Annotated in this window: 227 protein-coding genes, 2 tRNA genes and 1 riboswitch (2 of these 230 cut by a window edge); of the genes, 115 read left to right on the forward strand and 114 right to left on the reverse strand. The window is 68.8% G+C overall.

The annotated features are described in order from the left end of the window. A protein-coding gene (locus ASG17_RS00560; protein WP_056097992.1) for a hypothetical protein crosses the window boundary here: on the forward strand, positions 1–344 show its 3' portion. The gene continues 112 nt to the left of window position 1, outside the view; 344 of the gene's 456 nt are visible here — the last part of the coding sequence; the start codon falls outside the window, past its left edge; it ends in the stop codon at positions 342–344. Between the two features lie 41 nt (positions 345–385). Beyond that, positions 386–1,588 (forward strand): NAD(P)/FAD-dependent oxidoreductase, encoded by a 1,203-nt coding sequence (locus ASG17_RS00565; RefSeq protein WP_056097994.1) that lies wholly within the window; start codon positions 386–388, stop codon positions 1,586–1,588. Between the two features lie 169 nt (positions 1,589–1,757). On the opposite strand, the gene ASG17_RS00570 is transcribed toward ASG17_RS00565, so the two are convergent. Continuing rightward, entirely contained in the window at positions 1,758–3,356 is a 1,599-nt protein-coding gene (locus tag ASG17_RS00570) for a DUF5597 domain-containing protein (RefSeq protein WP_082496035.1), read from the reverse strand. A gap of 46 nt (positions 3,357–3,402) precedes the next feature. Here ASG17_RS00570 and trmD point away from each other — a divergent pair, with 46 nt between their 5' ends. Next, positions 3,403–4,128, forward strand: coding sequence for a tRNA (guanosine(37)-N1)-methyltransferase TrmD (gene trmD, locus ASG17_RS00575; RefSeq protein ID WP_056098885.1), 726 nt, complete (start codon positions 3,403–3,405; stop codon positions 4,126–4,128). A gap of 1 nt (position 4,129) precedes the next feature. Beyond that, positions 4,130–4,555, forward strand: coding sequence for a 50S ribosomal protein L19 (rplS, locus tag ASG17_RS00580; protein WP_056097998.1), 426 nt, complete (start codon positions 4,130–4,132; stop codon positions 4,553–4,555). Positions 4,556–4,636: 81 nt separating this feature from the next. Here rplS and ASG17_RS00585 read toward each other — a convergent pair whose 3' ends face one another. The 5 genes from ASG17_RS00585 to ASG17_RS00605 form a co-directional block, all read right to left on the reverse strand. Next, on the reverse strand, positions 4,637–5,116 hold the full coding sequence (locus ASG17_RS00585; protein ID WP_056098000.1) for a PA2169 family four-helix-bundle protein: 480 nt from the start codon (positions 5,114–5,116) through the stop codon (positions 4,637–4,639). 68 nt (positions 5,117–5,184) lie between these two features. After that, positions 5,185–5,964, reverse strand: coding sequence for a tryptophan 2,3-dioxygenase (locus ASG17_RS00590; RefSeq protein ID WP_056098889.1), 780 nt, complete (start codon positions 5,962–5,964; stop codon positions 5,185–5,187). A 17-nt stretch (positions 5,965–5,981) separates the two neighbouring features. Next, positions 5,982–6,941, reverse strand: a complete 960-nt coding sequence (locus ASG17_RS00595; protein ID WP_056098002.1) for a magnesium transporter CorA family protein — start codon at positions 6,939–6,941, stop codon at positions 5,982–5,984. A gap of 37 nt (positions 6,942–6,978) precedes the next feature. Beyond that, complete coding sequence (locus ASG17_RS00600) at positions 6,979–7,512, reverse strand: CHAP domain-containing protein (protein WP_235560324.1); 534 nt, start codon at positions 7,510–7,512, stop codon at positions 6,979–6,981. 43 nt (positions 7,513–7,555) lie between these two features. Then, positions 7,556–8,713: an acyltransferase gene (locus ASG17_RS00605; RefSeq protein WP_056098006.1), complete on the reverse strand. Its 1,158-nt coding sequence runs from the start codon at positions 8,711–8,713 to the stop codon at positions 7,556–7,558. Between the two features lie 78 nt (positions 8,714–8,791). On the opposite strand from ASG17_RS00605, the gene ASG17_RS00610 reads away from it, so the two are divergent. Further along, a complete protein-coding gene (locus tag ASG17_RS00610) occupies positions 8,792–9,205 on the forward strand; it encodes a hypothetical protein (RefSeq protein WP_056098008.1) in 414 nt (137 codons plus the stop codon). A gap of 9 nt (positions 9,206–9,214) precedes the next feature. Here the strand turns inward: ASG17_RS00610 and ASG17_RS00615 are convergent, their stop codons facing one another. Continuing rightward, the gene (locus ASG17_RS00615) at positions 9,215–9,652 is read right to left on the reverse strand and encodes a COG3650 family protein (protein WP_056098010.1); all 438 of its coding nucleotides are present in this window, start codon (positions 9,650–9,652) and stop codon (positions 9,215–9,217) included. An 82-nt stretch (positions 9,653–9,734) separates the two neighbouring features. Between ASG17_RS00615 and ASG17_RS00620 the strand changes: the two genes are divergently transcribed. Next, positions 9,735–10,859, forward strand: a complete 1,125-nt coding sequence (locus ASG17_RS00620; protein ID WP_056098012.1) for a DNA cytosine methyltransferase — start codon at positions 9,735–9,737, stop codon at positions 10,857–10,859. On the opposite strand, the gene ASG17_RS00625 is transcribed toward ASG17_RS00620, so the two are convergent. Continuing rightward, on the reverse strand, positions 10,856–11,950 hold the full coding sequence (locus tag ASG17_RS00625) for an MltA domain-containing protein (RefSeq protein WP_056098013.1): 1,095 nt from the start codon (positions 11,948–11,950) through the stop codon (positions 10,856–10,858). The genes ASG17_RS00620 and ASG17_RS00625 overlap by 4 nt on opposite strands. Further along, positions 11,947–12,567, reverse strand: coding sequence for a TIM44-related membrane protein TimA (gene timA, locus ASG17_RS00630; RefSeq protein ID WP_056098015.1), 621 nt, complete (start codon positions 12,565–12,567; stop codon positions 11,947–11,949). The genes ASG17_RS00625 and timA overlap by 4 nt, the downstream gene beginning before the upstream one ends. A gap of 173 nt (positions 12,568–12,740) precedes the next feature. On the opposite strand from timA, the gene secB reads away from it, so the two are divergent. Further along, positions 12,741–13,247 carry a protein-export chaperone SecB gene (secB, locus tag ASG17_RS00635; protein ID WP_056098017.1) on the forward strand — a complete coding sequence of 169 codons (507 nt, stop codon included), beginning with the start codon at positions 12,741–12,743 and terminating at the stop codon, positions 13,245–13,247. A gap of 137 nt (positions 13,248–13,384) precedes the next feature. Here the strand turns inward: secB and dnaQ are convergent, their stop codons facing one another. The 5 genes from dnaQ to ASG17_RS00660 are packed head-to-tail and all read right to left on the reverse strand — an operon-like array spanning position 13,385 to position 16,998. Then, positions 13,385–14,101 (reverse strand): DNA polymerase III subunit epsilon, encoded by a 717-nt coding sequence (dnaQ, locus tag ASG17_RS00640; RefSeq protein WP_056098019.1) that lies wholly within the window; start codon positions 14,099–14,101, stop codon positions 13,385–13,387. A gap of 6 nt (positions 14,102–14,107) precedes the next feature. Continuing rightward, positions 14,108–14,740 (reverse strand): dephospho-CoA kinase, encoded by a 633-nt coding sequence (gene coaE / locus ASG17_RS00645; protein ID WP_056098021.1) that lies wholly within the window; start codon positions 14,738–14,740, stop codon positions 14,108–14,110. A 7-nt stretch (positions 14,741–14,747) separates the two neighbouring features. Further along, positions 14,748–15,542: a shikimate dehydrogenase gene (locus ASG17_RS00650; protein ID WP_056098023.1), complete on the reverse strand. Its 795-nt coding sequence runs from the start codon at positions 15,540–15,542 to the stop codon at positions 14,748–14,750. Next, a complete protein-coding gene (locus ASG17_RS00655; RefSeq protein ID WP_156367679.1) occupies positions 15,539–16,144 on the reverse strand; it encodes a Maf family protein in 606 nt (201 codons plus the stop codon). The genes ASG17_RS00650 and ASG17_RS00655 overlap by 4 nt, the downstream gene beginning before the upstream one ends. Continuing rightward, positions 16,138–16,998, reverse strand: a complete 861-nt coding sequence (locus ASG17_RS00660) for a pyruvate, water dikinase regulatory protein (RefSeq protein ID WP_056098025.1) — start codon at positions 16,996–16,998, stop codon at positions 16,138–16,140. Before ASG17_RS00660 ends, ASG17_RS00655 begins: the two co-directional genes overlap by 7 nt. A 546-nt stretch (positions 16,999–17,544) precedes the next feature. Here ASG17_RS00660 and hemE point away from each other — a divergent pair. The 4 genes from hemE to rho all read left to right on the forward strand — a co-directional run bounded on the left by hemE (position 17,545) and on the right by rho (position 21,903). Next, on the forward strand, positions 17,545–18,582 hold the full coding sequence (gene hemE, locus ASG17_RS00665; protein ID WP_056098027.1) for a uroporphyrinogen decarboxylase: 1,038 nt from the start codon (positions 17,545–17,547) through the stop codon (positions 18,580–18,582). Positions 18,583–18,585: 3 nt separating this feature from the next. Then, entirely contained in the window at positions 18,586–19,641 is a 1,056-nt protein-coding gene (hemH, locus tag ASG17_RS00670) for a ferrochelatase (protein WP_056098029.1), read from the forward strand. After that, entirely contained in the window at positions 19,638–20,102 is a 465-nt protein-coding gene (locus ASG17_RS00675; RefSeq protein ID WP_056098030.1) for a CopD family protein, read from the forward strand. The genes hemH and ASG17_RS00675 overlap by 4 nt, the downstream gene beginning before the upstream one ends. Before the next feature lie 343 nt (positions 20,103–20,445). After that, a complete protein-coding gene (gene rho / locus ASG17_RS00680; RefSeq protein WP_056098033.1) occupies positions 20,446–21,903 on the forward strand; it encodes a transcription termination factor Rho in 1,458 nt (485 codons plus the stop codon). A gap of 62 nt (positions 21,904–21,965) precedes the next feature. On the opposite strand, the gene ASG17_RS00685 is transcribed toward rho, so the two are convergent. Beyond that, entirely contained in the window at positions 21,966–22,952 is a 987-nt protein-coding gene (locus ASG17_RS00685) for a quinone oxidoreductase (RefSeq protein WP_369796632.1), read from the reverse strand. A gap of 61 nt (positions 22,953–23,013) precedes the next feature. Between ASG17_RS00685 and ASG17_RS00690 the strand changes: the two genes are divergently transcribed. The 7 genes from ASG17_RS00690 to ASG17_RS00720 all read left to right on the forward strand — a co-directional run bounded on the left by ASG17_RS00690 (position 23,014) and on the right by ASG17_RS00720 (position 29,289). After that, complete coding sequence (locus tag ASG17_RS00690; RefSeq protein ID WP_056098034.1) at positions 23,014–23,241, forward strand: DUF6489 family protein; 228 nt, start codon at positions 23,014–23,016, stop codon at positions 23,239–23,241. A gap of 149 nt (positions 23,242–23,390) precedes the next feature. Then, entirely contained in the window at positions 23,391–24,698 is a 1,308-nt protein-coding gene (gene mnmE, locus ASG17_RS00695; protein WP_056098036.1) for a tRNA uridine-5-carboxymethylaminomethyl(34) synthesis GTPase MnmE, read from the forward strand. A gap of 208 nt (positions 24,699–24,906) precedes the next feature. Beyond that, positions 24,907–26,763, forward strand: coding sequence for a tRNA uridine-5-carboxymethylaminomethyl(34) synthesis enzyme MnmG (gene mnmG / locus ASG17_RS00700; RefSeq protein ID WP_056098038.1), 1,857 nt, complete (start codon positions 24,907–24,909; stop codon positions 26,761–26,763). Between the two features lie 53 nt (positions 26,764–26,816). Continuing rightward, a complete protein-coding gene (gene rsmG / locus ASG17_RS00705) occupies positions 26,817–27,386 on the forward strand; it encodes a 16S rRNA (guanine(527)-N(7))-methyltransferase RsmG (RefSeq protein WP_056098897.1) in 570 nt (189 codons plus the stop codon). Beyond that, a complete protein-coding gene (locus tag ASG17_RS00710) occupies positions 27,373–28,167 on the forward strand; it encodes a ParA family protein (RefSeq protein WP_056098040.1) in 795 nt (264 codons plus the stop codon). Before rsmG ends, ASG17_RS00710 begins: the two co-directional genes overlap by 14 nt. A gap of 22 nt (positions 28,168–28,189) precedes the next feature. Further along, on the forward strand, positions 28,190–29,083 hold the full coding sequence (locus ASG17_RS00715; protein ID WP_056098041.1) for a ParB/RepB/Spo0J family partition protein: 894 nt from the start codon (positions 28,190–28,192) through the stop codon (positions 29,081–29,083). A 26-nt stretch (positions 29,084–29,109) separates the two neighbouring features. Then, positions 29,110–29,289: a hypothetical protein gene (locus tag ASG17_RS00720; protein ID WP_056098043.1), complete on the forward strand. Its 180-nt coding sequence runs from the start codon at positions 29,110–29,112 to the stop codon at positions 29,287–29,289. 128 nt (positions 29,290–29,417) lie between these two features. Here ASG17_RS00720 and holA read toward each other — a convergent pair whose 3' ends face one another. The 4 genes from holA to ASG17_RS00740 all read right to left on the reverse strand — a co-directional run bounded on the left by holA (position 29,418) and on the right by ASG17_RS00740 (position 34,023). Beyond that, positions 29,418–30,470, reverse strand: coding sequence for a DNA polymerase III subunit delta (holA, locus tag ASG17_RS00725; RefSeq protein ID WP_056098045.1), 1,053 nt, complete (start codon positions 30,468–30,470; stop codon positions 29,418–29,420). Then, entirely contained in the window at positions 30,467–30,946 is a 480-nt protein-coding gene (lptE, locus tag ASG17_RS00730; RefSeq protein ID WP_056098046.1) for an LPS assembly lipoprotein LptE, read from the reverse strand. Before lptE ends, holA begins: the two co-directional genes overlap by 4 nt. Further along, positions 30,943–33,507: a leucine--tRNA ligase gene (leuS, locus tag ASG17_RS00735; protein ID WP_056098048.1), complete on the reverse strand. Its 2,565-nt coding sequence runs from the start codon at positions 33,505–33,507 to the stop codon at positions 30,943–30,945. Before leuS ends, lptE begins: the two co-directional genes overlap by 4 nt. 66 nt (positions 33,508–33,573) lie before the next feature. Beyond that, positions 33,574–34,023, reverse strand: coding sequence for a DUF3576 domain-containing protein (locus ASG17_RS00740; protein ID WP_056098900.1), 450 nt, complete (start codon positions 34,021–34,023; stop codon positions 33,574–33,576). Between the two features lie 343 nt (positions 34,024–34,366). On the opposite strand from ASG17_RS00740, the gene ASG17_RS00745 reads away from it, so the two are divergent. Continuing rightward, complete coding sequence (locus ASG17_RS00745; protein WP_056098050.1) at positions 34,367–34,765, forward strand: NtrZ family periplasmic regulatory protein; 399 nt, start codon at positions 34,367–34,369, stop codon at positions 34,763–34,765. A 104-nt stretch (positions 34,766–34,869) separates the two neighbouring features. On the opposite strand, the gene ASG17_RS00750 is transcribed toward ASG17_RS00745, so the two are convergent. Together ASG17_RS00750 and ASG17_RS00755 are read right to left on the reverse strand one after the other, a co-directional pair. After that, positions 34,870–35,721 carry a family 16 glycosylhydrolase gene (locus tag ASG17_RS00750; RefSeq protein ID WP_056098054.1) on the reverse strand — a complete coding sequence of 284 codons (852 nt, stop codon included), beginning with the start codon at positions 35,719–35,721 and terminating at the stop codon, positions 34,870–34,872. A gap of 131 nt (positions 35,722–35,852) precedes the next feature. Next, the gene (locus ASG17_RS00755; RefSeq protein WP_056098055.1) at positions 35,853–36,821 is read right to left on the reverse strand and encodes a hypothetical protein; all 969 of its coding nucleotides are present in this window, start codon (positions 36,819–36,821) and stop codon (positions 35,853–35,855) included. Between the two features lie 849 nt (positions 36,822–37,670). Between ASG17_RS00755 and ASG17_RS15330 the strand changes: the two genes are divergently transcribed. Next, on the forward strand, positions 37,671–38,210 hold the full coding sequence (locus tag ASG17_RS15330; protein WP_156367681.1) for a hypothetical protein: 540 nt from the start codon (positions 37,671–37,673) through the stop codon (positions 38,208–38,210). An 81-nt stretch (positions 38,211–38,291) separates the two neighbouring features. On the opposite strand, the gene ASG17_RS15335 is transcribed toward ASG17_RS15330, so the two are convergent. Next, positions 38,292–38,621 carry a hypothetical protein gene (locus ASG17_RS15335; protein ID WP_156367682.1) on the reverse strand — a complete coding sequence of 110 codons (330 nt, stop codon included), beginning with the start codon at positions 38,619–38,621 and terminating at the stop codon, positions 38,292–38,294. Positions 38,622–38,930: 309 nt separating this feature from the next. On the opposite strand from ASG17_RS15335, the gene ASG17_RS00760 reads away from it, so the two are divergent. The 5 genes from ASG17_RS00760 to ASG17_RS00780 are packed head-to-tail and all read left to right on the forward strand — an operon-like array spanning position 38,931 to position 47,611. Continuing rightward, positions 38,931–40,541: a class I SAM-dependent DNA methyltransferase gene (locus ASG17_RS00760; RefSeq protein WP_200935004.1), complete on the forward strand. Its 1,611-nt coding sequence runs from the start codon at positions 38,931–38,933 to the stop codon at positions 40,539–40,541. Continuing rightward, positions 40,538–41,797 carry a restriction endonuclease subunit S gene (locus tag ASG17_RS00765; RefSeq protein ID WP_082496037.1) on the forward strand — a complete coding sequence of 420 codons (1,260 nt, stop codon included), beginning with the start codon at positions 40,538–40,540 and terminating at the stop codon, positions 41,795–41,797. Before ASG17_RS00760 ends, ASG17_RS00765 begins: the two co-directional genes overlap by 4 nt. Continuing rightward, entirely contained in the window at positions 41,794–42,639 is an 846-nt protein-coding gene (locus ASG17_RS15340) for a DUF6615 family protein (RefSeq protein WP_156367683.1), read from the forward strand. Before ASG17_RS00765 ends, ASG17_RS15340 begins: the two co-directional genes overlap by 4 nt. A 2-nt stretch (positions 42,640–42,641) precedes the next feature. Then, on the forward strand, positions 42,642–44,468 hold the full coding sequence (locus ASG17_RS00775; protein WP_200935005.1) for a DUF262 domain-containing protein: 1,827 nt from the start codon (positions 42,642–42,644) through the stop codon (positions 44,466–44,468). Further along, positions 44,468–47,611 carry a type I restriction endonuclease subunit R gene (locus tag ASG17_RS00780; protein ID WP_056098059.1) on the forward strand — a complete coding sequence of 1,048 codons (3,144 nt, stop codon included), beginning with the start codon at positions 44,468–44,470 and terminating at the stop codon, positions 47,609–47,611. The genes ASG17_RS00775 and ASG17_RS00780 overlap by 1 nt, the downstream gene beginning before the upstream one ends. A gap of 631 nt (positions 47,612–48,242) precedes the next feature. Here the strand turns inward: ASG17_RS00780 and ASG17_RS00785 are convergent. The 4 genes from ASG17_RS00785 to ASG17_RS15095 form a co-directional block, all read right to left on the reverse strand. Continuing rightward, the gene (locus ASG17_RS00785; RefSeq protein ID WP_156367684.1) at positions 48,243–48,752 is read right to left on the reverse strand and encodes a hypothetical protein; all 510 of its coding nucleotides are present in this window, start codon (positions 48,750–48,752) and stop codon (positions 48,243–48,245) included. A 588-nt stretch (positions 48,753–49,340) separates the two neighbouring features. Beyond that, positions 49,341–49,754, reverse strand: a complete 414-nt coding sequence (locus ASG17_RS00790; RefSeq protein ID WP_056098062.1) for a hypothetical protein — start codon at positions 49,752–49,754, stop codon at positions 49,341–49,343. Then, the gene (locus ASG17_RS00795; RefSeq protein WP_162238758.1) at positions 49,751–50,062 is read right to left on the reverse strand and encodes a hypothetical protein; all 312 of its coding nucleotides are present in this window, start codon (positions 50,060–50,062) and stop codon (positions 49,751–49,753) included. Before ASG17_RS00795 ends, ASG17_RS00790 begins: the two co-directional genes overlap by 4 nt. A gap of 2 nt (positions 50,063–50,064) precedes the next feature. After that, complete coding sequence (locus tag ASG17_RS15095; RefSeq protein WP_162238759.1) at positions 50,065–50,508, reverse strand: AAA family ATPase; 444 nt, start codon at positions 50,506–50,508, stop codon at positions 50,065–50,067. Positions 50,509–50,758: 250 nt separating this feature from the next. Between ASG17_RS15095 and ASG17_RS15345 the strand changes: the two genes are divergently transcribed. Next, positions 50,759–51,109 carry a LysR family transcriptional regulator gene (locus ASG17_RS15345; protein ID WP_156367686.1) on the forward strand — a complete coding sequence of 117 codons (351 nt, stop codon included), beginning with the start codon at positions 50,759–50,761 and terminating at the stop codon, positions 51,107–51,109. A 187-nt stretch (positions 51,110–51,296) separates the two neighbouring features. On the opposite strand, the gene ASG17_RS00805 is transcribed toward ASG17_RS15345, so the two are convergent. The 4 genes from ASG17_RS00805 to ASG17_RS00820 form a co-directional block, all read right to left on the reverse strand. Continuing rightward, positions 51,297–51,605, reverse strand: coding sequence for a hypothetical protein (locus tag ASG17_RS00805; protein ID WP_056098066.1), 309 nt, complete (start codon positions 51,603–51,605; stop codon positions 51,297–51,299). Next, the gene (locus ASG17_RS00810; RefSeq protein ID WP_056098068.1) at positions 51,602–51,994 is read right to left on the reverse strand and encodes a hypothetical protein; all 393 of its coding nucleotides are present in this window, start codon (positions 51,992–51,994) and stop codon (positions 51,602–51,604) included. Before ASG17_RS00810 ends, ASG17_RS00805 begins: the two co-directional genes overlap by 4 nt. Before the next feature lie 80 nt (positions 51,995–52,074). Further along, positions 52,075–52,458 (reverse strand): hypothetical protein, encoded by a 384-nt coding sequence (locus ASG17_RS00815; RefSeq protein ID WP_056098069.1) that lies wholly within the window; start codon positions 52,456–52,458, stop codon positions 52,075–52,077. A gap of 101 nt (positions 52,459–52,559) precedes the next feature. After that, positions 52,560–52,922, reverse strand: a complete 363-nt coding sequence (locus ASG17_RS00820) for a hypothetical protein (RefSeq protein ID WP_056098071.1) — start codon at positions 52,920–52,922, stop codon at positions 52,560–52,562. Positions 52,923–53,085: 163 nt separating this feature from the next. On the opposite strand from ASG17_RS00820, the gene ASG17_RS00825 reads away from it, so the two are divergent. Continuing rightward, entirely contained in the window at positions 53,086–53,328 is a 243-nt protein-coding gene (locus tag ASG17_RS00825) for a helix-turn-helix domain-containing protein (protein WP_056098908.1), read from the forward strand. A 237-nt stretch (positions 53,329–53,565) separates the two neighbouring features. On the opposite strand, the gene ASG17_RS00830 is transcribed toward ASG17_RS00825, so the two are convergent. From ASG17_RS00830 to hemC, 7 genes are all read right to left on the reverse strand, one after another. Beyond that, a complete protein-coding gene (locus ASG17_RS00830; protein WP_056098072.1) occupies positions 53,566–54,663 on the reverse strand; it encodes a hypothetical protein in 1,098 nt (365 codons plus the stop codon). Positions 54,664–54,666: 3 nt separating this feature from the next. After that, positions 54,667–56,241 carry a restriction system-associated AAA family ATPase gene (locus ASG17_RS00835; protein ID WP_056098074.1) on the reverse strand — a complete coding sequence of 525 codons (1,575 nt, stop codon included), beginning with the start codon at positions 56,239–56,241 and terminating at the stop codon, positions 54,667–54,669. Continuing rightward, positions 56,238–57,794 carry a restriction endonuclease subunit S gene (locus tag ASG17_RS00840; RefSeq protein ID WP_082496039.1) on the reverse strand — a complete coding sequence of 519 codons (1,557 nt, stop codon included), beginning with the start codon at positions 57,792–57,794 and terminating at the stop codon, positions 56,238–56,240. The genes ASG17_RS00835 and ASG17_RS00840 overlap by 4 nt, the downstream gene beginning before the upstream one ends. Further along, positions 57,791–59,173, reverse strand: a complete 1,383-nt coding sequence (locus tag ASG17_RS00845; protein WP_200935006.1) for a class I SAM-dependent DNA methyltransferase — start codon at positions 59,171–59,173, stop codon at positions 57,791–57,793. Before ASG17_RS00845 ends, ASG17_RS00840 begins: the two co-directional genes overlap by 4 nt. Before the next feature lie 265 nt (positions 59,174–59,438). Then, positions 59,439–59,514 (reverse strand) — tRNA-Thr (locus ASG17_RS00850). Positions 59,515–59,533: 19 nt separating this feature from the next. Continuing rightward, the gene (locus ASG17_RS00855) at positions 59,534–60,226 is read right to left on the reverse strand and encodes a uroporphyrinogen-III synthase (RefSeq protein ID WP_056098911.1); all 693 of its coding nucleotides are present in this window, start codon (positions 60,224–60,226) and stop codon (positions 59,534–59,536) included. Further along, entirely contained in the window at positions 60,219–61,187 is a 969-nt protein-coding gene (gene hemC, locus ASG17_RS00860) for a hydroxymethylbilane synthase (protein WP_056098079.1), read from the reverse strand. Before hemC ends, ASG17_RS00855 begins: the two co-directional genes overlap by 8 nt. Before the next feature lie 60 nt (positions 61,188–61,247). On the opposite strand from hemC, the gene tsaD reads away from it, so the two are divergent. From tsaD to ASG17_RS00875, 3 genes are all read left to right on the forward strand, one after another. Then, the gene (gene tsaD / locus ASG17_RS00865) at positions 61,248–62,378 is read left to right on the forward strand and encodes a tRNA (adenosine(37)-N6)-threonylcarbamoyltransferase complex transferase subunit TsaD (RefSeq protein ID WP_056098081.1); all 1,131 of its coding nucleotides are present in this window, start codon (positions 61,248–61,250) and stop codon (positions 62,376–62,378) included. Between the two features lie 74 nt (positions 62,379–62,452). After that, positions 62,453–63,451 carry an NAD(P)H-dependent glycerol-3-phosphate dehydrogenase gene (locus ASG17_RS00870; protein ID WP_056098083.1) on the forward strand — a complete coding sequence of 333 codons (999 nt, stop codon included), beginning with the start codon at positions 62,453–62,455 and terminating at the stop codon, positions 63,449–63,451. After that, positions 63,448–63,822, forward strand: a complete 375-nt coding sequence (locus ASG17_RS00875) for a Rieske (2Fe-2S) protein (protein ID WP_056098085.1) — start codon at positions 63,448–63,450, stop codon at positions 63,820–63,822. The genes ASG17_RS00870 and ASG17_RS00875 overlap by 4 nt, the downstream gene beginning before the upstream one ends. A 19-nt stretch (positions 63,823–63,841) precedes the next feature. On the opposite strand, the gene ASG17_RS00880 is transcribed toward ASG17_RS00875, so the two are convergent. From ASG17_RS00880 to ASG17_RS00895, 4 genes are read right to left on the reverse strand one after another with little or no spacing between them, the layout of a single operon-like run. Continuing rightward, a complete protein-coding gene (locus ASG17_RS00880) occupies positions 63,842–64,345 on the reverse strand; it encodes a phasin family protein (protein WP_200935007.1) in 504 nt (167 codons plus the stop codon). 4 nt (positions 64,346–64,349) lie between these two features. Then, entirely contained in the window at positions 64,350–64,949 is a 600-nt protein-coding gene (locus ASG17_RS00885) for a TetR/AcrR family transcriptional regulator (RefSeq protein WP_056098086.1), read from the reverse strand. Further along, complete coding sequence (locus tag ASG17_RS00890; protein ID WP_056098088.1) at positions 64,949–66,538, reverse strand: DHA2 family efflux MFS transporter permease subunit; 1,590 nt, start codon at positions 66,536–66,538, stop codon at positions 64,949–64,951. The genes ASG17_RS00885 and ASG17_RS00890 overlap by 1 nt, the downstream gene beginning before the upstream one ends. 32 nt (positions 66,539–66,570) lie before the next feature. Beyond that, positions 66,571–67,677 (reverse strand): HlyD family secretion protein, encoded by a 1,107-nt coding sequence (locus ASG17_RS00895; protein ID WP_056098089.1) that lies wholly within the window; start codon positions 67,675–67,677, stop codon positions 66,571–66,573. 142 nt (positions 67,678–67,819) lie between these two features. Between ASG17_RS00895 and ASG17_RS00900 the strand changes: the two genes are divergently transcribed. Together ASG17_RS00900 and nth are read left to right on the forward strand one after the other, a co-directional pair. Next, positions 67,820–69,097, forward strand: coding sequence for an NAD(P)/FAD-dependent oxidoreductase (locus ASG17_RS00900; protein WP_235560325.1), 1,278 nt, complete (start codon positions 67,820–67,822; stop codon positions 69,095–69,097). Next, entirely contained in the window at positions 69,097–69,822 is a 726-nt protein-coding gene (gene nth / locus ASG17_RS00905) for an endonuclease III (RefSeq protein ID WP_056098092.1), read from the forward strand. The genes ASG17_RS00900 and nth overlap by 1 nt, the downstream gene beginning before the upstream one ends. A 116-nt stretch (positions 69,823–69,938) precedes the next feature. Here the strand turns inward: nth and ASG17_RS00910 are convergent, their stop codons facing one another. Continuing rightward, on the reverse strand, positions 69,939–70,805 hold the full coding sequence (locus tag ASG17_RS00910) for a RimK family alpha-L-glutamate ligase (protein WP_056098095.1): 867 nt from the start codon (positions 70,803–70,805) through the stop codon (positions 69,939–69,941). A 76-nt stretch (positions 70,806–70,881) separates the two neighbouring features. Between ASG17_RS00910 and ASG17_RS00915 the strand changes: the two genes are divergently transcribed. After that, positions 70,882–71,880, forward strand: coding sequence for an adenosine kinase (locus ASG17_RS00915; protein WP_056098097.1), 999 nt, complete (start codon positions 70,882–70,884; stop codon positions 71,878–71,880). A gap of 120 nt (positions 71,881–72,000) precedes the next feature. Here ASG17_RS00915 and ASG17_RS00920 read toward each other — a convergent pair whose 3' ends face one another. From ASG17_RS00920 to ASG17_RS00930, 3 genes are read right to left on the reverse strand one after another with little or no spacing between them, the layout of a single operon-like run. Next, positions 72,001–72,543: a Smr/MutS family protein gene (locus ASG17_RS00920; RefSeq protein WP_056098099.1), complete on the reverse strand. Its 543-nt coding sequence runs from the start codon at positions 72,541–72,543 to the stop codon at positions 72,001–72,003. Further along, a complete protein-coding gene (locus ASG17_RS00925; protein ID WP_056098100.1) occupies positions 72,540–72,779 on the reverse strand; it encodes a helix-turn-helix transcriptional regulator in 240 nt (79 codons plus the stop codon). The genes ASG17_RS00920 and ASG17_RS00925 overlap by 4 nt, the downstream gene beginning before the upstream one ends. Positions 72,780–72,816: 37 nt before the next feature. Next, on the reverse strand, positions 72,817–73,404 hold the full coding sequence (locus ASG17_RS00930; RefSeq protein ID WP_056098102.1) for a DUF2975 domain-containing protein: 588 nt from the start codon (positions 73,402–73,404) through the stop codon (positions 72,817–72,819). 486 nt (positions 73,405–73,890) lie between these two features. Here ASG17_RS00930 and ASG17_RS00935 point away from each other — a divergent pair, with 486 nt between their 5' ends. From ASG17_RS00935 to ASG17_RS00945, 3 genes are all read left to right on the forward strand, one after another. After that, positions 73,891–74,493 (forward strand): non-canonical purine NTP pyrophosphatase, encoded by a 603-nt coding sequence (locus tag ASG17_RS00935; RefSeq protein ID WP_056098103.1) that lies wholly within the window; start codon positions 73,891–73,893, stop codon positions 74,491–74,493. Between the two features lies 1 nt (position 74,494). Continuing rightward, complete coding sequence (gene hemW, locus ASG17_RS00940; RefSeq protein ID WP_056098105.1) at positions 74,495–75,637, forward strand: radical SAM family heme chaperone HemW; 1,143 nt, start codon at positions 74,495–74,497, stop codon at positions 75,635–75,637. 72 nt (positions 75,638–75,709) lie between these two features. Further along, a complete protein-coding gene (locus tag ASG17_RS00945) occupies positions 75,710–76,609 on the forward strand; it encodes an aldo/keto reductase (RefSeq protein ID WP_082496041.1) in 900 nt (299 codons plus the stop codon). Here the strand turns inward: ASG17_RS00945 and ASG17_RS00950 are convergent. Next, a complete protein-coding gene (locus tag ASG17_RS00950) occupies positions 76,593–78,425 on the reverse strand; it encodes a TonB-dependent siderophore receptor (protein ID WP_056098106.1) in 1,833 nt (610 codons plus the stop codon). The genes ASG17_RS00945 and ASG17_RS00950 overlap by 17 nt on opposite strands. 132 nt (positions 78,426–78,557) lie before the next feature. After that, positions 78,558–78,776: riboswitch (cobalamin riboswitch) on the reverse strand. Between the two features lie 248 nt (positions 78,777–79,024). Here ASG17_RS00950 and mutS point away from each other — a divergent pair. The 4 genes from mutS (at position 79,025) to trpS (ending at position 87,411) form a co-directional block, all read left to right on the forward strand. Next, positions 79,025–81,700: a DNA mismatch repair protein MutS gene (gene mutS, locus ASG17_RS00955; RefSeq protein WP_056098107.1), complete on the forward strand. Its 2,676-nt coding sequence runs from the start codon at positions 79,025–79,027 to the stop codon at positions 81,698–81,700. Positions 81,701–81,901: 201 nt separating this feature from the next. Continuing rightward, complete coding sequence (glnD, locus tag ASG17_RS00960; protein WP_056098109.1) at positions 81,902–84,589, forward strand: [protein-PII] uridylyltransferase; 2,688 nt, start codon at positions 81,902–81,904, stop codon at positions 84,587–84,589. A 183-nt stretch (positions 84,590–84,772) separates the two neighbouring features. Then, a complete protein-coding gene (murJ, locus tag ASG17_RS00965; protein WP_056098111.1) occupies positions 84,773–86,368 on the forward strand; it encodes a murein biosynthesis integral membrane protein MurJ in 1,596 nt (531 codons plus the stop codon). Between the two features lie 8 nt (positions 86,369–86,376). Further along, the gene (trpS, locus tag ASG17_RS00970; protein ID WP_056098113.1) at positions 86,377–87,411 is read left to right on the forward strand and encodes a tryptophan--tRNA ligase; all 1,035 of its coding nucleotides are present in this window, start codon (positions 86,377–86,379) and stop codon (positions 87,409–87,411) included. 26 nt (positions 87,412–87,437) lie between these two features. Here trpS and ASG17_RS15350 read toward each other — a convergent pair whose 3' ends face one another. Then, a complete protein-coding gene (locus ASG17_RS15350; protein WP_156367687.1) occupies positions 87,438–87,917 on the reverse strand; it encodes a hypothetical protein in 480 nt (159 codons plus the stop codon). A gap of 144 nt (positions 87,918–88,061) precedes the next feature. Between ASG17_RS15350 and ASG17_RS00975 the strand changes: the two genes are divergently transcribed. Together ASG17_RS00975 and ASG17_RS00980 are read left to right on the forward strand one after the other, a co-directional pair. Next, positions 88,062–88,763, forward strand: coding sequence for a GNAT family N-acetyltransferase (locus tag ASG17_RS00975; protein WP_056098115.1), 702 nt, complete (start codon positions 88,062–88,064; stop codon positions 88,761–88,763). Continuing rightward, positions 88,763–89,218 (forward strand): OsmC family protein, encoded by a 456-nt coding sequence (locus ASG17_RS00980; RefSeq protein ID WP_056098117.1) that lies wholly within the window; start codon positions 88,763–88,765, stop codon positions 89,216–89,218. Before ASG17_RS00975 ends, ASG17_RS00980 begins: the two co-directional genes overlap by 1 nt. A 12-nt stretch (positions 89,219–89,230) precedes the next feature. On the opposite strand, the gene ASG17_RS00985 is transcribed toward ASG17_RS00980, so the two are convergent. Continuing rightward, positions 89,231–89,989 carry a dienelactone hydrolase family protein gene (locus ASG17_RS00985; RefSeq protein WP_056098119.1) on the reverse strand — a complete coding sequence of 253 codons (759 nt, stop codon included), beginning with the start codon at positions 89,987–89,989 and terminating at the stop codon, positions 89,231–89,233. Between the two features lie 117 nt (positions 89,990–90,106). On the opposite strand from ASG17_RS00985, the gene ASG17_RS00990 reads away from it, so the two are divergent. Further along, positions 90,107–90,709: a PadR family transcriptional regulator gene (locus tag ASG17_RS00990; RefSeq protein WP_156367688.1), complete on the forward strand. Its 603-nt coding sequence runs from the start codon at positions 90,107–90,109 to the stop codon at positions 90,707–90,709. A 156-nt stretch (positions 90,710–90,865) separates the two neighbouring features. On the opposite strand, the gene purH is transcribed toward ASG17_RS00990, so the two are convergent. From purH to ASG17_RS01005, 3 genes are all read right to left on the reverse strand, one after another. Further along, complete coding sequence (purH, locus tag ASG17_RS00995; RefSeq protein ID WP_056098123.1) at positions 90,866–92,470, reverse strand: bifunctional phosphoribosylaminoimidazolecarboxamide formyltransferase/IMP cyclohydrolase; 1,605 nt, start codon at positions 92,468–92,470, stop codon at positions 90,866–90,868. 72 nt (positions 92,471–92,542) lie between these two features. Beyond that, positions 92,543–93,466 (reverse strand): EamA family transporter RarD, encoded by a 924-nt coding sequence (rarD, locus tag ASG17_RS01000; protein ID WP_056098124.1) that lies wholly within the window; start codon positions 93,464–93,466, stop codon positions 92,543–92,545. Positions 93,467–93,634: 168 nt separating this feature from the next. Further along, on the reverse strand, positions 93,635–94,681 hold the full coding sequence (locus ASG17_RS01005) for an aspartate-semialdehyde dehydrogenase (protein ID WP_056098126.1): 1,047 nt from the start codon (positions 94,679–94,681) through the stop codon (positions 93,635–93,637). A 166-nt stretch (positions 94,682–94,847) separates the two neighbouring features. On the opposite strand from ASG17_RS01005, the gene zapE reads away from it, so the two are divergent. The 10 genes from zapE to ASG17_RS01055 all read left to right on the forward strand — a co-directional run bounded on the left by zapE (position 94,848) and on the right by ASG17_RS01055 (position 105,428). Continuing rightward, positions 94,848–95,954 (forward strand): cell division protein ZapE, encoded by a 1,107-nt coding sequence (zapE, locus tag ASG17_RS01010; protein WP_056098127.1) that lies wholly within the window; start codon positions 94,848–94,850, stop codon positions 95,952–95,954. A 22-nt stretch (positions 95,955–95,976) separates the two neighbouring features. Further along, positions 95,977–96,534 carry a YbjN domain-containing protein gene (locus ASG17_RS01015; RefSeq protein WP_056098129.1) on the forward strand — a complete coding sequence of 186 codons (558 nt, stop codon included), beginning with the start codon at positions 95,977–95,979 and terminating at the stop codon, positions 96,532–96,534. A 56-nt stretch (positions 96,535–96,590) separates the two neighbouring features. Beyond that, complete coding sequence (rsmI, locus tag ASG17_RS01020; protein ID WP_056098131.1) at positions 96,591–97,478, forward strand: 16S rRNA (cytidine(1402)-2'-O)-methyltransferase; 888 nt, start codon at positions 96,591–96,593, stop codon at positions 97,476–97,478. Then, complete coding sequence (locus ASG17_RS01025; RefSeq protein ID WP_056098132.1) at positions 97,475–97,864, forward strand: YraN family protein; 390 nt, start codon at positions 97,475–97,477, stop codon at positions 97,862–97,864. Before rsmI ends, ASG17_RS01025 begins: the two co-directional genes overlap by 4 nt. Before the next feature lie 20 nt (positions 97,865–97,884). Further along, positions 97,885–98,700, forward strand: coding sequence for a SirB1 family protein (locus ASG17_RS01030; protein WP_056098134.1), 816 nt, complete (start codon positions 97,885–97,887; stop codon positions 98,698–98,700). 200 nt (positions 98,701–98,900) lie between these two features. Beyond that, positions 98,901–99,845 carry a glutathione synthase gene (gene gshB / locus ASG17_RS01035; protein WP_056098136.1) on the forward strand — a complete coding sequence of 315 codons (945 nt, stop codon included), beginning with the start codon at positions 98,901–98,903 and terminating at the stop codon, positions 99,843–99,845. A gap of 61 nt (positions 99,846–99,906) precedes the next feature. Then, entirely contained in the window at positions 99,907–101,520 is a 1,614-nt protein-coding gene (locus ASG17_RS01040) for a YifB family Mg chelatase-like AAA ATPase (protein ID WP_056098137.1), read from the forward strand. Positions 101,521–101,590: 70 nt separating this feature from the next. After that, positions 101,591–102,079 carry a hypothetical protein gene (locus ASG17_RS01045; RefSeq protein ID WP_156367690.1) on the forward strand — a complete coding sequence of 163 codons (489 nt, stop codon included), beginning with the start codon at positions 101,591–101,593 and terminating at the stop codon, positions 102,077–102,079. Positions 102,080–102,102: 23 nt separating this feature from the next. Further along, complete coding sequence (locus ASG17_RS01050) at positions 102,103–103,641, forward strand: response regulator (RefSeq protein WP_082496044.1); 1,539 nt, start codon at positions 102,103–102,105, stop codon at positions 103,639–103,641. A 32-nt stretch (positions 103,642–103,673) separates the two neighbouring features. Next, a complete protein-coding gene (locus ASG17_RS01055; RefSeq protein WP_056098142.1) occupies positions 103,674–105,428 on the forward strand; it encodes an MFS transporter in 1,755 nt (584 codons plus the stop codon). A 4-nt stretch (positions 105,429–105,432) separates the two neighbouring features. Here the strand turns inward: ASG17_RS01055 and ASG17_RS01060 are convergent, their stop codons facing one another. Together ASG17_RS01060 and dapF are read right to left on the reverse strand one after the other, a co-directional pair. Beyond that, a complete protein-coding gene (locus ASG17_RS01060) occupies positions 105,433–107,778 on the reverse strand; it encodes an NADP-dependent malic enzyme (RefSeq protein WP_056098144.1) in 2,346 nt (781 codons plus the stop codon). A 130-nt stretch (positions 107,779–107,908) separates the two neighbouring features. Beyond that, on the reverse strand, positions 107,909–108,739 hold the full coding sequence (gene dapF / locus ASG17_RS01065) for a diaminopimelate epimerase (RefSeq protein WP_056098145.1): 831 nt from the start codon (positions 108,737–108,739) through the stop codon (positions 107,909–107,911). A gap of 64 nt (positions 108,740–108,803) precedes the next feature. Here dapF and ASG17_RS01070 point away from each other — a divergent pair, with 64 nt between their 5' ends. From ASG17_RS01070 to ASG17_RS01080, 3 genes are all read left to right on the forward strand, one after another. Next, a complete protein-coding gene (locus ASG17_RS01070; protein WP_056098921.1) occupies positions 108,804–109,598 on the forward strand; it encodes a potassium channel family protein in 795 nt (264 codons plus the stop codon). A gap of 80 nt (positions 109,599–109,678) precedes the next feature. After that, complete coding sequence (locus ASG17_RS01075; RefSeq protein WP_056098147.1) at positions 109,679–110,395, forward strand: cytidylyltransferase domain-containing protein; 717 nt, start codon at positions 109,679–109,681, stop codon at positions 110,393–110,395. Positions 110,396–110,399: 4 nt separating this feature from the next. After that, positions 110,400–111,611, forward strand: coding sequence for a CaiB/BaiF CoA-transferase family protein (locus ASG17_RS01080; RefSeq protein WP_056098149.1), 1,212 nt, complete (start codon positions 110,400–110,402; stop codon positions 111,609–111,611). 164 nt (positions 111,612–111,775) lie between these two features. Here the strand turns inward: ASG17_RS01080 and ASG17_RS01085 are convergent, their stop codons facing one another. The 6 genes from ASG17_RS01085 to ASG17_RS01110 all read right to left on the reverse strand — a co-directional run bounded on the left by ASG17_RS01085 (position 111,776) and on the right by ASG17_RS01110 (position 117,381). Continuing rightward, entirely contained in the window at positions 111,776–112,720 is a 945-nt protein-coding gene (locus ASG17_RS01085; RefSeq protein ID WP_235560327.1) for a polysaccharide deacetylase family protein, read from the reverse strand. Positions 112,721–112,815: 95 nt separating this feature from the next. Further along, positions 112,816–113,169, reverse strand: coding sequence for a 50S ribosomal protein L20 (gene rplT, locus ASG17_RS01090; RefSeq protein ID WP_056098154.1), 354 nt, complete (start codon positions 113,167–113,169; stop codon positions 112,816–112,818). 124 nt (positions 113,170–113,293) lie between these two features. Further along, positions 113,294–113,491: a 50S ribosomal protein L35 gene (gene rpmI / locus ASG17_RS01095; RefSeq protein ID WP_056098157.1), complete on the reverse strand. Its 198-nt coding sequence runs from the start codon at positions 113,489–113,491 to the stop codon at positions 113,294–113,296. 173 nt (positions 113,492–113,664) lie between these two features. Continuing rightward, a complete protein-coding gene (locus tag ASG17_RS01100) occupies positions 113,665–115,626 on the reverse strand; it encodes a S9 family peptidase (RefSeq protein WP_056098160.1) in 1,962 nt (653 codons plus the stop codon). A 148-nt stretch (positions 115,627–115,774) separates the two neighbouring features. Next, complete coding sequence (gene infC, locus ASG17_RS01105; protein WP_056098162.1) at positions 115,775–116,296, reverse strand: translation initiation factor IF-3; 522 nt, start codon at positions 116,294–116,296, stop codon at positions 115,775–115,777. A gap of 125 nt (positions 116,297–116,421) precedes the next feature. Continuing rightward, complete coding sequence (locus tag ASG17_RS01110) at positions 116,422–117,381, reverse strand: glycosyltransferase family 9 protein (protein ID WP_056098164.1); 960 nt, start codon at positions 117,379–117,381, stop codon at positions 116,422–116,424. A gap of 53 nt (positions 117,382–117,434) precedes the next feature. On the opposite strand from ASG17_RS01110, the gene ASG17_RS01115 reads away from it, so the two are divergent. Then, positions 117,435–118,169 (forward strand): alpha/beta fold hydrolase, encoded by a 735-nt coding sequence (locus ASG17_RS01115; RefSeq protein ID WP_056098166.1) that lies wholly within the window; start codon positions 117,435–117,437, stop codon positions 118,167–118,169. Between the two features lie 212 nt (positions 118,170–118,381). Here the strand turns inward: ASG17_RS01115 and ASG17_RS01120 are convergent, their stop codons facing one another. Continuing rightward, complete coding sequence (locus tag ASG17_RS01120) at positions 118,382–118,624, reverse strand: zinc-finger domain-containing protein (RefSeq protein WP_056098168.1); 243 nt, start codon at positions 118,622–118,624, stop codon at positions 118,382–118,384. A 106-nt stretch (positions 118,625–118,730) separates the two neighbouring features. On the opposite strand from ASG17_RS01120, the gene ASG17_RS01125 reads away from it, so the two are divergent. Then, positions 118,731–119,702: an ABC transporter ATP-binding protein gene (locus ASG17_RS01125; protein ID WP_056098170.1), complete on the forward strand. Its 972-nt coding sequence runs from the start codon at positions 118,731–118,733 to the stop codon at positions 119,700–119,702. A gap of 35 nt (positions 119,703–119,737) precedes the next feature. Here ASG17_RS01125 and ASG17_RS01130 read toward each other — a convergent pair whose 3' ends face one another. Further along, the gene (locus ASG17_RS01130) at positions 119,738–120,142 is read right to left on the reverse strand and encodes a hypothetical protein (protein ID WP_056098171.1); all 405 of its coding nucleotides are present in this window, start codon (positions 120,140–120,142) and stop codon (positions 119,738–119,740) included. A 34-nt stretch (positions 120,143–120,176) separates the two neighbouring features. After that, entirely contained in the window at positions 120,177–121,187 is a 1,011-nt protein-coding gene (gene bioB / locus ASG17_RS01135; protein WP_056098173.1) for a biotin synthase BioB, read from the reverse strand. A gap of 149 nt (positions 121,188–121,336) precedes the next feature. On the opposite strand from bioB, the gene ahcY reads away from it, so the two are divergent. Further along, positions 121,337–122,728 carry an adenosylhomocysteinase gene (gene ahcY, locus ASG17_RS01140; protein WP_056098174.1) on the forward strand — a complete coding sequence of 464 codons (1,392 nt, stop codon included), beginning with the start codon at positions 121,337–121,339 and terminating at the stop codon, positions 122,726–122,728. Positions 122,729–122,943: 215 nt separating this feature from the next. On the opposite strand, the gene ASG17_RS01145 is transcribed toward ahcY, so the two are convergent. Next, positions 122,944–124,098, reverse strand: coding sequence for a hypothetical protein (locus tag ASG17_RS01145; RefSeq protein WP_056098175.1), 1,155 nt, complete (start codon positions 124,096–124,098; stop codon positions 122,944–122,946). 84 nt (positions 124,099–124,182) lie between these two features. Here ASG17_RS01145 and ASG17_RS01150 point away from each other — a divergent pair, with 84 nt between their 5' ends. After that, the gene (locus ASG17_RS01150) at positions 124,183–124,389 is read left to right on the forward strand and encodes a twin transmembrane helix small protein (RefSeq protein WP_056098177.1); all 207 of its coding nucleotides are present in this window, start codon (positions 124,183–124,185) and stop codon (positions 124,387–124,389) included. A gap of 7 nt (positions 124,390–124,396) precedes the next feature. Beyond that, on the forward strand, positions 124,397–124,969 hold the full coding sequence (locus tag ASG17_RS01155) for a cob(I)yrinic acid a,c-diamide adenosyltransferase (protein ID WP_056098178.1): 573 nt from the start codon (positions 124,397–124,399) through the stop codon (positions 124,967–124,969). Here ASG17_RS01155 and ASG17_RS01160 read toward each other — a convergent pair whose 3' ends face one another. Further along, on the reverse strand, positions 124,970–125,314 hold the full coding sequence (locus tag ASG17_RS01160) for a hypothetical protein (RefSeq protein ID WP_056098924.1): 345 nt from the start codon (positions 125,312–125,314) through the stop codon (positions 124,970–124,972). 117 nt (positions 125,315–125,431) lie between these two features. Here ASG17_RS01160 and ASG17_RS01165 point away from each other — a divergent pair, with 117 nt between their 5' ends. The 8 genes from ASG17_RS01165 to arfB all read left to right on the forward strand — a co-directional run bounded on the left by ASG17_RS01165 (position 125,432) and on the right by arfB (position 131,976). After that, the gene (locus ASG17_RS01165) at positions 125,432–126,196 is read left to right on the forward strand and encodes an electron transfer flavoprotein subunit beta/FixA family protein (RefSeq protein ID WP_056098180.1); all 765 of its coding nucleotides are present in this window, start codon (positions 125,432–125,434) and stop codon (positions 126,194–126,196) included. Then, the gene (locus tag ASG17_RS01170) at positions 126,196–127,119 is read left to right on the forward strand and encodes an electron transfer flavoprotein subunit alpha/FixB family protein (RefSeq protein ID WP_056098182.1); all 924 of its coding nucleotides are present in this window, start codon (positions 126,196–126,198) and stop codon (positions 127,117–127,119) included. The genes ASG17_RS01165 and ASG17_RS01170 overlap by 1 nt, the downstream gene beginning before the upstream one ends. Before the next feature lie 208 nt (positions 127,120–127,327). After that, positions 127,328–127,615 carry an autorepressor SdpR family transcription factor gene (locus ASG17_RS01175; protein ID WP_056098184.1) on the forward strand — a complete coding sequence of 96 codons (288 nt, stop codon included), beginning with the start codon at positions 127,328–127,330 and terminating at the stop codon, positions 127,613–127,615. Next, a complete protein-coding gene (locus ASG17_RS01180; protein ID WP_200935008.1) occupies positions 127,612–127,986 on the forward strand; it encodes an SdpI family protein in 375 nt (124 codons plus the stop codon). Before ASG17_RS01175 ends, ASG17_RS01180 begins: the two co-directional genes overlap by 4 nt. A 118-nt stretch (positions 127,987–128,104) precedes the next feature. Further along, positions 128,105–129,589, forward strand: coding sequence for an amidohydrolase (locus ASG17_RS01185; protein WP_056098186.1), 1,485 nt, complete (start codon positions 128,105–128,107; stop codon positions 129,587–129,589). Beyond that, on the forward strand, positions 129,589–130,968 hold the full coding sequence (locus tag ASG17_RS01190; protein WP_056098188.1) for an amidohydrolase family protein: 1,380 nt from the start codon (positions 129,589–129,591) through the stop codon (positions 130,966–130,968). The genes ASG17_RS01185 and ASG17_RS01190 overlap by 1 nt, the downstream gene beginning before the upstream one ends. Before the next feature lie 154 nt (positions 130,969–131,122). Further along, entirely contained in the window at positions 131,123–131,578 is a 456-nt protein-coding gene (locus ASG17_RS01195; RefSeq protein WP_056098191.1) for a YaiI/YqxD family protein, read from the forward strand. After that, the gene (gene arfB / locus ASG17_RS01200; protein ID WP_056098194.1) at positions 131,575–131,976 is read left to right on the forward strand and encodes an alternative ribosome rescue aminoacyl-tRNA hydrolase ArfB; all 402 of its coding nucleotides are present in this window, start codon (positions 131,575–131,577) and stop codon (positions 131,974–131,976) included. Before ASG17_RS01195 ends, arfB begins: the two co-directional genes overlap by 4 nt. Before the next feature lie 12 nt (positions 131,977–131,988). Here the strand turns inward: arfB and ASG17_RS01205 are convergent, their stop codons facing one another. The 5 genes from ASG17_RS01205 to ASG17_RS01225 are packed head-to-tail and all read right to left on the reverse strand — an operon-like array spanning position 131,989 to position 136,395. Further along, on the reverse strand, positions 131,989–132,762 hold the full coding sequence (locus tag ASG17_RS01205) for a hypothetical protein (protein ID WP_056098196.1): 774 nt from the start codon (positions 132,760–132,762) through the stop codon (positions 131,989–131,991). A 28-nt stretch (positions 132,763–132,790) separates the two neighbouring features. Further along, positions 132,791–133,264 (reverse strand): hypothetical protein, encoded by a 474-nt coding sequence (locus ASG17_RS01210; protein ID WP_056098928.1) that lies wholly within the window; start codon positions 133,262–133,264, stop codon positions 132,791–132,793. Between the two features lie 17 nt (positions 133,265–133,281). Then, the gene (ubiB, locus tag ASG17_RS01215) at positions 133,282–134,883 is read right to left on the reverse strand and encodes a 2-polyprenylphenol 6-hydroxylase (RefSeq protein WP_056098198.1); all 1,602 of its coding nucleotides are present in this window, start codon (positions 134,881–134,883) and stop codon (positions 133,282–133,284) included. Next, positions 134,871–135,650: a class I SAM-dependent methyltransferase gene (locus ASG17_RS01220; protein WP_056098200.1), complete on the reverse strand. Its 780-nt coding sequence runs from the start codon at positions 135,648–135,650 to the stop codon at positions 134,871–134,873. The genes ubiB and ASG17_RS01220 overlap by 13 nt, the downstream gene beginning before the upstream one ends. A gap of 40 nt (positions 135,651–135,690) precedes the next feature. Beyond that, positions 135,691–136,395 carry a Crp/Fnr family transcriptional regulator gene (locus ASG17_RS01225; protein ID WP_056098202.1) on the reverse strand — a complete coding sequence of 235 codons (705 nt, stop codon included), beginning with the start codon at positions 136,393–136,395 and terminating at the stop codon, positions 135,691–135,693. A gap of 152 nt (positions 136,396–136,547) precedes the next feature. Between ASG17_RS01225 and ASG17_RS01230 the strand changes: the two genes are divergently transcribed. The 4 genes from ASG17_RS01230 to ASG17_RS01245 are packed head-to-tail and all read left to right on the forward strand — an operon-like array spanning position 136,548 to position 140,139. After that, entirely contained in the window at positions 136,548–136,826 is a 279-nt protein-coding gene (locus ASG17_RS01230; protein ID WP_235560328.1) for a 4a-hydroxytetrahydrobiopterin dehydratase, read from the forward strand. Next, positions 136,823–137,605, forward strand: coding sequence for an SDR family oxidoreductase (locus ASG17_RS01235; protein WP_056098205.1), 783 nt, complete (start codon positions 136,823–136,825; stop codon positions 137,603–137,605). Before ASG17_RS01230 ends, ASG17_RS01235 begins: the two co-directional genes overlap by 4 nt. 60 nt (positions 137,606–137,665) lie before the next feature. Continuing rightward, on the forward strand, positions 137,666–138,334 hold the full coding sequence (gene rpe / locus ASG17_RS01240; RefSeq protein ID WP_056098207.1) for a ribulose-phosphate 3-epimerase: 669 nt from the start codon (positions 137,666–137,668) through the stop codon (positions 138,332–138,334). After that, a complete protein-coding gene (locus ASG17_RS01245) occupies positions 138,331–140,139 on the forward strand; it encodes a heparinase II/III family protein (protein ID WP_056098209.1) in 1,809 nt (602 codons plus the stop codon). The genes rpe and ASG17_RS01245 overlap by 4 nt, the downstream gene beginning before the upstream one ends. A gap of 168 nt (positions 140,140–140,307) precedes the next feature. Here ASG17_RS01245 and ASG17_RS01250 read toward each other — a convergent pair whose 3' ends face one another. Further along, positions 140,308–140,940, reverse strand: coding sequence for a thiamine phosphate synthase (locus tag ASG17_RS01250; RefSeq protein ID WP_056098211.1), 633 nt, complete (start codon positions 140,938–140,940; stop codon positions 140,308–140,310). Here ASG17_RS01250 and ASG17_RS01255 point away from each other — a divergent pair. Together ASG17_RS01255 and ASG17_RS01260 are read left to right on the forward strand one after the other, a co-directional pair. After that, entirely contained in the window at positions 140,939–141,628 is a 690-nt protein-coding gene (locus ASG17_RS01255; protein ID WP_056098213.1) for a YggS family pyridoxal phosphate-dependent enzyme, read from the forward strand. The genes ASG17_RS01250 and ASG17_RS01255 overlap by 2 nt on opposite strands. Before the next feature lie 50 nt (positions 141,629–141,678). After that, positions 141,679–142,365, forward strand: coding sequence for a response regulator transcription factor (locus ASG17_RS01260; protein WP_056098215.1), 687 nt, complete (start codon positions 141,679–141,681; stop codon positions 142,363–142,365). Positions 142,366–142,368: 3 nt separating this feature from the next. On the opposite strand, the gene ASG17_RS01265 is transcribed toward ASG17_RS01260, so the two are convergent. Continuing rightward, complete coding sequence (locus ASG17_RS01265; RefSeq protein WP_056098217.1) at positions 142,369–143,217, reverse strand: hypothetical protein; 849 nt, start codon at positions 143,215–143,217, stop codon at positions 142,369–142,371. Between the two features lie 87 nt (positions 143,218–143,304). On the opposite strand from ASG17_RS01265, the gene ASG17_RS01270 reads away from it, so the two are divergent. Continuing rightward, positions 143,305–144,720 (forward strand): SLC13 family permease, encoded by a 1,416-nt coding sequence (locus ASG17_RS01270; RefSeq protein ID WP_056098219.1) that lies wholly within the window; start codon positions 143,305–143,307, stop codon positions 144,718–144,720. 7 nt (positions 144,721–144,727) lie between these two features. Here the strand turns inward: ASG17_RS01270 and xth are convergent, their stop codons facing one another. The 3 genes from xth to ASG17_RS01285 all read right to left on the reverse strand — a co-directional run bounded on the left by xth (position 144,728) and on the right by ASG17_RS01285 (position 148,972). Further along, positions 144,728–145,525 (reverse strand): exodeoxyribonuclease III, encoded by a 798-nt coding sequence (gene xth / locus ASG17_RS01275; protein ID WP_056098221.1) that lies wholly within the window; start codon positions 145,523–145,525, stop codon positions 144,728–144,730. A gap of 231 nt (positions 145,526–145,756) precedes the next feature. Then, positions 145,757–146,380, reverse strand: a complete 624-nt coding sequence (locus ASG17_RS01280; RefSeq protein WP_056098930.1) for an outer membrane lipoprotein carrier protein LolA — start codon at positions 146,378–146,380, stop codon at positions 145,757–145,759. A 198-nt stretch (positions 146,381–146,578) separates the two neighbouring features. Further along, positions 146,579–148,972: a DNA translocase FtsK gene (locus ASG17_RS01285; protein WP_056098223.1), complete on the reverse strand. Its 2,394-nt coding sequence runs from the start codon at positions 148,970–148,972 to the stop codon at positions 146,579–146,581. A 135-nt stretch (positions 148,973–149,107) separates the two neighbouring features. Between ASG17_RS01285 and ASG17_RS01290 the strand changes: the two genes are divergently transcribed. After that, positions 149,108–150,361, forward strand: a complete 1,254-nt coding sequence (locus tag ASG17_RS01290) for a UbiH/UbiF/VisC/COQ6 family ubiquinone biosynthesis hydroxylase (protein ID WP_056098225.1) — start codon at positions 149,108–149,110, stop codon at positions 150,359–150,361. Positions 150,362–150,491: 130 nt separating this feature from the next. Here the strand turns inward: ASG17_RS01290 and ASG17_RS01295 are convergent, their stop codons facing one another. Genes ASG17_RS01295 through sdhC form a run of 5 tightly spaced genes read right to left on the reverse strand, consistent with a single transcriptional unit; the run spans position 150,492 to position 154,273 of the window. Then, positions 150,492–150,812 (reverse strand): 2Fe-2S iron-sulfur cluster-binding protein, encoded by a 321-nt coding sequence (locus ASG17_RS01295; RefSeq protein ID WP_056098227.1) that lies wholly within the window; start codon positions 150,810–150,812, stop codon positions 150,492–150,494. Then, positions 150,812–151,615, reverse strand: coding sequence for a succinate dehydrogenase iron-sulfur subunit (locus ASG17_RS01300; protein WP_056098229.1), 804 nt, complete (start codon positions 151,613–151,615; stop codon positions 150,812–150,814). The genes ASG17_RS01295 and ASG17_RS01300 overlap by 1 nt, the downstream gene beginning before the upstream one ends. A 1-nt stretch (position 151,616) precedes the next feature. After that, the gene (sdhA, locus tag ASG17_RS01305) at positions 151,617–153,401 is read right to left on the reverse strand and encodes a succinate dehydrogenase flavoprotein subunit (RefSeq protein ID WP_056098231.1); all 1,785 of its coding nucleotides are present in this window, start codon (positions 153,399–153,401) and stop codon (positions 151,617–151,619) included. Between the two features lie 6 nt (positions 153,402–153,407). Continuing rightward, positions 153,408–153,812, reverse strand: coding sequence for a succinate dehydrogenase, hydrophobic membrane anchor protein (gene sdhD / locus ASG17_RS01310; RefSeq protein WP_235560329.1), 405 nt, complete (start codon positions 153,810–153,812; stop codon positions 153,408–153,410). Then, complete coding sequence (sdhC, locus tag ASG17_RS01315) at positions 153,809–154,273, reverse strand: succinate dehydrogenase, cytochrome b556 subunit (RefSeq protein WP_200935009.1); 465 nt, start codon at positions 154,271–154,273, stop codon at positions 153,809–153,811. Before sdhC ends, sdhD begins: the two co-directional genes overlap by 4 nt. Before the next feature lie 196 nt (positions 154,274–154,469). Here sdhC and ASG17_RS01320 point away from each other — a divergent pair, with 196 nt between their 5' ends. Further along, a complete protein-coding gene (locus ASG17_RS01320) occupies positions 154,470–155,042 on the forward strand; it encodes a hypothetical protein (RefSeq protein WP_056098234.1) in 573 nt (190 codons plus the stop codon). 173 nt (positions 155,043–155,215) lie between these two features. Here the strand turns inward: ASG17_RS01320 and ASG17_RS01325 are convergent, their stop codons facing one another. Next, positions 155,216–155,635, reverse strand: coding sequence for an HIT domain-containing protein (locus tag ASG17_RS01325; protein ID WP_056098236.1), 420 nt, complete (start codon positions 155,633–155,635; stop codon positions 155,216–155,218). 157 nt (positions 155,636–155,792) lie between these two features. Here ASG17_RS01325 and mdh point away from each other — a divergent pair, with 157 nt between their 5' ends. Then, positions 155,793–156,755, forward strand: a complete 963-nt coding sequence (gene mdh, locus ASG17_RS01330) for a malate dehydrogenase (protein ID WP_056098237.1) — start codon at positions 155,793–155,795, stop codon at positions 156,753–156,755. A 70-nt stretch (positions 156,756–156,825) separates the two neighbouring features. Here mdh and maiA read toward each other — a convergent pair whose 3' ends face one another. Together maiA and ASG17_RS01340 are read right to left on the reverse strand one after the other, a co-directional pair. Next, a complete protein-coding gene (maiA, locus tag ASG17_RS01335; RefSeq protein ID WP_056098240.1) occupies positions 156,826–157,458 on the reverse strand; it encodes a maleylacetoacetate isomerase in 633 nt (210 codons plus the stop codon). Next, positions 157,455–158,123, reverse strand: coding sequence for a fumarylacetoacetate hydrolase family protein (locus tag ASG17_RS01340; protein WP_056098937.1), 669 nt, complete (start codon positions 158,121–158,123; stop codon positions 157,455–157,457). The genes maiA and ASG17_RS01340 overlap by 4 nt, the downstream gene beginning before the upstream one ends. A gap of 136 nt (positions 158,124–158,259) precedes the next feature. Between ASG17_RS01340 and ASG17_RS01345 the strand changes: the two genes are divergently transcribed. Together ASG17_RS01345 and ASG17_RS01350 are read left to right on the forward strand one after the other, a co-directional pair. Beyond that, positions 158,260–158,604, forward strand: coding sequence for a DUF883 family protein (locus ASG17_RS01345; RefSeq protein WP_056098940.1), 345 nt, complete (start codon positions 158,260–158,262; stop codon positions 158,602–158,604). Continuing rightward, the gene (locus tag ASG17_RS01350; RefSeq protein WP_056098242.1) at positions 158,604–159,017 is read left to right on the forward strand and encodes a hypothetical protein; all 414 of its coding nucleotides are present in this window, start codon (positions 158,604–158,606) and stop codon (positions 159,015–159,017) included. The genes ASG17_RS01345 and ASG17_RS01350 overlap by 1 nt, the downstream gene beginning before the upstream one ends. 99 nt (positions 159,018–159,116) lie before the next feature. Here the strand turns inward: ASG17_RS01350 and ASG17_RS01355 are convergent, their stop codons facing one another. From ASG17_RS01355 to ASG17_RS01365, 3 genes are read right to left on the reverse strand one after another with little or no spacing between them, the layout of a single operon-like run. Beyond that, complete coding sequence (locus tag ASG17_RS01355; RefSeq protein ID WP_056098244.1) at positions 159,117–159,968, reverse strand: metallophosphoesterase; 852 nt, start codon at positions 159,966–159,968, stop codon at positions 159,117–159,119. After that, the gene (locus ASG17_RS01360) at positions 159,968–160,921 is read right to left on the reverse strand and encodes a diacylglycerol kinase family protein (protein WP_082496046.1); all 954 of its coding nucleotides are present in this window, start codon (positions 160,919–160,921) and stop codon (positions 159,968–159,970) included. Before ASG17_RS01360 ends, ASG17_RS01355 begins: the two co-directional genes overlap by 1 nt. Before the next feature lie 43 nt (positions 160,922–160,964). After that, positions 160,965–161,309 carry a hypothetical protein gene (locus ASG17_RS01365; RefSeq protein ID WP_156367691.1) on the reverse strand — a complete coding sequence of 115 codons (345 nt, stop codon included), beginning with the start codon at positions 161,307–161,309 and terminating at the stop codon, positions 160,965–160,967. 159 nt (positions 161,310–161,468) lie between these two features. Between ASG17_RS01365 and ASG17_RS01370 the strand changes: the two genes are divergently transcribed. From ASG17_RS01370 to ASG17_RS01390, 5 genes are all read left to right on the forward strand, one after another. Then, the gene (locus ASG17_RS01370; RefSeq protein WP_056098246.1) at positions 161,469–161,813 is read left to right on the forward strand and encodes a YMGG-like glycine zipper-containing protein; all 345 of its coding nucleotides are present in this window, start codon (positions 161,469–161,471) and stop codon (positions 161,811–161,813) included. A 103-nt stretch (positions 161,814–161,916) separates the two neighbouring features. Continuing rightward, positions 161,917–162,369 carry an OmpA family protein gene (locus ASG17_RS01375; RefSeq protein ID WP_156367692.1) on the forward strand — a complete coding sequence of 151 codons (453 nt, stop codon included), beginning with the start codon at positions 161,917–161,919 and terminating at the stop codon, positions 162,367–162,369. Between the two features lie 37 nt (positions 162,370–162,406). Continuing rightward, positions 162,407–162,619, forward strand: a complete 213-nt coding sequence (locus ASG17_RS01380) for a DUF2945 domain-containing protein (RefSeq protein ID WP_056098251.1) — start codon at positions 162,407–162,409, stop codon at positions 162,617–162,619. Then, positions 162,616–163,536 (forward strand): NAD(P)/FAD-dependent oxidoreductase, encoded by a 921-nt coding sequence (locus ASG17_RS01385; protein WP_056098253.1) that lies wholly within the window; start codon positions 162,616–162,618, stop codon positions 163,534–163,536. The genes ASG17_RS01380 and ASG17_RS01385 overlap by 4 nt, the downstream gene beginning before the upstream one ends. A 61-nt stretch (positions 163,537–163,597) precedes the next feature. Continuing rightward, positions 163,598–163,672 (forward strand) — tRNA-Gly (locus ASG17_RS01390). 6 nt (positions 163,673–163,678) lie between these two features. Here the strand turns inward: ASG17_RS01390 and ASG17_RS01395 are convergent. Then, on the reverse strand, positions 163,679–163,948 hold the full coding sequence (locus ASG17_RS01395; protein WP_156367693.1) for a hypothetical protein: 270 nt from the start codon (positions 163,946–163,948) through the stop codon (positions 163,679–163,681). Positions 163,949–164,124: 176 nt separating this feature from the next. Between ASG17_RS01395 and ASG17_RS01400 the strand changes: the two genes are divergently transcribed. The 5 genes from ASG17_RS01400 (at position 164,125) to ASG17_RS15355 (ending at position 166,125) form a co-directional block, all read left to right on the forward strand. After that, positions 164,125–164,511, forward strand: a complete 387-nt coding sequence (locus tag ASG17_RS01400; protein ID WP_056098256.1) for a response regulator — start codon at positions 164,125–164,127, stop codon at positions 164,509–164,511. Beyond that, positions 164,511–164,834, forward strand: a complete 324-nt coding sequence (locus ASG17_RS01405) for a hypothetical protein (RefSeq protein ID WP_056098257.1) — start codon at positions 164,511–164,513, stop codon at positions 164,832–164,834. Before ASG17_RS01400 ends, ASG17_RS01405 begins: the two co-directional genes overlap by 1 nt. 7 nt (positions 164,835–164,841) lie before the next feature. Further along, on the forward strand, positions 164,842–165,411 hold the full coding sequence (locus ASG17_RS01410; protein ID WP_082496047.1) for a response regulator: 570 nt from the start codon (positions 164,842–164,844) through the stop codon (positions 165,409–165,411). Next, a complete protein-coding gene (locus tag ASG17_RS01415) occupies positions 165,408–165,878 on the forward strand; it encodes a hypothetical protein (RefSeq protein WP_056098259.1) in 471 nt (156 codons plus the stop codon). Before ASG17_RS01410 ends, ASG17_RS01415 begins: the two co-directional genes overlap by 4 nt. 82 nt (positions 165,879–165,960) lie before the next feature. Further along, positions 165,961–166,125, forward strand: coding sequence for a hypothetical protein (locus ASG17_RS15355; RefSeq protein WP_156367694.1), 165 nt, complete (start codon positions 165,961–165,963; stop codon positions 166,123–166,125). A 53-nt stretch (positions 166,126–166,178) separates the two neighbouring features. On the opposite strand, the gene ASG17_RS01420 is transcribed toward ASG17_RS15355, so the two are convergent. Together ASG17_RS01420 and ASG17_RS01425 are read right to left on the reverse strand one after the other, a co-directional pair. After that, complete coding sequence (locus ASG17_RS01420) at positions 166,179–166,403, reverse strand: alkylphosphonate utilization protein (protein ID WP_056098261.1); 225 nt, start codon at positions 166,401–166,403, stop codon at positions 166,179–166,181. 9 nt (positions 166,404–166,412) lie between these two features. Next, a complete protein-coding gene (locus tag ASG17_RS01425; protein WP_056098263.1) occupies positions 166,413–168,455 on the reverse strand; it encodes an NAD(+) synthase in 2,043 nt (680 codons plus the stop codon). A gap of 154 nt (positions 168,456–168,609) precedes the next feature. Here ASG17_RS01425 and ftsY point away from each other — a divergent pair, with 154 nt between their 5' ends. The 3 genes from ftsY (at position 168,610) to ASG17_RS01440 (ending at position 170,982) form a co-directional block, all read left to right on the forward strand. Next, on the forward strand, positions 168,610–169,554 hold the full coding sequence (gene ftsY / locus ASG17_RS01430; RefSeq protein ID WP_056098265.1) for a signal recognition particle-docking protein FtsY: 945 nt from the start codon (positions 168,610–168,612) through the stop codon (positions 169,552–169,554). Further along, positions 169,551–170,177, forward strand: a complete 627-nt coding sequence (locus ASG17_RS01435) for an inner membrane-spanning protein YciB (protein ID WP_056098267.1) — start codon at positions 169,551–169,553, stop codon at positions 170,175–170,177. Before ftsY ends, ASG17_RS01435 begins: the two co-directional genes overlap by 4 nt. 109 nt (positions 170,178–170,286) lie before the next feature. Next, positions 170,287–170,982: a MarR family winged helix-turn-helix transcriptional regulator gene (locus tag ASG17_RS01440; protein WP_056098269.1), complete on the forward strand. Its 696-nt coding sequence runs from the start codon at positions 170,287–170,289 to the stop codon at positions 170,980–170,982. A gap of 87 nt (positions 170,983–171,069) precedes the next feature. Here the strand turns inward: ASG17_RS01440 and ASG17_RS01445 are convergent, their stop codons facing one another. From ASG17_RS01445 to ASG17_RS01460, 4 genes are read right to left on the reverse strand one after another with little or no spacing between them, the layout of a single operon-like run. Then, positions 171,070–171,294, reverse strand: a complete 225-nt coding sequence (locus ASG17_RS01445; protein WP_056098270.1) for a hypothetical protein — start codon at positions 171,292–171,294, stop codon at positions 171,070–171,072. A gap of 34 nt (positions 171,295–171,328) precedes the next feature. Beyond that, positions 171,329–171,862, reverse strand: a complete 534-nt coding sequence (locus ASG17_RS01450) for a DsbE family thiol:disulfide interchange protein (protein WP_056098272.1) — start codon at positions 171,860–171,862, stop codon at positions 171,329–171,331. Further along, positions 171,859–172,017 carry a heme exporter protein CcmD gene (gene ccmD / locus ASG17_RS01455; RefSeq protein WP_056098274.1) on the reverse strand — a complete coding sequence of 53 codons (159 nt, stop codon included), beginning with the start codon at positions 172,015–172,017 and terminating at the stop codon, positions 171,859–171,861. Before ccmD ends, ASG17_RS01450 begins: the two co-directional genes overlap by 4 nt. Then, on the reverse strand, positions 172,017–172,736 hold the full coding sequence (locus tag ASG17_RS01460; RefSeq protein ID WP_056098275.1) for a heme ABC transporter permease: 720 nt from the start codon (positions 172,734–172,736) through the stop codon (positions 172,017–172,019). Before ASG17_RS01460 ends, ccmD begins: the two co-directional genes overlap by 1 nt. Before the next feature lie 117 nt (positions 172,737–172,853). On the opposite strand from ASG17_RS01460, the gene ASG17_RS01465 reads away from it, so the two are divergent. Continuing rightward, positions 172,854–174,362 (forward strand): S41 family peptidase, encoded by a 1,509-nt coding sequence (locus ASG17_RS01465; protein WP_056098277.1) that lies wholly within the window; start codon positions 172,854–172,856, stop codon positions 174,360–174,362. Positions 174,363–174,369: 7 nt separating this feature from the next. Here ASG17_RS01465 and ccmB read toward each other — a convergent pair whose 3' ends face one another. Both ccmB and ccmA read right to left on the reverse strand, forming a co-directional pair. After that, the gene (ccmB, locus tag ASG17_RS01470; protein WP_056098279.1) at positions 174,370–175,035 is read right to left on the reverse strand and encodes a heme exporter protein CcmB; all 666 of its coding nucleotides are present in this window, start codon (positions 175,033–175,035) and stop codon (positions 174,370–174,372) included. Beyond that, the gene (gene ccmA / locus ASG17_RS01475; protein ID WP_056098281.1) at positions 175,032–175,646 is read right to left on the reverse strand and encodes a heme ABC exporter ATP-binding protein CcmA; all 615 of its coding nucleotides are present in this window, start codon (positions 175,644–175,646) and stop codon (positions 175,032–175,034) included. Before ccmA ends, ccmB begins: the two co-directional genes overlap by 4 nt. 205 nt (positions 175,647–175,851) lie before the next feature. Here ccmA and acnA point away from each other — a divergent pair, with 205 nt between their 5' ends. Then, positions 175,852–178,578 (forward strand): aconitate hydratase AcnA, encoded by a 2,727-nt coding sequence (gene acnA, locus ASG17_RS01480; protein ID WP_056098283.1) that lies wholly within the window; start codon positions 175,852–175,854, stop codon positions 178,576–178,578. A 26-nt stretch (positions 178,579–178,604) separates the two neighbouring features. Next, positions 178,605–179,207, forward strand: coding sequence for an SOS response-associated peptidase family protein (locus tag ASG17_RS01485; RefSeq protein WP_056098285.1), 603 nt, complete (start codon positions 178,605–178,607; stop codon positions 179,205–179,207). Between the two features lie 9 nt (positions 179,208–179,216). Here the strand turns inward: ASG17_RS01485 and ASG17_RS01490 are convergent, their stop codons facing one another. Further along, positions 179,217–180,104 (reverse strand): hydrogen peroxide-inducible genes activator, encoded by an 888-nt coding sequence (locus ASG17_RS01490; RefSeq protein ID WP_056098950.1) that lies wholly within the window; start codon positions 180,102–180,104, stop codon positions 179,217–179,219. Positions 180,105–180,296: 192 nt separating this feature from the next. Continuing rightward, the gene (katG, locus tag ASG17_RS01495; protein ID WP_056098287.1) at positions 180,297–182,537 is read right to left on the reverse strand and encodes a catalase/peroxidase HPI; all 2,241 of its coding nucleotides are present in this window, start codon (positions 182,535–182,537) and stop codon (positions 180,297–180,299) included. Between the two features lie 256 nt (positions 182,538–182,793). On the opposite strand from katG, the gene ASG17_RS01500 reads away from it, so the two are divergent. Beyond that, entirely contained in the window at positions 182,794–183,348 is a 555-nt protein-coding gene (locus ASG17_RS01500; RefSeq protein ID WP_056098289.1) for a peroxiredoxin, read from the forward strand. A gap of 167 nt (positions 183,349–183,515) precedes the next feature. Then, positions 183,516–184,052, forward strand: a complete 537-nt coding sequence (locus ASG17_RS01505; RefSeq protein ID WP_056098290.1) for a carboxymuconolactone decarboxylase family protein — start codon at positions 183,516–183,518, stop codon at positions 184,050–184,052. Between the two features lie 18 nt (positions 184,053–184,070). Here the strand turns inward: ASG17_RS01505 and ASG17_RS15900 are convergent, their stop codons facing one another. Further along, entirely contained in the window at positions 184,071–184,202 is a 132-nt protein-coding gene (locus ASG17_RS15900; protein WP_255353987.1) for a hypothetical protein, read from the reverse strand. Positions 184,203–184,366: 164 nt separating this feature from the next. Here ASG17_RS15900 and ASG17_RS01510 point away from each other — a divergent pair, with 164 nt between their 5' ends. The 3 genes from ASG17_RS01510 to ASG17_RS01520 all read left to right on the forward strand — a co-directional run bounded on the left by ASG17_RS01510 (position 184,367) and on the right by ASG17_RS01520 (position 187,008). Then, a complete protein-coding gene (locus ASG17_RS01510; RefSeq protein WP_056098294.1) occupies positions 184,367–185,587 on the forward strand; it encodes an NADP-dependent isocitrate dehydrogenase in 1,221 nt (406 codons plus the stop codon). Positions 185,588–185,863: 276 nt separating this feature from the next. Further along, positions 185,864–186,463 carry a DUF2939 domain-containing protein gene (locus ASG17_RS01515; protein WP_056098295.1) on the forward strand — a complete coding sequence of 200 codons (600 nt, stop codon included), beginning with the start codon at positions 185,864–185,866 and terminating at the stop codon, positions 186,461–186,463. Next, the gene (locus tag ASG17_RS01520) at positions 186,460–187,008 is read left to right on the forward strand and encodes a DUF2939 domain-containing protein (RefSeq protein ID WP_056098298.1); all 549 of its coding nucleotides are present in this window, start codon (positions 186,460–186,462) and stop codon (positions 187,006–187,008) included. Before ASG17_RS01515 ends, ASG17_RS01520 begins: the two co-directional genes overlap by 4 nt. 3 nt (positions 187,009–187,011) lie before the next feature. On the opposite strand, the gene alaS is transcribed toward ASG17_RS01520, so the two are convergent. From alaS to ASG17_RS01550, 6 genes are all read right to left on the reverse strand, one after another. After that, positions 187,012–189,678: an alanine--tRNA ligase gene (gene alaS, locus ASG17_RS01525; protein WP_056098300.1), complete on the reverse strand. Its 2,667-nt coding sequence runs from the start codon at positions 189,676–189,678 to the stop codon at positions 187,012–187,014. A gap of 86 nt (positions 189,679–189,764) precedes the next feature. Then, positions 189,765–191,153, reverse strand: a complete 1,389-nt coding sequence (locus tag ASG17_RS01530) for a HAMP domain-containing sensor histidine kinase (protein WP_056098301.1) — start codon at positions 191,151–191,153, stop codon at positions 189,765–189,767. A 70-nt stretch (positions 191,154–191,223) separates the two neighbouring features. Next, positions 191,224–193,146, reverse strand: coding sequence for a threonine--tRNA ligase (gene thrS / locus ASG17_RS01535; protein ID WP_056098303.1), 1,923 nt, complete (start codon positions 193,144–193,146; stop codon positions 191,224–191,226). Positions 193,147–193,148: 2 nt separating this feature from the next. Beyond that, the gene (yidD, locus tag ASG17_RS01540) at positions 193,149–193,406 is read right to left on the reverse strand and encodes a membrane protein insertion efficiency factor YidD (protein WP_056098305.1); all 258 of its coding nucleotides are present in this window, start codon (positions 193,404–193,406) and stop codon (positions 193,149–193,151) included. Positions 193,407–193,491: 85 nt separating this feature from the next. After that, positions 193,492–193,959 carry an iron-sulfur cluster assembly scaffold protein gene (locus tag ASG17_RS01545; RefSeq protein ID WP_056098953.1) on the reverse strand — a complete coding sequence of 156 codons (468 nt, stop codon included), beginning with the start codon at positions 193,957–193,959 and terminating at the stop codon, positions 193,492–193,494. A 194-nt stretch (positions 193,960–194,153) separates the two neighbouring features. After that, the gene (locus tag ASG17_RS01550; protein ID WP_056098306.1) at positions 194,154–194,987 is read right to left on the reverse strand and encodes a tetratricopeptide repeat protein; all 834 of its coding nucleotides are present in this window, start codon (positions 194,985–194,987) and stop codon (positions 194,154–194,156) included. A gap of 78 nt (positions 194,988–195,065) precedes the next feature. On the opposite strand from ASG17_RS01550, the gene ASG17_RS01555 reads away from it, so the two are divergent. The 3 genes from ASG17_RS01555 (at position 195,066) to ASG17_RS01565 (ending at position 197,802) form a co-directional block, all read left to right on the forward strand. Beyond that, positions 195,066–196,451, forward strand: a complete 1,386-nt coding sequence (locus tag ASG17_RS01555) for a M17 family metallopeptidase (protein ID WP_056098308.1) — start codon at positions 195,066–195,068, stop codon at positions 196,449–196,451. Between the two features lie 68 nt (positions 196,452–196,519). Further along, positions 196,520–197,302: an NlpC/P60 family protein gene (locus tag ASG17_RS01560; RefSeq protein ID WP_056098311.1), complete on the forward strand. Its 783-nt coding sequence runs from the start codon at positions 196,520–196,522 to the stop codon at positions 197,300–197,302. Between the two features lie 8 nt (positions 197,303–197,310). Further along, complete coding sequence (locus ASG17_RS01565; RefSeq protein ID WP_162238760.1) at positions 197,311–197,802, forward strand: hypothetical protein; 492 nt, start codon at positions 197,311–197,313, stop codon at positions 197,800–197,802. 60 nt (positions 197,803–197,862) lie between these two features. On the opposite strand, the gene ASG17_RS01570 is transcribed toward ASG17_RS01565, so the two are convergent. Further along, complete coding sequence (locus ASG17_RS01570) at positions 197,863–198,582, reverse strand: cytochrome c family protein (protein ID WP_056098315.1); 720 nt, start codon at positions 198,580–198,582, stop codon at positions 197,863–197,865. A 149-nt stretch (positions 198,583–198,731) separates the two neighbouring features. Here ASG17_RS01570 and ASG17_RS01575 point away from each other — a divergent pair, with 149 nt between their 5' ends. Next, positions 198,732–199,454, forward strand: a complete 723-nt coding sequence (locus ASG17_RS01575; RefSeq protein WP_082496049.1) for a 3-deoxy-manno-octulosonate cytidylyltransferase — start codon at positions 198,732–198,734, stop codon at positions 199,452–199,454. 66 nt (positions 199,455–199,520) lie between these two features. Here ASG17_RS01575 and ASG17_RS01580 read toward each other — a convergent pair whose 3' ends face one another. Further along, on the reverse strand, positions 199,521–200,828 hold the full coding sequence (locus ASG17_RS01580) for an MFS transporter (protein WP_082496050.1): 1,308 nt from the start codon (positions 200,826–200,828) through the stop codon (positions 199,521–199,523). After that, entirely contained in the window at positions 200,812–201,288 is a 477-nt protein-coding gene (locus tag ASG17_RS01585; protein WP_056098319.1) for a cupin domain-containing protein, read from the reverse strand. The genes ASG17_RS01580 and ASG17_RS01585 overlap by 17 nt, the downstream gene beginning before the upstream one ends. 29 nt (positions 201,289–201,317) lie before the next feature. On the opposite strand from ASG17_RS01585, the gene dapE reads away from it, so the two are divergent. From dapE to ASG17_RS01620, 7 genes are all read left to right on the forward strand, one after another. Continuing rightward, a complete protein-coding gene (dapE, locus tag ASG17_RS01590) occupies positions 201,318–202,490 on the forward strand; it encodes a succinyl-diaminopimelate desuccinylase (RefSeq protein WP_056098320.1) in 1,173 nt (390 codons plus the stop codon). Continuing rightward, positions 202,483–202,893 carry a DUF1801 domain-containing protein gene (locus ASG17_RS01595; protein WP_056098323.1) on the forward strand — a complete coding sequence of 137 codons (411 nt, stop codon included), beginning with the start codon at positions 202,483–202,485 and terminating at the stop codon, positions 202,891–202,893. The genes dapE and ASG17_RS01595 overlap by 8 nt, the downstream gene beginning before the upstream one ends. Next, a complete protein-coding gene (locus tag ASG17_RS01600) occupies positions 202,890–203,300 on the forward strand; it encodes a DUF1801 domain-containing protein (protein WP_200935010.1) in 411 nt (136 codons plus the stop codon). The genes ASG17_RS01595 and ASG17_RS01600 overlap by 4 nt, the downstream gene beginning before the upstream one ends. A 64-nt stretch (positions 203,301–203,364) precedes the next feature. Continuing rightward, complete coding sequence (cckA, locus tag ASG17_RS01605; protein ID WP_056098958.1) at positions 203,365–205,398, forward strand: cell cycle histidine kinase CckA; 2,034 nt, start codon at positions 203,365–203,367, stop codon at positions 205,396–205,398. 103 nt (positions 205,399–205,501) lie between these two features. Next, a complete protein-coding gene (locus ASG17_RS01610; protein ID WP_056098327.1) occupies positions 205,502–207,334 on the forward strand; it encodes a DUF885 family protein in 1,833 nt (610 codons plus the stop codon). 29 nt (positions 207,335–207,363) lie between these two features. Continuing rightward, positions 207,364–209,151 carry a DUF885 family protein gene (locus ASG17_RS01615; protein WP_056098329.1) on the forward strand — a complete coding sequence of 596 codons (1,788 nt, stop codon included), beginning with the start codon at positions 207,364–207,366 and terminating at the stop codon, positions 209,149–209,151. A gap of 33 nt (positions 209,152–209,184) precedes the next feature. Next, positions 209,185–211,005, forward strand: coding sequence for a DUF885 family protein (locus ASG17_RS01620; RefSeq protein ID WP_056098331.1), 1,821 nt, complete (start codon positions 209,185–209,187; stop codon positions 211,003–211,005). Between the two features lie 17 nt (positions 211,006–211,022). Here the strand turns inward: ASG17_RS01620 and ASG17_RS01625 are convergent, their stop codons facing one another. From ASG17_RS01625 to ASG17_RS01635, 3 genes are read right to left on the reverse strand one after another with little or no spacing between them, the layout of a single operon-like run. Then, entirely contained in the window at positions 211,023–211,991 is a 969-nt protein-coding gene (locus ASG17_RS01625; RefSeq protein WP_056098332.1) for a TraB/GumN family protein, read from the reverse strand. A 9-nt stretch (positions 211,992–212,000) separates the two neighbouring features. Continuing rightward, positions 212,001–212,189: a helix-turn-helix transcriptional regulator gene (locus ASG17_RS01630; RefSeq protein ID WP_056098334.1), complete on the reverse strand. Its 189-nt coding sequence runs from the start codon at positions 212,187–212,189 to the stop codon at positions 212,001–212,003. Then, positions 212,186–212,647 carry a hypothetical protein gene (locus ASG17_RS01635; protein WP_056098336.1) on the reverse strand — a complete coding sequence of 154 codons (462 nt, stop codon included), beginning with the start codon at positions 212,645–212,647 and terminating at the stop codon, positions 212,186–212,188. The genes ASG17_RS01630 and ASG17_RS01635 overlap by 4 nt, the downstream gene beginning before the upstream one ends. A 202-nt stretch (positions 212,648–212,849) precedes the next feature. Between ASG17_RS01635 and ASG17_RS01640 the strand changes: the two genes are divergently transcribed. After that, positions 212,850–214,013: a zinc-dependent alcohol dehydrogenase gene (locus ASG17_RS01640; RefSeq protein ID WP_056098338.1), complete on the forward strand. Its 1,164-nt coding sequence runs from the start codon at positions 212,850–212,852 to the stop codon at positions 214,011–214,013. A 101-nt stretch (positions 214,014–214,114) separates the two neighbouring features. On the opposite strand, the gene ASG17_RS01645 is transcribed toward ASG17_RS01640, so the two are convergent. From ASG17_RS01645 to clpB, 4 genes are all read right to left on the reverse strand, one after another. Continuing rightward, complete coding sequence (locus ASG17_RS01645; RefSeq protein ID WP_056098340.1) at positions 214,115–214,489, reverse strand: DUF1622 domain-containing protein; 375 nt, start codon at positions 214,487–214,489, stop codon at positions 214,115–214,117. A 116-nt stretch (positions 214,490–214,605) separates the two neighbouring features. Beyond that, positions 214,606–214,998 carry a hypothetical protein gene (locus ASG17_RS15360; protein WP_156367696.1) on the reverse strand — a complete coding sequence of 131 codons (393 nt, stop codon included), beginning with the start codon at positions 214,996–214,998 and terminating at the stop codon, positions 214,606–214,608. Next, positions 214,998–215,534, reverse strand: a complete 537-nt coding sequence (locus ASG17_RS15365; RefSeq protein ID WP_156367697.1) for a hypothetical protein — start codon at positions 215,532–215,534, stop codon at positions 214,998–215,000. Before ASG17_RS15365 ends, ASG17_RS15360 begins: the two co-directional genes overlap by 1 nt. Before the next feature lie 100 nt (positions 215,535–215,634). Then, positions 215,635–218,223 (reverse strand): ATP-dependent chaperone ClpB, encoded by a 2,589-nt coding sequence (clpB, locus tag ASG17_RS01650; protein WP_056098342.1) that lies wholly within the window; start codon positions 218,221–218,223, stop codon positions 215,635–215,637. Between the two features lie 279 nt (positions 218,224–218,502). Here clpB and ASG17_RS15100 point away from each other — a divergent pair, with 279 nt between their 5' ends. Beyond that, on the forward strand, positions 218,503–219,072 hold the full coding sequence (locus tag ASG17_RS15100; RefSeq protein WP_082496051.1) for an endonuclease domain-containing protein: 570 nt from the start codon (positions 218,503–218,505) through the stop codon (positions 219,070–219,072). On the opposite strand, the gene ASG17_RS01655 is transcribed toward ASG17_RS15100, so the two are convergent. Beyond that, a protein-coding gene (locus tag ASG17_RS01655) for an outer membrane beta-barrel family protein (RefSeq protein WP_056098344.1) crosses the window boundary here: on the reverse strand, positions 218,987–221,090 show its 3' portion. 140 nt of this gene lie beyond the right edge of the window; 2,104 of the gene's 2,244 nt are visible here — the last part of the coding sequence; its start codon lies off the right edge, out of view; it ends in the stop codon at positions 218,987–218,989. The two genes, ASG17_RS15100 and ASG17_RS01655, sit on opposite strands and share 86 nt — an antisense overlap.

Below are 221,090 nucleotides of genomic sequence, written 5' to 3' on the forward strand. Positions count from 1 at the left end.
CCGTCATCGCCGCCGTGGCCAAGGAGCACTACCAGTTCAATACCACCGACCGCCTGCCGCCGCCGCTGTGGCTGGACGGCGAAGGCTCAGGCTGGTCGCCGCGCTGCAACTGGAGCCAGTACGGCCTCAGCTTCCCGCGCACCTTCGACCCCGACGCCCGCCCGGCGCCGGGCGAGCGCATCCAGTGGGTGTCCTTCAAGCGGCCGCGCTATGACGGGCGCGGCGCCGTGGTCGAATCCGGGATCATGCATGGCCCCCTGGCCGGCATGGGCGTCGAATGCCGGGTGTTTTCGGGCTTCGCCGGCTGGACCGCCCCCGACTGCCGCAATACCTGGATCTCGTAAGGGCGATTTCCTGACGGCCGGTCAGGCTGTAAGCCGCTCGCATGCGAACGGTGGATGTCCTGATCGTTGGCGCCGGCGCGGCCGGCATGATGTGCGCCATCGAGGCCGCCCGGCGCGGCCGCTCGGTCCGCATCGTCGACCACGCCCGCGCGCCCGGCGAGAAGATCCGCATCTCCGGCGGCGGGCGCTGCAACTTCACCAACACCGGCTGCGGCCCGCACGCCTTCCTGGGCGAGAATCCGCGCTTCGCGACCTCGGCCCTGAAGCGCTACAGCCAGCACGACTTCATCAAGCGCGTCGATAAGGCCGGCATCGCCTGGCACGAGAAGACGCTGGGCCAGCTTTTCTGCGACGACAGCGCCAAACAGATCGTGCGGATGCTGACCGACGACATGCGCGCGGCGGGCGCGGTCCTGTCGCTGGGCGTGTCGGTGGAGCGGGTGGGCAAGACGGCCGCCGGCTTCGAGGTGGCCCTGTCGGACGGATCGTCCGTGACGGCCAGGTCGCTGGTGCTGGCGACAGGCGGCAAGTCGATCCCCAAGATGGGCGCGACCGGCTGGGCCTACGACACGGCTCGCGCGTTCGGGCTGCGCGTCACCGACACCCGCCCGGCGCTCGTTCCCCTGACCTTCGAGCCCGGTCTGATGGAGCAGCTGACGCCTCTGGCGGGCGTGGCGGTGGATGCAGTGGTCACCCTGGCCTCAAGTAGCCCGAAGGGCGATAGGCCCACTTTTAAGGAGGCGATGCTCTTTACCCATCGGGGTCTGTCGGGCCCGTCGATCCTGCAGATCAGCTCCTACTGGCGCGAGGGCGAGCCGATCACCGTCGCCATGGCGCCGGGCGAGGCCGTCTACGACCGGCTGAAAGCGGCCAAGGAAGAGAACGGCAAGCAGATGGTCCACACCGCGCTGGGCCACATCATCCCGCGCCGCCTAGCCGAGAGCGTCACGGATCGCGCCGGCGTGAAGGGCAAGCTGGCCGAGGTCGGCGACAAGACCCTGCGCAAGCTGGACGAAGCGGTGAACGCCTGGACCGTCAAACCCGTCGGCACCGAGGGCTATCGCACCGCCGAGGTCACCCTGGGCGGCGTCGCTGTCGACCAACTGGACCAGCAGACCATGGAGGCCAAGTCCGTCCCCGGCCTGTTCATCATCGGCGAGGCGGTGGACATCACCGGCTGGCTGGGCGGCTATAATTTCCAGTGGGCCTGGTCGTCCGGCTGGTGCGCCGGGCAATCCTGTTAGGGGCGCTAACGCGCGCGACGCGGTCGCGCGCTGCTTGAGCGCAGACTTCCTGTTCCGCGCATCCCCGCGGACGCGGGGATCCAGTGAGAACCCCGCGCACCCCGGCGGCCGTCCCGCCTGAAGCCAAAGCACTGGATCCCCTCGTCCGAGGGGATGAGCGGGTTAAGGCTCAGTAGGCGTAAAGCCGCACCACCTGCGTCTGCACGGGCCCCGGCGTCAGGCGGACGTGCCGCCCCTGATGGGTCTCGTCGCCGTTCAGCAGGCGCAGGGGCTTCCACTCGCCCGCCGCGTACTCGCCCAGCCAGACGCTCTCCAGCCCCGCCACCTTCGCCGGATCGGCGGCGGCGATCGTGATGGTCACGCCCGTGCCGATGACGACCAGTTCGTCGGCGCCGGTCTGCAGCACTAAGGCTCCGTGGCCGCGCAGGTCCTGCTGGTCGCGCGGCGTCCACGGATCGACCGGCGTCAAGGTCAGCACCCAGTCGCCCATCCGCATCGTTTCCGTATCCGCCATCGCCACGCCGTCGTCCCCGACCCGCGCCCGGAAGCCGTCCAGCCGATCCGTCCCGCGCGCGGGTGCGATCAAGGGCCAGGCGCCCTCGACTTGGCGGTAGAGCGTCTCCAGCTCATCCGCCTTTTCCGGGGTCAGGTTCTCTATGGAGAAGGGGCTGAAGCCGATGGCGTCGTGGCGGCCGATGGCGAACAGGGCGTTGGCGACGGTGTCGGCCCGGTTGGCCCGGTTGGCCTCGGGGATGAACAGGGCCTCGCCCGGCCGGTCGTAGGGCGCGATCCAGTCCGCGAACCCCTCGAAATAGATGTCCGGCGCCAGCAGGTCGATCGACGGCGCGCCCGCGTCCCAGACCGGGAACAGATGCGCCAACGGCCCCGCGCTGGGGTATCCGCCCGGCGCGACGCCCGGCCGGTTCAGGGCCGCATCGACATACATCGGCAGCGGGTATCGCGCCTTGCCCGCCGCAGCGACCGCCTCGGCGTAGCGGGCGTAGGCCCAGGCCTGGAAAATCTCCTCGCCCGCCGGCGTGTCGCCGAACACCCGCCCCCAGCTGCCGGAGCGGCCGGGCGCCATCCGCGCCAGCAGTTCGGCGGGAACCTGACCGGCCCAGGCTGCATCGGCGACCGGGCCATGCTCCCTCGCAGTGGGCAGGAAGCCGATCTCGTTCTCGGCCTGCACCATGATCACGGTCCGCCGCTCGCCGTCCACCCGCGCCAGATGGCCCATCAGCGCCGCGAAGGCCGCCGCATCGGCGTCCCGCGTCGCCGGATCGAAGGCCGACAGGATCTCCTGCCGCCGCCCCTCAGCGTTCGTCGTGCGGGGAAACCGCGCCGCGTCCCGCTTCACCCAGGCCGGGACGTAGCTGGACATGGAATTCTTCCACGCCCCGAACCACAAGATCACCAGCCGCTGGTCGTGCGCCCGCGCGCCCTCCAGCAGGCTGTCGACCGAGGCGAAATCGAACCGCCCCTCCTCCGGCTCGATCAGCTCCCACGACACGGGCGCCAGCACGGTGTTCAGCCCGGCGCGCTGCAGTGTTTCCCAATGCGGGGCCATCGACTGCGGCGTCGAGGCGGTGGAGTTACCCAGTTCGCCGGCCAGCATGACGAACGGCCGGTCGTCGACCAGCAGCTGCAGCGTATCCTCGTGCGGAACCAGGCGCGGGATACTCTCCGCCGGCGCGGCCCCGGCGGTCAGGGTGAGGGCGGCGATCACGCAGAAGGCGATGCGGCGCATGGCGTTCCAGGAAGCTTGCATCCCCCACCATGTCCGATCCGGCCGCGATCGGCTATGGACCCGCCCCATGCCCTTCACCGCTACCGTCCTGACCATGTTCCCCGAGGCCTTTCCGGGCCCGCTGGGGGTGTCGCTGATCGGCACGGCGTGGCGCGAGAAGGGGCTGTGGAGCCTGGAAACCCTTGACATCCGGGGCTTCAGCGAGGATAGGCGCGGCTTCCTCGACGACACCCCTGCGGGCGGCGGCGCGGGAGCTGTGCTCAAGGCGGACGTGGTGGCCCGGGCGGTGGATAGCCTGTCGGGGCCAAAGCGGCCGCTTTTGTACATGAGCGCCCGGGGTCGGCCCCTGACCCAGGCACGCGTGAAGGAATGGGCCAAGGCGGACGGCATTGTCGTCCTTTGCGGCCGGTTCGAGGGGGTGGACCAGCGGGTGCTCGACGCCCGGGGGTTCGAGGAGGTCGCCGTCGGCGACGCGGTCCTGGCCGGTGGCGAGGCGGCGGCGATGGTGGCGATCGAGGCGTGCGTACGACTGATCCCCGGAGTGCTCGGCTCGGGCGAAAGCCTGTCGTCCGAGAGTTTCGAGGACGGCCTTCTGGAACATCCGCAGTTCACGCGACCGCGGACGTTCGAGGGGCTGGAGATACCCGAGGTCCTGCTGTCGGGCGACCACAAGAAGGTCGCATCCTGGCGTCAGAAGCAGCGGGAAGAGACCACGCGGGAACGGCGTCCAGACCTCTGGGCCGCCCACCTCGCCAACTTACAGCTAAAGGGCGCAAAGCCCGTGGAGACATGACATGAATATCGTTCAGCAGCTGAACGCCGAAGAAAAAGCCCGCGTCCTGGGCGACCGCAAGATCCCGGACTTCCAGCCCGGCGACACCCTGCGCGTCAATGTGAAGATCAAGGAAGGCGAGCGCGAGCGCGTCCAGGCCTTTGAAGGCGTCTGCATCGCCCGTGACGGCGGCGGCATCAGCGAGACCTTCACCGTGCGCAAGATTTCCTTCGGCGAGGGCGTCGAACGCCGCTTCCCGATCCTGTCGCCGAACGTCGAGTCGATCGAAGTGAAGCGCCGCGGCGTCGTCCGGCGCGCCAAGCTGTACTACCTGCGCGACCGTCGCGGTAAGTCGGCCCGGATCGCCGAGCGCCAGACCGCCCGCGCGCCCAAGGGCGCCCAGGTGCCGGTCACCGGCACGGCCGACACCCCGGACGCCGAATCCTGAAATCAGGCTGACGTCAGATACTGAAAAGCCCCGGCGGAAACGCCGGGGCTTTTTGCATTTCGAGCGTCCGCTCAAGCGCCGCTAGTTCGGGAACAGTTCGCCGCTGGCGTCCCTCTGGCCTTCCAGACTGTGCTTCAGGCCCCGCATTTCCGCCTGGCCGTCGGCGACGCTGGCGTGGGCCCGGCGGATGGTTTCGCGGGTCGTGGCGGACAGCTTCGGGTCGGCGATCGCCTTCTCGAAGCGCTGGCCGATCCCCTGGTCCGCATCGATGGCGTCGATGGGCGCGGTGTCCGGCATCAGGGCGTGGCGGATGTCCATCAGGGCGCGCTTGCCCTTGGCCAGGATCGAACCGCTCTCGGCCGGCTCGCCGCCCAGGCCGCGCACGGCCCCCTGAAGCTCGCCGGCCACGTCGCGGCGGGCGAAGCTGCGTTCTTCCAGCAGGGCGCGGCGGCTGGCGTCTTCGGTCTCGGCGGCGGCGTCGCGATAGATGTCGGCGCTGTCCAGGGCCGCGCCGATCAGGCCGTTCAGAACTTGGATGTCATGGTCGTTGGGGTTGGACATTCGGGTCTCCGTTCCTTCAGGAAACGCCTATCGACCCGCTGAGGTTTCGCCCGTCCGGGCCCAAAGCCTCACAGCCTGGTGCGCAGCGACCACAGCTCGGGGAAGCAGCGCCGCTCCAGCGTCGAGGCCAGATAGGCCGCGCCGTCGGTCCCGCCCGTGCCGCGCCGCCGCCCGATGATCCGCTCGACCGTCACGACGTGCTTGTGCCGCCAGGTGGTCAGGGCGTCGTCCAGATCGACCAGCTTCTCGGCCAGTTGATACAGGGCCCAATGGCGTTCGGTGTCGCGGTAGACCTCCAGCCACGCCGCCTCGACGGCCTCGGACGGCTGATAGGGCTGGCTGACGTCGCGGCCCAGCACCTCGGCCGGAACATCCACGCCCGCTTTGGCCAGTTGCTCCAGCGCCAGATCATAGAGACTGGGCGCATCCAGCGCCGCCTTCAGCGCCGCCCAGGCCGCGGGCCGATCTTCATGGAAGACCAGGAAGCGCGGATCCTTCAGACCCAGCATGCTCTCCAGCCGCCGGAACTGGTCGCTCTGAAAGCCCGAGCTGGAGCCCAGCACGCCCCGGAACCGCAGGTAGTCCGCCGGCGTCAGGGTGGACAGGATGTCCCAGCTCTGGGTCATCACCGCCTGGATGCGGCTGACGCGGGCCAGGCTCTTGTAGCTGGCGCCCAGGTCTCCCGCGCCGATCCGCGCCATGGCCAGTCCGACCTCGTGCAGGATCTGCTTGAGCCACAGCTCCTTGGTCTGGTGGATGATGACGAACAGCATCTCGTCATGCTGATCCGACAGCGGCTTCTGCGCCGCCAGCAGTTCATCCAGCGCCAGATAGCCGGCGTAGGTCATGTCCGAAGGCGCGTCGCTCACAGCCAGCCCTTCTTCTTGAACCACAGCAGCGGCAGGATCGCCGCCACCACCATCGCCGCGACGGCCGTGGGATAGCCGCCCATCCAGTGCAGCTCGGGCATGTGATCGAAATTCATGCCGTAGATGGAGGCGATCAGCGTCGGCGGCATGAAGGCCACGGCCGCCACCGAAAAGATCTTGATGATCGACGACTGCTCGATGTTGATCAGGCCCAAGGCGGCTGAGAGCTGGAAGTTGATGTTGGCCGCGATCGCCTGATTGTGGGTGATCAGGCTCTGGGCGTCCGCGCTGAGCGACCGCAGATGTTCGCGCCGGTCGGCGTCATGCGCCAGCTGGCCGTCCAGATTGACGAAGGCGAAAACCCGCAGCAGGCCCGCCAGGCTCTGCTCCAGCCGGGCGTTGGCGATCTGGGCCCGGCCCAGCTTGGTGATCAGCTTCTCGAACCCGACCGTGCGCCCCTCGGCGAAGACGTGGTTCGAAATCGCCTCGACCCGCGTCACGGTCTTGGACAGCACGTCGGAGTTGCGGTCGATCACCGCCTCCATCAGGTGCAGGAACAGCGCCGGGCCCGCGTCGCACAGGGCCGGCTCCTTGGCCAGCTTGGCGTCCAGCGTGGCGAACGGGCGCGGGTTGAAATAGCGGATGGTGATCAGCGGCCCGCCGGTCAGGATGAAGGTGACCGGGTCGATGGCGGGGATGTCCGCGTCGCCGTTGTGGATCAGGTCTGCGGTCGCATAGATGGTGCCGTCGTCGCGATAGACGCGGCTGGACGCCTCCAGCTCCTGCATCTCCTCGCGGGTGGGGATCGACAGGTTCAGGGCCGCCTCCAGCCCCAGTTCCTCGTCGCGCGTCGGGGCGACCAGGTCCAGCCAGATGACGTCGGGCCCCAGGCTTTCGCCGGGTCGAGGCGTGTGGATTTCGCAGGTCGCACCGCCCGCGCGGTAAAGCCGGATCATGGGGCCTTATGCGGCCAAAACCCCCGGGCCGGAAAGCCTAGTTGTGGCCGGCGCCCGGCGTGGCGACCGAGGCGATCTCGGTCCCGGCGCGGTAGGCGTCGCGGGCGCCGTGGTAGATGAAGCCGTAGGTCGGATAGACCGTGGTGCCCAGGTCGTGGATCGGATTGTACCAGACCTTGACCTGCGACCAGTCGTTGGCGCCCGAGACGTCGACGACGGTGACGTTCTCCTCGACCCGGCCGCGGCTGCCGCCCCAGTTGGCGTGGGTCACGCGGATGACGCGGTCGGTCAGGATGTCGGAGACGACGGCGACGTGGCCCCGGCTCATCCGGCCCTCGGGACGGAAGACCAGCACCGAGCCGGTTTCCGGCGCGCGGCCGGTGCGGAAGCGGCTGGTCGCCTGGTTCCACCAGGTCCACGCGTCGCCGAAGATCTGGATGCCCGAGAACATCCGGGCGAAGGTCACGCACTGCCAGTAGGGCTCGTCGGCCTTCGCCGACGCCGGCGCGGTGACGCCGAACAGAGAAAAAGCAAGGGTCGCTGCAACCACAGCGGCTTTGAGCTGTTTCATCATGTTCGCTGGATATCCCGACCTGCCCCGAAGACGGTCAGGGTTAAACGATAGGGCCGGGCGGTTGAAGACGCGTCTCTCGCGAATTGGTGCGCTGCGTTGACGCACCCGTTCGCTTCGCACGCGCATCGGCAAGGCCTCGCAGCCAGCGACGGGCGGGCTTCTCGACCAAGTGATACGAGACCATGGCGGCGGGGACGAGGCCCACCAGCACCACCAGCCAGACCACGGGCGGCAGGCCCGCATCGCCCAGCCCCAGCGCCTTCTTAGCCAGGTTCACGGCCACCAGCTTGTAGGGCGTCAGCACCATATAGACCGAGTAGCTGACCTCCCCCAGATAGACGGCCGGGGCCGACGCCAGCACGCCGGCGCGGGCGTTGGGCAGGCAGGACAGCGCCAGGATCAGGCCGCCCGCCATCACCACCGTTATCGCGTCCCACAGGCCGAAGGCAGCGCTGGCCAGCATCAGGCAGGCGAACACCCCGGCGCACAGCCCCGGATGTCTCAGAGGCCGGGCGCGGTAGACGAGATAGAGGGCGCAGCCCAGGGCGAAGCACGGCACGATGCGAAGCGCGCCCCAGCGGATGGTCGCCTCGGTCAGGGCGAAGCCCGTCAGCTGCGGGAAGATCCAGTATAGGCCGCCCAGCACCGCGACCGCCGCCGTCACGGCCGCCCATGGCCGCGCCCGCAGCCTCCAGGCGACGAAGGCGAAGGCAGGGAACGTCAGATAGGCGAACCATTCCGCCGAGATCGACCACGACGGGTGGTTCCAACCGGCCGTCGGCGCGAAGCCCCAGGCGTGCACCATCAAAAGATTGGCCGGCAGCGACGACCAGCTGAGGATATTGGCGTCGATGGCCATGCCGGCCGCCGTCGCTGCGACGCCCAGCACGCCCACCGCCGTCAGGGTGAACAGATGGAGCGGATAGACCCGCGCGATTCTGGCCCAGAGAAAGCCCTTGTAGGAAAACCGCTTCTCGCCGGCCGCCGCCAGATAGACGTGGCTGAGGATGAAGCCGGACAGGACGAAGAACAGCTCGACGCCCAAGTACCCCTTGGCCGCAAGACCCGGCGAAATCTGTCCTGCGGCGCCTCCGCCGCTCAAATCCGGCCAAAAGGCGTAGACGGCGACCCAAGCTGCGGCCATGAAGCGGAGCGCGGTCAGTGAACGCAGGTCCTGGGGTGTTTCAACCGGGGTCATGCGGCCTATCTGCACCAGATGCGCTTTCAGAAGCTTTAAGGCGAGACGATGAGCGAGACTCAACTTCCGATTGCAGGCTTGATAAAGATCGCCTGTATCCGGTCTGGACTGGACGCCGATACGGTGACCCGGATCCTGACGTTCGCCCTGGGTCTGGTTGACCGCCACGCGGCGCCGGAAGCGGCGCGGCGCCTCTACGACGCGGTGCCGGGCTCCGAAGCCCTGGCCCGGTCGCCGGCCGCCGGACCGCAGAAGTCGAGCGGCGGTCTGTTCTCCGGCCTCATGCGCGGCGCGGCGGGCCTGTCGGGCCCGGCCATCAGCGAGGCCATGGGCGCCGCCGATGCGCTCAAGAAGGACGGCGTCGACCGCGACACCCTGTCCCGGACGCTGAAGGCCACGCGCCGGGCGGTCGAGTTCAAGACCGGCCACGACTTTGTCGGCGACGCCCTGAAGACCATCCCGGGCGTCGGCAAGCTGATGGGCGCCGACTAGGCTCGGCGACTAGGCCGGCGGCATCGCCGCCAGCGCCGCGCTCTGGATGGCGCAGCCGTTCAGCGCCTCGCCGCCGATATCGACCCGGGCCGTCAGCGGATAGGTCCGGTCGCTCATTCCGTCCGAACATTCGGTCGCCATCAGAGTGACGACCAGCGCCGTCCCGGCGGTCGTCGTGGCCGTGTACGTCGCCACCGTGCCCTGGACCACCGCGCCGGGGTTCGGCGCCGTTTGCTCGGGCCGGTCCACGCCGGAATAGGTCAGGCCCCCCGGCCTGATGTCCACACCCCAGAAGGGCTCGGTCCCCAGCGCCCGGATCGGCTGATCCAGCTGGACCCCGCCCAGGACGGGCGCGGGCGCCGGAGCCGGCGGCTCGGGTGCGGGCGTCGGCTCGGAACAGGCGGCGACCGTCAGGATGAGGGCCAGCGGGGTCAGGCGCTTGATCATCGGACTCTCCGGAAACACGGTCCCGATCAGGACCCTTCAGGCGGGGCGTCGTCAAGGCGGCGCCGGGCGCTATGATCCCCTCATGCCGATTCGCCCGCACGCCCGGCCCAGCCTGACCGCCTTCGAGTTCTTCGCGGGCGGCGGTCTGGCGGGTCTTGGGCTTCAGGCCGGCGGCTTCCGCTCCACCTTCGCCAACGACTTCGACGCCGCCAAGGCGCGCGCCTTCCGCGCGAACCATTCCGGGACGCCGATGGTCGAGGGCGACGTCTGGGGGCTGTCCGCCGCCGACCTGCCCGGCCGCCCCGACCTGTGCTGGGCCTCCTCTCCCTGCCAGGATCTGAGCCTGGCCGGCGCGCGCAAGGGGCTGGAGGGCGTGCGGTCCGGGGCCTTCTGGGGCTTCTGGCGACTGATACAGGCGCTGGACGCCGAGGGCCGCGGCCCGCGCGCGATCGTCATCGAGAACGTCGCCGGCCTGCTCAGCTCCAACCAAGGCCGCGACTTCGCCGCCGTCTGTACGGCGATGGCCGAGGCCGGTTTCCGCGTCGGCGCGCTGGAGATCGACGCGGCCCTGTGGCTGCCGCAGTCACGGCCGCGTCTGTTCATCGTCGGCTTGCGGGGCGCCGAAGGACAGGAGCGGACAGCCCCTGCCCTGCCCTTCCACAGCGACCGGCTGGTCGCCGCCCACGCCGCCTTGCCGCCAGCCGTCCGTGACGCCTGGGCCTGGTGGTCGCTCGACGCGCCGCCACGGCGCAACGCCGATCTGGCCGCCCTGCTGGAGCCGGACGCCGACTGGCTGGACGCGGACGCCTCGGCCCGCCTGCTCGATCTGGCCGCACCGCTGCACCGCGCGCGGATCGAGGCGGCGACGACGCCCGGCGCGGCCTTCCTGCGCATCCGCACCGAGCACGGGGTCAAGCACCAGCGGCTGGAGGCGCGGTTCGACGGCTTGGCCGGATGCCTGCGCACGCCGGCGGGCGGATCGTCGCGCCAGTTCGTCGTCGCGCCCGGCCCGGACGGCCCGCGCCTGCGCCGCCTGACGGCCCGCGAGGCCGCGCGCCTGATGGGCTGCTCCGAGGACTACGTGCTGCCGAAGAGCCAGAGCGCCGGGCTGAAGCTGATGGGCGATGCGGTGGCCGTGCCCGTGGTGCGGGCGCTGGCGGAACGCCTGCTGGCCCCGGCGCTGACCGGCGCCCGCGCGGCCGCCTAGGGCCTGGGGACCAGACGCCACATCCGCAGGGGGTGGCGCACCGATCCGGCCTCCTCGCCCGCCTCGGCGCCCCGGCCCATGTAGAGATCGGCGCGGACCGGGCCGCGGATGGCCGAGCCGGTGTCCAGCGCCATGACCAGGCCCTGGTAGCCGCGCCGGGCGCCCGGCAGGGTCGCGCCGTCCGCCTCGACCCAGACCAAGTCGCCATAACGCCAGCTGGCCGGATCGACTGCGATGGCGCGGCGCGGCGTCAGCGGCACGCCCGCCGCCCCCGCCGGCTGGCCGCCGTCGTCCGGGTCCAACCGGAAGAAGATGTAGCGCGGGTTCAGCGCCGTCACCGCCTTGGCCTGCGGCCCCCGGTGCGCATCCAGCCAGGCGCGGATCGCCTCGCCCGAGGTCCCGTTCGGCGGCAGCAGGCCCTGGTCGGCCATCTGCCGTGCGATTCCCCGGAACGGCTGGCCGTTGTCGCCCGCATAGGCGGCCCGCTGATGCTCGCCGTCGCCGAAGTCCAGATAGCCCGAGCCCTGGATCTGCAGGAAGAACAGGTCCTCGGTCCGCATCCAGCCCAGGATTTCGGCGGCGCCCGGATCGGCCTCGATCTCGACACGCGGCCGCGTGTCCCGCGCGCTCGGGCGGCCCAGGATCGGCGCGTCATAGTCGCCTCCGGGCGCATGGCGGGCGGTGTATTCGGGCGCGAAATAGCTCGTCAGCATGCCGGGCCGGCCGTCCGCGGTCTCGGCCGCCACCACGTCGAAACCGCGCTCGAAGAAGTCGCGGGCGCGGGTCGGGGTCACCGGCTTGGACGTCTGCTGGATCAGCCGCGCCTCGTTGCAGCGGGCGACGGCCGCCGCCTCGCGGGCCACGCCGCAGCCTTCGACATAGGCCATGAAGGCCGCCAGGTGATCCTCCTGGCTCCATCCGGGCAGGGTGTGCGGCCCGGTCGGAGGCAGGACCGGTTCATCGGGATCAGGCGGCGAGACGGGGCCGGGCGCCGTGTCCGGCGGCGGGACCGGCGCGGGCGCGGGCGGGGTGGCGCACCCGGCCAGGGCCGCGCCGAGGACCAGTCCGACCGCGAGGCCGGAAAATCTCACGCCGAGGCGGGCTCGACCCGCGCCAGCACCCAGTTGGGATCGGCCGCGCCCAGGGTCCGCTGGAAGGTCCAGTGTTCGGCGGTCCGGCGTTCCTCCACCTGCGGCTCGCCGCCGCCATCAGGCGCGATGCGGCTGCGCAGCTCGGCCAGGAAGCGGACCTTGGCGATCGCCTTGTCGCCCTCGGCCGTGGCGGTTTCGATATCGGCGCGCGGCGGATGCAGGAACTCGACCGTCTCGGTTTCGCCGCGGGTCTCGCGCGCCGTGATGCCGGCCTCGAAGCTCTCCAGCACCGACGGCGTCAGCAGGGGCTTCAGCGCGGCGCGGTCGCCGGCGGCATAGCTGCGGACGATGGATTCATAGGCGGTGCGGGCGCCGTCCAGGAACCGCTGGGGGTCGAACGCCGGGTCGCGCGCCTTCAGGTCGGCAACGGCGGCCAGGGTCGCGGCGTCCGTGATGGTCGGCCGCTGGGCGGCGGCCTCCGGCGTCGACGGGATCGGGGCGGCCTTGGCCTCGTCGCCGGGCTGGCGGCCGACCTTGCGGCCCAGCACATTGTACAGCTGGAACAGCACGAAGGCCGCGATCAGGGCGAAGACGACGATCTGGAACGGTACCGGCACGTAGGGCTTCCTGGGTCGCGCGAGCGCGCGGGACCTTGGGATTAGGTGCTGACTTGGGCCTGCGCAAGGCCGCTCGCCTGCCCGGCGTTGCGGCCAATGGCCCCGCCGTGTTAGTCGCCGCGCCTTCCGGGGCGCGCCCGAGCGCGTCCGCTGACACCATTCCAGATTTTCCCATGACCGACGCCGCACCCGCCCCGACCGCCCCGACCGGAGCCGAGGTCAACGCCCAGGTGGCCGCGCCCGGCTTCCGCATCCTGGCCCAGTACGTCCGCGACCTGTCGTTCGAGAACCCGCGCGCGCCCGAAAGCCTGCGCGTCGAGGCCAAGCCGGCCATCGACCTGGGCGTCGAGATGAACGCCCAGGGCCGTCCGGACGGCCTGTTCGAAGTCGATCTGAAGCTGTCGATCAAGGCGACGACCGATCAGAACGCCGTGTTCGCGGTCGAGCTGGTCTACGGCGGTCTGTTCGCGCTGCAGGGCGTGCAGGAGCATGACATCGAGCCGCTGCTGCTGACCGAATGCCCGCGCTACCTCTTCCCCTACGCCCGCGAGATCATCAGCCGGGCCACGGCGGACGGCGGCTTCTACCCGCCCTTCATGCTGGACCCGATCGACTTCGCCAGCATCTACGCCCAGCGCAAGCAGCAGATCGGCGGGACCGCCGGTTCGGGCCAGGCGTAAGCCAGACCTTCTCCTCCCCATCCCCGATGGGGAGGTGGCGCGCGTAGCGCGACGGAGGGGCACCTCGAGCGCCGCGCTCCGGCACGGCCCCTCCACCCCTTCGGGGTTCCCCTCCCCATTGCATGGGGAGGAAAATTCTACGCCGCCTCGGCCACGTCCAGCCCGTAGGCTTCCCACAGCGAGAGGTCCTTCAGCTCGGCCTTGAGGAAGGCCGCGTGCGCGGCGCGTTCGGCCTCGGTCGAGGCGGGGGCCAGAGGACGGGGACGCGGCGGGTAGGCCGAAACGCCGGCGGCGGCGACCACGATCGGCCCGCGTGCGGCGGTCAGGTCCAGCGCCCGTTCCTTGCCGCCCCGCAGCTCCAGATAGACTTCGGCCAGCAGGCGGGCGTCGATCAGGGCGCCGTGCAGGGTGCGCTCGACCAGCGAGATCTTGAACCGCTTGCACAGGGCGTCCAGCGAGTTGGCCATGCCCGGAAACTTCTTCTGGGCCAGCTGCAGCGTATCGATCCAGCGCCGCTCGTCGGTGATCGGCGCCCCGCAGCGGTTCAGCTCGAAATCGACGAAGTTCCGGTCGAAGTTGGCGTTGTGCGCAATCAGCGGGGCGTCGCCGATGAATTCCATCAGATCGGGCACGATCTCGGCGAACTTCGGTGCATTCGCCACCTTGTCGTCGGTGATGCCGTGGACCCGGATGGCGTCCGCCGGGATCGACCGCTCCGGATTGACCAGACGGTGGAACATCCGACCCGTGGGCAACAGATCCTCGATCTCGATGCAGCCGACCTCGATCAGACGGTCGCCCGTCTTGGGGTCGAAGCCGGTGGTTTCCGTGTCCAGAACGATCTCGCGCGCCATGACGCCTTAATGGATCGGTTCGCCGCCGTCCGAAAGACCGCGGGACCATCCCGGCGTCAGAACTCTGTCCATGATGGCCCGGACCTGTTGACGAGCGGCCTCGAGGCCCCGGCCGGTGTCGATGATGAAGTCCGCGCGGCGCCGCTTTTCCGCGTCCGGGACCTGGCGGGCCAGGATGGCCTCGAACCGCTCGGCCGTCATGCCGGGGCGAGCCAGAACGCGCGCGCGCTGGACCTCGGCCGGCGCCGTTACCACCACCACGGCGTCCACCATGGCCGCGCCGCCGGTCTCGTAGAGCAGGGGGATGTCCAGCACGACCAGGCGGACGCCCTGCGCCTTCGTTGCGGCCAGGTCAGCCAGCCGGCCTGCGGCGACCAGCGGGTGGACGACGGCCTCCAGTCGTTTGAACGCCTGATCGTCGCGGCCCAGCGCCTCGGCCAGCCGGGCGCGGTCCACGGCCCCGTCCACAACGACGCCGGGGAAGGCGTCGCCCACCGGCCCGACCGCCGCGCCGCCGGGCGCGTAGAGCCGGTGCACGGCCTCGTCCGCATTCCAGACCAGGGCGCCGGCCTCGGCGAACATCTCGGCCGTCGTCGACTTGCCCATGCCGATGGAGCCGGTCAGGCCCAGAATAATCATTGGACGATCATCCGGCCTCTCCCAAATGCGCGAGCGCCTTCGCCCGCACATCGACCAGGGGCGGCGCCATGCCGAACAGCGCCTGAAACGACGGCCGCGCCTGACCGATCAGCATGGCCAGACCATCCACGCCGATCAGACCGCGCTCACGGGCGGCGGCCAGTAAGGGGGTCTCCAGCGGGCGATAGGTCATGTCCATGACCGCTGCGTCGTCCGGCAGCAGGCTCAGATCCACGTCGGGCCGCACGCTCAGCGCATTGACCACCAACGCCGCGCCCTGAAGCGCCTCATAGGCCTCCATCACCACGCCGCCGAGCTCGGCGACCAGGGCCTCGGCGCGGTCCCGGCTGCGGTTGACGATGCGGACCTGCGCGCCTGCGTCGATCAGGGCGACCACCGCCGCCCGCGACGCGCCGCCTGCCCCCAGCACCACCGCCGGGCGGCCCGTCAGATCGAGAGCCGGCGCCTGTTCCGCCAGGGCGCCCACCAGACCCAGCCCGTCGGTGCTGTCGCCGACGGCGTGGCCGTCCTCGAAGACCAGCAGATTGACCGACCCGGCCCTACGCGCTGTGTCGCTGACCGTGTCGGCGGCGGCCAAGGCGCGCTCCTTCCACGGCGCGGTGATGTTGAAGCCGCGCAGACCCCCGGACCGGCCGCGCGCGACCAGGGTGTCGAAGTCGGCCTCGGTCTCGGCCGGCAGCGCGTCGTAGGTCGCGTCCAGCCCCGCCGCCTCCAGCCAGGCGGTGTGCAACAGGGGGCTGAGCGAGTGGGCGATCGGCCAGCCTGTGACGCCCGCTTTCATGTGCCGATGATCCCGATGCGGCGCAGTTCGGCCAGCAGGGGCCACAGCGGCAAGCCTAGGATGGTGAAATAGTCGCCCTCGACCCGCTCGAACAACTGCGCGCCCGGCCCCTCCAGCCGATAGACGCCCACGCTGGACAGGGCCTGCGGGCCCTCGTCGGCCATATAGGCGTCGAGGAAGGCGTCCGAGAGCGGCCGCATGGTCAGGTCGGCGCGGCCCAGATGGGTCCAGATCACCTGGCCGCCCTTCGCCAGGGCCAGGCCGGCGTGCAGGCTATGGGTCCGGCCGGCCATCGCCGCCAGTCGCGCGCGGCCCTCGGCGAGGTCTTCGGCCTTGTCCATCGAGCCGCCTTCCAGCTCCAGCGTCTGGTCGGCGCCCAGGACCCAGGCGTCGGGTTCCGCGCGCGAAACGTCCAGCGCCTTGGCCTCGGCCAGGGCCAAGGCCAGATCGGCGGGTGACAGATGCGCCAGGGTCGGCTTCAGCGCCGCCTCGTCGACCGATGACGGCCGGGCGGTGAAGGGCACGCCGGCGCCGTCCAGCACCGCGCGCCGGGCGCTGCTGCCCGAGGCGAGGATCAGTCGGTCGTTCTGGCGGCTCACCAGCTGGTCCCCACGCGATGCGACCGACGCTCGCTCAACAGGTTGATGATGGCCGCCGCCGTCTCTTCGACCGAGCGGCGCGTGACGTCGATGGTCGGCCAGCCGCGCCGTTCGAAGGCGCGCCGCGCCTTGACCGTCTCGTCGCGCACCGCGTCGTGGTCGACGTAGGACGACGTGCCCCCCGCACCCAGGCCTTCCAGCCGGTTCTTGCGGATCGCCACCAGCCGCTCGGGCGACACGGTCAGGCCGATGACCAGCGGGTTGCGCAAGGTGGTCAGCCGCTCGCCGTCCTCCTGGCCGGGCACCAGCGGCACATTGGCCGCCCGCACGCCCCGATGCGCCAGATAGATGCAGGTCGGGGTCTTGGACGTGCGCGACACGCCGCAGAGAACGACGTCGGCCCCTTCCAGCTGATCGGCCGTGCCCTGGCCGTCGTCATGGGCCATGGCGAAGTCCAGCGCCGCGATCCGATTGAAATAGTCGTGGTCCAGCGCGTGCTGGGCGCCGACTCGCGTGCTGAGCGCGGCCCCCAGATAGCGGCTGAGCGCCCCTTCCAGCGGGTCCAGCGCCCCGATCTGGGGCATGTCCAGCCGGCGACAGCCGTCTTCAAGCTGGGTTCGAAGGCTGCGGTCGACCAGGGTGTGCAGCACGACGCCGGGCGCGGCGGAGATTTCCTCCAGCACCCGTTCCATCTGCCGGTCCGAGCGGACCAGGGCGTAGATATGCTCGATCGGGATGACGCCCTCGAAGCGGGCGGCGACGGCCTTGGCCATGGCGTTCAGCGTCTCGCCGGTGGAATCGGACACCAGGTGGACGTGAAAATAGGTCGCCAGGCGGGCGGAACGGGCTGGGCTCATCGAACGGGGCTCATGATCGCGGCGTGACCGACATCGGGGGATGACCCTGTGGATCGAACGGCCCTCGAGGCGAGGACGGATCGGTCCGGCCTGGGCGCCGAACCCTATAGCCCGACCCGGCGCCGGTCGCGAGCGGGGACGACGCGGGAGGAAACGGCCGATCGGGCGACCGACTGTCCACGGGGCGCCGGCCGTCGACGGGAGACTTGGGGACGGTTAACAAAGTCCTAACGCCGGGCTGCGCGATCCCCAGGGGACGTCAGCCCCTCAGGCCCGCGTGTTAAGGTTCTGTTAAGGGTTATCCCCGGGGCTCACAGGGCGCTGCGTGGCCGCCATGCGGGTCGCCTCCGTCTGTGGATCGGGGCCGGATTCGCGCCGTGAGCGAACGAACGATCCCCGTCGTCCCGCCCCCTTCTGCCTTCCTCCATTCTTCTCAATTCAAGTTTGAACAGGAGAAGGGTGGGACCGTCCAGCCCCGGAGATTTCCGATCGAAGACGGCGTCCAGACGGTCGCTTCCGGCGCGATTTGGCTCTAAACGCCAGCCGATGAGCGATCCCGTCTTCCTGAGAGCCCTGCGCGGCGAGACCCTGGAGCGTCCGCCGGTCTGGTTCATGCGCCAGGCGGGGCGTTACCTGCCCGAGTACCGGGCTCTCCGCGCCGAGGCGCCCGACTTCATCGCCTTCTGCCTGAACCCCGAGATGGCGGCCGAGGCGACCCTGCAGCCGCTGCGCCGGTTCGGCTTCGACGCGGCCATCATCTTCGCCGACATCCTGCTGATCCCCCAGGCCCTGGGCCAGGAGGTCTGGTTCGAGGCGGGGGAGGGGCCGCGCCTTGGGGCCATGCCGTCGCCGGGTCACATGGCCGAGCTGGCGGCCGGCGCGGGCGATCATCTCGGCGCCGTCGGCCGGTCGCTCAGCCTGGTTCGCGAGCAGTTGACGCCCGAGAAGGCCCTGATCGGTTTCTGCGGCGCCCCCTGGACGGTCGCCACATACATGCTGGACGGCGAGCACCGGACCATCGGCAAGGGCGAGCGGGCCCAGGCGCGAACCTACGCCTATGCCGATCCCAAGCGGGTCGATGCGACGCTGGATGTGCTGGTCGAGGCCAGCGCCCGGTATCTGAAGATGCAGGCCGACGCGGGGGCCCAGGCGCTGCAGATCTTCGAAAGCTGGGCCGAGGGCATGCCCGACGACCTGTTCGAGCGCCTGGTGCTGGCGCCGCACAAGGCGCTGGTCGCCCGGACACGGGAGCTGGGCGTCACCGTGCCGCTGATCGGTTTCCCCAGAGGCTCGGCTGCCTTGGCCGAGCGCTATGCGGCCGAGGTGCCGATTGACGCGGTCGGGCTGGACACGGCCTGTCCGCTGGAAGTCGGCAAGCGCGTCCAGGCGATCAAGCCGATCCAGGGCGCGCTCGATCCGCTGCTGCTGCGCGCGGGCGGCGCGGCGCTGGACCGCCGGGTCGATCAGCTAATGGAGGCCTGGGGGCAGGGGCCGTGGGTGTTCAACCTGGGTCACGGCATCCTGCCGGACGTGCCGATCAGCCACGTCGAGCAGGTGCTGCGGCGCATCGGGGCGCAGGACTAGACGATGTCGAGACGGATCGCGGTCGTTCTGTTCAACCTCGGCGGGCCGGATACGGCGGCCGATGTGAAGCCGTTCCTGTTCAACCTTTTCAACGACCAGGCGATCATCGGCCTGCCCGGCTGGGCGCGGACGCCGCTGGCCAGGCTGATCTCCAGCCGCCGGGAAAAGAGCGCCCAGGCCAACTACGCCATGATGGACGCGGGCGGCGGATCCCCCCTGCTGCCGGAAACGAAGGTCCAGGCCGAGGCGCTGCGGACGGCGCTGGCGGCGCGCCTGCCGGGCGACGAGGTCCAGACCTTCATCGCCATGCGCTACTGGTCGCCGCTGACCGAGGAGACCGCGACAGACGTCGCCGCCTTCGGACCGGACGAGGTGGTGCTGCTGCCGCTCTATCCCCAGTTCTCGACCACCACGACCCAGTCGTCGCTCAAGGCCTGGAACGAGACCTACGCCGGGTCGGGCGTCAGCCGAACGGTCTGCTGCTATCCGGAAGGCGCGGGCTGGATCGAGGCCCAGGCCCAGGCCATCCGCGCCACCCTAAAGTCGGCTGGCGATCAGCCGGTTCGCCTGCTGTTCTCGGCCCACGGCATCCCGGAGAAGCTGGTCGAGAGCAAGGGCGATCCTTATCAGGCCCAGGTCGAGGCCACGGTCGCGGCCGTCACGGCCCGGCTGGCGGCGATGGGCGTCAGCGTCGATCACGCCCTCTGCTACCAGAGCCGCGTCGGGCCGATGAAATGGCTGGGTCCCTCGACGCCCGAGGCGATCGAGGCCGCCGGCAAGGACGGCCTGGGCGTGGTCATCACCCCGATCGCCTTCGTCTCCGAGCATATCGAGACCCTGGTCGAACTGGACATCGAATACGGCCACCTGGCGCGCGATCTGGGCGCCCAGCCCTATCTGCGGGTCCCGGCGGTGGGACCGACGGCGGTCTTCATCGACGATCTGGCGCAGGCCGTCGTCGAGGCCCTGCCGCGCACCGGCGCCGCGCCGCATGGCCCGGGCTGCCGCAAGGCCTGGAAGGCCTGTCCCCATCTGTGTCAGCAAGGCGTGGCCGCATGAGCGCCTATGACGTCGCGCGGGGCCTGCACATCCTGGCCGTGATCGCCTGGATGGCGGGCCTGCTCTTCCTGCCGCGCCTCTATGCCTACGACGCCGAACAGGCCGCCAAGCCCGAGCCCCTGCGCACCGAGATGCGGACCCTGCTGCGGACCTGGCAGGGGCGGCTGCTGAAGATCATCCTCAACCCGGCCATGGGGATGGCGTGGATCTTCGGCCTGTGGCTGATCCACATCGACGTCTCGGCGCGCGGCTGGAGCTTTCTGGCCGAGCCCTGGATGCTGACCAAGCTGCTGGGGGTTTTCCTGCTCAGCGGCTGGCACGGTTATCTGACGGCGGAGGGCAAGCGCATCGTCGCCGGGACCTCGGTTCGCACCAGCAAGTTTTGGCGCATGACCAACGAGGCGCCCTTCCTGCTGGCTATCGTCATGGTGCTGTCGGTCACGACGGAGTGGCGGTTCTAGTCTCCCTCCCCTTCATGGGGAGGGTGGCTGGCGCGCAGCGCCAGACGGGTGGGGAGCCTCAGAGCGCCGACTGGATGCCCTCTCGAACCCCACCCTGCGGCTTCGCCGCTGTCCCTCCCCATGAAGGGGAGGGAGACCTTGACCTGAACCCCCGCTCCGTGGTCTGCCTCCTCGCGAACCGTCCCTGGCCTCGCCGGGCGGTCCCTCTCTCCTGACGACGCCGGCTGATTTCGTCCGCCGGAGCCCGCCGTCCCTCCTGACCCGGCCGCAAGGCCAGACATCGCCAGCCGAACCGCCCGCCTTTCGGCGCGCGACCCGCTGTGACCACAGAAGATCCAAGAGCATGACCGACGTCCGCGACACCGATCCCGACAGCCCCGAGGCCGAAGCCCTGCCCGACGTCCAGGACGTCCAGGAAGACGCCGGCCACGAGGACGCTGGCCATGACGACGCCGGCCATGACGACGCCGGCCCGATCGACACCTCCATCGTCGATCAGGAGGCCGAGGAGGACGAGGGCGAGCCCGTCGTTCCGTCCGGCCGCATCACCCTGGCCGAGCTGAACGAGAAGACGCCGGCCGATCTGGTCGCCTTCGCCGAGCAGCTGGAGATTGAGAACGCCTCCAACCTGCGTCGTCAGGACCTGCTGTTCGCTATCCTCAAGGCCCTGGCCGACGAGGAGGTGGAGATCATCGCCTCGGGCGTGTTGGAGATTCTGCCCGACGGCTTCGCCTTCCTGCGTAGCCCCGACGCCAATTATCTTCCGGGCCCGGACGATATCTATGTGTCGCCGTCGCAGATCCGCCGCTTCGGCCTGCGCTCGGGCGACACCGTCCACGGCGCCGTGCGCGGCCCACGCGAGGGCGAGCGCTACTTCGCCTTGCTGAAGGTCGACACGATCAATCTGGAAGACCCCGAAGAGGTCAAGACCAAGGTCCTGTTCGACAATCTGACGCCCCTCTATCCCGAGGAGCGGCTGCACATGGAAATCCAGGATCCGACGCTGAAGGACCGTTCGGGCCGGGTCATCGACATCGTCGCGCCGCTCGGCAAGGGCCAGCGCTGCCTGATCGTCGCCCCGCCGCGCGTCGGCAAGACGGTGATGCTGCAGAACATCGCCAAGTCGATCGAGGCCAATCACCCCGAGGTCTTCCTGATCGTCCTGCTGATCGACGAACGCCCGGAAGAAGTGACGGACATGCAGCGCACCGTGAAGGGCGAGGTCGTGGCCTCCACCTTCGACGAGCCCGCCACCCGCCACGTGGCCGTGGCCGAGATGGTGATCGAAAAGGCCAAGCGCCTGGTCGAGCACAAGAAGGACGTGGTGATCCTGCTGGACTCCATCACCCGCCTGGGCCGCGCCTACAACGCCACAGTGCCGTCGTCGGGCAAGGTGCTGACCGGCGGCGTCGACGCCAACGCCCTGCAGCGGCCCAAGCGCTTCTTCGGCGCCGCGCGCAACGTGGAACAGGGTGGTTCGCTTACCATCATCGCCACCGCCCTGATCGACACCGGCAGCCGGATGGACGAGGTCATCTTCGAAGAGTTCAAGGGCACCGGTAACTCGGAAATCGTGCTGGACCGCAAGGTGGCCGACAAGCGCATCTTCCCCGCCATCGACGTGCTGAAGTCCGGCACCCGCAAGGAAGACCTGATCACGCCGAAGGACCAGCTGGCCAAGACCTATGTCCTGCGCCGCATCCTGAACCCGATGGGCCCGCAGGACGCGATCGAGTTCCTGCTCGACAAGCTGCGCCAGTCCAAGAACAACTCGGACTTCTTCCAGTCCATGAACACCTGAGCAGGCAGCCGCCTGCAGGGATTAGAAAGGGGCGGGCCGTCGGGTCCGCCCCTTTTTCTTGGTCAGGGGATCAGCAGGGTCGAGCCGGTGGTGCCGCGGCCTTCTAGCGCGTGGTGGGCGTCCTGCACCTGATCCAGGGGGAAGGTCTGGCCGATCTCGACCTTGATCTGGCCGCTCTCGATCATCTCGAACAGGGCGGCGGCCGAGGCGTCCAGCTCTTCGGTGGTCGCGACATAGTCGAACAGGGTCGGCCGCGTCAGGAACAGCGAGCCGCCGCGCGACAGGCGCAGGGGATCGACCGGCGGCACGGGCCCCGACGCGTTTCCGAACACCGCGACAGTCCCGCGCCGCCGCACGCTGGCCAGCGATGCGTCGAACGTGGCCTTGCCGACCGAGTCATAGGCCACCGCCACGCCGCGGCCGTCGGTCAGCGCCTTCACTCGTTCGGCCACGTCCTCGCGGTCGTAGAGGATGACGTCGTCGCAGCCGTGGGTCCGCGCCAGCTCCGCCTTGGCCTCCGAGCCGACCGAGCCGATGACCCGCGCGCCGATGGCCTTGGCCCACTGGCATAGGATCAGGCCGACGCCGCCGGCGGCCGCGTGGACCAGAATGTCGTCGCCCTGTTTCACGTGGAACACGCGTCGGACCAGCATCTCTGCGGTCATACCCTTCAGCATGGCGGCCGCGGCGATTTCCAGCGAGACGCCGTCCGGCACATGGACCGCCCGCCCGGCGTCCACGACATGCGCCTCGGAGTACGCGCCGGCGGGCCCGCTCGCGTAGCCGACGCGGTCGCCGATCTCGAAGCGGTCTACGCCTTCACCGATGGCTTCGACCGTGCCGGCGGCCTCCAGGCCCAGTCCGGCGGGCAGGGGCAGAGGGTAGAGGCCCGTACGGTGATAGACGTCGATGAAGTTCAGACCGATCGCCACATGACGCACCCGGATCTGACCCGGGCCCGGCTCGGGCGTCGGGACCTGGGTCAGGGCCATCACCTCGGCGCCTCCGGTCTTCTCGATGCGGACGGCGCGGATGGAGGAGGCGGGCATGCGTATTCCTTTCGTCGGCCGGATCGGCCTATGACGGTCATCCCAAGGTTGGAGCGCGGCCATGAAAGTCAACATCACCATCGACTGCGAACCGGCCGAGGCGCGCGCCTTCATGGGCCTGCCCAATGTCGAGCCGCTGAACGATCACCTGGTGGCCGAGATGAAGCGGCGCATGGACAAGAACATCACCGCCATGCAGCCCGACGAACTGATGAAGACATGGACCAGCTTCGGCCTTCAGGCGCAGGACCAGTTCCGCAAGCTGATGGAGGCGGCGGTCAAGCCGTGACGCCAAGATCCTCCCCCATAGGGGGAGGGGGACCCCGGAGGGGTGGAGGGGGCTCGCCTCAGCCGCACCGTCTGAAGATGACCCGCCGCGCCTGGCGTCTTCCCCCTCCACCGCAAGCGGTCCCCCTCCCCCTATGGGGGAGGATCTAGATGTCTGACACCATCTTCGCCCTGGCCACGCCGCCGGGGCGCGGCGCCATCGCGGTGATCCGCCTGTCCGGGCCGGGGGTGGATGCGGCGCTGGTCGGCATGGGCGCCGGGACGCCCAAGGCGCGGCGGGCCAGTCTGCGTACGCTGAGCCATGAGGGCGCGACGCTGGATCAGGCGCTCGTCTTGCGGTTCTCCGCGCCCAACAGCTTCACCGGCGACGACAGCGCGGAACTGCATCTTCACGGCGGTCGGGCGGTAGTCGAGGCAGTGTCGGCCGCGCTGATGGCGCTGGGCATGCGCCCAGCCGAGCCGGGCGAGTTCACCCGCCGAGCCTTCGAGAACGGCCGGATGGACCTGGCCCAGGCCGAGGCGGTGGCCGATCTGGTCGATGCCGAGACGACGGCTCAGGCAACCCAAGCGCTGGGTCAGCTGGACGGCGCTCTCAGCCGGACCTACGCCGGTTTCCGCCGCCGTTTGCTGGAGGCCATGGCCCTGGTCGAGGCCGAGATCGACTTCCCCGATGAGGAGGTGCCGGACGGTCTGGCCGCCTCGGCCGGGCCGGCGCTGGATTTCCTTATCAACGATCTGGAGCGGGCGCTGGCCGACGGCGAGCGCGGTGAGCGGGTGCGTGATGGCTATCGCATTGTCCTGATCGGCGAGACCAACGCCGGCAAGTCTTCGCTGTTCAACGCCCTGGTCGCGCGCGAGGCGGCCATCGTCACGCCCATTCCCGGCACCACCCGCGACGTGCTGGACGCCCAGCTGGTGATCGGCGGCTACGCCGTGACCTTGTCGGACACCGCCGGCCTGCGCGAGAGCGAGGACGTCATCGAGGCCGAAGGCGTCCGCCGCGCCCAGGCCTGCGCCGAGGCGGCTGATCTGCGCATCTGGGTCCGCGCGCCGGGCGATCCCGAGGGCGTGGCGGCGGCCTTCGCGCGGCCGAACGATCTGTTGGTCTGGTCCAAGGCCGATCTGGCGACAGAGCGTCTTGAGGGGCCGGGCGAAGGCCTGTCGGTCAGCACCACGACGGGGCAGGGGATGGCGGCGCTGTACGACATCCTCGCCGCGCGGCTGGCCGAAGACCTGTCCGGCGCCGACTTCCCCGCCGTGACCCGCGAGCGACACCGACGCCGCCTGGCCGAGGCGCTGGAGGCGGTTCAGGCCGCGCGCCGGGCGCTGACGATCGCGCCCGAGATGGCGGGCGACGACCTCCGCCGGGCCGCCGATGCGCTCGGCCGCGTCACCGGGGCCATCGGTGTCGAAGAGGTGCTGGGCGAGGTGTTCGCCAGTTTCTGCATCGGGAAGTAACTCTCCCTCCCCTTTATGGGGAGGGTGGCTGGTGCGAAGCGGGAGACGGGTGGGGTGTGTGAGCGCATCGCAGCCCGGACTTCCCCACCCGGGCTTCGCTGCGCTCCGCCATCCCTCCCCATAAAGGGGAGGGAGATTTATTGTTTCACGTGAAACACCGCCCCGGCCGCGCTGGCGGGAAGGGCCGTTTTCCCTTACATGCCCGCCCATGAAGTTCGATGTCATCGTTATCGGGGGCGGGCACGCCGGCTGCGAGGCCGCGGCGGCTTCCGCGCGGCTTGGCGCGGCCACCCTGCTGCTGACCCAGAAGCTCGAGACCATCGGCGAGATGAGCTGCAATCCGGCCATCGGCGGCCTGGGCAAGGGCCATCTGGTGCGCGAGATCGACGCCATGGACGGCTTGATGGGCCGGCTCGGCGACAAGGCCGGCATCCAGTATCGCCTGCTGAACCGCTCCAAGGGCGCAGCGGTGCAGGGCCCGCGCAGCCAGATCGACCGCCGCCTCTATCGCGAGGCGATGCAGGCCGACCTGGCCCAGACGCCGAACCTGACCCGGATGCGGGGCACGGCCGAACGCCTGATGCTGGACGGAGACCGCGTGGTGGGTGTCGTCACCGGCGCCGGAGAAGAGATCCGCGCCGCCGCGGTCGTGCTGACGACCGGCACCTTCCTGAACGGCGTCATCATCAAGGGAGAGGATCGCATCCCGGCTGGCCGGCATGGGGAGGCGCCATCGACGGGCCTGGCCGCCGATCTGCACGCCGCCGGACTGGCCTTGGGGCGCCTGAAGACCGGCACCCCGGCCCGCCTCGATGGCCGGACGATCGGCTGGGACCGGCTGGAGATGCAGGCGGCGGACGCCGAGCCGGCGCCCTTCAGCTTCCTGACCGAGCGGATCGACGTCCCCCAGATCGCCTGCGGGGTCACCCACACGACCGAGGAAACCCATCGCATCATCGCCGACAAGATCGTTGAAAGCGCCGTCTATGGCGGCCGCCTGTCCGGCCGGGGCCCGCGCTATTGCCCCTCGATCGAGGACAAGGTGGTGCGGTTCGCCGACAAGACCTCGCACCAGATCTTCCTGGAGCCCGAGGGACTGGACGATCCGACGGTCTATCCGAACGGTATCTCGACATCGGTATCCGACGCGACCCAGATGGCCTTCCTGCGGACCATCCCGGGGCTGGAGGCGGTTCAGGTGTTCCGCTTCGGCTATGCCATCGAATACGACTACGTCGACCCGCGCGAGCTGACGCCCGACCTGCAGGTCAAGGCGCGGCCGGGCCTCTATCTAGCCGGCCAGATCAACGGCACGACCGGCTATGAGGAGGCGGGGGCGCAGGGGCTGATGGCCGGGCTGAACGCCGCGCGCGCGGCCGCCGGCTCGGACGCCGTCATCCTGGGCCGCGATCAGGCCTATGTCGGCGTGATGATCGACGACCTCGTCACGCGGGGCGTCACCGAGCCCTATCGGATGTTCACCAGCCGCGCCGAGTATCGGCTAAGCCTGCGCGCCGACAACGCCGATCAACGATTGACGCCGCTGGCCGTTAACCTTGGTATGGCCAGCCCGGAGCGGCGCAAAGCCTTTGCCGACAAGGCCGCAGGCCTGACCGAGGCTTACCGTGTTTCACGTGAAACGCTGTTCACGCCGGGCGAGGCCAACGCCTTAGGCATCGCGGTCAACGCCGATGGACGACGTCGATCCATGCGCGATCTGCTCGCCTTTCCCGGTGTCGACCTGTCCGCCTTTGAGAGGTCGCGGCCCGAGATCGCACGCTGGGCGCCCGCCGTTCGAGAGCAGATCGAAATCGACGCGAGCTATGCCGCCTATCTTGATCGACAGACCCTTGAAGCGACGGCCCTGCGGCGGGATGAGGATTTGATCCTGCCGGCTGATATCGACTATGCGACGATCGGTGGCCTGTCGAACGAGGCTCGTGAGAAGCTGGCGCGCGTCCGGCCGGTCACGCTAGGGCAGGCGGGACGGATCGAGGGCATGACGCCGGGCGCGCTGACCGCCCTGTTGTCCCATGTGCGTCGTCGAACCCCCGAGGCGGCGTGAGCGCCCCCGACGCGGCCGCCTTTCAGACCCTGACCGGCGCTACGCCTCATCAGATGGCCGACCTGGAGGTCTTTCGGCAGCGGCTGACGGACACCAACGCCGTGATGAACCTGGTTGGACCTGACACCTTGCCGGACTTTTGGAACCGTCACGCCTGGGACTCCGCGCAGTTGCTGAACCACGCGCCGGAGGCTTCGCGTTGGGCGGATCTGGGGGCCGGCGCCGGTCTTCCAGGTGTTGTTCTGGCCATTCTGCTGAAGGGTCGCCCGGGCGCACACATCTGGCTGATCGACAGCCTGGCCAAGCGGTGCCGGTTCCTGGAGGCGCTGGTGCGCGAACTGGACCTGCCGGCGACCGTCATCAATGGCCGCGCCGAAGACAACAAGGTCGCGGTCGACGTGGTCACGGCCCGCGCCGTCGCGCCGCTGGACCGCCTGCTGGGCTATGCACAGCCTTATCTACAGTCCGGCGCCCTCGGCCTGTTCCTGAAGGGGGAAAAGGCAGAAGGCGAGTTGATCGAGGCCCGCCGGCAATGGCATTTCGACGCTGAGCTGATCCCGTCGCAAAGCGATGCGCGAGGTCGCATCCTGAGCGTTCGGAGGCTACGCCGTGTCCGCCCCTAAGACCCGCGTCCTCGCCGTCTCGAACCAGAAGGGCGGCGTCGGCAAGACCACGACCGCGATCAACCTGGGCACGGCCCTGGCCGCCATAGGCGAGCGCGTGCTGATCGTCGACATGGACCCGCAGGGCAATGCGTCCACCGGGCTGGGTGTTCCACGTGAAACGCGGCGGGTGACGATCTACGACGTGGTCGTGGACGGGCGCGCGGTCGTCGAGGCGGCGGTTCCCACGGCCGTACCGGGTCTGTCCATCATCCCGGCCGACGCGGACATGTCCGGTGTGGAGATCGAGCTGAGCCAAGCGGACCGGCGCTCTTATCGCCTTCGCGACGCCCTGCAGGCCTGTCAGACCGAGTATGACTACGTCCTGATCGACTGCCCGCCATCATTGAACCTGCTGACGCTGAACGCCATGGCCGCCGCGGACGCCGTGCTTGTGCCGCTACAGTGCGAGTTCTTCGCGCTGGAAGGCCTGACCCAGCTGATGCGCACGGTCGACATGGTGCGCCAGAGCCTCAACCCGCGTCTGGAGATACAGGGTCTGGTGCTGACCATGTACGACCGGCGCAACAGCCTCTCCAGTCAGGTCGCGAACGATGTACGCGCCCACTTCGGCGACAAGGTCTACGAAGCGGTCATCCCCCGGAACGTGCGGGTGTCGGAGGCGCCGTCTTTCGGCAAGCCCGTGCTGATCTACGACCTGAAATCCTCTGGCAGCCAGGCCTATCTAAAGCTGGCGCGCGAAGTCGTCGCGCGCGAGAAGCAGCGCCGCCTAGCCGCCTGATTATACGAACGGAAACAAACAGTTGTCGGAACGTCAAAGAGGATTGGGCCGCGGCCTTTCGGCCCTGATGGGCGAGGATGCGGCCGTCCCGGTGGCGCCGCCTGCCGGCGGGCCCGCGCCGTCCCCCGAGGGCCTGCGCCATGCGCCGATCGAGCTGCTGAAACCCAATCCCGACCAGCCGCGCAAGACCTTCCCACAGGCCGAGCTGGACGAACTGGCCGCCTCCATTCGCGACAAGGGCGTGCTGCAGCCCATCCTGGTGCGGCCCGATCCGTCTGGCGAGGGCTTCCAGATCGTCGCCGGAGAACGCCGCTGGCGCGCCGCCCAGCTGGCCCGCCTGACCGAGGCCCCCATCGTCGTGCGCGAGATGGACGACGTCGAGGTGCTGGAAGTCGGCGTCATCGAGAACGTCCAGCGCCAGGACCTGAATCCGCTGGACGAAGCCCAGGCCTATGCGGTGCTGATTTCGAAGTTCGGCCGCACCCAGGACGCGGTCGCCGCCGTAGTCGGCAAGAGCCGCAGTCATGTGGCCAACAGCCTGCGCCTGCTGGCGCTGCCGGACGCGGTTCTGTCGCTGTTGCTGGACGGGGCCCTGACGGCGGGCCACGCCCGCGCCCTGATCACCGCGCCGGATCCGGCCGGCCTGGCGGACAAGATCGTGCGCGAGGGACTGAACGTGCGTCAGGCCGAGGCGCTGGCGCGCCAGGCCCAGGCTGGGCCCAGGCCGGACCGATCCCGGTCGTCATCCGCCGCCGGCGGCGGATCGGCGGACATCGCGGCGCTGGAGCAGGACTTGTCGGACGCCCTGGGCCTGAAGGCCTCGCTCGCCGATCGCAACGGCAAGGGGGAGCTGACGCTTCGCTACGCCAGCCTCGAGCAGCTGGACGACCTGTGCCGACGGCTGATGCGGGGTTGATCGACGGTTCGTGCTAGGGTGCCCGCATGACCGATACCCCAGAGACCGCCGCCGAAGCCCTGAAACGCGTCCTCGCGGCCAAGAAGGCGTCCAGCGCGCCCGGCGGCCCCGCCTTCAAGCCCGGCCAGCACCCCGAAAAGTCCGTCAGCGCCAAGAACACGGCGATGGCCAAGCCCGCCTTCCGCAAGGCGTCGAAGCGGGGCTGATACACTTTCCTCCCCATGAAATGGGGAGGGGGACCCGGAGGGTGGAGGGGCCGTTCAAGCGCCGCCGTGTGATCGCCCCTCCGTCGCGCTTCGCGCGCCACCTCCCCATCATTGATGGGGAGGAGATTCTACAGCCCGATCCGTCTCGCCCGCGCCGCGATCTCCAGCAGCAGCCGCTCGGCGATCAACTGGTCGGGCGCGCCCGTGGTCTTGGTGGCGGTGTCGGCGGTGTTGATGGCGTCCTGCACCTCGTCCAGCAGCTCCAGCCGCCAGCCGCGCGCCTGACGCAGCATTTCGGCCTCCTGCTTCCAGAAGACGCCGGCGGCCTTGGCCGCCTCCTTGGCGCCCGCGCCGGCGTCCTGCAAGATATTGATCCGACGGAGTTTTCCGAGCTGGATCGAGGCCTGCCGCACCGCCATGACGGCGCTCTCTCCCTCGGCGAAGGCGCGCCGGAGCCCTGACTGGGCCGGGCCGGGGCGACCGCCGAACGCCTGCAGCGCCGCGTCCTGCAGGCTGGCGTCCGGCTCGACGCCCAGGGCGGCCTCCAGCCCCTCGGCGTCCAGCGTCCGGCCCGATCCGGGGCCGATGTAGAGGGCCAGCCGCTCGATCTCCTGGCGCATCAGGCCGCGTTCGCGGGGCAGGCGGCCGACGAACCGCTCCAGCGCGTCCGAGGTCAGGCTGACCTTGTCGGCGGCCAGGGCCTCGCGGACCATGCGGGCCACGTCGCCGGCCTCATCCTCGTAGCAGACGATGCCGACCGAGCCCTTGCCGGCCTCGGCCGCCTTGCGCAGCGCCGAGTCGCGGCCCAGGGCGCCCGCCTCGATCACCAGCATGGCGTCGGGATTATAGCCGCCGTCGGCATGGGTCTTCAGCGCGGCGGCCAGAACCTTGTCCAGCGACGGCTTGTCGCCGCCGAAACGCACGCGCACCAGACGCCGCCCGCCGATCATCGACAGGGCGGTCAGCGCCTCCTCCAGCGCAACGCCGTCGCCGTCGATGTCCGCGTCGCCCAGGACGCTGACGTTGAAAGGGTCGTTCAGGTCGGGCGTGACCGTCTTGCACAGGATCAGCGCTCGCTCGGCCACGCCGGAGCGGTCCTTGCCGTGGATGACGGCGGCGCGGATCGCCGGATCCGGCCGGGCCAGGAAGCGGTCGATCTCGGGACGTTTGGAGAGGATCACTCCGCCAGCGCGGTCAGGATGGCCAGGCGCAGGCGGCGGGACAGTTCGGCGACGGCGCGGTCTTCGCCGTCCTGCTGGGCCGCGATGCCGGCGTAGGGCTGGTCAGCGGCGGCATAGGTGACGATGGCGGTCTCGACGCCGCTCAGGGCGGGGGCGCCGGACACAGGCGTCAGGGTCCAGGCCGCGCTGACGGTCAGCTGATAGCGCACGGCCGTGTCGTCGATCCGCCGGCCCAGCGGGATGCGCTCCTGATCGACCTCGAGGGCCAGTCGGTGCAGCGGCGGCGTGGCGCCCCGGTTCCAGCCGAGGGCGTCCTCGACCTGCTCGCGCAGTTCGAAGCCCAACCGGCTGTCGGGCGCCGAGACGGCGATGCGTGACAGCGTCCCGCCGGCGGCGTTCTGGGCGTACATGGGCGTGAAGCCGCAGCCCGAAAGCGCAACGGCGACGAGAAGCAAGACGGCCGCGCGCCGGATCATCCGGCCACCAGATTGACGATACGGTCGGTCACGACGATCACCTTGCGGATCGATTGCGAGTTGGCCTCAAGGTAGGCCTGGACCTGCGGATTGGCCAGCGCCGCGGCCTCGACGTCCGCCTGGGGGGCGCCGCGCGGCATCTCGATCTCGCCGCGCCGTTTGCCATTGATCTGGATCGGCAGGATCACGGCCTCGTCGGCGGCCAGGGCCGGGTCGTGCTCGGGCCAAGGGGCGTCCAGGACCATTCCCTTTTCACCCAGACGCGTCCAGCATTCCTCGGCCAGGTGAGGCGTGAACGGCGCGACCAGCCGGGCCAGGGCCGACAGGGCTTCGCGCCTTGCCACGCCACCCGCCGCAGCATGGTCGCGCACCACGCCGACGAAGGCGTAAAGGCGCGCGATGGCCGAGTTGAAACGGAAGGCGGCGACGCCCTCGGTCACGGCCTTGATGGCCTTGTGGGTCTCGCGGATCAGCTTGGCGTCCGCCCCCGGATCGCCCGCGGCGGCCGGATCGAAGCCGTCGAACTCGGCCCAGACGCGCTGGACGAAGCGGCTGGCGCCCTCGACGCCGCCGGTGGTCCACTGCACGTCCCGCTCGGGCGGGCTGTCCGATAGGACGAACAGGCGACCGGCGTCGACGCCGTGGCTCTCCACGATCTCGTGCGGGGCGACGACGTTCTTCTTGGACTTGGACATCTTCTCGATGTCGCCGATGGTCACGGCCTCGCCGGTCGAGAGCTGGCGGGCGGTGCGCTTGGTCCCTTCGGTCGTGATCTCGACGTCGGTCGGCTCGACCCAGGCGCCGTCGGCCCGGCGATAGGTCTCGTGGACCACCATCCCTTGCGTGAACAGGCCGGCGAAGGGCTCGGGCGCGTCCATCAGGCCGGCGTCACTGAGCGCGCGGCTGATGAAGCGGGCGTAGAGCAGGTGCAGGACCGCGTGCTCGACGCCGCCGATATACTGATCGACCGGCAGCCAGCGCCTGGCCGCCTCGGCTTGGATCGGCTCGGCCGCCTTCGGATCGGTGAAGCGGGCGAAATACCAGGAGCTGTCCACGAAGGTGTCCAGGGTGTCGGTCTCGCGCGTCGCATCCGCCCCGCACGACGGGCATGTGACGTGCTTCCACGTCGGATGCCGGTCCAGCGGGTTGCCGGGCTTGTCGAAGGTGACGTCCTTGGGCAGTTCGACCGGCAGCTGAGCCGCCGGCACCGCGCCGCAGGACGGGCAATGGACGATGGGGATGGGGCAGCCCCAGTAGCGTTGCCGCGACACGCCCCAGTCGCGCAGGCGATACAGGGTCGTGCCCTCGCCCTGGCCCGCCGCCTCGATCCGGCGGATCGCTTCGGCCTTGGCCTCCACGACCGGCAGGCCGTTCAGGAAGTCGGAAGCGAACAGGGCGCCCGGGCCCGTATAGGCCTCGGTCCCGACCGCGAAGTCGTCGCCGGCGCCGTCCGGGCGGACCACCGGCGTGACCGGCAGGTCGTATTTGCGGGCGAAGTCCAGGTCGCGCTGGTCATGCGCCGGGCAGCCGAAGATGGCGCCCGAGCCATAGGTGGACAGGACGAAATTGGCCGACCACACCGGCACGGTGCGCTCAGGGTCGAACGGGTGGCGAACGCGCACGCCCAGATCGACGCCCAGCTTCTCGGCCTTTTCGATCTCGGCTTCGCTGGTGCCCAGGCTGGCGCAGGCGTCGACGAAGGCCTGGACGTCCGGCCGCTGTGCGGCGATCGCCTTGGTCAGGGCGTGGTCGGGGGCCAGGGCCAGGAAGCTGGCCCCGAACAGGGTGTCGGGCCGGGTGGTGTAGACCTCGATGGGGTCGGAGACGGCGACATCCGCCGGCGCCTCGACAATCTCCCAGCGCAGGTTGGCGCCCTGACTCTTGCCGATCCAGTTCTCCTGCATCAGCCGGACCTTGTCGGGCCAGCGGCCTTCCAGCGTCTTCAGCCCCTCGATCAGGTCGTCGGCATAGTCGGTGATGCGCAGGAACCACTGGTTCAGCTTGCGCTTCTCGACGATCGCGCCCGAACGCCAGCCGCGCCCGTCCACCACCTGCTCATTGGCCAGGACGGTGTTGTCGACCGGATCCCAGTTGACGACTGAATCCTTGCGGTAGACCAGGCCGCGCCTGAACAGCTCCAGGAACCAGGCCTGCTGTTTGCCGTAATAGGCCGGGTCGCAGGTGGCGAACTCGCGGCTCCAGTCCAGCGACAGGCCCAGCAGCTTCAGCTGGTCGCGCATGGCGGCGATGTTGGACCAGGTCCAGTCGCCGGGATGGACGCCCCGCTCGATGGCGGCGTTCTCGGCCGGCAGACCGAAGGCGTCCCAGCCCATGGGGTGCAGGACGTCGAAGCCCTGGGCGCGCTTCGACCGCGCCACCACATCGCCCATGACGTAGTTGCGGGCGTGGCCCATGTGGATGTTCCCAGACGGATAGGGGAACATCTCCAGCACATAGTATTTCGGCCGCCCGGTATCGCCCTCGGGTGTGACGAAGGCGTTCGCCTCGGCCCAGCGGGCCTGCTGGCGGGGTTCGGCGGTCCGGGGCTCGTAGCGGGCCAAGTCTTCAGTCCTGCAGGGTCGTTACGCCTGGGGCGTGACCCGGCAGGCTTGAAAATGCAACCGGGTTCAGCCGCCGTTGGCGAGGTTCAGCTGGCGCGCCTTGGTCAGGATGGCGTTTTCCAGGTCGGTCTCGGTCTGGGCGGCCACCGGGGCGGCGGTCCAGCCGCCGGACGCGTCCTTGACCTCCTTGGTGATGGAGACGTTCAGGGCGTCGGCGCGCAGGCGCTGGTCCAGGATGAAAACGGTCGCCTTGAAGCGTTCATTCGGCGTCTGCGGATTGACGTACCAGTCATAGTTGACCACGCCGCCCCACGGATCGGCGTTCAGCAGGGGCATGAAGCTGAGGGTGTCCAGCGTGGCGCGCCACAGATAGGCGTTGACGCCGATGCCGGCCTGCTGGGCGTTCGCGGCGGGGCGGCTGTCGCCGCTCTTGCCGATGAAAGGCACGCTGGAGCAGGCGGACAGCATAAGTCCCGACGCGATCAGGGCGACCGCAGCGCCGCGAACAAAAGCCATCTGGGAATCTCCTTGGGTCGGATGCACCAGCATGCGCCGTTTCCTCGTGCGCACACGCCGTCCGACACACCCGGACAGGGCGCGCGGCGGTGGCTCTATAACACGGTCAAAAGGGGCGATGACAAGGCGAAGCCTGCGCCTGTTTGATGCGGCGCTGCAGCAATCGTTTCGCTCGCGCGAAAGGCGAACGCTCCGGCGTTAACTTCCCGTGACGCTTGAGACACATGAATCACGCGATCGGCGCGGAACTGCGTTCGTCAGGGCTCGTTGCGTTGACCGGCAGGGGCCGGGGTGTCTAATCGCCCGGTTCGTGTGCGGTCAGAAGGCCGCAAGGGTTTGTCGAATGCGTCTTGCCGCCGCCATCGCCGTCGCCGTCTGCGCTCTCAGCGCCGGCCTGGCCGTGGCTGACGCGGCGGAGGCGCAGACCGCCGCCCGCCGTGCGCCGAGCGTCAATCTGACGGAGGCCGCCGCCGCCCAGGACGCCGGCCAGCAGACCCAGCGTCGCGGCATGCGCCTGAACCCGAGCGGCCGCTGGGGTCTGGACTTCAACCTGAACCAGCCGGTCGGACGCGAATCCAACTGGGGTGATGTCGAGGCCGGCGCCTATTACCGCCTCAGCCCGCGCCTGCGCGTCGGCGCCGCCGCGGCCGTCGGCTCGCCCGAGACCGATCCGGCCCGCGCGCCCGAAACCGACCGCCGCGCGCAGTCGCGCTTCCGTCTGGAAACCATCTTCAAGTTCTAGGGGGCCGACCCCACCGGCGACGTCATCCTCTGACTTGATCCGAGGATGACGATCCAGGGGGTGGCGGGACGGGCGGTGCGCACCACCCGTCCCCGCCCGCCGCCTCACTCCCCCGTCTGGTAGACCCGCACGTAATCGATCTCCATCGCCTGCGGGAAGACGCTCGGATCCACGCCCTCGGCGCCGCCCCAGGTGCCGCCGACCGCGACGTTCAGGATCAGATAGAAGGGCGTGTTGAACGGCCAGTGCTCGCGCAGGCCGGAGTTGTCGTTGTCCACGCCGTAGAAGGGCGTCCCGTCGACCAGGAAGTCGATACGCTGGGGCGTCCAGTGGATCTGATAATCGTGGAAGGCCCCGCAGGCGGTGGCGATGTCCGTCGATCCGGTCTGGCCGGTGCCGATGGAGTGGTTGAAGGCCTGGCTATGCAGGCTGCCGTAGATCTTGGTCGGCTCCTGGGCGACGTGCTCCATGATGTCGATCTCGCCGCCGATCGGCCAGCCGCCGCCCTGCGACAGCATCCAGATCGCCGGCCAGGACCCAAGGCCGCACGGCAGCTTGGCGCGGGTGCTGATGAAGCCGTAGGTCCAGCTGTGCAGGTCGCGCGTCACCAGGCGGGCCGAGGTGTAGTCCTGCCCGCCGAAGTCCGAGGCGCTCTCCAGCCGTTCGCGCCGGGCGGTGATGACCAGCTTGCCGTCGCGAACCTCGGCGTTCTCCAGCCGGTTCGCCGAATAGTACTGCAGCTCCTCATTGTACCAGCCGGTGCGGTTGGCGACGGTGTCGTAACCCCACTTGGCCGGGTCCGGCGCGCCTGCGGTCTCGAACTCGTCGGCCCAGACCAGACGATACCCCTCGGGCAGACCCGCCACCGCGGGATCCGCCGTCGCCACACTCGTCGTCGCCGTACTGCCCGTGGCCGGCGTTGTCGCCAGCGCGGCCGCCATCATCAGTCCCAGCATGTCCCGTCCTCCCGTTTTATCGTTCCCACCAGACTAGCGGACCGGCGGCGGGGCGAAAGGGCGAATGCACCGCTGACGCCGGCGGTCGGCTCCGCACGACGACCCGCGCGGCGGGGGCGGGGGCCGCGCGCCTAAGCCAGTCCCAGGGTCTCGCGGACCGTCCCGATCTCGTCCGGGCGCATCTGCTCGATCGACGGCAGGACGGACCGCGCGGAGGGGGCCGGCGCCGCCAGGGCCTGGGCAGGGACGACCTCGCGCCCCTTGGCCTGATGGAGCCGGTGCGCCTGGGCGACGAAGACGCTGGTCAGCTCATCGATCTGCGCCGCCGACAGATAGAGCCCCTTCTCGCCCAGCGCGGCGACCTTGTCCGGCGCCAGCCGGATGACCCGTTTGCGAAGGGCGAGGATCGCATCTTCGTCGCGCGCCGCCCCCAGGATGGCGAAGGCGTCCCGCAGGACCTCGATCCCGCGCCACCCCAGCGTGAGGTTGGCGCGCACCCGGGCGGGCGGGCCCAGCGCAAGGTCGCCGCCGGGCGCGGCGATCAGATCCGCCATCACGTCGCGGACAATGTCCGGCGACCCCGCGCCCATGAAATGCACGCTGACGGCGTCCCACCCAAAGGCTTCGGCCCACGGTTCCAGGATGTCGAAGAAGCGGCCGCGCATCGGGTCCCGCCGCTGAAGCTGCGCATAGAACTGGTCGAAGTCGCGGACGTTGGCGCCGCGCTGGGTTCTGAATCCGTAGATGGACGGGATCAGCGCGCGCGGGTCCCGGATCACCGCCACGACCCGCGAGACCGATGGCAGGACCGCCTTCAGGCGCGCGATCGAGGGTGGGGCCAGCCCCTCGAACATCTCGTTCGAGACGATCGGCGTCAGGCCGCGCGCCAGGGCCTGGTCGACCCGGCCGATGAAGCGGAGGGACGCCGCCGAGAGCTGTTGCGCCGCCAGATCGTCCTGAAACTGGATGCGCCCGGCCCGTTTCTCGAACGGCAGATAGGCCAGGCTATGGCGCGCTTCCATCTCCGCGGCGGTGTCCAGCAGACGCCTCTGGATCGCCGTCGAGGCGCACTTCCTGAAGCCGATGTGCAGGATCGTCACGTCGACGCCCGCCCCATCCGACCGGACGCCTTAGCGAGCGGCCCGCATTCCGCGGCGAAGCGCGCGGCACCTGGGGTCGGCAGGTCGGTGCAGGCGCGGGCCGCGAAACGACGCGGGTCCTGGGCAAAGGTTCGCGCCCGGTCCCGCCAGGGAAACAGCCGGCGATTCATGTGCGCCCTCCTTCAGCCCGTGAAAAGGACGCCAGGCTTCGGATCGTTCTGAACCCCTGCCCCCAAACTGCCAAGCGGTCAGCCGGCGCGACCGCCGACACGCCGACGCTCGCTCAATCTCATTGTCCGGAAGGGATGGTGCCGCTTAGGTGACTCGAACACCTGACCCCCGCATTACGAAATCAAGGGAAGCGCGCCGATCAAACTCAGGCAGGGTGTGGCTTTGAAGGTCTATCGCAACCTCTGTAATGAGCAACACCTAGGTCATTCCCAGCCTAACCTGGCAGCGAAGTACCAACCCGTCTGACTTAACGCTCGATGGCTCAGAGCCAAGCACTGTTTCAACCTGCGCGATACCTGCAGAAGCCCAAGTTGCTACGTGCCACTCAAAGACCGCGTGATTTGCAAATTGTCATGGTGTGAGTTGGGTCTAAGGGGCACTTTCGTCGGCGGCTCACACGCGCTATCTTCGAACAATGGCTAGCCCCGCTCCCCGGAAAGAAGCCCCGACTAAAGGGCGGCGCAAGTCGGCTGCCGGACGGGTCGCGCTGAAACGCTCCCAAGAAAAGCCGGACCTTATCGAACGACTCGCGATCGCGGCTGACAAGGCTGAAGCGTCGGTGCGCATTGACCTGTCGGGCATGTCCCGCGCCGAGCGCAGCAAGTTCCTATTTGATAGATGAGCGAGAGGCTCAGCGCGCGTCTAACTAAACCAAGGATTCAGCTCAAGCCGAAGCCGGTCACGACTTGGGCGGGCTGGTTCGACACCGCGGGTGTGAGTGCCGATCCCAAACTTCGGAATGACCTTCTCGATCTCATTGACCTGATCACCGAAGGCAAGCCGATCCCCAACCGTTACTACCGCAGCAGCGCGGGGCGAGACCGCCTGCTTGAGGAGGAGGGGATTATGCATCTACATCTGGGTCACGCGGGATCGAATGTCATAATCTATCTGCTGCAGTTTGAAGACGAAGTCTTGCTGCTGGCGGCAGGCACGCACGCCGAGCTGCAACAAGCCTACCAGGTCACTTGGCGCAAGCAGGTAGGCTCTACACCGGCGGACCAGCGCGCGAAGGGCGCGGCGGCGCTGCGAGCGAAGCAGGCTGCAAAGGCTGCTGAAATTAAGAATAAGGCTCGTACTCTGGCAATAGAAAAGCTGAAGAAAAGTTCGTCGCCAACTAAATCGACACCGGTTAAGGCTCCACCGGATTCCGATTAGGCGCGGCAGTCGATCTGCTGCCCAGCCGCTGTGTGGGAGTTTCTTCTCCGGGATTAGGTACCGGTTCCGCAAAATACGGCATCACTCCTCCTCGTCTTCGATAGTCGGATCAAGCTGAGATCGCAGATCTGAAATCTCCAGTGTCCGCCATTCAGACACAATGTCACCGATTTTGAGAGGAGCAACACCCTCTAGGCTTTCTTGGGAAATCACTACATATCCCCCCCGATTGAGAGGCAAAATGACTGCGACGTCCTCCATCCATTCCGAAATATTCCTTATCAAAGCTGACTTAATGACGTCGCGACCTGAGATCAGCTGAAGAGATTTACGGCTTAGTCGAAAACGGGCTTTGGCCGATTTCTTCAGCATCAGCATCAGCAGGTAAGCAATATGTTCGTATGAGCGCACGACCCTCTCCTCGACTATCCCAAAACGGGGTAAAGCATAGCCCGTTTCGGGGGTCAAGGGGGCTGCCCTCTACGATCCGAAACGGCTGTATGCTCGTCAGGAAGACAGCCTTTTAGGATGCGGCAGGAGCTGAGTGGGGCGGAGGACCCTCCCGGCACGGTCTAAGATAGAGCGACCCATGCAGGCGCATTCTCAAAAGCTAGCAGACGGGAGGAGCCCTCAAGCTGATAGCTGTGCCGCCAATTCGCGCTGGCGGCCTTGGGTGGTGGCGGCTAAGCCAGCACAACCACCGGGGGGGGGGGAAGTTCGATGGCCGTCAAGATGAAGGCCGCTAACGGCGGCGATCTCGGATTTGAGGCGGAGCTGTTCAAGGCCGCCGATAAGCTCCGCGGCAATCTGGAGCCGTCGGAGTACAAGCACGTCGCGCTTGGCCTGATCTTCCTAAAATATATCTCCGAGGCCTTCGAGGCGCAGTACGAGAAGCTCAAGGGCGAGGCCTACGCCGACGCCGAGGACCCCGAGGAATACCTCGCCGCCCACGTCTTCTGGGTCCCGCCCGAGGCGCGCTGGGCCAATCTGCAGGCCAACGCCAAACGACCCGAGATCGCCTTCGTCGACGTCACGACGGGCAAGGAGAAGAAGGGCGACATCGGCGGGCTGATCGACAACGCCATGGAGGCGATCGAGAAAGCCAACATCACCGTCCTGAAGGACGTCCTGCCCAAGATCTACAGCCGGCCCCAGTTGGACAAGACCATGCTGGGCGAGCTGGTCGACCTGTTCTCCAACGTCGACATGAAGGTCGGCCACGACGGGGCCCAGGACCTGCTGGGCCGCGCCTATGAGTATTTCATCTCGCAGTTCGCCGGCGCCGAGGGCAAACGCGGTGGCGAGTTCTTCACCCCCCGGTCCGTGGTGCGCACCATCGTCGAGGTGCTGGAGCCGGTGAAGGGCCGGGTCTACGACCCCGCCTGCGGCTCGGGCGGCATGTTCGTGCAGTCGGAGCGGTTCGTGGAGGACCATCAGGGCCGCCGCTCCGACATCGCCGTCTATGGCCAGGAGCGCAACCACACCACCTGGCGCCTGTGCAAGATGAACCTGGCGGTGCGCGGCATCGACGCCGACATCGCCTGGAACAACGAGGGATCGTTCCTGCGCGATGCCTTCCCGACTCTGAAGTTCGACTATGCGATGGCCAATCCGCCATTCAACATCTCGGACTGGTGGCAGCCCAGCCTGGCGGACGACCCGCGCTGGACCTTCGGCACGCCGCCCCAAGGCAACGCCAACTTCGCCTGGCTGCAGCACATCCTGCACCATCTGGCGCCGCGCGGCACCGCCGGGGTGGTGCTGGCCAACGGCTCGATGTCGTCGCAGCAGTCGGGTGAAGGCGATATCCGCAAGGCCATGATCGAGGGCGACGTGGTCGACTGTATGGTCGCCCTGCCGGGCCAGCTGTTCTACTCGACCCAGATCCCCGCCTGCCTGTGGTTCCTGGCCCGCGACAAGAGAGCCAACGGCCACCGCGACCGGCGCGGCGAAATCTTGTTTATTGACGCGCGAAAGCTGGGCCACATGGTCGACCGCACCCGGCGGGAGTTCTCGCACGATGATGTGGCGAAGATCGCGGAGACCTATCACCGCTGGCGCAACCGGTCGGAGTCAAATGAAGCACGGGGGTTGGAGCCTTACGCAGACGAGCCGGGCTTCTGCCGCTCGGCTTCGCTGGACGACGTGAGTCGCCACGGCCATGTGCTCACCCCGGGGCGCTTTGTCGGCTCGGCGGATGAGGAGGATGACGGTGTCAGCTTCGAAGAGCGGTTCGGAGCACTGCGGGCAAAGCTGGCGGAACACTTCTCGGAAGGGCGTGATCTGGAAGGCCAAATCGAAACCGCGTTAAGCCGGCTAGTCGCCCAATGATCGGTTGGAGCTATCGCCCCCTTGGAGACCTAATTGAAAGTCTCGATGCACGAAGAAAGCCTGTAAAAGGGTCGGATCGCCGCCCCGGACCATATCCATACTACGGGGCCTCGGGGGTGGTCGATCATGTCGATGATTACCTCTTCGAGGGGTTACACCTGTTGGTGGCCGAAGATGGGGAGAACCTCCGAACCAGAAAGCTGCCAATCGCCTTCCTCGCGCGTGGTCGGTTTTGGGTAAATAATCATGCTCACGTTGTGCGGGGCAACGCCCACGCCGATACGCGCTTTCTTTCATATGCGCTGATGGTGGCCGACGTTTCTAGCTACCTCAGTGGCTCGACCATGCCGAAACTGACCCAAGGCAATCTGCACAAGGTGCCGATTTATGCTCCGGAGCTCGGCGAACAGATCGCAATCGCTGACGCTCTTGCGTCAATGGACCACAAGATCGATCTGAATCGGCGGATGAACGAGGTGCTGGGGGCGATGTCGCAAGCGATCTTCCGCGACTGGTTCGTCTACTTCGGCCCAGTACGCCGCAAGCTGGCTGGCGAGACCGACCCGGTGGCTATCATGGGGGGGGTCACCGCCGACCTCGTCCGCGCAGCTGAACTTGCTGCGCTATTTCCGGCAGAGCTCGATGGCGTTGGTCTTCCTCAAGGATGGATCGAAAGCCCGCTCGATCAGATCGCCGAGTTTCTCAACGGGCTGGCGTTGCAGAAATTTCCTGCCGTCGACGGTGAACCCAGCCTGCCTGTTATCAAGATCGCGGAGCTGCGAAACGGTCTGTCCGAAGACAGCAATCGGGCATCTCCCCAGTTGCCGGAGAAGTACATCGTGCGCGATGGCGACTACATCTTCTCATGGTCTGGCAGCCTCATGGCCAAGGTCTGGACAGAGGGTGACGGCGCGCTAAATCAGCACCTATTCAAGGTCTCCTCGAGTTCTTATCCGCAGTGGTTCTTCGCCGCGTGGGTGGAGCACCACCTCCCCGAGTTCCAACGGATCGCCGCATCGAAGGCGACCACCATGGGCCATATTCAGCGCGGGCACCTGGCCTCAGCCACGACCGTCTGCCCACCGCAGCCGACCTTGGACGTGATGGCGTCCGTGCTCGCGCCCCTCTGGGAGCGACGCATCCACAACGACCTCGAGATTCGCACCCTCGCCGAAACCCGCGACTACCTGCTCCCTCGCTTAATGTCGGGCGAGGTGCGGGTGGGCGGCGCTGACACAGAGGAAGCGGCCGCGTGAAAACCGCTCTCTGCGAGACTTTTCAAGAACTGGCTCACTTCACTTGGAAGCGGCTTGGCGCAGCGAGTGCGACCGGCCTGCCTTGGAGTGAAGAGACGAACACAGAAACGCTGCTGGCGACCTTGGCGGAACGGCATTCGCGTCATGTTGGGCTACGGGCCTTTACGCGTCGCGAAGAGGCTTTGAACGGTTCTGATTGGGAGTGGTGGATCGGATCCCCCGGGGCCTGGTTTGGAATGCGGGTTCAGGCAAAGCGTATCCATCGAACGAACGGTCGCTTTGTAGGCATTCATCGCCAAAAGCCGCGCGGTCACACCTCAACCCAAATGAACACATTGATCACTCGGGCGGCGAAGGACGGGCTCGCGCCCGTCTATTGTTTCTACGTTCATTCAGCGACCTGGCCGAACAATGCAATCTGGCTGGCCCAAGGCAATAAATCGCCGCGTCGTGAACTCGCCGGATGCTTGATCGCACACGCGTCGGCCGTTTGGGCGACCCGGTCTGAAACCTTGGCGAAGGTCGGCGAAGTGTGCGTGCCCTGGCACTATCTGGTTTGCGACGACAGCTGTGACGACGGACCAGCAGCGGATAGGATTCGAGGGCTTCTGCACGGATCTGCTCTCGCGGGTGATCGCGCGAGAGGGCTTTTGGCTGACCCCTACAACGAGGACTTTCCTCTACCATTGGTTCGTCAGTATTTGCCTGACCACGTCACGACTGCGCTTTCTGATCCGGACGGGGCAGTCGACGACGGAACCGAAAGCCCGAGGCAGTATGTGCAATCGCGCGGCCTGAACGGATTTGTCGTCATAAACACATCTGCAGACGGGGTCTGGTAGCCATGATCAACAAGAAAATCGACCCGCAGGACAAGAGCCTGAAGACCCTGTTTCAGGACTTCTATCGGGTGCCCGATTATCAGCGCGAATACGTCTGGGGCGAGAGCGACCCCAAGGGCGAGGGCGGCGAGGAGGTCGATCAGTTCCTGAACGACATCCACATCGAGTTCCAGAACGCCACCAAGGATGACGCGCCGGAGTATTTCATCGGCACCATCGTCGTCTGCCGCGACAGGGACGAGGTGTATGACCTGATCGACGGCCAGCAGCGGACAACTACGGCCTACGTCACGCTGTGCGCTATCCGCGACACTCTCAAAGCGCTCGAAGCCGCCGTTCCGGACGAGTTGCCCGGCCAGATCGCCGCCAGCTCGACCGACTGGCAGGGCAACACCCAGCACCGCCTTCGCTTGGATCTGCAGTATGAAGACGCCGGCGGCATTCTGGAACGCTACGCCAACGGCGAGGCGGCCGAGGCACCGCGCGACGGCACGCGCTCGATTCGCAATCTCGGCAACGCCTACGACACGGTGCGCGAGTTCTTGCGGACGACCTTCGCCGACGACCCGGCTGAGATCCGGCGATTCTACGGCTACCTGACCAACAAGGTGAAGGTGATCCGGATCGAGACGCCAACTGTCACCATGGCCTTGAAAATCTTCGAGACCATCAATGATCGCGGCGTCGGCCTAGACGCCATGGACCTGCTGAAGAACCTGCTCTTCATGCACGCCAAGGGGGACGAGTTCGGCAAGCTAAAGGCTGTCTGGAAGAACCTGACTGACGCCATTTACAAGGCGCGGGAGAAGCCGCTTCGGTTCCTGCGATACTACCTGTTGGCGACCTACGACCTCGACGGAAAGCTGCGCGAGGACGCGATCTACGACTGGTTCCAGAAGAACGCCGACATCACCGGGCACGCCACCAAACCACTGGCATTCGCCAACCAGCTGCTGGAAGCGGCGCAGGCTTATGCCAATTTCGCGCGCGGCATGAACGTAATTGGTCAGCCCGAACCGGGCATCGAGAACACCCGCCTGCTGGGCGGCCAGTCGATCAAGCAGCACTTCATGTTGCTTCTGTCTGGACGACGCCTGTCTACGACGAACTTCAGCCGCTTGGCCGATGAGATCGAGAAGACGATGTTCGTCTGGCTCATCACCGGCACCCCGGCCAAGGAATACGAGCGCCGTATCATTGAAGCAGCCCACCGGCTGCGGGGCACCGCGGATGATCAGCTCGACGCGTTTATCCGTGATGTGTTCGTCAAAGAGCGGGCGGCGCTAGATCGCGAATTCGAGCACGCCTTGCTGACCTTGAGCACGCGGAACGTCCGTCAATTCCGGCTGCGCTATCTGCTCGCCAAAATGACCCAGTACGTCGATCTGCAGGCTTACGGCCCAAGCGAGTCGCGCAACCGGCTTGCCGACTACACTGCCGGCGGCAATGACATTGAGCACATCTTGCCGGACAGCGGCCATCCTGACGCCCTTGCTGAGTTCGGTGAGGGGGGCGACGATCAGGCCATCATTCAGAGCATCGGCAACCTGTTGCTGATCGAGAAGTCGATCAACCGATCGATCTCGAACGGCCGTTACTCGGGCAAGGTCGGCGCCTACGCTCAATCCAAGTTTCTGCTCACGCGGTGCCAGGCGAGCACAGAGGCTCAGGAGGTTGGCTCCGCCGATAAGATCACTAAGGCGGTCCAGGGTCTGGAATGCTGGCCGGAATGGCATGCGGAGGCCGTCGCGCAGCGTCAGCGGTTGCTGAGCAGACTGTCGCGGCGCGTTTGGGATGTGCCCTCGGCCAGCGTGGCGGAAGCCGCGTGATGTCCGGAAGTTTCTCGGAAGACATCGTCGAGGAAGCTGGCATCGAAATCCTCAAGGACCTCGGCTGGCTTTACCTGCACGGGACCAGCATCGCCCCCGACGGTCCTGCGCCGCAGCGTCAGGCCTTCTCCGACGTCATCCTGTTGCCCCGGCTCGAGACCGCGCTCGCCAAACTGAATCCCGACGTGCCGGAAGCGGCGCGCAATGAGGCGATCCGGGAGCTGCTGACCAGCGCGACGGGGTCGCTGGTCGAGGAGAACCGCCGCATCCACCGTCTGCTGACCGATGGGGTCGGGGTGCAGCATCGCGCCGCCGACGGCCGCATCGTGTCGGAGAAGGTCTGGCTGATCGACTTCAGCAACCCAGACGCCAACGACTGGCTGGTGGTGAACCAGTTCACCGTCGTCGAGGGGCCGTTCAATCGCCGGCCCGATCTGGTGCTGTTCGTCAACGGCCTGCCGCTTGCGGTGCTGGAACTGAAGAACGCGGCGGCCGAGAACGCCACTACGACCGACGCCTTCAACCAGCTCCAGACCTATCTGACCCAGGTGCCCGGGCTGTTCCGCACCAATGCCGTCCTCGTCGCCTCCGACGGCCTGGAAGCGCGGATCGGCTCGCTGACCGCCGACTTCGAGCGGTTCATGCCGTGGCGCACCATCACCGGCGCCGACGACGACTTCACCCACAAGGGTTCGGCGGAGCTCGAGACCCTCCTGCGCGGCGTGTTCGAGCGGGAGCATTTCCTCGCCCTGATCCGCGACTTCACCGTCTTCGGCGACGGCGACCGCGGACCATTCAAGATTATCGGCGGCTATCATCAATTCCACGGCGCGCGGAAGGCGCTGATCGAGACGGTGGAAGCGACGAGGCCGGACGGCGACCGCAAGATCGGCGTCATCTGGCACACCCAGGGATCCGGCAAGAGCCTGCTGATGGCCTTCTTCGCCGGCTTGGTCGTCAAGGACCCGGCGCTGGAAAACCCGACGATCGTCGTGCTGACCGACCGCAACGATCTGGACGACCAGCTCTATTCGACCTTCGGCCTGTGCCGCGATCTCGTCCGACAGACGCCGGAACAGGCGGACAGTCGGGATGAGCTCAGGCGCTTGCTCAGCCGGACCTCGGGCGGCGTTATCTTCACCACGGTGCAGAAATTCTCGCCCGAGAAGGGCGAGGAGCAGTTCCCCCAGCTGACCGACCGCCGCAACCTGATCGTGATGGCTGACGAGGCCCACCGCAGCCAGTACGGCTTCGACTCCAAACTTAACCGCGAGACCGGGGAGCGCCGGTACGGCTACGCCCACTATGTGCGGCAGGCCATGCCCAACGCCTCCTTCATCGGCTTCACCGGCACGCCGATCGAGGCGGACGACGTGAACACGCCGGCGGTCTTCGGCGACTACATCGATGTCTACGACATCAGTCGGGCGGTCGAGGACGGCGCGACGGTGCCGATCTACTACGAGAGCCGGCTGGCGCGGATCGAGCTCGACGAGGACGAGAAGCCGAAGATCGACGCCGAGGTCGAGGCGCTGGTCGCCGACGAAACCCTGACAGAGGCCGAAAAGGCCAAGGCGAAGTGGTCGACGGTCGAGGCGCTGGTGGGGTCGACCAAGCGGCTGGACCAGATCGCGGCCGATCTGGTTCGACACCTCGAAGCGCGTACAGGGGGAGTGACCGGCAAAGCCATGGCCGTCTGCATGAGCCGGCGCATTTGCGTGAAGCTCTACGACGCGATCATCGCCCTGAGACCCGATTGGGGCTCGGACGATGACGCCTTGGGCGCGGTGAAGATAGTCATGACCGGCTCGGCCTCGGATCCACTGGTTTGGCAGAAGCACATCGGCAACAAGAAGCGCCGGGATTTTCTGGCCACGCGGGCTCGCGATCCGTCCGATCCCCTTAAGCTGGTGATCGTCCGCGACATGTGGCTCACGGGCTTCGACGCGCCCTGCATGAACACGATGTACATCGACAAACCCATGCGCGGGCATGGCCTCATGCAGGCGATCGCCCGGGTCAACCGGGTGTTCCGTGACAAGCCCGGCGGCCTGGTCGTGGACTACATCGGCATCGCGCAGAACCTGAAGGCCGCGCTCGGCCAATACACCCAAGCGGATCGCGACAAGACTGGCATCGACGAGGAAGAGGCGGTCGCGGTCCTGATGGAGCGCTACGAGGTCGTGCGCGGCATCTTCCATGGTTTCGACTACGAGCCGGGGATTTCCGGAGCGCCGATGCAGCGCCTGGCCTGTCTGGCCGGCGCCATCGACTGGGTGCTGAAGTGGGCAGAAGGGGAGGCGGCCAAGGTCAACTCACCGGAGGAAAAGAAACAGGCCCACCGCCATTTCCATGATCTGGTCCTGGGTCTCGGCAAGGCCTACGCCCTGGCCTCGGCGAGCGACGAGGCGCGCGAGATCCGCGACGAAGTCGGCTTTTTCCAGGCTATCCGGGCCGCGCTCGCGAAGAGTTCGGCCAAGGGCGGGTTGAGCACGGCCGACAAGACCCTCGCGGTCCAGCAGCTGATCGACCAGTCGATCGCCTCGGCCGAGATCATCGACGTCCTGCAAGCGGCCGGGATGAAGGCTCCGGATATTTCGATCCTCTCCGACGAGTTCCTGCTCGAGGTCGCGGGAATGGAGAAGAAGAATCTCGCTCTGGAAGCGCTGAAAAAGCTGCTGGCTGGAGAGATCAAGAGCCGGTCTCGCACCAACGTGGTCGAGAGCAAGGCCTTCTCGCAACGCTTGGAGGACGCCGTGGCGAGGTACCACGCCGGCGCTCTATCGGCGCTTGAGATGATCCAGGAGCTGATCAATCTCGCTAAGGATCTGAAGGCTGCATACGCGCGCGGCGAAGAGACTGGCCTCTCTCAGGAAGAGCTGGCGTTCTACGACGCTCTGGCCGAACATGAGAAGGCGGTCGAAATCCTGGGCAGCGCCCAGCTGCGGGTCATTGCGCATGAGCTTGTCGAACAGCTGCGCAGCAACGTCACCGTCGACTGGCACCACCGCGAAAGCGCGCGCGCCTCTATGCGCATCTTGGTGAAGCGCATTCTACGCCGATACGGATATCCGCCGGACCTGTCAGACATGGCGGTGCAGACAGTGCTAGCTCAGGCGGAAACCCTATTGAGGGGGAACTAGCAGACCTCGAGTTCGAAAGCCGATGATGCACGGCAGGTGTTTCCCAGAAACCATTGGCCGCCCTTAAATTCGGCGAACAGTGGTCAGCTCGCGCCGTGCTGCCTGATCGCGCCGAGTCTGCAGGCGACTATCTGAACTGCGCGCTTTGTTTAAGCCGCTCTTCCACTAAGTGCTCCCGCGCGCGTTGCGCGGCACTATCGCGCGCAGAGTCGCGCATCTGTCTCGCAGTCGAAGCAGCATCTCTTTCAGGCAAGTGATTTTGCAACGTCTGAACCATCACTGTCTCGAATGAGGCGAGATCGGGTGCGCAGTAATCAGTCGCCCTGCTAACCGTCACTTCAACCGGTTCCGGCCTTTCGGCTGCGAGCTCCGTAGACTTGCTCAGCATGCACTGCCGATAGGCTGCCACATAAGAATCTGTCGGCGCCAGGTCCATGGGAGACTGACTGAGGCCGGCTATCAAAGCGATCAACATAGCTGACCATAGACCACTTACCCTGAAACCGAAGAACCGTTTGCGCTGCGCCCGGTGGTCATTTTCATACGGCCCCACTACCGCGCGGATGGTAAGTGACCCTGCCGGCGGGATCACCGTCAGGCAGGGTTTTGGCGTTACGCAGCGGGATGAGTGTCAGCCACTTAGCGGCTGAATGTCGGACAGCTTGAGGTCGGGAACGACGCCTAGGTAGGGGCGGGTCGGCTTCCTCGGCTTCGCCCGCACCTTCACTCTCGCCTTCACCTTTTGGGCGCGCAGGCTCGGGATTGTCCACTCGGGCCGATGGTGGTGCACCATAGGCTTCTTAAGCGCCCGCGCGATCTCGCGGGCTTCCTTGTCCGACCCGACGATCAGGACCTCGACGGTCAGCCTGTGGCGGTTCTCATAGATCAGGCGACCGACGTAGTGGTTCCGGCCGCTCCAGCTGGCCCGGATGAAATCGGACAGACGCTTGGCCAGCCCGCCGCCCTTATCGGTCCCGGTGCCGATCGCCATGACCACACCGTTCAGCAATACGCGATAGAGCCCGACCTTGTACCGCAGGTCCGGCTGATACGCCTCCAGACCGCCCGCAATGCGGACCCAGAAGCGGTCCCACTCGGCACGGGTCTTGTCACCATACAGCTGCAATTCGTTCGTCTTCATGTTCATGTCCTTTCCAAAAAATATGGGGAGTTGGTGCCCCGCACGCCGACCGAAGTCAGCGCACGAGGCGGGGAGGGGTCAGCCGGCCTGTTTCGCCGCGCCGGCCTCGACAGCCTTCAGCAGGGTGTCGTTGGCCAGGTGGGCGTAGCGCTGGGTCGACTGGTAGTTGGCGTGGCCCAGCACCTTGCTTAGCCTTGCCCGGCGGACAGACAGCCGTCGACAGCAAGGCGTGGGTGATCAAAGCCTTCGGCATAAGGCGGACTCCTTCTGTGGTTGGAAATCGGCGCAGGGGCGCCGTGACCGCCGCGCGGGCGGGCGCGGCGGCGGGGGGTGGATGGGGAAGCCTGGAGCAGGGCCGGAGGCCCGCAGTCGCCCCAGAGTTGGCCGAGTAGGCCACGCGTCGGGGCGGCGGATGGTGGGGCCATGGTCGGCCCCCGGCGGCCGTCAGCGGGCCGCGATTTGGGCGCCGTCGGAAGGAGCGGCGACCGAGTCAGATTTTCAGATTTTCAGTTCAGCAGATCGTTGGGCTCTGACGGGTCCGGACGCCGCCGAGACGCTGAAAAGCTGCGAAACTGATTTTCTGCGGCGCTACTCCTCCTCCGCCTCGTCGATATGCTTGGGGATGAGGACGTAACGCTGAACGCCGCGCGGGCCCTTGGCGAAGGTCCAGTAGTGCTGACCGATCGTCGTTCCGGTGTAGCGTTCAAGGACACCCAGGGCGACGCGGTGAGAGACGCCGCACTCCGCTGCAGTGGCCTTTGCGAGCGCCATCTTGCCGCCTGCGAAGTCGCCATCGATCAGCTGATCGATCGTGATCGCCACACGGTGTTCTGCGACCTCCGCCTCGGTGACGCAGAACTCGTCCAGGTCGTCAGGATCGACCCTTTGGACCGAGGCCAGCTTCTGGTCGTAGCTGACCCCTTCTTCGTTGGCGTAACTGAACGCAACCCGGTCAGGGCTATCGGCGCGCTTCTTCTCCATCGTGAACAGGACGATGGTCATGCCTCACCTCCAGCCTTCGGCTTCATGACCTGGGCGATGTAGACGGCATCGAAGTCCTCCAGGATGTCGGTGGTGCCTTGGTACTGAGGCGTCCCATCAGCCTTCGGGTTCTTCCGAGTGTGTCCCAAGCCGACGACGGTGCCGCCGGCCAAGACGTACTGACGACACACGTCACCCAGGGTGCTGGAGCTGTTCTTGTCCATGAGGTTGGCAAACTTCTTGACCGTGTCGATGATGACCACGGTCCCTCTTGCGGTGTCGTTCGCCACGGCCTGCAGCATGAGGTCGAGAAATTGATTGGCTCTCATTCTCATAGGCCCGGCACCACCATGTGGGCGCCAACATCCTTCAGAAGACGCGCCTTCGCCGCCACGCCTTTGCTGGTGTCATCGGCGTTGACGTAGAAGACGCGATCAGGGTCGATGCGACCTTGTTCGATCGCATCGAGCAGCAGGTTCAACACAATCAGCGTTTTGCCGGTGTTGGGCGCGGCGTAGATCATGGTGGCTTGGCCGCTCATGATGAAGTCGCCAAGCAGCGGCTTGGTGTCGGCGGCTTTGGCCTCGAGCTCTTCCGCCCGGCCGAGGAGGCTAAAGGGGAGGAGCGGGTTTTTCCTCTCAGGTCCAACAATCGAAATATCGACGGTCGGAAGAGCTGCGGTGGCGACGCTAACGTCAGCGTTTCGCTCGGGTCCCTTGGCAACGCCGTGGGAAGTGCCTCTTCCCGCTTGGTCGGCAGGATCTTGGTCGCTCAAAATGTATCTCCGTTGATTTGCGAACATGGACTGGACGAGCCCCGAACCGATCAGAGTCGAGTTCAGTGGGCGCGACCGAGGCAAACATGCGTGCTGAATCAGCGGTTTGATAGGTGCCCAGCTCTAGTACCGCTCGCATAAACAGTCGGGTCTAAGCGAATGCATCGTCCCGCAGGACCTTGCATAAATTGCAAGTGGACTTCGTGCTGGTACGACGTCAGATCGCAGGCGAAAATTGAGGATAGCCGCATTGAAGCGCCCGAAAAGCGATAAGTTTGGTGATCTGCGAGTTGGCTCGCTCGAGGCCTTTGTGGAGGTCTATGAGAGCCGGGTCCGAGAGGCGACCGCAGCGGACCTGGGGAAGGTGCACCCCACCACAATCACGCGACGCATTGAGCGGCTGGAAAAGTGGCTGGGACACGGAGCGCAGATGCTCGTGTTCGACGGAAACTTGCCCACCGCTAAAGGAGCCGAGATTTATCCTGTGGCCAAGGAAATCCTGGCTCGCCTTGAAGAGATACGAAGGCAGCCTCCCCAACTGGAAGATGAACCGACAGCTCCAATCGATATTTCCACTATCAGCGCCCCTGGCAGTGAATGAGCTTGCTGCACCAAGATGGAGCGGCCCCGAGAAGCCGCTCCATATCGTGTCACTTTACGCGTAGACCCGCGGCCTGTTCAGTTGGCGGCAGTCTAGCGTCCCACTCGTGGACGTGCTGGAATTCGTAGCCCTCGCGAGGGCCATGAGGGTCGATCCGTCGGAGCTGTTCGAGCGGGTCTTGAAGCGCCTACCGAAGCAGGTCGTCATCTGAAGCCGCGATTCGGGCCACATTGGTCCGGCGTCTGGCGGGCTGTCCTACCGCCCAGACCAGCCAGACGAGCCCGATCGTGATCGCTAGGGCGACAACGAAGGCGACCGGATGGGCGTGGGCCATGCTGAAGAGGCCGATGGTGATGATGAGCGCGAGGGTCTCCCTAGGGCGGGTGACGAAGGAGACGACTAGCGCCAACCCGATCGCCACCACGATCACCGACAAGGCGGCCTTCAGAACCGCCAGGACGATGATCAGTGTGAGGAAGCCAAGGCCGCCCCTCACTGCATCTCCCCGGCGTCGTCGAACCAGAAGTGCGACATGCAGAGGCTGTGGACGCCCAGCTCGGTCGCGGGGCTGTTCTCGACGAAGATGAAGGTGCGCCGGCCGCGACGGCGGTAGGCGACCTCGAACCACAGGCCGTAGTCCTCGATCCAGTCGTAGTCCGGCTCCTCGGCCCGGTCCCCGGTCATGGGGAAGCCGACGGCTCGGTTGATGACGTCGGGCGTGTCGCCGCCTTCTACGACGACGAAGCGGGTCCGGCAGCTCAGCCGGCGTCCGCTGTCGGCTTCCAGCTGCAGGGCCCGAAGCTCCATGAGGGCGCGCAGGTCGGGGTCCAGGCGCGGGTTGTTGATCGCTCGCGCCAGGGCGCAGCGGCTGTTCAGTGCAAGCACGGTGGTGGGTCCTTTCGGGCAACAAAAAAAGCCCCTGCGACGGTGTCGAGGGGCTCGGGCGGTGATGGTTTGGTAGGTGCTCAGACGGCCGGTCGGTCCGACACGCCGAGGCAGATGAAGCGCAGGGTGTGGTTGGTGTCAGGATGGTCGGCCACGAAGACCAGCATCCCGAAGTCGTCGGTCAGGACGTAGGCCAGCTCGAACCAGGTCCCATGGTCCTGCACCCACTCAAAGCCAGGCTGGTCGGCCTGCTCCCAAGTGACGGGGAAGCCGACCGCCTCGTGGATGGCCTCAGGCGTGTCGCCGGGCTGGACGACGACGAACTGGACCATCTCACCGAGGGGGCGGGATCGTTCTGTGTCGAGCTGCCAGACCCGGAGTCCCAGAAGGGCGCGTAGATCGGGGTCTAGGGATCGGTTGGAGATGGCCGCCGCGACGGCGTCGCGGTCGGTGAGGGAGAGCATAAGCGGGCTCCTTTCAGGTCAAAGAAAAAGCCCCGCGACGGATGTCACGGGGCGGCTTGTGTGATCGCCTAAGGATCAGGCGAATGGTGCGTTAGAGCCGGTCAATCTCCGGAGGCAGTCGCAGTCCTAGGTGTCTTCCTGCGGCGCGTAAGGAACATGACGCCGGCAGCGACCACTATGCCAAGGGTGCCCCATAGAAGGAGGCTCTCGTACAGAGTGATCCTACGCTCCGTAATCAGCACGCTCGGATGCGAGAGGCTGTACTCAACCTGACGCCGATTTTCGGCCTGATACTCCTCGGACTCGTAGAACGCAGTACTCGCGTCCCCGACCACCTCGCTACTCCGAGCGATGCTGGCCTCGAAATTTCTTAGTGGAAAATAGTTGGTTGCCCAAAGTCCGCCTACGATGACGTAGAAGGTAACCACGGCCGCTAGAGCTATTCTGAAAGTGCTATTGTTCATTCGTGTTCTCCATCTTGGTTAGACGGCACTTCCTGTGCTCATCATATAAGATGCCGAGTTTCCCGCATGCCTCGGGACCGGCCACCCCGCCTCGACGATAACCGATTCTGGGATATCCCGGTTTGGGATTTAGCGAAAGCGCCTCACGTGAGGGGTGCGCTCGTTGCCGTCATCGATCTTCACGCAGCGGCACCAGGCGCTGATCGCCTTCCTGGGCACCGCTCGCCGCGACGCGGGGCTGACGCAGGTCGAGCTAGCGGGTCGTCTTGGCCGTCCTCAGAGCTTCGTCTCCAAGGTCGAGCGTGGCGAGCGTCGGGTGGATGTCGTGGAGTTCTGCGAGATCGCCGAGGCCCTGGGTAAGGACCCGGCGAGGCTGCTCCAGGGCTTCATCGACCCGGCCGGCTGACGGCGCGCGGTGAACCGCCCGGCGGGCGTTGTTTCGGATCGGCTTTCGGGCGACCCGGTCTTGTCACGCAAAAGCTTGGCGCCGCGCAAGCATCGTCCGGTCAGAAGTGGGAGCGTTTGATCAGCGCCACGAGCGACATTCTGACCCTCGATGAACGCGAGATACAGCAAACAAGTCCGCAATGCGTCGACGGTAGCTCTCGAGACAAGCCGTCGAATAAAGACTCACCTTGGACCCTCAGGCTGCGACAGCGTCGTCCGGAAAAGCTGCGGCACCTGTCTCAGGGCTAAGCAGTCCGATAAGCCAAGCGGTGACACGATCCGACGCCGCGCCGTTTTCACAGTGATGCACAAGCATCTCGAAGGTCGCGATCTTTAGGAAGTCGGCGAAACCGTCCCCGATCACGGCCTGCCGATAGCGGTTCAGCAAGGCGATCAGTTCGCCTTGGGTGGTTGGCGGTTCCGCCTCCTTGACCGCCCAGTTCGCAAGATGGTCGAGCCAGTGCCGGAACTCGGCGTCGAGAATATTGAGCCGATAGCGGGTCCGGATTTTGTAGACGTCATCCCATGTCGCGATCAGGTCCAGATCTCCGAGAAGGTCAATCTGCCAAGCCGGAAGCACCGTCATTTTCTCGACCGAGCCTTCCAGCGGGCTGCTGTTTATCAGGGACACGCCGGCGACCAACTGGCCAAAGGGATCGAAACAACGCCGCCTCACGCCCCCTGCGTCGCGCAGCATGTCGACAGCCAGCTTGTGCGAGCTGTTACACCGGTTGCCCGCCGGTGCCAGGTTGCGCAGGTTCGCGGCCGCGAAAGGATACTGCGACGACGACAGATAGTGGTCGAGACTTTCGCGGGGGATCCGTGGGTCAGGCGACGACATCGGCTCGATCCCGCAGAAGGGGCAGATATGCGCCGGCATGGCGGCATAGACCTGGGCATACTGGCGGTCCCGTACTCCCAGTGATGCGAGGGCTTTAAACGCGACATCGAACAGGTTCGCCACAGCCCTTGAGAATGCGGCCGGCCCATCCGGCGTATCGGACAGCGCCTCGGCCGGCTCGAAGATCGCAGGAAGCTGATTTTGACTTTGCATGCAGGCGAGATAGGCCGCACGCCGCTTAGCGCTCAGTCTTGCGCCTCGCGCCGCCACGGCTTCAAGGGCGGTCAGGATCGATCGCTTGCGCGCAATCTCTGCGCGTTTGTCTAGTGGGAAGACCGCCAGCCAGTTGGCGAGGGGGTCTGCGTCTCCCGCGAACACGCGGGTCAGAAGTGTCATTAGGCCATCGTGCAGCCAGTTCTCGGACGCTGCTTCAATCGGGTAGCAGAACAGCATCGGTCAGGACGGCTGCTTAAGCTGGCGAAGCCGGTCCGCTAGGAAGGACCGCTCCACCGATGGCCCTAGTTGCGTGAGAGCCAGTTCAATCTCCGCAGCATCGCCCTCTTTGAGAAGGCCCTGCATTTTGTCATGTGCCACTTGGGAAATCGGGGGGCTCACGCGGAAGCAGGCATCCAGGATACGATCGAAGGATGCACCGAAAGTCTCGATCGAAGGCGGTCCGACCGTCAACCGGCCTTCTTCGCGTTTGAAAATGAGGACCTGCTCCCGAGGAAGATCGCAAGGGACGAAGGGTGCATGGGTCGTCAGCAGAACTTCCTGGCGGCCACGCGCTCCGTTGGGCAACCCGAGCAGCGATTTGGTGAACTGCACGCGCCATTGCGGATTGAAGTGAGACTCCGGCTCGTCGAGGATGAACAGGGCGTCCGGGTCCTCCATCATTGAAAAAATGCCGAGTATCTGGGCGAACTGGTGCTCGCCGTCGGACAGGGACACATAGTCCAATGTCGCGGCGCGGCCGTTGACACGACGTCGGAAGGCAACCTGTTCAAACCGGAAGACCTTGTCCTCGTCCTGAGGCTCGGGAAGCCGAGACGCGAAACGGCGCGTGTCGATATCCTTCTGCAGGCGCAAGCGGGCTTCGCGGGGAATGGCGAGATCGTTCAGCAGTGCGATCTTATGGAAGGCTCGGTAGAGATCGGCGGCTGTGTTGAAATGCGCGGCAAATCCCGCCCGTGTGGCCTCATTGACGAAGAAATCCAGGGTATAGGCGTCCAACTTTGGGTCGTGATGCCAGCAGGTCGCCAAGGCTTTAAAGGTCTCGACGTAGCCGCGCAGTTCGGGGGTCAGCTGGACGCCGTCCGCCGGGGCGGCCGCGTGCTTCAGCTGGATCACGCAGCGGAATGACGCCAAGTCTTCCAATCCGGCGTGGTCGATGATGCCCGTGCGAGTTTTAGCCTTGGCCAGCAACAAGTTAGCGACCAGAACTTCAAGATGGGTGCTGTAGTCGATCAGCAGAAGGCGGTTGTCAGGCACGACGTCCGGCATCGGCTTGTCTGACTTCGGCCTTGCCGCCTCGCGCACATCTCTGGCGTAGCCGCTCCGGCTCACGAAAAAGGGCAGGCTGAGGGTCTCATTGTCCCCAGATGTATATCCGACAACGAGGGACGGCAGATTCCGCGTGAAATCTCGCGCCTTCGCGGTAACGGCGACCCATTCGCCCTCCTCAGACTGAACCGCCATCTCGACCGGTCCGACCGTGCGCCCCGTCCGTGACCGTGATAGCCTGACGACGCGTTCAGCATCCCCCTTTGGCGCAATGCTATAGCGGACCTCGAACGTGGACTCCGTGTTGGAGCTCGTGCGTTCCTGTTCTTTGGCGCCCGTGTGCCACGCTGTCTGGAAGATTTCGGCGATCAACTGCAACAGCTGGGACTTGCCAGCGCCGTTGGGACCGATCAGGCAAAGCGGCGCCAGGCTGGCATCGTCAGAGGGCCTCGACACCGAGAGTTCAAGACCATCGAGGAGGCCGCCGCAGCTGACGGCGCTGTCCACGCGAAGATAGAACAGTCTCATGTCGTCGGCACCTTCAATCGGATGGCCGCTGACGCCGCGTCGTAAGTCTGCAACAGACCGGGCGGGTCCTCTTGAAGAAGGGCGAAGATCGCCGACTTCATCTCTTCATAGTCCATCGCCACGCGCGACATGGCGTCATCGAACGCCACGCCGCTCGCGCCGGTGCCCTGAAGGGCGGCCAGAACGATCTCGCGTGGAGGTGAGGGTTTGGGCATGGCGCGTCGTCCCTGTTTGATGCGCTTGTCTGTCTCCGCCTGAGCGTCCGACACCGCCTTCAGCAGCGCGTCGACTTCCGCGTCCGGCTTGTCCTCGTCCGGATCAGGCCTGAACGCCGATGTCAGAATTTGGCGGCGAAGGTTGCTGATATCCCTCACGACCCCCTCAAGTAGACGGCGAACGGACTCGATCGATAGACTTATCCGATCAAGGCGCATCGCTATCTCTAGCTGTTCGGCGAGAGGCGGAAGGGCGAACTCGAATTCCTCAAGCTTACGGGCGTTGATGTTCGACTGGCTGACGCCGTCGGATTTAACGGACCAGCAGTATGCACGTCCCGCCGGGCTGTTCAGAAAATGTGCCAGAACGTCGGGAAGGACGTCCGGGCCGCAGCGGACAACTATCAAATATCCAGCCGCGATCGCCGGCTGTTCGCCGTGGTAGACGGCGGTCTTGCCGACAAGTTCGGGGCTGTTCGTGCGGTTGAAGAGCACACAGCCGTCCTCGAGACGATGCTTTTCGATTTCGGCGGGATCTGAGGTGTAGACGAGGTTGGCCCAGTCCAAGCGGCCCGCCTGGATGTTGCCCATGCGGAGGACCGCGACGTCGCCGATGGGTCGGGACTTCTGCGCCGAGCCATACTTCAGGCTTTTTACGACGTCCTGCAGTCGGACGGGTTTCCAGGCGACCTCGCCGTCCTGACGTGCGCGCCAGCCCGCAGTCAGCGCGCCCGTAAAGGCGCTTTTGAGAGCCGCTGCGTGAACCGCGTCCAGCTGGTCGAGACTGGCCTGCGCGGCCGCGCGGCTCCGCTCCAGCCTGGCTAGCACGTCGGTGATCTCGCCCGCGACACGGTCCTGCTCGGTCTTGGTTGTGAGAAGCACGGGAAACCGCCGTAAGGCATCGAACTCCACGCTCTCGACCGTGGTCCCCGATTTGACAGCGGCCTCCAACAGCTGATCCGTGAGGGCCTCGATCTGAAGCTGCACGAAGACGGGATTGATCCCGGGCCCCGGCAGCAGGGCTTTGACATCTTGGTTGATGGTCACTGGCACGAGAGTCAACGCGGTGGGAAGCGAGTGGCTAAGGATGCCGCTGCGCGTGACGATGAGCAGGGTTCCGCTCGGCAGAAGGTTCGCCCTGCCATCCGCGAGTGCGAGTTCAGTGACCTTGTCCTGCGACGTTGCGAGGCTCTTGGGGCCGAAATCCTTGGGCGAGACCCAAGGCACGTCGCCATTCTTCCAGTAAGCGGCGATTCGCTTGCTCGGCGTGGAGCCGCCCTGCCAGCGGCCGAGTGCATCCAGTGTCGTTCGCCGCCACGGCGCACGCCGCGAGATCATCCGAGGATCTCGCGGTCGAGCTCCTCGATCTGTCGGAGCGCCGTATGAAGGTCTTCCGATATTCTGCCGATGAGCCGGTCCATGTCCTCAATGTCCGACCCGGAACGGCTTCGGGTCAACCAAGTATAATCCAGGTTGTCTTCACGTTCCGCGATCTCGGCGCGGGTCAGCCTGCTTAGACGCTCATCGGCCGTCGACGCGGCCCCTCCTGCCCCCCGAACGATCATGCTGCAGCTTTCTTCAAACGCCTTGAACGCCGCCTCCGACAAGGGATTGCGCTTGTTGAAGCGACGTACGTTGGTCCGCATGTCGTAGAACCAGACCTCTTTCGTCGGACGCCCCGACTGGAAGAACAGGACGTTGGTGTTGACGCCCTGGGCGTAGAAGATGCCCTGCGGAAGCCGCAGGATGAGCCGCAGGTCGCACGAAGAGAGAAGATCGCTCCGGACTCGGCGCCCGACGCCGGGTTCAAATAGGACATTGTCTGGCAAGATGACGGCTGCCCGACCGCCTGACCGCAGCGAACGGTAGATATGCTGCAGGAACATCAACTGCTTGTTCGTCGTCTGGAACGGCAGGTCCAAACGTTTAGGTCGAACGCCGCCGGCCGCCATTCCGAAGGGCGGATTGGCCAGGATCAGATCCGGTGCGCTGAGTTTGTCGACGTCCTCTGTCAGTGCATCGCCGTGAACCATCACGCTGTCCATCTGATGCAGGACCAGATTCATCAGACAGAGCCGGTAAGTGTCGCGCTCGATTTCCACGCCTTCGAACCGCGCCGGCCGCGCCGGTTTTTCGTTCCGTCCGAGAATGAAGTCGTGCGCCGAGGTCAGGAAACCACCTGTTCCCGCCGCCGGGTCTTGGATGGTCTCTCCGCCCTGAGGCGCCATAATGCGGACGATGCAATCCACCAGCGGCCGTGGCGTGAAATACTGTCCCGCCCCAGCCCGTGCTTCGGTGGCGTTCCGTTCCAGCAGGCTTTCATAGATCAGGCCGAAGGCGTCATTCGACACGCCCGCCCAGTCTAGTCGGTCTATCTCCTGGACGACCTTGTGCAGGTTCTCGTCGTGGCTGAACACTGTGGTAGGGAACCCGAAGATTTCCCGCACCACTTGACTATCGGAGTCCTCGCCGAGCTGGGTCAGCATCTTGCGATAGACGCCGACCAGCCCCAGCGAAGGTTGCTCGGTAAGATCCTTCCAGCGGCACCCGGGTGGGAGTTGCTCGTTCTGGCGGGTCTGGTCCGCGATCTTCAGGAACAAGAGGTAGGTGAGCTCGGACATGTATTTGTGAAACACGATGCCGTCGTCGCGTAACACATTGGATAGTGACCAGATTTTTCTGGAAAGCTCATCGCACCGGATGTCTTCGACGCCCACTTCAGCCCCTCGAGAAAGTCCAGTGTGTTTGCTGTTTCTGGCCGAAGCCGCGTCCCATGCGCGTCGCCGACGATCCTTAGACCATCTGACTCTACGCGCCTACCCAAGCTAGCAGCAGACACTGTGAGTGGCAGCTATGAGCCCCAAGCGGACAGCGTTGAGTTCGCGTCCCCCTAAGCGGAAACGCCACCCAGCAGGCACCCACGACAATCCTGAGCGGACGATGCGTCCCCCCAGTGCGAAGTCGATTGCCTATCGGGAATGGTGGTGCCGCTTGCGTGACTCGAACACGCGACCCCCGCATTACGAATGCGATGCTCTACCAGCTGAGCTAAAGCGGCCTTGTTGGGAGACGGCTCTTTATACGCGCGCTCGCGGCTTGCCAAGCAGGTGCAGCAGGGCGGCTTCGGTCGGGGCGGCCGCGATGCGGATTTCGGCAAAGGGGAGCGCGGTCAGGGGGGCGGCGGCGGCCTCCGAAATGGCGAGGGCGAGGCGGCCGGCGGCGGCCGGGCCCAGAGCTGCGGCCGGTCCCAGGGCGGCGACGGCGCGGGCGGCGCGGGGGGAGTGGATCAGGACGGTGCCGAAGTCCGGGGCGGCGACGCCGGTCTCCATGGCCTCATAGACGGCGAGCGGCAGGACGCGGACGCCGGGGCCTGTCAGCGCCTGGAGATCGGCGGCGGGCCGGGCCGCGCCGGGGGCCAGGACAGGACCGGTGGGGGCGGCGTCGGCCAGCAGGCGGGCGAGGGCCTGGGCGTCGCCTTCGGCGGACCCGACCTGGGTGAAGCCGACGGTGCGGGCGGCTTCGGCTGTTGCGGCGCCGACGGTGAAGACCGGGTGGTCACGGAAGGCCGCCGCGAAGCCCGCGAAGGCGGCGACGCCGTTGGCGCTGGTGAAGGCGAGGGCGGCGATGGTCGCGGGCGCGGGGGGCTCGAACGACAGGGGTTGGAGCGTCAGGATCGGGGCGACCACGGGTTCGTAGCCGAGATCGGCCAGTCGCCGCGCGGTGCGGGCGGCGCCGGGCTGGGCGCGGGTGACCCAGATGCGCTCAGCCATCGAGCGTCCCATCAAGGGTTCTTGGATCGACTTCCTGGTCGCCCGCGGCGGCGTGGACCTGGCCGCCGAGTTCGAGCCCCAGGGCGCGGGCGGCGGCGGGACCGGCCGCCAGATCGACCTCGCCCACGCGGCGCCAGCGGGCCGAGCCGTCGGGGCTGAGCATTTCGGTCGTCAGGCGCAGATGACCTTCCCCAACGAAGGCGTGGGCGCCGACGGCGGTGCGGCACGAGCCCTCCAGCGCCGTCATGGCCCCGCGCTCGGCGGCGACGGCCAGCGCCGTCAACGGATGATTCAGCGCCGTCGCCCAGTCGGTCCCCACATCCGCCTCGCGCGACTGAATGGCCAGGGCGCCCTGGCCCGGCGCGGGCAGGAAGGCGTCCAGCGACAGCCGCTCGCGGATCGCCTCGGTCCGGTCCAGCCGGTTCAGGCCGGCGGTCGCCAGCAGGATGCCGTCGAACTCGCCCTCGGCGGCTCGGCGCAGGCGCGTGTCGACGTTGCCCCTCAGCATCTCGATGTGCAGATCGGGGCGCAGCGCCAGAGCCTGGGCCTGACGTCGCAGGCTGGCGGTGCCCAGGCGCGCGCCGACCGGCAGGGCGTCGAAGCTTTCGGCGTGGGCGCTGATGAAGGCGTCGGAGGGGTCCTGGCGCTCCGGGATGGCGGCGATGGCCAGGCCCGGCGGCTGGTCGGCCGGGACGTCCTTCATCGAGTGGATGGCCAGATCGATGCGGCCGTCCAGCAGCGCCTCCTCGATCTCCTTGGTGAAGAGGGCCTTGCCGCCGATCTCCAGCAGGCGGCGGTCCTGCACCCGGTCGCCGGTGGTGGTGATGACGACGATGGGCAGGGCCTGGTCGATCTCGGCGTCCGGCACGCCGAGCGCACGGGCCAGGGCCAGGCGGGTCTGGCCGGTCTGGGCCAGGGACAGGGCCGAGCCCCGCGCGCCGATGCGGATCGGAAAGGTCATGAGGCTCCGCCTTCGTCGCCGTTTGTTGCGTGGAGGGTCCGGGGTCGCTACCTCGCCCGGATGGCGACGACGGCGGACTATACGAGCGCGGGGGCGGGAGCAAACGCCGCGCTGATCGTGCTCGGGCTGGAAACCAGCTGTGACGAGACCGCCGCCTCGGTGGTTCGGCTGTCCGATGGCCGCGCCGAGGTGCTGAGTTCGGTGGTGCACAGCCAGATCGACGACCATGCGGCCTTCGGCGGCGTGGTGCCGGAAATCGCGGCGCGCAGCCATGTGGAGATGATCGACGGCGTGGCGCGCCGGGCCATGGCCGAGGCCGGGCTGGACTACGCGGACCTGTCGGGCGTGGCGGCGACGGCGGGGCCGGGGCTGGTCGGCGGGGTCATGGTGGGGCTTAGCTTCGGCAAGGCGGTGGCCCTGGCGCGCGGCCTGCCGCTGGTGGCGGTGAACCATCTGGAGGGGCATGCCGTCTCGGCCCGCCTGACCGAGAGCGGCGATCCGGCGGCCTATCCCTTCCTGCTGCTGCTGGTCTCGGGCGGGCACTGCCAGCTGCTGGAGGTGCGCGGGATCGGCGACATGAGCCGTCTGGGCACCACGATCGACGATGCGGCCGGCGAGGCCTTCGACAAGACGGCCAAGGCGCTGGACCTCGGCTATCCGGGCGGGCCGGCGCTGGAGAAGTTGGCCGCGAGCGGCGATGCGGACCGCTACGATCTGCCGCGCGCCTTGCTGGGGCGGGCTGGATACGACTTCTCGTTCTCGGGACTGAAGACGGCGGCGGCGCGGCTGGCCATGACGGTTAAGACGGATCAGGACCGGGCCGATGTGGCGGCCGGGGTGCAGGCGGCGATCGCGCGGCAACTGACCGAGCGCACCGAACGGGCCATGGCGGACTTCGCCCAGCGGCATGAGACGCGGCGCTTCGTGGTCGCCGGCGGGGTGGCGGCCAACAGGACGGTGCGGACCCGGCTCGAGGCGGCGGCGACGCGCCACGGCTTCAGCTTCCTGGCCCCGCCGCTGGCCTATTGCACCGACAACGCCGCCATGATCGCCCTGGCGGGGGCCGAAAGGCTGGCTCTGGGGCTGACCTCGCCGATGGATGTCGCCGCCCGCCCGCGCTGGCCGCTGGACGAGGCGCGCGCACTGGCCGATCCTGCACACAAGCCGGGACGCAAGGGCGCCAAGGCCTGACGCTCGAGTGGACCGAAATCTGAGCCCGGACGAAACCGGGTCATCCGGACCGAGTTCGGTCTGCAGGAGGACGCATGGACTATCGCACGGCGGGGGTGATCGGCGGCGGCGCCTGGGGCACGGCCCTGGCCCAGGTCGCGGCGCGGGCGGGGCTGCAGGTCACGCTGCAGGCGCGCGAGACCGAGGTGGTCGAGAGCATCCGCGCGCGGCGCGTCAACGAGGCCTTTTTGCCGGACGTCGAGCTGGACCCGGCCGTGTCGGTGACGGACGACCTGGCCGATCTGGCCGAGTGCGACCTGATCCTGGCGGTGCCGCCGGCCCAGCATCTGCGATCCGTGCTGACGGCGTTCGCGCCCCATGCGCGGGCGGGCCTGCCCATTCTGCTGTGCTCCAAGGGGGTGGAGCGCGGCTCGCTGAAGCTGATGACCCAGGTGCTGGCCGAGACGGTCCCGCAGGCGGCGCAGGCGGTGCTGTCGGGGCCCAGCTTCGCCGGCGAGGTGGCGCGGGGTCTGCCGACGGCGGTGACCCTGGCCTGCGCCGACGAGGCGCTGGGGCAGGCTTTGCTTCAGACCCTGTCGTCGCCCGGCTTCCGGCCCTATCTGGCGACCGACCTGATCGGCGCCGAGGCCGGCGGGGCGGTGAAGAACGTCCTGGCCATCGCCTGCGGCATCGCCGAGGGGCGGGGCCTGGGCCGCAGCGCCCACGCCGCCCTGATCACGCGCGGCTTCGCGGAGCTGACCCGGCTGGCCGTGGCGCTGGGCGGGAAGCCTGAGACGGTCGCCGGCCTGTGCGGTCTGGGCGATCTGGTCCTGACCTGCTCCAGCCCGCAGTCGCGCAACATGAGTCTGGGTTTGGCGCTGGGTCAGGGCCAGACGGTCGAACAGGCGCTGGCCGGCAAGCGCTCGGTGGCCGAGGGTTATGAGAGCGCGCCCGCCGTGCGCGATCTGGCGGCTTCACTGGGCGTCGAGACCCCCATCTGCAACGGCGTCGCGGCGGTCCTGGCCGGCGAGGCGGGGGTGGAAGAGGTGATCATCGGCCTGCTGTCCCGTCCGCTGAAGGCCGAGGACGCTTGAGCGAGACGCCCCAACCCCGGGCGCGCGTCTGGAAGACCCCGCCGGGCGTCGCCCTGTGCGCGATCGACGACATCGCCGAACCGGGCAGCCGTGGCTTCGTGCTCCAGATCGGCGAGGCCTACTTCCACGGCTTCGTGGTGCGCAAGGACGGCGCGGTCGTCGGCTATATCGACCGCTGCCCGCACGCGGGCTTTCCGCTCGCCATCGAACTGGACCGCTATCTGACGCCTGACGGCGGCCTGATCCTGTGCGGGTGGCACGGGGCGGTGTTCGACCCGCTGTCGGGACAGTGCCTGGGCGGACCGGGCGCGGGGGGTCGGCTGAGCCCCTGGCCGGTTCAGGTCACGGGCGGGATCCTGCGGACGGCCTGATCGTCGGCCTGAGGCGGGCCTACTTGCGCAGGCGTTTCGCGTTCGCCGTGGCCGCCCTGTGCAGGGGTTTCATGGCGTCCGCCTGGGCGTTCAGCAGGGCGCTGCCGAGGGCCCAGCCCTGTTCGGCGCTGCGGGTCCACCAGCCCATCATATAGCTGGCCTGAGCCTGAGCGGCGGCGGCGGGGGTGGCGGCGCGTGCCATGGCCTGCGCCGCCTCGACGGCCAAGCCGCTCTCGCGGGCGCCGGCGGCGACCAAGGCCTCGGACGCCGCGCTGAGGCCGCGCTGGGCCCGGCCGGCGGAGGCGGTGAAGGCGGCGACCTTCTCGGAGCTCATCAGCGCCATCTCCTTCAGGTCGGCGCGGCGCGGGTCGGCCAGGCCGGCGGCCATGATCTCCAGACGCGCGGCGACGACCTCTGCGGTGGCGGCCATCAGTTCGCCGCCGGCCTTGGCGGCGCCCAGGGCGACGCTCGTGTCGGCCGACAGATGGGCCAGGTTCGTGGCGGGGGTGGATTGAGATGTCATGGGGTCAGCGCTCCAGCGCATAGGCGCGCATGAAGCGCCGCACGGTATCGGCCGCGCGCGCGGGAATGTCACGCGCCGGTTGTTCGACCGCCAGCATGTGACGCAGGTGGGCGTGGCCCAGCACCATGCCGACGAAGGTTTCCGCCGCGCCCTCGGGATCGTCGACGGCCAGGCCGGCCTCGGCGGCGTGGGCGTCCAGCCAGGCCGCCAGCCGGCGCAGGCTCTCGCCCGGGCCGGCGTCATAGATGGCGCGCGCCATTTCCGGCTCCTGGCCCGAGAACAGGGCGACGCCGCGCAGGGACGCCGCCTTGTCGGCGTGACAGACCTTTTCCAGCAAGGCGGCGGCATAGGCCGTCAGCACCGCGCCGGCCTCGCCGCCCTGACGCAAAGGCTCGGTCATGGCGTCGGAACGGCCGGCGGCCAGGGCGCGGCCGATCTCGATCTTGGACGAGAAGCGGTTGTATAGCGTCTGTTTCGACACGCCCGCCCGGCGCGCGATCTCGTCCATCGAGGCGGCGGGGCCCTTCTCCGCGAACAACTCGGAGGCGGCGGCCAGAATGGCCTCGCGCTTGCGTTCGTCGATCTGACCGGCTGCGCGCGGCATCAGTGCGCGTCCCCGCCGGCGGCGACCGATCCGGGCCTCACCGGCCGGGCGAACAGCGTGACGGAGGCGGCGACGGCCGTCGCCACCGCCAGCATGGCGAAGGCGTCGCCGAAGGCCAGCGTCGTCGCCTGCTGATGCAGGATGCCGTACATGGCCTTCATCGCCGCGCCCTCCGGATCGATGGAGTTGGCGAAGAAGCCGCTCATGCCGCCCATCATCTCCTGAACCGCCGTATCGGACTGGCTGATCCGGCTGGTCAGCTCGCCCATGTGCAGGGCGGTGTTGGTGGTGAGGGAGGTGTTCAGCAGCGCCAGACCGAAGGCGCCGCCGATATTGCGGCCCAGGTTCACCAGGCCGGAGGCGTTCTTCACCATGTGCGGCGGCAGGGTCGACATGGTCACCTGCTGCGACGCGATCATGGCCAGCATGACCCCGACGCCGCGCAGGGCCTGGACGCCCGCGAACTGCCAGAAGCCCCAGTCGTCGGTGACGGCGTGGGCGTCCCACATGCCCCAGGCGACCATGATGAAGCCACCGAACATCAGGAAGCGGGGGTCGACCGCGCGGACCAGCCGCCCCGCGAAGGGGCCGGTGGCGAACATGGCCAGGCCCGACACCACCATGGTCGTGCCGACCTCGGCCGAGGAATAGTGGCGCACCCGGCCCAGGAACAGGGGCAGCAGGAAGGTGCCCCCGAACAGGGCCGCGCCGACGGTGAAGGTCATCATCCAGCCGACCGCGAAGTTGCGGTTCAGGAAGGCGCGGAACTCCACGATCGGATTGTAGTAGCTGAGCGAGCGCCAGACGAAGGCCGGGCCGGTGACGGCGGCGGCGACGGCCAGCAGCAGGATCGAGGTGTCGGCGAACCAGTCGTTCTTGGAGCCCTCCTCCAGCACGAACTGCATGCTCATCAAAAAGACGGCCATCAGGCCCAGGCCGAACCAGTCGAAGCCCTTGGACAGCGACGGGTCGCCCTTGTCGAAATTGGCGTAGCGGCCGACCAGGAACAGCACCAGCATGCCCGGCACGACGTTGATGAAGAACAGCCATCGCCAGGACAGCCACTCGGTCAGGTGACCGCCCAGGGTCGGGCCGACCGTGGGGGCCAGGGTGACGATCAGGCCCATGACCACGCTGGCGGTCACCCGCTTGTCCGGCGGGAAGGCGGTGAAGGCCACGGCGAAGACGGTCGGGATCATCGCTCCGCCGACGAAGCCCTGGATGGCCCGGAACAAGATCATGGTGTCGATCGACGACGACAGCCCCGTCGCGACACTCATCAGGATGAAGCCGGTGCAGGAGATCATGAAGACCTTCTGCGTGCCCCACAGGCGCGACAGATATCCCGACAGGGGGATCATCACGACCTCGGGGATCAGATAGGCCGTCTGGACCCAGCTGATCTCGTCGGCCGAGGCGCCCACCCCTGCCTGGATCTGCGGCAGGGAGGCGGCGACGATCTGGATGTCGAGGATGGCCATGAACTGGCCGATGACCATGCCGGCGAAGCCGAGCAGCAGCATGGTCCAGTTGATCTCAGGCTGGGCGACCGGGGCTCCCGGGGCGCTGGAGGGCGCGGCGGGGGTCATCGGCGCGCCCGAGGGGGCGGCCGCGGCGTCTGTCACTGGCTTGAACTCGCGCCGCTGTCGGCCAACTGCACCTGACCGGCCTCGGCGAAGCTCTGGCCGCCGTGGCTCTTCAGATCGACCTTGACCTCGACCGACAGGCCGGGACGCAGGGCCGGGGCGCCGGCGCCGTGGTCCACCACGATGCGGACCGGCAGGCGCTGGGTGATCTTGGTGAAGTTGCCGGTGGCGTTCTCGACCGGGATCAGGGCGAACTCGGAGCCGGTGGCCGGCGAGAAGCTGTCGATGCGGCCGTGCAGGCGCTGCCCGGGGAAGGCGTCGGCGGTGATCTCGACCTCCTGGCCCAGGCGCAGGCGGCCGACCTGGGTCTCCTTGAAGTTGGCCACGACATAGGTCTGGGTCAGGGGCACGACGCTCATCAGCTGGCGGCCCTGGGCGACATATTGGCCGGGGCGGACGGCGCGGGCGCCGACCACGCCGGCGACCGGCGCGCGGATGACGGTGCGGTCCAGGGCGGTGCGGGCCTCGTCCACGGCGGCGCGGGCCTGTTCGACGGCGGCCAGCTGCTGGTCGCGGGTCGTGCCCAACACGCCGGCGGTGCGCTGTTGCGCGGCCAGGGCGGCGCGAGCCTCGGCGACGCTGGCCTGGGCGGTCTGGGCCGTGGCCTGTTCGGTCTGGATGCGTTGCTGCGAGACCCAGCCCTGCTCGGCCAGGCGGCCGTAGCGCTGGACCTGCTCGCGGGCCAGGGTGGCCTGGGCCTCGGCCTGAGCCACGCCGGCGGCACGGGCGCCCGTGGTGGCCTGGGCCTGGGCGGCCTGGGCGTCGACGTTCTGGACCGCCGCGATGGCGGCTTGCAGCGTCGCCTCGGCCTGGGCCAGATGCGCGCGCTGATCCGCGTCGTCCAGGCGGACGAGGACCTGCCCGGCCTGGACGCGGGCGTTGTCGCCCACCAGCACCTCGGCCACATAGCCGGCGATCTGGGGGCTGACGGCGGTGGTGTCGGCCTGGACGAAGGCGTTGTCGGTCGTCTCCCAGCGCTGCTTGCCCTGCCACCAGACGAAGCCGCCGATGATCAGGACGACAACGACCAGACCAGCGACCACGAGGGGCAGGCGCTTCTTGAGTGCGGGTGATACAGACATGGCTTTCCGGGGAGTCTGGGCCGGGGAGGGCTCGGGGAGAGGCGGCGCTAAAATGGACTTGATCGTCCAAAAATCAACTGTCCATGTTGCGATGCGATGAACACATCGAGTTTCCGATCATTCACCGCCTATGAGTCCATCGATGACTGACGCCCTGCCCGCCGTTCTGGACGTCGCCGTGATCGGGGCCGGGGCCGCCGGGATCGCCGCCGCGCGGCGCTTGCTGGGCGAGGCGTTGTCGGTCGCCGTGTTCGAAGCGCGGGCGCGCGTCGGCGGGCGGGCGCTGACCCTGCCGTATCAGGGCCACGGCCTCGACATGGGCTGCGGCTGGCTGCACTCGGCGGACGAGAATGTGCTGGCGCGGATGGTCCCGGACTTCGGCTTCACGGTCGACAAAACCCCGCCGCCCTGGGAGGGGCAGTCGTTCAATCTGGAGGTCACGCCCGCCGAACAGGCCGAGTTCGGCCGCGCCTTTGGCGAGTTCGAGGAGCGGGTGGCCGAGGCGGCGGCGCGGGGCGAGGACGGACCGGCGTCGGACCTGTTCGATCCGGCCTGTCGCTGGAACGGGCGGATGGACGCCGTCTCCGGCGCCCTGAACGGCGCGCGGTTCTCGCAGGTGTCAATCATTGACTACGACGCCTATCGCGACACCGGCGTCAACTGGCGGGTGGCCGAAGGCTATGGGCAGTTCATCGCCGGGCTGGCCCATCACGAACTGGCTGGCGTGACCGTCCGTCTGGACTGCCCGGTCAGCCGCATCGATCGCTCGGGGCCGATCCTCAGACTGGAGACGGCGCATGGAACGGTGGAGGCGCGGTCGGTCATCATCACCGTTCCGACCGCCATCCTGACGTCGGGCGCGCTGCGGATCGACCCAGCGCCCGAGGCGTGGCTGGAGGCGGCGAGCGGCGTGCCGCTGGGGTTGGCGTCCAAGGTGCATATGGCGGTCGAGGGCTGGGAGGACTTCCCCAAGGACGGCCTGCTGTGGGGCCGCAGCGACACGGCCGACACCGGCGGCTATCACCTGCGCCCGTTCGGTCGGCCGATGATCGAGGGCTATTACGGCGGCGACCTGGCCTGGGGTCTGGAGGGCGAAGGCGAGGCGGCCTTCTTCGCCTTCGCGCAGGACGAGCTGGTCTCGCTGCTGGGCTCGAACATGAGGAAGCGGCTGAGCGCGGTGGCCACCACCATGTGGGGCGTCGAGCCCTGGTCGCTGGGGGCCTATTCCCACGCCCTGCCGGGTCACGGCCACGACCGGGCCCTCCTGCGCGCCCCACTGGAGGACCGGCTGTTCCTGGCGGGTGAGGCGACGGCCCCGGCCTTCTACGGCACCGCCCACGGCGCCTGGATGGAGGGCGAACGCGCGGCCGAGGCGGCGCTGACGGCGCTGGGCCACGCCCTGCCGGTCGTCGAGGCCTGATGGCGCGGCCGGCCCCGAAGCTGAAGCCCGTCGCCAAACGCCCGGCCGTGATGACCGGCGCGCCCATGCCAGTGCTGGGCTGGCCGCCCGACGAGGATCGGGTCGAGAGCATCTTCAAGCGACTGTCCGCCGTGATGCCGGATCCGAAGACCGAGCTGACCTGGTCCAGCCCCTATACGCTGGTGGTCGCGGTCGCCCTGTCGGCCCAGGCGACCGACGTCTCGGTCAACAAGGCGACCGACAAGCTGTTCAATGTCGCCGATACGCCCCAGGCCATGCTGGCGCTGGGCGAGGCGGGCCTGACGCCCTTCATCGCCTCGATCGGCCTCTATCGCGGCAAGGCCAGGAACGTCATCGCCCTCAGCCGCATGGTGATGGAGCAGCACGGCGGCGAGGTTCCCCTGAACCGCGAGGGCCTTCAGGCTCTACCCGGCGTCGGGCGCAAGACCGCCAGCGTGGTGCTGAACGAACTGGGGATCGAGCCGGCCATCGCCGTCGACACCCACGTCTTCCGCGTCTCGCACCGCCTGGGCCTGGCCAACGAGGGCACGCCCGACAAGGTCGAGGCCCAGCTGATGCGGATCGTGCCCGAAGCCTATCTGCCCAAGGCCCACCACTGGCTGATCCTGCACGGCCGCTACACCTGCACGGCGCGCAAGCCCAACTGCCGCGGGTGCGTGATCAGCGACCTTTGCCCCTCGCGGGCGGTGTTCGCGGCGGCCTAGCCCCATAGCCCGCTCATCCCGGCGGAAGCCGGGATCCAGGTCTTTGGCCCGGCCAGAAGGGGCGGCGGCTTGCGCGCCGTTCTCACTGGGTCCCGGCTTCCGCCGGGATGAGCGGTTCAGATGACAGCGCGAACGGCCTCGGCGAACAGCGCCCCGCTCTTGGGGTCGTGACCGAGGTAGAAGTCGGGCTCGATCAGTTCCAGCTCCATCAGGCGCCAGGCGCCGTCAGCGCCCGGCGCCAGGTCGACGCGGGCGTAGAGGAGGGGCTCGTCAATCATTGACAGGATGCGTTCGGCGACGGCCAGGGTCTCGGGCGCCGGGTCTATGCGGCGGTAGTCGCCGCCGTACTGGACCTGGATGCGGAAGTCGCCGGGGACCGGGCGCTTGTTCACGGCATGGCTGAAGCGGCCGCCGAAGAAGAGGAGGGAGGTTTCGCCCTCGCTCTCGATGGCGTCGAGATAGGGCTGGATCATCGTCAGGCCGGTCGGCAGGTCGGCGACAGGCTCGCCACGCGACAGCCGCTGGGTCCGCCAGGCGCCGCCTGAGACGGCAGGTTTGACGACGATGGCTTCGGCCCCCAGCGTGTCGAAAGCGGCGACGACGTCCGCCTCGGTCGCGCTCTCGATCCAGAGGGTTTCGGGGACCGGCGCGCCGCGTTCGGCCAGGCGCTGCAGGTACCGCTTGTCGGAATTCCAGCCCAGCACCGAGGCTGGATTGGCGATCCGCACCCCGGCCGTCTGCCAGGTCGCGCAGGCCTTCAGCCACTGGGCGTGGTTGCGGTGATAGCCCCAGACGATGGTGGCCAGCACCAGCGGATAGGCGGCCAGCCCGGAGGCGTCGTCCACATGATCGGTCCAGGCGGTCGGGACCACCTCGGCCCCCGCCAGCGCCAGTGCCTGGGTCAGCCGCGCCAGCACGCCGGGCCACTGGCTGGCGTAGGACGGATCGGCGGGATCGGGGGTCAGGACGGCGATCTGGGTCACGGCGCCTGCTTAAGGCGCGCCGCCCCAGAACGCCAACCGACTGGCCAGAACGCCCCGCCCCGGCTAAGGCCGCGCCATGACCCAACCTACTTATGACGTCTGCGCCGTCGGCAACGCCATCGTCGATGTGCTGAGCCCCGCCGAACCCGCCTTCCTGACCGCCCAAGGGCTGACGCCCGGATCGATGCAGCTGGTCGATCAGGACCAGAGCGCGGCGCTGTATGACGCCATGGCGGCGGGGGTCGAGGCGTCGGGCGGTTCGGCCGGCAATACGGTGGCGGGCGTCGGATCGTTCGGCGGCAAGGCGGCCTATATCGGCAAGGTGGCGGACGATGTGCTGGGCAGGGTCTTCAGCCACGACATCCGCGCGGCGGGCGTTTCGTTCGACACGCCGGTGCTGACGGACGGCGCCGGGACCGGCCGCTGCCTGATCAACGTCACGCCGGACGCCCAGCGAACCATGTGCACCTATCTGGGCGCCGCCAACCAGCTGACCGCCGCTGACATCGACGCGGGCCTGATCGGCGACAGCGCCATCGTCTATCTGGAAGGCTATCTGTTCGACCCGGCCCCGGCCCGCGCCGCCTTCGAGCGCGCCGCCGAACTGGCCCACGCCGCCGGGCGCAAGGTGGCGATCACCCTGTCGGACACCTTCGTGGTCGCCCGCTGGCGCGCCGAACTTCTCAGCTTCATCGAAGCCTCGGCCGACATCGTCCTGGCCAATGAAGGCGAGCTGGGCGCCCTGTTCGAGACCGACGACTTCGACGCGGCGGCAGCCAGACTGGCCGCGATGGTCGAGGTGGCGGCGGTGACGCGCGGGGCCGAGGGCTCTGTGGTCATTCGCGGCGACGAGCGGGTGGCGGTGGCCGCCTATCCGGTGGAGACGCTGACCGACACCACGGGCGCCGGCGACCAGTATGCGGCGGGCTTCCTGCTGGGCCTGGCGCGCGGTCTGGATCTGGAGATCAGCGGCAAGCTGGGCTCGCTGGCCGCCTCCGAAGTCATCGCCCACTGGGGCCCGCGCCCGATGACGTCGCTCAAGGCGCTGGCCGAGCAGAACGGGCTTTCCGTCTAACCCGCTCATCCCGACGGAAGTCGGGATCCAGTTCTTTGGCGGCGTGCAAAGCGGCCGACCATATGAGCGCCGCTCTCACTGGGCCCCGGCTTCCGCCGGGGTGCTCGGGTGTGGGTGAGGCTATCGCCGTCTCAGCGTCACATAGAACGCCCCGTCACCCCCATGCCGCCTGTGAGCGGTGGACCAGCCGGCGACGACGGGGCGCAGGCGGGGGCCTTGCAGCCATTCGGTGATGGAGGCGCGGATCACGCCGCCGCCGCGTCGGCCCTGGCCGGTGATGACCAGGACGGCGCGCAGGCCGCGCGCCTGGCTGATCGACAGGAACTGAACCAGCTGATCCTCGGCCTCGAACCGGCCATAGCCGTGCAGGTCGAAGCGGGCCTCGATCGGATCACGCTCGCGAGCCAGGCGACGCTGGCGGCGCGGCTCCAGCGGATCGGGCGACGGGATGGCGCGCGGCGGGCTGGGCTTGGCGGGCGTCGCAGCGACGGGGGCGGACACAGGCTTCGGCGGCGCTTTCGCCGGTTTGCCGGACGGCGCGGGCATCGCCGGAATGGCCTGGTCGGAATGCAGGGGCGCGGCGCGCGTGCGGGGCTTCACCGAGCCGGCGACGCGGGCCCAGATCCGGCGATCCTCCGGGCTCAGGTCGCCCCTCCTGCTCATTCGGGCGTGTCGTCCTCGAACACGTCGCCTGGGCCGGGTTCGTAGGCCAGCAGGTCGCCGGGCTGGCAGTCCAGCTCGCGGCACAGGGCGTCCAGGGTCGAGAAGCGGACGGCGCGTGCCTTGCCGGTCTTCAGGATCGACAGATTGGCCAGGGTCACACCCACGCGGTCGGCCAGCTCGGTCAACGACATGCGTCGCTGCGCCAGCATCTTGTCCAGTTGCACGCGGATGGCCATGGCCGGTCCTAACCCGCCCCGGGGCGGGCCTCCAAGGCTAGATGGTCAATTCGGATTCACGGCGCAGGCGCGCGCCCTCGCGGAACACCTCCGCCAGGACGAAGACGACCAGGACGGAAAAGGCGGGGGTCAGCAGCTCGCCTGGACCCTGGCGGTCCAGGATGCCGGGCGCCAGCCGCGCCGCCGCCATGCCCTGGAAGAACCAGACGCCGCCGGTGACCACGGCCAGGATCACGCCCACCTGGCGCAGGCGCCGGACGTTCTGGGGGTGGAAGGGGTCGCCCTGGGTCAGGGTGCGGAAGATCAGACGCAGGCTGCGCAGGATCAGGGTGAAGGCGCCGACATAGGCGGCGGCCGAACCAATGGCGAACAGCATCAGCGGCTTGGTCAACGGCAGCTGGCGGCCGCCGGAATCATCGCTGATGGTCAGGTTCAGGTTTTCGGTCGGAATGAACATCGAAGCGACCAGGGCCAGCAGACAGACGGCGGTCGCAAGCAGCAGGACCCAGAAGGCGACATCCAGCGCGATCTTCAGGACCGTCGACAGCGAGCCATGGCCGAGGGCGCGGAACAGCGGGATGCGCGGCAGGCCGTTCAGGCGGGCTTTCAGGCTCTGCAGGGGCATGAAGGGCGGCTCTCAAGTCGGACGAAGGGCGAAGTCGCCGCGCCGGGCCGGTCGATCATGTCGGCGGTCCCGGGCGCGGTCCTATACTTCGTGGTCTTCATCGGATCGTCAAAGCCTCCGAGGGCGGATACTGGCTCCATCGGCATCGATGGAGCGATTTCGCGTATCCGCCGATCAGAAGGCCTGGGCCAGAATGGCGACCAGGGCGGTCGGCAGGGCGGCCAGCAGGATGGCGTTGATGACGCCGTGGCCGACCTTGTCGAGCCAAGCCGAAGCGCTCATGGTGTTGTTCATCGTCGTTCTCCGTCAGAGGGGAAGGTTGTGCCCTTCCCGAGGTTGTTCGCCGCACTGGTTTGCCTCGGTTTGTCCGAAGCGGGAACGTTGCGGCCCCCGTTCTTGAGATAATAGGTAGGCGCTCCCTCGGGAGAAATCACGTTACATATCGTTTAACGATATTACGGTTTTGCAAGGAAGCGCGGGCGCGCCATGACTCTGAAGCTTTTCAAGGGGATGCGGATCGTCGCGGCGACCCACAACCCCGGCAAGATCCCCGAGATCGCCGCGCTTCTGGGCGGACATTACGACGTGGTTAGCGCCGGAGCGCTGGGACTGGCCGAACCGGACGAGACGGAGACCACCTTCGTCGGCAATGCGCTGTTGAAGGCGCGCGCGGCGGCCGAGGCGTCGGGCGAGGTCGCCATCGCCGACGACAGCGGCCTGTCGGTGCGGGCGCTGGACGGGGCGCCGGGCATCTTCTCGGCCCGCTGGGCCGGGCCGGGAAAGGATTTCGCCCTGGCGATGCGCAAGGTCGAGGAACGGCTGGAGGAAATCCACGCCGATGATCGCGCCGCCTGGTTCACCTCGGCCCTGGCCGTGGCCTGGCCGGGCGGGCCGGCGGTGGTGGTCGAGGGCCGGATCGACGGCGACCTGGTCTTTCCCCCGCGCGGCGATCGCGGCTTCGGCTACGACCCGATCTTCCAGCCGACCGGCTCGGCCGTGACGTTCGGCGAGATGGATCCGGCCGTAAAGGCCGCCGACAACCACCGGGCCCGCGCCTTCGCCCAGCTGAAGGCCGCCCTGATTGACTGACTTGGCGGACGGGCGACCGCAGGGCGTCGCCCTCTACGTCCACTGGCCCTACTGCGCGCGCATCTGCCCCTATTGCGACTTCAACGTCGTGCGAGAACGGGGACAGACGGAGCAGCCGGCGCTTGCGGACGCCATGCTGACCGATCTGGAACGGCAGGCGGCCATGGTGGCGGGCCGTCCCCTGGCGTCGATCTTCTTCGGCGGCGGCACACCCTCGCTGATGAGGCCGGAGTGGGTGGGGCGTATCGTCGAAGCGGCGCACCGGCTGCTGCCGACGACGGCGCCGGTCGAGATCACCCTGGAGGCCAATCCGACCGACGCCGAGGCGGATCGCTTCGCCGGCTTCGCGGCGGCGGGGGTGCAGCGGCTGTCGATCGGGGTGCAGGCGTTCGATGACGCGGATCTGCGCTTCCTGGGCCGCAACCACGACGCCGCCGAGGCGATGCGGGCCGTCGATCTGGCCGGGCGGCTGTTCCCGCGCCTGTCCATCGACCTGATCTACGCCCTGCCGGGCCAGACCGTGGCCGCTTGGATCGAGGCCCTGGAGCGCGCCATGACCCTAGGCTTTGAACACGTCTCGCCCTACCAGCTGACGGTGGAGGCCGCGACCGCCTTCGGCCGCGCGGCCCGGCGTGGCGACTGGACCCCGCCGGACGGCGACACGGCGGCCGATCTCTATGAGGCGACGCAAGGCGTGCTCGAGGCCGCCGGCTTCGAGGCCTATGAGGTCTCGAACCACGCGCAGGGCGCGGCCGCCCGATCCGCCCACAATCTGCACGTCTGGCGCGGCGGCGACTACATTGGGGTCGGGCCCGGCGCGCACGGGCGCCTGACCCTGGGCGGCGCGCGCACCGCCACGGTCGCCCACCGCCGCATCGCCGACTATCTGGCGGGCGTGGCCGCCGGGACGCCGTGGGCCGAGGTCGACGCCCTGTCCCCCGCCGACGCTGCCGAGGAGCGCCTTCTGCTGGGCCTACGCACCCTTGAGGGCGTGCCGGAAGCCCTGGTCGGACAGGTCGGAGCGGTCGCCGCGGCCGAGGACCTGGTCGCCGACGGCTACCTTGCACGCACCGCCGGGCGCATCGCCGCGACCGCCAGGGGCCGACCGGTGCTGGACGCGGTGCTGAAGGCGCTGCTCACGTAAACCGCCGGTCGGTAATCTCTCGTAAGCGTCTTCCTCAGCGTCCCTTAAACTTTATGGGTGCAATGCTGGGGTGTGACGGTTTTCACTTCATCTTCGCCGGGCTCGCGGCTGGCGCTCGCGGTCGTGACCGCGCCCGAGCGGACCCATAACCCGGCCGTGGCGGCGACCGGCGCGCGTGAGGAGGCGATCCGGCATCTGCTTCAGACGGCGGCGGACGCGGGCATCGGCCTGGTGGCGACGCGGCCGGAGGGTGACGGCGAGCGGCTGCTGGGCCAGGCCTGGCCCTTCCCCTCGCCCTTCCAGGTGTCGGTGCGGACCCTGCCCCTCAGCGAAGGGCTGGACCGCGTCGAGGCGCGCGCGCGCCGCTCCCTCGAGAGATTGGGCCTGCCGCGCGGCGACGTGCTGCTGGTGTCGAACGCGGCCGAGCTGGCCGGGGCCGACGGCCGGGCGCTGTGGGACCGCCTGCAGGGTCTGAAGGCCAAGGGCCTGTATCGCCGCATCGGCGTCTGCGCGACGCTGGAGGACGGGCCGGCCCTGCTGGCGCGGCGGCTTCAACCCGACGTGGTCCAGATCGGCTGCAACCTGCTGGATCAGCGGGCGGACCGTGACGGGACGCTGGCGGCCATCGCCGGGACCGGCGCCGAAATCCATCTGTCCAGCGTCTTCGCCGGCGGCCTGCTGTTCGCGGGCGGCGACAGCCTGCCGGCCGCCTGGGCGGGTCAGGCCATGGCCCTGTCGCGCACGCGGCGGCGGCTGGCCGAACAGCGCTGCGATCCCATGCAGGGGGCGCTGGCCTACGCCTTCCAGCTGCCGGGCGTGACGCGGGTCATCACCTCCATCGCCTCGTCCGCAGAGCTGCGGGCGGTGCTGGCCGCCGCCCATGCGCCGTGTCCGAAGCTCGACTGGTCGACCATGGCGGTCGAGGCCCCGGCGGTCGCCGAGGCCTCTGCCGCCGTCAGTAGCGCAGCCTGATCCCGACGTAGGCCGAGCGACCCGGCTCGCCGTACCCCAGCACCTGCTGATACCGTTCGTCCGCCAGGTTCTCGACCCGCGCGGTCAGCGACACCCGCTCGGTCAGCGCGAAGGCGGCGCTCAGACTGGCGGTGACGAAGCCGTCACGCACCCCGCCGGCATCGTCCTGATCGCTCTCGGCGCGGACGGTCAGGGCGCCGGACAGGCGATCCCCCGCCCAGGCCAGGGTCGCCGAGCCCGCGTGTTCCGGTACGCGCAACAGGCGGCTGTCGTTCGACCGGTCCACCGCGTCGGTCCAGGCGTAGGCCAGCGACAGGTCGAAGCCGCCGCCGAGGATGGCGTCGGCCTCCAGCTCCACCCCGTCGGTCCGGGTGCGGGCGACGTTGACGTAATAGCTGTCGAAGGTGGCCGGATCGGTGACGTAGGTGATCTGATCCTCGACGTTCAGCCGGTACAGGGTCGCCCGGCCGGTGAAGCGGTCGTCGGCGGACGTCCAGCCCAGGGCCAGTTCGACGCTGTCGGCCGTCTCCGGCGTCAGGGCCGGGACCGGGACGGACGAGAAGCAGTAGTCGCAGACCGACTGGCTGATCGACGGCGCCTTGAAGCCCGTGCCGTAGGCGCCCGACAGGATGAAGCCGGCCGGCAGGGCGTAGGCGGCCGAGATCCGGCCCGTGGTCTCCGACCCGAAATCGTCGGTGTCGTCCCAGCGCAGGCCGCCGGTCAGGCTGAGCGCGCCCAGATCATAACGCGCGACGCCGAACAGAGCGGTGGTTCCCAGATCGGCCACGGCCCCGGTGGACAGGCTGCCCTTCGTCTCCTCGCGCTCGGCGCCGAAGGCGTAGGTGAGGGCGGCCGTCTCGCCGTTGGCCTGCCAGCGATAGACCTGACGGTCAGCCTCGAAATGGGTCGGGAAGTCGCTGACCGTGTCGCGGACGATGTCGCTGGCCGAGACGCTGAACTGATGGGTCAATCCGAGGGCGCCGACCGTCAGGCGGCCGAAGCCGGACCATTGCTCGGTGTCCTGGCTGTCGTCGGTGTCGGCCAGGGCGTAGGTCGGGGCCGGGTAGCCGTCGAGGTCCGCATGGCTGTCGGACCAGCGGGCGGACCCGTCGATCCTCACGGCGTCCGACAGGGCATAGCGCCCCTTCAGGCCCACGGTGGTGTTGTCGAAGCCGTCGGCCTCAGGATTGCCGTCGGCTTCATCGGCGGCGGAGACGCCGTCCGTGTCGAAGCGGCTGACGTAGGCGCCGATTGCGTACTGGTCGTTGGCGATCCCGGCCGACAGGCGTCCGCGCACGGTGTCGTAGCTGCCCGCCTCGGCCTCCGCGGCCAGGCCGTCGATCTCGCGGGTGGTGAAGGCGATCACGCCGCCGATGGCGTCGGAGCCCCAAAGCGACGACTGCGGACCCGACAGGACCTCGATGCGGTCGATGTCGCCCAGCTCGAAACCGGAAAAGTCATAGGCGCCGCTGACCTCTGCCGGGTCGTTGACGGGCACGCCGTCGACCAGAACCAGGGTCTTGCCGGGCGTCGCGCCGCGCATCCGCACCTGGGCGACGCCGCCGAAGGCGCCGCTGCGGGTCACGGACAGACCGGGGACGTCGGCCAGGATGTCGGCGGCGAAGACGGCGCCGCGCTGCTGGATCGTCGCCGCGTCGATGACGCGGGCGCCGGGGGTGTCCTGGACGATGGAGGGGATGCGGGTGGCGGTGACCACCACCTCCGCCAGGGTCGCGTCGCCGTCCTGGGCGAAGACGAGGGAGGGAAGCGCCAGGGCCGCGGCCGTGGCGAGGAGCAGGGTTCGATGGGATCGCATCTGCGATATCTCCGTCGGCCCGCGCGAGCGCGTCGCGGGCGTCAGATGAAGGCGACCGACCCGTCCGGAATGGACGGCGCAAGTGTCGGGTCGCCTCGACGGATCACCGCGCCTCTGCCTGGTCCCGGGCAGCGACGGACGACGTCGGCGGCCAGGTCTCCTGGCTTGCGGGTCCCCAACAGCCGTTCTCGCCTTCCCAGTTTCCCAGTGGCGCCGGGGAGCGATCCCCGGACGAACGACAGCCTCGCCGCCTACAGTTGCGGGCACAGCCACGGTGTCTCACCGTGTTCCCTTAACCGCCTGCGCCGGCTCATGGCAGGGGAAGAGCGAGGCCGCAAGGTGAAGCTGTCATCCGCCCCTCCCCCCGTCATCCTCGGACTTGATCCGAGGATCAGGCGCCGATCGTGCGCGACGTCGATGGCTCATCACGCGGCGTCTCAGCCTGGCCCTATTGCCCACCGGACAACTTGATCCTCGGATCAAGTCCGAGGATGACGGCTCCAGGGAGGCCTCGCCTGTGGCAAAAGGCCATCGCCCTGTGCACGAACGGACGCGGCGGCTTGAGCCGTGGCGCCCGATCCGTCACCGTTAACGAATCCATGAATGCGCCCGTGACCCATCCCCCGCAGATCGACGCCGAGGGCGTGACGCCGGTGATGGCGCAGTTTCTGACGGCCAAGGCCGCTCAGCCGGACGCCATCGTCTTCTTCCGCATGGGCGACTTCTACGAGCTGTTCTTCGAGGATGCGGAGAAGGCCTCGGGCGTCCTGGGCATCACCCTGACCAAGCGTGGCAAGCACCAGGGCAATGACATTCCCATGGCCGGCGTGCCGGTCCACGCCATGGACGGCTATCTGGCGCGCCTGATCCGCGCCGGCTTCAAGGTCGCCGTCTGCGAGCAGATGGAGGACCCGTCCGAGGCGCGCAAACGCGGATCCAAAGCCGTTGTCCGCCGCGACATCGTGCGGGTGGTGACGCCCGGCACCCTGACCGAGGACAGTCTGCTGGATGCGCGCGGCGCCAACCGTCTGGCGGCCGTGGCGGTGCGGCGCGGGCGGGCCGGGATCGCGGTGGTCGAGCTGTCGTCCGGGCGGGTCGATGTCGTGGCCTGCGATCTGGGCGATCTGGGTTCGGCGCTGGTCAGTTTCCGCCCGTCCGAGGTTCTGGTGCCCGACCGGCTGTTCTCGGACGACGACGCGCGGGCCGCGCTGGATGGATCAGGCGGGGTGGTCCAGGCCATTCCACAGGCCCTGGCCGAGCCGACGGCGGCGCGGGTGCGGGTCGAGCGGTTGTATTCGGTCAAGGCTCTGGACGGCTTCGGCGCCTTCGAGGAGGCCGAGGTTTCGGCCCTGGGCCTCATCGCCGCCTATCTGGAAACGACGCAGGCGGGCCGCATCCCGGCGCTGAGCCCGCCGCGCCGCTCGGCGGATGGGCGCTATCTGGCCATCGACCCGGCGACACGCCTGAGCCTGGAGATCGACCGGACCCAGCGCGGCGAGCGCGAGGGCTCGTTGGCCGCCTGTATCGACCGCACGGTGACGGCGCCGGGGTGCCGGGCGCTGGGCGAGCGGATCGCCCGGCCGCTGCGCGATCCCGAGGCGATCAATGCGCGGCTGGACGCGGTCGGCTGGCTGCTGGACCAGCGAGATCGGCGGCGCGACCTGCGGGACGCCTTGAAGGCCGCGCCCGATCTGGCGCGGGGCGTGGCGCGGTTGTCGCTGGGCCGGGGCGGTCCGCGCGATCTGGCCGCCGTGCGCGCCGCGATGGAGAGCGCGCAGGGGGTGGCGGGACTGTTCGTCGCGAACGACCCGCTGGTCGGGCCGCCGCGCCTGATCGGGCGGGCGCTGGACCGTCTGGCGCTGAGCCCCGATCTCGGAGCGCTGCACCAGTCGCTGGCCGAGGGGCTGGCGGCGGAGGTTCCGCATCTGGCGCGCGACGGCGGCTTCGTGGCCCCCGGCTGCCGGCCCGAGCTGGATGCGGCCCGGACCCTGCGCGACGACAGCCGCAAGGTGGTGGCCGAGCTGGAGGCGCGGGCCTGCGCCCAATCCGGCGTGGCGCTGAAGGTGCGGCACAATGCGGTGCTGGGCTATTTCCTTGAGACCAGCGCCAAGGCGGCCGAGCCCCTGATGGCGGCCGGGCCGGACAGCCCTTTCATCCACCGCCAGACCCTGGCCAATCAGGTGCGGTTCACGACGGTCGAGCTGTCGGAGCTGGACGCCAAGATCGGCCAGGCGGGCCAGCGGGCTCTCGCCATCGAGCTGGAGACCTTCGAGGGCTGGCGGGCGGCGGTGCAGGCGCAGGCCCAGCCGCTGCAGGCCATGGCCGAGGCGCTGGCCGATCTGGACACGCATGCCGCCCTGGCCGAATGGGCCGAGGAGGTCCAGGCGGTGCGCCCGCTGGTCGACGACGGACTGGAGTTCCACGTCGAGGGCGGCCGCCACCCGGTGGTCGAGGCGGCGGTGAAGCGGCAGGGGCAGCCCTATACGCCGAACGACGCGCGGCTGGACGGCGAAGGCTCCGACGGCGCGCGGCTGGCGCTGGTCACCGGGCCGAACATGGCCGGCAAGTCGACCTATCTGCGCCAGAACGCCCTGCTGGTCGTGCTGGCCCAGGCCGGGGCCTTCGTTCCGGCGCGCGCCATGCGGCTGGGCGTGGTCGACCGCCTGTTCAGCCGGGTCGGGGCCGGCGACGACCTGGCGCGCGGGCGCTCCACCTTTATGACGGAGATGGTCGAGACCGCCGCCATCCTGACCCAGGCGACCGAGCGGTCGTTCGTGGTGCTGGACGAGATCGGGCGCGGCACCGCCACCTATGACGGCCTGGCCATCGCCTGGGCCGTCGCCGAGGCCCTGCACGAGACCAATCGCGCCCGGACGATGTTCGCCACCCACTATCACGAGCTGGCGCGGCTGGAGGAACGGCTGGACCACGTCTGCAACCTGTCGATGGCGGCCAAGGAATGGAACGGCGACCTCGTCTTCCTGCACGAGGCCCGGCCGGGTGCGGCGGATCGGTCGTATGGGGTGCAGGTCGCCAAGCTGGCGGGCGTGCCGCCGGCCGTGGTGGCGCGCGCGCGGTCCGTGCTGGAGCGGCTGGAGAGCGAGAAGACGGCGCAGGCGCGGCTGGACGACTTGCCGCTGTTCGCGGTGATGGAGGCCCCGGCGATGGTGGTCGGGCCATCGGCGGTGGATGTGGCGCTGGCCGGGATCGAGCCGGACGACCTGACGCCGAGAGAGGCGCTGGAGGCGCTCTACCGGCTGAAGGGGATCAAGTAGCGGGTATCCCTCTCCCAAAGGGAGAGGGCTTGAGGCCCGCAGAGCGAAGCGATGCGTCTTGGCCGAAAGGGTGAGGGGACCGCCCTTTCCTGGTGGCCGCCCACCCCTCACCCTTTCGGCTTGGCCAATCGCCTTCGGCTCTTGGAGCCTCAAGCCCTCTCCCTCTGGGAGAGGGTTGCGAAGCGGCCTATACCCCTTCCCGTGACCGCCCCGCCGATCCACGACCCGGACGCCATCGACGCCGAGCTGGTCGAGGCCGCCGCTGCGAAGAACCCGCGCGCCGCCGTCGCCGCCCTGCTGGGCCAGCGCTACGCCGCCGCGCGCGAGCGCCCCGAGCGCAAGCTGAACGGCGGGATGGACGGCGTCGAGGTGGCGCGGCTCTATTCCGGGGCGGCGGACGGGCTGATGAACGACCTGTGGCGGGTCGCGACCGAAATCCTATATCCCGCGCACAATCCGACCAAGGCCGAGCGGCTTTCGCTGGTGGCGGTGGGCGGCTACGGCCGCGGCGTGCTGGCGCCGTTTTCGGACCTAGATCTGCTGGTGCTGCGGCCGTGGAAGCCGACGCCGCGCGGCGAGCAGGTGACCGAGTTCATCCTCTATGTCCTGTGGGACCTGGGCCTGAAGGTCGGGGCGGCGACGCGCTCGGTCGAGGAATGCCTCAGCCTGTCGAGGACCGACATGACGGTGCGGACGGCGCTGCTGGAGGCGCGGCCGCTGGCGGGCGATGCGGCCCTGACCGAGGAGATGATCCAGGCCTTTCGCCAGATGGTGGCCAAGGCCGATCCGCGCCCCTTCATCGCCGCCAAGCTGGAGGAACGGGATACCCGCCACGCCAAGGCGGGGGTGGTGCGCTATCGCGTCGAGCCCAACGTCAAGGACGGCAAGGGCGGCCTGCGCGACCTGAACGCCCTGTTCTGGATCGCGCGGTCGCTGGCCCCGGACAGCCCCCTGGGCGCGCGGGTGCTGGAGGAGCTGCTGACGCCCAAGGAGCGGCGGACGTTCGAGGAGGCCTTCGACTTCCTGTGGAAGGTGCGGGCGCACCTGCACCTGATGGCGGGGCGCGCCGAGGAGAAGCTGACCTTTGACTTCCAGGCCGAGATGGCGCGGCGGATGGGCTGGCGCGGGCGCGGCGACGAGCCGGCGGTGGAGCGGTTCATGCGCCGGTACTTCATCGTGGCGCGCGACGTCGGGGCCCTGACCCGGTCGGCCAGCGCCCAGCTGGAGGCGCGCCAGCAGAAGCGGGCCATGAGCCTGTCGCGCCTGATCCCCAACCGTCGCAAGGCGCTGGAGGTCGAGGGCTTCTACGTCGACGCCGGGCGGCTGTCGGTCGCGGGCCTGGGGGTGTTCGATGCCGATCCGGTCAAGCTGCTGAGCCTGTTCGTCTGCGCCGACCGGCACGACCTGGACCTGCACCCGGACGCCTTCTCGATGGTGACGCGGTCGCTGGCGCTGGTGACGCCGAAGCTGCGGCGCGATCGGGCGGCGGCGCAGGCGTTCCTGGACGTCCTGGCGCGCGGACAGCGGCCGTACCGCGTCCTGACCATCATGAACGAGACAGGTCTGCTGGGCCGGTTCCTGCCCGAGTGGGGGCGGATCGTCGGCCAGACCCAGTTCAACATGTACCACGCCTATACTGTCGACGAGCACACGCTGCAGGCCATCGGCGTCATCAACGACATCGCGCGCGGCAAGCTGAAGGGCGAGCACCCGCTGTCGACCGACATCGTGCACCGGATCGTCGATTTCGAGGCCCTGATGCTGGCCATGTTCCTGCACGACGTCGGCAAGGGCGGCGAGCGGGGACAGCTGGAGGACGGCGCCATCGCGGCGCGGCGGGCATGCGACCGGCTGGGCGTCGATCCGCGCAGGACCGAGCTGGTGGTCTGGCTGGTGCGCAACCATCTGGCGCTGTCGGACTATGCCCAGAAGCGGGACGTGTCGGACCCGACCACGGTGCGCGCCTTCGCGGAGCTGGTCGGCGACCCGGAGCGGTTGCGGCTGCTGCTGGTGCTGACGGTGGCGGACATTCGGGCGGTGGGGCCGGGGGTGTGGAACAGCTGGAAGGGCCAGCTGATCCGCAATCTGTATGAGCGGGTCGAGGCGCATTTCCGGGGCGAGGACGTCGCCATCGCCGACCCGCTGGCCGACCATCCCGATCTGGTGGCGCGGGCGCGGGCGGGGGCGGCGGCTGTGGAGGTGCTGAACCCGCAAGGCAGTGGCGGCGACATCACATCGGGCGCGGCCCATATCGCCGTCGCGGCGCCGGACCGGCCGCGCCTGTTCGCCGATCTGGCCGCGACCCTGGCCGAGGCGGGCGCCGACGTCGTGGGCGCGCGCGCGGTGACGGCGGCCGAGGGCGTGGCGCTGGACATCTTCGAGGTGCAGGACGGGGCTGGGGCGGCTTATGGCGAGGCCGAGCCGCGCCGGCTGTGGACCCTGATGGAGCGGCTGGAGCAGGCGGCGCGTGGCGAGCGCCTGCCCCCCCCGCCCGCCGTCCCCAAGGCCAATTCCCGCCGCGCCGCCTTCGAGGTGGCTCCGGCGGTGATGATCGATTTCGAGACCGGCGGCGAGGCGGCGGTGATCGAGGTCTCGGGCGGCGACCGGCCCGGCCTGCTGGCCGACGTCGCGCGGGTGCTGGCCGACCACGGCCTGTCGATACGCTCCGCCCACGTCGCCGGGTTCGGCGAGCGGGCGGTGGACAGCTTTTATGTGACCGACAGCCGAGGGCGGAAGCCGAAGCCGGGGCCGCGGCTGGATCGGTTGCGGCATCAACTGGAGACGGTTCTGGACCAGGGGCAACCGCCCTCGCCGAGGGGCTTCAAGGCGGTGCGCGCAAGCTTGCGCGACGTGTCGGAGCTGGGGCGGACGAAGGGGGGAAGAAGCTGACCTTTCTCCCTCCCCTTTATGGGGAGGGACCGCGAGCCAAAGGCGAGCGCGGGTGGAGACGTTTAGAAACGCGGCCGGGATGCCCTTTCGAACCCCACCCTGCGGCTTCGCCGCTGTCCCTCCCCATAAAGGGGAGGGAGAAATCCATTCGCGTCCGCCTGCATTTCCCTCTATCGCGGCCTCATGAGCCTGGCCCGTAACACCCTGGTGCAAGCGACCCTGACGCTGGGCAGTCGGGTGCTCGGTTTCGCGCGGGACATGGCGCTGGCGGCGAACTTCGGTCAGGGGCCGATGATGGACGCCTGGGCCACGGCCCTGATGCTGCCCAACCTGTTCCGGCGCCTGTTCGCCGAGGGCGCCTTCGCCCAGGCCTTCGTGCCCGTCTATGGCGGCGTGCGGGCTCGTGAGGGTGAGGAAGCGGCCACCGCCACGGCGTCCGAGGCGCTGAGTTTCATGTTCGCCGTGGTGGCCGGTTTCTGCATCCTGATGCAGGTGCTGACGCCCGTCATCATGCCGTGGCTGCTGTCGGCGTGGCGCGACGACATCGGCGTCATGAGCGTGGCGATCACCGCGACCCAGCTGGCCATGCCCTATTTGGCCTGCATGACCATCGCGTCGCTGCTGTCCGGCGTGCTGAACACCGCCGGACGGTTCGCCCTGTCGGCGGGCGTGCCGGTGGCGCTGAACCTGTGCACGCTCGTCCCGCTGCTGGCGCCCACCCTGATCCCGATGAGCCAGCCGGACATCCTGCTGGCCGTCAGCGCGGCGGTGACCGTCTCGGGCGTCGTGCAGGCGGGGCTGCTGTGGTGGGGCGTGCGGCGTCTGGGCGTGCGCCTGCGCCTGTCGATCCCGCGCCTGACGCCCAATGTGAAGAAGGCCCTGGCCCTGGCGGTGCCTGGTGCGCTGGCGGGCGGTGCGATGCAGGTGAACTCCCTGGTCAGCCAGGTGCTGACGGGCTCGGACGAGGGCGCCCGCTCGGTGCTGTATAACGCCGATCGCCTGTATCAACTGCCGCTGGGTCTGGTCGGCGTGGCCATCGGCCTGGCCCTGGTGCCGCGGCTGACCAAGGCCTTCGTATCCGGCGATCACGAGGGGGGTCGGCGGACGCTGGACGACGGCATCGCCCTGGCCATGGCCTTCACCCTGCCGGCGGCGCTGGCCCTGTTCGTCATCCCCTTCTTCATCATCGACGCGACGGTGACGCGCGGGGCTTTCACCAGCCAGGACGCGGCCCGCACGGCCGACGCCCTGCGCCAGTTCGCCTGGGGCGTGCCGGCCTTCGTGCTGGCCAAGGTGCTGACCCCGCCCTTCTTCGCGCGGGAGGACACGCGCCGGCCGATGATGTTCGCCATCACCTCGGTGGTCATCACCGTGGTGGTCGGAACCGGCCTGTTCTTCGGCTTCCGCCGCGCCGGGATCGATCCGGTGCTGGGCCTGGCCATCGCCACCAGCCTGGCGGCCTGGGTCAATGTCGCCCTGCTGGCCGGGACGCTGGTGCGCGAGAACGCCTGGCGACCGTCGGCCGGCTTCCTGTCGCGCATGTCGAGAGTGCTGGGCGCCAGCGCCGTCATGGCCGCCGTCCTGCTGGTCGCGGGGATGAACTACGAGACGCTGAGCCGCCTGCTGCTGGCCAAGGAGATCGCGGTTCTGGTGGTCGTGGGCGCCGGCGCCCTTGTCTATGGCCTCTGCCTCGTGCTTTTCCGCGCGGTCACCCACGCCGACCTGCGCGCGGCCCTGAGACGCGAGCCGGGCGCCGGCGCGCCTGCGAGCCTGGACTAGACTGAAGCATGACAGACGCCCCTCCCCCCGCCTACGCCGGGCCCCGCCGCATCCTGTCGGGCATCCAAGCCTCGGGCGCCCTGCATCTGGGCAACTATCTGGGCGCGCTCAAGCGGTTCACGGCCCTGCAGGACCAGGCGCCGACCTTCGTCTTCGTGGCCGACATGCACGCCATCACCGTCTGGCAGGACCCCGCCGTCCTGACCGCCCAGACGCGCGAGATCGCCGCCGCCTATCTGGCCTCGGGCCTCGACCCGGCCAAGACCGTCATCTTCCCGCAGTCGGCCGTGCGCGCCCACGCCGATCTGGCCTGGATCTTCAACTGCGTCGCCCGCCTCGGCTGGCTGGACCGGATGACCCAGTTCAAGGAGAAATCGGGCAAGCACAAGGAGCGCGCCAGCGTCGGCCTCTACACCTATCCGGTGCTGCAGGCGGCCGACATCCTGCTCTACAAGGCGACCGAGGTGCCGGTCGGCGAGGACCAGAAGCAGCATCTGGAGCTGACCCGCGACATCGCCGCCAAGTTCAACACCGATTTCGGCGTTCCGGGCTTCTTCCCCCAGCCCGAGCCGGTGATCCAGGGTCCGGGCACGCGGGTCATGAGCCTGAGGGACGGCTCGGCCAAGATGAGCAAGTCCGACCCGTCGGACGCCTCACGCATCAACCTGACCGACGACGCGGACGCCATCGCCGCCAAGATCCGCAAGTCCAAGACCGACATGGGCGTCATGCCCGCGCCGGGTGAAGCGCTCGACGAGCGGCCCGAGGTGCGCAACCTGATCGCCGTCTACGCCGCCCTGTCGGACCAGACGCGCGAGCAGGTCACCGAACAGTTCGCCGGCCAGGGCTTCGGCGCCTTCAAGCCCGCGCTGGCCGACCTGGCCGTCCAGGCCCTGGCCCCCGTGACCGCCGAAATGCGCCGCCTGATGGATGACACGACCGAGATCGACCGCGTGCTGAAGGACGGCGCCGAGCGCGCCTCGGCCGTCGCCGATCCGGTGGTGGACGAGGTGAAGCGGATCGTGGGGTTCTGGCGGGGGTAAAATGGCTTCTTCGGAGCCGTTGACCTTTACTCGTCGCGCCAACCAGACCCCTCAGCGCGATAGGCAGGCACGAAGAATTCCGATCCTTTCCCAGTCACCCATTGTACGTTGTCCGGCTGGCCTTCGATGATCGCATCGAATGCGCCGTCGTCCGACACAATCCGAATGTGCTCATAAGCCAAACCTTGAAACAGCCGAGGCCGGTTTTCCGACAACCAACTGGATCGCTCTATTTTCATGAGCGGCCAGAGGTGATGCGGCCATCTGGGGTCAGTAAGTCTTGGATAATCCCGTGGGTAGTAGACGCGAGGCGAACCTGCCTCATTGAACAAGCCTACCACGGGAGCACGCAGCTCCACGATCAGGTCGCGGTCCCCTTCATAAAATGAGTAGACTGCGCGCACGGCCACCCATCCCGGCGCGGCGTCCAGCTCAATTCCACAGGGCAACTGAGGAATATCCGGGAGCGGGCGCCAGGCAATGGCAACGTCATCTCTGTTCGCCAAACTCCACCTCCATTCGCATAGCTCTGCCAAAGCTACGGCCTGAGTTTCTCTCTTGCTGCATTAGGGCGTCGCGCTCATCGCGGCCGTCGGCCGTCCAATCCAAGCATATTTCGTAGCGAGGCCTTCCAAGCTAGACCGCCGCGCATGACCCACCCTCTGGACCGCGCCGTGTGGAACGCCCTGAGCGGGCGGTTGAACCGGTTCACGACGGCGGATTCCGGCGCGCGGGGGCGGCGGATCGATCCGGAGGTGGGAGTGTTCTTGGCCGCTGCCGATGGGTCAGAGGAAAGCCTGGCGGCGATGGACGCCCTGGCGTTGGCGCATCCGGGTGCGGGGCTGGTGGAGAGGTCGGACGGGTCGATGGCGGATGTGCTGCCGCGCGCCGTGCCGGTCGCCCGGCAGGTGGATCTGGTGCAGATGGCCTGTTCGGCGCTGACGCCCGGCAGGCGCGAGGTCGCCTATCAGGTGCTGACCGAGGCGGACGGGCCGGCCATGCTGGCGCTGGCGACCCTGACCAAACCGGGGCCGTTCCGGCTGCGCACGCGCGAGCTGGGGCCCTTCATCGGGATCAAGCGGGACGGCGCGCTGGTCGCCATGGGCGGGCGGCGGTTGCGGGTCAATGGCTTCACCGAGCTGAGCGGCCTGTGCACTCACCCGGACCATCGCGGCAAGGGCTACGCCGCTGCGCTCGCCCGCGTCATCGTGGACGAAATCCTGGCCACGGGCGATGGCGCGTTTCTGCACGCCTTCGCCGATCACGCCGACAGCATCGCCTTCTATCGCCGCATGGGCTTCGAGGTGCGGGCGCCGATGACCTATACGATCCTGGCCGAAGGAGCCGCGTGATGAGCGAGTACACCGCTGGGATCGACTGGCGCCGGGGCGACCAGCCGTTCGGCGACAACCGCTACTCCCGCGCCCATGACTGGCGCTTCGACGGCGGGGCGGTGGTGCGGGGCTCCTCGGCGCCGTCCAGCGTGCCCGTGCCCATGAGCGACCCGGCGGCGGTGGACCCGGAGGAGGCCCTGGTGGCCGCCGCCAGCAGCTGTCACATGCTGTTCTTCCTGGCCTTCGCGGCCAAGGCGGGGTTCGTGGTCGACCGCTATCGCGACGCGGCGCTCGGGATCATGGGGCCGGACGATCGCGGCAGGACGGCGATCACGCGCATCACCCTGCGGCCCCGGATCGACTGGTCGGGCGATGCGCCGTCGGCCGAGGCGCTGGCGGACCTGCACCACCGGTCGCACGCGCACTGCTACATCGCCAACTCGCTGAGGGGCGAGATCGTCGTCGAGGGCTGAGGCCCGTCCGGATCAGAGACGCGGCGCGACGGCCGTGTCCTCCAGAAGCCGGCCGAAGCGGTTCAGCGCCTCGCGCGTCAGGGCGTCGTCGAACCGCATGGGCGGCACGCTCATGGGTTCGTCGAAGGAGTGGGTGCCCGGCGCGGTCCAGGTCTCGACCTCGGCGCCGCAGTTGCGGACCATGGCGTTGACCCGCTCGGCGTTGCGCACCGTGGTCAGGTGGTCGCGCTCGGCCGTGACGGCCAGAACCTTGGGACAGTGCCGCCAGGGTCGCATGCGGTTGAAGGCGAAGGCGCCGACATAGGCGTAGGACAGATAGGCCGCGCGGACGCCCTTCAGGTCGCAGGCGGCGGCGTCCGACAGGCCAAAGGCCCCCGGCCGGGCCGGATCGCCGCTCATGGCCTCCATGATCGACCAGCCGCCGTGCGACCAGCCGGCCAGGGCCAGGCGCGATCCGTCCACGTCCGGCCGGGCGGGGACGCCCGCGATGGTCGCCAGCACGTCTCCTGCTCGTTCATGGCCGCGCAGGGCAAGGCCGCTGCAGACGGCGCCCAAGGCGAAGGCGCGGCTGAACCGACGCGGGGCGTAGGAATCGATGATGAAGGCGCGCCAGCCGACGGCCTTGGCCGCCTCCGCATAACGCGGCAGATGGGCGCGCAGGCCGCCGCAGCCGTGGAACAGAAGGGCGGCCGGGCGCGGCCGGTCGTCGCTTGGCCCGACCTCGATGACATGCGGGGCCAGCCGGGCCCAGCGCTGCGACAGCGTATCCATCCGGCCAGCTTAGCGGTCGCCGAGGCGCGAGCAGCAAAAAACTTCGGGACCGGGCTTGCGCCTTATGTATTCCGATATATCTGATCGGCGATGTTTAGATATATCGAAAGAGAAGAGATGAGACATTGTGAAAACGGCGGCCACGGCCGCGAGCACCCCCGCCGGGGCCTCCCCGGCTTCATGCGCGGGATGCGAGGCGGACCGCGCGGTGGGTTCGGAGGCTTCGGCGGAGAGGCGCGGGGCGAGCATCGCCGGCGCGGCGGCGGCGGCCGGATGTTCGGTCACGGCGCCCTGAAATGGCTGCTTCTGTCGCTGATCGGCGACAAGCCCAGCCACGGCTATGAGCTGATCAAAGCGGTCGAGACGAAACTGGGCGGCGCCTACAGCCCCAGCCCCGGCGTCATCTATCCGACCCTGACGCTGCTGGAGGAGATGGGCGCCCTGTCATCCGAGGCCGAGGGCGGCAAGAAGCTGTATTCCATCACCGACGAGGGGCGTCGTCTGCTGGTGGAGAACGCCGAGGCCTTGGCGGGCATCGAGGCGGTCACCGCCCGCTTCAGCGGTCGCGGCATGCGGCCCGAGGCGGTCGAACAGGCGATCCATCGGTTGCGGGGCGCGCTGCGCGGGAGGATGACCGCGGAAACGCCGCTGAGCGAGGCGCAGGTGGAAGCCATCGTGGCGGCCATCCATGCGGCGGCGGAGGCGGTCGAGAAGTCATAGCGTATCTCCCTCCCCTTTATGGGGAGGGACGGCGACGCGAAGCGGAGCCCGGGTGGGGAGGTCCAGAGCACCGCTATGGATGCCCATTCGGACCCCACCCCGCCGCCTTCGGCGTCTTCCCTCCCCATGAAGGGGAGGGAGAAGCGTCGCGCTTCGTTAGTGCCTGAACACCCGCACGCCGGTGAAGGCCATTGCGATGCCCTTTTCGTCGGCCGCCGCGATGACTTCGGCGTCGCGCATCGAGCCGCCCGGCTGGATGACCGAGGTGGCGCCCGCCGCGACCGCTTCCAGCAGGCCGTCGGCGAAGGGGAAGAAGGCTTCGGACGCGCAGGCCGAGCCCTCGGCCAGGGACCGGGCCAGACCCTTGGCCTCTCCGGCTTCCTTGGCGCGGATGGCGGCGATGCGGGCGCTATCGCGGCGGTTCATCTGGCCGGCGCCGATGCCGGCGGTCTGGCCGTCCTTGGCGTAGACGATGGCGTTGGACTTAACGTGCTTGGCCACGGTGAAGGCGAACAGCATGTCCGCGATCTCGGTCGGGGTCGGCTGGCGACGCGTGACGATCTTCAGGTCCGACGGCTTGATCAGGCTGCGGTCGCGCGACTGGATCAGGAAGCCGCCGGCCACGCTGCGGAACACCTCGCCTGCGCCGTGCGGATCGGGCAGGCCGTCGGTGATCAGCAGGCGCAGGTTCTTCTTGGCCGCGAAGACCTCTTTGGCCTCGTCGTCGGCGCCGGGCGCGATGACGACTTCGGTGAAGATGCCGGTGATGGCGCGCGCGTCGTCGCCGTTCAGCGGGCGGTTGACGGCGATGACGCCGCCGAAGGCCGAGACGGCGTCGCATTGCAGGGCGCGCGCGTAGGCTTCCGACAGATCCTTGCCGACCGCGACGCCGCAGGGGTTGGCGTGTTTGACGATGACGACGGCGGGCTGTTCGAACTCGGCGACCAGCTCATAGGCGGCGTCGGCGTCGGCGATGTTGTTGTAGCCCAGCTCCTTGCCCTGAATCTGCTGGGCGTAGGCGACGCCCGGACGGCGCTCGCCGGTGCGGTAGAAGGCGCCCGTCTGGTGCGGGTTTTCGCCATAGCGCAGGGTCTGGGCCAGCGATCCGGCGATGGATTTGCGGGCCGGGGCGGCGTCCTCGATCTGGCCCGCGAACCAGCCCGAGACGGCGGCGTCATAGGCGGCGGTGCGAGCGAAGGCGCGGGCGGCGAGACGCTTGCGCAGGGCCAGGTCGGTCGAACCCTCGGCCTTCAGCGCCTCCAGGATCAGGCCGATGCTAATCCCGTCGACGGCGACCGCGACATGTCCGTGGTTCTTGCTGCCCGAGCGGATCATGGCCGGGCCACCGATGTCGATGTTCTCGATGGCGGCCTCGAAGCCGCCGCCTGCATCAACCGTGGATTCAAACGGATAGAGGTCGATCCAGACGATATCGATGGCGCCGATGCCGTGGGTGGTCATGGCCTCGGCGTGGGTCGGGGCGTTGCGCACGCCCAGCAGGCCGCCGTGGACGACGGGGTGCAAGGTCTTGACCCGGCCGTCCATCATCTCGGGGAAGCCGGTCAGATCGGCCACGTCCTTGACCGGCAGGCCCAGTTTCTCGATCGCGGCCTTGGTGCCGCCGGTGGAGACCAGCTCGACGCCCAGATCGGCCAGGGTGCGCGCCGCATCCTCCAGCCCCGCCTTGTCGCTGAGAGAGATCAGGGCGCGGACGGGTTTCACCCGGTCGGGGGCGGGCGGAAAGTCGGGGGCGGCGGGCATGGGGAGCGTCCGGATCAGGCGGGGGGCGGGGATGGCGGCGCCCTTAACACTCTCGCCCGCCCGCGTCACCGCCTAGACGGGCGCCGCCTGCTCTTCCAGCGCCTCGCGCGCGGCCACCGACTTGCGCCAGGCGGCCCAGAGGAAGACCCCGGCGCCCAGCCAGATGAAGCCGAAGGAGACGATCCGCATCGTCGTCAGCGGCTCGCCGGTCGCGACGCCGACGGCGAACTGCAGCGTCGGGGCCAGGAACTGGATGAAGCCTATGGTCGACAGGGGCAGCCGCCGCGCCGACCAGGCGAACAAGGCCAAGGGCAGCACCGTCGCCGGACCGTTGGACAGAGCCCACAGCCAGCCGCTCATGCCTGTCAGACCGTGATCGCCGCCCGAGCCATGCAGCCAGATGACGTAGCCCAGGCCGATGGGCGCCAGCAGCAGGCATTCCATCAGCAACCCCGGCAAGGCCTCGGCCGCCACCCGCTTGCGGATCACGCCATAGGCGCCGAAGCTGACGGCCAGCAGCAGCGAGATCCACGGCGGCCGACCCAGCGCCAGCGCCTGGATCAGCACGCCCACGGCGGCCAAGCCGATGGCGACCCAGCCCCAGCGGTCGATCTTCTCGCGGAAGAGCCACAGCCCCAGCACCATGTTGAGCAGGGGGTTGATGTAGTAGCCGAGGCTGGCCTCCAGCGTGGCGTGATGGGTCACGGCCAGGACGTAGAGGCTCCAGTTGGTGGCGATCAGCATGGCCGACAGCGCCAGCCAGGCCAGGGCCTTGGGCTGGGTCAGCAGGACGCGGACCTGCGCCCACTGGCCGGCCAGCAGCACCAGGGCCAGCGCCACCGGCGCCGACCACAGCGCCCGGTGGGCCAGGATCTCATAGGCGGAGAAGCCCGCCGCCGCCTCGCCCATGAAGAGCAGCGGCATCAGGCCCCAGAGCACATAGCAGCCGACCGCCGAGAGGAGGGCGGCGCGGGCGTTGTCTGGCGGCGTGGTCATGGGGACGGCCTCTTCCTTCTCCCCTTGGGGGAGAAGGTGGCATGCGGAGCATGACGGATGAGGGGACGGTCGATCTTATCGAAGCCGTCGGATGAGTTCGCTGAAAGCGCCCCCTCATCCGACGGACTTCGTCCGCCACCTTCTCCCCCGGAGGGGAGAAGGAAGCTTTTAGACCGCGATGGAGCGATAGCCGCTGGCGGTCTTGATCATGCCGGTCTCGTCCAGCAGCTGGGCGATCTGGACCGCGTTCAGGGCCGCGCCCTTGCGCAGGTTGTCGGACACCACCCAGAAGGCCAGGCCGTTTTCGACCGTATGGTCCTTGCGGATGCGCGAGACATAGACGGCGTGCTCGCCGGCCGCGTCGACCGGCGTGACGTAGCCGTCGTGCTCCTGCTTATCGATCACCTGCACGCCCGGCGCCTCGCGCAGGATCGAGCGGGCTTCGTCCGGGCTGATGGGACGATCGAACTCGACCGTCACGGCTTCGGAGTGGCCGACGAAGACCGGCACGCGAACGCAGGTGACCGTCAGCTTGATGTTCGGATCCAGCATCTTGTGCGTCTCCTTCCACATCTTGGTCTCTTCGTCGGTGTAGCCGTCCTCGTTGAACGCGCCGATGAATGGGATGACGTTGAAGGCGATCTGCTTGGGGAATTTCTTCGGCGTAGCGTCGCCCAGGCCGTAGATGGCCTTGGTCTGGTTCCACAGCTCGTCCATGCCTTCCTTGCCGGCGCCGGACACCGACTGATAGGTCGAGACCACCACCCGCTTGATCTTGGCCGCGTCATGCAGAGGCCGCAGCGCGGTCACCAGCTGGATCGTCGAGCAGTTGGGGTTGGCGATGATGTTCTTCTTGGTCGCCAGCTTGATCGCGTCGGGGTTCACCTCCGGCACGATCAGCGGCACGTCGTCATCCATGCGGAAGGCCGAGGAGTTGTCGATGACGATGGGACCGGCCTTGCCGATCTTCTCGGACCATTCCTTGGACACTGAACCGCCGGCGCTCATCAGCACGATGTCGACGGTCGAGAAGTCGAACGTCTCCATGTCCTCGCACTTGATGGTCTTGTCGCCCCAGGCGACCTCGACGCCACGGGATTTTCGCGAGGCCAGCGCGTGAATCTTGTCCACGGGGAAGTTCAGTTCCTCGAGGATGTTCATCATCTCCCGGCCGACATTGCCGGTGGCGCCTACGACAGCGACGCGATAGCCCATTGCGATATTCCTTAGTTTCCCCGCCGCCCTGGCGGGGCGACGAGCATTTAGAGCCTCACTACGGCTAAGCAATGGCCATTCCGGCCGGCGGCTGCGGTTTCGCCTAACATCGCCTGATAGGGGCGCTTCGCTTCTCATCCGGCGCCCGGGCGGCTAGATGGCTGGGATGCCGACACGCCTGCGCCGCGCCTACGACCAACGCCTGCGCGAGGGGACCATCCAGGCGGACCCCGGTCAGCTGGCCGCCGTCGAGGCCCTGTCGCGGCTGGAGAAGGACCTGGGCAAGAAAGGCCTGTTCGGCGGCGTGTCGGAGGTCCAGGGCGTCTACCTCTGGGGTCCGCCGGGACGGGGCAAGTCCATGGTCATGGACCTGTTCTTCGCCTGCTCGCCCGAGCCGAGGAAGATGCGCGCCCATTTCCACGCCTTCATGGCGCGGGTGCACGGCCTGATCCGGCAATGGCGCGAGGGCGACGCTAAGGCGCGCAAGGCCGTGTTCGGGACCCATAAGGGCGACGATCCCATCGCCCCGGTCGCGGCCCTGATCGCGCGCGAGGCGCGGCTGCTGTGCTTCGACGAGCTGCAGGTCACCGACATCGGCGACGCCCTGATCCTGGGCCGGCTGTTCGAGGCGCTGTTCGAGCACAAGGTGGTGCTGGCCGTCACGTCGAACCGCGAGCCGGGCGAGCTCTACAAGAACGGGGTCAATCGCGAGCTGTTCGTCCCCTTCATCGACATCATCCGTCGCCGCTGCGAGGTGATCCAGACGGCCGGCGCCCACGACTGGCGGCTGGACCGGATCAGGGCCGCCAAGGTCTGGTTCTCACCGGACGACGCGGGCTGCCGGGCCGCCTTTGACCGGCTATGGCGCGACCTGAAGGGCGACGTCCACGAGACGCCGGCCACGCTGAGCGTGCTGGGGCGCGAGGTCGAGCTGGAGCGCACGGTCGGCGGCATGGCGCGCGCCAGCTTCGCCCAGCTATGCGGTGCGCCGCTGGGGCCGCAGGATTATCTGGCGGTGGCCGAACGCTTCCACACCCTGTTTCTTGAGGGCGTCCCGGCGCTGGAGTCGGACCGTCATATCGAGGCGCGCCGCTTCGTGACCCTGATCGACGCCCTGTACGAGGCCAAGACACGGCTGGTCGCGCTGGCCGAAACCCCGCCGGAGGCGCTGTACACCGCCGGCATCGGAGCCTTCGAGTTCGAGCGTACGGTGTCGCGGCTGAACGAGATGTCCAGCGAGGACTGGCTGGCCAAGCCGCACGGCGAAGTCTAGCGTTCTCCAAAAGGGGAACACCATGCGCCGCCTGCTGACCGCCGCCGCCTTCACCGCCGCCCTCGCGATCTCGAGCCCCGGTCTGGCCCAGACGCCTGCGCCCGCCGCGCCTGTGGCCCAAGGCGCGCATCCCGGCCTGCCCATCGCCGACATGGTCACCTGGTTGAACGCAAAGGGCGCACAGGTCTCGCCGCTGCAGCGGTCTGGCGACCAGGCCTATGTGACGGTCCAGGACGCCGGGCTGACCTGGGTGCTGTTCTTCTACAGCTGCCGCGCCGACGTCTGCGGCGACATCCAGTTCAGCGCCTTCTTCAGCAATCCCGAGATCACGATCGAGAAGATCAACGACTGGAACCGCGATCAGCGCTTCCTGAAGGCCTTCTTCGGCACGGAGACGACGGGCGAAAAGGTCGCCACGGTCCAGTCCGACGCGGTCCTGTTCCCGCAACTGGGCGTCGATCAGCTGGGTGATTACGCCCAGCTGTGGACCAGCCTTCTGGCCCAGTTCGGCACGCACATCGGCTATTTCACCGCCGAGGGCGAGGCCGCGCCGAGCGCCCAGCCGCCCGCCGCCCAATAGGCCGCTGAGCCCTGCCGCCGCTTGAGCCGATTCATCCGGGCTGGCACGGTCGCGCGATGGTTGAACCTTCGCCCTTTCCGCCCGCCGCACCACCCGCGCGGCACGTGTCGCCGGGCCTGTATCTGGTGGCGACGCCCATCGGGAACCTGCGGGACATCACGCTGAGGGCGCTGGACGTGCTGGCGGCGGCGGATCTGGTGCTGGCCGAGGATACGCGGGTCACCGGCAAGCTGTTGAGCGCCTATGGCCTGAAACGGCCGCTGGAGCGGTGCGACGACCATGCCTCGGAGCGGGCGTCCGGGATCGCGCTGGAACGGCTGGCCGAGGGGCAGGTGGTGGCGCTGGTGTCCGACGCCGGCACGCCGATGATCAGCGATCCGGGCTATGTGGTAGCGCGCGCGGCGCTGGCGGCCGGCCATCCGGTGCATCCGATCCCCGGGGCGTCCAGCCTGCTGGCGGCGGTGGTGCTGGCGGGCCTGCCGGCCGACCGGATCACTTTCGCCGGGTTCGCGCCGGCCAAATCGGGGGCGCGCAAGACCTGGCTGGAGGATCTGAGACCCGGCCGCCAGACCCTGGTGCTGTTCGAAAGCGGGCCGCGGCTGGCCGACAGCCTGGCCGACATGGCCGCCGTGCTGGGTCCGCGACCGGCCGCCGTCTGCCGCGAGCTGACCAAGCTTTACGAGGAGGCGATCCGGGGGACGCTGGCCGAACTGGCCGTCGATCCGCGCTGCCAGTCGCCGAAGGGCGAGATCGTCGTCGTCATCGCTCCGCCCGAAGGCGAACTCGCCTCTGCCGAGGACGCCGACACGGCCCTGACCGAAGCCCTGACGCGCCTGCCGCCGGGCGAGGCGGCGTCCGAGGTGGCCCAGGCGCTGGGGCTGAAGCGCAAGGACCTCTATCGACGCGCGCTGGATCTCAAGAATTCGGCCTTGAAGGGCGCATGACGAAGCTTGGCCGCGAGGACCGCCGTACGATCGGTGGTCGATCGTGGCGCCGGGGCCACGGCGCGGAATGGCTCGCGGCCCTGTTTCTGATGGCGAAAGGCTATCAGATCCTGGCCTTCCGTTTGCCCAGCCGGGCCGGCGAAATCGACATTCTGGCGCGGCGTGGACGCTGGCTGGTGGTCGTGGAAGTCAAGCACCGCGCGGATTTGGCGGCCGCGGGGCAGGCGCTGGCTCCGGCGCAGCTTCAACGCCTGATCGCCGCCGGACAGGCCGTGCAGCGCGGTCGCCAGTCTCTCAAGAACCTGCAGTTGCGCATCGATATGGTGGCGCTGGCCCCCCGGCGATTTCCACGGCACATTCGAGGGGTCGGAAGCGACGGGGCCTAAAGCCACAGGACCGGGGGGTCATGACACGCGAGGACGCCGAAGCGATTCTGGCCGAGGCCGGCGCCGGGGACGATGACGCCTTCCCGTTGCTGGAGGCCGCCATCGCCTGCGCCATCCACGACTATCCGTTCCGCGATCCCGAGCCGGCGCGCCTGCTGGCCGCCAATGCGGTCGAGCGGCTGAAGGAACGGATCGGCGGCGAAGGCCCGGACGACGCGCTGGCCGAGACCCTGTCGGCGGACCTGCGCCTCAACGGCGACCTGATCACCTACGACAGTCCGGCCAACACCGACGTCATCGACGTGGCGGACCGGCGGCGCGGCCTGTCCGCGGCGCTGGCCGTCTTCTATCTACATGCCGCGCGATTGGCGGGGGTCGAGGCCAAGGGCGTCGATTTCCCCGGCCACTTCCTGCTGCGGGTCGAGACGAGCGAGGGGCCGGTGGCGCTGGATCCGTTCAGCCAGGGACGGCTGGTGCTGCCCAGCGAGCTGACGCGGCGGGCGCTGCGGGCCGGGCTGACGCCGCATGTGGCCGACCGGCTGGACCTGCTGATGGCCCCCGTCACCGACCGTCAGGCCCTGATCCGGTTGCAGAACGTGCTGTTCAGCCGGGCGCTGAAGGCCTCGGACTACGAGGGCGCCGAACGCTCGGCCCTGCGCCGCGCCCTGCTGGACCCCGACGATCACCGCCCCTGGCTGGACGTCGCCGCCGCCCGCGAGAGGCAGGGCGCCCTGACCGGCGCTCTGGACGCCCTCAGCCGCGCCCGTAGCCTAGACGGCCCGGCCGAGGCCCGCCGCATGACGACCTTCGATCGCGTGCGGATGCGGCTGAACTGACCCTTCTTTCTCCTCCCCATCTGCGATGGGAGGTGGCGCGCGAAGCGTGACGGAGGGGCGATCCCAAGCGCCGCGCCTGAAGCAGCCCCTCCACCGCAAGCGGTCCCCCTCCCCATGAAGAATGGGGAGGAAAGGCTTGAGCTACGCCCGCTAAGCGTTACTTGAAGCCAAGGCGCGACCGCGCTCGAGCAGCGAGGCCCTTGATGTTGAAAGTCGCCATCCAGATGGACCCGATCGACGGCATCGACATCGAGGTCGATACCAGTTGGCAGATGATGATGACGGCGCAGGATCGGGGGCACCGGCTCTGGGTCTATGACGTGAAGACCCTGGCGCTGGAGGACGGCCGCGTCTCCTGCCGCGCCCGGCCGATCACGCTGAAGCCCGTCGCCGGTGATCACGTCGCCTACGGCGACTGGACGCGACTTGACCTGCATGACGACGTCGACGTGGTCCTGATGCGCCAGGATCCGCCGTTCGACATGGCCTATGTCACGGCCACTTATCTGCTGGAGATGATCCATCCCGGCACCCTGGTGGTGAACGACCCGGCGCAGGTGCGCTCGGCGCCGGAAAAACTGCTGGCGACCACGTTCCGAGGCCTGCAGCCGCCGACCATGATCAGCGCCGATCCCGTGGCCCTGAGCGACTTCCACCGCCGGCACGGCGACGTGGTGCTGAAGCCCCTGCACGGCAACGGCGGTTCCGGCGTGGTCAAGCTGCGGGCCGACGATCCGAACCTGGACGCCCTGATCGAGATTCACGCCGCCGCCTCGCGCGATCCGCTGGTGATCCAGAAATTCATCCCGGCGGTGACGAAGGGCGACAAGCGCATCCTCTTGATCGACGGGCATCCGATCGGCGCCATCAACCGCATCCCCCAGGCGGGGCAGGTGCGCTCTAACCTGCACGTCGGGGGCGTAGCCGCGCCGGTCGAGCTGACACCGCGCGATTTGGAGATCTGCGCCGCCATCGGTGGGGTGCTGAAGGAACGCGGCCTGATCTTCGTCGGCATCGACGTGATCGGCGACTACCTGACCGAGATCAACGTCACCTCCCCCACCGGCGCCCAGCAGCTGAAGCGGTTCACCGGCATCGACGCCAGCGCCGCCATGTGGGACGTGATCGAGTCCAGGGTTGCATAGCGACCGGCTTGCAATCTGATTGAGTTCATGGTTCGTTCTCCTCTGGCAGGTGGAGGCGAACATGGTCGCTCGGGTCGTGACGGTGGCGTTCGACGGGGTCGAGGCGCGGCGGGTGGACGTCGAGGTCCAGCTGATCGGCTCGGCCGGGCAGACGACGTTCACCCTGGTCGGCTTGCCCGACAAGGCGGTGGCCGAGAGCCGGGAGCGCGTGCGCGGCGCCTTCGCCGGCATTGGCCTGGCCCTGCCGCCCAAGCGGATCATCGCCAATCTGGCGCCGGCCGACCTGCCCAAGGAGGGCAGCCACTTCGACCTGCCGATCGCCCTGGCCCTGATGGCGGCCATGGGCGTGATCGGGCCCAACGATCTGGACGGCTGGGCGGCGCTGGGCGAGCTGGGACTGGACGGCCAGATCGCCGCCGTCGGCGGCACCTTGCCGGCGGCGGTCGCGGCCGACGCCATGGGGCTGGGTCTGATCTGTCCCGAAGCCAATGGGCCCGAGGCCGCCTGGGCGGGCGGCGCGCGCATCCTGGCGCCCCGTTCGCTGATCGGACTGGTCAACCACTTCAAGGGCACGCAGGTGCTGCGCCCGCCCGAGCCGGGGCCGGCGAAGGCGGGGGCGGGCGGACCGGACCTGCGAGAGGTCAAGGGCCAGGAGAGCGCCAAGCGGGCGCTGGAGATCGCCGCCGCCGGAGGACATAATCTGCTGTTCATCGGCCCGCCGGGCTCCGGCAAGTCGATGATGGCCCAGCGGCTGCCAGGCCTGCTCCCGCCGCTGACGCCGCAGGAGTTGCTGGAGACCTCGATGGTGTGGTCGGTGGCCGGCCTGATCGAGCGCGGCGGCCTGACCCGCGACCGGCCGTTCCGCAGCCCGCACCATTCGGCGTCGATGGCGGCCCTGACCGGCGGCGGCCTGCGCGCCAAGCCGGGCGAGGCGTCGCTGGCCCACAACGGCGTGCTGTTTCTGGACGAACTGCCCGAATACTCGGCCCAGGCGCTGGACAGTCTGCGTCAACCTCTGGAGACGGGCGAGATCGTGGTGGCGCGGGCCAACGCCCACGTTCGCTATCCCGCGCGCTTCCAGCTGATCGCGGCGATGAACCCCTGCCGCTGCGGCATCGGCGGGGCGGGGCGGGGCCATTGCGGCAAGGCGCCCCGGTGCCAGCGCGACTATCAGAATCGCATTTCCGGCCCGCTGTTCGACCGCATCGACCTGACCATCGAAACGCCGCCGGTCACCGCCGCCGACATGGCCCTGCCCCCGCCGGCAGAGGGCACGGCCGAGGCCGCCGCCCGCGTCGGCGCCGCTCGCACCCTGCAGGCCGATCGCGCCGAACGCCTGGGCCTGCCGCCGTTCGAAGGGCTGAACGCCCGCGCCTCGGGCGAGACCTTGGACAAGATCGCCGCGCCTGACCCGGCCGGGCGGGAGTTGCTGATGCGCGCGGGCGAGGCCGGGGCCCTGACCGCCCGTGGCTGGACCCGCACCCTGCGCCTGGCCCGCACCATCGCCGATCTGGAAGGGTGCGACGTCGTCCTGCGCCGCCACATCGCCGAAGCTTTGATCTACCGCCGCAACACCGTCGGGGCCGAGGCCGAATACGAACGCCAAGCCGGCCGCATCACCCGTCCGCCGGGCGTACGGGAGGCGCCGGGGATTTTTCGGGGCGTCCTGTCTTGAGCCGGTGGCCAGGCCGACCGTACCGAACGTCGCCTTGAGCCCTTTCCCCGTGAGCGATTAGGCTGCGATCATGGCCGGACTGACAAGCAATGCGACGCCGAACCGGCATAGGGCGATGCGGTCGGCCCTGACGGCCGCGGTCGGCTGCGCCGCCCTGATGCTGGCGGGTCCGATCGGTTGCTCGATCGGGGTGCAGGCGTTCGTCCACAACCGGAGCGGCCACGATGTGGTGATCGGCCGCTCCATCCTGCTGCCCGCCGATCAGAGCGCCGAAGTCGGCCCCCGGGTCCTGAGTGACGGGCTGCTGCGGATCGGCAAGGGCGACTGCGACTACGTCTATCTGGTTCCGGACATTCCCCGTGACGCCTTTGTTCGGCGCGGGAATGCAGTGCGAGCGGTGCTTCAGCTGGAGCCCGACATGTCCATCCGGCTGCTGCCGGGCGATCAGGCGACGCCGATGGGACCGGACGCACCGCCGGGCGGGACCACGCCCGGCTTCCAGTTCTATCCGTCTCTGCGCGATTGCGTGGTCGAGCGGGGCGTCTTGAGCCAGCCTTAACCCGCACCGCCTAGGATGGCGTCATGGCGGGACGCAGACGACATCAGGCAGTCGGGAACGGCGCGGCGGCGCAGGGGGCCGGCAGCGAGCCGCAGCAGTTTCTGCGGCTGATGAGCCACGAGATGCGCACGCCGCTGAACGGAGTGATCGGCATGCTGGGGCTGCTGTCCCGGACCCGGCTGGACGGGGCGCAGAGGGCCTATGCCGAGGCCGCGCAGGCGTCGGCCGAGCATATGCTGGGATTGGTCAACGACCTGCTGGACTACGCGCGGCTGGAGGCCGGCAAGCTGGAGTTCGATGCGGCGCCCGTGGATCTGGAAGCCCTTGCGCGCGGGGTGGCCGAGCTTCTGGCGCCGAAGGCCCAGGACAAGGGGCTGGAGATCGTCTGGTCGGTCGCCGCCGACGCGCCCGACGTCATGGCCGACGAGGGCCGGTTGCGGCAGGTGCTCTTCAACCTGGCCGGCAACGCGGTGAAGTTCACCGAGACCGGCGGGGTCCGCATCGCGGTCGAGCGCGCAGGCGGAACGGACACCGCGCCGCGTCTGGCCTTCATCATCGACGACACCGGCCCCGGCGTGCCCGAGGCCGCGCGCGCCCGCATCTTCGAGGAGTTCGGCCATGTCGACGCCTCCGACGCCACGCGGCATGGCGGCGCCGGCCTGGGTCTGGCCGTGGTCCGCCGCCTGGCCGAGGCCATGGGCGGTGGGGTCACCGTGGCCGACCGCCCGGACGGACCGGGCGCCCGCTTCCGTTTCGAAGCCGCCTTCCCCGCCGTGTCGCAGGGCGAGCGAGGCCGGCCGCTGGCGGGCCGGGCGCTGGCCGTCCGGACCCCGGACGCCTTCGTTCGCGCCGCCGCCGTCGCCCAGATCGAGGCCTCGGGCGGAGCGGCGGCCGAGGCGGCCGCCGTCACCCTGGTCGACCACGCCCTGGCCGCCACCGAGGGCCGCATGCTCGCCGCGCCGCCCGCGACGGGGCGCGGCGTCATCCTGCTGACGCCGGGCCAGCGCGATCTCATCGCCCGTTACCGCCGGGCCGGCTTCCACGGCTATCTGATCAAGCCGCTGCGCCGGTCCTCGCTGGTCGAGCGCGCCCTGGCCGCCTTTGGGGCCGCCGCGTCCTCGGGCGCCGCGCCCGGGTCAGCCGAGGACGACCGCGTCCAGACCGGCCGTCACATCGGCCAGCGCATCCTGCTGGTCGAGGATAATCCGGTCGGCGCCCTGCTCGCGCGCACCCTGCTGCGCCGCGAAGGCTGTGCGGTCGAGACGGCCGCGACGGGCGAGGAAGCCATCGAGGCCCTGCGCCGCGCCCGCTATGATCTGGTCTTCATGGACATGCGGATGCCGGGCATGGACGGCCCGACCGCCGCGCGGGCCATCCGCGCCGGCGGCGACCGCACCCCCATCGTCGCCCTGACCGCCAACGCCTTCGCCGAGGACCGCCGCCAGTGCCTGGAAGCGGGCATGGACGACCATCTGATCAAGCCGCTGGAGCCCGAGGCCCTGCGCGCCGCGCTGGCCCGCTGGACGAACCAGGACTTCCGCGCCAGACTCAAGACCGGCTGAGGACGCGGGGGCGTTCCTCCGGAGGAACGCCAATGACTGACATCGCGCCCGCCAAGACCGCCGGCCGTTTGGGAGGCCTTGCCGTCTATGGCGAGCGGCGGGTGTTTGCGCAGCTGCTGCTGGGCTTCTCCGCCGGCCTGCCGAACCTGCTGATCTACGACACCCTGACCGCCTGGCTGCGGGATTCGGGCGTCACGCTGGAGCTGATCACCTTCTTCGGCCTGGCGACCTTGACCTATGCGCTGAAGTTCGTCTGGGCGCCCCTGCTGGACCGGACAAACATTCCGTTCCTGACCAAGTGGTTGGGCCACCGGCGGTCCTGGATGCTGGCGACCCAGGCGATGATTGTGCTGGGCCTGTGGATGCTGGCCGGCCAGAACCCCCAGACCAATCTGGCTGGCGTGGCCCTGTTCGCCCTGATGGTCGGCTTCTTCGGCGCCACCCAGGACATCGCCATCGACGCCTGGCGGATCGAGGTCAGCGACGACGCCCGCCAGGGCGCCATGGCCGCCGCCTACCAGCTGGGCTACCGCGTCGCCGTCATCGTGGCGGGCGCGGCGCCCCTGGTGCTGGCCGAGATCTATAACTGGAACCTGTCCTATGCGGTGATGGCCGTGCTGATGGGGATCGGCGTGATCGGCGTGCTGCTGGCCCCGCGCGAGAAGAAGCACAACATTCGCGAAATCCCCGTCGGCGACATCCCGGCCCGCCCGGTGGCCCAGGTGATCGAGTGGGTCGTGCGCCTGGCCCTGATCTTCGTGGCGGCTCTGATCATCGGCACGGGTCTGACCGACAAGGCGGACGCCCTGTTGTGGGCGTTCGGCGGTGTTCTGGGCTCCGGCGGGTCCGGGGCCATCGCGGCGGGCCTGGAGGACAACACCGCGGCGGGCGTGCTGATCCAGTTCGCCTACGTCATCGGCGGCTTCGTCCTGATGGCGGTCGCCTGCTGGCCCATCCCGGGGATCAAGACGCGGCCGGGCGCCTATCTGGCCGGATCGTTCGGCGCGCCCCTGGCGGACTTCTTCGTGCGCTTCGCCAAACTGGCCCTGCCGATCCTGGCCCTGATCTGCCTCTACCGGCTGGCGGATTTCGTCCTGAACATGATGAACCCCTTCTACCAAGACCTGGGGTTCACCAAGATCGAGATCGCCGAGGTTCGAAAGGTCTTCGGCGTGATCATGCTGTCGCTGGGCGTGTTCATCGGCGGCTGGTCGGTCGCCAAGCTGGGTCTGATCCGCACCATGGTGATCGGCGCCTTCATGAGCCCGGTGTCGAATCTGGTGTTCGGCTGGCTGGCCACCCAGGGACACGACCTGGGGGCCCTCTTCGTCGCTATCGGCGTGGACAACATCGCCACCGGTTACGCCGGAACGGCGCTGATCGCCTATATGTCCAGCCTGACCTCGATCGGCTTCACGGCCACCCAATACGCCTTGTTCAGCTCGCTCTACGCCCTGCCCGGCAAGATCATCGCCTCGCAGTCGGGCAAGATCATCGAAGGCTCGGCCAGGGCGGCCGATGCGGGTGGGCCGCTCAGCCTGTTCAAGCCCCTGTTCAACAATCTGCCGGAGGGCTCGCTGGTCGCCGGCGCGGCCAAGAGCGGCGTGACGGTGCAGGGCCTGGGCGCGGGCTACTTCACCTTCTTCCTGTATTCGACCGTCATCGGGGTCTTCGCCATCGTGCTGGCCTTCTATGTGGCCAGGCGCCAGCCGGCGGTCATGGCGGAAGCGAAGGCGCGCGAAGAGGCCGAAAGGGCAGAGGCGGCGACTGAGGCCCAGCCGTCCTGAAACCTCACAGCGTCGGCGGCACCGCCGTGGCCGGGCGGGGCGGGGCCATCAGGGGCTCGGGGCGGGGCGAGGGGCCGCCCACGGCGCCTTCTTCGTAGGCGGCGAAGGTGGCGGCGGTCATGATCTCGCTGACCGAGGCGCCCAAGGGCACGATCTGCACCGAGTGCTCCAGCCCGACCAGCAGCGGGCCGATCACCGTGGCGGCGCCCAGCGACTGGACCAGCCGGGTCGAGATCGAGGCCGAGTGGATGGCCGGCATGACCAGGACGTTGGCGTCGCGGCTGAGGCGCATGAAGGGATAGGCCGAACGCGCGTCGGGGTGCAGGGCCAGCTCGGGCGGCATCTCGCCCTCGTATTCGAAGTCGACGTTGCGCTGGTCCAGGATGCGGATGGCCTCGCGCACCTTCTCGCCCCGTTCGCCCGGCGGATTGCCGAAGGTCGAATAGCTGAGGAAGGCCACGCGCGGCGTGCGGCCCAGCTTGCGGACCGTGTCGGCCGCCTTGATGGCGATCTCGGCCAGATCCTCGGCGTCCGGCAGTTCAGTGATCGAGGTGTCGGCCACGAACAGGGTGCGACCCTTGGCCAGGACGATGGACAGGCCGATCAGCCGGTCCTTCACGTCCAGCACGCGCCGGACCTCCTTCAGCACCATGTTGAAGTTGCGGGTCGTGCCGGTGACGACGGCGTCGGCATGACCGCGCGCCACCATGGCGGCGGCGAAATAGTTGCGGTCCTGGTTGATCATCCGCTGCACGTCGCGGCGCAGATAGCCCCGTCGCTGCAGCCGGGCGTACAGCCAGTCGGTGTAGTCGGCGTTGTGGGTGGACACGCCCGCGTTGGCGATCTCGATGCCCAGCTCGTCGAAGTTCAGGCCCGCCTCGGCGGCGTTCTGGCGGATCAGGCTTTCGCGTCCGACCAGCACCGGCTCGCCCAGCTCGGCCTGTTTGAAGCCCCAGGCGGCGCGAATGACCGAGGTCTCCTCCCCCTCGGCGAAAACCACGCGCTTGTTCGGCGCGGCGCGCACGGCGCCCGAGATCTTCTGCATCAGGGCGGCGGACGGATCGACGCGTTCGCGCAGGGTCGCGCGGTAAACGTCCATGTCCGCGATCGGCTGGCGCGCCACGCCGGTGTCCATCGCCGCCTGGGCGACGAAGGGCGGGATGTACCAGATCAGACGCGGATCGAACGGCGTGGGAATGATGTAGTCGGGGCCGAACTTCAGCTTGCGACCCCGGTACGCGGCGGCGACCTCGTCCGGCACGTCCTCGCGCGCCAGGGCGGCCAGGGCCTGGGCGCAGGCGACCTTCATATCGTGATTGATGCGCCGGGCGCGGACGTCCAGGGCGCCGCGGAACAGATAGGGGAAGGCCAGGACGTTGTTGACCTGGTTCACATAGTCGGACCGGCCCGTGGCGATGATGGCGTCGGGGCGGACGGCCAGCACCTCTTCTGGGGTGATCTCCGGGTCCGGATTGGCCATGGCGAAGATGATGGGACGCGGCGCCATGGAGGCGACCATGGCGGGGGTGATCGCGCCCTTGGCCGATAGGCCCAGCACGACGTCCGCGCCCTTGATGGCCTCGGCCAGGGTGCGTTTCTCGGTATCGGTGGCGTGAACCGCCTTCCACTGATCCATGTCGTCGGGGCGGCCGCGGTAGACTACGCCGTGCAGGTCCACGACGGTGGTGTTCTCATGACGGACGCCCATCGACTTCATCAGGCTGATGGACGACAGACCCGCCGCGCCGGCGCCGACCAGCACCAGCTTGATGTCCTCGAACCGCTTGCCGGCGATGTGGCAGGCGTTGATCAGGCCCGCGGTGGAGATGATGGCGGTGCCGTGCTGGTCGTCATGGAAGACGGGGATGTCCAGCTGGTCCTGCAGCTCGGCCTCGATGACGAAGCATTCCGGGGACTTGATGTCCTCCAGATTGATGCCGCCCCAGGTGTCGCCGATGTTCTTGACGACAGTGATGAACTCGTCCGGGTCGGTGGTCTTCACCTCGACGTCGAAGCTGTCGACGTCGGCGAAGCGTTTGAACAGGACGGACTTGCCCTCCATGACGGGCTTGGAGGCCATGTGGCCCAGATTGCCCAGGCCCAGGATGGCCGTGCCGTTCGAGATGACGGCGACCAGATTGCCCTTGGAGGTGTAGTCGTAGGCCTTGTCCGGATCGGCCGCGATGGCGCGCACCGGCACGGCGACGCCCGGCGAATAGGCCAGCGACAGGTCGCGCTGGGTCGCCATCGGCTTGATCGGCGCCATCGAGATCTTGCCGGGCGCCGGCAGGCGGTGGAACTCCAGCGCCTCTTCGTCGGAAAAGGTCTGTTTGTCTGTCAGATCGGGCATGGAACCGGGGGCGCGGGCGGAACGGAACGGCCGCGACCCTAGAAGGCGTGGGGCCAGGGAACAACCGCATACGCCCCTCGGCTGTAATGATCTGTGATCATGTGCGTCGGCAGAGCGTCAGGTCGCAGGCCTAGAGGGACAGGGTCCCCGTGCCCTCCGTCTCGACCGGGCCGGTCATCAGGACATGGTCGGTGGCTTGGTCCCAGTCGATCTGCAGCTCGCCCCCGTCCACCTCGACGGTCGCGCGGCGGCCGGTCAGGCCCCGGCGGGTGGCGGCGACCAGGGCGGCGCAGGCGCCGGTGCCGCACGCCTTGGTCAGGCCGGCGCCGCGCTCCCAGACCCGCAGGCGGATGCGATCCGGGGCCAGCACATGGGCGAAACCGACGTTGACCCCCTCCGGGAAGAGCGGATGGTGCTCGATCAGCGAGCCGGTCCCGCGCACGAAGCCGTCGTCCAGCCGGTCGGTGAAGAAGACCACGTGTGGATTGCCCATGGAGACGGCGCCCGGCGTGTGCACGACCGGATCGTCGATCGGCCCGACCTGTAGTTCGATGCCGTAGGTCTGCATCTCCTCGGCCAGCGGGATCTCGTCCCACCTCAGTCGGGGCCGGCCCATGTCGACCGTAACCTGGTCAGGGCCCGCCCGCCGCGCCGTGGTGAGGCCGCCCAGAGTGTCGATGGTCACCGCGTCGCGCCCGGTGGATTGCAGCAACAGCCAGCCGACGCAGCGCAGGGCGTTGCCGCAGGTCTCGACCATGCCGCCGTCGGAATTCCACACCCGCATGAAGGCGTCGGCGCCGTCCGAGGGCTCGATGCCGATGATCTGGTCGAAGCCGGGGCCGGTGGCCTTGTTTCCCAGCGTGCGCGCCTGCTCCTGCGTCGGACGGAACGCAGTCTCCAGCGCATTGACCACGACGAAGTCGTTCCCGGCGCCGTTCATGCGGATGTAGGGCGTGGCCATGTTCGGCATATACGAACGGAAGCGCCGCTCGCCAATCGCCCGCGAACCACGCTATCGCTGGGGGATGGCCGCCGAGACCCCATCCATCCGCCACCACGGCCTGAAGGCGCGGCTGCGCTATCTGTATCACGGCAGTCAGCCGGCGGCGGTGCGGTTCCGCCTGGCGGTCATCGCCATAGACCTGCTGATCATCGCCTTCTTCCTGGCCGCGCCGATCCTGCGCGAGGCGGGGCGGACCTTCTACGTCATCGACTATGCGATCGCCGCGATCCTGACGGTCGATCTGGCGGCGCGCATCTACGCCTATTCGGACGTCAGGGACTGGCTGAAGAAGCCTGTGAACTGGATCGATCTGGTGGTGCTGGCGACGTTGCTGTTCCCCGCCTGGCTGTTCAACCTGGGCTTCCTGAGGCTGATGCGGCTGTGGACGCTGCTGAACTCGGACTTCTTCTGGCGCACCGTGGGCCGCAAGTTCGACGACACGCGGGTCGAGGAAATCACCCGGGCCATGGCGGCGCTGGTCACCTTCGTCTTCGTGGTGACGGGCTTCGTTTACGCCACTTTCCGGGGCCGGCACGACGGCATCACCGGCTACCTGGACGCGCTGTATTTCACCGTCGCGACCCTGACGACGACAGGCTTCGGGGACATCACCCTGCCGGGCAATTGGGGGCGGGTGCTGTCGATCGTGGTCATGCTGACGGGCATCACCCTGTTCCTGCGCCTGGCCCAGACCCTGATGCGTCCGCACAAGGTGAAGTTTCCCTGCGACACCTGCGGCCTGCAGAAGCACGACCCGGACGCCGTTCACTGCAAGGCGTGCGGCAATCTGCTGTGCATTCCCGACGACGGCGCCTGATCCGCACGACTGGCGGCCCGGCGCGAGCGGTGGCAAGAGAAGATGCGGCCCCGTTCGGGCGCGCCTGAGGGGAGGCCCGCTTGGCCGACGAGGACTACATCGGCTTCATCCCGGCCCGCGCCGGCAGCGAGCGGGTCGTGGGCAAGAACACCCGCCCGTTCGCCGGTTTCGAGAAGGGCCTGCTGGAGCTGAAGCTGCGCCAGATGGCCAAGGTCACGGGCCTGAGCCGCATCGTCGTCTCGTCCAACGACGACGAGGTTCTGTCGATCTCGGCCGACTTCGCCCGCACCCTGGACAGCCGTATCCAGCCGCTGGAGCGTCCGGACGAATGGGGTTCCAGCGCCACCTCGATGGGCCTGTTCATCAGCGACTACATCGCCCACCTGTTCGACCAGGGGACGATCGTCTGGACCCACGTCACCTCGCCCCTGATCACCGCCGCCGTCTATCAGGACATCATCGGCGCCTATGAGGCGGGCAAGCGCGACGGCTTCGACAGCCTGATCACCGTCACCAAGCTGCAGAAATTCATCTGGAACCGGGAAGGGCCGGTCAACTACGACCCGGCCGTCGAGCGCTGGCCCCGCAGCCAGGATCTGGAGCCGTTGTTCGAGATCAACCACGGCGTCTACATGATGCCCTTCGACCTGATGCGCGAACGCCAGGACCGGATCGGGCACAAGCCGAAATTCTACGAGCTGCCCGAAACCATCGCCATGGACATCGACTGGCCCGAACAGTTCACCCACCTGGAGCATCTGGTGGTCGAGCGCGTGGGCAAGGGCGAGGCGCTTTAGGCCCATGCCGGGTCCGCTTCACGGCGTGCGGGTGCTGGACCTGTCGCGGGTGCTGGCCGGGCCGTGGGCGACGCAGGTGCTGGCCGACCTCGGCGCCGAGGTCATCAAGATCGAGCGACCAGGCGTGGGCGACGACACCCGCGCCTGGGGGCCGCCCTTCCTCGAAACCACCGACGGCGAGCGCGGCGACGCGGCCTATTTCACCTGCGCCAACCGGGGCAAGCAGTCGGTTACGCTTGACATCGCCATCCCCGAAGGCGCGGCCATCGCCCGGCGGCTGGCCGAGGGTTGCGACGTCGTGGTCGAGAACTTCAAGACCGGCGGGCTGAAGAAGTACGGGCTGGACCACGCCGGCCTGAAGGCGATCAAGCCGTCGCTGGTCTATTGCTCCATCACCGGCTTCGGCCAGGACGGGCCGGACGCGCACCGCGCCGGCTACGATTACATGATCCAGGCCATGGGCGGGCTGATGTCCATCACGGGCCAGCCGGATGGCGCGCCGGGGGCCGAGCCGATGAAGGTGGGCGTGGCGGTGGTGGATCTGTTCACCGGCCTCTATGCGTCGAACGCCATCCTGGCGGCCCTGATGCACGCGCGGGCGACGGGCGAGGGTCAGCATATCGACCTGGCCCTGTTCGACGTGCAGGCCGCCATGCTGGCCAACCAGGCCGCCAACTTCTTCGCCACCGGCCGCGCGCCGGGACGGCTGGGCAATGCTCACCCCAATCTGGCGCCCTACCAGCCCTTCCCCTGCAGCGACGGCATGGCGGTGATCGCCGTCGGCAACGACGGACAGTTCCGCGCGCTCACCAAGGCCTTGGGCGTCGAGGGGATGGGCGCGGATCCGCGCTTCGTGACCAACGCCGTGCGCGTCGAGCACCGCGCAGCCCTGTCCGCCGAGGTCTCCTCCCTGACGGCGGGCCAGACGGTCAAGGGCCTGCTCGCCGTACTTGAGGCGGCGGGCGTGCCGGCCGGCCCGGTCAATACGGTGGCCCAGGTGTTCGAGGAGCCTCAAGCGCTGCATCGCGAACTGGCCGTGTCGCAGGCCCGCCCAGACCTGAGCGCCTCCATCCGCACCGTCGCCTCACCCATCCGTCTGTCCCAGACCCCCGTCGCCTACGACGCCGCCCCACCGGCGCTAGGGCAGGACACGGAGGCGGTGCTGGGCGGGTTGGGCCTGGATGTCGCGGACCTGAAGGCGCGCGGGATCGTCTGACCTGTCCTTCTCCGCTTGCGGGAGAAGGTGGCTGAGCGAAGCGAAGACGGATGAGGGGTCGCGCCGCGATCGGCTGACAACCCGAATGATCCGCCGCAATCTTGCAACCCACAGAGACCCCTCATCCCTCTGTCGGGACCTTCTCCCGCAAGGGGAGAAGGGCTCTATGGCGCAGCCGTATCCTTGCTGATCCACTCCGGCGGCTCCGGCTCCCAGCGCGCATCCGCAGGGGCCTCGGCTCGGCGCCAGCGATGCAGCCAGCTCATGCCGTTGGGTCCGACGTAGGGATCGGGCCGGCGGTACAGCGGATCGGCCATCGCCTCCTCCAGCGTCACGAAGCGATAGCCGCGTTGCAGGAACAGGGCATGGATCTGCGGATAGAAGTCGCGGTTCAGACTATGGGCATGCAGCAGCAGGATTTGCGCCGGCTCGGCGCCGCCGGCGACCTCGGCGCTGTACGGTTCCCAGAAGTCCAGCGTCTGGCTCATGTAGACCAAGTAAGCTTCGCCGATGCGGCGCATCCGCTCGGTATCGCCGGCCGCCTCGGCTTTGCGATAGACGCCGGCGAACATCCAGTCCGAGTTGTCCAGGGTGACCGGCGCGATGACATAGCCCCGGTGGGCCAGTCCCGCCTCGGCCGCCGCCTTCTTCTCGGCCGTGTCGCCCGCGTGCAGATAGGGGTGGCGGAACCAGACCAGGTCGCCGCCCTGACGCTCCAGCGCCTGGCGCGTGTAGATCGCGCCCTGATCGACGTTGTCGAGCCAGGTCTCGGCCGTGACCGTGTTGATGTCCAGGTGGCTGAAGGTGTGGTTGCCCAGGCCGATGCCGGCGTCCAGCCAGGCGTCCAGGATATCCGGAAGCAGGGTCTGGCGCGTCTCCTCGCAGACCTGCCCCTCGTTGACGAAGCCGGTCGCGTGGCTGACCAGCGGCTTCAGCATGTCGAGGAAGGCGCGGGTGAAGGCCATCGCCTTGGCCGGATCGCACAGCTGGTCCGCCTCGGTCGCCTGGAACGGCAAGTCGTCAAAGGTGACGGCGACACGGCGCTCCTGCGCTGTCGCCGGTGCGGCGACGGACAGGACGGCGGCGATCATAAGGGTCAGGCGGCGCATCATCATCCCGCAGCCTAACCGCATGGCCCCGGATACGACAACGCCCGCCCCGGATGTCCGGAGCGGGCGTCTGATCGTCTGGCCGTGCGTGGCGCTTAGGCCAGAGCGGCGCGGACCTTGTCGGCGATGCCCTTGAAGGCGCCGCCGTCGGCGGCCAGGTCGGCCAGGACCTTGCGGTCCAGCTCGATGCCGGCCTTGCCCAGGCCATGAATGAATTGGCTGTAGGTGAAGCCTTCGACGCGGGCGGCCGCGTTGATGCGCTGGATCCAGAGGGCGCGGAAGTTGCGCTTCTTGGTGCGACGGTCGCGGTAGGCGTACTGACCGGCGCGATCCACGGCCGCCTTGGCGGTGCGGATCGTGTTCTTGCGGCGGCCCCGGAAGCCCTTGGCCTGCTCCAGAACTTTCTTGTGACGGGCGTGGGACGTAACGCCCCGAGTGACGCGAGCCATGATGATTTTCCCTTCGGGAGGGTCCTATCGCTCACCGCCCAACCTTTCTTAGGCTTGGGGTTCGCTGCTTGAGGACCTTTGGTTCAAACTGATTGTGGTGAGGAGATCGTGCTGGGGCCCGCGCTTACGCGTAGGGCATGTAGCTCTTGATCTTCTTGGCGTCGGCGTCCGACATGATCGCGGTGCCGCGATTTTGGCGGATGTACTTGGAGTTGTGGCTGATCAAGCGGTGACGCTTGCCCGCCACGCCGGCCTTGACCTTGCCGCTCGCCGTCAGTTTGAAGCGCTTCTTGGCGCCCGACTTTGTCTTCAGTTTCGGCATTTTCACTCTCTCTAGGTGGGCCACCGCCCGTTCGGGCTACTTGAGCCCGAGGGACGGAGAGCTATTAAGAACCGCCCAGGCATGCCTGTTCGCCCGGCGGTTCGGTACGCGAAGGCGCGGCTTCTAAGCCAACGCCCTCGCGGATGCAAGCTGACTCTGGGTCAGCCCGGGTCCTAGTCCGCCGGGTTGTGGCGGTTCAGGAAGTCGATCAGCGCCTGGGACACGCGCAGGCGGCCCGACGCGCGCGACAGCCAGTGGTCCTCGCCCTGAAGCTCGACCATCTCGACGTCCTTGCCCGACCGCTGCAGGGCGCGCTGGAACAGCTCGCTCTGCTCATAGGGCACGACGCTGTCGTCGCGGCCGTGGATCAGCAGCACCGGGCCCTGGACGCGATCCGCCAGACGCGCGGGCGAGACCTGGGCGATGGCGTTGTCGTTGATCCGGTCGGCGCCCATGAACCGCTTCCAGAAGCGCATGACGATGCTGTCCTTGCCGCCCGTCTGGTCGCGTTCCCACGCCAGCATGCGCGGCAGGTCCGACACGCCGGCGCCGGCGATGGCGCAGCGGTAGGTTTCGGGGTCCAGGGTGGCGCCCGCCATGGCGGCGTAACCGCCGTAGCTCCAGCCGAAGATGCAGACGCGGGCCGGGTCGATGATGCCCTGGTCACGCAGATAGTGGACGCCGTCGGTCAGGTCCGACTGCATCTTCTTGCCCCACTCGCCATAGCCGGCCTCCAGGTGCGCATTGCCGTAGCCGGTCGAGCCGCGGAACTGCGGCTGGATTACCGCATAGCCGCGCGAGGCCAGCAGCTGGCTCCAGTGATCAAAGCCGGGTTCGTCGCGCGCGCCCGGTCCGCCGTGCGGCAGCATGATCAGCGGCAGGTTCTTGGCTTCGCGGCCCGGCGGCAGGGTCAGATAGGCCGGAATGCGCATGCCGTCGGCGGCGCGGTATTCGATGTAGCGCACCTCGCCCATGGCGGCGGTCGGAACGGCCGGGTACTGCGAGCCCAGGGGCGTGGCGCGACCCGCGGCCATGTCGATCAGGGCGTAGGAGCCCGGATCGCCGGCGCCCTGGGTCAGGACGATGATCTTGTCGAAGTCGGGCGTGGCCGAGACCACCTGCACCGTCTTGTTCGGATAGGCGGCGGTCACGGATGCCCACCGCTGCGCCAGCGTCGGGTCCAGGAAGACCACGTCGTAGGCGTTCTCCGTCAGGGAACTGAAGCCGATCAGCTCGCGCGTCAGGCGGTGATAGATGGGCGACGGCTCCTGCATCTCGCCGAAGCCCAGGCGGCGCGGCGTTCCGCCCGCCAGCGGTACCTCAAACAGTTGATCGCCGGTCGCCGCGGGCACCGACAGCAGGACAGTGTTCTTGGTGCGACCGTAACCCAGGACGCTAGGCGTCTCGATCCGGTAGTCGTCGCCCGACCAGATCTCGCGCCAACCGACGGTGTCCTTGGCCTGGACCCAGTAGCGGCCGTTGTCGGTGTCCCACTGACCGCGGGCCACCGGCTGGCCATTGGCGTCCGAGAAGCTCTCGAAATTATCGATCGGCGTACCGACGCCGGTGTCCAGATCGACCGAGAAGGGCGTCGAGCGATAGTTGGCGCCCGGGCTGTAGACGATGGTCGTCAGCCGCCCGTTGATCATCCGCTGGAAGGGCGTGCCCTGGATGAAGTTGAACTGGCCCGACGCTGCGCTGATCCGGGTCGAGGTCGTGCCCGAACCGCCGCGCGTCGAGTTCATCAGGGTGACGAACCGCTGCGTCTGGGTATTGAACGACTGGGCGTTGTAGAGCTCCTGGCTGCTGTCGAAACCGCGCGGCGCCACATAGTCCGAGGTGGTGATCAGGACGTGGGTGTCGTCAGCCCACTGGACCGCCCGGACCTTCTGGTCGCCGATGCCGACGGCGCCCAGCGATTCTCCGCCCAGGGTGCGGGCCGCCAGCTGGCGTACGCCGTTGGCGGCGGTGCCAATGAAGGCGATCTTGGTCCCGTCGGGCGAGATGGCGACATTGCCCAGAGCCGGCAGCGAGGCGTACGCCTCGATGGGCGGCGCGGCGGGCGCCTGGGCGAGAACGGGCGTGGCGCAGGCCACGGCGACAGCGGCGGTCAGCGCGCTGAACAGGATTTTCACGGAAGACGTCCCTCGGAACTGCGGCGCCCCCGCGCCGTCACTGAGCGCGATCCTACAGACGAGAACGGCGCCGCGCCAGATCGGCGCGGCGCCGGAATAGGCGTCGAAATCGCGTTGTCGGCAGCGTCAGATCAGCGCGGCGCCCGGATCAGCGGGGCGCCAGGATCATGATCATCTGGCGGCCCTCCATACGCGGGGCGTACTCGACCTTGGCGACCTCGTCGAAGTCTTCCTGCACCTTCGTCAGCAGCTTCATGCCCAGTTCCGGGTGCGCCATCTCGCGGCCGCGGAAGCGCAGGGTCACCTTCACCTTGTCTCCTTCGTCGAAGAAGCGGTGCATGGCCTTGGCCTTCACGTCATAGTCGTGCGTGTCGATGTTCGGGCGCAGCTTGATCTCTTTGAGCTCGACGACCTTCTGGCGTTTGCGCGCCTCGGCCTTCTTCTTCTGCTCCTGAAAACGATGCTTGCCGTAATCCAGGATCTTGGCGACGGGCGGATCGGCCGTCGCGACGATCTCGACCAGATCCAGACCGGCCTCCTCGGCGGCTTCCAGCGCGGCGGAGGTCGGCATGACGCCCTGCTTCTCGCCGTTCTGATCGATCAGCAGCACGCGCGGAGAGCGGATTTCCTGGTTCATACGCGGCCCATCCTTGACGGGCGGCGTTTGCATGGGACGGCGAATGGGCGTCGTTTCCTTATGTGGACGAAGGCGTCGGAGTTTCAGCCAACAGATAGCGCGCGGCGAACCGCGTCGTTCCTCTCGGCTATGCTATATGCCCGCGAAAGGCCCGATCTTCAAGGCGCGGCGGGGGGTTCGGCCCCGACATAGGCGTCGTGCAGGGCGATGACGGCGGAAAAGACACGCTCGACCGTCAGGTCCTCGATGGGCGCGAACTGGCCGCGCGTCTCATTGGACGTGGCCATGCGGGTCTTCGGCCCCCAGGGACCGTAGAGCCACCACTCCGTCGGGCCGAACAGGCCCAGCGTTGGACGGCCCAGCGCCGCCGAGACGTGCATCAGGCCTGAATCGTTGCCGACGAACAGGGCCGCTCGGTCAATGGCCGCTGCGGAGGCCAGGATGTCGCCCTTGCCGACGAAGTCGACGCCCAACGGCCCGGCCGCCTCCAGTGCGGGCGTCGCCGGCGGCCGGTCGCCACGCCCGCCCACGGGCATGAAGCGCCAGCCGGCGAAGCGCGGCTCGGCCTTCAGCTTGTCGACGAGTTCGCCCCAGCGATCGGCGGGCCAGCTCTTGCCCGGCTGATGGGCGATCGGAGCGAGGGCAATAATCGGTCCGGGCGCTCTGGCCAGCTGCGGGTCGATCACGGCGGCGGCCTCGGCTCGGGCTTGGGCGTCCAGGAAGACTTCGGGGTCCAGCGGCGTGTCCGACCCCATCAGGCGCGACACCATCTCGACCTTGCGCAGTCCCGTCTCCCAGCGGCGATTGTAGACGATCCGCCGCCTGGCGCTCAACAGCCAGGCCAGGGCCGAGCCCCGAATGTCGACCACCAGATCCCAGCGCGTCCCGCGCGTCTGCCGCCACAGGTCCAGCCAGTGGCCGGCCATCTTCTTCTTGTCGAGCACGATGGTCCGCACCACGCCGGGCGCCGAGCGGAAGAAGGGCGCCGGGGGCCGCCCGCAGGCGACGGTGATCTCCACGCCCGGGATCTGCCGCGCGATCTCGCGGATCACCCCCGAGGAGATGACGCAGTCGCCGATGCGGTTGGACGTGACGAACAGGGCCTGGGGCGCGGGCATGGGGTTCCTCTAGCCGATAGCGCGTCGCGATGGGAGGCGGGTAAGGTGGCGCCATGATCGAACACCTGACCCGCCCAGACGGCGAGACCCTGGCCTTCCAGCGGGTAGAGGGCGCCGGGCCGACCGTGCTGTGGATCGGCGGCTTCCGCTCGGACATGGAGGGAACCAAGGCCCTTGCGCTGGAGGCGGCGGCGCGAGAGCGGGGCTGGGCGTTCGTGCGCTACGACCATTTCGCGCACGGCGTCTCGTCGGGCGACTGGCGTCAGGCAACCATCGGCCGGTGGCGCGAGGACGCCGTCGCGCTGGTCGACAGTCTGGACGGGCCGGTGATCCCGGTCGGATCGTCGATGGGCGGCTGGATCGCCCTGTTGCTGGCGCTGGCGCGGCCCGAGCGGCTGGCCGGGCTGGTGCTGGTCAATCCGGCGCAGGACTTCACCGAAACCCTGATGTGGCCCGGACTGGCCGACCACGAACGCCAGGCCATCCTGCGCGAGGGCGAGACGACGGTCGTGGAGGCGGGCCTGGGCAGCTACGTCCTGACCCGCCGGATGTTCGAGGAGGCGCGGGACTGGTTGCTGCTGGACGGAGAGATCCCGATCACGGCGCCGGTACACATCCTGCAGGGGCGGACGGATGATGTGGTGCCGTGGCGCCATCAGCTGCCGCTGGTCGAGCGGCTGAAGGGCGATGTGACGCTGGACCTGATCGCGGACGGCGACCACCGGCTGTCCTCGCCGGAGCAGCTGACGCGGCTGGTGGCGGCGGTGGAAGGCATGAGATGCCGCTGACCCAAGAACTCCGTCATCCTCGGACTTGATCCGAGGATCAGGCGTGGATCGTGCTGAACGCCGGATGGCTCGAAGCGCGGCGTCTCAGCCTGCGCTTATAGCCCACCAGACAACTGATCCTCGGATCAAGTCCGAGGATGACGGCGTAGATGTGGAGCGGGCCGCGCTCAAGCAGCGCGCGACCGCGTCGCGCGCGATAGCGCCCTTAGAGATCAGTGCGCCTCGGGCGGGCGGGCCGCCGGGCTGAGGTATTCGTTCTCGGGGTGCGAGTGGGCTGACAGCACGAACCGGCGGTCGCAATAGCCGCACTCGACGAAGTCATCCTCGCCCATGTCCATATAGACCAGCGGGTGGCCCAGGGCGCCGCCGCCGCCATCGCAGGCGACGCGCTTGGTCGAGACCACGACATCCTCGGGCGGGGCGATGATCACGTCGGTCGGATGGCGAGGCGGCATTTGCGGGATCGGCCTTGGCGGGAGGAGAACCGGCGCATACCTAAAGCGAAATCGGTTCGATGCGAAGTATCGAACTCGGATCCGCCCGCCAGAAAGCCCGCCGCCTATGTCCGACGCCGCCCTGCCCGCCAACGCCATCGAGATCCGGGGGCTGAAGAAGACCTACGCCGCGTCCAAGAAGGCGGCGCCCAAGACGGCGCTGAACGGCGTCGATCTGGTGATCCCGCGCGGCTCGATGTTCGGCCTGCTGGGTCCCAACGGCGCGGGCAAGTCGACGCTGATCAACATCCTGGCCGGGGTGGTGAACAAGAGCGAAGGCCAGGTCTCCATCTGGGGCCGCGACATCGACCAGCATCCGCGTGACGCCCGCGCGGCCCTGGGCGTCGTGCCGCAGGAGATCGTGGCCGACGTCTTCTTCACCCCGCGCGAGGCGCTGGAGGTGCAGGCCGGCTTCTACGGCGTGCCGGCGAACGAGCGGCGGTCGGACGAGTTGCTGGCCGCCCTGGGCTTGTCGGACAAGGCCAACGCCTATGTGCGGGCCTTGTCGGGCGGCATGAAGCGGCGCCTGATGGTGGCCAAGGCGCTGGTGCATGCGCCGCCGGTGCTGATCCTGGACGAGCCGACCGCCGGCGTGGACGTCGAGCTTCGGCGCCAGCTGTGGACCTATGTCCGCAAGATCAACGCTGAGGGCGTGACCATCCTGCTGACCACCCACTATCTGGAGGAGGCGCAGGAGCTCTGCGACACCATTGCCATCGTCAACCGTGGCGAGGTGGTGGCCTGCGAACCGACCGGCCAGCTGCTGCGCCGGCTGGACACGCGCAACGTCGTGGTGACGCCCGAGCCGGCGCTCAACGAACCCCCGGTCGTGGCCGGCTTCGAGGTGACGCCGCGGGCCAATGGGGCCTTCGCCATCAGCTACAAGAAGGGCCAGTCGTCGGTTGAACAGGTGCTGGCCGCCGTCCGCGCGGCGGGCGTCACCATCGGCGACATCACCACCGAAGACCCGGACCTGGAGGACGTCTTCCTGGCCCTGACCTATGGCGATGCGACCCGGCCGTCGCCGACCGCGGCGTAAGATGCTCCCCCTCTGGGGAGGATCGGAGGGGGACGCTAGGCCACCATCACCGTGCCGATCAGCACCCGACCGCCCTGCCGCCCGAGCGTGGCGTTGGTGGCGGCCTGAAGGTCGCGGACCAGGGCCTCGACGTCGGGGGCGAAGCCGGGGCGCATGCCGTTGGCCTGGCGGGCGACGGCGGTGTTGTAGGCCGAGCTGAGGCGCGGCTGGGACTGGGCGACGCGGGTGCGCAAGGCCGGATCGGCCGCATCGACGCCGACCTCGACCGTCATGACGCCGCGCCGGCCGTCCGGGCGCACGATGGTGGCCGTGATCGTCGGCATGCGGGTGAAGCTGGGCTGGTTGCCGCCGCCTTCACCGCCGCCGCCCGAGGCGTTGGCGGAGGTGGCCAGCGCAATGGGCGCGAGGGCGGCTATGCCGAAGAGGGTTCTGCGATCCATGTCGCCAGCATGGCGCCGCGCGTTTAAGGGCGCGTTACGCCCGCGCAATCGGCTCCATCGCCCGCAGGTCCAGCTGGGCGAACAGGGCCGCGTCGGCGTCTTCTTCCGGGTTCGGCGTGGTAAGCAGTCTGCCGCCCACGAAGATGGAGTTGGCGCCGGCCAGGAAGCACAGGGCCTGCATCTCCGGGCTCATCCCCTCGCGGCCGGCGGACAGGCGGACCATGGCGCGCGGGCAGACCAGACGGGCGACGGCGACGGTGCGGACGAACTCGATCGGGTCGATCTCGCCGTCCTTCTTGACCCGTTCACCCAGCGGCGTGCCAGTGACGGGCACCAGGGCGTTGACCGGCAGGCTGTCGGGATGTTCGGGCAGGGTGGCCAGGGCGTGCAGCAGGCCGGCGCGATCCCGCCGCGCCTCGCCCATGCCGACGATCCCGCCGCAGCAGGTGCTCATGCCCGAGTCGCGGACATGCTGGAGCGTTTCCAGTCGGTCCTGATAGGTCCGGGTCGTCACCACCTCGGCGTAATACTCCGGCCCGGTGTCCAGGTTGTGGTTGTAGTAGTCGAGGCCCGCCTCCTTCAGCTGGCGCGCCTGATCGGCGGTCAGCATCCCCAGGGTGGCGCAGGTTTCCAGACCGAGCGCCTTCACGCCCGAGATCATGGCCGCCAGCTTGGGCGTGTCGCGGTCCTTCAGCTCCCGCCAGGCTGCACCCATGCAGAACCGGCTGGCCCCGCCCGCCTTGGCCGCCATGGCCTCGGCGATGACGGCGGTGGCGTCCATCAGCTTCTCGGCCTTCAGGCCGGTGTCGAAACTGGCCGACTGGCTGCAGTAGCCGCAGTTCTCGGCGCAGCCGCCGGTCTTGATCGACAGCAGCTGGCTTTTCTGGACCTCCGACGGGTCAAACCAGACGCGGTGGACGCGCGCGGCCTCGAACACCAGCTCCATGAAGGGCCTGGCGAACAGGGCCTCGACCTGATCCAGCGTCCAGTCGTGACGCGGCTGGGACAGGTCAGGAGCGGTGCGGATCGAAGCGTCGTCGGCCATGCCAACCGCCTTAGACCGCCCGGCCGCGCCCGCCAAGCGCCGTGCTGCGAGCGTGATATAAGGATATCCTTATATGTTTCTTGATCGAATGCGGGCCGGGCGCTATAGCGGCCGCAACCCAGAACCCGATCCTCGGCAGGAGACCGCCCGTGGCTGACCATATCGTCCGTGACCTTTCGCTCGCCCCCTGGGGCCAGAAGGAGATCGCGATCGCCGAGACCGAAATGCCCGGCCTGATGGCCCTGCGCGAAGAGTTCGGCGCCCAGCAGATTCTGAAGGGCGCCAAGATCGCCGGCAGCCTGCACATGACCATCCAGACGGCCGTGCTGATCCAGACGCTGGAAGCCCTGGGCGCCGAAGTGCGCTGGGCCTCGTGCAACATCTTCTCGACCCAGGACCACGCCGCGGCCGCCATCGCCGCGAACGGCACGCCGGTCTTCGCCATCAAGGGCGAGACGCTGGAAGAGTACTGGGACTACGCCCACAAGATCTTCGAATGGGCCGACGGCGGCTATCCGAACCTGATCCTGGACGACGGCGGCGACGCCACCCTGCTGTGCGTGCTGGGCCCGAAGGCCGAGAAGGACCTCTCGCTGCTGGACAACCCGCAGAACGAGGAGGAAGAGGCCCTCTACAAGGTGATGAAGCGCTACATCGCCGAGAAGCCCGGCTTCTATTCGGCCATCCGTGACGCGATCGGCGGCGTCTCGGAAGAGACCACCACGGGTGTCCACCGCCTGTACCAGATGGCCGAGAAGGGCGACCTGCCCTTCCCCGCCATTAACGTGAACGACAGCGTCACCAAGTCCAAGTTCGACAACCTGTACGGTTGCCGCGAAAGCCTGGTCGACGCGATCCGTCGCGGCACCGACGTCATGCTGTCGGGCAAGGTGGCCGTGGTCTGCGGCTATGGCGACGTGGGCAAGGGCTCGGCGGCGTCGCTGCGTCAGGGCGGCGCCCGCGTGATCGTCACCGAGATCGACCCGATCTGCGCCCTGCAGGCGGCGATGGAAGGCTATGACGTCCAGACCCTGGACGACGTGGCGGACAAGGCGGACATCTTCGTCACGGCCACCGGCAACAAGGACGTCATCACCGTCGATCACATGCGCCGCATGCGGAACAACGCCATCGTCTGCAACATCGGCCACTTCGACTCGGAAATTCAGGTCGCCGGCCTGAAGAACTTCAAGTGGGACGAGATCAAGCCGCAGGTCCACCACATCGAGTTTCCGGGCGGCAATAAGATCATCCTGCTGTCCGAAGGCCGCCTGGTGAACCTGGGCAACGCCACCGGCCACCCCTCGTTCGTGATGAGCGCGTCCTTCACCAACCAGACCCTGGCCCAGATCGAGCTTTGGACCAACATCAAGGCCTATGAGAACCAGGTCTACACCCTGCCCAAGCACCTGGATGAGAAGGTGGCCATGCTCCACCTGGGCAAGCTGGGCGCCAAGCTGACGGTGCTGCGCGACGAGCAGGCCGACTACATCTCGGTCCCGGTCGAAGGCCCGTTCAAGCCGAGCCACTACCGCTACTAAGGCCTGACCGGCGCAAGCCGGTATTCAATCCGGTGAGCTTGCCGCCGGCGGCAGGTTCATCACAACGACCACAAAGAAGAAGCCACAAAGGACACGACGAGGGCGGCGCACGCCGAGCCCCGTTGTGTCCTTTGTGAAAGCCGCTGTGTCCGTTGTGATGAACTGGCGGCTGTCAGTCTCGGACACAGTCAATCCCGGCTTCGCCGGACGGCGGATCAGGCCGCCAGCAGGGCGTCCGGATCTGGCGCCATCTCGCCGCGGCCCAGCAGGCCGGTCTCGAAGTCCATGAAGATGTCGATCAGCTCCTCGCCCTGCACAGGCGCGGCGCCGGGCCGGAAGCGGAAGCGCCAGAAGGTGACGATGTGCTGGATGGCGCCCAGCTGGTCGCCCAGCCGCGTGAACATGGCCGGCGCGTCCAGCAGGAAGTCGCGGAACGCCGTCGGCTCGCCGAATTCGATCAGCCGCAGATAGGCGTCGTCGTAGACCTTCAGCGTGGCGGTGACTTCGTCGCAGGTGCGGGCGATGCGCTCGCGCAGGACGCCGCGGCCGCGCTCGATATAGTGGCGTGACGCCTTGTCCAGTCGCCCGCCCGGCTTGACCGTCAGAACCTGGTCCGCGACCGTCGCCACCTGGCCAAGCAGGCTGGCCAGCATCCATTTGTAATAGAGGAAGCCCTTCCAGCAGAAGACGCCCTCCTCGTACTGTTCGGGCGGCAGGCGCAGGGTCTCGCGCAGGGCGTCCAGCTGTTCGCCCGAGGTGTTGGACAGGATCTTTTCGGCCAGCCGACCGGCCAGGCCCACGTTCACCGCATCGGTGTCCGGGCCGATGCTCAGCGTCACCAGCGGCTCCAGCTCGCGCTGGACGAAGACGAACATCCGTCCCAGGTCCGCGTCGCTGATCGAGAAATAGCAGCCGGCCGGGTCGTAGCCGCCGCGTCGCAGCTGCTCGCGCAGCAGGAAGGGATCCAGCGAGGGCAGGGCGTCGATCAGACGCAGCGCCGCCATGTCGGGGTGGTCCGACGCGATGCCGAAGGTCTCGGCCATCGACCGGTCGAAGGTGTACTGGTTCACGAAGACAAAACGCCCGCCGGCCTTCAGGTCCGAGGCGTCGATTGGAATGACCACCTTGGTCGCCACATGGCGGCGGCCGGGGAACAGGTCCAGTTCGTCCCGTCGCAGTCGATGTTTGATGATCAGGGCGCGGTTCAGCGCCGGCGTGCGGAACAGCGGGCGCTCGGCCCAAGCCGGATCGCGCGGGGCTCCGTCCTCGGCCGGTCCATTGGCCGTCCACACCTGCAACAGGTTCAGGACCCGGGCGGTCGACGCCGATCGCTGCAGGTGCGCCAGGTTGCGAATGGTCCGATCCGTCATCTGCGGACCTTAAGCGAACAAAGGTCACCAATGGCTTAGCTTTGCCGTCTTTCGTCGCCGCGCGGCGAAGCCTATGGTCGCCTCATGAACTCGGTGTTCGACGTCCTCATCCTTCTGGCCATCCTCGCCGTGGCGGTGACGCTCGGCTTCGGTCTGTACTCGCTGTATCGCGGCGGCGAATACGCCCGGTCGAACTCGAACCGGCTGATGCGGCTGCGGGTCATGCTGCAGGCGACGGCCGTGGTGCTTCTGCTGGCCGGCCTGTGGTGGAAATCCACCCACGGCGCCTGACGCGGCTATGGTCACGTTGAACCGCATCTACACCCGCACCGGCGACGACGGCTCGACGCGGCTGGCGTCCGGCGCGCCGGTGTCCAAGAGCGATCCGCGCGTGGAGGCTTACGGCGCGGTGGACGAGCTGAACGCCGTCATCGGCCTGGCGCGGCTGCAGTCGGGCCAGGACGACCGCATCGATGCCTTCCTGGCGCGGGTCCAGAACGAGCTGTTCGACCTCGGCGCCGATCTGGCCACGCCGCTGGAGCCCGCGCCGAAATGGGAGGCGCTGCGGATCGTCGACAGTCAGGTGGACGCCATCGAGGCCGAGATCGATGCGGTGAACGTCCGGCTTTCGCCGCTCGACAGTTTCATCCTGCCGGCGGGGTCGGCCCTGTCGACCCATCTGCACCTGGCCCGCACGGTCTGCCGCCGCGCCGAGCGCGAGGCCGTGCGGCTGGCGGAGGCGGGCGAGGCGGTGACGCCGGCCGCGATCCGCTATCTGAACCGGCTGTCAGACTGCCTGTTCGTCATGGCCCGCCGCGCCAACGACGACGGCAAGGCCGATGTCCTGTGGAAGCCCGGCGCGACGCGCTGATCAGAGGCCGGGGCGCAGAGCGTTGACGCGGTCGCGTTCGGCCTGGGTGGCGGCGTCCTGAGCGCGTTTCTCGGCCGCCAAACGGTCCTCGATGGCGATCAGCTCGCGATTGAAGTCATTCGAGGCCTCCTCGCGCGACTGGCCGATCGGACGGCCGGTGATCTCGGCGATGGAGATGGGCTGGGCGCAGGTCTGGCTGTCCGGGTCCCACCATTTGCCGGAGGCTTCGCACCGCTCGCCCGGCGCGATGTAGAACTGTTGCAGCAACAGAACCCCGCCGATCGCCAGGGCGAACAGGCCCAGGAACAGGATGCTGAGGCGGCGGAAGGTCAGCAGGCGATGCATCGGCGATTCCATTCGCGGGCGCCGGACCCGTCCAGCCTGACCCTGCGTTACGTTGACAGGCCCGATGGGCCGTTCCATTCCCTGCCGCCAGATTCCGGCGATCTTATGGATAGGCTCATGAAGGTTCTCGTCCCGGTCAAACGGGTGATCGACTACAACGTCAAGGCCCGTGTGAAGGCGGACCAGACCGGCGTCGATCTCGCCAACGTCAAGATGAGCATGAACCCCTTCGACGAAATCGCCGTCGAAGAGGCTGTGCGCCTGAAGGAAGGCAAGGAGCATCACGCCGCCGGCACTGCGTCGGAGATCGTGGCGGTGTCCATCGGCGTGACCCAGGCGCAGGAGACGATCCGCACCGCCCTCGCCATGGGCGCGGACCGCGGCCTGCTGATCCAGTCGGACAAGGACCTGGAGCCGCTGGCCGTCGCCAAGCTGCTGAAGGCCGTGGTGGACGAGGAGAAGCCGGACCTGGTCCTGATGGGCAAGCAGTCCATCGACGGCGACAACAATGCGGTCGGCCAGATGCTGGCGGCCCTGCTGGGCTGGCCGCAGGCGACCTTCGCCGGCAAGCTGGTCGTGGCTGACGGCAAGGCGACCGTGACCCGTGAAGTGGACGGCGGCCTGCAGACCCTGGCGGTGACTCTGCCGGCGGTGGTGACGGTGGACCTGCGGCTGAACACGCCGCGCTACGCCAGCCTGCCCAACATCATGAAGGCCAAGAAGAAGGAGATCGCCGTCAAGGCGGTCGCCGACTACGGCGTCGACGTCGCCGACCGGCTGAAGGTGGTCAAGGTCACCGAGCCGCCCAAGCGGTCCGCCGGGATCAAGGTCGCCGACGCGGCCGAACTGGTCGCCAACCTCAAGACCGCAGGGGTCCTGTAATGGCCGTTCTCGTTATCGCCGACCACGACGGTTCGTCCGTCCGTGACACCACCCACAAGACGGTGACCGCCGCGCTGGCCCTGTCCAGCGATGTCGATGTGCTGGTCCTGGGGTCGAAGGCTGCGGCCGACGCCGCCGCCAAGATCGCCGGGGTCCGCAAGGTCCTGTTCGCCGACGGCGCCGATCTGGGCCACGGCCTGGCCGAGGCGGTCGAGGCGACCGTGGTTCCTCTGGCGGCCGGCTACGACGCCGTCCTGTCGCCGGCGACCACCGACGGCAAGAACTTCATGCCGCGCATCGCCGCCAAGCTGGACGTCGCCCCGATCTCGGACATCATCGAGGTCCTATCGTCTGATAGTTTCGTGCGTCCGATCTACGCCGGTAACGCGCTGGAGACCGTCCAGTCCTCGGACGCCAAGAAAGTCATCACCGTGCGCCCGACCGCCTTCGCGGCGGCGGCCGAAGGCGGATCGGCCCCGGTCGAGAGCGTGGCCAGCGCCGATACGGACAAGGCGACCTTTGTCTCCGAGGAGATGGTCAAGTCGGACCGCCCCGAACTGGGCGCCGCCAAGATCGTCGTTTCGGGCGGCCGCGCCATGGGCTCGGCCGAGGAATTCCACGCCGTCATCGAGCCCTTGGCCGACAAGCTGGGCGCCGCCGTCGGCGCATCGCGCGCGGCGGTGGACGCCGGCTATGCGCCCAACGACTATCAGGTCGGCCAGACCGGCAAGGTCGTCGCCCCGGCGCTCTACATCGCCGTCGGCATCTCGGGCGCCATCCAGCACCTGGCCGGGATGAAGGACTCGAAGATCATCGTCGCCATCAACAAGGACGCCGACGCCCCGATCTTCCAGGTCGCGGACTATGGCCTGGTCGGCGACTACAAGACGGTGGTGCCGGAGCTGATGGCGGCTCTGGGGTAAGAGGCGCACATTTCTCCCTCCCCTTCATGGGGAGGGCAGACGCCGAAGGCGGCGGGGTGGGGTCCGAATGGGCATCCCCCGCCGCTTTTTCTTTGGTTGTTGATATCCACTCGGGCCCCACCCGGGCTTCGCTGCGCTTCGCCGTCCCTCCCCATAAAGGGGAGGGAAAGCACTTGACTCATTTCGACGATTAGCTAAATGTCGATTCATGAGCCACGTCTTCAAGGCCCTTTCCGATCCGACCCGCCGCCGGGTGCTGCAGCTGCTCCGTGATGGGCCGATGAGCGCCGGTGACCTCAGCGACCGGTTCGACGTCTCCAAACCGACCATGTCGGCGCACTTCGCCGTGCTGAAGGAGGCCGACCTGGTCCACGCCGAAAAGGCCGGCAAGTCCGTCATCTATCACCTGAAGCTCTCGGTCCTCGAAGAGGCGCTGCTGGGCTTCGTCCAATCATTCGGCGCCGAACCGGCTCCCCAGAAGAAAGTCCCCCAATGAACCGCGACCTCATCAAGAACCTGGCCATCGGCGGCGGCATCGTCGCCTTGGCTCTGGCCGCCAGCTATGCGCGAAGCCAAGGGCTGATCGAGCCGGAGACCACCACCCGCATCGTCATCGTCGCCATCGGTCTGATGGTGGTCTGGATGGGCAACCGCATCCCCAAGACCTTCGCGCCGAGCGCCGGCGCGCGGAAGGCTCAGCGGGTCGCCGCCTGGTCGCTGGTGATTGGAGGCCTGATCTACACCGCCGCCTTCGCTTTCGCGCCGATGGACGTGGCCATCTTCCTGGGCTGCGGCGCGGTGGGCGCGGCCCTTGTCATCACCTTCGCCTACTGCCTGACGCTTCGCAGCCGGGCGCGCGCCGCCTGACCGCAGCCAGTCAGGAGACCGCATTACGGTTTCGTAATCTGCGAGGCTTTGACGCAGCGGGCCGGAGCCGTTTCAATCGTCCCGTCGCGAACGGTTCGCGCGCACCAGGACATCGTCGATGATCAACCGCTTCCGAAGCCGCGCGCTCGCGCTCGTCTCTCTGTCGGCCCTGGCCCTGGCCGCCTGCGCCACCGACGGCTCGACGACGGGATCGGCGGAGACGGGCAGCGGATCGGCGGCGAGCACGCGGACCCTGGCGACTGGCCTGGACGCGGCGGCCAACCCCGACCCCTATCCCTCCACCTATGCGCCCCTGCCGCGAGAGAACCTGGCCATCGTCGGCGGCACGGTCTTCGACGGCGCCGGGCGCCGGTTCGAGAGCGGCGTCGTCGTCCTGACCGACGGCAAGGTGGCGGCAGTGGGCGACGCCTCGACGCCGGTGCCGGCCGGCTATCGCATCGTCGACGCGCGCGGCCGCTTCGTCACGCCGGGGATTATCGACATGCACTCGCACCTGGGCGTCTATCCCTCGCCCGGCGTGCAGGGGATGAGCGACGGCAACGAGGCCACCAGCCCGAACACCGCCCAGGTCTGGGCCGAACATTCGATCTGGCCCCAGGATCCCGGCTTCAACGCCGCGCGCGCCGGCGGGGTGACCACGCTCCAGATCCTGCCCGGCTCGGCCAATCTGTTCGGCGGCCGGTCGGTGACGGTGCGCAACATCCCCTCGGTGACCATGCAGGGGATGAAGTTCCCCGGCGCCCCCTACGGCGTGAAGATGGCCTGCGGCGAGAACCCCAGCCGCGTCTATGGCGGCCGCAACCAGAGCCCGGCGACGGGCATGGGCAATGTCGCCGGTTACCGCGCCGCCTTCATCGCCGCCCGCGACTACAAGGCCAAGTGGGACAAGTGGCGCGAGACGGGCCAGGGCGACCCGCCCACCCGCAACCTGCAGAACGAGACGCTGGTCGGCGTGCTGGACGGCACGATCCTGGTGCAGAACCACTGCTACCGGGCCGACGAGATGGCCGTAATGATCGATATCGCCAAGGAGTTCGGCTACCGCATCACCGCCTTCCACCACGCCACCGAGGCCTACAAGATCGCCCCCATGCTGGCGCGCGAGCACATCTGCGCGGCCATGTGGACGGGATGGTGGGGCTTCAAGATGGAGGCCCTGGACGGCATCGAGGAGAACGCCGCCCTGGTCGATGCGGCTCAGGGCTCGTGCGCCGTCATCCACTCCGACGACGCGCTTCTGACCCAGCGCCTGAACCAGGAGGCCGCCGCCGCCCTGTCGGCCGGGCGCCGCGCGGGCATGACCATTTCCGAGGAACACGCCATCGGCTGGATCACCCTGAACCCGGCCCGCGCCATCGGGATCGCCGACCAGACTGGCTCGCTGGAGGCCGGCAAGCGCGGCGACGTGGTGATCTGGAGCGCCGATCCGTTCTCCATCTACGCGCGGGCGGATCAGGTCTTCATCGACGGCGGCCTGTCGTTCGACCGCTTCAACCCCGCCTATCAGCCGGTCAGCGACTTCGAGCTGGGCCAGCCGGGCTATGGCATGAGCGCCGCCACCGTCGCCGAGGGAGCCCGCTGATGCGTCTTCAATCATTGATTCTGGGTGTCGCGGCGTCGCTGGCGCTGACGGTCCCCGCCCTCGCGCAATCCGGGCCTCAAGTAGCGCGAAGCGCGGTAGGCCCCAACGAAGTCGTGGCCATCACGGGCGGCAAGGTCCTCACGGGGGCGTCGATCATCGAAAACGGCACGGTCGTGATCCGCGACGGGCGGATCGCTTCGGTCGGCGCGGGCGCGGCGCCGGCCGGTGCGCGGGTCATCGACGCGCGCGGCAAGGTCGTGGCGCCGGGCTTCGTGGCGGTGGATTCGGGCCTCGGCGGCTCCGAGGTCTCGGCCGTGCGTGGCTCGAACGACCTGACCAACAACGCCAATACGCTGAGCGCCGCCTTCGACATCTCCTACGGGCTGGACGCCTGGTCCTTCACCCTGCCGGTGGCGCGGCTGGGCGGGGTGACCCGCGCCGTGGTGGTGCCGCAGCACCCCGGCTCGGACGGCGGCCATGTGCATGAGGAAGACACCGCCGGCGCGGGCGAGGGCGGCTATCAGTCGCCCGGCCTGTTCGCGGGTCAGGCGGCCGTGATCCATCTGGGTCAGGGCAATGACATCCTGGTCAAGCCGCGCGTGGCCATGGCGGCGCCGTTTGGCGAGGCGGGGGCCGGCGTGGCCGGCGGCGCGCGCGGGGCCGAGTTCACCCTGTTCCGCGAGACCCTGGCCGAGGTTCGCCTCTACGCCCGCAACAAGGCCGCCTACGACCGGGCGGGCCTGCGCGACCTGTCGCTGTCCCGCGCCGATCTGGAGGCCCTGATCCAGGTGGCCAACGGGACCATGCCGCTGATCGTCACCGTGCACCGCGCGGCCGACATCCAGCAGGTGCTGCGTCTGGGCCGCGAGGAGGGGGTCAAGCTGATCCTCGACGGCGCGGAGGAGGGCTGGCTGGTCGCCGATCAGATCGCCCAGGCGGGCGTGCCGGTCCTGCTGAACCCCATCAACAACCTGCCCGACGACTTCGAGCGCCGGGCGGCGCGGATGGAGAACGCCGCGGCCCTGAACGCGGCGGGCGTGACCATCGCCATCAAGGGCAACGAGGGCTCGGTCCATCGGGCGCGCGAGACCCGCTACAACGCCGGGAACGCCGTGTCTCATGGCCTGCCCTACGCCGCCGCGATCGCCGCCATCACGACCAACCCGGCGCGCATCTTCGGCTTCGAGGGCCAGTTCGGCGCGATCGCGCCGGGCGCGGCGGCCGATGTGGTGGTCTGGTCCGGCGATCCGCTGGAGCCGCTGAGCCAGCCGACGGCCATCTTCGTGAACGGCGCCGAGCAACCGTTGACCAGCCGCTCGCTGCTGCTGCGGGATCGGTATCGGCAGACCGGGGCGATGCCGCCGGCGTATAGCCAGTAAGCGCGACGCCTCTCCCTCCCCTTCATGGGGAGGGAGAGGCGCCGAAGGCGGCGGGGTGGGGTTCGAAAGGGCATCCACGGCCAAACCTCCCCACCCGGGCTCACTGCGTTCGCCGTCCCTCCCCATAAAGGGGAGGGAGAGGTAGGGTGCCGCCATGACCACCCTCTTCATCGACGCGGACGCCTGCCCCGTGAAGGAGGAGGTCTATCGCGTCGCGCGCCGCACCGGACTGAAGGTGTTTGTCGTATCCAACGGCTGGATGCAGGTCCCGCGCGAGCCGCTGATCGAGCAGGTGGTGGTCGACGCCGGCCCCGACATCGCCGACGACTGGATCGCCGAGCGGGCCGGGCCGGGCGATGTGGTGATCACCCAGGACATTCCGCTGGCCGACCGCTGCCTGAAGAACGGCGCCCAGGCGCTGAAGTCGAACGGCCAGCCGTTCACCCCCGACAGCATCGGCTCGACCCTCGCGGGTCGGATGGTGGGCGAGCATCTGCGGTCGATGGGCGTACCGACCTCCGGCCCGCCGCCCTTCGGTCCGGCCGACCGCTCGCGGTTCCTGCAGGCGCTGGACGCCGCGGTGGTTCGCGCCATGCGGGCGCCGCGATGACCACCATCCCCGAGGACGAGCTGGAGTTCCGCTTCTTCCGCGCCGGCGGGCCGGGCGGCCAGAACGTCAACAAGGTCTCGACGGCGGTACAGATGCGGTTCGACGCCAGGAACTCGCCCAGCCTGAGCGAAGGCGTGCGCGAGCGGCTGATGAAGCTGGCCGGCAGTCGGCTGACGTTGGATGGGGTCATCGTCATCAGCGCCGTGCGCCATCGCACGCAGGAGCGTAACCGCGCCGACGCGATTGAGCGGCTGCAGGAGATGGTCGACAAGGCCTCGATCGTTCAGGCCCGCCGCGTGCCGACCCGGCCCACGCGTGCCTCGAAGGAGCGGCGTCTGGTCGGCAAGGCCAGCCGGTCCACGATCAAGGCCGGACGCGGCAAGCCCAATCTCGACTGATCCGACGGGGGTTCAGCCTCGCTGACGCGGCGGCGCGCGACCGCCGCCGGGCGCCATGCCGCGCTGCATCGCGGTCTGCGGCAGTTCGGCCAGGGTCAGACTACCGTCGTGGTCCTTGTCCAGCAGCCCGAACCAGCGCTGGGCCACCCGCTCCTGTTCCTGGCGCGTGATGGACTGGTTGAAGTCGGTGTCGGCCGACTTCACCGGCTGGGGCACGCCCAGCAGGCCCGCCTGGGCGATGCGCGAGCTGGACGCCGCCGAGCGTTGGGCGCGCGGGCGGTCGTTGCCCAGCCCGTTGTCCAGGCCGCTGTTGCCACCCTGTTGCGGCGCGCCCTGCGCGGGCTCGGCCATGTTCAACGGCGCGGAGGGACGTCCGCCGCCACGACGCGGACCCCCGCCCGGACCGGTCATCAGGGTCTCGATGCTGAGGAAGGCGCGGTCGACCATGGTCTCATAGGCGGCGACCTCTCCGGGGCTGATCTCGCCGTCACGGCTCTGATCGAGGACGGCGAAGTAGCGCAGGCCGTCGGCCGTGAACTCGTCCAGCATCACGGCGCCGTCGCCGTTGGTGTCGGCCCCGGAGAACCAGGCGGCGACCGGATAGGGCTCGCCCGGCTGACTCTTGAACGGCTCGCCGAAGGGGCTGATGAAGATCTGCGGGCTCATGGCCGGGCCGCCGCCGCCGGGTCCGCCCGGACCGCCGGGCGCCGAGGCGCATGCGGCGGCGAACAGGGTCAGGCTGGCGGCGCCGAGCGCGGCGGCGCGGGCGAGGGTCGTAGGGCGCATCGGCGTCAGGTCTCCGGGCCGGGGCTGTTCAGGACTGGGGTTCGTCTTCGGCCTGGATCGGGCGGAAGAGCAAGGCGGCGATGCGGTCGTCATCATTGAAACCGATCAGCCAGACGGTCCGCTGGTTGGCGAAGGCGACGCTGAACAGCTCCGCGCCATTCTGCTCGCCGACGAAGGCGACGGCCTGAACCGCGCCGAAGCCGCGCACCAACGGGGCAATTTCGTCCGCGCGCTGGCGAATCTGGGTCGCCAGGTCGTCGGTGAAGACTGTGTAGTCGGGGGCGCCGGCCTGAAGGGCGGCGATGATCGACCGCAGGGCGGCCTCGGAGCGGGCCACGTCTGGCGCCTGAACCTCGTCGGCGGCGGGCGGGGGGATCATGGGCCGCTGCGCGGCGGCCGGGCCGTCGAACGCGTCGGGCAGGGTCGCCGCCGCGGCCTGGGCTGAAGCCACGGCCGGACAGGCCAGAAGGGCCAGCAGGCCGGCCGTCGCGAATATCTTCATCAGGTGGTCCCCAAGGTTCAGCCGATCCTGATCGGCCAAAGGGTCAGGATAAGGGCGGCCGCCGCGGCCACGGTTGCGAGGGTGACACAGACATACAGCCAGGGCGACGCCTGGCGTGTCGTCACCACGACCGACACGGGCTGAGGCGGGTTCTGAACCAGCCGGGTCAGGGCCTTCACGGCGGCGAGCATCTCCTCGACTGCCTCCCTGGCCTGGGCCTTGGGCCCCAGCTCGCGGCGGATCCAGCGCTCGACCACCGGCTCGGCGGCGGCCCACAGGTCGTGGTCGGGGTTCAGGCGGCGCGCCACGCCCTCGACCGAGACCATGGTCTTCTGCAGCAGGATCAGCTCGGGCCGCAGGTGCATGTCGAACAGGGCGGTGATCTCGAACAGCTGGCCCAGCAGCCGGCCCATCGACACCTGCGACGCCTGTTTGCCGATCACCGGCTCGCCCACGGCGCGCAGGGCCTGGGCGAAGGCCTGCACCGAATGCTGCGGCGGCACGTATCCGGCCTCGAAATGGACGCGGGCGATGCGGTCGTAGTCGCGGCTGAGGAAGCCCCAGAGGATCTCGGCCAGATAGCGCCGCTCGAACGGGCCCAGCCGCCCGACGATGCCGAAGTCCACGGCGACCAGCTCGGCCGGGGCGCTGCAGAACAGGTTTCCCTCGTGCAGGTCGGCGTGGAAGGCGCCGTAATCCAGCGCCTGCACCAGGAAGGCGCGCACGACGTTGTCGGCCAGGGCGTTCTTGTCCAGCCCCGGCTGCTCGGCGGCGGCCGGGTCGGTCATGGCGATCCCTTGCGCCCACTCCAGCGTCAGCACCCGCTTGCCGACCCCGTCCCAGACCACGGCGGGGGCGGTCATGTGACCGCCGCCCTCGGCCGCGGCCTTTCGCATGATGTCGCCCAGCTCGGAGGCGGCGGCCGCCTCCAGCCGCATGTCCAGCTCAAGCTCCAGCGCGCGGGCGATGGTCTCGACGAAGGCCTGAGGCTCCAGCCGCCGCGCCATCGGGACCAGCCGGTGCGTCATCCGCGCGCCCAGTCGCATGGCGTCCAGCCCCCGCGCCACGCGCCGCTCGACATTGGGCCGCAGCACCTTGATCGCCACCTTGCGCCCGTCGGCCAGCCAGGCCGGATGGGCCTGCGCCAGCGAGGCGGCGGCGATGGCGGGCTCGAAGCGAGTGAACAGGGCCTCGACCGGTCGGCCCAGCGAACGTTCGACCTCGCGCCGCGCCTGTTCGATGGGGAAGGGCGGCAGGCGGTCCTTCAGCCGGCCCAGGTCCTGGGCGAACTCGGTCCCGAAGATGTCGGCGCGGGTGGCCAGCACCTGACCCAGCTTGATGGCCACGGGGCCCAGATGCTCGAAGGCGCGGCCGAGGCGCTGGCCCGGCCGCCCATCGCGGCCCTGGCGACCCGCGAAGGCGTGCAGGACATGGGCGATCCAGCGCACCCAGGCGGGCAGCACCGGCGTCACCTCGCGCGGGATCAGGGCGTCGTGGCGCACCAGCACCCACAGCCAGCCGGCCAGACGCAGCACGGCGCCCACCGGATCGCGCACGGGCGCGGTCTGCGGCGCCTCGGGCGGCCGGTTGATGACCAGACGGTCGCTCAGATCGCCCACCCGAAGTGGATCGCCGCCACGCCGCCCGACAGGTTGGTCACCGTCACGTTGCGGAAGCCGGCGCGCTCGATCATGCCCTTGAAGGTCGTCTGGTCCGGGAAGCGGCGGATGCTTTCGACCAGATACTGATAGCTGTCGCGGTCGCCCGTCACCCACTGGCCGATGCGCGGAATGGCGTTGAAGGACCAGGCGTCATAGGCGCGGCGCACCGGCTCGGCGGTCGGGCGCGAGAACTCCAGGCATAGGAACCGCCCGCCCGGCTTCAGCACCCGGCGCGCCTCGCGCAGCGCCTGGTCGATGTCGGCAACATTGCGGATGCCGAAACTGATTGAATAGGCGTCCACGCTGGCGTCCGGCAGCGGCAGGTTCATGGCGTCGCCGACGGACCAGCTCATCTCCGGCTCGCCGCCCTTCTCGACCCCGGCCAGGATCATCTCGGCGTTGTAGTCCATGACGATGACGCGGGCGTCCTCGCCGCCCAGCCGCTGCTGAGCGCCCCGCGCCATCTTCGAATAGCGCCGCGCCATGTCGCCGGTGCCGCCCGCGACGTCCAGGATGGTCTCGCCGGGGCGGGCGTTCAGCTTGGCCGCCGCTGCGTCCTTCCAGAGCCGGTGCACGCCCGCGCTCATCAGGTCGTTCATGATGTCGTACTTTGACGCCACGCTGTCGAACACGCCGCGCACGCGCCGCACCTTCTCGCGCGCGTCCAGGTCGATGAAGCCGAAGGGTGAGCTCTTGCTCTCAGGCGTGGAGGCGGCGTCGGTCATGCGGGCCTTCTAGCGCCTGAACGACCGCTCCGTCACGCGGCTACTGCGGAACGCGCGGCCTCGGCACGCCCAGATCCTTCATCACCGCCCGCATGGCGCCGTAGCAGCCGCAACTGGCCTTCTCGAGGCCCGGGCGGTCCAGCACCTCGACCCAGCCGCGACCGCGTTCGATCAGGCTCTTGTCCTCCAGCGCGCCGCCGACTTCCGACACGGTGGCGCGGCGCACGCCCAGCATCCCGGCGATGTCGGCCTGGGTCAGGTTGAAGCGGTCCGCGTCGCTGCGGTCGTGGATCGTCAGCAGCCAGCGCGCCAGCCGCTGGTCCAGCGCGTGCTGGGCGTTGCAGGCGGCGATCTGCTGCACCTGGGCGAACAGGCTCTCTGTAAATTTCGACAGGGCCAGCCGCATTTCCTGGCTCTTTTCCAGCGCCTCGGAGAAGACATCGGCGGGCAGGCAGGCGGCGACGCCTTCGATCTGGGAGATGGCGCGGCTGGCGGCGCGGGCGTTCATCGGCCCGCAGGTGACGCCGATCAGGCCTTCCCGGCCGATGGCGGCCGTTTCGACCATCCGGTCGTCGGGCAGCACGGTCATCAGGGAAACGACGCCCTTCAGCGGAAACCAGACCTCGCCAACGTCCTCGCCGGCGTCATACAGCATCTGGCCGCGATCGAAGGCGCGCGGCGTCAGGTGCGGCTCGAGCCGCTTGCGGTCGGCCGGGGGCAGGGACGCGATCCACAGATTGTCCACAGTATGGCTCCGCTATGGCTCCGCTTGGTTCTGAGCGCTCAACGCTGAAGCTAACGGCCAAGTTCCAAGAGTGGATGGGTGGATGGGGCCGCTTGTCGCCGGGCGCGCGCGCGGCTAGGCCGGAAGCTAGGGAGACGCAGATGGACGCCAGGATGACACCCACCGAAGCGGTCGGCCAGCTAGGGCATGGATGGCGTCCGGACGGCCAGGACGCCATCGCCCGAACGCTGACGTTCGAGGACTTCAACGCGGCCTTCGGCTTCATGACCCGCGTGGCGATATGGGCCGACAAGGCCGACCACCACCCGGAATGGTCCAATGTCTACAACAAGGTGGACGTGCGCCTGACCACCCACGACGCGGGCGGGGTGACGAACAAGGACCTGGCGCTGGCGCGGTTCATCGACGCCGTCGCGGGAGAGGCGAAGTGAGCGGCCGTCTCGAAGGCAAACGCGCTCTGATCACCGGCGCGGCCGGCGGCCTGGGTTCGGCCATGGCCTGGCGGATGGCGGAGGAGGGCGCGCGCCTGGCCCTGACCGACGTCGACGGCGACGGGGCGAAAGGCCTGGCCGACGCAATAAACGCCGCGCACCCGGACGCGGCCGTCGCCTTCGCCCATGACGTGACCAGCGAAGACCAGTGGAAATCGGTCGTCGCGGACGCCGTTTCGGCGCTCGGCGGCCTGTCGGTGCTGGTCAACAACGCCGGCGTCGGCGGGCCACTGACCTTCGTCGAGGAGGACACGATCGAGAACTGGCGCCGTCAGTACGAGATCAACCTGCTGTCGGTCATGCTGGGCTGCAAGCACGCCATGCCGCACCTGCGCGCGGCTGCCCCGGCCTCGATCATCAACATCTCGTCGCTGGCGGGCTTGGTCGCCGCTCCGGGCATGGGGCCGTACAACGCCACCAAGGCCGCGGTCTGGATGTACACCAAGACCATCGCCTTGGAGGCGGCAAAGATGGAGTGGAACGTGCGCTGCAACTCCATCCATCCGGTCTTCATCAAGACGGCGATCCTGGACCCGTTTGTGGCCATGGCCCACGGCGACGAGGCCAGGGCGCACGAGCGGCTGTCACGCGGCATTCCGCTGAAGCGGATCGGCGATCCGGACGACGTGGCGTGGGCCGCCGTCTATCTGGCGTCGGACGAATCGAAGTTCGTGACCGGCACCGAGTTCAAGATCGACGGCGGCACGACCGCCCAATGAACGGGGCAGTGACGGCGCCGCGCCTTGCTCCCGCCCGCAACGCGGCCTAATCCCCGGCGCATGGCCGCACCCCTCATCTGTCCGTCCATCCTCGCCAGTGATTTCTCGCGTCTCGGCGAGGAAGTCCGGGCCCTGGAAGCCGCCGGCGCCGACTGGATCCACGTCGATGTGATGGACGGCCACTTCGTGCCGAACATCACCCTGGGCCCCGACATCGTGAAGGCGATCCGCCCGCACACGACCCTGCCCTTCGACGTGCACCTGATGGTGGCGCCGGTCGATCCCTGGCTGGAGGCGTACCGCGAGGCGGGCGCGGACATCCTGACCGTCCATCCAGAGAGCGGCGCGCACCTGCACCGCACCCTGGGCCGTATCCGCCAGCTGGGCGCCAAGGCGGGCGTGGTCTTCAATCCGGCCACGCCGCTGAGCATCCTGGAAGAGGTGGTCGATCTGGTCGATCTGGTGCTGATCATGTCGGTGAATCCCGGCTTCGGCGGCCAGGCCTTCATCGACAGCGCCCTGAAGAAGGTCGCGGGCGCCCGCGCCATCCTCGACCGCGCCGGATCGCAGGCGCACCTGCAGGTCGACGGCGGCGTCACCTCGGCCAACGCCGGGGCGTGTGTCGCCGCCGGGGCCGATGCCCTGGTCGCCGGTTCGTTCGTGTTCAAGGGCGGCAACTACGCCGCCAACATCGAGGCCTTGAAGGCCGAAGGGCTCCAGGCCGCGTGAGCCCGCTAGGACCCTTCGCCAAGGCCGCACAGGCCGCCGACGCCCTGACGGGCGGCGTCATTCCCGGCCTGCCCGGCGCCCCGGTCCGCACGCCCCTGCATCGCATCGGGGCGTCTACGGGGCCCGAGCTGTGGCCCGCAATCCTCGGCCGCCTGCTGACCCGCCAGATGTGGGTCGAGCTCTATGGCCTGCCCGGCTATGACCTGACGCTGAAGGGCGGCCGCGCCACAGGCGTCGCCGCGACGCCGCGCGACTTCCGTCCTATCGAGGGCGGGCACGGCCGCGCCGTGGCGGGCGGCCGCTTCGTCCTGGCCGGCACGGCGCTGGATGTCGAGCCGGGCGGCGATCCGTGGAACCGCCCCAGCCCCAGCCGCGCCTTCGCGGTCGAACTGCACGCCTTCACCTGGCTGCCCGCCCTGATGGCCGAGGGCGAGGCCGGCGCGCGGGAGGCGTTGCGCCTGACGCTGGCCTGGACCGACGTCTTCAGCCGCTGGTCGCCCTTCGCCTGGGGGCCGGACATCCTGGCGCGCCGGGTCTTCAACCTGGCCTGCGCGGCCCGCAAGATGGCCCAGGTCGCAGACGATCCGCAGCGCGAGCGCCTGCTGGCCACCCTGGGAGCCCAGGGCCGTCAGCTTTTGCGTCCGCCCGGCGGCAAGGCCAGCCAGGCCGAGCGTCTGGTCGCCGCCGCTCTGGTGGGCGCGGTGCTGGCCGGATCGCCCGGTGACCGTATCCGCAAGGCCGCCCTGGGCCGGCTGGGCCGCGCGCTGGAGCAGTCCGTGCTGGCCGACGGCGCACACGCCAGCCGCGCGCCCGAGATGGGCATGGAGCTTCTGCTAGACCTGCTGACGCTGGACGACGGCCTCAGCCAGCGCTCCGAGCCGACGCCGCAAGCGGTGACGGGCGCCATCGAGCGGCTGACCAAGGGCCTGCGCGTCCTTGCCCTGCCCGACGGCCGGCTGGCCAGCGTTCAGGGCGGCGGACCGTCCACCGCGGCGCGCGTCGCAGCGGCCCGCGCGCACGACAGCGCCGAAACGGCGGCCGGAGAAGTGGGCGGGATCACCCGCATCCAGAGCCCGCTGGTCACGGTCATCACCGACGTCGCGGCGCCCGCGCGGGGCGCCTGGTCCTCGGCCGCCTGCGCCCAGCCCGCCGCCATCGAGATCGTCTGCGGCCGCGACCGGCTGATCACCTCGTCGGGGTGGACGCCCCGCGCCGCCGACCGCCAGGCCCTGCGCCTGACCCCGGCCGCCTCGACCCTGACCCTCGGCGAACAGTCGGTCGGCGAGCCTCTGGGCGGCAAGAAGGCCGAGCTGCTGGGCCCGCGCCTGGTCGCTCCCGCCCTGCACGTCACCCAGGATCAGCGCCAGGGCGACGGCGCCCTGTGGCTGGAGGTCGAACACGACGGCTGGGCCGGTCCGTTCGGCCTGATGCACCAGCGCCGCCTCTACCTGGACCAGCGACTGGACGAACTGCGCGCCGAGGAGCGGATGTTCCCCCAGCCCAATCGCAAGGAGATCGTCCGCCCCATCGCCGCCCCCTACGCCCTGCGCTTCCATTTGGAGCCCGGCGTCCAGGCCTCGCTGGCGCGCGACCGGCGCTCGATACTGCTGCGCGGTGGCTCCGGCCGGGGCTGGTGGTTCCGCACCGACGGCCCGGATGTGGCCATCGAACCCAGCGTTCACATCGACGACGGCCTGACCCGGCGCTCGCTTCAGGTGGTCGTGCGCGGCTCGGCGCGGACGGATAACGAGACCAAGATCCGCTGGAAACTCAGCCCGGCGGGCGCCAGCGGCGATCCGACCTGATGTGAAAGATCCTCCACCGTGCAGCGAAGCGAAACGGGGGAGGGGGACCACGAAGTGGTGGAGGGGGCGAGGACATCCACCGTCGCCGGCCATCCAAGGCTGCACCCAGCTTTCGCCCCCCTCCACCACTTCGTGGTCCCCCTCCCCCGCCCAAGAGCGGTGGAGATCTTAGAAGGTCGCTTGAATCGCTCCGACCGCCGCGAATCCGCAGGCGCCGGAGCCGGTGAGCACCTCGACTGTCTCCCCCGTGACGCCGCCCAGCGCATAAGTCGACCGTAGGGCCGCGACCATCTTCAGCGTCTCCACGCCCAGCGGCGGTTTGATCCCAGACGTCCCGCCCGCCAGGAAGATCGGCGACAGCACCACGGCGTCCAGCGCTCCGGGCGCCGCCCGCGCGGCCTCCACCGAATGCGCCGCTCCGGTCAGCAGCCACTCAGGATGCGCCACCCGCACCGGATCAGCCTCGCCCAGCGCCCGCTCCGGCAAGTGCAATCCATCAGCCTCCAGCGTCTCCGCCAGCCCGACATCCAGCCCGACCAGCAGTCGCACGCCCGCCGCCCGCGTCGCCGCGCGCAGCCGTCGACCCGTCTCCAGCGCGTCGTCCCGCCCGAACGTGCGGAACACGACGCCCGCCCCCGCCGGCAGGCGCGCCGCCGTCTCCCATGGGCGAGACGTCCGCTCGGGATCCGTAAAGAACAGCATCGGCGGCAGCGCGCCGCTGACATCCCCGGCGGCGCGGTTTAGAGCCTGCGCGGTCTCCCACAGGCGCTCGGCGTCGCTTCGTTGTCCGGACGGGTCCATGACCGCCTCATCGCCCTCTCAGGCGCCCGCGTCCATCGCCGATCGCTTCGCTCAGGTCCGGAGCCGGGTCGCCGGGGCCGAGATCGCGGCCGGCCGTCCCGCCGGGTCCGCGATTCTGACCGCCGTATCGAAGACCCAGCCGCCCGAAACGATCGACGCCGCCCTCGCCGCCGGCCAGCGCATCTTCGGCGAGAACCGGGTGCAGGAGGCGCAGGGCCGCTGGCTGGATCGCGACCGCACGGGGCTGCAGTTGCACCTCATCGGCCCGTTGCAGACCAACAAGGCGGCCGACGCTCTTTCGCTGTTCGACGTCATCGAGACCCTGGATCGGGAGAAGCTGGCCGAGGCCCTGGCTTCGGCGGGCGACAAGCTGTCCTTGCGACCCCGCGTCCTGGTCCAGGTGAACACCGGCGAGGAGGAGCAGAAGGCCGGGGTCGCCCCTCGAGACGCCGACGCTCTCATCGCCCGCGCCCGCGCGCTGGGCCTAATGGTCGAGGGCCTGATGTGTATCCCGCCGGTCGAGGCCGCGCCCGGCCCGCACTTCGCGCTTCTGGCGCGCATCGCGGCGCGCAACGTTCTGAGCGTCCTTTCGATGGGGATGAGCGACGATTTCGAGGCCGCCATCCGCTTCGGCGCGACCCATGTGCGGGTCGGTTCGGCCCTGTTCGGGGCGCGCACGACGCCGTGATCTGACGGCCCGGACTTGGCGTTTGCCGCGACGCTCGCCATTGTCAGCCCATGCCGAGCCCCAAGACCATCCTGATCATCGACGACGACGACGACCTGCGCGAGGCGCTGGCCGAGCAGTTGGCGGTGCACGAGGAGTTTCGCACCGTCCAGGCCGCGACCGCCGGAGACGGCGTGCGCCTGGGCCGCGAGATCCGCGCCGACCTGATCCTGCTGGACGTCGACCTGCCCGACATGGACGGCCGCGAGGCCTGCCGCCTGCTGCGAAAGGCGGGCGTCTCGACACCTGTCATCATGCTGACGGCCCAGTCGTCGGACGCCGACGCCATCCTGGGGCTGGACGCCGGGGCCAACGACTACGTCACCAAGCCCTTTCGCTTCGCCGTGCTTCTGGCCCGCGTGCGCGCCCACCTGCGCAGCCACGAACAGTCAGAGGACGCCGTCTTCACCATCGGCCCCTACGAGTTCCGCCCGGCGTCCAAGCTTCTGCTGGACGACAAGGGCAAGAAGATCCGGCTGACGGAAAAAGAGACCAACATCCTGAAGTACCTTTACCGCGCCGGCCCCAAGCCGGTGTCGCGCGAGGAACTGCTGACCGAGGTCTGGGGCTACAACGCCGGCGTCACCACCCACACGCTGGAAACCCACATCTACCGCCTGCGCCAGAAGATCGAGCCCGAGCCCGGCCAGGCGCGGCTGCTGCTGACCGACGCGGGCGGGTATCGGCTGCAGCCATGACCCTCACCCGTTCGGGCGCCACTCGCTGAGCTGGACGCCGTCGGCGGTGGTGAAGGCGATGCGGTCCAGCTGGACGGCGGCGATGCACACGGGGCGCTGGTCGGGGCCGGCGGCTCGGCATCGCAGGGTCTGGCCGCTCGGCCACGCGGCGAAGCGGCCTTCCAGCACGAGGCGGTAACCGTTGACCGGCGCGGCGGCGGGGGCCTCGCCTTCGCCGCGCACCGTATAGGCGTAGGCGCGGCCGTTGCGGCGCTTGAGGCGCGAGCCGTCGGCCTCGAACACCGCCGCCAGGCCCAGGGTCTGCGGCGACGGCGCGGTCGAATCGCCGGCCGGTCGGTCCGCCGCGGCGCCGGGACAGCCGTCCACAGACGTCCAGGGCCGTTCGACCCACAGGCCCTCTACCGCTTCCCAATCGGCGGGCGGCCCGGCCACCAGCGCGGACGGCTTCCAGTCTCCGGGCGCCAGCGTGATCTGGATCGTCTTGCGATCGGGGCCCCACGACCAGCGCGGCAGGCCGTCGCCGGCGTCATCCTCGGCGAGAGGCGGCTGGGGGCCCGCGCAGCCGAAAGCGAGATTGAGAGCGAAGCGCCGGCCCGCCAGGGGATCCGGCGCTGCGGGCGCCTGACCGGCGGCGAAAGTCGAGGCGGCGTCGCGCGCGGCCGTGATCAGGTCGGCGCGGCCGAGCGGCGTCAGGGGCGTTTGGGACGGCGCAGGCGGGGCCGCCACGGGTGTTACGGGCTGGGCGTCGACGGGCGGCGGCGCCGCCTCACGGGGCTTGCAGGCGGCGGCCGCCAAGGTCGCCCCCAGGCACAGGACGACGGCAGCGCGCTTCGCGGCGTTCGCATCGGGCATGCACAAACCCTAGCATAATCAGCGACGAAATGTCGGGCGCACCGGAAAAAGGTTGACCTCGGCGGCCTGCGGCGGTCTGCACGGCCCATGACTTTCGATCAGATCGTCGCCCTGGCGGTGCTCGTGGGCGTGGTCGGCGTGCTGATCCACGGGCGGGTCCGCGCCGACGTCGTCGCCCTGACCGGGGCCGCCGTCTTGCTGTTGCTGGGCGTCGTGCGGCCTGTGGAGGTGCAGGGCGCCTTCGCCAGTCCGGCGGTCATCGCCCTGGCCGGCCTGTTCGTCATCGCCTACGCCATCGAGCTGTCGGGCCTTCTGGGCCTGCTGATCCGCCAGGCGACGCAGCTGGCCGCCCGGATCGGCGCGACGGGCATCTGGATCGTGATCGGCCTGTGCGGTTCGGTCGGCGGCTTCCTGAACAACACGCCGGTGGTGGTGCTGGCCGCGCCTGTGATCCGCGACGTGGCCCAGTCCCTGCGGCTGTCGCCCAAGCGGTTCCTGATGCCGCTGAGCCACGTCACGGTGATGGGGGGCCTGCTGACCCTGATCGGCACGTCCACCAACCTTTTGGTCAACGACATGGCGCGCAACGCGGGCCAGCCGGTGTTCGGCCTGTTCGAGATCACGCCGGTGGGCCTGTCCATCGCGGTGGTCGGGGGTCTGTGGCTCTATTTCGTCGGCGCCCGTCAGCTGGGTCGTGCGGTCGCCAAGGACGAGGCAGAGGCCGCCCGTCTGGCCGAGCTGGAGGCGGCGCAGCGTGCGGAGGCCGCAAAGGCGAAGGCCGCGAAATCCCGTCGCCGCGCCCTGCCGTTCGGGCTGCCCCGGCTGGGCGAGGCGCGAAACCAGTCCGACGGGTCCGGCGACGCGCACCTGGGGGACGTTGACCTCTACGGCGCGGCTGACCGAGCCTTCCGCGTCCGGCCGGCGCTGATCTCCCTGGGCGTCTTCCTGATCGTCATCATGGCGGCCGGCCTGGGCTGGGCGCCGATCGCGGCCTCGGCCTTCGCCGGCGCCGTGGCGCTGATCCTGCTGAGGGTGATCACGCCCGAGGAGGCCTATGCCGGGCTTCGGCCCGAGATCCTGCTGCTGATCGCCGGAATGGTGGTGGTGGGCACGGCCATCGAGGTGACCGGCCTGGCCGCCGCCGGGGCCGAGCGTCTGATCGACGTGATCCGCCCGATGGGGCCGCTGGGCGCCCTGATCGTGCTCTACGGGGTGACGCTGTTCGCCACGGAGCTGTTGTCGAACGCCACGGTGGCGGTGCTGATCACGCCCATCGCCGTGGCCCTGGCCGAGAGCCTGGGGGTCGATCCAAGGCCGTTCCTGGTGGCCGTCATGATGGCGGCGTCGGCCGCCTTCGCCACGCCGTTCGGCTATCAGACCAATGTCCTGGTCTTCAACATGGGCGGCTACAGCTACATGGACTTCGTGCGCGTCGGTCTGCCGCTGAACCTGATCACCTGGGTGGCGGCCATGATCGCCATCCCGATCTTCTTCCCGTTCTGACGCCGGATCAGACGTCCAGGTCCACGGTCACCGGGGCGTGGTCCGATGGCCGTTCCCATTCACGCACATCGTCGTGGATGCGGGCGGTGTCCTTGACGACGGCGCTGGAGAGACCCGGCGAGGTCCAGATGTGGTCCAGGCGCAGGCCGCGGTTGGACTTGCGGAAGTCCTGGGCGCGATAGCTCCACCATGACGCCAGTTTCTGCGGCTCCGGAAAGCGGTCGCGCAGGACGTCGGCGAAGCCACCCGCCTCCTGCAGCCGGTTCAGGGTCTCGACCTCGATCGGCGTATGGCTGACCACCTTGGACATGTAGCGGTGGTTCCAGACGTCGTTCTCGCCCGGCGCGATGTTGAAGTCGCCGGCCAGCACCAGCGGCGCGGCTTTGTCCCTCTGGGCGATCTCGGCGGTCAGCCGCTCGTAGAAGTCCATCTTGTGATCGAACTTGGGGTTCAGCGCGCGGTCGGGCAGGTCGCCGCCCGCCGGGATGTAGAAGTTCTGAATGTCGACGCCCGCGACCTTGGCCGAGACGCAGCGGGCGTGGCCCAGCTTGCAGACCTCCAGCGTGGTGTTGTCGTCGATCGGCAGGCGGCTGGCGATCGCCACGCCATGCCAGCCCTTCTGGCCCGCCACCCGCATGTGCGGCAGGCCCATCGCCTCGAAGGCGGCGCGGGGAAACTGGTCGGTGGTGCATTTGATCTCCTGCAGCAGCAGGACGTCGGGCGCGCGCTCGGCCACGAAGCGGGCGACCTGATCGATCCTCAGGCGGACCGAGTTGATGTTCCAGGTGGCGATGCGCAGGGTCATGGCGGGGGGCCTAGCAGGGCCCTAGACCAGAAGGAATGCCGGACGAAGAAACGCCCGGCCTCTGCGGAAGGCCGGGCGATTGAAGTTTTGTCTCGCCGCCGGGAGGGGATGACGTCCGTAGCGGTCAGGTCCGCGAACGGGCCTTGTGGTCACAATGTCACACGATCGAACAAAGTCAACGCACGGAATGCCGCAACTTGCCTGTGGCGCGAATTACACGCCGACAGCGGATCAGTTCCGGCCCGGGCGGCGCGTCGGGTCGGTCAGGCGGAACAGGCCGGCGTCCAGACCCGGCGCGGGCGACAGGGTCGTCAGCTGGGTCCGCGTGCGGGCGCCTTGCGGGTCGGTGATGGTCCATTCGCGCAGGCGGCCGCCGGCGAAGGCCAGCACGACCGAGCCGTCGTTGGGCCGCCGCGCATCGCGCACGGTCAGGGCATAGGCGCCCGAGTCCATCCGCGTCACACGGTCGATCCGCACCCCCTGGTCCAGCCGCACGTTGCGCGACAGGAAGGTCGAGAGAGGGGTGGAGCCCAGCGGCACCTGGCGGAAGTTGTTCAGCCGCGGGTCGTAACGCTTCACATTGTAGCCGTCCGACACGACCAGCAGGCCGGCGGGCGTGGTGTATTCGAAGCGCATCTTGCCGGGGCGTTGCAGATAGAAGCGGCCCTCGCGGCGCTGGCCGCCCGCGCCGGTCTCGACAAAGCCGCCCTGTGCCGTCGTCATGGCCTGCAGATAGCCCTGAGCCTGCGCCACGACGGCGCGGTCCTCGGCGGACAAATTGGACTGCGCGAACGCAGGCGCGGCCACGGCGGTGGCGACGAGGCTGAGCCCAAAGGCGCGGCGGGACAGGATCATGGTCTTTTCTCCCATTCGGGATGGATTGGTCAGGACGCCGTTCTGGTCGTGCGGCGCGGCGTCGTCATGACCCAAGCCTGACCATATTCCGGCGGTCCGATGAAGCCCCGTTCATCGGAAGCGGTCACAACGCCGGGATAGCGGGGCGGTTGCCTGCGGACTTCCCTCTGCCAGCGGGGAGGGCTTGTCCAAGACAGATCATGGAAGGGGCGGCGGCCCGGCCAATACCTCGCGCTTGCCCTGGTGGTTGGCGGCCGTGACCACGCCTTCCTGCTCCATTCGCTCGATCAGGGAGGCGGCGCGGTTGTAGCCGATCTGGAGGCGGCGCTGGACGTAGCTGGTGGAGGCCTTGCGGTCGCGGGTGACGACGGCCACGGCGCGGTCATAGAGGTCGTCGCCGGACCCGCCGCCGCCTTCGCCGCCGTAGCCGCCGTCATCCCCGCCGTCGCCGTCCGGCTCGTCGGTGATCAGATCGAGGTATTCCGGCTCGGCCTGGGCGCGCAGGTGTTTGCAGACGGCCTCGACCTCCTGGTCGGTCACGAACGGGCCATGCAGACGGGTGATGCGGCCGCCGCCGGCCATATAGAGCATGTCGCCCTGGCCCAGCAGCTGCTCGCCGCCCTGTTCGCCCAGGATGGTGCGGCTGTCGATTTTGGAGGTGACCTGGAAGGAAATCCGCGTCGGGAAGTTGGCCTTGATGGTGCCGGTGATGACGTCCACCGACGGGCGCTGGGTGGCCATGATCAGGTGGATGCCGGCGGCGCGGGCCATCTGGGCCAGACGCTGCACCGCGCCTTCGACGTCCTTGCCGGCGACCAGCATTAGATCGGCCATCTCGTCCATCACGACGACCAGATAGGGCATGGGCTCGGGACGGATCTTCTCGCTCTCGTAGACCGGGCGGCCCTGCTCGTCGAAGCCGGTCTGGACCGTGCGCTCGAAATGCTCGCCCTTGGCCAGGGCCTCGCGGGCGCGGTCGTTGTAGCTGGCGACGTTGCGGACCCCCAGCTTGGACATGCGGCGATAGCGGTCCTCCATCTCGCGCACCGTCCACTTCAGGGCCACGACGGCCTTCTTGGGATCGGTGACGACGGGGGCCAGCAGGTGCGGGATGCCGTCATAGACCGACAGCTCCAGCATCTTGGGGTCGATCATGATGAAGCGGCACTCGGCGGGGGAGTGGCGGTACAGGATCGACAGGATCATGGCGTTGACGCCCACCGACTTGCCCGAGCCGGTGGTGCCGGCGATCAGCAGGTGCGGCATGCGCGCCAGATCGGCGACATAGGGCTCTCCGCCGATGGTCTCGCCCAGGGCCAGCGGCAGCAGGTGGCTCTGCTTGTCGAACTCGCCGGATGCCAGCAGGTCGCGCAGGTAGACGGTCTCGCGCTTCACATTCGGCAGTTCGATGCCGATGGCGTTGCGGCCCTGGACCACGCTGATCCGGCAGGCGCGGGCGCTCATCGAGCGGGCGATGTCGTCCGACAGGGCCACGACGCGGCCGTGCTTCACGCCGGGGGCGGGCGCCAGCTCGTACAGGGTGACGACGGGGCCGGGACGGATCTGGTCGATCACGCCGCGCACGCCGAACTCGGCCAGCACCTCCTCCAGCAGCTTGGCGTTCTGTTTCAGCGCCTGCTCGTCAACCATTGACTGACGCGCCTCTGGCTTCGCCAGCATGCCCAGCGGCGGCAGGTCGAAATCGCCCTCGGGGCGGACGAAATCGAAGGCGGCCTGATTGTCGTCCGCAGCGCGCTTGGAGGTCCGGGTCGCCTTGGGCGCGGCGACGCGGGGCTCGGCGACGGCGGGCTGGGCGGCGCGAGGCGCGGGCGCGACCAGCGCCTCCTCCCAAGGCGGCGAGGCGTCGTCGGAAACGATCGGCTCGGGTTCGGCGCGGACGCGCGGCGCACGCTCGGCCTTGGGCGGCGCAGCGGCCCTGCGCGGCTGACGTGGGGCAGGCGCGGCGGCCGGACGGCGCAGACCCTGCGCCCAGGCGACCGCGTCACCGGCGTCCGACAGGCGCAGGCTCAGGGCGTAGACGCCGCTGGCGATCGCGCCCAGGCCGAACAGAACGCCCGCGATGGCGCGCCCGGCAGGCAGGCCCAGCGCCTCGGCCAGACCGTCGATCATCCCGACCAGACCGTCGCCCCACAGGCCGCCCAGACCCGAAACCAGCGGCCAGCCCTGCGGATGGGGCAGGGCCGACAGGGCGGCGGACAGCAACAGGACGCAGCCGGTCGCCGCGAGGCTGCGCGCCGGGGTCGCCTTCAGGCGGAACTGCAGCGTTTCGCCCAGCGCCCCGGCCAGGCCGAAGACGCCGATCAGCAAGGCGGCCGGCCATGCGGCCAGGCCCAGCGACTGCATGAAGATGTCGGCGAACAGGGCGCCTTGGCGGCCCAGGATGTTGTGCACATCGCCCGATCCGGCCGCGTTCAGGCTGGGGTCCGTCGGGCTCCAGCTGGCCAGGGCGGCCAGCAGCAGCACGGCCAGCAGCACCTGCGCCACGCTGCGGAACCGGCGCATCCACGGCGCGGCCCACAGGATGCGGGCGCCGGTCCAGGCCTGACGGCTGAAGGCGAGGGCGGTGGACATGGGACGGGCGGGCCTCGGGCGGACGGACTTCGGGCGATGGTTCGGCCCCAGTGTCGCGCGCGAGGGTTAAGAGGCTGTTCACCACGACGTCCGCCGGGGCTGGACGCCGTCGCCCCGCGGCGCGACAAGCGGGCCATGGCCCAACAGTCATACGACCTGATCCTTTCCGGCGCCGGCCTGGTCGGCGCGACCCTGGCCCTGGCGGCGCGGCAGGCAGGCTTGAGCGTGCTGGCAGTCGATCCGCAGCCGCTGGCGCTGCAGGCGGCGCCGACCTTCGACGGACGCTCCACGGCCATCGCCTTTTCGACCTTCCGGATGCTGGACGCCCTGGGCGTCGGCGAGGCCTTGCGCCCGCACGCCTGCCGCATGGACGGCATCCTGGTCACCGACGGCCGGCGCCCGGGCGCCGCGACCCGGCCCGCCGGTCCCGCCTTCCTGCGCTTCGACGCCAGCGAGATCGGCGACCGCACCGATGGGGAGCCCCTCGGCTATCTGGTGGAGAACCGACATATCCGCGCGGCGCTGGGACAGGCGCTGGGCGCGTCCGACATCGACATCCGAGCGCCGAACCGCCTGACCGGTATCGACGTCCAGCCCGGTCGAGCCGTCGTCACGCTCGATGACGGCTCGACCGCCTCAGCGCCGCTGGTCGTCGGGGCCGAGGGGCGCGGCTCCTTCGTTCGCCAGAACGCTGGCATCGGCGTCACCGGCTGGGGCTATGGCCAGAGCGGCGTGGTCGCGACCGTCCGCCTGGGGCGCGACCACGGCAATGTGGCGCACGAATACTTCCTGCCGGGCGGTCCCTTCGCCATCCTGCCCCTGACCGACCAGCGCGCCAGTCTGGTCTGGACAGAGACTACCCGCCGGGCCGAGGCCCTGCGGGACGCGTCGGACGCCGCCTTCCAGTCGCACCTGATGCGCCGCTTCGGCGAGTTTCTGGACGGCGCCACGCCGGTCGGGCCGCGCTTCGTCTATCCGCTGGCCTTGCAGATGGCCGAGCGGATGACGGCGCCGCGTCTGGCGCTGGTCGGCGACGCGGCCCACGCGGTGCATCCGGTCGCCGGACAGGGCCTGAACATGGGCCTGAAGGACGTCGCCGCCCTGGCCGAAGTGCTGGGCGAGGCGGTGCGTCTGGGCGAGGATATCGGTTCGGAGACGGTGCTCGAGCGCTACGCTCGCTGGCGCCGGTTCGACAACGCGGCCCTGGCGGCCGGTTTCGACGGCTTCGTGCGCCTGTTCTCGAACGACATTCCGCCGGTGCAGCTGGCGCGCGGTCTGGGGATCGCCGTGGTCAACCGTATCGCGCCGCTGCGGCGCGCCTTCATGCAGGAGGCGGGCGGCGCTATGGGGGATCTGCCGAGGCTGCTGAAGGGCGAGGCGCTGGTCTGATCGATCTCCGCCCGCTGGGCGGAGACAGGCGACGAAGTCGCCAGAGGCGGGCCCGATGAAGAGGCCGCGTCCTGAACCTGCCCGCCTCTGCTCGCTGCGCTCGCTGTCTCCGCCCAAGAGGCGGAGAGCTTTAGTGCTGGTTCTCGGGCAGGCGCACGACCAACCCGTCCAGGGCGTCCGTCGCGCGGATCTGGCACGACAGGCGCGAGTTCGGCTCGACGTTCTCGGCGAAGTCCAGCATCGACTCCTCCATGGCCGAGGGCTTGCCGGTCTTCTCCAACCAGGCCTCGTCGACATAGACGTGGCAGGTGGCGCAGGCGCAGGCGCCGCCGCAGTCCGCGTCAATCCCCGGCACATTGTTGCGGATCGCGCCTTCCATCACGGACAGGCCGGCCTTCACCTCGACCGCGTGCTCGGTCCCGTCATGTTCGATGTAGGTGACCGCGGGCACTAGGCGGTCGCCTTGGACTTCTTGCGGCTGGGCGCGACCATCAGCTTCTTGGTCTCGGCGATGGCCTTGGCGGGGTTCAGACCCTTGGGGCACACCTGGGCGCAGTTCATGATGGTGTGGCAGCGATAGAGCTTGAAGGGGTCTTCCAGGTCGTCCAGGCGCGCCTGGGTCTGGTCGTCGCGGCTGTCCGAGATCCAGCGATAGGCGCCCAGCAGGGCGGCCGGGCCCAGATACTCTTCCTGATTCCACCAGTAGCTGGGGCAGGAGGTCGAGCAGCAGGCGCACAGGATGCATTCGTACAGGCCGTCCAGCTTCTCGCGCTCGGCCGGGGTCTGCAGTCGCTCCTTCTCCGGGTCCGCTTCGTCGGACTGAAGATAGGGCTGGATGCTGTCGTACTGGGCGTAGAACAGCGTCAGATCGGTCACCAGGTCCTTGACCACCGGCTGGTGCGGCAGGGGGCCGATGGTGATGGTGTCGGACCGGCACTCGGCCATGCCCTTGGTGCAGGCCAGGGCGTTGCCGCCGTCGATGTTCATCGAGCAGGAGCCGCAGATGCCCTCGCGGCACGATCGCCGGAAGGTCAGGGTCGGATCGATGGTGTTCTTGATGTGGATCAGGGCGTCCAGCAGCATCGGCCCGTGGTCGCCGGCCGGCACCTCATAGACGTCCCAGCGCGGATTGGCGTCCACCTCGGGATCGTAGCGATAGACCTTGTAGGTCTTGACGTCCTTGGCCCCGGCGGGAGCCTTGTGGACCTTGCCCTTGGCAGGCGTGGACTGACGGGGGAGGGTGAGAGCGACCATCTTAGTAAACCCGCGCCTTCGGCTCGATGTAGGCGATGTCGTCGGTCATCGTGTAGCTGTGGACCGGGCGGTAAGCGATCTGGACGCCCTCGCCCGGCCGTTTCCACGACAGGGTGTGCTTCATCCATTCCTTGTCGTCGCGGTCCGGGAAGTCCTCGCGCGCGTGGGCGCCGCGCGATTCCGTGCGGTTCAGGGCGCTTTCGATGGTGACGACCGCCTGGGCGATCAGGTTGTCGTATTCCAGCGTCTCGACCAGGTCAGTGTTCCAGATCAGGCCGCGGTCGGTGGTCTTGATGTCGGCGCCCGCGGCGTCGATGGCGCGCAGCTTGGCGACGCCCTCTTCCAGCGTCTTGCCGGTGCGGAACACCGCCGCATCGGCCTGCATGGCCTTCTGCATCGACAGGCGCAGCTCGGCGGTCGGGGTCGAGCCCGAGGCGTGACGGAAGCGGTCGAAGCGTGCCATGTGGCGCTCGTCCTCGGCCGTAGAGACGCCCGGAACGGGTGCGGCCTTGTCCACGATCTCGCCGGCGCGCAGGCCCGCCGCGCGGCCGAACACCACCAGGTCGGTCAGGCTGTTGGAGCCCAGACGGTTGGCGCCGTGCACCGAGACGCAGGCCGCTTCGCCCACGGCCATCAGGCCCGGCACGACGGTGTCGGCGTTGTCGCCGACCTTCGTCAGGACCTCGCCGTGATAGTTCGTGGGGATGCCGCCCATGTTGTAGTGGACGGTCGGCAGGACGGGGATCGGCTCCTTGGTCACATCGACGCCGGCGAAGATCTTGGCGCTCTCGGAAATGCCCGGCAGGCGCTGGTGCAGGATCTTCGGATCCAGGTGGTCCAGGTGCAGGAAGATGTGGTCCTTGTTCGGGCCCACGCCGCGGCCCTCGCGGATCTCGATGGTCATGGAGCGCGAGACCATGTCGCGCGGGGCCAGGTCCTTCACGGTCGGCGCATAGCGCTCCATGAAGCGCTCGCCTTCCGAGTTGGTCAGGTAACCGCCCTCGCCGCGCGCGCCCTCGGTGATCAGGCAGCCGGCGCCATAGATGCCGGTCGGGTGGAACTGCACGAATTCCATGTCCTGCAGCGGCAGGCCGGCGCGCAGCACCATCGCGTTGCCGTCGCCGGTGCAGGTGTGGGCGCTGGTGGCGCTGAAGTAGGCGCGGCCGTAGCCGCCGGTGGCCAGGATCACCAGCTTGGCGCGGAACCGGTGCATGGTCCCGTCGTCCAGCTTCCAGCAGGTCACGCCGGTGCAGGCGCCGTCCTGCATGATCAGGTCCAGCGCGAAGTATTCGATGAAGAACTCGACCTCGCGGCGCACGGACTGGCCGTACAGGGTGTGCAGGATGGCGTGGCCGGTGCGGTCGGCGGCGGCGCAGGTCCGCTGCACCGGGCCCTCGCCGAAGTTGCGGGTCATGCCGCCGAAGGCGCGCTGATAAATCTTGCCCTGGTCGGTGCGGCTGAAGGGCACGCCCCAGTGCTCCAGCTCATAGACGGCCTTGGGCGCGTTACGGACCAGATATTCGATGGCGTCCTGGTCGCCCAGCCAGTCCGACCCCTTGACGGTGTCGTACATGTGCCACTGCCAGCTGTCCTCGCCCATGTTGCCGAGCGAGGCGGAGATCCCCCCTTGCGCCGCCACGGTGTGGCTGCGGGTCGGGAAGACCTTGGTGACGCAGGCGACCTTCAGCCCCTGCTGGGCGGCGCCGAGCGCGGCGCGAAGGCCAGAGCCCCCGGCGCCGACAACGACGACGTCATATTCATGATCGACGAACTGGTAGGACGACATTCGGTATCAGACTCCGACGCCGGCAGGCAGCGGGGCCGAGCCCAGCGCCAGGCGCACGATGAAGAAGACGGCGGCGGCCGCGATCACCAGGAAGATAAGATTGATCACCGCCAGCAGAAGGGTCTTGGTCCCCGGCTTGTGGATGTAGTCCTCGACGATCACCTTCCAGGCGATGCTGGCGTAGGCGCAGAAGATCAGAACCGTCGCGGCCAGCAGCACGGCGTTCACAGGGCTGCGGAACCACACCATCACCGCGTCGTAATCGGCGCCGGTCAGGGTGAAGACGGTCGACAGCAGCCAGACGCCCAGCGGGATCAGGGCGAACAGGGCGACCCGCTCGGTCAGCCATTCGGCGGCGCCGTGCCGCTCGGACACCTTGACCATCTTTCGGAACGTAGCGAGCTCGCTCACAGCGCGACCCTCCCGGCAGCGAACAGGATCACCCAGAAGACGACCGCCAGCGGGATCGGGCCCCAGACCGCGATGGCGGACAGGGCGTTGGCCGACTTCACCGTCAGGCCGTTGCCGGTGTCGTTATAGCCGTGGCGGGCGCCGTTCAGGATGAAGGAGATCAGCACAACCGTCAGGCCGAAGCCGACGATCAGGCCCAGAGGCGAGGCGGCCAGATCCAGCAGGGTCGCGTATGCGCCGGGTCCGAAGGCGACCGCGCCCAGCCAGGCCACCAGGAACAGGGCGCCGACGCTGATCGCGCCGATCGTCGCCCGGAACAGGATCGAGGCGGCCATGGTGATGTGCCAGCGCCAGATCTGAAGGTGCGGCGACAGCGGCCGGACACGGCCGTTGGGCTGCACGACGAACCGATGGGTCTGGTCGTCCGCGGCGTCGCCCGCGTCCCGGGAGGAGCTCGACATGCGAATAGTTCTCAAAGCCGTTGAAAATCAAGGAAGCGGCGTTGGCGACAGGCTTTAGTGACCGGCGCGGCGGGGTGTCAACGAAGTGGCGCGGGTTTGTGTGCGTTGCGGCGCCGGAGAGGGGAGCTCGGGTCACGTTTTCGCGTATCGGGCGGCCGGACTGGCGGCGACGGGCCGGTCGCGGCAAAAGGGCGGGATGATCGTTTTTCTGACCGTGCTCGCGTTTCAGACGGCCTATGCGCAAGGCGGCGCGGCCGAGGAATACCAGGCCCCGGTGGTGCGCCCGTTCGAGCCGACCGGCGCCATCGACGCCGCGCAAAGTCCCGCTCAGGGAGACGCCCCGCCGGGCCCGGGCCGCGCCACGCCCGACCGGCCGGTCACCGTCGACGGCTACCAGCGCAGCTATGAGGCGCCCCAGAGCGACGGAGAGGTCGCCTATCAGCAGGGCGTTATCCAGGCCGAGATGAACGCCGACGCCCTGTCCGGGCCGTTGGATGGAACCTGGCTGGTCCGCGACGGCGCGGGACGGACGGTGCTGCGGCTGGTGCTGAACGATCGCGGCGGCGGCCGCCCGGTCGAAGGCGCCTGGATGACCGACCCCGCCTCCGGCCGCCACGCCGCCGGCGTCATCGGCCCCATCACCCAGGATGGCGTCCACGCGGCCCTTTCGCTGGACGGCGAAGGCCGCCTGATCCTGGAAGGTCAAGGATCGGGCGTCCTGGAACGCGACGGCCGCCGGGAGCCGGTGACCCTGGTCCGGCCGGGCTGAACCTAGATTCTCCACCGCTCTTGGGCGGGGGAGGGGGACCGCGAAGCGGTGGAGGGGGCGAAAGCTGGGTGCGGGGTTGGATGGTCGGCGGCGGTGGACGCCCTCGCCCCCTCCCCCGCTAAAGCGGTCCCCCTCCCCCCCGTTTCGCTGCGCTACACGGTGGAGGATCTCGCTCAGCTCTCAGCGATCAGCCTCAGCGCCTCCGCCCTGACCGCTTCGTCATACCGCTCCGCCGGCCCTCGCCCCCACACCGGATCGGGCCACAGAGCATCATCCCGCCGCCGCCCCACCACATGCAGGTGCAGCTGCGCCGTCACATTGCCGATCGCGGCGGTGTTCAGCTTGTCGACCGGCCGCCCCAGCCGCTGGCTCAGCGCCCGCACCACCTCCCCGGCCCGCAGCGCCTCGTCCCAAAGCGCCGCCCGATCCGCGCCCGCCAGATCGCCCAGCTCCACCATCCCCGCCCGCCGCGGAATCAGGATCAGCCACGGAAACCGCGCATCGTCCTGCAGCCGCACCTGACACAGCGGCCAGTCGGCGGCGAAGACGGACCCGGCGTCAAAGGCGGGATCGGCGGTGAAGGGCGTGCTCATGGCCCCCAGCCTTGCAGCGGCGCCGTCGCGGGTCTAGACGCCTGCGCGTCTTTCCTCCCCAAACCCCCTCGGAGGCTCACGTCGCGTCAAGCGCGACAGGCCCTCGAACAAGCCGGCCTCAAGTAGCGCGAAGCGCGGTAGGCCACTGGAGACTATTATGGCTCGCGCGAAGATCGCCCTTATCGGCGCCGGCATGATCGGCGGCACCCTGGCCCACGTGGCGGCGCGTGAAGCGCTGGGCGACGTCATCCTGTTCGACATCGCCGAAGGCACCCCCCAGGGCAAGGCGCTGGACATCGCCGAGGCCACCGCCGTGTTCGGCTCGTCGGTCGCGCTCAAGGGCGCCAACGCCTATGCCGAGATCGCGGGCGCCGACGTCTGCATCGTCACCGCCGGCGTGCCCCGCAAGGACGGCATGAGCCGCGACGACCTGGTCTCGATCAACCTCAAGGTCATGAAGGCCGTGGGCGAGGGCATCAAGGCTCACGCGCCCAACGCCTTCGTCATCTGCATCACCAACCCGCTGGATGCGATGGTCTGGGCCCTGCAGAAGTTCTCGGGTCTGCCGCACGAGAAGGTCGTCGGCATGGCCGGCGTGCTGGATTCGGCCCGCTTCGCCTACTTCCTGTCGGAAAAGACCGGCGTCTCGGTTCAGGACATCCACGCCTGGACCCTGGGCGGCCACGGCGACGACATGGTGCCGATGGTGCGTCACTCGACGGTCGGCGGCCTGCCGCTGCCGGACGCCGTCGCGGCCGGCTTCCTGTCGCAGGCCGACCTGGACGCCATCGTCACGCGTACGCGTAAAGGGGGAGGCGAGATCGTGGCCCTGCTGAAGACCGGCTCGGCCTTCTACGCCCCGGCCGAAAGCGCCATCTCCATGGCCAAGTCCTATCTGCTGGACCAGAAGCGCGTCCTGCCCTGCGCCGTCTGGCTGTCGGGTGAATACGGCCTGTCGGACCTTTACGTCGGCGTGCCCGCGCTGCTGGGCGCCGGCGGCGTCGAGAAGGTGGTCGAGTTCACCACCAACGACGAAGAGAAGGCCATGTTCGCCAAGTCGGTGGCTTCGGTCCAAGGCCTGATCCAGTCCTGCAAGGATCTGGATCCGTCGCTGGCCTAAGCGAGCCGGCGCGGTCCGCAGGATCGAACCGAAAATGGGGCCGTGGAGCGATCCGCGGCCCTTTTTCTTGTCAGCCGGCGTCGGGTTGACGATCCGGGCGGGCGGCGGCGATGGCGGGGTGTGCGAGGGCGGTCGCCTCGACCGCCAGCAGGGCCGGATAGGGGTCCAGCGGCGTCTCGAAACGGCGCGCGTTGTAGAGTTGCGGGATCAGGCAGCAGTCGGCCAAGGTGGGCTGGTCGCCGAAGCTGAAGCCCGCGCCATGCCGCTGCACCAGCGCCTCAAGGGCGGCCAGGCCCGGCGCGACCCACCCGCGCGCCCAAGCCTGTGTCGCCGCATCGTCGAAGCCGTATTCGGTCTTCAGCCGCTTCAGCACGCGAAGGTTCTGCAAGGGATGGGTGTCGCAGGCCACGACCTGCGCCATCGCCCGGACCTGCGCCCGCGCGAAGGCGCCCGCCGGCAAGAGCGGCGGCGCCGGATGGGTCTCGTCCAGCCATTCCAGGATGGCCAGGCTCTGGCCGACCACGCCGTCATCGGTCTCGATGGCCGGCACCAGGCCTTGCGGATTGCGCGCCAGATAAGCCGGGTCGTGCTGGGCGTTCAGGCGCAGGTCGTGTCCAACCGCCTCGGCCGTCAGCCCCTTGAGCCCGAGCGCGATGCGCACGCGATAGGTGGCGCTGGAACGCCAGTAGCCGTGCAGGATCATGGGGCCACCGTGAATGTCAGCGGCTCCAGCCCCTCGATCGTCGCCTCGACCCGGTCGCCGCGCACCAGCGGTCCGACGCCCTCGGGCGTGCCGGTGAAGATCAGGTCGCCCGCCCGCATGGCCCACAGCTTGTTCGCCTCGGCGACGATCGCTTCCGGATCCAGGATCATGTCGCCCAGTCGGCCCTCCTGCTTCACCACGCCGTTCACGCTCAGCCGGATCACCGCGTCTGGATCGGGCAGGGCGCCGAGGGTCAACACGCCGCACGGCGCTGACTGGTCGAAGCCCTTGGCGGCGTCCCACGGCCGCCCCTTCTCCTTGGCCGCCGCCTGGATGTCGCGCCGCGTCAGGTCGCAGCCGACGGCCCAGCCGACGACGCCGTCTGGCCCCAGGGCTGCGACCAGCTCCACCTCGTGGTGCAGGTTCGCCGTTTCGCCGGGATAGGCCGGGTCCGCTCCGTCCGTGACCAAGGCATCGGCCGGCTTGGCGAAAAAGAACGGCCGCTGCCGGGTCGGGTCAGATCCCATCTCACGCGCGTGGGCGGCGTAGTTCTGACCGACGCAGAGGATGCGCCGGACCGGGAACCGCTCGGTGCGGTTCAGGACGGCCAGCGAGGGCGTGGGCGCCGGCGGGAACAGCCATGATGTCTGAGCGCTCTGGGTCATGCCGGGTGTGTAGGCCGGGTCGGTTCGACGCGAAAGCGTGTGCGCCATGCTGCGCTGCGGGAACCGCGGCCTGACAGTGGCGTTTCGGACCGGGGTTCCCTATTTTACCGTCAAGCTTATGAACGGAGCGCGCATCATGGCCACCACCAAGGCTCGAGAAGACATCAAGAACGATCTGAAGACCCTCAAGGAGGATCTGAAGACCGGCGCGCGCGAAGAAACGCAGCGCCTGCGGACCAAGGCCACCGAGGCCGAAGCCGAACTGCGTGCGCGCGGCGAAGAGCTGCGCGACCAGGCCCGCGGCTATTATGACCAGGCCCGTGTGCGCAGCCGCGAATACTACGACGAGGCGGCCGAGCGTCTGGATGAAGCCCAGCGCTATGTCGTCGAGCGCGTGCAAGAGCGCCCGGTGCAGTCCACCGCCATCGCCCTGGGCGTCGGCGTCGTGCTCGGCCTGCTGCTGTCCGGCCGTCGTCGCTGATGTTCAAGGGTCTTTTGCGCAAGGCGGTGGCCGGGGCGATCGTCGCGGCCAGCGCCTTCATGGCCGTCGTCTTTTTGGGCGTGGCGATCTACAGCGCATTGGCCCTGATCTGGCCGCCGCTGGGGGCCGCCGCGGCGACCTTCGGCCTGTTCGCCGTGGTCAGCGTCGTCACCGCCCTGGTCTTCCTGGGCGGTTCCGGCGGGTCGCACCATGACGACGACGAAGAGGAAGAGGCGCCGCAAGGTCTGGCGGCGCGCGTCATCCACATGGTGCGCGAGCGCCCCATCGTGGGCGTCGCCGGTGGACTGGGCGCCCTGTTCCTGCTGCTGCGCAACCCTGCGCTGGCGGCCATCGTCGCCAGCATGGTGACGGAGCGGAAGATGGAGCAGCGCGGATATCGTCGGCGCCGCTGACGACACCTCTCCGCTGAAACCATCAAGGGCCGCGGCTTTCGCTGCGGCCCTTTTTCTTTGTGGATATGGGATCGACGCCGGCCGATCGACGCCGACGGCCTATACCGCCGCTTTCTCCAGCGGGCCGGGCTGGTTCGGATTTGGGGCCGTGGCCGACTTGCGCGTGTCCTGCCGCCGATTCAGCCGCCACGTCTGATGCGGCGTGAACGCGCCGTCGATCCAGGCCATGGCCGTGACGGTGATGGTCTTGGCGTCCCAGTCCACCTGATTGAAGCTGGGCGGCGTGCCACGCTCGCGATGCGACAACGTCCCGCAGCCGATGGCGTAGGAGCAGCGGTCGGCCAGGTCGATCGGTAGGGCGAACGGGATGTGGACGTGGCCCGTCATGATCAGGTCCACCCCCGCCTCGGCGAAGATCAGCGCCGCCGCGTCGCCGCGCTTCACGTCGCCGGTCATCGGCGTGCCGATCATCTCGATCAGAGGGTGGTGGCAGGCCAGAATGCGGAGTGCGCCGGGCGGCGCCTGGCGCAGCGCATTGGCCGCCTTCTTGGTCTGGGCCAGATCGATGACGCCCTTGGACCAGTTGGCCCGCGCCTGCCAGCCGCGGGCTGTCGTCACGCCGCGCACCATCAGGTCGGGTGCAAGGAACTGGTGATCGTGCGCCGGATGTCCGGTCGCCCGCTCGAACGCCTTCCAGGGATAGAACAGCCGCGCCGCCACGTCCCAGTAGGGAACGTCATGGTTCCCGACGTTGACGAACCGGGGCTCCGGCATGGCGCGGATCCAGTCGCCTGCCGCCTTGAACTCGTCCGGATAGCCCTTTTGCGTAATGTCGCCGGTGATCAGGATCAGGTCCGACGGCGTGGCATGGGCGTAGTCCACCGCAGCGGCGCAGGCGCGGCGATGTTCGACCCCGAAATGGATGTCCGAAAACTGGAGCAGTCGCCCCATCAGACGCTGTCCTCCGCCGCCGGCGGGCGGGGAGCCAAGGCGACGAAGGCCTTGGGATTGAAGCGCACCACCGTCTCGTGCGGCAGCAGCAGCGGTTCGCCGTCGATCACGGAGGGGATGCGCGAACGCGCGTGCACCTCGATCCGCTTCGCCGGCTTGGTTGAGACGGCCGGATCGTGCCGCCAGTCGTCGAACAGGGCGTGTGCGGCCAGACGGAAGGCGGCCGAGGCGTCGCTGGGATCCATGGCGGCGGCTTCCAGACCGACCGGCTCCTCCAGCGCGCGCGAAATCATCGGCGAGATCAGGACCAGGGCCTCGGCCCGACGTTGCTCGGCGCCGTCGAGCCGGAACTTCAGCCGGCCGGAGAAGGCGCGCTTGAGCGCGCGGCGTCCGTATTGCCAGGCGAGCGACAGCCGGCCCTTGCGGATCGCCTCGCGCGCCGGGGCCCACAGAGCCGGCGAACCCAGAATGGCGGCGCAGTAAAAGGCCTCGCCCTCGACCTCGCCGCCCGACACGGGCTGAGGCGCGCCTTCTTCCAACGCCTTGCGCAGCGCCAGCTTCCAGTCGGCCGTACCGTAGAGCGCCTTGGGCAACATGTTCATGGTGCCGCCGGGCAGGGGCGCGATCAGCGGCCCCTTGGGCCCCGCGCGGGACGCGACCGCCCGCGCCGTGCCGTCACCGGCCAGCACGATCAGCAGATCCGGCTTTGCGTCCAGCGCCTCGCCGATCTGCTTGTCTATTTGGTCTGGCGTCAGGGCGACGACGTCCGCCTCGAACGCATATTCGGCCAGCAGGGCCTCCGCCTCGGCCTGCGCGCGTGGGCCCACGCCGCCGGACAGCGGATTGATCAGCATGACGACGCGGTTCAGCGTCGCCTCTGAGGTCAGAACAGCCGATCGCGATGCGTCGGACGTGGAGGGCGCCACGGCGCTGTCGGTTTCAAGCTCGGCCATGGCCGCCGAACGCGGCCCTGCGGACTAGGGTTCCGTGCGAGCGTTACGGCTGGGACGTCTTGATCTCGTCTGCGGCCTTCTGGGCCCCGGCGGCGACCGCGTCGCCGGCCTTCTCGGCGGCGTCGCCCGCCTTGTCGGCCGCGACCTCGGCGGTCTGCGGCGCCTTGCCGACCGCCCTCTGCGCCGCGTGCCAGCCGCTGGACAGCCAGCCGTCGATGATGGCGCCGCCCTCGGCCACGGAGCGTTCCTTGACCCCAAGCGCGATGGTCAGGGCGCCGAACAGCGCCAGCAGGGTGACGATCAGCCCGATCAGCGGGTTGCCGCCGCTGCGACGCTTCGTGCGCGCCCACACCGGATTGTGCTCACTGCCGCCGTGCCCGTCGGCCATTTTCATCGGTTCAGAAAAACGCATCGCGACACCCATCCCTTGTCAGCGCCATCCCCTCCCAGAGACTAATACGGCGCGCCTGCCCCGCATAGGCCGGGAACCGGAGCCATAATCCAGCGTTCTCGCCGCAGGGGCGAAACCCACCAAAGGAATTTCACTATGAAAATGGCTATCATCGCTATCGCGTCGGCCGGCCTGATGGCCTCGGCTTGCGCCAGTGACCCGTACGGCAGCGGCCCGAACCAGACGGTCCGCCAAGGCGCCATCGGCGCCGGCCTGGGCGCCGTCGCCGGCGCCATCATCGGCAATAACGTCGGCAGCGGCAACGCAGCGACCGGCGCTCTGATCGGCGGCGTCGCCGGCGGCGCCATCGGCGCGGTCCGCGGTTCGCAAGCCGACCGCAACCAGCAGCAGCGCTACCGCGACAGCCAAGGCCGCTACTACTACTGCTACGACAACCGTCAGACCGAGTGCTATTGGGAAAACGGTTCGCGTCGCTACTAGGCGTCGCAACGACTTCCAATGATTCAGCGGCGGTTCGTCCTTGGGGCGGGCCGCCGTTTTCATGAAAAGGCGGCGCGAGAATGCGCCTGACAGGGGAATGAGCATGCGCGCGATTGTGGTGACGGCGGCGGTTCTGGCGGGCGTGGGCCTGTCGGGATGCGGAATGACGAAGATGTCGACGCGCGAACAGCTGGTGGCGACGCCGGCGACCTGTGTGGCGCAGCGGTTCGACGTTTATTTCGCTGACAGCGAGGCGGGCTTGACCCCGGCGGCGCGCCAGGCGATCGGCGCCACGGCCGAGCTGTTGAAGGGCTGCAAGATCAATCGGGTGCAGGTGCTAGGCCTGGCCGACGCGCGGGGTGGCCAGGCAGCGAACCTGAACCTGTCGGAGCGGCGGGCCCAGGCGGTGGCGGCGGCCCTGACCGAGGCCGGCTGGCCGGCCCCGGTCTTCGACGTATCCGCAGCGGGCGATTCGGGCGCCACGACCGACGCGGGCGTGCGCGAGCCGCTGCGACGCCGAACCGAAGTTCTGGTCGAGGCGGTCAACCCGACCTAGGCCGGCAACCGTTCTGCGGCGCAGGCGCTTAGCCCCCATGACCGACAAAACCTTCAAGGCCGGCGACACGGTCGCCTGGGACCACAGCCAGGGCACAACCAAGGGCAAGGTGGTGCGCAAGCTCACCAAGCCGACCAAGATCAAGGATCACAAGGTCGCCGCCTCGGCGGACAACCCGGAATATCTGGTCGAAAGCAGCAAGACCGGCGCGCGCGCGGCGCACAAGCCGGGCGAACTGCGCAAGGCGTGACGGCGCCGAAAGCCGTCGATGTGCTGGTCATCGGCGCCGGCCCTGCCGGCCTGACGGCCGCCACCTATTTGGCGCGTTTCAGGCGCTCTGTCGTGGTGGCCGACGGGGGTGAGCCGCGCGCGAACTGGATTCCTCTCAGCCATAATATGCCCGGCTTTCCCGAGGGTGTGACAGGCGGGACCATCCTTGGGCGCATGCGCAGTCAGGCCGAGGAGTACGGCGCGGTCATCGCCTCGGCGCAGGTCACCGCGTTGGAGCAGGACGGCGACGGCTTCATCGCCCGGACGCAGGCCGGACCGGCGTGGCGCGCCCGCGCGGTCCTGATGGCCACCGGCGTCGTCGATCACCACCCGAACCTGCCGGAGGTGGAGGACGCCATCCGTCGCTCGCTCGTGCGCATCTGTCCGATCTGCGATGGCTATGAAGCGATCGGCAAGACAGTGGCGGTGATCGGCCGCGACGATCTCGGCGCCCGCGAGGCGGCTTTCATCCGCACATATTCCGACGCCGTCACCCTGATCCACGCAGGTGCGCCGGCCAGCCTGACCGCGCGCGACGAGCTGGCGCGGCTGGGGATCGACCTGATCGAGGCGCCGATCGACCGCGTCCGCATCGAGGACGACCGCGTCTCAGCGGTCTGCTGGAACGGCGAGTGGAAGGCGTTCGACATGGTCTATTCGGCCCTGGGCGTCACGCCTCAGGTCGATCTGGCGCTGCAGGCCGGCTGCGCCCTGGTCGAGGATGGCCGCCTGGTCGTCGATGAGCATCAGCAGACCAGTGTGCAGGGCCTCTACGCCGCCGGAGACGTGGTGCGCGGCCTGAACCAGATCGCCACCGCCACCTCCGAAGCCGCCATCGCCGCAACCGCCATCCATAACCGTCTGCGCCAGGTCGAAGGACTGACCATCGCGGGCTGATCATGGCGTTGCGACAGGCGCCTATGCCGCGCTAGAGACGCGCTGCGTAGGAAAATCCTGTGCGGGTGTAGTTCAGAGGTAGAACGTCAGCTTCCCAAGCTGAATGTCAGGGGTTCGATTCCCCTCACCCGCTCCAGGAGCCTCAGGCGACAGCCTTGATGGAAGCGGCTGCGGCCGGGGCAGGCTCGGCCGCGACGGCCTCGACGGCCGCCCGGGCCACATCGACCGGCTCCATAGAGGCGTTCAGGCCTTTGATGATGCGCTTGGTCGATGCGTTGATGTGGATCTGGTGGCCGTCCATAAATTCGAGGGTGCAGCCGACGCCGGGTCGGTCGTAGACCATCTTCACCCAGGCCGGGTTGACCCAGACCAGGGCGTCCTGGTCGTCTTTCACCGCCAGCATTCTGGCCATCGTCGTCCCCATCCGCCGCAAACATACATACTGCGGCGTGATTCTGCGGCGAGTCTGGCCCGAGCGCTAGGCCTCGAGATCGCGACGCCGCGCCGCATCGCCAGCGAGCGTTCCGACGTTCAATCAACCTTAACGTGTATCGTGGTTTCTGCCCTTCCACTTCGGGGAGGAGGCGCATGGCCGTCGATAAATCCATGAACGTGCTGGTCGTCGACGACTACAAGTCGATGATCCGCATCGTGCGCGGCCTGCTGGTCCAGCTGGGCTTCACCAACATCGACGAGGCGGCGGATGGTGAGACCGCCTTCGCGATGATCCGCGCCAAGCCCTATGGCCTGGTCCTGTCGGACTGGAACATGCAGCCGGTGACGGGGCTGGAGCTGCTGCGCCGCGTGCGGGCCGAACCAGCGACGCGCGCCACGCCGTTCGTCATGGTGACCGCCGAAGCCAAGGTCGAGAACGTCGTCGCCGCCCGACAGGCGGGGGTGAACAACTATGTCATCAAGCCCTTCACCCTGGCGGTGTTGAAGCAGAAGCTGACCTCCGTCCTGGGAGAGCTGTGATGGACGCCGCGCAGATCCTGGCGCGCACGGCCGAGATCCAGGCCGGTCTGGACGAGGCGGCAGAGCGCCTGCTGGACCACCTGGGCCGCGCCCTGCCGATGGCGCAGACCGACGCCCTGAAGACCGAACTGGTCGCCGCGCTGGAGGCTTGCGCCTTCCACGATCTGGCGGGCCAGCGGCTGGCCGTGTTCGCCGCGGCCCTGATGGGGCTGGCGCGCGAGGCGCAGGACGATGCGCTGTGGGCCGATCCGCTGCTGAACGGTCCGGCCGATCGGGGCCAGGGGCTGGACCAGGCCGCCGTCGATCGGCTGCTGAGCGCCTGAGGTCGCCGTGCCCCTGCCCTCAACCCGCATCGGACTCCGCGCGGTCGAGCCGCTGATCGTGGACGACAGCACACAGTCGCTGGAGATGATGAGCGCCCTGATGATGGGTTTCGGCGTCTCCCGCTCGACCAAGGTGCAGACGGCGGCGGAGGCGAAGACGGCGCTGATGCGCTCGACCTTCGACGTCATTCTGATGGACAGCGAATTGCCCGGCCAGGACGGGTTCAGCCTGATCCGCCACGTTCGGGGCGACCGCGACGGCCCCAATTTTTCCGCGCCCATCATCCTGCTCAGCGTCGATACGGCTCGCCCGAAGGTGGAGCGGGCGCGTGACGCGGGCGCCAACTTCGTCATCGCCAAGCCGGTGTCGGCCACGGTCCTGCTGGAACGCCTGTTGTGGATCGCCCAGAGCCGGCGGCTGTTCGTCGACGCCGACAGCTATCGCGGGCCGGATCGCCGGTTTCAGACCCTGCCCCTGCCCGATGACGTGGAGGAGCGGCGCGAGAGCGACCTGCGCCTGGCCGCCACGCCCGAGCGCGCGATGTCGCAGGACGAGATCGACGGACTGTTTCTGTGACCACGCCGCGTCCCGTCCGCCTGTTCCGCCCACCCAACCGTCTGGAGAAGATCCTCAACGCCGCCGAGCGCCGCGCATTCGCCGAGCATGTCGCGCGGGCCGAGCGGGAGGTCGCAAGCCTGCTGCCGGGCTTACGCGCGCGTCTGCCGGAGCAGGTCGCCGTTCTGGTCGAGCTGTGCCACGAGCCGGAGGCCGAGGTCTTCGCCGCCAGTCCCGAGATCGGGTTCAAGGCCCTTGCCGTGGCCGAGGCGGCCCGGGCGGTCGGACTGGACGGCGTCGCTCGCGTCGCCGGCGAGATCTGGGCGCTGGTCGAGGCCCTGCTGGACCGCGGCGTCTGGCACACCGAGGCGCTGACCGTGCAGGCCGAAGCCCTGCAGATGTCCATGGCCAACGCCCCCCTGCCGCCCAAAGAGCAGGCCGTGATCGACGAGCGCCTGAAGGCCTTGCGTGATGCCGTCGGATTCTGAGGCGCAACGGACACGCCACAGAAGAACCCCAATCTTTTCCGGACCTTTTTGTCGCTATGCCGGTTCTCGCCCCATGGGACGGATGCAACGCACAGGTCAGGAGTGTTTCGGCGAGGCCAAGAAGCTGATCGCCGAGGCCGTGTCGGAACCGGATGACGCCCGGCGCGCGGCGCTTCTGGTCATGGCAGACCACTGGGTCGCCCTGCAGGCCGCGCGCGGACAACGCCCGCCGCTGGCGGTCAACTAGACGCTCTCGCCGAGGCTCCCGGGTTCGCTGACGTCGGCGCCCGGCGTGCCTGATCAGGCCTTTTTGACGAACTCGGTGCGCAGGACCAGGCCGCGGACCTTTTCGACGTTGGCCTCGATCTCGTCGGCGTCGCCGGTCAGACGGATGTTCTTGACCAGCGTCCCGCGCTTCAGGGTCACGCCGCCCGAGCCCTTGACCTTCAGGTCCTTGATCAGGGTGACGCTGTCGCCGTCGGCCAGCGCATTGCCGTTGCTGTCGCGGGTGATGTCGTCGCTCATGGTTCCGGCCTAGGCGTCCGGCGTGTTCGCTTCAAGCTCGTCCAGCCAGACGCGCGCGCTGGCGTCCGACGGGGCGCGCCAGTCGCCGCGGGGGCTGAGCGAGCCGCCGGTGACGACCTTGGGGCCGTTGGGCAGGGCGGATCGCTTGAACTGGCTGGTCTGGAAGAAGCGGATCAGGAATTTCCGCAGCCAGGCTTTGATCTCGGCCAGGTCGTAGGCGACCCGCTCGTCGTCCGGCGCGCCGGCGGGCCAGGCCCCCGTGGCCGGGTCCTTCCAGGCCTGATGGGCCAGATACGCGACCTTGGACGGCTTCAGGCCGAAACGGCTGAGGTAGAACAGGAAGAAATCGTTCAGCGCATAGGGGCCCACGGTCGCCTCGGTCGACTGGATCCGGCCGTCCTTGGCCGGGACCAGTTCAGGCGAGATCTCGGTGCCGAGAATGGCGTGCAGGACGTCGGCCGCCGCGCCCGCGTGCTCCTTCGCCGCCACCCAGCGGATCAGGTGCCGGATCAGCGTCTTCGCCACCCCGCCGTTGACGTTGTAGTGGCTCATGTGGTCGCCGACGCCATAGGTCGCCCAGCCCAGCGCCAGTTCCGACAGGTCGCCGGTGCCCAGGACGAAGCCGCCGTTCTGGTTGGCCAGGCGGAACAGATAGTCGGTCCGCAGGCCCGCCTGCACATTCTCGAAGGTGATGTCGTGCACCGGCTGGCCGTCCGCATGCGGATGGCCGATGTCTTTCAGCATCTGTTCGGCCGCCGGGCGGATATCCAGCTCGGCCCCCGTGACGCCCAGCGCCTTCATCAGGCTCCACGCGTTCGACTTCGTGCCGTCCGAGGTGGCGAAGCCTGGCATGGTGTAGGCCAGGATATCCGTTCGCGGCATCCGCAGACGATCGAAGGCGCGGCAGGCGACCAGCAGGGCCTGGGTTGAATCCAGACCGCCGGAGACGCCGATGACGATCTTCTTCGAACCGGTCGATGTGAGGCGCCGCATCAGGCCCTGGACCTGAATGTTGAACGCCTCATAGCAGTCGCGATCCAGCCGAGACGCGTCGTCGGGCACGAAGGGGAAGCGGTCCAGCGGGCGGATCAGGTCGCCCGGCGCCGCGTCCTCGCGCGCCTCGAACAGCACCATGTCGAAGGCGTGATCGTCGTCCAGCTCTCGACGGGCGCAATCGGCGAAGGTGCCGGTGCGCAACCGCTCCAGACCGATCCGGTCGACGTCGACATCGGCGATGGTCAGGTGCGGCTCCAGCGCGAAACGGTCGCCCTCGGCCAGGCGGGCGCCCAGTTCGTGGATGGTGGCCTGACCGTCCCAGGCCAGGTCGGTGGTGCTCTCGCCCCAGCCCGAGGCCGTGAAGACATAGGCGGCCATGGCCCGCGCCGACTGGCTCGCGCTCAGCATCGCCCGCTCGTCCGCCTTGCCGATGACGATGTTGGAGGCCGACAGGTTCAGCAGGATGCGCGCCCCCGCCAGCGCCTGGCGAGTCGAAGGGGGCAAGGGCGCCCAATAGTCCTCGCAGACCTCGACGCCGAAGACGAAGCCGGGCCGGTTCTCTGCCGCGAAGATCAGACGCGTCCCAAAGGCGCCCCACTCGCCGCCCAGGTCGGGCAGATGGTCGTCGGCCGGGCTGAACCAGCGTTTCTCGTAATACTCCCGATAGTTGGGCAGATAGGTCTTGGGCACGACGCCCAGCACCCGGCCCTCGCCCAGCACGACGGCGCAGTTGTAGAGGCGGTCGCCGGAGCGGATCGGCGCGCCGACGACGGCGACGACGCCCGTCTCGGCCGTGACGTTGGCGGTGTCGTGGATCTGGCGCTCGACCTCGTCCAGCAAGGCCGCCTGCATGATCAGATCGTCGATGGCGTAGGCGCTGAGAGACAGTTCGGGGAAGACGATCAGGTCGCAACCCTGCTCGCCCGCATGGCGGATCAGGGCGGCGTGCGCCTCGGCGTTCGCGACGGGATCGGCCGTGTGCACGACGGGCGTCGCGGCGGCCACGCGGACGAAGCCGTGGGTGCGGGGACTGAAGAAGGGATGCGTCTCGGCCATGCTCTGTTCCGCTCGTCCCGGCGGTGGCCGGGCCCCGGCGAGGGCGTCATGCGCCCACACCGGCATTCCGGTGTCTTCTATAAGATTTGCGCCGCGAACCCAAAGAACGGGGTCTCCGCTTTCGCCGGGGAGAGCGGTAGGATATGCCCCACCCATGACCGATACGTCCAAGAAGGGCTGGTTTTCCCGCCTGACGGACGGGCTGAGCCGCTCGTCCAAGCAGATGACCGACCAGGTCGTCTCCGCCTTCGTCAAGGAGCCGCTGTCCGAGGCGGCGCTGGAGGGGCTGGAGGAGCATCTGCTCGAGAGCGACCTGGGCCCCGCCGCCACGGACCGCATCGTCGCCCGCTTCCGCGACCTGCGCTTCGGCGCGGGCGCCAATGAGCGCGAGGTCAAGGAGGCGCTGGCCGAGGCCGTCGCCGCCGAACTGATCAATCACCAGGCGACGTTCGACCCCCTGGCCGATCCGGCGCGTCCATGCGTCGTGCTGTTCGTCGGCGTCAACGGCTCTGGCAAGACGACCACCCTGGGCAAGATCGCTTCGAACCTGACCGGCAAGGGCGCCAAGGTCATGGTGGTGGCCTGCGACACCTTCCGCGCCGCCGCGCGCGAGCAGCTGAAGGTCTGGTCGGAACGCGCCGGTGCGACCTTCGAGAGCCGCCGCGACGGGGCCGATCCGGCCGGTCTGGCCTTCGACGCCTACACCCGCGCCAAGGCCGAGGGCTTCGACGTGGTGCTGATCGACACCGCCGGGCGTTTGCAGAACAAGTCCGCCCTGATGGACGAGCTGTTGAAGATCGTGCGCGTGCTGAAGAAGATCGACCCGGACGCTCCGCACGAGACGCTGCTGGTGCTGGACGCCACCGTGGGCCGCAATGCGCTGGAGCAGGAGAAAATCTTTGGGCGGACGGCCTATGTCTCGGGCGTCGTGATGACCAAGCTGGACGGCACGGCGCGCGGGGGGGTGCTGGTGCCGGTGGCCCAGGCGTCGGACGCCCCCATCAAGCTGATCGGCGTGGGCGAGGGGGTCGAGGACCTTCAGCCGTTCGACGCCCGCGCCTTCGCCCGGTCTCTGGTGGGACTGGAGGAGGCGGCATGACCGCGACGACGACCCCGCCCGCCCGTTCGCGCCTGCGTCAGGCCGTGGACTTCGGCGCCCTGGCCGCCTTCATGGCCGCCTATGCGGTGAACCGCTTCATCCGGGGATTGGACGGGCAGGAGGCCTTGGTCCAGGCGACCTGGGTGCTGGTGGCGGCGTCGGCCATCGCCCTGATCGTCGGCTATGTCACCGAGAAGCGGATCGCGCCCCTGCCGGCCCTGACCGGCGGCTTCGCCCTGGTGTTCGGCGTCCTGACGCTGGTTTTCCACGATCCGACGCTGCTGAAAATCAAGATCACGCTGCAGAACACAGTCCTGGCGGCGACGCTTCTGGGATCGCTGCCGTTCCGGAAGTATCCGTTCAAATACCTGCTGGGCGACGCCTTCCAGCTGACCGAGGCGGGCTGGCGCGGCCTGACGCTGCGATACGGCCTGTTCTTCGCGGCCGTGGCGGTGGTCAACGAGATCGTCTGGCGCTCCCAGTCGGACGATACGTGGGTCGCCTTCCGGGGCGGACTGTGGATCGCCTCGGCCGTCTTCGGCGTCTGGCAGGTGTTCTTCCTGATGATGCATATGATCAAGGACGAGACGCCCGATCCGGTCTCGCCCGACACCGGACTTTGACCGGTCGACGATCAGGGGCTTTGACAAGCGGGCATCGTCCGTCGTCAAACTTTTAAATGCGACTGATAGCTAAGCCGTGACGGACAGGAACGCCGTGAGGGAGGCCCAGATGGTCAAGTCGGACGACAAGGGGCGCAAGAAGGGCGCCCTGGCGGGCTCGCCCAGCCACCTGATGCACCGCGCCCTGCAGTTGGCGCTGGACATCTACACCGAAGAGGCGGGTTCGGACGGCCTGACACAGCGCCAGTTCGCGGTGCTGGAGGCGGTGGCCGCCAAGGCCGGCGCGACCCAGGCCGAACTGGTCAAGGCGACGGGCATCGACCGCTCCACCCTGGCCGATCTGGCCGCGCGGATGACGTCGAAAGGCCTGCTGCAGCGCGAGCGCTCGACGCTGGACGCCCGCGCCATGGCGGTGCGGCTGTCGCCGGCGGGCGAGGCCGCGTTGGCTGACGCCCGGCCGCGCGTCGCCGCCGCCGACGCCCGCATCGTCGCCCTGCTGCCGAAAGCCGGCCGCGACGCCTTCCTGAAGACGCTGGGCGCCCTGTCCGCCGCCGCCGATGCTGCGCCGGAGCAGGCCAAGGCCGAAAAGAAGGCGGCCAAGAAGGCCAGGAAGCTGGAAAAGAAAGCCGCCAAGGACGCCAAGAAGGCCGCCGACGCTTCGGCCCTCCCGGCCGAAGACGCCGCCAAGCCCGTGAAGGCGCCCGCCAAGGCGAAGGCGCCCAAGCCGGTCAAGGCTGCGAAACCGGTCAAGCCTGCTCCCAAGGCGGCGAAGGCCAAGACGCCCAAGGCCGTCGAACCGGCCTGATTTTATCCAAGCCGCCGTCATCCTCGGAGTTCATCTGAGGATCAGGTGTGGTCGTGCTGGCGCTTTGCTGGGTGGGATAGCGCTGGGCTAGACCCGGATATCCAGCAGCGCGCCGGGACGCGCCATTCGCGGTTCGGCAGGCTGGGGCTCGGCGCCGGCAGGGGTCGCCATGGGGCGTGCGACCGGCGCGGCCTGGGCCGCATCCAGCGCGGCGCGGAAGAAGGCGGCCTGGGCGTTGCGCACGGCGGCCGGCGGTCCGGACGACGCCGGCGTCGTCGGCAGCGGGGTCGAGGGCAGGCGCATATCGCTCATGCCCACAAGGTTAACGAAGCCCGTCGAAAAAGGGTTAACGGCCTAGTGCCGCGGCCAGCCGTTCGACATCGGCGTCGGTGATGATCGGGCCGGACGCCTTGGCCACGATGAGGCCGTTGGCGTCGACGGCGAAGCTTTCGGGCACGCCGGACACGCCCAGATCCAGCCCTACGCGGCCCTCGGGATCCAGCAGAACCGCCGCATACGGATCGCCCAGTTCGTTCAGATAGGCGCGGGTCGCCACCGGATTGTCCTTGTACGCCACGCCCACCACCGCGATGCCCCGCGCCCTCAGCTTGGCGAGGTTCGGATGCTCGACCCGGCACGGCGCGCACCAGCTGGCGAACAGGTTGACCACGCGCGGCTGGCCGGCGGCGGCCTGCGCCAGGGCGACCGGCGCGGGACCGGCGAGGGAGCCCTGAAGCGGCGACAGGCTGGCCGTGGGCAGCGGGCGGCCGACCAGGGCGTCGGGGCGGTAGACCGGATCGCGCTTCAGCGACCAGCCGACGAAGACCGCCGCCAGGGCCGCCAGCACCACCAGCGGTGCGATGGCCAGCCAGCGGTTCAAGACGCGTCCTCTTCCGCCTCGAGCGCCTTCAGCGCCGCCTTCGCGCGGCGGCCGGCGACGACGGTGCGCGCGACCAGGGCGCCGAGCACGACCACGCTGATCCCCCAGGCGGGCCAGACGAAGGCGGCGTAGGGGGCCATGTCCAGATCGAGCATCAGGCGAACCTCGCGGCGCGGGCGGCCAGGGTCGCGGCGCGGCGACGCCTCACCTCGGTGCGGATGGCGGTGATCCAAAGAGCCAGGAACAGGACGCCGTACGCCGCCATCATGGTCAGCAGCGGCTGCAGATAGGCCGGGTCCAGGCTCGACCCGCCGGCGCGCAAGAGGGACGCCGGCTGGTGCAGGGTGTTCCACCAGTCGACCGAGAACTTGACGATCGGCAGGTTGATCAGCCCGACCAGACCCAGGACGGCGGCGGCGCGGGCGGCGCGGGCCTCGTCGTCGATCGACGCGCGCAGGGCCATGTAGCCGACGTAGAACAGGAACAGCACCAGCACGCTGGTCAGGCGCGCGTCCCACACCCACCACGTGCCCCACATCGGCTGGCCCCATAGCGATCCGGTGACCAGGGCCAGGCCCGTGAAGGCGGCGCCCGGCAGGGCGGCGGTCTTGGCGGCGGCGTCGGCCAGCGGGTGGCGGAAGATCAGGGCCAGGAAGCTGGCGACGCCCAGCGCCGCATAGACGCCGGTGCCCAGCACGGCGGCCGGCACATGCACGAACATGATCCGCACCGTGTCGCCCTGCTGGTAGTCGGCCGGCGCGGTGAAGCTGAGCCACGCGCCCACGACCAGCAACACGCCCGCCGCCCCCCAGAGCCAGGGAACCAGCGGCCGGGTGAAGCGCATGAAGCGCTCGGGATTGGCCAGACCGAACATGGCCGCTCCTTTAGCGGGGCGCGCGGGCGCGCGCCACAGTCGTACGAGGTGACGAAAGCTTAAGTGGCGACCCATGCATGCCACTGGTATTCGGCGACTGATCACAGGGGGGGCGACATGATCCGCACGCAGCTTCTGGCGCTGGGCGCCGCCGCTCTGTTCGCCGCGCCGGCGACGGCCCAGGAGGCGACGCCGTCGCCGATGACGCAGCCGCACGACTGGGGCGCGCTCTTGAAGCAGGATGCAACAGCGGCCCACGCCGCGATTATCGACAGCCATCCTGGCGTCCAGGACAGCCTCAACCCCGGCTTCCGCTCCCAGGCCGACGCCGGCCTGGCGGTGGCGCTGGAGCGGGCGAAGACAGCGAGTACGGCGGGCGGCTGGTGGTGGGCGCTGCGCGGCTTCATCGCCTCGTTCGACGACGGGCATGTGCAGCTGGGCCTGACCGACCCGTCCTGGGGCTTCCCGACCCGCTGGCCCGGCTTCCTGACCGCCTATCGCGGGGACGACGCCGTGGTGGCGACCCGTGACGAAAGTGACGCTTCGACCCCACCGGTCGGGGCGCGGCTTCTCGACTGCGACGGCGTCTCCGCCGCGGATCTCGGGGCGCAGCGGATCGGCGCCTTCCGCGGACGCTGGTTCCTGGAGGCGCAGAAGGTGTCGTTCGGCGACTGGCTGTTCCTGAGCGCCCAGAATCCGTGGATTTCGGAGATGCGAACGTGCCGGTTCGAGACCGGCGGGAGGGCGGCGTCCTATGATCTGACCTGGCGCCCGCTGGAAGGAGACGCGCTGCGCGCCCGCAGAACGGCGGCGGGTCGCCAGCCGTCCATCGACTTCGGGTTCACGCGGCTGCCGGATGGCGGCTACCGGCTGGCCATGCCGTCCTTCGACGGCGATCCGTCCGGTGAGGCCTTCCCGGCGCTGACGGCCCTGCTGGCCGAGGCCGAGGCGAAACAGGCCGAGCTGCGCGCGGCCCCCTATGTGGTGCTGGACCTGCGCGGCAACGGCGGCGGCTCGTCTCACTGGAGCCAGCACATCGCCCGCACCTTGTGGGGCGACGACTGGCTGTCGGCGCACGGCGAGGCGCCGATCCAGGGCATCGAATGGCGCGCATCCCAGGCCAACCTCGACGCCATCCGCGCCTACCTGGCCGAATGGCGCGCCGCCGGCGTGCCGGAGGAGGACGAGCGGATGGTCTGGGGCCTGCGGATCGAGGCCGGCATGGTCGCCGCCATGGCCGAGGACAAGTCGTACTGGAGCGACATGGCCGCGCCGCCGGATGTGTCGATGGCGGCGCCTGAGGCGGCCGATCCACCGCTGCTGATGCAGGGCCCGGTCTATGTGATCACCGAGGCAGGCTGCGGCTCGGCGTGTCTGGATGCGGTGGATCTGTGGAAGGCGGCGGGGGCGGTTCAGGTCGGGCGCGAGACATCGGCGGACACCGTCTACATGGATGTGCGCGATCAGGCGCTGCCGTCGGGCCTGGCGCGGATGGCGATCCCAATGAAAGTCTGGCGTGGCCGGGCGCGCGGCAACAACGAGCCACAGACTCCGGCCCGGCTGTTCGACGGCGACATGGCCGACGACGACGCCCTGATGGCGTGGATCGCAGCGCTGCCGCGCTGACCCGGCGTCAGGACTGGGCGTTGCGGATCGCGGCGGCCGCCGCGAAGGGCGTGATGACGAGGGCGAACAGGGCGTAGGCCAGCAGAAGGCCCAGCGCAGGCCAGGGCGGCAGGCCCTCGGCGGCGCGGGTCAGGGCGCCGGCGCCGAACACGGCGGGCGGAATGAACAGGGGCAGGACGACGACGGCGATCAGCAGGCCGCCGCGCCGCGACCCCAGCGCCAGCGCCGCGCCGAGGGCGCCGGTCAGGGCGAAGGCGAGGGCGCCGATCAGGGCGGCCAGCGCGGCGGTCCCGGCCAGCGCGCCGGGCAGGCCCAGCGACAGGGCGACGACGGGGGCGGCGACCGCCAGCGGCAGGCCCAGGGCGATCGTCTGCGCCGCCACCTTGATCAGGACCACGACCTCCAGCGGCTGCGGCCCCACGGCCAGCAGGTCCAGCGATCCGTCCTCGAAGTCGCGTTCGAACAGGCGCTCCAGCGACAGCAGGCTGGCGAGGGCCAGTGCGATCCAGCCGATGCCGCCCGCGACGGGGGCCAGGGCCCGCGCGTCCGGTCCGGCGGTCAGGGGGACCAGCGCGCCCAGGCACAGCATGAAGCCGCAGACCAGCAGCGGCCCGCCGCCGCCGGCCCAGGCGAGGCTGATCTCGCGGCGGAACAGGGCGCGGACGGCGCTCATTCCGACCGCCCCAGCGACAGTTCCGTCGACGGAACGGGCAGGGGATCGTGCACCGCCGCCAGGATCGAGCCGCCGCCCGCCAGATGGCCGGCGAAGATGGCGCCCATGTCATGCCGCCAGCGTGCGTCGAGCGGCGCCAGAGGCTCGTCCAGCAGCCACACGGGGCGCGGCGCGGCCAGCAGGCGCGCAAAGGCCAGGCGGCGGCGCTGGCCGGCCGACAGCTTGCGCACCTCCAGCGCCAGCAAAGCGCCCAGGTGCAGGGTCTCGACCGCACGCTCGACCGCCTCGGGCGCCGCGCCCAGCCAGCCGGCTGCGAAGGCCAATTCGTCGCGCGCCAGTCGTCCGGTCTTCAGTCCGTCGAGATGGCCCAGCAGGTGCAGGCCGCCCGCGCGAGCCTCGCCCGCCTCCAGATCCTCGCCGTCCCGCTCGAACGCGATCCGGCCCGCGTCGGGTCGTAGAAAGCCCGCGACGGCGCGCAGCAAGGAGGTCTTGCCCGCCCCGTTCGCGCCGGTCAGCGCCACGGCCTGTCCCGGCTCCAGCACGAAGCTCAGGCCGCGGGTCAGGCGACGCTCGCCCCGCGACAAATGAAGGCCTTCGACGACCACCCTCACGACGGAACCTGCCGCGAGAAAATGAGAACCGTTCTCAATGTCTTGGCCCAGACGGTGGTCGCATGGACGGACCCGGCGAGCGCCGCTATACGCCCCCTCGCCGCAGCAGGCTTTCGACGCGCGCGGCGGGAACCTGTGCGACCCGCCGAACGGCGCGCGAAGGCGCAACCGGATGTCCGGGCGGCTTTGACCAGAGGACCTCTCCATGCCGTCAGTCGACAGCCTGAACACCCGCCGCGACCTTTCCGTCGGGCGCAAGAAGTACGCCTATTACAGCCTTCCCGCCGCCGAGGAAGCCGGTCTGGCCGGGATTTCCCGTCTGCCGCGCTCGATGAAGGTGCTGCTGGAGAACCTGCTTCGCGCCGAGGACGGCGTCTCGGTCACCGCCGATGACCTGAAGGCCGTGGCCGCCTGGATCGAGAACAAGGGCTCGGTCGAGCACGAGATCGCCTTCCGCCCCGCCCGCGTCCTGATGCAGGACTTCACCGGCGTGCCGGCGGTCGTGGACCTGGCCGCCATGCGCGACGCGATGGCCAAGCTGGGCGCCGACCCGGCCAAGATCAATCCGCTGAACCCCGTCGACCTGGTCATCGATCACTCGGTCATGGTCGACTTCTTCGGCGACAAGAAATCGGCCGAGAAGAACGTCGCGCGCGAATATGAGCGCAACATCGAGCGCTACAACTTCCTGCGCTGGGGCTCGTCGGCCTTCAACAATTTCCGCGTTGTCCCACCCGGCACCGGCATCTGCCACCAGGTCAACCTCGAGAACCTGGCCCAGACCGTTTGGACGCTGGAAGACGGCAAGACGACCTACGCCTATCCCGACACCGTGGTCGGCACCGACAGCCACACCACCATGATCAACGGCCTGGCCGTTCTGGGCTGGGGCGTCGGCGGCATCGAGGCCGAGGCGGCCATGCTGGGCCAGCCGATCCCGATGCTGATCCCCGAGGTCATCGGCTTCAAGCTGACGGGCGCCCTGCCCGAGGGCGCGACCGCCACCGACCTGGTGCTGACGGTCACCCAGATGCTGCGCAAGAAGGGCGTGGTCGGCAAGTTCGTGGAGTTCTTCGGCGACGCCCTGGCGGGCCTGACGCTGGAAGACCAGGCCACCATCGCCAACATGGCCCCGGAGTACGGCGCCACCTGCGGCTACTTCCCCGTCTCGGCCGCGACCATCGCCTATCTGACCGCCACGGGCCGCGACAAGGCGCGCGTCGCCCTGGTCGAAGCCTATGCGAAGGCGCAAGGCCTCTGGATCGACGAGACGTCGGAAGAGCCCGTCTTCACCGACACCCTTGAGCTGGATCTGGCCACCGTCGTCCCGTCGCTGGCCGGTCCGAAGCGTCCGCAGGACCGGGTCGAGCTGACCGTCGCCGCGCCGTCGTTCGAAACGGCCCTGACCGACATCTTCAACCGCCCGGCCGACGCCGAGCGCGTGGCCGTCGAGGGCGAGAAGTATACGGTCGGCGACGGCGACGTGGTTATCGCCGCGATCACCAGCTGCACCAACACGTCCAATCCGTCGGTGCTGATCGCCGCCGGCCTGGTGGCGCGCAAGGCCAACGCCCTGGGCCTGAAGCCCAAGCCCTGGGTCAAGACCTCGCTGGCCCCCGGCTCTCAGGTCGTCACCGACTATCTGACCGACGCCGGCCTGCAGAAGGATCTGGACGCCCTGGGCTTCAACCTGGTCGGCTACGGCTGCACCACCTGCATCGGCAACTCGGGCCCGCTGGACCCGGCCGTGTCCAAGGCGATCAACGACAACGCCCTGGTCGCCACCAGCGTGCTGTCGGGCAACCGCAACTTCGAGGGCCGGGTGAACCCCGACGTCCAGGCCAACTACCTGGCGTCGCCGCCGCTGGTGGTCGCCTACGCGCTGGCCGGCTCGATGCGGATCGACATCACCACCCAGCCGATCGGCCAGGACAAGAAGGGCAACGACGTCTTCCTGAAGGACATCTGGCCCACCTCGGCCGAGATCGCCGAGATCCAGCGCAAGTCGGTCACGCCCGCCATGTTCGCCAAGCGCTACAAGGACGTCTTCAAGGGCGACAAGCACTGGCAGGCGATCGCCGTCACCGGCGGCCAGACCTATGAGTGGGACGACAGCTCCACCTACGTCGCCAACCCGCCCTACTTCGAAGGGCTGTCGATGGAGCCCAAGCCGGTCACCGACATCGTCGAGGCGCGCGTCCTGGCCATCTTCGGCGACAGCATCACGACCGACCACATCTCCCCGGCCGGTTCGATCAAGAAGACGGCCCCGGCCGGCAAGTACCTGACCGACCACGGCGTGGATGCGGCCGACTTCAACAGCTACGGCGCCCGCCGCGGCCACCACGAAGTCATGATGCGCGGCACCTTCGCCAACATCCGCATCCGCAACAAGATCACGCCCGATATCGAAGGCGGCGTGACCAAGCACTTCCCGTCGCAAGACGTGATGTCGATCTACGACGCGGCCATGCGCTACCAGTCGGAAGGGCGTCCGCTGGTCGTCTTCGCCGGCAAGGAATACGGCACCGGTTCGTCGCGCGACTGGGCGGCCAAGGGCACCAACCTGCTGGGCGTCCGCGCCGTCATCGCCGAAAGCTATGAGCGCATCCACCGCTCGAACCTGGTCGGCATGGGCGTGGTGCCGCTGCAGTTCAAGACGGACGGCTGGAACCGCCTGGGCCTGACCGGCGAAGAGATCGTCACGATCCGCGGCCTGTCGGACGTCAACATCGGCCGCCTGCGTCCGCGCCAGGACCTCTGGGTCGAGATGTTCCGTCCGTCGGACGGCAAGATGGCCCGCTTCCCGGTCCGCTGCCGCATCGATAACCAGACCGAGCTGGACTACTTCAAGGCCGGCGGCGTCATGCCGTTCGTCCTGCGCAACCTGGCGCGCGGCCCCGAGACCGTGGACGCGGTCGCGGCGGAATAGGCGAAACGGACGCGGGGTTCGCCAGGATGTGCGCTTCCTACGAATCCCGCTTCACCGTCCGCCAGCTGGTCGACCTCTTCGCCCAGGCGGGCGCGCCCCTGGTCTTCCCGGGCGGGCTGCCGAACCTCGAACCGGTCGACGAGATCCGGCCCACCGACCCGGCCCTTGCCGTCCGCGCGGCCAGTGATGCCGAAACGGGCGCTGACACGATGCGGTTCGGCTTTCCGCCGCCGGCGCCCAGGCGGCCGCCGGTGATCAACCTGCGCTCGGAAGGCCGCCGTTTCTTGAACGGTTCGGCCGGCGGTCGATGTCTGATCCCGACGTCCGGCTTCTATGAGTTCACGGGCGACAAGTATCCCAAGACGCGCTGGAAGCTGTCGGCGGCGGATGGCGACCCCCTGCTGCTGGCGGCTGTCTGGCGCGCCGGCGCCGACGGACAGCCGGACGCCTTCGCCCTGCTGACGGGCGAGCCGGGGCCCGACATCGCGCCGTATCACGACCGGGGCGTCATTCCCCTGCCGCCTGCGACGTGGGGCGACTGGCTGTTCGACCGGCGGCCCTCGGATGACATCCTGGCTCCCGCGCCCGCAGGCTCGCTGACGGTGACGGCGGCGCCGCGGCCCCGCTGACGCGGCGCCTCAGTCCAGTTTCAGCGCCTCGGCCAGCAGGCGGGCCTCGGCGGCGCGGCTGGAGCCGGTGCGCCAGGCGACGACGATCTCGCGGCGGGGCGCCACGCCGGCGACGGACCGGATCACCACGCCAGGATCGTCCGCCAGCCCGGCGCTGACGGCCATCTGCGGCAGGAAGCTGACGCCCAGTCCAGCCGAGACCATCTGCACCAGGGTCGGCAGGGATGTGGCGGCGAATATCTCCTCGCCGCGCGGGGCGTCGATATCGAAGGCGGCCAGGGCCTGGTCACGCAGGCAGTGGCCGTCCTCCAGCAGGATCAGGTCCTCGGCCTTCAGCGCCCCCCTAGGGATGGGGCCGACGCCGGCCAGGGCGTGGCCGACGGGAGCCGCGGCCAGGATCTCGTCGTCGCCGATACGGGCGTGGTCGATGCCGGACGCCTCGTACGGCAGGGCGATGACGGCCGCGTCCAGCTGGCCGGATTTCAGCGCCGCGATCAGGCGCGGGGTCAGGTCCTCGCGCAGGAACAGTTTCAGCGCCGGATAGGCGACCTTCAGCCCCGGCACGGCGCGAGGCAGCAGGAAGGGCGCGATGGTGGGGATGACGCCCAGTCGGAAGCGGCCCGACAGGGGGCGGCCGGCGTTACGCGCGGCCTCGACCAGATCCTCGGCGCGGGCCAGGACGTCCTGCGCCCGCTTCACCGCCTCGGCGCCGATCGCGGTCAGCTGGACGTTTCCGCGCGTGCGTTCGACCACGGCGCCGCCCAGCACCCGCTCCAGCTCCTGCACCCCGGCCGAAAGGGCGGGCTGGCTGACATGGGCCGCCTCGGCCGCGCGGCTGAAGGAGCCGTGCTCGGCCAGGAGCTTGAGGTACTGGAGTTGGCGCAGGGTCGGAAGCATGATCGATGACATAGGGGTTCCCTATGGACCAGGCAAAGACGATCGAAGGGTCTTTCCTTCTCCCCTTGCGGGAGAAGGTGACGCCAAAGGCGACGGATGAGGGGTCTCGCGACGTCGGCTGTGGCCGGGCGCGGCGCGACCCCTCATCCCCCTGCCGGAACCTTCTCCCGCAAGGGGAGAAGGCGGCTGTCGTCAGGCGGCGGCCTTGTCGAAGCCGGCGCGCCAGATGTCGTAGCGGTCGGCGTTCATGACCTTGACCCAGGCCTTGGCGAAGTCGCGCACGAACTTCTCGCCGGCGTCTTCGGAGGCGTAGACCTCGGCCAGGGCGCGCAGCTGCGAGTTGGAGCCGAACACCAGGTCGGTGCGGGTGGCGGTCCACTTCTGTTCGTCGGTCAGGCGGTCAGTGCCGACGAAGGTCTCGTCGGCGCTGTCGTCCACCTGTTTCCAGGCCGTGCGCATGTCCAGCAGGTTGACGAAGAAGTCGTTCGTCAGCTGCCCGACCCGTTTGGTCAGAACGCCGTCCTGCGAGCCCTTGTAGTTGGCGCCCAGCACCCGCAGGCCGCCGACCAGCACCGTCATCTCCGGCGCCGTCAGGCCCAGCAGCTGCGCCCGGTCGATCAGCAGCTCCTCGGTCGGCACGTTGAAGCGCACCGACAGATAGTTGCGGAAGCCGTCGGCTTTGGGCTCCAGCACCGCGAAGCCTTCTACGTCGGTCTGTTCGGCCGAGGCGTCGGTGCGGCCGGGGGTGAAGGGCACGTCGATGGAATGGCCCGCCGCCTTCGCCGCCTGTTCGACCCCGACGGAGCCGCCCAGCACGATCAGGTCGGCGATGGAGACGTTGGCGCCCGACGAGGCCTGGATGCCCTCATAGACCTTGAGCACCCGATCCAGTTCGGCCGGTTCGTTGACCTCCCAGCTGCGCTGCGGCTCCAGGCGGATGCGTCCGCCGTTGGCGCCGCCCCGGTGGTCCGAGCCGCGATAGGTGACGGCGGAGGCCCAGGCCGTCTTGACCAGATCGGCGACCGACAGGCCGGAGGCGGCGATGGCCGACTTCAGCGAGGCGACATCCGCGTCGGTCAGGGCCGGGCCGGTCGGGGCGGGGATCGGGTCCTGCCAGATCAGATCCTCGGCCGGGACTTCCGGGCCCAGGTAGCGAGCCCTGGGGCCCATGTCGCGGTGGCACAGCTTGAACCAGGCGCGGGCGAAGGCGTCGCCGAAATAGGCCGGATCGGCGCGGAACTTCTCCATGATGACGCGGTAGGCCGGGTCGATCTTGAAGGCCATGTCGGCCGTGGTCATCATGGTCGGGACGCGCTTGCCCGGCGTGTGCGCGGCCGGTGCCAGGGTCTCGGGCGGATTGCCGACCGGCTGCCACTGCTTGGCGCCTGCCGGGCTGCGGACCAGCTCGTACTCATGGTCCAGCAGCATGTCGAAATAGGTCATGTCCCAGGTGATCGGCGTGGGGGTCCAGGCCCCTTCGATGCCCGAGGTGATCGTATGGTCGCCCATGCCGCTCTCATGTCCCGACTGCCAGCCGAGGCCCTGCTGGGCGATGTCCGAGCCTTCGGGCGACTGCCCCACCAGCTTGGCGTTGCCGGCGCCGTGCGCCTTGCCGAAGGTGTGGCCGCCCGCGGTCAGGGCCGCCGTCTCCTCGTCGTTCATGCCCATGCGGGCGAAGGTCTCGCGCAGGTCGCGCGCCGACAAAAGCGCCTCGGGCACGCCGCCGGGGCCTTCGGGGTTCACATAGATCAGGCCCATCTGGATGGCGGCCAGCGGGCTTTCCAGCTCGACGCCGTCATCAGGACGGATGCGGGTCTGGTTGGCCTCGTCGCCGACCCAGTTCTCCTCGGTGCCCCAGTAGACGTCCTTCTCGGGCTCCCAGACGTCCTTGCGGCCGCCGCCGAAGCCGAAGACCGGCCCGCCCATCGATTCAATGGCGACATTGCCGGCCAGGATCATCAGGTCGGCCCAGCTGAGCTTGGAGCCGTACTTGGACTTGATCGGCCACAGGATGCGGCGCGCCTTGTCCAGGTTGCCGTTGTCCGGCCAGGAGTTCAGGGGGGCGAAGCGCTGCTGGCCCGCGCCCGCGCCGCCGCGACCGTCGCCGGTCCGGTAGGTGCCGGCCGAGTGCCAGGCCATGCGGATGAAGAAGGGGCCGTAGTGGCCATAGTCCGCCGGCCACCACGGCTGGCTGTCGGTCATCAGGGCCTTGAGGTCCGCTTTCACGGCCTGATAGTCCAGCGACATGAAGGCCTTGGGGTAGTCGAAGTCGTCGCCCATCGGGTCGCCCGACTTGCCCTGCTGGTGCAGGATGTCCATCGACAGATGGTTCGGCCACCAGTCGCGATTGTTGCGCCCGGTCAGCGAGCGCAGCGCGCCCTTGTCCTTCTTGGGGTCGTTCAGAGGTGTGGCGCCGCCTGCGTTTCCGTCCATGGTCCCGGCCTTTTCTTGATTGAGGGTCACCCAACGTCGGCCATGCGAAATCGAAAGACAAATCGATTGATGTTTTGATCGAGAATAGCGGAGCTTATGGATCATCGCCGGAATCGGCATAAGCTTAGTCTATTCGCACTTGCGAAAGGATCGATTTGACTTCGATCCTGCGGCGGCCCATCTGAGCTCCAACGGCGGCGCCTCCTCCCCCTCCCGGCGCCGCCGCACCAATCATCATCGCACCTAGGAGATGCACATGCTCGGCGTCGGCCAGACCCTGCCTGACTTCAAGATCATCGGCGTGAAGCCCGGCTTCAACAGCCACGAAGAGAACGGCGTCTCGGCGTTCGAGACCGTCACCAAGGACAGCTTCGAGGGCAAGTGGAAGGTCATCTTCTTCTACCCGAAGGACTTCACCTTCGTCTGCCCGACCGAAATCGCCGCCTTCGCCAAGCTGGGCAAGGATTTCGAGGACCGCGACACCGTCGTCCTGGGCGGTTCGACCGACAACGAGTTCACCAAGCTGGCCTGGCGCCGCGACCACGCCGACCTGGACAAGCTGCCGATCTGGCAGTTCGCCGACAACGGCGGCAAGCTGGCCCGCGCCCTGGGCGTGCTCGATGAAGAAGAAGGCGTCGCCCTGCGCGCGACCTTCGTCGTCGATCCGCACAACGTCATCCAGCACGTCTATGTCACCAACCTGAACGTCGGCCGTGCGCCGGAGGACACCCTGCGTGTCGTCGACGCCCTGCAGACCGACGAGCTGTGCGCCTGCAACCGCCCCGTCGGCGGCGACGTGCTGGCCGCGTAAGTCACGGGTAAAAAGTGTCAGTGAGCGAGGGGTGAGCCAGTCCGGCTCGGCCTCCGCTCACGCCTTTTCCAGAAGGCCCGCGCCGGTCGATCCTGGCGCACGCCTGCTCACTGCTTGCTCACTTGCACTTTTCACAGCCGCCTCTCCGACGGCTGATCGAGGCCCCCATGTCCCTTGACGCCCTGCGCGAACAACTGCCGTCCTACGCCAAGGATATCTCGCTGAACCTGTCGTCGCTGGCGGGTGAGAGCCTGCTGACCGATCAGCAGAAGTGGGGCTGTTTCCTGGCCTCGGCCCACGCCATCGGCGTCGCGCCGGTGGTCAGGCTGATCGAGGCCCAGGCGGCGACCGTGCTGTCGCCGGAAGCCATGAACGCGGCCAAGGCGGCGGCGGCCATCATGGGCATGAACAACATCTACTATCGGTCGCTGCACCTGATGAAGAACCACGAATACACCACCCTGCCGGCGCGCCTGCGGATGAACATCCTGGCCAACCCGGGCGTGGAAAAGCTGGACTTCGAGCTGTGGTCGACGGCCGTGTCGGCCATCAACGGCTGCGGCGCCTGCCTGGACGCCCACGAGGGCGAGCTGCGCAAGCACGGGGTGCCGAACACGCACGTCCAGGCCGCCCTGCGCATCGGCGCCGTGGTGCATGCCGCCAGCCGCATCATCGCGTCCGAAGCAGCGCTGGCTTCGGCCTGACGGCGCGCATCCTCCCCATTAAGGGGGAGGATTTTGCACCGGGGCCAGGTCGTCGAGAACCTGACGCATCAACTCCACGTCGAGAATGGGCGGAGCCTCGCAAAACGCGAGAATCCACCGCTCGGTCAATAGCTTGAGCTCATCGGTCATCGGGCTTCCTGAACGGGCCTTCAAAACCCGGCGCGGCCGCCAAAAGTTCGGCTAAGAGATGCGACGATTTCGGGGCACGGTTAACGCGACCGCCCTTTGCGCCCGCCGCCGGCCCTCGCTATACCGCCGCGACATCCCCGCACAGCCGCTGACAAGGACGCCCCATGGCCAAGATCGCCGTCGCAAACCCGATCGTCGACATCGACGGCGACGAAATGACCCGGATCATCTGGCAGTGGATCAAGGACAAGCTGGTCTTCCCGTTCGTGGACGTCGAGCTGGACTACTACGACCTGGGCATGGAGCACCGCGACGCCACCGACGACCAGGTGACGATCGACGCCGCCCACGCCATCCAGAAGCACGGCGTCGGCGTGAAGTGCGCCACCATCACGCCCGACGAGGCGCGCGTCGCCGAGTTCGGCCTGAAGAAGATGTGGAAGTCGCCGAACGGCACCATCCGCAACATCCTGGGCGGCGTGGTCTTCCGCGAACCGATCATCTGCTCGAACGTGCCGCGCCTGGTGCCGGGCTGGACCCAGCCGATCGTCGTCGGCCGTCACGCCTTCGGCGACCAGTACAAGGCCACCGATTTCCTGATGCCGGGCGCCGGCACGCTGTCGATCAAGTTCGTCGGCGACGACGGCCAGGTGATCGAGCACGAGGTCTTCAAGTCGCCGTCGGCGGGCGTCGCCATGGGCATGTACAACCTGGACGACTCGATCCGCGACTTCGCCCACGCCTCGTTCAGCTATGGCCTGAACCGCAACTTCCCGGTCTATCTGTCGACCAAGAACACGATCCTCAAAGCCTATGACGGTCGCTTCAAGGATATCTTCCAGGAGGTGTTCGACGCCGAGTACGCCGAAAAGTTCAAGGCCGCCGGCCTGACCTATGAGCACCGCCTGATCGACGACATGGTGGCCGCGGCCATCAAGTGGTCGGGCGGCTTCGTCTGGGCGTGCAAGAACTACGACGGCGACGTGCAGTCCGACGTGGTGGCGCAGGGCTTCGGCTCGCTGGGCCTGATGACCTCGGTGCTGATGACGCCGGACGGCAAGGTGATGGAGACCGAGGCCGCCCACGGCACCGTGACCCGCCACTATCGCCAGCATCAGAAGGGCGAGGCCACCTCGACCAACTCGATCGCTTCGATCTTCGCCTGGACCGCCGGCTTCAAGCACCGCGCCAAACTGGACGGCAACGCCGAGCTGATGACCTTCGCCGAGACACTCGAGAAGGTCGTCGTCTCGACCGTCGAGGCCGGATTCATGACCAAGGACCTGGCCCTGCTGGTCGGCGACCAGCAGGGGTGGCTGACCACCGAGGGCTTCCTCGACAAGGTCGCCGAGAACCTGCGCGCGGCCTTGCCGGACGTGGGCTGATCGCTCTTCTGGGGCGGCGTCGCTGATGCCGCCCCGTATTCGGGCGCCCCATCTTGGGGCCGTCATCCTCGGACTTGATCCGAGGATCGGGTGTAGGTCGTGCTGAACGCAGATGGCTCGTGGCGCGGCGCTTCAGCCTGTCTCTGCTGCCCGCCGGACAACCTGATCCTCGGATCAAGTCCGAGGATGACGGGAGGGGGAGTGGGCCGACGGGCAGTTTCCCTTTGGACCCTTCCCGAGCCTCGTGCATTCTGACGCCGAGCCTGGGGAGGCGTGATGAAGAAGCTGCTGTTCAATCTGATCATCACGGTCGCCGTCATGGCGGTCGTGGCTTTCTTCGCCGCGCCCGCCGTGGGCTTCTTCGCGATCCGGTCGGCCGCCGACGCCAGTGATGTGGCGGGCCTGTCGCGCCTGATCGACTTCACCGCCGTGCGCCAGTCGCTGCGGCCCCAGCTGGATGGCCGTCCCGAGGCGATGGCACCGCCGCCGTCCTTCATCGAAGATCCCATCGGCGCCTTCCGTCGCCGCGTCGAGGACGCCCTGCCGGCGCCCCAGGCCCCCGACGTCGACGCCTATCTGACGCCCTCGGCCATCGGCGCGCTGACGCGGGGCGAGGGGCGTTACGCCTCGCAACGTCACTCGGGTGCGCAGGCGACTCGCGATCCCTTCCCCGCGCCCGTCTTCTGGGGCGTCAATCGCGCCCGGATGGCGGTCGAGGACGACGGCGGCTCGCGCACCATCTTCACCTTCGAACGTCGCGGTCCGTATGAGTGGAAGCTGGTCCACATCGGCCTGCCCGAAGGGGCCGGTCCCGCCGCGCCCGCACGCGTCGCGGCGCCGGCGCCGGCCGCCAACCGTTCGGCGGCTCGCCCATGACCCGACGCGGCATCAAGGCTCTGGTCTGGGGCGTCGTCCTGATCGTCTTACTGGTGGCGAGCGGACTTTATGCCTTCAGCCCCATCCTCAGCGCCCGCGCCCTGGTCAAGGCGGGCCAGGCCGGCGACGCCGCCGCGCTGGAACGGCTCGTGGACTTCCCCGCCTTCCGGATCAGTCTGAAGGAACAGCTCAACGCCCGCATGATCGACGAGTTGAAGGGCAACGACGCGGCGCTGGGGGGGCTGGGCATGCTGATCGGCCCCGCCCTGATCTCGGCCGCCGTCGACGCGTTCGTGACCCCCCAGGCGGTCGCCTCCATGGTCAAGACCGCCGAGGCGCCGGTCGCCGAGCCGGGCGAGCCGATCAAGCCCTCCGCCGACGCCCCGCCCAAGGCCGACCAGGTGCACGAGAGCTACAGCTACCGCGACCTGAACACCTTCGCCGTCACTCTGACGCGCGACGACCGGCCGAACGAAAAGCTCGACCTTCTGATGAAGCGCCGCGGCCTGTTCAGCTGGAAACTGGCGGCGGTGGACCTGAGGTAGGCCTCAGCCGGCGAGGGCCGCCCGCACCGCCGTCAGACCCTCTTCAGCCTTGGAGCCATCCGGGGCGCCGCCCTGGGCGAAGTCGGGTTTGCCGCCCGCGCCTTGCCCGCCCATGGCCAGGACGGCCGCGCGGGCGAGGTCCGCCGCATTCACCTTGCCGGCCAGGTCGGGCGTGGCGGCGACCGTGACCGCCGCCTTGCCTTCGGTGACGCCGATCAGGGCGACGACGCCGGAGCCGAGTGACTTCTTGAAGTCCTCGGCCACGCCGCGCAGGCCTTTGCCGTCGACGCCGTCCAGGACGCGGGCGATCAGCTTGACGCCGCCGATCTCTTCCGGCGCGGCGTTGGCGCCCGAGCCGCCGCCCAGGGCGAGCTGCTTCTTCAGGTCGGCGACCTGCTTTTCCAGCGCCTTGACCGAGGTGGTCAGGCCCTCGACGCGAGCGGGCACGTCAGTCGGCTGGATCTTGAAGTCGCGGGCCAGGGCGCGGGCGACGTTGGCCTGGGCCAGCAGATACTGGCGGGCCGCCTCGCCGGTCAGGGCTTCGATGCGGCGCACGCCCGCCGCGATGCCGGTCTCGGACACGATCTTGAACAGGGCGATGTCGCCGGTGCGGGCCACGTGGGTGCCGCCGCACAGTTCGACCGAATAGGGCTTGGATGCGTCGGTCAGCGAACGGCCCAGCGTCAGGACGCGGACCTCGTCGCCGTACTTCTCGCCGAACAGGGCGACGGCGCCGGCCTCGATGGCTTCCTGCGGGGCCATCAGTTGGGTCGTGGCCGGGACGTTCTGGCGGATGACGGCGTTGACCTCGTCCTCCAGCGCGGCCAGCTCGGCATCTGTGACCGGCGCGTTGTGGCTGAAGTCGAAGCGCATGCGCTCGGCGTCGACCAGCTGGCCCTTCTGGGCGACGTGAGAGCCCAGCACATGGGCCAGGGCCGCGTGCAGCAGGTGGGCGGCCGAATGGTTGGCGCGGGTGGTCAGGCGGGCGTCGGACTTGGCGCGCAGCTGGGCTCGGACGCCGATCTCCAGCGTGCCCGAGGTGATCTCGACCTTATGGGCGTAGAGGTCGCCGCCGGCGTGCTTGAGCACGTCCAGCACCGTCGCCGTCGCCTGCTGGCCCGAGGCGTCGGTCCACTCGATCTCGCCCTTGTCGCCGGCCTGGCCGCCGCCTTCGCCGTAGAAGGGGGTCTGGTCGAACAAGACCTCGCCGACCTGGCCGGCCTCCAGCCGATCGACGGCCTCGCCGCCGACCACCAGGGCCAGGACTTCGCCCGAGCCTTCAACCGCGTCATAGCCGGTGAAGACCGTCGGCCCCAGGCGATCGCGCAGTGCCAGCCACTCGCCGGCGTTGGCGCTCTGACCCGAGCCGGTCCAGTGCTCGCGCGAGCGGGCGCGCTGCTTGGACATGGCGTCCTCGAAGCCGTCGACGTCGACGCCGAAGCCGCGCCGCCGCGCCTCGTCCTGCGTCAGGTCCAGCGGGAAGCCGTAGGTGTCGGACAGGGTGAAGGCCGTCTGGCCGTCCAGCATGTCGCCGGGCTGGAAGCCGTCCACGGCCTGGTCGAACAGGGTCATGCCCCGGCCCAGGGTGGTGCGGAAGCGCAGCTCTTCCTGTTTCAGCGTGTCCTCGACGAAGGCCTGGGCGCGCTTCAGCTCGGGGAAGGCCTCGCCCATTTCGGCGACCAGCGTCGGCACCAGGCGGTGCATCAGCGGGTCGGACGCGCCCAGCAGGTGGGCGTGGCGCATGGCGCGGCGCATGATGCGGCGCAGGACGTAGCCGCGGCCCTCGTTCGACGGGGTGACGCCGTCGGCGATCAGGAAGGACGACGAACGCAGGTGGTCGGCGATGACCCGGTGGCTGGCCGCCATGTCGCCGCTGACGTCGGTCGAGGTGGCCTCGGCCGACGCGGCGATCAGGGTCTGGAACAGGTCGGTGTCGAAGACCGAGTTCTTGCCCTGAAGCACGCTGGCGATGCGCTCCAGCCCCATGCCGGTGTCGACCGACGGCTTCGGGAGGGAGCGGACGATCTGGTCGTTCTCCTTCTCGAACTGCATGAAGACGTTGTTCCAGATCTCCACGAACCGGTCGCCGTCCTCATCGGGCGAGCCGGGAGGGCCGCCGGGGACGTGCTCGCCGTAGTCGTAGAAGATCTCGGTGCAGGGACCGCACGGGCCGTTGTCGCCCATGGCCCAGAAGTTGTCGGACCCGGCGATGCGGACGATCTTGTGGTCGGAGAAGCCGGTGACCTTCTTCCAGATGTCGAAGGCCTCGTCGTCGTCGATATAGACGGTGACCATCAGCCGGTCGGGCGACAGGCCGAAGTCCTTTGTGACCAGCGTCCAGGCGCGGTCGATCGCGTGTTCCTTGAAATAGTCGCCGAAGGAGAAATTCCCCAGCATCTCGAAGAAGGTCAGGTGGCGGGCGGTGTAGCCGACGTTGTCCAGGTCGTTGTGCTTGCCGCCGGCGCGGACGCATTTCTGGGAGCTGGTCGCGCGCGGATAGGGCGGGGTGGCGGCGCCCGTGAAGTAGTCCTTGAACGGCACCATGCCGGCGTTGACGAACAGCAGGGACGGATCGTTCTGCGGCACCAGCGGGGCCGAGTGGACCTTGGTGTGACCGTCGGCCGCGAAGTAATCGAGGTAGGTCGAACGGATCTGCTTGAGGCTGGTCATGAGGCGGGCCGGACGTGCGCGAGAGGCGGAGGAAGCGCCTCATATAGGGGTTTCAGCCCCTTTGCATCACCCGCGAGGCGCCCGCCCTATGCGGCCACGGCTTGGGCGACCGCCTCCCAGCGCTCGACCTCGACGTCCAGCGTCAGGGAGAAGGTCGAGCCCTGGCCGTGCACCGAGGCGACGGTGATGGCCCCGCCCATCATCTGGGCCAGCCGCTGCGAGATGCTGAGGCCCAGGCCCGTGCCGCCGAACCGGCGCGTGGACGAGGCGTCGACCTGGGTGAAGGGCTGGAACAGCCGCTCCAGATCCTCCTGCGCCATGCCGATGCCGCTGTCGTCGACCGCCACGGTCAGGCGGGCGTGACCCGACGGCAGCCGCCGGCTCGAGACGGTCAGGCAGACCGCGCCCTGGGCCGTGAACTTGACCGCGTTGCCCAGCAGATTGTGGACGATCTGGCCCAGGCGCAACGGATCGACGCGCACCAGGGCGGGCAGGTCGCCGGTGACCTCGCGCTTGAAGCCAAGGCCCTTGGCGCGCGCCTGCGCCTCGAACGGGCCGACCAGACGGTCGAGCAGGGCGGCGGCCTCGGTGGACTGGACGGCCAGGTCCATCTTGCCAGCTTCGATCTTGGTGATGTCCAGGATGTCGTTCAGCAGCATCAACAGGCCTTCGCCCGAGGTCTGGATGACGTCCACGAACTCCTTCTGGCGGCCGCTCAGCTCGCCCATGCGCAGCAGTTGCGCCGCCCCCAGCACGCCGTTCATCGGCGTACGCAGCTCGTGCGAGATGACACCCAGAAAGTTGGATTTAGCGGCGCTGGCGTTGTCGGCCTTGTCGCGCGCGGCCTTGAGTTCTTCGATCAGCTCGGCCTGGCGGGCGTTGATCGCCACCAGCTCACGGTCGCGCACGCTGGTGATGACGATCTTGATCACCAGGGCCATGGCGACGACCGGCAGCAATCCGGCCATGGCCCAGAAGCCCGGCGTGCCGAACAGGGTCGCCATCAGGACTAGGCTGGTCAGGGTGTAGGGGGTCGAGACGATGATGGCGTCGCGCGGCGCGGCCCGCATCTGGGTGAAGACCAGCATGTAGCCGCACAGCAGAAGGCCGATGGCGACCATGTGCCCGTAGGCATGATCGCTGAAGAACGCCAGCAAGGGCGCGCCGGCCCAGGCCACGCCGGAGACCGTCGCGACCAGCAGCTTCAGCCGCGCATGGCTGATCGCACTGGGCATCTGGATGCGGGTCTCGGCCAGGGTGCGGGCATAGCCGGAGGCCACCGCCACGGCGAACCAGGCAATCGCTGTCAGCCAGGGCGTGACGGTCGCCAGGGCCAGCGCCCAGGCCCCGATGACGACGAAACGCAGATTGCCGGACTGGACCAGCCGATGCAGCCACGGGGCGGGCGCCGCCGGTTCGGCGGTGCGTTCTGGCCGGGCCGGCGCGTCCTGCGCGGCCTGCAGTGAGTGGGTCACGGCTGCTCCCTTCTGGTGCAGCCGTGACCTTGACCGGCAGTAGCCTAAGATACGGTGAAGTCGGCGTCTTTCAGCCGCGCAGGTCCGGCGCCAACGCCTCGGTGGTGAGGGCCGCGATGGCCTCGTCCAGCGTCAGCAGCTCCTGCGCCTGCGAGCCCAGACGGCGGATGGCGACCTTGCCCTCGGCGGCTTCGTTGCGGCCGACGACGGCGATAACGGGTACCTTGCCGACCGAGTGCTCGCGCACCTTGTAGCCGACCTTCTCGTTGCGCAGATCGACCTCGACCCGCAGGCCGGCGGCCCGCAGCTTGGCCGCCGTCGCCTCGGCATACTCGTCGGCATCCGAGGTGATCGTCGCCACCACCACCTGCACCGGCGCCAGCCACAGCGGGAAGGCGCCGGCGTAGTTCTCGATCATGATGCCGATGAAGCGCTCGAACGAGCCCAGGATGGCCCGGTGCAGCATGACCGGCCGGTGCTTCTGGCCGTCCTCGGCGATGTAGGTGGCGTCCAGACGCTCGGGCAGGACGTAGTCTAGCTGGATCGTGCCGCAGGTCCATTCGCGGCCGATGGCGTCCTTGACGATGAAGTCCAGCTTGGGCGCGTAGAAGGCGCCGTCGCCTTCGGTGACGACCGGCTCGGTCCCGGCGGCGCGGGCGGCCTCGGCCATCAGGGCCTCGGCCTTGTCCCAGAACTCGTCGCTGCCGGCGCGGTTTTCCGGGCGGGTGCCCAGGCTGATGTAGGCCGTCTCCATGCCCAGGTCGGCGTGAACGCTGCGGGCCAGTTTGATGAACTCGGCCGTCTCCTCGACGATCTGATCCTCGCGGCAGAAGATGTGGGCGTCGTCCTGGGTGAAGCCGCGCACCCGCATCAGGCCGTGCAGCGAACCCGACGGCTCATAGCGGTGGCAGGCGCCGAACTCGGCCATGCGCAGCGGCAGTTCGCGATAGGACCGCTGGCCCTGGTCGAAGATCTGCACGTGGCCGGGACAGTTCATCGGCTTGAGGGAAAGCTCCTCACCCTCGACCGTTTCGCAGACGAACATATTGGGGCGATACTTGTCCCAGTGGCCGCTCTGTTCCCAGAATTTGCGGTCCAGAACCTGGGGCGTCTTGACCTCGACATAGCCGGCGGCGTCCAGGCGCCGGCGCATATAGGCCTCAAGCACGCGCCACAGGACCCAGCCCTTGGGGTGCCAGAAGACCATGCCCCGGCCCTCTTCCTGCATGTGGAAGAGCTCCATCGCCTTGCCCAGCTTGCGGTGATCCCGCTTCTCGGCCTCCTCGATGCGCAGCAGATAGGCTTCCAGATCCTCCCTGGTCGCCCAGGCGGTGCCGTAGATGCGTTGCAGCTGGGCACGGCTTGAGTCGCCTCGCCAGTAGGCGCCGGCCAGCTTGGTCAGCTTGAAGGCCTTGCCGACGAAGCGCGTATTGGGGAAGTGCGGCCCCCGGCACAGGTCCAGCCACTCGCCCTGGCGATAGACGGTGATCGTCTCGGTCTCGGGCAGGTCGCGGATCAGCTCGGCCTTGTAGGCTTCGCCGATGCCTTCGAAATAGGCGATTGCCTCGTTGCGGTCCCAGACCTCGCGCTGCAGCCGTTCGCCCTTGTCGATGATCTCCGCCATCTTCTTTTCGATCTTGGCGAAGTCGTCGGTCGAGAAGGGTTCGTCGCGGGCGAAGTCGTAATAGAAGCCGTCGTCGATGGCCGGGCCGATCGTAACCTGGGTGCCGGGGAACAGGCTCTGCACCGCCTCGGCCATCACGTGGCTGGCGTCGTGGCGGATGGTGGCCAGCGCCTCGGGGTCTTCGCGCATCAGCAGGCGGAAGTCGCCGCCGGTCTCGATGACGCGGTCCAGGTCGCGCTGCTGGCCGTTCAGGACCACCAGGGCGGCCTTCTTGGCCAGGGACGGCGAGATGGCGGCCGCCACGTCGCGGCCCGTGGAGCCGTCGGGATACTGGCGCACCGCGCCGTCGGGAAATTTCAGGTCGATCATCGTCAGGTCGTCTTCAGGTCGTCGTTTTGAGGCGGGACCGGGTCATAGCCCGATCCGCCGAAGGGATGGCACCGGCACAGCCGCCGGACCGTCAGCCAGCCCCCGCGAACCGGTCCGTGGGCGATCAGCGCGTCACGGCCATAGTCGGAACAGGTGGGCAGGAAACGGCACGACTGGCCGATCAAAGGGCTCAGCGTCAGCTTGTAGCCGCGATGGGCCAGGCGGACGCCGCGTTCGTAGAGATTAGCGCCGGGGGCCATGTCGCCGCGCTTATCCCCCGTCAGCGCGACGGGGGCAACGGGGGCGAGCCGGGATCGTCTGGACCGAAATCTGATCGATTTCGGCCTAGGCCGCGCCGGCGATGCTAGTTCGAGCCAGCGTCCGCGCCGCCTGCGCCAGGGTCGCGGCCTCCAGCGTCGCCTCGACGGCGACCAGGGTCGAGGCGTGGCGCGCCGGATAGTCGGCCACCAGCTTCAGCGCCCGCAGCCCCTCGAATCGGCCGACCGGCCCTTCGCCGCCGGATTTCAGCATGGCGGAGAGGGCGTCGCGCGCCTCGGCGATCTCCTCGACGCTCGCGCCGATCACCCCCTCGCCGATGACGCCGGCGGCGGCCTGACCCAAGGCGCAGGCCTTCACGTCCTGGGCGAAGTCGGCCACCCGGCCGTCGTCATCCAGCACAACATCGACCACGGCCCGCGACCCGCACAGCTTGGCGGTCCGCTCGCCCGTGCCATCGGGCGCGGCCAGCCGACCGCTGCGCGGCATGTTCGCCGCGAGCGCCAGGATCCGCGCGCTGTAGAGCTCGTCGATCATGGTGGGAAGATAGTCGGTGAGACGCCCAAGCGCCACGCCTCTCCCTCCCCGTCCCGGGGAGGGCGGACGCCGAAGGCGTCGGGTGGGGGCGGCCCCGCAAATCAGGCGCGGTGGATGTTCGGCTCCGCCGCCCCCACCCCGGCTCCGCTTCGCTTCGCCATCCCTCCCCGAGGCGGGGAGGGAGAAGGGCGGTGCTACCCCCCCTGCACCGACGACCAGTTGCGGGTCTCGGCCTGGGCCGCCGCTTGCGCCGCGCGGGCCTGTAGCCAGCGGATGTTGCGATCCGCCGCCTCGGGCGGCAGGTCGCGGCGCAGGATCTGTTCTGCCTCGGCCGTCTTGCCCTGCAGGCCCAGAGAAAGGGCCAGGTTCTGGCGGACCTTCAGCGTTGCGCTCGGCTGGGCGGCGGCGCGGCGCAGCAGGGCCTCGGCGCCGGCGGCGTTGCCCGAACTCATCAGGGCGATGGCGGCGTTGGTCAGGATGTCGGGATTGTCGGGCGACAGGCGTAGCCCCTCGTTCCAGGCGGCGCGGGCGTCGTCGGTGCGTCGCACCTGCTGATAGGCCACGCCCAGCAGCGACAGCGGGCGCCAGTCTTGAGGCGCGGCTGCTCGCGCCTGTTCCAGCGCCGCTATGCCGTAGAAGGCCTGGCCGCGCGCGATGTGGGCGCGGCCCAGCTCCAGCATGGCCTCGACGTTGGCGGGCTGGACCACCAGCACCGACTGGGCGGTGGCGGCGGCCTGATCGAACTGGCCAAGCTCGCGCAGCGCCAGCGCCAGCTTGACGCCGGCCTGGGGGTCGCGCGGATTGATCTCGTTCTCGCGGGCCCAGAAGACCGAGCGGGCCAGGGCGTCCATCCGGTCGTAGCCGGCGCGGGTGGCGGCGTCGGCGGGCCGGGCCGGCGGCGCGGGCGGCGCGGCGGGGGTGGTCTGGGCGCTGACGGTCGCCGGCGTCTCGGTCTGCGCCAGGGCAGGCGCGCCCGATGCCAGGATCAGGGCGACGAAGGTTGCGGGCAGGGCGAGGGTGCGCGACATGGCGTTGGTCCGACAGACGACTGGCCTTCAGAATCGGCCCTTCGCATCAATCATTGGTTAATAGGCAGGACGCGCCCCATGTCCCTCCCATCCCGCCTCATCGCCGTCGATGCGCCTGAGGCGTCCGGCGCCGTCCCGGTCCGCTTCGTCGGACCGGGCGGCGACACTGCCGAGCGGGCGATGGCGTGGGCGCAGGTGAACGGCTTCACCGGCGCGTCCGGCCAGATGGTGCTGGTCCCCGGCGCCGACGGCGGGCTCGACCATGTGCTGGTCGGGGCGGGCCAGACTTTTGATCCCTGGAGCGCGCGGGCGCTGGCGGCCAAGCTGCCGACCGGCGTCTATCGGCTTGAGGCCGAGCCGGAGGACGCCAGGACGGTGACCCTGGCCTTCCTTCTGGGGACCTATCGCTTCGATCGCTACAAGACGGTGGAGCGGCCCTCGCCCCGGCTGGTCGCGCCAGAGGGGCTCGACGTGGACGAGGTGGTCCGCATCGCGGGCGCCTGCGCCCTGGTCCGCGAAATGGTCGATACGCCCGCCGCCGACATGGGCCCGCTGCAGATCGAGACCATCGCGCGAGAGATCGCCGAGAGCGCGGGCGCGACCCTGACCGTCATCACCAGCGACGCCCTTCTGGAGGCCGACTATCCCGCCGTTCACGCCGTCGGTCGGGCGGCGGTTCCGGCGCGGGCGCCGCGCCTGATCGAAATGGGGTGGAGGCTGGACCGCACCGAGCTGCCGCTGGTCGCCTTGGTCGGCAAGGGCGTGGTCTTCGACACCGGCGGCCTGAACATCAAGGCTGGCGCGGGCATGCGGAACATGAAGAAGGACATGGGGGGCGCCGCCCATGTGCTGGGTCTGGCGCGAATGATCACCCAGGCCGATCTGCCGGTGCGGCTGGTGGTCGTGGTGGCGGCGGTCGAGAACGCCATCGCCGGCGACGCCTTCCGGCCCGGCGACATCCTGCGGACGCGCAAGGGACTGACGGTCGAAGTCGGCAACACGGATGCGGAGGGTCGGCTGGTGCTGGCCGACGCCCTGACCCGCGCGGGTGAGCATTCGCCGGACGTGACGCTGGATTTCGCCACCCTGACCGGCGCGGCGCGGATCGCCCTGGGGCCGCAATTGCCGCCTCTCTATACGGACGACGACGCGATGGCCGAGGGGTTGCTGGCGGCGGGCCGGGATCAGGCCGATCCCCTGTGGCGGATGCCGCTGTGGGCTGGATACGCCCCGGCGCTGGAGGCGGAGATCGCCGACCTGCGCAACGATCCGGCCGCCTGGGCCCAGGCCGGATCGGTCACCGCCGCCCTGTTCCTCAAGCGGTTCGCGCCCGAGACCGGCGTCTGGGCGCACCTGGACATCTTCGCCTGGAACCCGCGCGCCCGGCCCGGCTGGCCCGAGGGCGGCGAAGCGCAAGGCATCCGCGCCGCCTACGCCTGGCTGAAGGGTCGCTTTCCCGTCTGATCGGGCCGTCGTTAAGGCGATTTTCGTTCCTGTGTACGCAGGGTGGCGCCCCAATCGGACGCCTGCGCTTGAACCTTTCCGACTTCATCAACCCCCGCTCCGCCCTGGCGCGGCCCGACCTGGCGGAACAGGTTCTGGACGGGCTGGTTCCGGCCGCCGCCTATCTCGCGACCAAGGCGTGGCATGGCTGTGGCGCGGTCTGTGATGTGTTCGAAGGTCCCGAGGCTGGAGCGGTGCGGATCAGCCAGCTTCTGGCCGGCGAAGTCTTCGATGTGCTGGACCGGTTCGGCGACCGCCTGTGGGGCCGCTGCCGCCGCGACGGCGAGGTCGGCTGGATCGCCGAGCAGGACCTGAGCCCCGGCGCGCCGCTGGCGACCCATCGCGTGGCCTCGGTCGAGGCGGACCTGCCCCTGAACGCCCTAGTGGTTTCGCGGGACGGCGACGACCGCCTGGCCCCCATCGGCGACTTCGAGCGCGACCCGGTCGAGGTGGCCGAGCGCCTGCTGGGCCGCCCCCACGCGCCGGGCGCCCGCTCGTCCGTCTCCACCGATTGCTCCGGCCTGGTGCAGCAAGCGCTGCTGGCCTGCGGTCTCCCCGGTCCGCGCCGCGCCGCCGATCAGGCCGAGCTGGGCCACGCCGTCGATCGCGCCGAGGCGCGGCGCGGCGATCTGGTCGTCTGGCTATCGCCGCAGGACGCCCGGTGGACCGGTCATTCCGGCCTGATGTTGGACCCCGACACCGTCCTGCACGCCACCGGCTTCCACGGCGCCGTGGTCACCGAGCCCTTCGATGTCGTCGAAGCCCGCTGCCTCGCCGACGGCGACCAGCCCGCGATCTTCCGCCGGCTCTGACCCCGCCATTGGCGGCGAGCGCTCCTTCAGGCAGCCTTTTCCTCGATCGACTTCACGACGAGGCATCCATGTCCAAGCGACCGACCGCAGCCCTTTCCCTGGCAGTCATGCTTCTGGCGGCTTGCCAGCGACCGGAGCCCAATCCGTGGTTCGGCCTGTGGTCACTCAGGGCGGAGGACGCCAAGGGCGATCCCGAGACGCTCGTCTATCGAGATGCCGGAAACGCCGCGATGCGGATGGAGTCGGTTGAGGCGCGCAGCATCATCGTGACCCGGTTTGACGGCGCACCGTCGCCCGACACCGGTCCGAAAGGCGCCGGCAACACCCTTGCGGTGAAAGCGACCTCTCCGACCAGCTATCGCTGGACATTCTCGGTCGCCGGCAAGCCCTTCGTCCAAGGTGAGAACACGCTCGCCGCCGACCGCCAGTCCTTCACGGAAGTCAGCTGGCTGGTCGAGAAGCCGGGCGACAAGGTCACCCTCGTCTATGAGCGGCAATAGTCCGCAAAACAAAAAAGGGCGGCCCGCGAAGGCCGCCCTCTGGTGGTCTCTAGCCTGCGATCAGGCGTTCGGCGGGGCCGGGCTGGTCGCGGCGGGCGGGGCCGCCGGCGTCGCCTGGGTCGTGGCGCCGGGCGTGGCCGGGGCGGTCGGAGCCGCTTCCGTGGCCGGGGCGCCCTCGGCGGCCGGGGCCGCAGCGCCGTCGGCCGGAGCCGCCGCCGCACCCGGCTGGCGCGCGGGATCCGGCGCGGGGATGCCGAAACCGCCCGAACCCTGCGAGCGCAGATAGGCGATCAGGTCGATGCGGGTCTGGGTGTCGCGGATGCCGGCGAACGACATCTTGGTGCCCGGGACGTAACGGCCCGGCGCCGTCAGGAAGTGGTCCAGCTCGTCATAGCCCCAGGTCGGGAACTCGGCCTTGTGCTTGGCCATGGCGTCCGAATAGGCGAAGCCGGCGCGGTGCATGACCGGGCCGCCGACCACGCCGTAGAGGTTCGGGCCGATGCCATCGGCGCCGCCCTGGGCGTTGTTGTGGCAGGCCTGGCAGCGCGCGAAGGCGGCCTCGCCCTTGGCGATGTCGGCCACCGGCAGGACCGTGCCCCAGTCGGTCGGCAGAACCGCCGCCTCGCCCGAGGCCTCTTCCTGGACGGCGACGAAATAGCCGGCCTTCTCGGGCGCCTCGCGGTGATACATCATCGCGGCGCCCTGCTGGACGACCAGGATGACGAAGGCGGTGCCCAGGGCGGCGCCGAAAATCTTATTCAACTTCAGATCGCCGCTCATCCGCGTCGTCGCATCCCGTGTTGGTCATCGCGCGCGGCCTGACCGACCGCTCGCCTTGCGTGGGCGTCTCTGACACGCTAGCGCGGCCTTCGCAACGGCTCCGGGTCGCCATTTCGACGCGACCGGGCCCTCAGCTGTCAGGTCCCCGCATGACCCCTTTGATATTGATACCCGCTCGCATGGGCGCGACCCGTCTTCCGGGCAAGCCGCTGGCCGACATCGGCGGAAAGCCCATGATCGTGCGGGCCTATCAGGCGGCCGAGGCGTCCGGCTTGCCGGTTGCGGTGGCGGCGGGCGATCCCGAGATCGTCGAGGCGGTGGAGGCGACGGGCGGCCGCGCCGTCCTGACCGATCCGTCGCTGCCCTCGGGCTCGGACCGCATTCGCGCCGCCATCGACGCCATCGACCCGGAGGGCGACTTCGACGCCGTGGTGAACCTGCAGGGCGACATGCCCTTCGCCGATCCCGGCCTGGCCGTCGCCTGCGCCGCCGTGCTGCACAGCCGCCCCGAATGCGACATCGCCACACTGGTCGCGCCCGAGCTGGACGTGTCGGACCGGTCGAACCCGGACGTGGTCAAGGCGGTGCTGGCCCTGGCCGAAGGCGATCACTCCGCGCGCGCCCTCTATTTCACCCGCTCGACCCTGTACGGCGACGCGCCGATCTGGCGGCACATCGGCGTCTACGGCTACCGCCGCGAGGCGCTGGACCGCTTCTGCGCCGCCCCGCCGTCGCCGCTGGAGATGCGCGAGAAGCTGGAGCAGTTGCGCGCGCTGGAGATGGGCCTGACCATCTGGGCCGCCGTCGTCGCCGAAGCCCCCCTGTCCGTCGACAACCCCGCCGACCTGGAAGCCGCGCGCAAGCTGGCCTGAGCGCCACGCCTACCCACGTCATCCTCGGATCAAGTCCGAGGATGACGACTGAGGGGGAGGGACTTCTCAGCTCAGCTTGTCCGCCTTGCGCAGGTCGGGGAACAGCTTGGCCCAGACCCCCGTGGCGACCAGGGCCCCGATGCCGCCGAAGATCGCCGCGCCTACGGGCCTCAGCAGGTAGGACACCAGGCCGGTGAAGGCGTCGCCCAGCTCGTTGGAGGCGCCGATGAACAGCATGGACACCGACGACACCCGTCCGCGCATGTGATCGGGCGTGGCCAGCTGGATCAGGGTCTGGCGGATATTGACGCTGATCATGTCGGCCGCCCCGGCGATGAACAGGGCCGCGCCCGACAGCCAGACGACGCGCGAGACGCCGAAGATCAGGGTGCAGACCCCGAAAACGGCCACCGCCCCGAACATCCACCGCCCGCCGTGCTTCACGATCGGCCAGCGCGCCAGATACAGCGCCATGCTGAAGGCGCCGACGCCGAAGGAGGCGCGGAACAGTCCGAAGCCCTCCGGCCCGATGTGCAGGATGTCGCGCGCGAATATGGGGATCAGCAGGGCGACGCCCGCCAGCAGCACCACGACCAGATCCAGCGAGATGGCCCCCATGACCACGCCGGTCTTCCAGATGTAGGCCAGCCCCTCCTTCACCGAGGCGATCCGTCCGGCCAGCCCCGCCGCCGTCAGCCGGTTCAGCGGCAGGCCCGAGGTCTTGATCAGCACGAAACAGCCCAGCGCCAGGGTGAACAGCACCACCGACACGCCATAGGCGAAGGCGGTCGATACGGCGATCAACAGGCCGCCGACGGCTGGGCCGGCGATGGCGCCGACCTGGAAGGCCAGCGACTGGGCCACGATGGCGCGCGGCAGGGCGGCGCGGCCGACGATCATGGGCAGGAAGGCCTGGCTGGCGGGGGCCAGGAAGGCGCGCGAGACGCCGAAGATGGCGGCGATGACCAGCAGCCCCCACAGCGGCGGCGCCCCGTGCAGGGCCAGGCCCAGGAAGGCGACGGCGCAGAACAGCTCGCCGCCGATGGAGGCCATGACGGTCAGGCGCCGGTCGCGTCGGTCGGCCATCTCGCCCGCCGGCAGGGTCAGGATCAGCAGCGGCAGGAACTGCACCAGCCCGACGGCGCCGGTGTAAAGCGCCGCCTGCTCGATCGAGGCCCCGCGCAGCCGGGCGATATCCAGCACCTGCCACAGGACGCAGGTCGACTGGATTTGGATCGCCAGGACGGCGGCCAGCCGCCCGACCCACAGCAGGCGGAAATCGTTGATGACCCAGGGATTGGTCCCGTGCGCCGCCAGGGCCGCCTCGGACACGGCGGGGGTGATGGGTTGGGGGGCTTCAGGTCCGTCGGTCATGTTTCGGGTAGGGGCTTCCGTCGCGGTGGAAATAGCGGTCGGCCCCGGCGGGGAAGACCATGTCGATATCGGGATAGTCCGCTGAATCCTGACCCGGTCGGCGCGAGCCGACCTCCAGCAACAGCGCGTCTCGCCCGGAGCGGTTCTCGATCTTGTGGCCGTCGGCGACGCCGGCCTTGAAGCCGGCGCAGTCGCCGGCTCTCAGCACCGTTTCCCCGCCATCCTCGACCAGCACGACCTCACCCTCGACGATCCAGACGAACTCGTCCTCGCCCGAGTGCCAGTGGCGCTGCGACGACCAGGCCCCCGCCGGCAGGCGCAGCAAATTGACGCCGAACTGGTCCAGCCCGGCCGCGTCGCCCAGCCGGGCGCGGCGACGTGGCTTGCACGGCGCGGCGTATTCCTCCGGATAAGCGGTCCCGGCGCTTTGCGGCGCGGATGCAATGTCGATCTTGGGCATTATGGCGAAGCCTCCTAAAGCATAGGCGCATGTCCCGCGCATCACTTCCTATGATCGATCCCGTCGAACTGACCCGCGACCTGATCCGGCGTCCATCCGTCACGCCGTTGGACGAAGGCGCGATGGACGTGTTGCAGGCGCGGCTGGAGGCGATGGGCTTCGCGTGTCGCCGGATGGCGTTCGAGGGGATCGAGAACCTCTACGCCCGGCGTGGGACGGCCCGCCCCAACCTCTGCTTCGCCGGCCATACCGACGTGGTGCCCGTGGGCGCCGAGGCCGACTGGAGCGCCGGGCCGTTCGAGGCCGAAGTGCGCGACGGCGTCCTCTACGGCCGGGGCGCGGCCGACATGAAGGGCGGTATCGCCGCCTGGACCGCCGCCGTCTCGCGCGTGCTGGCCGCCACCGAACCGGCCGGCTCCCTGTCCTTTCTCATCACCGGCGACGAAGAAGGACCGGCCCTGCACGGCACCAAGCGGGTGGTCGAGCAGCTGGCCGCCGAGGGCGAGATCATCGACGCCTGCGTGGTCGGCGAGCCGTCGTCCCAGCGGGTGCTCGGCGACATGATCAAGATCGGCCGGCGCGGGTCGCTGAACACCTGGATCACGGTCAAGGGCCGCCAGGGCCACGTCGCCTATCCTGACCGGGCGGCCAACCCCGTGCCGGTGCTGGCGCGGCTGATGTCAAAGCTGGACGCCCATGTGCTCGATACGGGTTTCACCGCATTCCAGCCGTCGAACCTGGAGATCACCACGCTCGACGTCGGCAATCCGGCGACGAACGTCATTCCGGCGGAGGCGCGCGGGCGGTTGAACATCCGCTTCAATCCGAACCACACCGGCGACGGCCTGATCGCCTGGATCGACGCCGAGGCCGCCGCCGAAGCGCTGGCATCCGGCGTCGAGATCGTGCTGGACCACCAGTGCTCGGGCGAGGCCTTCTTGACCGAGGCGGGCAGTTTCGTCGCCGCCGTGCAGGACGCCTGCGAGGCCGTGCTGGGCGTGCGCCCCGAAGCCAGCACCACCGGCGGCACCTCGGACGCCCGTTTCATCCGCGCGCTCTGCCCCGTGCTGGAACTGGGCCTCGTCGGCCAGACCATGCACCAGGTCGACGAGCGCGTGCCCGTGGCCGAGATCGAGGCCCTGACGGAGGTCTATCAGCGCGTCATCGAGACGGTGATGGGCAGGCTGAAGCCCGATGAATGATGCTCCGAAACGGCTCTCCGGCGGCAACCCGCAGATCCCCAAGGGGGACGGCGATGCGCCGGTTCAGGCGTGGATCGCCGCCTGTCCGGGGTGGAAGCGCGCGGCGGCCGCGCAACTGGACGCCGTGGTCACCGCCGCCGTTCCGGGCGTGCGCAAGGCGGTGAAGTGGAACAGCCCGCTCTACGGCGCCCCGGATCAGGCGGGCTGGTTTCTCGGGCTCCACGTTTTCGAGCGCTACATCAAGGTCAGCTTCTTCAACGGGGCGGAACTGGATTCGCCGCCGCCGGTGGGGTCCAAGGTTGCGCGCGTCGCCTACTGGCATCTGGATGAGTCCAACTGGGACGAGGTCCAATTGCGGGACTGGCTGAAGCAGGCCGCCGCCCTGCCCGGAGAAAAGATGTGAGCGAGCCGACCGCGTCCGAGAAGATCGACGCCATCATCGCCCGCCTGGGCGACTGGCGCGGCCAGACCCTGTCCGGCCTTCGCGCCCTGATCCTGGAAGCCGATCCGGCCATCGAGGAGACCTGCAAGTGGGCCAAGGCGTCCAACGACATGATGGGCACGCCGGTCTGGGAGCGGGCCGGGATCATCACCACGGGCGAGACCTACAAGACCTATGTGAAGCTGACGTTCGCCCACGGCGCGGCCCTGCCGGACCCCAGCGGGCTCTTCAACGCCAGCCTCGGCGGCGGCATGCGGCGGGCCATCGACGTGCGGGAGGGCGAGGCTGTGGATCCGGACGCGTTCAAGGCGCTGATCCGCGCGGCGGTCGCCCGCAACCTGGAGGCCAGGGCCGCCAAGGCGCGGTGAAGCGGGCCTTTTGGGCCGCGCGCCCGGCGCGGCTATGCTCTCGCCACTGATTCGCGAGCTTGGCATGGCCGAACCCCGCCGCTTTGGAAGCCTGTCGACCGTCCTGATGGCGGCGGGCCTCGTCGTGACCGTCGCGGCCCTAGCCTATCCGGCCTTTCGCGCCAATCCGATCACGACGCCCGGCCTGATGCTGATCCTGACGGTGGGCGTGGTGGCGCTGGTCGGCCTGTTCGGGTTTGGCCGGGCCGAGCGGCCGCGGTCGGGATCCGATGCGGCCGTCGACTTGCTGGACGCCATGGCCGAGCCGGCCGCCATCGTCTGGGCCTCCGGTCAGATCCTGGCCTTCAACGCCGCTTGGTCGACCGCCAACGGCGCGGCCCAGGCCCTGCCGAAGGCCAAGGCGGGCGCGGCCCTCTACGCCGCCTTCACCGACGCCCGCCAGGGACGACAGGGCTCGGCCATCGTCCACATCGGCGCGCGTGACGTCGAGGTCACGATCGGCCAGATCGGCGAGGGCCGCTTCCTGGTGCGCCAGGCGCCCGACGCCGCCCTGCCGATCGCCCAGGCGGCGCCCAGCGCGCCTGCCCGCAGTCACGGCGACGCGCGCGCCATGGCGGCCGGCGCGCCCTTCGGCTCGGCTCTGATCGCGGCGGACGACCTGTTCACGGGGAAGGCGAGCGAGCCCAACGCCGCGCTGGAGGTGCTGACCGGCCCCAACGCCGCGCGCGACGCCGCCTTCGGCCATCTGTTCGAGCCGACGGGTGTGTCGGAGGCGCGGGCCAAGCTGGCGGCGGGCTCGCAAGGGCCGATCGAGCTGGTGGCGCGGGCCCATCCGGACCGGATGCTGCACCTCTATGTCGCACCCGAAGGCGAGGCGCGGCGCATCTGGCTGTTCGACGTCTCGGCCCAGAAGTCGATGGAGCTGCAGCTGTCGCAGGCCCAGAAGATGCAGGCCGTGGGCCAGCTGGCCGGGGGCGTGGCCCACGACTTCAACAACCTGCTGACCGCCATCCAGCTGCAGCTGTCGGGCCTGCTGGAACAGCACCCGGTGGGCGACCCGTCCTACGAGGGGCTGAACGAGATTCGCCAGACGGCCATCCGGGCCGCCGATCTGGTGCGCAAGCTGCTGGCCTTCTCGCGCAAGTCGACGGTGCGGCGCGAGCGGCTGGATCTGGGCGAGCTGGTCGGCGAGTTCGCGGTGCTGCTGCGCCGCCTGCTGCGCGAGGACGTGCGGCTGGAGACCGACCATGGGCGCGACCTGCCCATCGTCCTGGCCGACAAGTCGCAGCTTGAAACCGCCGTCATGAACCTGGCCGTCAATGCGCGCGACGCCATGCGCGGCGTGGTGGAGCCCGGCGCCGGTGTGGTCTCGATCCGCACCCGCCGCCTGACCCTGGAACAGGCGCAGGCGCTCGGCTGGGCCGAACCGACGGGCGAGGCCGTGGCCCTGATCGAGGTGGCCGACAGCGGCCCGGGCGTGCCGCCCGAACTGCTGGACAAGATCTTCGAGCCCTTCTTCACCACCAAGGCGGTAAACGAGGGCACCGGCATGGGGCTGGCCACCGTCTACGGCATCGTCCAGCAGGCCGGCGGGCACATCGCCGTGTCCAACGCCGAGGCGGGCGGCGCCGTCTTCCGCATCTTCCTGCCCGCCGCCGCCGAGGCCGAACTGGTCGAGTTCGCGCCCCCCGAGCCCAAGGTCGTCAAGGCGCCGCGCGACCTGTCGGGCGCCGGCCGCATCCTGTTCGTCGAGGACGAGGCCGCCGTGCGCGGCATCGCCGCCCGCCTGCTGCGCCAGCGCGGATATGAGGTGATCGAGGCGGCGGACGGCGAGGAGGCTCTGATCCTCGCCGAGGAATGGGCGGGCCAGATCGACATGCTGATCAGTGACGTCATCATGCCGGGTCTGGACGGCCCGTCCTTGCTGAAGAAGGCGCGGCAATACCTGGGCGATGCGCCGGTCATGTTCATCTCCGGCTATGCCGAGAGCGACTTCTCGGACCTGCTGCAGGACGAAGTCGGCGTGTCCTTCCTGCCCAAGCCGCTGGACATCAAGACGCTGGCGGAACGGGTGAAGCAGGAGCTGCACGCGGCCTGACGGGCGACCTGAATGGCGGCCTGAACGGCGGCCTGTCGCGTCGGTTACTTGCGGTCGGGCTGTGAGCGGGCCTAGCTTCGCCCGCAAATCGCCGGAGCCCGCCATGATCGACCGCCGCCGCCTGCTCGTCACCGCCGCCGCTGGAGCGGGCCTCGCCGCTGCGGGCTGCGCCACCACCGCCCCCGCCGGCCCGGGCGCCGCCTCGGCCAAGGCCGCGTTGCAGGCCTATATGGACAAGGCGTTCGAGGAGACGCTGGACCGGTCGCCCGAGACGGTCACCAGCCTGGGCCTCGACAAGGGCGCCCGCGCCGCCGCCAAATCGCAGCTCAGCATCCCCACCCTGTCCGAGGAGGTCGAGTTCCGCGCCTTCACCCGTCGCCAGCGCAGCGAGCTGGGCGCGCTGGACCGCGCCGCGATGGATGCTCAGGACGGCATCTATTACGACACCATCGCCGCCAATCTGGACGCGGTGATCGCCACCTTCGACATTCCCTACGGCCAGGGCGGGTGGCCTCAGGTCTATCGCGTCAGCCAGGGCGGCGGCGCCTATCACGGGACGGCGGATTTCCTCGACAACCAGCACACGGTCGAGACCGCCGCCGACGCGGACGCCTATGTCGCGCGGGTCGAGGCCTATGCCGAGGTTCTGAACGCCGAAACCAGCCGGATGCTGGACGATTTCGCCATCGGCGTCGTGCCGCCCGACTTCATCCTGAAGACGACCATCGCCCAGCAGGACGCCATGCTGGCGACCCCGGCGATGGACCAGACCCTGGTCCGGTCGATCATCCGCCGCACCGAGGACTTCGAGGTCGGCGGAGACTGGGGCGCCCAGGTCGCGCAACTGGTCGAGACCAAGGTGAACCCGGCGCTCGCCCGCCAGAACGCAGCGCTGAAGCAGGCCCTGCGCACCGCCGGCCACAACCCCTCGGTCGCCCGCCTTCCGCAGGGCGAGCAATATTACGCCAACGCCCTGCACTACATCACCACGACCCGGCTGACGGCGGACGAGATCCACCGGATCGGCCTGGAGCAGGTCGCCGACCTGACCAGCCGGACGGACGCGCTGCTGCGCGCGCAGGGCATGACCCAAGGCTCGGTCGCGGAGCGGGTCAAGGCTCTCAGCGCCATTCCCGGCCAGGTCTATCCGAACACCGACGCAGCCAAGGTCGAGCTGATCGCCCATCTGAACGAACAGATGCTCGACATGCAGGGCCGCCTGCCGCGCGCATTCGGCCGCCTGCCCAAGGCCACGGTCGAGATCAAGCGCGTGCCGCCCGAGGTGCAGGAGGGCGCGCCCCAAGGCTATTACAGCTCGCCCAGCCTGGATGGCTCGCGCCCCGGCATCTACTGGATCAACCTGACGGATACGGCCAACTGGCCCGTCTACGGCCTGCCGACCCTGACCTATCATGAGGCCACGCCGGGCCATCACCTGCAGATCAGCCTGCAGCAGGAAAGCGGCGACGCGCCCAAGCTGATGAACCTGCTGTTCTTCTCCAGCTACGCCGAGGGCTGGGGTCTGTACGCCGAACAGCTGGCGGACGAGCTGGGCGCCTATGACCAGAACCCGCTGGGCCGGGTCGGCTTCCTGCAGTCCATGCTGTTCCGGGCCGTGCGGCTGGTGGTCGACACCGGCATCCACTCCAAGGGCTGGAGCCGCGAGCAGGCAATCGCCTACATGATCGAACAGACGGGCCGGGCCGAGGGCGCGGCCACCAGCGAGATCGACCGCTACTGTAGCTGGCCGGGCCAGGCCTGCGCCTACAAGGTGGGTCACAACGAATGGGTCCGCCTGCGCGAAAAGGCCAAGGCGACGCTGGGCGCCCGGTTCGATATCAAGGGCTTCCACGACACGGCCCTGGCCGGCGGCGGCATGCCGCTGACCGTGCTGGAACGGGTCGTGGACAACTGGATCGCGACCCGCCGCGCCTGAAGGTCGGGCGCCGTAGCCTGGAGTAGCTCATGATCGACCGCCGCCGCCTGATGCTGTCCGTCGCGGGTGCGGGCGTCGTCGCCGCCCTGCCTGCTCATGCCCAGAGCAACGCAACGGACGCGCGGCTGGACGCCCTGCTGGACCGCTGGTTCGACGAGGATATCGAGCGGTCGCCGACGCGGGCGACCAATCTGGGGCTGGACCGGGGCGACAAGGCCTATCTGTCGTCGCGCCTGGACGACTACAGCCTGGAAGGCGAGATGGCGGACCGCGCCCGCGCCCTGACGCGCGCCGCGACGATGCGGGACATCTCGGCCGAGGGACTGAGCGAGGCGGGCCGGCTGAGCCGCGATATCGCCGCCTTCCGCGCCGAGACTGACGAAATGGGCGCCGGCCTGCCCCAGGGCGGCGGCCGCAGTCCTTACGTCGTGACCCAGCTGTCGGGCGCCTATTTCAGCGTGCCGGATTTCATGGACAACCAGCACCGGGTCGAGGATGCCGCCGGCGCCGACGCCTTCCTGGCCCGCCTGTCGCAGTTCGGCCCCGCTCTGGACGACGAGACCGAGCGGGTGAAGGTCTCGGCCGCTCGCGGGATCGTTCCGCCCGACTTCATTCTGGACCTGACCATCGGCCAGCTGGAGACGCTGGCGGCCACGCCGTCGGGCGACATGGCGATGATCGGCTCGCTGGAGCGCAAGTCCGCGGCCGCGGGGCTGTCGGGATATGGCGCGCGCGGGGCCGTGCTGGTTGACGCCGAGGTCAAGCCGGCTCTGGGTCGCCAGATCGAGGCGCTGAAGGCGTTGCGGGGCGGGGCGGTTCACGACGCCGGCGTCTGGCGTCTGCCGCAGGGCGAGGCGATCTACGCCCTGGGCCTGCGCGCCAACACCACCACCACCCTGTCGGCCGACGAAATCCATCGGCTGGGGCTGGAGCAGGTAGCCCAGATCACCGCCGAGATCGACGCCATCCTGAAGGCCCAAGGCATGACCCAGGGCACGGTCGGCCAGCGGGTTCAGGCGCTGAACGACGACCCGGCCCAGCTGTGGCCTGACGACGACGCGGGCAAGGCGGCGCTGATCGAATCGCTGAACCGTCAGGTGGCGGCGCTCGATCCGCTGCTGCCGCGCTTGTTCGGCCGCCTACCGCGGTCGCGCGTCGAGGTGCGCCGCGTGCCGCCGTCGATCCAGGACGGGGCGCCGGGCGGCTATTACCAGGGGCCGCCGCTGGATGGCTCGCGGCCGGGCGCCTACTACATCAACCTGCGCTCGACGCGGAACTGGCCCAAGTTCGCCCTGCCGACCCTGACCTATCACGAGGCCTCGCCGGGGCATCACCTGCAGGTGGCCCTGCAGCGCGAGTCCGGCGGCCTGCCCGCCTGGCGCCGCGCGACCGGCTTCTCGGCCTTCAACGAGGGGTGGGCGCTCTATGCCGAGAGCGTCGCGGCCGACGACCTGGACGTCTATGCGGGCGACCCGCTGGGCCGGGTCGGCTTCCTGATGTCCTATCTGTTCCGGGCGGTGCGCCTGGTCGTGGATACCGGCCTGCATCACCATCGCTGGAGCCGCGAACAGGCCGTCGACTACATGGCCTCGTCCGGCGCCAAGCCCGGCGACGCGGCTGGCAGCGAGATCAACCGCTACTGCGTCTGGCCCGGCCAGGCCTGCGCCTACAAGGTCGGCCACACGGTCATCGCCCGGCTGCGGCAGGAGGCCGAGAGCCAGCCCGGCTTCGACCTGCGCGCCTTCCACGACCGCGTGCTGGAAGGCGGCTCGACGCCCCTGGCCGTGCTGGAGGCGCGGATGCGCCGGCCGGCGTGACCCCCCTTTCCTTTCGCCTGACGGAGCCCTCCGATGATCGACCGCCGCCGCCTGATGTTCACCGCCGCCGCCGGCGCCGCCCTGGCGGCCTCGGGGCAGGCCCTCGCCCAGACCCCCGACAACGCCGCGTCGCAGCAGTTGCACGCCCTGCTGCAGACGGTGGTCGAGGAGATGGTGCTGAAGTCGCCCGAGACACTGACCGGCCTGGGCCTCGACAAGGGGCCGAACGCGCCGATGAAGCGCCTGCTGGAGGATCGCTCCCAGGCCAAGATCGACGGCGACAAGGCTGAGTTCCGCGCCGCCATCGCCTCAATGGACGGCATCGACCGCGATGCTCTGGGCGCCCAGGACGCGGTCTATTTCGACACGCTGAAGTTCTTCGGCGACACGGTGATCCAGGGCTATCAGTTCCCCTACGGCGGCGGCTTCTTCCCCTCGCCCTACACGGTCAGCCAGCTATCCGGTTCGTACCAGGGCATCCCCGATTTCCTGGACAGCCAGCACACCATCGAGACGACCGAGGACGCCGAGGCCTATCTGTCGCGCCTGTCGGCCTTCGGCACGGCGCTGGATCAGGAGACGGCGCGGATGGAGGCGGAGTTCGCCGCCGGGGCCGTGCCGCCCGACTTCGTCATAGCCAAGACGCTGACTCAGATGGGCGCCATGCTGGACGCCCGCCCGGCCGACCTGACCCTGGTCAAGTCGGTGGCGCGCCGCGCGGCCGAGAAGGGGCTGGCCGGCGACTGGGCCGGCCGCGCGCAGACCATCGTCGAACAGACCGTCATGCCTGCCCTGGCCCGTCAGGCCGACGCCCTGCGCGCCCAGCAGCCGACCGCGACGCATGAGGCCGGCGTCTGGCGGCTGCCGGACGGCGAGGCCTATTACGACTTCGGCCTGAAGTATTTCACGACCACCAACATGACCGGTCAGGAGGTCCATGAGCTGGGCCTCGAGCAGCTGGCCGAACTGTCCGCTCGCGCCGACGAACTGCTGAAGGCCGAGGGCATGACGCAGGGCACGGTGGGCGAGCGGATCGCCGCCATGGGCAAGGATCCGCGCTTCATCTACCCCAACACCGATGCGGCCAAGGAGGCGCTGCTGGCCGACCTGAATGTCCAGATCCGCGCCATGCAGGCCCGCCTGCCCGACTATTTCGGCCGCCTGCCGCAGGCCCCGGTCGAGGTGAAGCGGGTGCCCAAGGAAATCGAGGCGGGCGCGCCCGGCGGCTATTACAACGGCGCGGCGCTGGATGGCTCGCGGCCGGGCGCCTACTACATCAACCTTCGTGATACGGCCGAGTGGCCCAAGTGGACGCTGCCGACCCTGACGTACCACGAGGCGATTCCGGGCCACCATCTGCAGATCAGCCTGCAGCAGGAAAAGGCCGACACGCCCATGCTGATGAAGGTGCTGGGCTTCTCGGCCTTCTCGGAAGGCTGGGCGCTGTATTCGGAACAACTGGCCGACGAAATGGGCGTCTATGAGAACGACGCCTGGGGCCGCATCGGCTATCTGCAGTCGATGATGTTCCGCGCCTCGCGCCTGGTGGTGGACTCCGGTCTGCACTTCAAGCGCTGGAGCCGCGAGCAGGCGATTCAGTCGATGATGGCGGCGACCGGCGATCAGGAGAGCTCCGTCGCCACCGAGATCGAGCGCTACTGCGTCTGGCCGGGTCAGGCCTGCAGCTACAAGGTCGGCCACACCGCCTGGGTGCGTCTGCGCGAACAGGCCAAGGCCGAGCTGGGCGACCGGTTCAGCATCAAGGGCTTCCACGACGCGGGCCTGAACGCCGGCGGCGTGCCGATGACGGTGCTGGAACGCGTCATCGGCGACTGGAAAAAGACGGTCGTCTGATCCCGAGGGTCGGGCGGCTACTCTAGCCGCTCGACCGTCACGCCCTTGGCCTGAAGCATGGTCTGGACGCTGTCGTCGCCGGCCAGGTGGGCGGCGCCGACGGCGATGAAGGCGGTCCCCGACCCGGCCAGGAGGCCCTGGATCTGCTGCACCCAATCGGCGTTCCGATCGACCAGCAGGGCGCGGTAGATGACCGGGCTCTCGGCCTTCATGTCCTCGACCACCAGCCGATCCAGCGCCGCCACGTCGCCGGCCGACCAGGCCGAGACCATGCCGTCGATCATGGTGACCGCGTCGTCGTAGTCCTCCAGCGTCGAGCGCAGGAACACCAGCTGCTCGTCCTCGGGCAGGCCGGCCAGCACCTGGATCTGGTCGGCCAGGCTCTCGAAGCCGTGGATCGACTTGCCCGCCGCCTCGGCCTTCGCCTTCAGCGTCAGCTCGACGCCCGAGGCGGGGTCGTAACCGGCCTTGGCCAGGGGCGCGACCGACAGGGTCAGGCCCGCCAGCCAGGGGCGGAAGATGTTCAGCTGCTCGCCCGACGCGCCGATGGATTTGGCGGCGACGTCCAGGCGGGCGAACTCCTCGGCGGTCAGCAGGCTGGACAGGGGCCGGGTCATCGACAGGCCGTGCTGGACGATCAGGGGCTGCAAGGCCGACTGGTCGTCGGGGTTCTCGATCTCCATCCAGACATCCGTGGCGCTATCGAAGGCGGCCTGGACGCGCGGGGTCTGCCATTCGGTCCCGGGACGCAGCACGTGGATGGTGCCGAACAGATAAAGGGTCGAATCCGCGTCGCGGACGACCCACAGGGCCGGGTCGGCGGGCGTGGTCGCCGGGGCCGGTGCGGCGACCGGCGCCGGTACGCCGGTCGGGGCTGCGGTCTGGGCCATCGCCGGCGCGCCTTGCAGCACGGCGTAGGCCATGGCCGAGCCGGCCAGGACGCCGAGGGTCATGTGGGCGGCGCGGGTCATCAGGGTGCGGATCATGGGTCGTCCTTATTCAGAAAAGATGGCTTCGATGGGTTGGGAAAAGACGCGGGCGATCCTGAACGCCAGCGGCAACGAAGGGTCGTAGCGGCCGGTCTCCAGCGCATTGACGGTCTGGCGCGACACGCCCAGCTGTTCGGCCAGATCGGCCTGGCTCCAGTTCCGCTCGGCGCGCAGCACCTTCAGGCGATTGTTCATCGACGCGCCAGCCACCACCAGGCCCAGACGACCGTGTAGCCGGCGATCATGATCAGCAGCGAGCCGAAGCAGCCGGCGGCCATCCAGGCGACGGGGTCGTCGCGGCCGAACCACACCAGCGGCAGGGTCCAGTCGGCGCTCTGCGGCAAGGTGGCCAGGATGACGCCGACGCCCCCCACCATCATGCCGCCCGACCCGCCCCAGAACCAGGCCGCCTTGTGCGCCTCGCGCGCGGCCTCGTCGATGCTGCGCATCCAGGCGACGCTGGCCGCCATGCCGGCCGCCATGGCGACGACGCCGGCGACCAGGGCGAACCAGAACATCATCGCGTCGGTGTTCAGGCCGGGGTCTTGAGCCGACAAGTATCCGGCCGCGACGCCCAGCACGAAGCACAGGACGAAGAAGGCGAGCACGCCCAGCAAGGTGCGCTTCAGCAGCGTTTTCAGGTTGCGAGCCATGTGGAAAGCGTCCTCGTCGAAATGACAAGCACGTTTTACAAACCGGCCGCGACCCGTGTCAAGCGTCCTTGTCGTCGATATGCGGCGTCGGAAGAGCGGGCGCCCGCCGACGATATGGCGGCCCGGTTCGCGCAATGTCGGCCGGCGGACGGAACGGGCGCGTTCGGCGCGGCTTCCTCCTGCAACCTGAGGAGACACCCCCATGAAAGCGCTGACTTGGCACGGCAAGGGCGACATGCGTTGCGAAGAGGTCCCGGATCCCGAAATCCAGGACGGCCGCGACGCCATCATCAAGGTGACCAGCTGCGCGATCTGCGGCTCTGACCTGCACCTGTACGGCGGCTTCGTGCCCGGCATGAAGCATGGCGACGTCATGGGTCACGAGACGATGGGCGAGGTGGTCGCCGTCGGCAAGGACAACAGCAAGCTGAAGGTCGGCGATCGCGTCGTGGTGCCCTTCACCATCAGCTGCGGTGAGTGCGACTATTGCCGGCGCGGGCTTTACTCCGTGTGCGAGCGGTCCAATCCAAACGGCGCCGAGCAGGCCAAGATGATCGGCTATCCGACCGCCGGCCTGTTTGGCTACACCCACATGTACGGCGGCTTCGCCGGCGGTCAGGCCGAATATCTGCGTGTTCCGTATGCGGACGTCGGGCCGATTAAGGTGCCGGAGGGCCTGACCGACGATCAGGTGCTGTTCCTGTCCGACATCTTCCCGACCGGCTGGACGGCGGCCGAGAACGCGAACATCCAGCCGGGCCAGACGGTGCTGGTGTTTGGCTGCGGCCCCGTCGGCCAGTTCGCCATCCGCAGCGCCTTCATGATGGGCGCCGAGCGGGTCATCGCCATCGACCAGGTGCCCGAGCGGCTGCAGATGGCGCGCGACGCGGGCGCCGAGACCATCGACTTCTCCGAAGTCGAGGGCGAGCTGCAGGACCGGATCAAGCAGATGACCAACGGCGTCGGCCCCGACGCTGTGATCGAGGCGGTCGGCCTGGAAAGCCACGGCTCGGGCAGCGTGATCGAGAAGGTGCAGGAGACCGTGGCCGGCAAGATGGAGCGGCCCTACGCCCTGAACGAAGCCATCGTCGCCTGCCGCCCGGGCGGGACCATCAGCCTGCCCGGCGTCTTCGTCGGCGGCGTGCCGGTGATGATGGGCGCCTTCGTCGGCAAGGGCCTGACCCTGAAGACCGGCCAGACCCATGTGCAGCGGTATCTGGAGCCGCTGATGAAGAAGATCGCGGAGGGCGAGATCGACCCCAGCTTCCTGATCACCCACAAGATCAAGCTGGAAGACGGCCCGGACGCCTACAAGATGTTCCAGGAGAAGAAGGACGGCTGCATCAAGGTGGTCATCAACCCCTAGCCGGGGACGCCCGGCGGCGAGACGACCAGAGGCCCCGGCGGCGACGTCGGGGCCTTTGTTCGTTGGGGTGGGCCTCGACGGCGGCGGAGTGTTCGGCCGCCTCAGCGCTCGGCCTCGCGCCCCTCGGCGTCGGCGCGGCGCCAGGGCCAGCGGCCGTCGATCTCGGTCTCCAGCGAGACGCTGACGAAGGTGCGGATTGCCACGATGGCGGCCAGCAGGCCGACGCTCTCCCAAGTCAGGGGCGCGGTGATGGTGGTGATGATGTCGGCGCCGACCAGCAACTCCAGCCCCAGCAGGATGCCGCGCCCCAGATTGGCGCGGTAACGTCCGAACGCGTCGCGCAGGGCGTCGCGGCGGATCAGCTGGCGCAGATAGACGGCGGTGGCCAGGACGACGCCGCCGACGATGGCCGTGACGCCCGCCAGCTCCAGCCCATGCGCGGCCGCCGCGATCCAGGGGAAGTGGGCCAGGTCCATGGGGGAGGAATGGGTGGGGCGGGGGATGGTTTCGAAAGGTGGAGTCGCCCTAACAGCGTTGCGATAGGGTGCTAAAAAGATGCCCACATGCGGCACCAAGTCATTGGGCTCAGGACTTAGGAATCTTTGGTTCGCGAAAGCTCTGCCAGAATGTCACTTAGAGCCTGGTCGGCACCGCTAAGCCGTCTAGCGATTTTCTCATAAATGTACTTCATAGATTGGTAGTAGGTTGTAAAGGGCCCGAAGGGCGGAACGCCGTAGTCAGATAATGTGACGTCTCGAAACGAGTCTATGAGCTGATAATCGTTAGACCGCAAAATCCGAATCTCATAGTCCGGCGCAGAGCCGGTTGGTTTATCGATCTTAGATATAGCCAAAATCTTTCCGGCTAGAGGTGCCTCAAATCCCCCCATGATGCTTTCAGACCATTTAATCTGATCGGTGTCTGACTTTTCAAATAGAAGCTCAACTAAAGCCGCGTATTTATCCAGAGAGTCGGCTTCGCTCATCATTGGGTCCTATCAATAGTTGCCGAGACGGCAGTGACCGCGACTTCATAATCTGCGTGGGCGTGAAGAATTTTCATGCGGTCAAGTGTCCCTTCGCCCTTCGCGAGTGCGGCGGCGATTCTTCTCGCGGACTTCTCGATTTGCTCGACGACCCGCGATAACTCTGCTCGAGCGTCGGCGCTTACCGCTGACGGAAGCGCCGCAATCTTTGTCAAAGATATCCGAGCCTCAGCATAGTGCTCAACAACGGATGGCCAGTCTTGGCGCTTAATTCCGTCTCTAGTGGACGACAGCGCAGCTAATGCGCGCGATAATTCGGAAGCAAGTTCATACCCTGCAACGCGCAGCCGTGCCTGATTGGCAGCATCAGCTGCAGCAGTCGCCGCTTTTTTGGTCAGGCCAAGCTGAACAAGCGTCACGGTGAAGCCGATCACTGACAGGAAAAACCCGGCAGCACCCGTCCAAAAACTCCATCCAGATGTAAGCGAAGCGTTTGACGCCTCAAACGCCCAGCCGAAGATGATGCGCCCCCTCACTCACCCAAGACGTGATTGGGACTTTGGGATATCCACCTGTCAATAGTGCGCATGCTCTACCATCTTTGGTGGGTTGGAAACTGATCGCACCGACGAGCGCCTAATGCACCCGCGCCTTCCCGATCTCCAGCCCCTCCGACCCCGCTGACACCGCGATCACGCTCCCGTCCTCCAGCTCCCCCGCCAGCAGCTTCTTCGCCATGGGGTCGACCAGTTCCTTCTGGATCACGCGCTTCAGCGGGCGCGCGCCATACACCGGGTCGTAGCCCTTGTCGGCCAGCCAGGCGGCGGCGGTGTCGTCCAGGGACAGGGTCAGGCGGCGGTCGGCCATCAGCTTTTCCAGGCGGGCCAGCTGGATGCGGACGATGCCGGCCATCTGGTCGCGGCCGAGGCGGCGGAACAGGATGATCTCGTCGATGCGGTTCAGGAACTCGGGCCGGAAGTGGGCGCGGACCTGGTCCATGACGTAGGGGCGGACGGCTTCGACGTCGTCGCCCTCGCCCTGACCGGCCAGGGCCTCCGAGCCCAGGTTGGAGGTCAGGATGATCAAGGTGTTCTTGAAGTCGATGACGCGGCCCTGGCCGTCGGTCAGGCGGCCGTCGTCCAGCACCTGCAGCAGCACGTTGAAGACGTCGGGGTGGGCCTTTTCCACCTCGTCGAACAGGATCACCTGGTAGGGACGCCGGCGCACCGCCTCGGTCAGGGCGCCGCCCTCGTCATAGCCGACATAGCCCGGAGGGGCGCCGATCAGGCGGCTGACCGAGTGTTTCTCCATATACTCGCTCATGTCGATGCGGGTGATGGCCGCGTCGTCGTCGAACAGGAAGGCGGCCAGGGCCTTGGTCAGCTCGGTCTTGCCGACGCCCGTGGGGCCCAGGAACAGGAAGCTGCCCAGCGGCCGGTTGGGGTCGTTCAGGCCGGCGCGGGCGCGGCGCACCGCATCGGACACGGCGGCCAGCGCCGGGCCCTGGCCGACGACCCGGTTGGCCAGGGCGTCCTCCATGTGGAGCAGCTTTTCGCGCTCGCCCTCCAGCATCTTGTCGACGGGCACGCCGGTCCAGCGGGAGACGACCTGGGCGATCTGTTCGGCGTCGACGACCTCGGGGGTCAGGGGGCCGGATCCCTTGGTTTCGGCGGCCTCGGCCTCGGCCAGCTGGCGCTCGATCTGGGGGATCTGGCCGTAGGCGATCTCGGACGCGCGGCCCAGGTCGCCGGCGCGCTGGGCGTTGGCCAGCTCAATGCGCAGGCGGTCCAGGGTCTCGCGCAACTGGGCGCCCTGGCCGACCTTGTCCTTCTCGGCCTTCCAGCGCGTGGTCAGGTCGTGGGACTCGACCTCGAGGTCGCTGATTTCGTCCTCGAGCCGTTCCAGGCGGTTCTGGCTGGCGCTGTCGGTTTCCTTCTTCAGGGCCTCGCGCTCGATCTTCAGCTGGACCAGGCGGCGGTCGATTTCGTCCAGGGCCTCGGGCTTGGAGTCCACGGCCATCCGCACACGGCTGGCGGCCTCGTCGACCAGGTCGATGGCCTTGTCGGGCAGGAAGCGGTCGGTGATGTAGCGGTTCGACAAGGTCGCGGCCGCGACGATGGCGCTGTCGCTGATGCGGACGCCGTGGTGGACCTCGTACTTCTCCTTCAGGCCGCGCAGGATCGAGACCGTGTCCTCGACCGAGGGTTCGGCGACGAAGACCGGCTGGAAGCGGCGGGCCAGGGCGGCGTCCTTCTCGACGTGCTTGCGGTACTCGTCCAGCGTGGTGGCGCCGACGCAGTGCAGCTCGCCGCGCGCCAGGGCGGGCTTGAGCAGGTTGGAGGCGTCCATGGCGCCGTCGGATTTGCCGGCGCCGACCAGGGTGTGCATCTCGTCGATGAACAGGATGATCCCGCCCTCGGCGGCCGAGACCTCGTTCAGCACGGCCTTGAGCCGCTCCTCGAACTCGCCGCGGTATTTCGCGCCGGCGATCAGGCTGCCCATGTCCAGGGCCATGACGGTCTTGTCGCGCAAGGATTCGGGCACGTCGCCGTTGACGATGCGCAGGGCCAGGCCCTCGACGATGGCGGTCTTGCCGACGCCGGGCTCGCCGATCAGGACGGGGTTGTTCTTGGTCCGGCGGGCCAGGACCTGGATGGTGCGGCGGATCTCTTCGTCCCGGCCGATGACCGGGTCGATCTTGCCGTCGCGGGCGGCCAGCGTCAGGTCGCGGGCATAGCGTTTCAGGGCGTCGTAGCCGTCCTCGGCGCCGGCGCTGTCGGCCGTCTTGCCCTTGCGGACGTCGGCGATGGCGGCGTCCAGCTTGGCGGCGTCGACGCCGGCGGCCTTCAGCACGGTGGCGGCGACGCCGCCCTCGCGGGCAAGGGCGCTGAGCAGGCGTTCGGTGGTGACGAACTGGTCGCCGGCCTTTTTCGAGGCGGCTTCGGCGGCCGCGAAGACGCGGGCGGTGTCGCCGTCCAGATAGAGCTGGCCCGAGCCGCCGGAGACCTGGGCGCGTTTGGACAGGGCCGTCTCGACGTCCGTCTCGGCGCGCTTGGCGTCGCCACCGGCGGCGGTGATCAGGTTGCGGGCCAGGCCGTCGCGTTCCTCCAGCAGCACCTTCAGCAGATGCTCGGGCGCGAACTGCTGGTGACGGCGCGCGAGGGCCAGCGACTGGGCGGACTGGACCGCCTGTTTGGCGCGGTCGGAGTAGAGGTCGAGATTCAAGGCGTATCCCTCTGATGAGCAGATGTGGCCGACGCGCCCTCTGACGCAAGCAACGCGCCGCCGGTCAGGGATCAGGTGGGTGTGGCCGAATGGTCACGCAAGGGGTGATCAGATCCTCCACCGTGAAGCGTAGCGAAACGGGGGAGGGGGACCACGAAGTGGTGGAGGGGGCGGAAGCTGGGTGCCGTCTCGAGCAGTATATGTCGTGGACGCCCTCGCCCCCTCCACCGCAAGCGGTCCCCCTCCCCCGCTGCGCGGTGGAGGATCTATGGTGACGAGATGAGAGGTTCGATCGTAACACACAAACGCGCGCGGGCGTTGCGGCGGAAGATGACCTTGCCGGAGGTGTTGCTGTGGCAACGGCTGAAGGGGCGCGGCTTTCGCAAGCAGCATCCGTTGGAGCCGTACATTCTGGATTTCTTTCACGAAGCGACCAGTCAATGCTTCGAGGTGGATGGGCAGGATCATGACGAGGCGCATGACGTCAGGCGGGAAGCCTTCGTGGCCAGTCAGGGCATCAAGACAGTGCGGATTCCAGCAAAGGAAATCCTGAAGGACCCGGACGAGGTCGCCGAGTATGTGCTGACGCTGATCAGATCCTCCACCGTGAAGCGTAGCGAAACGGGGGAGGGGGACCGCGCGAAGCGGGGTGGAGGGGGCGGAAGCCGGGCGCCGTCTCATGCAGCAGAAGGCGCGGATGCCCTCGCCCCTCCACCACTTCGTGGTCCCCCTCCCCCGCCCAAGAGCGGTGGAGGATCTTGCGTTACTGCCCCTGCTGGCCGCCGGAGAAGTCGAACTGTTCCTGGCGGCGGGGGTTCACGGCGCCGAAGGTGTAGGTCAGGCCGATGAAGCCCATGCGGCCGCCGAACTTGCGTTCCGAGCGGTCGATGAAGGTCGGCGTCTCGTAGACGGTGGTGAAGCCGAAGTCGTCCAGCAGGTCCCGGACCGTGGCCTGCAGGGCCCATTTGTCGGTCAGCTTGCGACGATAGCCCAGATTGATCATGCCGCCGCCCTGACGCTCGCCCTGGGCCATCAGGGTGTCGCCGATGAAGAAGCCGGAGACCTGCAGGAAGTCGCGGTCGGTCGGCTGCCAGTTCAGCGAGGCGCGGGCGCTGTAGGCCGTGGCCGAGCGGTCATCGCCGCCCGCGATGCCGGCGGCGTCGATCTGCTGATAGAAGATGTTGGCGCTGGCGTTGTAACGCAGGGTCGAGGTGAAGCGGCCCGACGCCACCAGTTCCAGCCCGGTGTTGGTGGAGGCGCCCAGATTTTCGGGCCGCGTCAGGAAGACGCCGTCGCCCAGATCCGTGACCGTGTCGGTGAAGGCGCCCTTGGTGTCGCGGTAGTAGAGGGTGGCCTGGTAGAAGGTCTGGCCCTGGCGATGTTGCCAGGCGGCCTCGAAGGCGTCGGTGGTCTGAGGCTCCAGGTCCGGATTGCCCGAGTTCAGGTTCAGCGGATCCTGATACGAGATCGCGGGGTTGAGCTGGTTCAGGTCCGGCCGCTGGATGCGGCGGCTGTAGCTGAAGTTCAGGCTGTCGTTCTCGGTCAGCTGGTACTGGGCGTGCAGGGTCGGATAGAGGCGGAAATAGTCCTGCGAGGCGCGGTCGCCGGTCGTGACCTGCTCCACGTCGATATTGGCCTGTTCGGCGCGCAGGCCGAACTGGACGCCCCACTTCTCGCCGAACTTGCGCTCATAGGTGGCGTAGGCGGCGTGGACCGTCTGTTCCGCCTCGAACAGGTTGGTCGCGCTGGGCACGGGGACCAGGGCGCCGGGGGCGTCGCCGATCGAATAGGCGTTGTCCTGGGTGGGCCGGTCGATCTTCAGCTCATAGCCGAGGCGCAGCTTGCCGTCGTCCGACAGCGGCCGGACATAGGCGCTGGTGAAGCCGATGGTCTCGCTCTCGCTGGTGTTGTTGAGCCGCTGATAGGTCGGGTCGGCGGCGGGCGTGAGGTAGGTCAGGGTCGACAGGCTGTCGATGTCGAAGCTGCCAGCGTCGTAGCGGATCTCGTTCGACCACTCGTGCCCCTGGTCGTCGAACTGGCGCAGGACGCGGGCGGTGGCGCCCCAGTTGGAGCCCTCGAAACCGCCCGAGCCGTCGCGGCGGTAGCGGGTGACCACCGCGCCCGAAGCGTCCTCGGCCTCGAAGGTCTCCAGGCTGACGCCGTCGTTGATCTGGAAGCGGCTGGCGCGCAGTTCGCCGGTCAGCTGGGTCTTGTCGTCCAGCCGGTATTCGGCCGTGAAGCGGGCGTTGCCGCTGTCGAAGGCGCCGGAGTTCAGCTGGGTCTGGCGGCTGGGCAGGAAGTCACCCGTGTCCTCGTCCAGGGTCTCGCGGGTGCGGAACAGGTTCTGTTCGCCCACGTCATGACGCAGGCCGATGTCGCCCGACAGGGTCAGCTTGTCGCGCTGCCAGCTCATGTTGGCGCCGGCGTTCCAGCGGCCTTCGGCGCCGACGTTGGCGCGGATGGAGCCGGAGTAGACGCTGCCCGGCTTCACGGCCGTGGGCTTGGTGATCAGGTTAATGACGCCGCCCGAACCCTCCGGGCTGTAGGCGGCGGACGGGTTGGTCATGACCTCGATGCGCGCATACTGGTCGGCCGGCAGCTGCAGCACGGCGTTGGCGCGGCTCTGGCCGGCGAAGATGGCCGAGGGGCGGCCGTCGACCAGGATGGTGACATTGCTGTCGCCGCGCAGGGAGACGTTGCCGGACGGGTCGACGTCGACCGAGGGGATGTTGCGCAGGGCGTCGGCCAGGGCGCCGGTCTGGGCCTGGACGTCGTCGGCCAGGCTATAGCTGACGGCGTCGATCGAGGCGCGGACGGTGGACTGGGTCGCGGTGACGACGACGTCCTCGACGGTCGATTCCTCCTCG

The sequence above is a fragment of the Brevundimonas sp. Leaf363 genome, assembly GCF_001424025.1.
Classification (GTDB): Bacteria; Pseudomonadota; Alphaproteobacteria; order Caulobacterales; family Caulobacteraceae; genus Brevundimonas.

Bases quoted from the DNA above. Each gene is read 5' to 3' on its own strand.
- ASG17_RS00565 (WP_056097994.1), top strand. From the start codon at position 386: ATGCGAACGGTGGATGTCCTGATCGTTGGCGCCGGCGCGGCCGGCATG.
- ASG17_RS00570 (WP_082496035.1), bottom strand. From the start codon at position 3,356: ATGCAAGCTTCCTGGAACGCCATGCGCCGCATCGCCTTCTGCGTGATC.
- trmD (WP_056098885.1), top strand. From the start codon at position 3,403: ATGCCCTTCACCGCTACCGTCCTGACCATGTTCCCCGAGGCCTTTCCG.
- rplS (WP_056097998.1), top strand. From the start codon at position 4,130: ATGAATATCGTTCAGCAGCTGAACGCCGAAGAAAAAGCCCGCGTCCTG.
- ASG17_RS00585 (WP_056098000.1), bottom strand. From the start codon at position 5,116: ATGTCCAACCCCAACGACCATGACATCCAAGTTCTGAACGGCCTGATC.
- ASG17_RS00590 (WP_056098889.1), bottom strand. From the start codon at position 5,964: ATGACCTACGCCGGCTATCTGGCGCTGGATGAACTGCTGGCGGCGCAG.
- ASG17_RS00595 (WP_056098002.1), bottom strand. From the start codon at position 6,941: ATGATCCGGCTTTACCGCGCGGGCGGTGCGACCTGCGAAATCCACACG.
- ASG17_RS00600 (WP_235560324.1), bottom strand. From the start codon at position 7,512: ATGAAACAGCTCAAAGCCGCTGTGGTTGCAGCGACCCTTGCTTTTTCT.
- ASG17_RS00605 (WP_056098006.1), bottom strand. From the start codon at position 8,713: ATGACCCCGGTTGAAACACCCCAGGACCTGCGTTCACTGACCGCGCTC.
- ASG17_RS00615 (WP_056098010.1), bottom strand. From the start codon at position 9,652: ATGATCAAGCGCCTGACCCCGCTGGCCCTCATCCTGACGGTCGCCGCC.
- ASG17_RS00620 (WP_056098012.1), top strand. From the start codon at position 9,735: ATGCCGATTCGCCCGCACGCCCGGCCCAGCCTGACCGCCTTCGAGTTC.
- secB (WP_056098017.1), top strand. From the start codon at position 12,741: ATGACCGACGCCGCACCCGCCCCGACCGCCCCGACCGGAGCCGAGGTC.
- dnaQ (WP_056098019.1), bottom strand. From the start codon at position 14,101: ATGGCGCGCGAGATCGTTCTGGACACGGAAACCACCGGCTTCGACCCC.
- coaE (WP_056098021.1), bottom strand. From the start codon at position 14,740: ATGATTATTCTGGGCCTGACCGGCTCCATCGGCATGGGCAAGTCGACG.
- ASG17_RS00650 (WP_056098023.1), bottom strand. From the start codon at position 15,542: ATGAAAGCGGGCGTCACAGGCTGGCCGATCGCCCACTCGCTCAGCCCC.
- ASG17_RS00660 (WP_056098025.1), bottom strand. From the start codon at position 16,998: ATGAGCCCAGCCCGTTCCGCCCGCCTGGCGACCTATTTTCACGTCCAC.
- hemE (WP_056098027.1), top strand. From the start codon at position 17,545: ATGAGCGATCCCGTCTTCCTGAGAGCCCTGCGCGGCGAGACCCTGGAG.
- hemH (WP_056098029.1), top strand. From the start codon at position 18,586: ATGTCGAGACGGATCGCGGTCGTTCTGTTCAACCTCGGCGGGCCGGAT.
- ASG17_RS00675 (WP_056098030.1), top strand. From the start codon at position 19,638: ATGAGCGCCTATGACGTCGCGCGGGGCCTGCACATCCTGGCCGTGATC.
- rho (WP_056098033.1), top strand. From the start codon at position 20,446: ATGACCGACGTCCGCGACACCGATCCCGACAGCCCCGAGGCCGAAGCC.
- ASG17_RS00685 (WP_369796632.1), bottom strand. From the start codon at position 22,952: ATGCCCGCCTCCTCCATCCGCGCCGTCCGCATCGAGAAGACCGGAGGC.
- ASG17_RS00690 (WP_056098034.1), top strand. From the start codon at position 23,014: ATGAAAGTCAACATCACCATCGACTGCGAACCGGCCGAGGCGCGCGCC.
- mnmE (WP_056098036.1), top strand. From the start codon at position 23,391: ATGTCTGACACCATCTTCGCCCTGGCCACGCCGCCGGGGCGCGGCGCC.
- mnmG (WP_056098038.1), top strand. From the start codon at position 24,907: ATGAAGTTCGATGTCATCGTTATCGGGGGCGGGCACGCCGGCTGCGAG.
- rsmG (WP_056098897.1), top strand. From the start codon at position 26,817: ATGGCCGACCTGGAGGTCTTTCGGCAGCGGCTGACGGACACCAACGCC.
- ASG17_RS00720 (WP_056098043.1), top strand. From the start codon at position 29,110: ATGACCGATACCCCAGAGACCGCCGCCGAAGCCCTGAAACGCGTCCTC.
- lptE (WP_056098046.1), bottom strand. From the start codon at position 30,946: ATGATCCGGCGCGCGGCCGTCTTGCTTCTCGTCGCCGTTGCGCTTTCG.
- ASG17_RS00740 (WP_056098900.1), bottom strand. From the start codon at position 34,023: ATGGCTTTTGTTCGCGGCGCTGCGGTCGCCCTGATCGCGTCGGGACTT.
- ASG17_RS00745 (WP_056098050.1), top strand. From the start codon at position 34,367: ATGCGTCTTGCCGCCGCCATCGCCGTCGCCGTCTGCGCTCTCAGCGCC.
- ASG17_RS00750 (WP_056098054.1), bottom strand. From the start codon at position 35,721: ATGCTGGGACTGATGATGGCGGCCGCGCTGGCGACAACGCCGGCCACG.
- ASG17_RS15330 (WP_156367681.1), top strand. From the start codon at position 37,671: ATGAGCGAGAGGCTCAGCGCGCGTCTAACTAAACCAAGGATTCAGCTC.
- ASG17_RS00760 (WP_200935004.1), top strand. From the start codon at position 38,931: ATGGCCGTCAAGATGAAGGCCGCTAACGGCGGCGATCTCGGATTTGAG.
- ASG17_RS00765 (WP_082496037.1), top strand. From the start codon at position 40,538: ATGATCGGTTGGAGCTATCGCCCCCTTGGAGACCTAATTGAAAGTCTC.
- ASG17_RS00775 (WP_200935005.1), top strand. From the start codon at position 42,642: ATGATCAACAAGAAAATCGACCCGCAGGACAAGAGCCTGAAGACCCTG.
- ASG17_RS00780 (WP_056098059.1), top strand. From the start codon at position 44,468: ATGTCCGGAAGTTTCTCGGAAGACATCGTCGAGGAAGCTGGCATCGAA.
- ASG17_RS00785 (WP_156367684.1), bottom strand. From the start codon at position 48,752: ATGAAGACGAACGAATTGCAGCTGTATGGTGACAAGACCCGTGCCGAG.
- ASG17_RS00790 (WP_056098062.1), bottom strand. From the start codon at position 49,754: ATGACCATCGTCCTGTTCACGATGGAGAAGAAGCGCGCCGATAGCCCT.
- ASG17_RS00795 (WP_162238758.1), bottom strand. From the start codon at position 50,062: ATGAGAGCCAATCAATTTCTCGACCTCATGCTGCAGGCCGTGGCGAAC.
- ASG17_RS00815 (WP_056098069.1), bottom strand. From the start codon at position 52,458: ATGCTCTCCCTCACCGACCGCGACGCCGTCGCGGCGGCCATCTCCAAC.
- ASG17_RS00820 (WP_056098071.1), bottom strand. From the start codon at position 52,922: ATGAACAATAGCACTTTCAGAATAGCTCTAGCGGCCGTGGTTACCTTC.
- ASG17_RS00830 (WP_056098072.1), bottom strand. From the start codon at position 54,663: ATGCTGTTCTGCTACCCGATTGAAGCAGCGTCCGAGAACTGGCTGCAC.
- ASG17_RS00835 (WP_056098074.1), bottom strand. From the start codon at position 56,241: ATGAGACTGTTCTATCTTCGCGTGGACAGCGCCGTCAGCTGCGGCGGC.
- ASG17_RS00840 (WP_082496039.1), bottom strand. From the start codon at position 57,794: ATGATCTCGCGGCGTGCGCCGTGGCGGCGAACGACACTGGATGCACTC.
- ASG17_RS00855 (WP_056098911.1), bottom strand. From the start codon at position 60,226: ATGGCTGAGCGCATCTGGGTCACCCGCGCCCAGCCCGGCGCCGCCCGC.
- hemC (WP_056098079.1), bottom strand. From the start codon at position 61,187: ATGACCTTTCCGATCCGCATCGGCGCGCGGGGCTCGGCCCTGTCCCTG.
- tsaD (WP_056098081.1), top strand. From the start codon at position 61,248: ATGGCGACGACGGCGGACTATACGAGCGCGGGGGCGGGAGCAAACGCC.
- ASG17_RS00870 (WP_056098083.1), top strand. From the start codon at position 62,453: ATGGACTATCGCACGGCGGGGGTGATCGGCGGCGGCGCCTGGGGCACG.
- ASG17_RS00880 (WP_200935007.1), bottom strand. From the start codon at position 64,345: ATGACATCTCAATCCACCCCCGCCACGAACCTGGCCCATCTGTCGGCC.
- ASG17_RS00885 (WP_056098086.1), bottom strand. From the start codon at position 64,949: ATGCCGCGCGCAGCCGGTCAGATCGACGAACGCAAGCGCGAGGCCATT.
- ASG17_RS00890 (WP_056098088.1), bottom strand. From the start codon at position 66,538: ATGACCCCCGCCGCGCCCTCCAGCGCCCCGGGAGCCCCGGTCGCCCAG.
- ASG17_RS00895 (WP_056098089.1), bottom strand. From the start codon at position 67,677: ATGTCTGTATCACCCGCACTCAAGAAGCGCCTGCCCCTCGTGGTCGCT.
- ASG17_RS00900 (WP_235560325.1), top strand. From the start codon at position 67,820: ATGACTGACGCCCTGCCCGCCGTTCTGGACGTCGCCGTGATCGGGGCC.
- nth (WP_056098092.1), top strand. From the start codon at position 69,097: ATGGCGCGGCCGGCCCCGAAGCTGAAGCCCGTCGCCAAACGCCCGGCC.
- ASG17_RS00915 (WP_056098097.1), top strand. From the start codon at position 70,882: ATGACCCAACCTACTTATGACGTCTGCGCCGTCGGCAACGCCATCGTC.
- ASG17_RS00920 (WP_056098099.1), bottom strand. From the start codon at position 72,543: ATGAGCAGGAGGGGCGACCTGAGCCCGGAGGATCGCCGGATCTGGGCC.
- ASG17_RS00925 (WP_056098100.1), bottom strand. From the start codon at position 72,779: ATGGCCATCCGCGTGCAACTGGACAAGATGCTGGCGCAGCGACGCATG.
- ASG17_RS00930 (WP_056098102.1), bottom strand. From the start codon at position 73,404: ATGCCCCTGCAGAGCCTGAAAGCCCGCCTGAACGGCCTGCCGCGCATC.
- ASG17_RS00935 (WP_056098103.1), top strand. From the start codon at position 73,891: ATGACTCTGAAGCTTTTCAAGGGGATGCGGATCGTCGCGGCGACCCAC.
- ASG17_RS00950 (WP_056098106.1), bottom strand. From the start codon at position 78,425: ATGCGATCCCATCGAACCCTGCTCCTCGCCACGGCCGCGGCCCTGGCG.
- mutS (WP_056098107.1), top strand. From the start codon at position 79,025: ATGAATGCGCCCGTGACCCATCCCCCGCAGATCGACGCCGAGGGCGTG.
- murJ (WP_056098111.1), top strand. From the start codon at position 84,773: ATGAGCCTGGCCCGTAACACCCTGGTGCAAGCGACCCTGACGCTGGGC.
- trpS (WP_056098113.1), top strand. From the start codon at position 86,377: ATGACAGACGCCCCTCCCCCCGCCTACGCCGGGCCCCGCCGCATCCTG.
- ASG17_RS00975 (WP_056098115.1), top strand. From the start codon at position 88,062: ATGACCCACCCTCTGGACCGCGCCGTGTGGAACGCCCTGAGCGGGCGG.
- ASG17_RS00980 (WP_056098117.1), top strand. From the start codon at position 88,763: ATGAGCGAGTACACCGCTGGGATCGACTGGCGCCGGGGCGACCAGCCG.
- ASG17_RS00985 (WP_056098119.1), bottom strand. From the start codon at position 89,989: ATGGATACGCTGTCGCAGCGCTGGGCCCGGCTGGCCCCGCATGTCATC.
- ASG17_RS00990 (WP_156367688.1), top strand. From the start codon at position 90,107: ATGAGACATTGTGAAAACGGCGGCCACGGCCGCGAGCACCCCCGCCGG.
- purH (WP_056098123.1), bottom strand. From the start codon at position 92,470: ATGCCCGCCGCCCCCGACTTTCCGCCCGCCCCCGACCGGGTGAAACCC.
- rarD (WP_056098124.1), bottom strand. From the start codon at position 93,466: ATGACCACGCCGCCAGACAACGCCCGCGCCGCCCTCCTCTCGGCGGTC.
- ASG17_RS01005 (WP_056098126.1), bottom strand. From the start codon at position 94,681: ATGGGCTATCGCGTCGCTGTCGTAGGCGCCACCGGCAATGTCGGCCGG.
- zapE (WP_056098127.1), top strand. From the start codon at position 94,848: ATGCCGACACGCCTGCGCCGCGCCTACGACCAACGCCTGCGCGAGGGG.
- ASG17_RS01015 (WP_056098129.1), top strand. From the start codon at position 95,977: ATGCGCCGCCTGCTGACCGCCGCCGCCTTCACCGCCGCCCTCGCGATC.
- rsmI (WP_056098131.1), top strand. From the start codon at position 96,591: ATGGTTGAACCTTCGCCCTTTCCGCCCGCCGCACCACCCGCGCGGCAC.
- ASG17_RS01025 (WP_056098132.1), top strand. From the start codon at position 97,475: ATGACGAAGCTTGGCCGCGAGGACCGCCGTACGATCGGTGGTCGATCG.
- ASG17_RS01030 (WP_056098134.1), top strand. From the start codon at position 97,885: ATGACACGCGAGGACGCCGAAGCGATTCTGGCCGAGGCCGGCGCCGGG.
- ASG17_RS01040 (WP_056098137.1), top strand. From the start codon at position 99,907: ATGGTCGCTCGGGTCGTGACGGTGGCGTTCGACGGGGTCGAGGCGCGG.
- ASG17_RS01045 (WP_156367690.1), top strand. From the start codon at position 101,591: ATGGCCGGACTGACAAGCAATGCGACGCCGAACCGGCATAGGGCGATG.
- ASG17_RS01050 (WP_082496044.1), top strand. From the start codon at position 102,103: ATGGCGGGACGCAGACGACATCAGGCAGTCGGGAACGGCGCGGCGGCG.
- ASG17_RS01055 (WP_056098142.1), top strand. From the start codon at position 103,674: ATGACTGACATCGCGCCCGCCAAGACCGCCGGCCGTTTGGGAGGCCTT.
- ASG17_RS01060 (WP_056098144.1), bottom strand. From the start codon at position 107,778: ATGCCCGATCTGACAGACAAACAGACCTTTTCCGACGAAGAGGCGCTG.
- dapF (WP_056098145.1), bottom strand. From the start codon at position 108,739: ATGGCCACGCCCTACATCCGCATGAACGGCGCCGGGAACGACTTCGTC.
- ASG17_RS01070 (WP_056098921.1), top strand. From the start codon at position 108,804: ATGGCCGCCGAGACCCCATCCATCCGCCACCACGGCCTGAAGGCGCGG.
- ASG17_RS01080 (WP_056098149.1), top strand. From the start codon at position 110,400: ATGCCGGGTCCGCTTCACGGCGTGCGGGTGCTGGACCTGTCGCGGGTG.
- ASG17_RS01085 (WP_235560327.1), bottom strand. From the start codon at position 112,720: ATGCGCCGCCTGACCCTTATGATCGCCGCCGTCCTGTCCGTCGCCGCA.
- rplT (WP_056098154.1), bottom strand. From the start codon at position 113,169: ATGGCTCGCGTCACTCGGGGCGTTACGTCCCACGCCCGTCACAAGAAA.
- rpmI (WP_056098157.1), bottom strand. From the start codon at position 113,491: ATGCCGAAACTGAAGACAAAGTCGGGCGCCAAGAAGCGCTTCAAACTG.
- infC (WP_056098162.1), bottom strand. From the start codon at position 116,296: ATGCAAACGCCGCCCGTCAAGGATGGGCCGCGTATGAACCAGGAAATC.
- ASG17_RS01110 (WP_056098164.1), bottom strand. From the start codon at position 117,381: ATGCCCGCGCCCCAGGCCCTGTTCGTCACGTCCAACCGCATCGGCGAC.
- ASG17_RS01115 (WP_056098166.1), top strand. From the start codon at position 117,435: ATGATCGAACACCTGACCCGCCCAGACGGCGAGACCCTGGCCTTCCAG.
- ASG17_RS01120 (WP_056098168.1), bottom strand. From the start codon at position 118,624: ATGCCGCCTCGCCATCCGACCGACGTGATCATCGCCCCGCCCGAGGAT.
- ASG17_RS01125 (WP_056098170.1), top strand. From the start codon at position 118,731: ATGTCCGACGCCGCCCTGCCCGCCAACGCCATCGAGATCCGGGGGCTG.
- ASG17_RS01130 (WP_056098171.1), bottom strand. From the start codon at position 120,142: ATGGATCGCAGAACCCTCTTCGGCATAGCCGCCCTCGCGCCCATTGCG.
- bioB (WP_056098173.1), bottom strand. From the start codon at position 121,187: ATGGCCGACGACGCTTCGATCCGCACCGCTCCTGACCTGTCCCAGCCG.
- ASG17_RS01145 (WP_056098175.1), bottom strand. From the start codon at position 124,098: ATGACGGATCGGACCATTCGCAACCTGGCGCACCTGCAGCGATCGGCG.
- ASG17_RS01150 (WP_056098177.1), top strand. From the start codon at position 124,183: ATGAACTCGGTGTTCGACGTCCTCATCCTTCTGGCCATCCTCGCCGTG.
- ASG17_RS01155 (WP_056098178.1), top strand. From the start codon at position 124,397: ATGGTCACGTTGAACCGCATCTACACCCGCACCGGCGACGACGGCTCG.
- ASG17_RS01160 (WP_056098924.1), bottom strand. From the start codon at position 125,314: ATGCATCGCCTGCTGACCTTCCGCCGCCTCAGCATCCTGTTCCTGGGC.
- ASG17_RS01165 (WP_056098180.1), top strand. From the start codon at position 125,432: ATGAAGGTTCTCGTCCCGGTCAAACGGGTGATCGACTACAACGTCAAG.
- ASG17_RS01170 (WP_056098182.1), top strand. From the start codon at position 126,196: ATGGCCGTTCTCGTTATCGCCGACCACGACGGTTCGTCCGTCCGTGAC.
- ASG17_RS01175 (WP_056098184.1), top strand. From the start codon at position 127,328: ATGAGCCACGTCTTCAAGGCCCTTTCCGATCCGACCCGCCGCCGGGTG.
- ASG17_RS01180 (WP_200935008.1), top strand. From the start codon at position 127,612: ATGAACCGCGACCTCATCAAGAACCTGGCCATCGGCGGCGGCATCGTC.
- ASG17_RS01185 (WP_056098186.1), top strand. From the start codon at position 128,105: ATGATCAACCGCTTCCGAAGCCGCGCGCTCGCGCTCGTCTCTCTGTCG.
- ASG17_RS01190 (WP_056098188.1), top strand. From the start codon at position 129,589: ATGCGTCTTCAATCATTGATTCTGGGTGTCGCGGCGTCGCTGGCGCTG.
- ASG17_RS01195 (WP_056098191.1), top strand. From the start codon at position 131,123: ATGACCACCCTCTTCATCGACGCGGACGCCTGCCCCGTGAAGGAGGAG.
- arfB (WP_056098194.1), top strand. From the start codon at position 131,575: ATGACCACCATCCCCGAGGACGAGCTGGAGTTCCGCTTCTTCCGCGCC.
- ASG17_RS01205 (WP_056098196.1), bottom strand. From the start codon at position 132,762: ATGCGCCCTACGACCCTCGCCCGCGCCGCCGCGCTCGGCGCCGCCAGC.
- ASG17_RS01210 (WP_056098928.1), bottom strand. From the start codon at position 133,264: ATGAAGATATTCGCGACGGCCGGCCTGCTGGCCCTTCTGGCCTGTCCG.
- ASG17_RS01220 (WP_056098200.1), bottom strand. From the start codon at position 135,650: ATGACCGACGCCGCCTCCACGCCTGAGAGCAAGAGCTCACCCTTCGGC.
- ASG17_RS01230 (WP_235560328.1), top strand. From the start codon at position 136,548: ATGACACCCACCGAAGCGGTCGGCCAGCTAGGGCATGGATGGCGTCCG.
- rpe (WP_056098207.1), top strand. From the start codon at position 137,666: ATGGCCGCACCCCTCATCTGTCCGTCCATCCTCGCCAGTGATTTCTCG.
- ASG17_RS01255 (WP_056098213.1), top strand. From the start codon at position 140,939: ATGACCGCCTCATCGCCCTCTCAGGCGCCCGCGTCCATCGCCGATCGC.
- ASG17_RS01250 (WP_056098211.1), bottom strand. From the start codon at position 140,940: ATGGACCCGTCCGGACAACGAAGCGACGCCGAGCGCCTGTGGGAGACC.
- ASG17_RS01260 (WP_056098215.1), top strand. From the start codon at position 141,679: ATGCCGAGCCCCAAGACCATCCTGATCATCGACGACGACGACGACCTG.
- ASG17_RS01265 (WP_056098217.1), bottom strand. From the start codon at position 143,217: ATGCCCGATGCGAACGCCGCGAAGCGCGCTGCCGTCGTCCTGTGCCTG.
- ASG17_RS01270 (WP_056098219.1), top strand. From the start codon at position 143,305: ATGACTTTCGATCAGATCGTCGCCCTGGCGGTGCTCGTGGGCGTGGTC.
- xth (WP_056098221.1), bottom strand. From the start codon at position 145,525: ATGACCCTGCGCATCGCCACCTGGAACATCAACTCGGTCCGCCTGAGG.
- ASG17_RS01280 (WP_056098930.1), bottom strand. From the start codon at position 146,380: ATGATCCTGTCCCGCCGCGCCTTTGGGCTCAGCCTCGTCGCCACCGCC.
- ASG17_RS01285 (WP_056098223.1), bottom strand. From the start codon at position 148,972: ATGTCCACCGCCCTCGCCTTCAGCCGTCAGGCCTGGACCGGCGCCCGC.
- ASG17_RS01290 (WP_056098225.1), top strand. From the start codon at position 149,108: ATGGCCCAACAGTCATACGACCTGATCCTTTCCGGCGCCGGCCTGGTC.
- ASG17_RS01300 (WP_056098229.1), bottom strand. From the start codon at position 151,615: ATGGTCGCTCTCACCCTCCCCCGTCAGTCCACGCCTGCCAAGGGCAAG.
- sdhA (WP_056098231.1), bottom strand. From the start codon at position 153,401: ATGTCGTCCTACCAGTTCGTCGATCATGAATATGACGTCGTCGTTGTC.
- sdhC (WP_200935009.1), bottom strand. From the start codon at position 154,273: ATGTCGAGCTCCTCCCGGGACGCGGGCGACGCCGCGGACGACCAGACC.
- ASG17_RS01320 (WP_056098234.1), top strand. From the start codon at position 154,470: ATGATCGTTTTTCTGACCGTGCTCGCGTTTCAGACGGCCTATGCGCAA.
- ASG17_RS01325 (WP_056098236.1), bottom strand. From the start codon at position 155,635: ATGAGCACGCCCTTCACCGCCGATCCCGCCTTTGACGCCGGGTCCGTC.
- mdh (WP_056098237.1), top strand. From the start codon at position 155,793: ATGGCTCGCGCGAAGATCGCCCTTATCGGCGCCGGCATGATCGGCGGC.
- maiA (WP_056098240.1), bottom strand. From the start codon at position 157,458: ATGATCCTGCACGGCTACTGGCGTTCCAGCGCCACCTATCGCGTGCGC.
- ASG17_RS01340 (WP_056098937.1), bottom strand. From the start codon at position 158,123: ATGACCCAGAGCGCTCAGACATCATGGCTGTTCCCGCCGGCGCCCACG.
- ASG17_RS01345 (WP_056098940.1), top strand. From the start codon at position 158,260: ATGGCCACCACCAAGGCTCGAGAAGACATCAAGAACGATCTGAAGACC.
- ASG17_RS01350 (WP_056098242.1), top strand. From the start codon at position 158,604: ATGTTCAAGGGTCTTTTGCGCAAGGCGGTGGCCGGGGCGATCGTCGCG.
- ASG17_RS01355 (WP_056098244.1), bottom strand. From the start codon at position 159,968: ATGGGGCGACTGCTCCAGTTTTCGGACATCCATTTCGGGGTCGAACAT.
- ASG17_RS01360 (WP_082496046.1), bottom strand. From the start codon at position 160,921: ATGGCCGAGCTTGAAACCGACAGCGCCGTGGCGCCCTCCACGTCCGAC.
- ASG17_RS01365 (WP_156367691.1), bottom strand. From the start codon at position 161,309: ATGGCCGACGGGCACGGCGGCAGTGAGCACAATCCGGTGTGGGCGCGC.
- ASG17_RS01370 (WP_056098246.1), top strand. From the start codon at position 161,469: ATGAAAATGGCTATCATCGCTATCGCGTCGGCCGGCCTGATGGCCTCG.
- ASG17_RS01375 (WP_156367692.1), top strand. From the start codon at position 161,917: ATGCGCGCGATTGTGGTGACGGCGGCGGTTCTGGCGGGCGTGGGCCTG.
- ASG17_RS01380 (WP_056098251.1), top strand. From the start codon at position 162,407: ATGACCGACAAAACCTTCAAGGCCGGCGACACGGTCGCCTGGGACCAC.
- ASG17_RS01395 (WP_156367693.1), bottom strand. From the start codon at position 163,948: ATGGCCAGAATGCTGGCGGTGAAAGACGACCAGGACGCCCTGGTCTGG.
- ASG17_RS01400 (WP_056098256.1), top strand. From the start codon at position 164,125: ATGGCCGTCGATAAATCCATGAACGTGCTGGTCGTCGACGACTACAAG.
- ASG17_RS01405 (WP_056098257.1), top strand. From the start codon at position 164,511: ATGGACGCCGCGCAGATCCTGGCGCGCACGGCCGAGATCCAGGCCGGT.
- ASG17_RS15355 (WP_156367694.1), top strand. From the start codon at position 165,961: ATGCAACGCACAGGTCAGGAGTGTTTCGGCGAGGCCAAGAAGCTGATC.
- ASG17_RS01420 (WP_056098261.1), bottom strand. From the start codon at position 166,403: ATGAGCGACGACATCACCCGCGACAGCAACGGCAATGCGCTGGCCGAC.
- ASG17_RS01425 (WP_056098263.1), bottom strand. From the start codon at position 168,455: ATGGCCGAGACGCATCCCTTCTTCAGTCCCCGCACCCACGGCTTCGTC.
- ftsY (WP_056098265.1), top strand. From the start codon at position 168,610: ATGACCGATACGTCCAAGAAGGGCTGGTTTTCCCGCCTGACGGACGGG.
- ASG17_RS01435 (WP_056098267.1), top strand. From the start codon at position 169,551: ATGACCGCGACGACGACCCCGCCCGCCCGTTCGCGCCTGCGTCAGGCC.
- ASG17_RS01440 (WP_056098269.1), top strand. From the start codon at position 170,287: ATGGTCAAGTCGGACGACAAGGGGCGCAAGAAGGGCGCCCTGGCGGGC.
- ASG17_RS01445 (WP_056098270.1), bottom strand. From the start codon at position 171,294: ATGAGCGATATGCGCCTGCCCTCGACCCCGCTGCCGACGACGCCGGCG.
- ccmD (WP_056098274.1), bottom strand. From the start codon at position 172,017: ATGCTCGATCTGGACATGGCCCCCTACGCCGCCTTCGTCTGGCCCGCC.
- ASG17_RS01460 (WP_056098275.1), bottom strand. From the start codon at position 172,736: ATGTTCGGTCTGGCCAATCCCGAGCGCTTCATGCGCTTCACCCGGCCG.
- ASG17_RS01465 (WP_056098277.1), top strand. From the start codon at position 172,854: ATGATCCGCACGCAGCTTCTGGCGCTGGGCGCCGCCGCTCTGTTCGCC.
- ccmB (WP_056098279.1), bottom strand. From the start codon at position 175,035: ATGAGCGCCGTCCGCGCCCTGTTCCGCCGCGAGATCAGCCTCGCCTGG.
- acnA (WP_056098283.1), top strand. From the start codon at position 175,852: ATGCCGTCAGTCGACAGCCTGAACACCCGCCGCGACCTTTCCGTCGGG.
- ASG17_RS01485 (WP_056098285.1), top strand. From the start codon at position 178,605: ATGTGCGCTTCCTACGAATCCCGCTTCACCGTCCGCCAGCTGGTCGAC.
- ASG17_RS01490 (WP_056098950.1), bottom strand. From the start codon at position 180,104: ATGCTTCCGACCCTGCGCCAACTCCAGTACCTCAAGCTCCTGGCCGAG.
- katG (WP_056098287.1), bottom strand. From the start codon at position 182,537: ATGGACGGAAACGCAGGCGGCGCCACACCTCTGAACGACCCCAAGAAG.
- ASG17_RS01500 (WP_056098289.1), top strand. From the start codon at position 182,794: ATGCTCGGCGTCGGCCAGACCCTGCCTGACTTCAAGATCATCGGCGTG.
- ASG17_RS01505 (WP_056098290.1), top strand. From the start codon at position 183,516: ATGTCCCTTGACGCCCTGCGCGAACAACTGCCGTCCTACGCCAAGGAT.
- ASG17_RS15900 (WP_255353987.1), bottom strand. From the start codon at position 184,202: ATGACCGATGAGCTCAAGCTATTGACCGAGCGGTGGATTCTCGCGTTT.
- ASG17_RS01510 (WP_056098294.1), top strand. From the start codon at position 184,367: ATGGCCAAGATCGCCGTCGCAAACCCGATCGTCGACATCGACGGCGAC.
- ASG17_RS01515 (WP_056098295.1), top strand. From the start codon at position 185,864: ATGAAGAAGCTGCTGTTCAATCTGATCATCACGGTCGCCGTCATGGCG.
- ASG17_RS01520 (WP_056098298.1), top strand. From the start codon at position 186,460: ATGACCCGACGCGGCATCAAGGCTCTGGTCTGGGGCGTCGTCCTGATC.
- alaS (WP_056098300.1), bottom strand. From the start codon at position 189,678: ATGACCAGCCTCAAGCAGATCCGTTCGACCTACCTCGATTACTTCGCG.
- thrS (WP_056098303.1), bottom strand. From the start codon at position 193,146: ATGATCGACCTGAAATTTCCCGACGGCGCGGTGCGCCAGTATCCCGAC.
- yidD (WP_056098305.1), bottom strand. From the start codon at position 193,406: ATGGCCCCCGGCGCTAATCTCTACGAACGCGGCGTCCGCCTGGCCCAT.
- ASG17_RS01545 (WP_056098953.1), bottom strand. From the start codon at position 193,959: ATGATCGACGAGCTCTACAGCGCGCGGATCCTGGCGCTCGCGGCGAAC.
- ASG17_RS01550 (WP_056098306.1), bottom strand. From the start codon at position 194,987: ATGTCGCGCACCCTCGCCCTGCCCGCAACCTTCGTCGCCCTGATCCTG.
- ASG17_RS01555 (WP_056098308.1), top strand. From the start codon at position 195,066: ATGTCCCTCCCATCCCGCCTCATCGCCGTCGATGCGCCTGAGGCGTCC.
- ASG17_RS01570 (WP_056098315.1), bottom strand. From the start codon at position 198,582: ATGAGCGGCGATCTGAAGTTGAATAAGATTTTCGGCGCCGCCCTGGGC.
- ASG17_RS01575 (WP_082496049.1), top strand. From the start codon at position 198,732: ATGACCCCTTTGATATTGATACCCGCTCGCATGGGCGCGACCCGTCTT.
- ASG17_RS01580 (WP_082496050.1), bottom strand. From the start codon at position 200,828: ATGACCGACGGACCTGAAGCCCCCCAACCCATCACCCCCGCCGTGTCC.
- ASG17_RS01585 (WP_056098319.1), bottom strand. From the start codon at position 201,288: ATGCCCAAGATCGACATTGCATCCGCGCCGCAAAGCGCCGGGACCGCT.
- dapE (WP_056098320.1), top strand. From the start codon at position 201,318: ATGTCCCGCGCATCACTTCCTATGATCGATCCCGTCGAACTGACCCGC.
- ASG17_RS01595 (WP_056098323.1), top strand. From the start codon at position 202,483: ATGAATGATGCTCCGAAACGGCTCTCCGGCGGCAACCCGCAGATCCCC.
- cckA (WP_056098958.1), top strand. From the start codon at position 203,365: ATGGCCGAACCCCGCCGCTTTGGAAGCCTGTCGACCGTCCTGATGGCG.
- ASG17_RS01610 (WP_056098327.1), top strand. From the start codon at position 205,502: ATGATCGACCGCCGCCGCCTGCTCGTCACCGCCGCCGCTGGAGCGGGC.
- ASG17_RS01615 (WP_056098329.1), top strand. From the start codon at position 207,364: ATGATCGACCGCCGCCGCCTGATGCTGTCCGTCGCGGGTGCGGGCGTC.
- ASG17_RS01620 (WP_056098331.1), top strand. From the start codon at position 209,185: ATGATCGACCGCCGCCGCCTGATGTTCACCGCCGCCGCCGGCGCCGCC.
- ASG17_RS01625 (WP_056098332.1), bottom strand. From the start codon at position 211,991: ATGATCCGCACCCTGATGACCCGCGCCGCCCACATGACCCTCGGCGTC.
- ASG17_RS01630 (WP_056098334.1), bottom strand. From the start codon at position 212,189: ATGAACAATCGCCTGAAGGTGCTGCGCGCCGAGCGGAACTGGAGCCAG.
- ASG17_RS01635 (WP_056098336.1), bottom strand. From the start codon at position 212,647: ATGGCTCGCAACCTGAAAACGCTGCTGAAGCGCACCTTGCTGGGCGTG.
- ASG17_RS01640 (WP_056098338.1), top strand. From the start codon at position 212,850: ATGAAAGCGCTGACTTGGCACGGCAAGGGCGACATGCGTTGCGAAGAG.
- ASG17_RS01645 (WP_056098340.1), bottom strand. From the start codon at position 214,489: ATGGACCTGGCCCACTTCCCCTGGATCGCGGCGGCCGCGCATGGGCTG.
- ASG17_RS15360 (WP_156367696.1), bottom strand. From the start codon at position 214,998: ATGAGCGAAGCCGACTCTCTGGATAAATACGCGGCTTTAGTTGAGCTT.
- ASG17_RS15100 (WP_082496051.1), top strand. From the start codon at position 218,503: ATGAGAGGTTCGATCGTAACACACAAACGCGCGCGGGCGTTGCGGCGG.